Source organism: Bradyrhizobium sp. KBS0727 (genome assembly GCF_005937885.2).
In the GTDB taxonomy this organism is placed as follows: domain Bacteria; phylum Pseudomonadota; class Alphaproteobacteria; order Rhizobiales; family Xanthobacteraceae; genus Bradyrhizobium.
In genome coordinates, this window is the sequence record NZ_CP042176.1 from 2,991,130 (window position 1) to 3,219,707 (window position 228,578).

The window sequence follows — 228,578 nt, forward strand, 5'->3', positions numbered from 1 at the left end:
CTGTGGTACGCGACATTGCTGCTGTTCGTGCAGATGCAGACGGTGCCGACGGCGATCGCCTGCCTGGTCGTGGCGGGCTTCTCGCAAAGCCTCGCCATGATCTCGATCGCGGTGATCCTGATGCGGACCTCGAGCGAGCATTTTCGCGGCCGGGTGATGGGCGTGCGCATGATGGTGATCTACGGCCTGCCGCTCGGCCTGCTGGCCGCCGGCACCCTGATCGACGAGATCGGTTTTGTCGCAACCGGCACGCTCTATGCCGTCACCGGCATGGCGATGATGCTGGCCGTCATCCTGCACTGGCGCGCCGACCTCTGGCACGTTCAGGCGCCGGCCAATGCACGGTGAGTTATCTCACCTTGCGGGCTCGAAAACGTCGGAACTGCCGAGCGTCTCGATCATGTGGTCGATGAACGCCCTGACGCGGCCGGGAACGTTGCCGCCGCCGAGATAGACCGCGTGGATCAGTTCGAGATCGCCCGGGTTGAAGGCCTCCAGCAGCGGTATCAGCTCGCCGGACTTGATGGCGTCGGCGACATGCCAGCGGCCGAGCCGGGCGATGCCGACGCCTGACAGCACGATCTGCCGCATGGTCTCGCCATTGTTGACCTGGAGGTTACCGCTCACAGGCTGCTCGAACTCGCGCCGCTTGTGCCGGAACGGCCAGCCGATCCGCGAACGCCTGAAGTTGAAGGTCAGGCAGTTGTGCTGCGCGAGATCGGCGGGGGCGAGCGGGGTGCCGTGGCGCCGCAGGTAATCCGGCGCGGCACAGACGACCCGGCGGCTTTGCGCAAGCTTGCGCGCCTTCAACGTGCTGTCGGGCAGATCGCCGACGCGGATCGCGACGTCGGCTTTTTCCTCAAACAGATTGACCACTTCGTCGGTGAAGCTGAGATCGACGGTCAGGTTCGGATGGTTTTGCAGGAAGCGCCCGACCGAAGGCCCCACGAAGCTTGTGCCGAACGGCACCGAGGCGTTGACACGGATGCGGCCCCGCGCCGTCTCCGTCGCGACCGCCCGGTCCGCCTCGTTCAGATCCTGCAAGATGCGCTCGGCCGCGCGATAATAGGCCAGGCCTTCCTCGGTCAGCGTCAGCGCCCGCGTGGTTCGTGCCAAAAGCCTCGTGCCGAGACGCCGTTCCAGCCGGCCGATCAGCTTGCTCACGGCGGAGGGCGTCAAATCGAGGCTGCGGGCCGCGGCGGAGAAGGAGCCTTTCTCCACCACGCGTGCGAACACCTCCATCTCGCCGGACCTCTCCATCAGGATGCGCGGCATTTATGCCTCCGGTTCACAGGTGATATGAACATTAAGGAAATGGCGCTTGGCCGGGCAAGCCCTAGATGTTGCCAGCACGACGCACATCACAGGGGTTTGCCATGGACATGCAGTTGAACGGAAAGCGGGCGCTGGTGACGGGCGCGACCGCCGGGATCGGCCTTGAAATCGCGCGCAAGCTCGCGGCCGAAGGCGCCAACGTCGTCGTCACCGGCCGTGACCGCGCCAAGCTCGACGCCGCCATCGCGGACCTGCGCGCCTCCGGGGCCAAGGACATTTCCGGGATCGCGGCGGACGCGGCTACCGAAGCCGGAGCGGCGGCGATCATGAAAGCGCATCCGCAGGTCGACATCCTCGTCAACAATCTCGGCATCTACGAAAGCAAGGATTTCGCTGCCACCAGCGACGACGACTGGCGGCGCTATTTCGAGGTCAACGTGATGAGCGGGGTGCGGCTCGCGCGCTTCTATCTGCCTGCCATGCTGAAGCAGAACTGGGGCCGGATCATCTTCATCTCCAGCGAATCCGGCGTCGTGGTCCCCAGCGACATGATCCATTACGGCATGACCAAGAGCGCGCAGCTCTCGATCTCGCGCGGTCTCGCCGGGCTCACCAAGGGAACCGGCGTTACCGTCAATGCCGTGATGCCCGGGCCGACGCGTTCCGAAGGCATCGTCGACTTCCTGCGCAGCGTGTCTGATAACCCCGACGCGCCGGCTGCGGAGATCGAGGCCGAGTTCTTTGCCAAGAGCCGGCCGTCGTCGCTGCTGCAGCGCATGATCGAGGCCGGAGAGGTCGCCAACATGGTGACCTATCTCGCCAGTCCATTGTCATCAGCAACCAACGGCGCCGCGTTGCGGGTCGAAGGTGGCCTGGTCCCGACCATCGCCTGAACCGGTCGGGGCGAGGGGCGGTCGGCCTTACTGCACCTTGATATTGGCTTCCTTCAGCACCGGCTCCCACTTCACCGCCTCCGCGCGCATGAAGGCGTCGAACTCGGCCGGCGAGTTGCCGACCGGGGTGGCGCCCATTTTTTCCAGCGCGGTCAGCACGACCGGGTCTTTCAGGGCCGTTGCGAGGTCGGCATTGATCTTCGCGACCAGGTCAGGCGCCATGCCGGCGGGTCCCAAAAATCCCCACCAGACCGAGGCGTCGTAACCGGGCAGGCCGGATTCGGCGACCGTCGGAACATCCGGCAGCGCCTTCGCGCGCGCGGCCGTGGTCACGGCAAGCGCTCGCACGGCGCCGCCGTCGAGTTGGCCGACGACTTCGGGCAGCGGATTGACGCTCATGGGGATTTCACCTGATATCACGGCGGTGAGGGCCGGTGCGCCGCCCTTGTAGGGGATCGCCAGAATTTTCACCTTGGCCATGTAATTGAGCAGCTCGCCGGCGAGATGCGCCGAGGTGCCGTTGCCGGACATGCCGTAGGACAGCGATTCAGGTTTCGCGCGGGCGGTCGCCAGCAGTTCGCCGAGGTTTTTCACCGGATTGCTCTTGGACACCACGATCGCGAGCGGCGAAGCGGCGACCTCGCTGATCGCGGTAAAGTCCTTGAACGTGTCGTAGGGCAGTTTTGGATAGAAGAACTGGTTCAGCGGATGGCCGCTCGCCACCAGAATCAGGGTGTAACCGTCGGGCGGCGACTGCGTCAGCGCTTGCGAGGCAATGATCCCGCCGGCGCCCGGGCGGTTTTCGATCACCGGCTGCTGGCCCCAGGTTTTCGACAGCGACTGCCCGATCGTGCGCGCCAGCACGTCGACGGCGCCGCCGGCCGCATAGGGCACCAGGATGCGCACCGGCTTGGTCGGAAACGTCTCCGCGTTGGCGCTGGCGCCGGCGAGCAAAACGATCGTTGCCGCAAGCAGGCTGCGGATGATGTTGCCGTGGTGGGACATACCAAAAAGTCCTTCTGTGTCAGTCCGATGATTCAACAAGTTCAGGCGTCGCATCGAGCGCGCCGATCGTTTTGCAGCTACTCCGCAGCCGACGTCACGGCGCCATGCAAGCCGGCCCGCGCGATCGCCGCGCTGACCAGTCCCTCCGACTTCACGTCAAGTGTGAACTGCCGCAGGAATGCCATCCCCTGGCCCCGTCCCTTGGGAACGGCGACGGCAAAGTGCTCGACACCCCAGCGTCCCCCAAGCACTTTCGATCCCGGCAGTTTTTCGGCCATCTCGAACAGCGAGGCCTTGTTGGTCGCATAGGCGTCAAGTTTACCGGCCGACATCATTTCGATGCCGGCATCGAAGTTGGCGACACGAACGACTTCGGCGTGCTTGAAGTCGCGGGTCAGGGTCGCATCCGAGGAACTTCCCGCCGTGACGCCGACGCGAAGGCCGGCGGTATCGACCTCGGCGACGGTTGCCAGCGCAGACCCCTTCGGGACGAGATAGCCGAGCTCGACGTCCATGAAGGGCGGCCCGAAATCCATGTCCTTGGCCCGCGCTGCTGATGAGCTATTGGTGAAGGCGACATCGGCGGTGCCATTTTTGATCGCGGCGAGGACGTCGGCGTTCTTGGAAAACACCACCGGCGCATAGGGGACACCGAGCCGCTTGGCGAGTTCCTTGCCGAGATCGTAACCGACGCCGCGCGGGCCGCCGGCTTTCGGATCCGGCAGGATCGAGGTCGGCGTGCCCGTATAGAGTGCGGCCCGCAGCACGCCCGATGGCGCCAGGATCGCGCGCGGTTCCGGATCGGCCGCGACGGCGGGCGCGCCGCGCCAGGCCAGCGATCCCGCGACGATCAAAAGCGCAACGATGGTCCCGCGCATCCGCCAGCTCCTTGTCATTCCCAATCGGGGCGGCGCGGCCACCCCGCGTCGGTCCAGATATTTGTTGACCAGACCTTAGATTTTGTACAAACGTACAAAACCAGCGCGCGGAAAGCAAATCCCAAAGGCAAATCCCAAAAGCAGCCCCATGACGCGAAATCCGAACATGCGCGAAGCGATTTTGAGCGCGGCGGAACTGCTGTTCTCGACGCGCGGCTTCAACGCGGTGTCGATCCGCGACATCGCGCTGGAAGCGGGCGCCAACCCCGGCAGCATCACCTATCACTTCAAGAGCAAGGACGGACTGCTGCTGGAAATCTACAAGCGGCATTGCGGGCCCATGAACAAGCGCCGCATCGAGCTGCTGGTCGCCGCCACGCGCGTGCGTGACGTGCAGGACCGGCTGGAGGCGATCGTGCGCGCCTATGTGCAGCCGGCGTTTTCCTCCAGCAGCGATCTTGCCGGCGGCGGCGCGCGGTTCACCCGGCTTCGGGCCGTGATGTCGGCGGAAGGCAACGCCGTGGTCGGCCGCATCATCGCCGAGATTTTTGACGACACCACCAACGCCTTCATCGAGGCGATCGAGCAGAGCCTGCCGCATCTGCCGCGCACCTCGATCGTCTGGCGATCGCAATTCCTGCTCGGCGCGCTGTATTACACCCTCGTCAACCCGGAGCGGGTGACGCGGCTGTCGCGCGGCGAAGCCGACGGCGCTGATATGGCGGAAGCGATCGAGCAACTGGTGTCGGCGACGGTGGCGTCGTTGCAGGCGCCCGACGTCAACCATCTCCCGGCAAACACCATTGCGACGCCCGCGAAAGCTGCCGGCCGCAAGAACGCCCGGACGCATTCGGGCGCGAAATAAAGCGATCAGCTGATAACATGATGCAGAAGCCAACCATTCCGGGTCCCGATCCCGAACCAAGGACTCCGAAATTCAAACTTCCGCCGCTGGCCTGTGACGCGCACACCCACATCTTTGGACCCGGCGACAAATATCCGTATGCACCGGGGCGGCCCTACACGCCACCCGATGCGCCGCTGGCGGATTTCCAGGCCTTGCACAAAAAGCTCGGCATCGGCCGCGCCGTGATCGTCAATGCCAGCGTGCACGGCACCGACAACCGGGTGGCGCTGGATGCCATCGCCGTCAGCAACGGCACCTTTCGCGCCGTCGCCAATATCGACGATACCATTACCGAGCGCGGTTTGCGCGAGCTGCATGAGGGCGGGTTTCGCGGCTGCCGATTCAACTTCGTGCGTCATCTCGGCGGCGTGCCCGACATGGCGGTGTTCCATCGCATCGTGGCGATGGTGGCGCCGCTGGGCTGGCACATCGATCTCCATTTCGATGCGATCGATCTGCCCGAGTATGCCGGGATGCTGGCAAAATTGCCGGTGCGTTACACCATCGACCACATGGGACGGGTCAAGGCATCAGATGGTCTCGATCAGTTGCCGTTCCGGACGCTGATCGAGCTGATGACCCGCGACGAGAAGTGCTGGGTCAAGGTCTGCGGTTGCGAACGGGTGTCGTCCGGCGGCCCGCCGTTCCACGACGCCGTGCCGTTCGCGCGCCGTATCATCGAGACCGCGCCGGACCGCGTGATCTGGGGAACCGACTGGCCGCATCCCAACGTCAAGGCGATGCCGAATGACGGCGATCTCGTCGACCTGATCCCGCTGTTCGCGCCGGAAGTTGAGCTGCAGCAGAAGATCCTGGTCGACAATCCCGCCCGTCTGTTCGAGTTCTGAGATGGCAGGGCGCACGAGGGTTTTCATGAACAGGCGCCATGCAACGATCGCCGGGCTGGTGGCAGTGGCGGCTACGCTCGTGACGCCGCAGCTCGCCTGCGCGCAAACCTATCCGAGCCGGCCGATCCGGCTGATCCTGCCGTTCGGCCCGGGCGGGGTCGCCGATGTCACGGCGCGGATCGTGACGGAAAAGCTCGGCGAAAAGCTCGGTCAGCGTTTCATCATCGAGAACATGCCGGGCGCCGGCGGTATCACCGCCGCCCGCGCCGTGCTGTCGTCGCCGCCGGACGGCTACACCCTGGCGCTGTTGAGCAACGGCACCGCCATTTCAGTGTCGATGTTCAAGAGCCTGAACTTCAATCCGGTGACCGATTTCGTTCCGGTCTCGAGCATGGGCACTTTCGACTTCATCTTCGTCACCAAATCCGGCTCGCCCTACGCGACGCTGGCGGACTTCATCCAAGCAGCCGAGGCAAAACCGGGCACGCTCAATGTCGGCACCATCAATGTCGGCTCGACCCAGAACCTCGCCGCGCAACTGTTCAAGTCGACCGCCGGCATCGACGTCACCATCGTGCCGTTCCGCAGTTCGCCGGACGTCCTGATCGCGCTGTTGCGCGGCGATATCCAGATGGGAATCGAGAACTACACCGCGGTGCAGTCGCATATTGCCGATCATGCGGTGGCCGCGGTGGCGTCCTCGGGATCGGTTCGCACCAGCTTCATGCCTGACGTGCCGACGGTGAAGGAAGCCGGCGGCGGCGAGTTCGAGGCGCGGTCCTGGAACGCGATCTTCGCGCCCAAGGGCACGCCGCCGGAGGTGATCAAGACGCTGAACGCCGCGTTGCGCGAGGTGCTCGATGATCCCCAGCTGAAAGCGCGCGCGCTCGAACTCGGTATCGAAGCCAAGGCTAGCTCGCCCGACGAAATTCTGGGGCGGCTGAAGGACGATATCGGCAAATGGGCCGACGTGATCGACCGCGCAGGAATAGCGAAGCAGTAAATAAATAAAAGGAGGAATTCATGAGCAACGCGAACAAAACCGGGCTTGTGGTCACGGCGCATCCCGGCGATTTCGTCTGGCGCGCGGGCGGCGCGATCGCGTTGCACGCCAGGAAGGGCTATCGCATCAAGATTGCCTGCCTGTCGTTCGGCGAGCGCGGTGAGAGCCAGTTCGCCTGGAAGGAGCCGGGCGCGACGCTGGAGAAGGTCAAGGCCGGCCGGCGCGACGAGGCGCAGCGCGCGGCGGAGATGCTGGGCGCGGAAATCGAATTCTTCGATGCCGGCGACTACCCGCTGCGGCTGACCGAAGCGCATTTCGACCGCATGGTCGACATCTACCGCGAACTCAATCCGTCCTTCGTGCTGACCCACGCGCTGGAGGATCCCTATAATTTCGATCACCCCAATGCCGCGCATTTCGCCCAGGAAACGCGGGTGGTGGCGCAGGCGATGGGTCACAAGCCCGGCGCCAAATACACCTACGCCGCGCCGCCGGTGTTTCTGTTTGAGCCGCACCAGCCCGAGCAGTGCAATTTCAAGCCGCAGGTGATCCTCAACATCGACGAGGTCTGGGACCTCAAGCGCAAGACCTTCGAGATTCTCGCGGCGCAAAAGCATCTGTGGGCGTATTATGAGCGGGTCGCGCTGAATCGGGGCGTGCAGGGCGGACGCAATTCGGGCAAGGCCATGACCTATGGCGAGGCCTATCAGCGGCTGTTCCCGATGGCGGTGGAGGAACTGGCGTGATGGCGACGCGCTTGCGCACCTTGCTCGGCGATTATCCGGGAACGGCCGCCCTGAAGAATGGAACGGTCAAGTCCGATTCCGTCGCGTTGGATTTCGTCGATTATTCGCCGGCGCATAAGGGTTTCAAGCCGATGGTCCGCGAGGCGGCGTTCGATGTCTCGGAACTGGCCATCGTCACGTTTCTGATGGCGAAGAGTTTTGGCAAGCCGATGGTGCTGCTGCCCAATGTGGTGGTGGCGCGGTCGCAGCATGGCTATGCGCTCTATAATGCCAGACACGGCACGCTAAAACCCGCCGACCTCAACGGCAAGCGCGTCGGCATCCGCTCGTTCACCACCACGACCGGCGCCTGGTTGCGCGGCATCCTCGCCAACGATTATGGCGTCGACCTCGACTCGATCGACTGGGTCACGTTCGAGGAGGCGCATGTCGCCGAATTCCAAGACATCACCAAGCGGGCTCCGGCCGGCAAGCAGGTCGTCCAGATGCTGATCGACGGCGAACTCGATGCGGTGCTCGGCGAAAAGTCCGACCACCCGGACCTGAAGCCGTTGTTTGCCGATGCCGGAACGGAAGAAAAAGCCTGGTTCGATAAGCACAAGGTGAAGCCGATCAACCATATGGTGGTGGTGAGCCAAGAGCTGTCCGACACCAGTCCCGCTGCCGTGCGGGAGGTCTATCGGTTGCTGTCGGCGTCGGCCGCGACGTCGCCGGCCGCGCCGTGGTTCGATGCCGACGAAATGCGGCGCTCGCTGGAATTGATCATTCACTATTGCACGCAGCAAAAGCTGATCCCGCGCGCGTTCACGGTCGATGAGCTGTTCGACGACGTGACGCGGAAGCTTTTGTAGCTCACGTACGGTGTCATCATCCGCGAAAGCGGATGATCCGGTATTCCGTGGCGTTTCGGCCGTACTCGACGGCACGGAGTACTGGATACTCCGCCTTCGCGGAGTATGACGGACTGATGATTCTAGTCGCAGGAGCAGCACAAATGACCCCGGAGCCGATCTTCGATCTCGCCCATCTCGGCCACATGGAAATGCTGACGCCGAAGCCGGACGAGAGCCTGAAGTTCTTTGTCGACGTAATGGGCATGACGGTCAGTGGCCGCAAGGGCGAGTCGGTCTACCTGCGCGGCTGGGACGACTATGAGCGCTATTCGCTGAAACTGACCGCCTCGAACACCTCGGGCATGGAGCACATGGCGCTGCGTGCCCGCAGCCAGCAGGCCCTCGAACGCCGCGTCGCTGCGCTGAAAGGCTCCGGCTTCGACATCGGCTGGATCGACGGCGACATGGGGCAGGGGCCGACGTTCCGTTGTCGCGATCCCGACGGACACATCGTCGAGCTCTATTACGAAACCGAATGGTACCGGGCGCCGCCCGAACTCAAGCCGGCGTTGAAGAACCAGGCGCAGCGGTTTCCGGCACGCGGCGTCAATGTCCGCCGGCTCGATCACCTCAATTGCCTCGCCGTCGACATCAAGGCCAACCGCGTCTTCTTCGAGGATTATCTCGGCTTGCGGACCACCGAGCAGATCGTGCTCAACGACGGCTCGGAAGCCGCGATGTGGATGACGATGTCGAACAAGAGCTACGACTTCGCCTATACCCGCGACCACTACGGCAAAAAGGGCCGCTTCCACCACGTCACCTACGCGCTCGACAGCCGCGAGGAAATTTTACGCGCCGCCGACATCTTTCTCGAGAACGGTGTTTACATCGAAACCGGCCCGCACAAGCACGCGATCCAGCAAACGTTTTTCCTCTATGTCTACGAACCCGGCGGCAACCGCGTCGAGGTCGCTAACGCCGGCGCGCGTCTCATTTTAGCACCGGACTGGAAGCCGATCGTCTGGACCGAGGAAGAGCGCAAGAAGGGTCAGGCCTGGGGGCTGAAGACGATCGAGTCGTTTCACACCCACGGCACGCCGCCGGTGTGAGGATTAGGCCGTGAACTTATAAATCTGTATGGCGGCAGCTTGATCGGATTAGCGGGTTGCTTCGATGGGCGGTGAATCAATCCGGACGACCGCCTGTATCAGACGAAATGCTTCCTCGGCTTGGGGTCTAATCCGGATGTGGCTGCAATCCGACGCTCTATATTGACCAGTCTCTACCGCACGCCATAGCGCGTGAAGTCGTCACCGATCTCGGCCTGGATTGTCTTTGCCGCTGAGATGTCGGAATCGCTGCCGGCCTTGTCACCCTGCTTGAGCTTGGCAAGCCCGCGTCCATAGAGCGCGCTCGCCAGCTTCGGGTCGAAGCGCAGCGCAGAACTATAGTCATCGATGGCCGCGCCGAGTTGGCCCATCTTCAGGTAGATGAGCCCACGCGAGTCATACGTCGCGGCCTCGTTCGCCCCCGACTGAAGCGCCTTATTGCAGTCCTCCAGCGCCGCCTGCAACGCGCCGAGGATGGCTCGGGTCCAACAGCGCCCGTTCCACACGACTCCCAAATTGGGATCAAGACGGATCGCCTCGTCGTAGTCCCGCGCCGCGCGATCGTACTCCTTCTTTTTCAGGTAGGCTTCGGCACGGTTGGCAAAGGCTCCGCCGTAGTCTGGATTGAGCTTGATCGCCTCATCGAAAGCTTGGATCGCGAGGTCGTATTCGGCTTTCCTCAGGTAAGCCACGCCGCGGTTGTTGAAGGGCTTGGTGTAAGTTCGATTGAGCTTGATCGATTGATCGAAATCCTCGATGGCGCGGTCGTAATCCTCCTTTGCGATATAGGCATTGCCACGATTGTTATGGGCGGCAGCCAAGGCGGTCGTCGTGCCTCGACCCGCATCGATAACCGCGGTGCAACCATTAATTCGAGCTTCAAGCGACGTGCGACCCAAGCCACTACACAATTCAATATTCTTGAGATAGCTATCCTTTGGCTTCGGGTCCTGCGCCGGCGCGGATGACCCGAGGAGCAGCAAGATGAGAATCGGCGCTACGCCGTCGATGGCGCGGGCATTTGCACTAATTTCCATGCCAGGCGTCCCGATTTTGGGAATCTGCTGTCGCCGATTTCTGCAGGTCGCTGTTCAACACCGGATCCCTGCTTGTACCGAGAACGGCTTGGGCTCCAGAGCCCTAGCAGCCTCGACAGATGTTGAAATTGAACTTGCGATCGGTTTTTTGCTCGGGTTGTTGCGCCGTGGGTGCACCTTGCCGTTTCGTAAGCTTACTCTTGCCCTCTTCAATAAGAGTGGCAAATTTGACGGTCCCATCATCAGATATTTCGATGCGCGGTGTGGTGCCTCGAATCCCCATCGTTGCGACAGGGGTGTCGACCCTCATGTCGCCGGTCTTCGCTATGTTGCCGGCGACAAAGGTGAATGTTCCCTTCGTTAGGCTGAGGAAGCTCGAATTTGACTTCCCGTTTGGGTCGTACACGAATTCGGTCAAAGTCATGTGGGCGTTGCTCGATAGATTGAACGAGGTACCATCAGCAAAGTTGATCCCGATCCGGCCATCGGCGCCGGTCTGGACCACGTCGCCCAAATAGACGAGATCACCAATCTTCGTCTGACCGGCTTGACCGGCGACATTTGCCTGAATGACCACAGCACCCGCATGTTCGATTGTGATCGAACCCGTGGCGGCCACAACTTTCCCAATCGGCTTTGACGCGGAATCCGGAACGGCGGGTCGGCCAGAATCAATTTGCGCTTGCCCTCGACATGGCAAAAGACTGGCTAGCGCGAAGACGAAACTTGCCACCAATACGCCAATCGTATGCGTGCGCATGATCCTCTCCTTCCCGCGAAGATATTAGTGCGTCAGGCCGATGGTTGCTAGCCGGCGGGCAAGACCGCAATAACCCAGACTGAGTACCTCTTCTAGAAATTGGCGTGCTGCCATTCAGATGTAGACAACTCGGGCTCAGACAATAGTATGTTTTCGTGAGGCGGATATCGCGGCAGAACGACAGCAGTCCTGCCATGTCGACGTGGCGCTAAACGCGTCGCCTTGCTGTTGGAATTGAAATTGGATCAGGTCGTTTCGGCGGGCCAGCCTAGAGCTGCCAGCACCAAGACATTTTGACCTCGTGGCACCGGGCAAGCCAACTTCGGCACTACACTCGGCACTGCTCCAGGCCTGAGCTACTCCGCAGGGGAGGTCGAGGCCAATGTTAGTTGCTTCCGGCGTGGAGTTCGGGGATGCGTGCACGGCCGCTGCGGGCCAGCTTCCCCAAGTTATCGGCTACATTCAGACGGCGATCGGTGGCGGCAACATCAAGCGTCCGAGTGGCATTGCCGTTCAAGTCATGGCTGGCGATTCTGTTTGCCGGGGTGACGTGATCGAGACCACAGCCGACGGGCGGATCGAAATTCGTTTCGTCGACGGCACCGTATTCAACCTGTCCCGCGACGCTCGCGTGGTGCTGAGCGAATTCGCGCGGGACTCCAACGGCACCTTGCGGTCAGCCCTGTTCGCAGTAACCAGAGGCACCTTCGCTTTCATTGCCAGCCAGCTGGCAATGGGCGGCTCCCTGACGGTGGACACGCCTGTTGGCAGCATTCGCAGCCGGGCCCAGGGTTGTGGTATCGGCATCCTGTCGCTCGCGGCACTGACCTTCTCAACTATGAAGGTGGTCCAGGCCGCGGACTCGAACGTCACGTTCCTGGATGACGACAAGATCACATACAAAGACCTTGAGCACGGCGTATTTGAGCTCATAACCAAGGAGGCGATCCCGCGACACATCGTTGTTGAAGATCCCGGAGAGACGGTCGTCCTGAGGAGAAGTGGGTCCTCGGTCAGCGTCAATGAGGTCGCGAATTCTCTCACTCGAATGCAGGAGTTACAGGCGGCCCAACAGGACGTGCTCGCCAACTATGCGAAAGGGATCGGAACAACCGGCTCCAGCACCCCTCCCTTCGTCAACCCGCTGCCGGTGGAGCCGATTAATTTCATTCAGACTGATGCCCTCCACGGGCAAAATGCGCTCCTGCCGATAGAGGCGATGATCTTCACCGTCCCTGAGATCATTATCGTACGTCCGCCACCAATCCTGAATACGCCGACGGGGCCGACCGAAATCGACACGGTGGTGTTTGACAGATTCACCGCCACCAGCGGAACGTTCTCTGCCAGCACGATCAACGGCGGTGCCAAACTGACCTTCAGCATCAGCGGGGGGACTGCCGGCAATACGGTACTGGGCGGGGTGACATACGATGTATCGAACACCGGTCCGTTTGGCACGCTTTACGTCGACAGCACGACCGGCGCCTACACCTTCGTCCCGAACGGCGGCGCGATCAATGCGCTGCAGGCGCCGACGACCGAAAGCTTCACGATCACGGTGTCGGACGGCTCGCTCTCAGCCAGTCGGGCCTTCACGATCAACATCAACGGCGTCAACGATGCGGCGATCGTTTCCGGCATCACTGCCGGCACAGCGGTCGAGGCCGGCGGCGTCTCGAATGCCACGGCCGGCACGCCGACCGCCGTGGGCACGCTCACCGACACCGACGTCGACAATCCGCCCAACACCTTCACGGCGGTGAGTTCACCAACGGCGAGCGCGGGCGGCTACGGCTCCTTCACGATGACGGCGGCCGGCGTGTGGACCTACACGATCAACGAAACCAACAGCGCGGTGCAGGCGCTCAATGTCGGCGACACGCTGACTGACACCTTCACGGTGACCACCATAGATGGCACCCTACAGGTGGTGACGATCACGATCAATGGCAGCAATGATTCAGCCATCATTTCCGGCGCCGCGACCGGCTCGGTGATCGAGACTGGTGCTGCGATGCCCGGCACGCTGACCACGAGCGGCACGCTCACCGACACCGACGTTGACAATGCGCCCAATACATTCACGGCCGTGAGCTCGCCGACGGTGAGCGCTGTTGGCTACGGCCTTTTCACGATCACGGCGGCTGGCATATGGACCTACACCCTCAACGACGCCAACGCCGCGGTGCAGGCCCTCAATGTCGGCGACACGCTGACTGACAGCTTCACGGTCACGACCGTCGACGGTACCCCAAAGGTGGTGACGATCACCATCAATGGCAGCAACGATGCAGCCATCATTTCCGGTACCACGACCGGCTCGGTGATCGAGGCCGGCGGCGTCGCCAACGCCACGCTCGGCACGCCGATCGCGAGCGGCACGCTTACCGACACCGACGTCGACAATGCGGCCAACAGCTTCACAGCGGTCAGCTCTCCGACCGTGAGTGCGGGTGGCTATGGCGTTTTCACGATGACGGCGGCTGGCGTATGGACCTACACGCTCAACGACGCCAACGCCGCGGTGCAGGCGCTCAATGTCGGCGACACGCTGACTGACAGCTTCACAGTCACAACTACTGACGGCACTCCCCAGGTGATAGCGATTACCATCAATGGCAGCAATGACGCGGCCATTATCTCCGGCACCGCTACCGGCGCGGTGATCGAGGCTGGCGGTATCTCCCCCGGTGTGCCGATCGCGAGCGGCACGCTTACTGACATCGATATCGATAACGCGCCCAACAGCTTCACAGCCGTCGGTTCGCCGACGTTGAGCGATGGCGGCTACGGCCTTTTCACGATGACGGCGGCTGGCGTTTGGACCTACACTCTCGACAACGCCAACACCGTGGTGGACGCGCTCGATGTCGGCGATACGCTGACCGATAGCTTCACGGTGCACACCGTGGACGGCACCGCGATGGAGGTAACGATTACCATCCATGGCAGCAGCGACGCAGACCCCAACGACTTCGACAACTTGGCAACGGGGACGACCGTAATATCTGATCCGCCCTACGTCTTCGGAACCCCTGGAGACGACAGCATCGCGGGTGGAGGTGACGTCAGCCAAATCATCTATGGAGGCGCCGGGGATGACACCCTCAACGGCACTGGCGTGAATGACATCATCTATGGCGGCTCCGGCAATGACACGATCAAGGGCAATAACGGGGACGATACGATTTATGGAGGCTCGGGAAGCGACACAATCAATGGTAGTAATGGCAACGATACCATCATCGGTGGATTTGGTGCGGACCATCTCACGGGCGGCAATGGAGACGATCGTTTCGTTTATTTGTCCGTGGCGGATTCTCACGCGGGCCGGTTCGACACCATCACCGATTTTACATCGGGGTCTGACAAAATCGATTTGACGGCGATGGGCGCACTGGCCTTCCTGGCGCTGACTCCCACGAGCACTTCCGTGCCGGCGCATACCATCGCCTGGCTCTACGATAGCGCGGCCAATGAAACCATTGTGTATGTCAATCCGACAGATCAGACGCTGACAATCGGCAGCTCAGACTTGCTGGAAATCCATTTGCAAGGAGTCGCGACCGTTGAGGCGTCGGATTTCATCATCGAGTCGACGACGGCGTCCGCTGCAGTGTCCGGCGAGCCGATCAATCTTGATCTGACCGCAACTGTCGAAAGCGACGGGGCCGTCATCGCGACGGCCATTGCCGGCGATCCGTCCGGCGGGATCGTCGATGAGGGTCTGCGAACAAATGGCGTGGGTGACAGCTTCGATACCGGTCAACACTGGTTTGGCTTGCTCGGTCACGCGGGATTTTCGTTCGACGAAGTCCAGAGCCACTCGACTGAAAACAGCAATGGTGATGTCGTTATCACGCTGGCCAACGGACAGTCGACCGGCCCGAATTACGCTCATGTTACGCCGTCGCCAGAGAACAGTGTTGCGTTCAGTCAGACGCCGGTGTTGCAACTCGCCGAGCATGGCGCAGCGCCGGGGGACGACGGCTGGATCGCGGGATTTCGTAGCCATTGGAACTCAAATTCGGCATTGAGCTTCGTCGACATTTGGAAGAACGATGATCATACCTTTCCCAAGGGTGGCCGGTTGGACAACGGGGAATTGGTTCCGACGAACGCCGGTCTTATAAAGGCTGCTGGCACGCATGGGCATACAATTGATGCCGGCCCAAACGACCTGAATACCGCTGGCCCGGAAGCGTCGGAGGGTCACGGGCCAATGATTGCGAGCTCGATTGGGGGTTCGCGGGCTTCGCCGACCGACGCTGGGGCGGCCGGTACACGCGGGCTTGGAGACTCATTCAAGTTCAAGGACGAGCTTTCCGGTCATAAGGGTTCAGACGTCGTCGACCGCGGACCTGAAAACCACAGCCCGACATGGATCAGTGATCACGAAAATTCCGCTGGACAGCACGGGCTGCTGGAGATTTCAGAGACGCAAACACTCGACCTTTCTTCGCCTTGGCAACATTCAACGCAACATTCAACCGACCATTTCAGTATCGTTCCGCACCAAGCGGGGGGCGTTGTCGTTACCCACGTGCCGCACGATCTAATCGTGTGACGGACTTGCCTGAAAGAGTGAGCTGCGGCCGGAAATGCGGGATTCTATTCACAAATGGCGGGCCGCGAGGAGCACGCGATCCAGCAGACCTTCTTCCTCTACGTTTATGAGCCCGGCGGCAACCGGGTCGAGGTCGCCAACGCCGGCGCGCGCCTGATCCTGGCGCCGGACTGGAAGCCGATCGTCTGGACCGAGGAAGAGCGCAAGAAGGGCCAGGCCTGGGGGCTGAAGACGATCGACTCGGTTCACACCCACGGCACGCCACCGGTGTGAGAGGGCGGGGGTCGTAAACTTATAAATCTGCAAAGCGAACAGCTTGCCAGTCCGCTTTGCCCCGACAGCGGACTACATACCGCATTGCAGCGAAACGACGCTACGTTCCAAACGCAGAAATAACAATTGACCTGGCACCGCTGACCTTGGTTGCCATCTCAGCCGGGCGGGAGGATGCTGTCGCTTGCGACCACCATGGAGAGCCGCATGAGCAAGGCAGGTCTGGACAATCGTCATCGCAACCACGACGGCGAAATCAGCCACAAGCACGGCAACACCCTCATCCGCACGTTGCGCAAGATTTACGGACAGGGCTTCGCAGCCGGCTATCCCCCAACCGAGAAGCTGAGCGAGGTCCTGCTGCAGCTAAACGAGACGTCGCTGAGCCAGCTCCGCCGCGATCATGAAACCGGCCACTTGGAGCACAAGATCGCCAACGCTTCGAAGGAAGGCGGCTAATCGCGAAGACTCTATTTTCGATCCACGCTTTGCGATCGCGGGCATTGGAAATTCGGACCTCGACCTCCGTAACACTCGAAATGAAGAGGCCGCCTCGGTGGCGGCCTTTTCTAAGCTAACGCGGTCGCGAAAGACTAAAAAGTACACGACCACTTCTTACCATCCGGAGTGGTGCCGACCCACTTCTTGGCTTTAATACACTGCGCACCGGCAACTTCGCAGTTGGTTCCGGTCTTCCCGGAACTACGGCTTTCGTTGCAATACGCCTGCATGCTCGCACAATCGGCCCTCATACACTTGCCAATGGCCTTTTGTGCAGAGCTTGGGAGCGAAGTCGAAATCAAGGCCAGGAGAATGGCTGAGCAATAAAGAGCTCTCATCGAAATACCTCGGTGGACAAGGCTTGCCGTCAACCTATCGTGACCCTGACCCCTGGCAATGGAGCCCGCCAACGCTACCTCACCTGGGCCTTTCCGGAAAAAGGAGGCGCGGCTTTTAATTCAGCCGTCAAATTCTTGATAAAGAACTCTATGTATCTTTTCCGACTGTCGACCGTGGCCTCACGGTCATATGCCATCGTGTACCCCAGGACTTTTCTCATCGGCCGTGGCTGATCAAAGCCGTGGTACGCGATTGGATAAAATATCACTTCGAACTCTGCACCCGTAACGACACCAGGGCTTTTCGATTTGATGCATTCAGCGGGCGGAGTCCAATTGTCTTTCTCTCCGACAAAGACAATTGTCGGCGACTTATAAACGTAGCCAACTCCCCCGAGCAATTTTCCACAATCAGGATAGTAGGAAGCAATAGCGCGAAAGTGGTTGACCGGTCCTCCCTTGGCGCTCAGGAGGGCGGCGCTCCCGCCATCGCTTAGACCAAGAAGAAATATGTTCTCCTTGCTGATGTTTGCATGGCGCTGCAGGGCAGCCATCGCATTGAATGCGTCATCTCTTCTGATCCCATACCGGATATCCGATCTGTACGATCTGTCGCTGCACATTTTGCCGCCCGTCAGATTTCGAGGCCCGTAGCTATCCAAAATCAAAGTCGCAAATCCGCTGCTCAGCAACTCCCGGGAGTGAGCTCGAAGTGTCGTTAGGACAACTTCATCCAGCCCTCCACATGGATGCAACAAGATCACGACCGGAAACGGACCTTTCCCTTTTGGAAGGGAGAGGTCACCGCCAATAGTGGCGGTGAATTCGCTTGTCGTGACCTCACTGCGAAAGGCCAGCGACTCCGCGTCTGCATGAGCTGGAAGCAGCACAGCGGTCAGTAAGACCAACCAATGACATAAGTTGCGCATAGCGGCGGTTCCTGAAAGCGGGCCCAAGAATAGCGTCACCTTTGGTCTCAAGTACATTGCAGCGTCAAGTAATGGTCGATGAGCGAGGCCGTCGCGCCCATCGAGAGGAAGACATCGCTTATATTGACGAGCCGGCGGCTGATCTTGCCTGTACGGGCCTTTTCGCGGAGATCGAACTTGAACAGGGACGAGAACAGATCAATCCCGGCAACGACAAGAAATGGGGCCCCTTGTCCCCCCTTTAAATCTTGTAGAAATGCCATATAATAAGTCATCAAAATATGGCAGATGAGGTGGCATATGTCCCGACGCCTGACCAGTTCGACGAGCTCGGCGCGCAAGGTTACGGCAGTTGCAAAAAAGCGCCGCCGGAAACGCATCGGCGTTGTCGCGGCAGCCGGTCCGGGAAAGACCCGTCGCGCCGCGGGTGATGCGACCGCAGCCGCGGGCCCGGAAAAAGCGCCGCGCGGAAGTGGCTTACTGGCCATGTTTCTGGGGCCGAATGGTATGCTGTCCATCGATCGTGTTGCGGATCGATTTGGCCTGTCCAAACTCCAGTTTGCAGAGACGATCGGTATTTCAAGGGAAACGTTGTATAGGCCAGCACGCCTTAAAGCCCCCAAGACACAAGCTCGCGCGGCCGAGATGCTCGAGATCGTCGGTCGGATTGCTGACTGGGCGGGCGGTGAAAAGCAGGCATTGGCTTGGTACCGTGCCGAGCCGCTGCCGGCGTTCGGCGGCAGAACAGCGGAATCGCTTGTCAAGGAAGGCAAAGCCGCCGCCGTGAGAGACTATCTCGACCACGTTGCGACGGGCGGCTTTGCTTGAGGTGGGCAGGCACATGCTTCCGGGCCCACGACCCGAAATGGGCTTGGGCACCGACTTCTGGCGAGGGCGCAGCGAGCAAAGGCGGCCGGTTCAACCCCATCGGTACACCTGCACTCTACCTGGCCCTGACGGTCGAAGGCATGTTTCTCGAAATGGGTCACGGCCTTGCTTATCGTTTTGAACCACTCACAGTTTGTACGTACGACGTAGATGTAACGGATGTAGTTGATCTTCGAACTGCAAGAGATCACGTAGCCGAAGGGACTTCCCGCGACGAACTGGCATGCGCGTGGGCCTGGGATCTTTCGAATGGCAAGAAACCTGCGTCGTGGCGTTTGGCCGAGCGGCTCATCAGCGGCGGTGCCGCCGGAATTCTGGTGCCTTCGTTTGCGACCGGTGCACGCGAAACCATGGCAAATATAGTGCTCTGGAAGTGGGGGCCTGATCTTCCCCACAAAGTTGTCGTCCACGACCCCTCGAACCGGTTGCCGAGGGATCAGAGTTCCTGGAGCCGGTAAAGGTGTCCGCGCCGTCTCCGCGCTCGACAGCCGCGAGGAGATTTTGCGCGCCGCCGATATCTTTCTGGAAAACGGCGTTCACATCGAGACCGGCCCGCACAAGCCCGCGATCCAGCAGACCTTCCTCCTCTACGTCTATGAGCCCGGCGGCAACCGCGTCGAAGTCGCCAACGCCCGCCTGATCATCGTGCCAGACTGGAAGCCGATCGTGTGGACCGAGGAAGAACGCAAGAAGGGCCAGGCCTGGGGGCATGAATTGATGTCTTGATGGAAGAGTGGCTTTTGCTTCTCGCAATGCAATCAGACCACCACACGATGTTGACGAGTTCTACGCAGTTTTTGGACGCAAATAACCTTGATGTCCCTCCACCACGAGAATAGCCTCCGCGAAATGTGCCGATATCTCCACCGCTGAGGCCGTTTCATCGCAATCCATAAAAGAGGAATTTGCTATGGAGACTAGGACGCGGACTCATAGAGACGCAGCCATAGCCTGATTGACGCGAGTTGAACGAAGGCAAGGTAGTTGTCGGCGAGCCTGTCGTAGCGCGTCGCGACTCGGCGACATTGTTTGATCCGGTTGAAGAACCGCTCGACCTGGTTGCGAGCGCGGTAGAGATAAGGGCTGAAGCAGATCGGATCGGTGCGATTACTCTTCGGCGGGATGTTGGCCCACGCGCCCTTCTTCATGGCAAGTTCTCTGATCCAGTCGGCGTCATAGCCGCGGTCGGCAAGCAGCATTGACCCAGATTTGAGGCGAGACAGCAGCTTTCGCGCAAGTCGAACGTCGTGTGCCTCGCCGGGGCTCAATGCGAGCCGTACCGGCAGACCATTGCCATCGACCACCGCATGAATTTTGCTCGTCAAACCGCCGCGTGACCTCCCCATCGATTGGCGCTCGTTTCGTGTGATGCAGGCTCCATGCTGATGCACGCGGACAGTGGAGGTGTCGATCATCTGGACAGCGGCATCGCGGGCTACGGCAAGTGCGTCTATGATGCGGCCCCAGACCCCCGCCCGGCGCCAGCGGACGAAACGGTTATAGCAGGTCGTGTAAGGGCCAAAATGATCCGGCAAATCGCGCCAAGGTGCCCCGGATCGCAAGACCCAGAATATGCCGTTGAGGACACGCCGGTCGTTCACCCGAGGAACGCCACGCGGTTTGTTCGGCAGCATGGGCCCGATGGCAACCCATTCATGATCAGTGAGTTCGTACCGCATGATTCGAGCCCCCAGTTTTGGGTTTGAATCACGACAGCCTGGCCGAGCGCAACGCCCCCTCGCTCGGCCTCCGCTGCAGCGCTTACAGGCGGATGCGGACATCAGCCAACCGACAATCCCCGCCCAAACCGTCGAAAATGACTCAAAGCCGACCTCGACTGAAGTCGCTTACGGAATTATGGCACCCGTGCGTCCATCTCGGGGTGCAACACCATGCTCTCCTGCGCAGTCGCCTCGTTGCGCGACCCGACGAAGACAGCAGGCGCCGCGCCGCGATTTACCGCGACATGCAACACGTTAGCCGGGATGTAGACGAAGTCGCCCGGCCGAACGGCTTCGCAATGCTCAAGCTCATCTCCGGTCCAAAGCTCCAACACGTCGCCGCTCATCATGTAGAGCGCGGTCTCGTGGTGCTCGTGCACATGCGCCTTCGTGCGGCTACCCGGTGGCAGCGCCATCAGGCCGAGCCAGATCACCTGTGACCCGGTGGTTTCGGCGCTGACGCCAGCCCGGTAGTCCGAGCCCTGCTGGACCCGATGCTCCGGCGCTGCCTTCACCACCATCCCAACACGGCTGGTTGTGTTGACTGGCTGCACCTTCATTGCGCTTGTGTTGCTCATTGTTCTCTCCCTTGGTTTGATCGATGGTGTGAGGATGCCGTCTATCCGCGCAAGAAGTCTCGAAAAGGGTTCCGAAAAGTTCCAAATTGTTTCGAATAGCGGCTTCGCAGCTTGCGGGCGCGCCGCTATGCTCGTCTGATGCAGCGGTTTGCCTTCGGCCCCTTCGTGTTCGAATCCGCGCGCGGCGTGCTGCTGCGTGACGGACGACCAATGCCGGTCAACCAGAAAGGCATTCGTCTGCTTGCCCCGCTGCTGCGTGCGTCCGGTGAGGCCGTCTCCAAGACCGCACTGATGGATGCGGCGTGGCCCGGGACTGCAGTCGAGGAAAGCAACTTGTCGGTCCAGATCGCGGCGCTGCGCAAGCTTCTCGGCCCTGCCCACGACGGCGGCGAATGGATCGCGACGGTTCCGCGTGTTGGTTACCGGTTCGTCGGCGCGGTGTCGGGCGCGGACGCGCTGGCTGAAAGCGCCGATGCCACCGATGCGCGGCCGCTGATCGCGGTACTGCCGTTCGGCATCGTCAGCGAAGAGCCAGGCAAGGAGTACCTGGCTGACGGCATCACCGACGACATCATAACGGCGCTCGCTCGCTATCGTTGGTTTCGCGTTGTTGTCCGCGGCACAGCTTTCGCGCTCCGAGACAAGGCCGCCGAGCAGCTCGGCGCGCGCTATGCGCTCCACGGCAACGTGCGCCATTCCGGCGAGCGGCTGCGCATCTCAGCGCAACTGATCGATACCCGCGACGGTGCGCACTTGTGGGCCGAACGCTACAACCTCGCGATGGCCGATGTGTTCGCCATTCAAGACGAAATTGCCGAACGCGTGGTTGCGGCGATTGAGCCTGAGCTTCTGAAAAGCGAGTCGCGTCTGGCTATCGTGCGCCACACCGGCAATATGAGGGCGTGGGACTTGGTGCGGCAGGGTATGTGGCATTTTCACAAAGTGACCCGTGAAGGGCATCGCGCCGCGCGCGACCTGTTCCGCCGCGCCTGTACAGCCGATCGGATCTGTCGGAGGCGCACGCCTGGCTAGGCCGGGTCAGTGCCGGCATCATCGCTTATGGGTGGAGCGATGATGTTGTTGCCGACGGGCGCGAGGGTACGCAGGCCGCGACCCACGCGGTCGCGCTCGACCCGCGCGACCCATATGCGCACTACTCGTTCGCCATCGTGAGCTGTTACGCGGGCTCCGCCAACACCGGTACGCTAGCTGCGCAGAGCGCGATCGATCTCAATCCGAGCTTCGCGCTCGGCCATCTCGTGCTTGGAATGGCGCGACTATTCGACGGCGATGCAAATCGCGCTGTCGCACCGTTGCGTCACGGTCTCACGCTCAACCCGAATGATCCGCAGAACGTCGCGTGGCACATCCTGCTGGCCTACGCCGAACTGCTCAGCGATATGCCGGATAAGGCGCTCGAAAGCGCGAACCGGTCGCTGGCTTTGCGTCCCCTGTTCGGTCCGACGTTCGAGGTGCTGTGCTGCTGCACAATGGCGCTAGGGCGGCGCGACGACGCGCGCCGATGGGGTGAACGCATGAAAGAAGTTGATGGCCCGGAAGGCCACTTCATTGCGCCAATTAGAGCCGGTCAGTCTGAGTACGACAAACGTATCGCTCGGCTACTGCAGAAGGCAACCGCGTGAGCCCACATGACCGCCGCTGGCCCTCCGCGTCATTTTGCTGCGATTGCGCGTAGGCGGTCGGTATCGGAGCGAAGCGGACATAGCCAATGGTTTATGAGTACACGACCTAATAAACAGATAGCCTTACGTGCATTGACTGGAGCGTTCATCAATAGAGATCCAAATGTCGTGGAACATTTCACGGCTAATTATATTCAGCACAATCCCACAATTCCTAATGGTCCGGCCGCGATTAAGGACCTGATCCCCAAATTGCCCAAGGACTTTTCCTATCAACCAGGCATGGTGGTGGCCGAAGGTGATCTGGTGATGGTTCATGGGCGGTATGTTGGATGGGGACCAAAGCCGATGATAGCCGTCGATATGTTCAGGATCGAGGGCGGCAAGGTGGCCGAGCATTGGGATGTGATGCAGGAAGAAGTCCCCGCTTCGGACTCGGCCAATGGCAACTCAATGTTTTCCGTACCGGAGGGAAAGTAAACAACGCCCGTGTGGCTAAAGCAGATGGCTCCCAGTCCGGTAACCATGCCTGTACTTGCGCTGGAGCTGGAGAGTGGACCTGGAGCGGCGGAAGTGAAGGAACTGGTGTGTAGAAGGCGGTAGCCTTCGCAAAAGAGACGCATTGCTTCATTCGTAATGAACGCTCTTTTTTCCGGCCACTGCTTCCGAAAACAGCTTAGGGGTGGATGACGATGATCTGTGCGAAGGTCCGCCTTGGGTCCATCAACGGACCGAGCGGCCCCGAAATCCGACTTCCGTAATTCCCCTGAAAGCGGACCTCGGCGACCATGCGGGCCATGTCGGCTTCGTGCCGATATTGTTGCAAAAGTCTCTTTGGGGTGGCGAACAAAAATTCTTAGAGCCACTGAGGCGTTTTACCCGCCGCGGCGTGAGGGACCATATCGTTTCATCCAGAATCGATCACGGGTCTCAGTAGTGGCGCTGAAGAACGATGCAGCAGCAGAGAAGTCCAAAGATCAGCTCTTGCGAGATTTTTGCGGTCATTCGATTTTCGACTTTTGCAACAAAATCTGCCAAAGGCGGACCTCGTGCCGTCGCCGCCTTGGCCAGGCAATTGATCAGTTATGGGCTATGTGTGCCTTGGCTGCTGTTGCTCCGCCCCAGAGTGAACCGGGATTGGCCCGGTCTCCATGAAGCTCCATCATCCGGTCGAAGAGTTCGCGCACGGTCGTGGTTTCCTCGTTGAGGCGCATGAAGTCCCGGAAGTAACTGCGCGTTTCCTCTATGATGCGAGGGGGGTCGTCGTTCTCGGGCCGTTTGTGGCCGGCGATCACGGTGCGGGGTTTCAGCGATTCGAGCTTGTCGAGGGCGGCGATCCATTTGAGCCACGTTTGTGGGTTGCCCTCCGCCATGTAGGGATGGACGCCGTTGTAGGCGGCGTCCCCGGCCACCACCAGATCGATGGAAGGGACGTGCAGGCTCGTGGACAAGGCCGTGTCGGTATAGCCGGTGTCGATCAAGACCAACTCGTGCCCTTCCAGTTCGATGGTATTCCCTTCGAGCGCCTCGGCCACCGCGAGCTGCTCCGGAAGTTGGCCGGGAAAGCGCGAATTCCAGAAGCTGTTGAAATAGGGTGGATCGATCTCATGACGCATGACCTCCACGATGTCCGGTCTTGCCACCGCACGCGCATGGGGGAAGCGTTGCTTGAGCAGCCCTATGCCAAAGAAATGATCGCCATGGCCATGGGTAGCGTAAATCGTGGTCAGGTTCTTGCCGCTCGCCGCGACCCAGTCCGCCAGGGCCTGCGAGGCTTCGGCGGTAAGGAAGGTGTCGACCAGCACGGCATCCCGCTCGCCAAAGATCAGCGTGGATGAATTAGGTACCCAGGCGAGGGACTCGTAGCCTGACGGCAGCTCCCGGTTGAGGCCAGGCCGCTTGGTGATGAACACCGACCACTGCAAGGGAGCGTTTTTTTGGTTCGACCCGGTCATGAGAATTCCTCCGTGAGTTTTTGCGTTACGTTGGGCTCTGTCGCCCGCCGCCGTAAGCCACAACCACGATGTCGAATCGGAGCGGCATTTACGACCGTGTTGCCGGCCGGGACGAAATGACGTTCTCGAGAAATGTAGAGAGGATGCGGCTCTACTATCGTTCCGCAATAACCGGGACACTGTGGTCACCGTATACTCCGCGCCGCTAACGGCTCGGGCACGTTAAACTTACCAAACTATTCTCCACACCCCAAGCAAAACGCTTGCCTGGACCCATCCTCTGCTCGACTTCCGCTCCGGGTCATTCGCGACGGGGCCGGACTAGTGGAAAGTCCGTCCATGTCTGCTGTGCCGCCGAAAGCGGAAGTAAATTCAGAGCATTCGCGGCTTTGGCGTCAGCTATCCCGGCTTTATGGTATCGTCGTGGACGTCATGGCGCTCCGCATAAAGGTGCGCAACCTCCGTGGCTTTCTCCGATTATTCGTCGGATTTCCGAATAGGTCCATTCGCTTCCTGAAGTGGCGGCCGGATGATCGTGAAAGGTGCGCCGGTGACGATCTTTTCGACCTTTTGCCGATTGCCGTACCTTGCCCGTCGCCCTGCGACAAATTAACCCGACGGGCAAATTTCTGCTTTTCCGAAACCCCAAATCAGTTGCTTACTTGCGGCCATCCTGTTCCGGCAAGAGGGGCGGTCGCGCGTCGTCACGAACGTGGGATGGGATGTGGTGGACGCGAGAGCGTTGGCGTGCAGGTGCAATCACAGGGCGGGTTGCCCCCGTGAGGGATTGCAGGCGCGCAAAACGAACGACGCTTGAGCGTACGGCAAAACCGTGTGGGCCTGGCATCCGTTGCTGATGTCAAGCTGGCGGAGGCGAAGTCGGGCCAACCGGTTCGACCAGCCTTAATCCGTCAGCGACGGTGACAAAAACGAATTCGTCGCCGGGGCGAGCACGGCATAAGCCGTAAAGCCGCTACGTAGGGGATGCCGGATGTCTCCGCTGACCCTGTATGCTCGTGCGCGCATCTACAATTCCATTTGCGCACGGGACCGCGGGTGCAGCGTGCGCCCGGCATTCCCTACGCCCTCTCTTTCGAGGGTGAACCTCTCAAGCCTCGGGCGCATCGCGCCGCGAGCAGGCGTAGGCGTGGAAAACGATCAAGTCGGTTCGCGCGATAGTACGCCGCCGGTTGCGGGGTAAAGCGAACGGCGTCAAGATCGCGCCATCGCCGATGGCCCAGCCATGGAAGCACGGAGCCGGTTTTGCCAGACATCTGGGCGCGAAAATCCACCGCCGATCTGTTGCAGGAAGCCGCGCAGGCGGCTAGCGATCCCGAAAACCATTCCTTCAAGCGTTCGCTGTCGGCGTTCAACCTCGTGATGCTCGGCATCGGCGGCGTGATCGGGGCGGGCATCTTCATCCTCACCGGGCAGGCGGCGGCCACCAATGCGGGACCGGCGGTGACGCTGTCGTTTCTGCTCGGCGCGGTGGCCTGCGCGTTCGCCGGGCTGTGTTACGCCGAAATGGCCGCGAGCGTTCCGATCAGCGGAAGTGCGTATACCTACGCCTATGCCACGCTCGGCGAGTTGATCGCATGGATCATCGGCTGGGATCTCATTCTCGAATACGCGGTCGCTGCGGTCGCGGTGGCGGTCGGATGGTCCGCCTATGTCGTCAGCTTCGCCCGGGATTTTGGCATCGAACTGCCATCCCGGCTGGTGTCCGCGCCGTTTGCCTATGACGCCAATGCCGGCGTCTGGTCGTCGACCGGCGCGATCTTCAACCTGCCGGCCATGTTCGTCATCGTGACGATCACGGCCGTGCTGGTGACAGGCATCCGCGAGACCGCGCGGTTCAACGATGTCATCGTCGCGGTGAAGTTGATGGTGATCCTGCTCTTCATTGCCTGCGCGGTTTCCTCGGTCACGACGGCGAACTGGGTGACGTCGGGCAATCCCGAGGGCGCCTTCATTCCGCCGAGCAAAGCCACCGGCGTGTTCGGCTGGACCGGCGTGGTCCGCGGCGCGGCGATAGTGTTCTTTGCCTATGTCGGCTTCGACGCGGTCTCGACGGCTGCGCAGGAGGCCAAAAAGCCGGAGCGCGATATGCCGATCGGCATTCTCGGCTCGCTTGCCATCTGCGCCGTGCTCTACATCGCCGTAGCCTTCGTCCTGACCGGTATCGTGCCGTTCGACCGCTTGAACGTTCCCGATCCGATTGCGGTCGGCATCGATCGAATCGGAATCGGCTGGCTGTCGCCGCTGATCAAGCTCGGGATCGTGCTGGGGCTGACCTCGGTCATTCTGGTCACGCTGCTCGGGCAGCCGCGGATTTTTCGCGCCATGGCGCATGACGGATTGCTGCCGCCGGCGTTCGCCAAAATCCATCCGCGGTTTCGAACGCCGTATGTTTCCACGATCGGCGGCGGTATCGTCGTCGCTGTGCTCGCTGGGCTGCTGCCGATCGGTCTTGTCGGCGAACTCGTCAGTATCGGAACGTTGTTTGCGTTTGCCGTGGTCTCGATCGGCACGCTCGCGCTTCGGATTATCGAGCCCGACCTGCCGCGCCCGTTCAGGGCGCCGGCGATCTGGGTGATCGCACCTGCAGGTGCCGCGACATCGATTTTTCTGATGCTGGGCCTGCCGGGAGACACCTGGATCAGGTTCGGCGTCTGGCTCCTGGTCGGGCTTGCGATCTATCTCGGCTATGGCGCAAGCCGTAGCAGGCTGCGGGCGAGGGCTGGCCGGCGATAGCGGGGCACACCCGCCAAATGAACGGATTTCGCACCGAACATCGTTTTTCGCACAAGTTATTGTATTTAAATAGGAATTCAGTGGCTTGGGAACTAGTCCACCGTCGCATCATGGAGCCGAACTGCTTCGGCCTTGCTCCGCCGGCAGTTCCTCGGCATTGGGGTCGCCCGGTGCCGTCGCCCAGGCCAGTTCGACGAGCGTCACGATCCGCCGACCGGCACCGTCAAGCTGGCAAACGATGAGGCCCTGCTCCTCGATGTAGGTCAGCAGACGCCGTGCACGGCGCAATGAATGTGAGCCATAGGCGCGCGCAATCGCTGCATCGCCGGGGCAGGGCCAACCTTCCTTCGCGGCGCGGGCGATCATCATGAAGATGCCCTGCATATCCTCCGGCAGAAGTGAGGCGCGGACCGAGACATCCTGCCACCCGTCATCCTCTGCCATATCGGAGCCGAGCCCGGCGCGGGCGCGCGTCAGCATGCGACGGAAGTCACCCAGGTCCGGCACGGCCGAACCGAGGCCCTCTATTCGACAGCGGACCACGAACTCCTGATACAGGACGCCGATGGCACGGAATGCGGCCTCGGGTTCCGCCATGACGGCGCGCAGAATACGGTCCACGCGCTCACGCCGCTCCGCCAGTTCCTCAGCGCTGAGTGGCTGCTCCACCGCTTCGGGACGGATCTCCAGCGCGGCGGTTTTCGCCGCCATGAGCTGGCCGAGGAGGTCTGGCGGCGACCGGCGCTGGGGCCGATTATTCTCCGGCGGCGGCGCTGCCAGGATGATGGCGCGTGCGTCCAGTGTCGCTTCCGGCAGAGGCATCAGGCGCGGGGTCGCGTTGCGCGGCGTGGTCTCCGTTGGACCAATGCGCAGCCCCAGCGGACGGCGGGAGAGCGCCGGTCCCAGCGCCATGAATTGCCCGCGCTCCATATCCCGGAAGACCTCTGCCTGTCGCCGTTCCATGCCCAGAAGGTCGGCTGCGCGCGCCATGTCGATATCCAGAAAGGTTCGGCCCATGAGGAAATTGGACGCCTCGGCCGCGACGTTCTTGGCGAGTTTCGCCAGTCGCTGGGTGGCGATGACTCCCGCTAGCCCGCGTTTGCGGCCACGGCACATCAGGTTCGTCATGGCGCCGAGCGAGAGTTTGCGCGCCTCGTCCGAAACCTCGCCGGCGACTGCCGGCGCGAAGAGCTGCGCCTCATCCACCACCACCAGCATCGGGTACCAGTGGTCGCGGGCGACGTCGAAAAGCCCGCCGAGGAAGGCGGCGGCGCGCCGCATCTGGTTCTCGGCGTCGAGCCCTTCGAGATTGAGCACCGTGGAGACGCGATGGATACGCGCTCGCTCGCCGGCGACCTGCAGGCCCCGCTCGGTATGGTCTTCGGCCTCGATCAGGAGGTGGCCGAAACGGTCGGTAAGCGCCACGAAGTCGCCTTCGGGGTCGATGATGGTCTGCTGTACCCAAGGGGCACTCTGTTCCAGCAACCGGCGCAGCAGATGGGATTTGCCGGAGCCCGAATTGCCCTGCACCAGCAGGCGGGTCGCCAGCAGTTCCTCAAGGTCCAGAGTCGCCGGGGTGCCTGCCGTCGTGTGTCCCATCTCGATCGCAACGGTCATGTCTCGACTCAAAGTCTCCCTGCGGAGGCGGGCTTAACAACCCGATCGCAGCCCGTCGAGCGCCCATGGCCGACCACTCCGTGTTCTCCACGGCTGGTCGAACGCCATCAGCCCAGATGGATGCCGACCTCCGCACACCTCTCGCACCGGAGGCGACTGCCGAGGTTGTGGACGAAGGTTGTCGGCGAGTGCGTGAGCGCGGTGAGATCGACATCGTTCGGTCTGCGACATGTATCAACAGGACGACAAGCGGATCGCAATTCGTCGAGCGGCCGGTATTGGCGAAGCGGACGATCGTGCAAAGCATTGATCTCATTAAGCCGTAGAACGAGATCACAGCCCAGGCATTTAGCTTTCTAAGTGTCATACTCCCGGCGACACCGCAGACCTGATCGCGGCGAAACAGCTGCTCGATCCGCTGAGCGAGGCCGATCGCCGGTAGGTCAGTTGGCAGCACGGAACGGACCCGAGCGGTGGTCTGACAATGTCTGCTATCGGGGGCAAAAGGGATATGCGCCGGACGTCGCGGTACCGAATTCCCGACGGCCTGTCGCCGTAAGCAGCCCGTAATTTCCATCGTACGGCCATGCTTTGGTCAAAACTGCAAGGAGTGTTTAGCGGTTCGCCGAGCTGGTGGAAATCCGACCGCCTCCTTTGCGTGACATTGGATGGGAAAGGGCACACCTATGAGTTCCACGCCGAACCCGAAAGCAATTGAACCCGACGGTGTCTTGATCGCGCGCGCGGATGAGCGGCTCGCGCACGCTTATGGACAGATCGCGCGCGCGGATGAACAGCTCGCGCGTGTAACTGAACAGCTCTCGAAGCTGGAGCATGACGCCGCGCGCCATCCTTCAGCTGTCCTGGGCCGCAAGCATTTGCACGGCCGGCCGGCGCGGCGTGGCCTCATCGGCTCGCTGTTGGCCGCGAGTATATTTATCGCTGCTTTCGTTTCGCAGTCCTCTTACGGCGATGCGGCCAAGCTGACTGTCGCCCGGTGGGTGCCGCAGCTCAATCTGGCTTCATTGCTGCCGCTGGAAAAAGGGCTTCCCGCGCAGCCGAGCCCATCTACCGTTCAGGCGGCCGCGGCGGAGCCAGTACTTCCGGCTCAGACCGCACGGCAAGACGTCGCGCCGACAGCCAGCCCGGTGTCTCCTGAACTGGCGCAGTTGCTCGAGACGATGGCACGCGATCTGACAAACGTGAAGCAAGGGATCGAGCAGCTCAAGACGAGCCAGGAACAAATGGCCATCGACAATACAAAAGCTGTGGAGCAGCTCAAAGCGGGCCAGGAACAAATGACACGCCTTATCGCCAAGGCTTCCGAGCAGAACCTGTCGCCCAAGACATCGGCAGCTCTGCCTCGGCCCACTGCCACCCCGGCGCGCAAGCCAATGCCGACGCTCCCGTCGCCGCAAGCCAGAGCGCGGGTCCCAAAGCAGTTGCAGCCCGAAGAACAGTAGTTGTCATCGGCGGCGGTGCCCGCTCGCTTGGCATCGTTCGCCGAACTGGGAAATTCGCGCGCGTCATGCAGTACACGGTCATTTACTACCTCATGACTCCCAGGCGCGCCGCAAAGGGAGTTGTGTCTGTATCAGAGAAATTCGCGAAGCCGCGCGAGTTCGACAGTGACCTCTCCAGATAAGACGGCACTTACCAACGGCGGCTGTGGTGAAGTGTGAATCTCATACAAATGCCGCATGGAGGCAGGCTTGGCCATGAACTCCCGTATGCACCCATCGAGCGTGCCATCCACGAGCAGATAGGGGCCAGTGCCGTTAGCGTAACGCTGGTTGTTGCGCGAAGGCCACTTGCGAAGAATCGCCGGTGCATCGAAATTGACGTGAGCCTTGGTATCGCCCATCCGTGCGCCTCCAGCGAGGGCGGACCCCTGGTGGTGTCCAAAACTGATGCGATTGACCTGATGCGGAAATCCGACCCATCGCGACAGTTCGGCATGCTTTGATGCGGTAGTCTGAATTTCCGACCTTTTTTTGACTGGAGAATGACGGCTGTCGGGCGTCGGTATGGGCCTGATGGAGCGCTTCGAAATCGACGGCGTATTCTACCTTATGGGAACCGCGGCGTTCCTCCTGGCTCTCCTCGCCGGCGGAAGGAGCTTGATCTCGGCGTCCCCAATGCACCTTGGGCGGCTTTTCGAGATACTCGCTCCGCAAGCGGCGCTCCTTGCGCACGACCAGTTCCACTCTTCCGACGAGCTTTCGCCGCCGGCCCCAAGTACGCATGTCCCCTTGACGGACCGTGTCGAAACTCCGGATGAGTCGATCCGGCGTGGCGCGCCCCGCGCTTAGGGTTAGCGCGCCGGCCGAAATGGTATTGTGTTTATTGGGTCTCAAGCAACAGGTTGTGGAATACTGGATGGGAGAGGCTGGGGCGATTCTTCGGCACTCGCGTCCTCGCTAGTTCTCGATCCAAACAGTCATACCGGGCTCAAGGCCTGCCGGCTCTCCCTCTGGGTCGAGGCGCAAGCGCAGCGTATTGCGGTCATGATCTCCAATAACCCGCTCGGCCTGCCAGGTGGCGAACGTTCCGAGTGGCCGCAGTTCGGTAATGGCGGCTTTCATCGCGCCAGCGGCGCCATTCCGCATCACGCTCGCCGTTTCTCCCATCGAGAGACGGTTGAGATGATCTTCGCGTACATTGAACGAGAGCCATTGCCTTCCAGCCGCTTCGACCATCAGGATCGGCTGGCCCGCGCGAACATTCTCGCCCACCTCTGCGGCTATGACGGCGACAACACCGTCAGCCGGAGCACGCAAGACCATCTTGTCAAGCCGGCGCTCGAGCACAGTGACCGCGGCGGCCGCGGCCTGCACCTGCGCGTCGGCGATCGCACGTTCCTCCCGGGTAGGCCCCGCCACGGCCGCATCGTAATTCGCCTGCGCTTCCGCGACGTCGGCGCGCGCACTGGCAACGTCGTTTTCGGCCTGGTCAAGCGACTGTTGGGACTCAGTGCGTCGCTACTTCGAGATGTTCAACTCGGGAGACTTCAGCCAGCTCGCCGACATCGTATCCGAGGATTATGGCGACAAGCTCGAAGGGCAAACCTCCGATATTCAAGTCATCCGCAGCTAATTTGAGGGGCTCAAGGCGAGCTTTGCTGACTTCACCTGGACCATTTGGCAGATCATTGGTGAGAGCGATCGGGTGGCGGTGCGACTCCCCGATTTGACCCTGCCATTCAAGCTGAAGTGCGTCTCCAAGTCGACGCTGAGAAAGTGTTACGGGACCGGCCTGAATGCCGGCTGTGTGCGGCCCGATTGAGGTCATGCATCGAATAGATGTCGCGTCTCGACACAGACTTCCGGCAGTTCACGATACCGGAACCGCAATTGGCTGCCTCGTTCGCCGATAGCCGATTCGCTCACGGTCTAAGGGCTGCCTTGCTCTTCCGGCTCGGCCCAACCGCCGCTGCTCCGCTTTTTAGCCGCTTCGGCGCCTTGGCTACCGAGCCGGCATCTAGATGTTGCTCCAGCCCCATTGCCGCTTCGAGATGCTCGGCCAGCTTTAGTGCCAGATCACCATTGGCAGCGAGACGGGCGAGAAGCTGGGACAACAATTTGAACTCCTCGCGCGTGAGCATACCGAACAGCGCGTCATTGATCGGCCGCTGCAAGGCGGCGAGCCGGGCCAACCGGCTTACGCCCTGTTCGGTGACGGCAAGTTGTACCCGGCGCCCGTCGCTGGGATGCGCGTTCTTCTCGATCAGCCCATCCGACACCAGCTTGTTGACCTCGTTGGTGACAAAGGCTCCGCTCAGATGCAGCCAATCAGCGAGCTGGTTGATCCCCATCGGCTCGTCAGACCTAAAATGGGTAATGGCAATCAGGATCAGATACTGGGTTGGCGACAAGCCGGCAAAGCTTGCGAACTTTGCACGGGCTGCCTCCAGGCTGCGACCGAACGCGAAGAAGTTATAGAGTAGCGCGCGAAGGGTCCGGTCGCCGTCCTTGTCGAGCAGCTCGGGTTTTGACGCCGTCAGAAGCGCATTATGCACGGCAATCCCTCCCGTTCTCGTTGATTCTCTTGGCATATCAGCAAACCACGCACAAAGCCCGCCGGCAAGCATTGACACTACTAAGTAGCTTTGTTAGAAAGCTACTTATAGAAGATACATAGGGTTGGAAAATTCGGGCGGGCGTCACATGCAGGACCGTGCTTTCAGGCGTGCACTCGGGGAATTCGCGACCGGCGTGGCGGTTGTGACCGCGCGTGGCAAGGGCGAAGAACTCGTCGGCATGACCATGAGTTCGTTCAATTCCGTCTCGGTTGATCCGCCCCTCGTCCTTTTCAGCGTCGATCGAAACGCGCGAAGCCTTTCCGCGATGCTCGACGCCAAGGGCTTTGCCGTTAACGTGTTGGCCCGTGAGCAGGAAAGCATTTCCAACCAGTTCGCGCGGGCCCTGAGCAACAAGTGGGATCAGGTCAAGACGAGCGTCGGTCATGCCGAGGCGCCCTTGATCTCCGGTGCTCTCGCTCATTTCGAATGCGAACCCTATGCGAATTACGACGGTGGCGACCACGTCATTTTCGTTGTGCGGGTTGTTCGCTACGCATCTCACCCCGGTGCGCCTGCGCCGCTGGTTTTCTTTCGCGGCCGCTATCGCGATTTGATCGATGAAACCCAGCGCGAACCGGAATGGCCGCTGCCCATTCACTATTGACTTATCAGCTTCAAACGGGAGGAACCATGACACGCTCAGCGAAGGAATACCTGTCGAACCTGAAGGACGGCCGCACCATCTATATCAACGGTGATCGGGTCGCCGATGTGACGGCCCATCATGCCTTCCGCAACGTGGCAACGTCGATGGCGGGTCTCTTCGACTTCGCCAACGCTCCGGCCAATCGCGAATTGATGACATTCGACACCGGGGCAGGGCGTGCTAATCGCATCTGGCAGCTTCCGACCTGCTATGCGGAGCTCGTGGAACGGCGCAAGGCGCTCGAGGCCTGGGCGTCGCTGCATGCGGGCTTCATGGGTCGTGCTCCTGATCATGTCGCGTCGTGCATTTCTGGTCTCTACATGGGACTCGATGTGTTCAAAGCCTACGATCCGGCCCGCGCCGGAGCTCTGGAGGCTTACTATCGCTACGCGCGCGACAACGACCTTTACCTCACTTACGTCATCATCAATCCGCAGGCGGACCGCTCGAAGGAGGCCAGCGAACAGGCAGATCCCTTCCTGACCGCGGGTGTTGTCGATCGTGACGCGGAAGGCATCACGATCCGCGGCGCCAAGATGCTCGCCACGGGCGGCGTCGTCGCCGACGAGGTTTTCGTCACGACCATCCAGCCGATGCGCCCGGGTGAAGAACGCTATGCGATGTCCTTCGCTATTCCGATGAATACGAAGGGCCTGAAACTGCTCTCGCGCAAGTCCTACGAGGATGCGGCCCGCGCGGTGTTCGACAATCCGCTCGCCAGCCGTTTCGACGAGAATGACTCGGTCCTCTACTTCGATGACGTGAAGGTTCCGTGGGATCGCGTCTTCATCGAAGGCAACGTCGAAATGTGCCAGAAGCAGTTTCACGCGACGCCTTGCCACGTCTACCAGAACTATCAGGCGATGGTTCGTTTGAACGTCAAGCTCAAGTTCCTGACCGGTCTTGCCCACCGCACCGCCGAGATGAACGGTGTCACCCAGTTCCCACAGGTTCGTGAGATGCTCGGACAGCTCGCCGCCGAAACGGGAATGGTGGATGCGCTGGTCGCGGCGATGGAAGCCAAGGGCGCACAAGTCGGCGCCTATTTCGTCCCGGACCGGCACACGCTTTACGCGGCGCAGGTGCTGACGCAGCAACTCTATCCGCGCATCGTCAACACGCTGCGGGAACTGGCTGGCGGCGGCATGATCATGCTGCCTTCATCGGTCGCCGATTTCGCCAATCCGGAAATCGCCGCCCTGATCGACAAGACGCAGCAATCGCCGAAGGCGAATTCGCGTGACAGGGTCAAGTTCTACAAGCTCGCATGGGATGCCGTCGGATCCGAATTCGGCTCGCGCCATCAGCAATACGAGATGTTCTATTCCGGCGCGACCTTTGTCACCAAGGGTCATTCCTATCGCACCTACGACTGGGCGGGCGCGGACAAGCTCGTTCAGGGCATGCTCGATTCCTACGACGTGAACGGCGTCGTCGCCGCGACCTCGAAGGCAGCTTAATCACCCAAACCAGGAGACGGTAAAATGCCGGTCAATAAAAAGCACGACGAGTTCTACACGCTGGACATGAACAGCGGCTGGGAAACCCCGGCCGGCTATCCCGCCGGGATTCAGCAGAAGATCCTGTCCGGCGGACTGGACGAAGACAACCGGCGCGGCACGCGCACGCGGCTGCTGCGTTTCGCGCCGGGCGTCTATACGACCGCGCCGTTCTCCCATGAGTATTGGGAAGAGGTCTATCTGGTCTCGGGCGACCTGATCGTCGGCAATGACGACAAGGGGCAGGGTGGCAAGAGTTTCCCGCCCAACACCTATGCATGCCGCCCGCCGCACGCGGCCCATGGGCCCTTCAAGTCGGTCAACGGCTGCCTGCTCATGGAAATACATTATTTCGATCCGGTGTGAGTCCGAACGGCATCCACGGTCGCGCTCGATCAATCGCCAAGGTCATTACAACAGGGGGAATGTCATGAAGTTTACAGCTTGCCTGTCTGCGCTTGCGCTCACGGCTGGTATCGCGTCGACGGCGCCTGTCGCAGCGCAGGAGAAGCCGAGTTCTTTGGGGCTCGGTATCTTCACGTTCACTTCGGGTCCTGCTGCTGCTTATGGCATGCCCGGCAAGAACGCGGCCGATCTGATGATCGACGACATCAATGCCAAGGGCGGCATCGAGGGCGTGCCGGTGACACCTATCTACGTTGACGAAGCGCAAGGCGCGCAAGGCGTCATCGCGGAGTATCGGCGCCTGGCCGGCGATCCGAAAAACCAGGTGATGGTGGCGGCGCTGTCGAGCGCGAACTGTTTGGCGCTGGCGCCGATCGCGGAGCAACTGGAGGTTCCGACTGTCGGCTGGAATTGCGATACGCACCAGTTGCTGATTGACGGCAAGAGCAAATACGTGTTTCGCCCCAACGGCAATACCATTCCCGAGTTCATCGCCTATGCGATCTATCTCCTTGACCGGAAGCCGGACGTAAAGACCGTCGCGATCATCAACCCGGACTATGCCTTCGGGCACGACGGCGCAAATATATTCAAGGCGGCGCTGAAGGCGTTGAAGCCGGATATCGAAGTCGTGGCGGAGCTCTTTCCGAAGCTGGGCTCGCCGAACTATCAGACCGAGATTTCGCGCCTGTCCACCGCGCATCCGGATGTCGTCTTCTCCAATCTTTGGGGCGCCGACCTCGAAAACTTCGTGCGGCAGGCCGAGCCGCGAGGCCTGTTCGCCTCGAGCCAGGTCATCCTAGCGCTCGGCGAGACCGTGCTTCAGCGCGTGGCGTTGCCAGACGGCGTGATCGTTGGCGTGCTGGGCGATGGCTGGTGGATGTCGCCCGACGCAAAGGCCAATCCGGAGACGGTAAAATTCGCCGAAGCCTACAAGGCGCGGTTCGGCGAGTACCCGGTGTTCCCGTCGATCAAGATGGCCAATGCGTTGATCTATGTGAAAGCGGCCTACAAGGCGGCGATGCAGAAGAATGGCGGCAAGTGGCCGAGCCGTGCGGAAATCGCGCAAGCGATGACGGGAAGTACGGTCACGACCCTCACCGGCAAGACGCAAACGCGCGCCGATAATGACGGTCTCGTCGACCAAATCGTCGGGGTCACGGTCAAGTCGCCGGACAAAGCGTTCCCTGTGATCGGGAACATGGTCCGTTACAAGGGCGACAGCCTAATGCCGGTGGCCGGACAGGATCCGATCGCCTGGATCTCAACGCTGAAGCCTGAATTCGTGAAAACCCTGCCTCAGCCAGGAAGCTACAAGTAGCCGTTTAATCTCTCTTTTGTCGTAGCTAATCCCAGCAGGTGGGCCGATGTCGAATACAGTCATCCCGTTGCTGCTAGACAGCCTCGCCAGCGCCGCGTTGATCTTCTTCGCGGCGGTTGGCCTGACGCTGGTGTTTAGCGTACTTCGCGTGCTCAATGTCGCGCACGGCAGTCTCTATTCGATCGGCGCCTATGTCGCGGCATCGACCTGCCTCTTCGTCGCGAGCAGGCAGTTCAGCCCGTATTTGTCATTCCTGGCGCTGTTGTTTAGCGCGGTTTTTGTCGCAGCAATATTCGGTCCGCTGGTCGAGCGGACCTTGATCCGATGGACCTATGGAAAGTCGGAAGCGGTTCAGATCCTGATCACCTTCGGGCTCTTCCTGATCCTCGAAGACCTGCAGCGCATGATATTCGGCGTGCAATCGCTCTATGAGGACGCGCCGGTCCGGCTGCTCGGCACATCCCGGATTGGCGGTATCGTCTATCTGAACTACCAGATCGTGCTGATCGGAATGGCGTTCCTCGTCGTTTTCGGTCTTCGGCTGCTGATCAAGCACACCCGGCTCGGGCGGCTGATCACGGCAGTGGTGGCCGATCGCGAGATGGCGCAGTCGATCGGCATCGACACCAATCGAATATTCATTCTGGCGTTCTCGCTTGGTGTGTTCCTGGCAGCGCTGGGAGGAGCCCTGGCGATGCCGACCTCTGGCGTCTCGCCGGGATTGGGTGCGGATACCATGGTCCTCGCATTTGCCGTCGCAGCCATCGGCGGTCTCGGTCAGATCGAGGGCGCCGCGGTGGCCTCGCTCATCGTGGGATTTGCGCGTGTGCTGGCCATCTATTTTGTGCCGTCGCTGGACGCGGTGGCTCCCTACGCGGCGATGCTGATTGTCCTGCTCATTCGTCCCTACGGCCTGTTCGGGTCGGTCGCGGCCAGGAGAATATGATGCGTGTGGTTCTTGCCGCCGCGACCGTTGTTGTCCTCGCGGCCTCGCCGCTTCTGGCACCGTGGCTTCAGTTCGTCCTGACGCTCGCGATCGCCAAGGGCTTCGCGGCGCTCGGCGTTGCCGTCCTGCTTCGCGCCGGGCTCATCTCGATCGGTCACGCCATGTTCTATGCCGCGAGTGCCTATGGCGTCGCGTTCCTGGCGGGATCCGGTGTCGGCGACTTCGCGACCCTCCTGGTTTTCTCTGTCCTGATCGCAGCCTTGACGGGCGCGATCGTAGGCGCATTCCTGATTCGCTATCGCGCGATCTTCTTCGCGATGCTGAATCTCGCCGTTTCGATGGTCGTCTACGCCCTGTTCGCCAAGCTCTACGGCATCACGGGGGGATCGGACGGAATGGTTGTGCCCATTCCGCGCGTTTTTGGTATCGCGCTCAGCGAGCCTGCTTTCAAGAGCGTCCTGTTCTATCTCAGCCTGACGCTGATGGTGCTCGTTGGCCTTGGCGTCCATCGCTATCTGGATAGTCCGCTCGGCCACGCGCTGTCGGCGGTCCATACCAACGAGATCCGCCTCGAGTATCTCGGGATTCCCGTTTGGGCCGTCCTTCTGATCGCCTACACTCTTTCTGCCGCGCTGGCTGGGCTTGGCGGCGCGATTGCGGGCTTTGCCATCGGACGTGTCGTGCCTGACTTCGCGTTCTGGACCGCTTCCGGACAGCTCGTGCTGGTCGCCGTCCTCGGCGGCATCGGCGGTGTGCCGGGCGCCTTCATCGGCGCACTGTTCCTCGAACTGCTCCACGCGGCTGCCGTCACGGTGACGGAGGCCTGGAATCTGATTGTCGGCGCTGCGCTGATTGCCGTTATCATGTTCATGCCAAAAGGCCTTTACGGGCTTTTCGCACGCGAAGAGGGGGCAGGCCGATGAAGCAGCCTATCCTCGAAGCCAGGGACCTTCATGTCGGGTTCAACGGCGTCAAAGCAGCCGACGGCGTGAACCTCGAAATTTACGACGGGGAATTCCTCGCGGTCATCGGGCCGAACGGCTCGGGCAAGACGACCCTTCTGAATCTCTGTACAGGTTACGTTCGGCCACGGTCGGGAAGCGTTCATCTCGATGGCCGGGACATCACCCGTCTCACGCCGCGCGCGATAGCGCGCCGGGGTGTTGCGCGTGCGTTCCAGATTCCGCAGCTTTTCTCCGCCCAGCGCGTCATCGACAACATGATGCTGGCGCTGGCCGCGAAAAACGGCATGTGGACGGTCGTCCGTCCGCTCGAGACCGCGGCCCGGCGCGAGGAGGCGGAGGCGCTGCTCGGCCTGGTCGGGCTGGCCGATGACAAAAGCCGCATCAGCAATACCTTGCCTGAAGGCCATCGAAAACTGCTCGACATCGCTGTGGCGCTGGCGCTGAAGCCACGGCTGCTGCTGCTGGACGAGCCGACCAGCGGTGTGAGCGCGCTGGAACGTTTTCCGTTGATGGAGGCGTTGATGGGCGCGCTTCGGCAGCGGCAGATCACAGCGCTCTTTGTCGAGCACGACATGGATGTGGTCGCCCGCTACGCCAACCGCGTTCTGGTGTGGAACGCGGGGAAGATCATGGCCGAGGGACATCCGGACGATGTCTTCAGGGATCCGAGGGTTTTGCAAAGTGTCGTGGGGGTGGCGTGATGCTGAGCCTCGATAAAGTGCAGGTTTCGATCGAAGGCGTTCGCGTGCTGCGCAATGTCAGTTGCGAGATCGTCGAGAAGAAGACCACCGTGTTGATCGGCCGTAACGGCGCCGGAAAAACCACCACGCTGCGCGCGATCATGGGCCTGCTGACCCTGGACGCCGGCGCGATCCATCTTGACGCGGACGATCTTGTCAACTCGCCGGCCCATCATCGCGCGCAGGCCGGAATCGGCTACGCGCCGGAAGATCGCCGTCTGGTTGCCGAAATGAGCGTCGAGGAGAACATCGTGCTCCCGGCGCTGGCGCTGAAGTTGGACAAGATAGAAAGCAGACGCCGGCTCGACGAAGTCTACACCCTGCTGCCTCAGCTGCATGTGATGCGGGGGAGGCCGGGAGGCGGCGTCTCCGGCGGTCAGGGCAAGATGGTCGCGCTCGGCCGGGCTCTCATGATCGCGCGCAAGGTGTTGCTTCTTGATGAGCCGTTCCAGGGGTTGGCGCCGGCACTGGCGCTGGACTACGCACGCACCCTTGGCGAACTGCGCAAGCACCGGCCGGAACTTGCCCTGCTCATCACCGAGTCGAGTCCCGCGCTGCTCGACAAGATTGCCGACCGGACGTTGCAAATCGAACGCGGCGAGATTTTCACCAAACCTACGGAAGCATGAGGAAGCCAGATGTTCCTGCAATTCAATCGCATTGCAAGAGACCGAAACGACCGCGTCGGTGTCGAGATCGATTCGTTGATCATTGCCGGATGGGCGGGCAGGAATGCCGCCGCGATTGAACATCATATCGAGGAGCTCGCCGCGCTCGGTATCCCGCGCCCCTCGACCACACCGCTCTACTACCGCGTAGCAGCTCAGACAATGACGCAATCAAGCCGTTTGGTCGTGCTCGGCCCGGACAGTTCGGGTGAGGTGGAGCCAGTCGTTGTCGCCATGGCCGATGGGCTCTGGATCGGCATCGGGTCCGACCACACCGACCGCAAGGCCGAGGCCTCGGGCATTGCCTTGTCGAAGCAGCTTTGCGGTAAGCCGGTCGGAGCGCAACTATGGTCCTATGCCGACGTCGAAGGTCACTGGGATGAGCTGGTCATCCGGTCATGGGCGACGATCAACGGCGAGCGGCTTCTCTATCAGGACAGCCCGATTTCGGCGCTGAGGACGCCTCGCGATCTCATTCGGAGACAGACCGGCACGGATGCGCTTCCGGCCGGCACGTTGATGTTCTGCGGCACGCCTGGCGCCATCGGGGGAATTCGACCAGGAACGCGCTTCGAGATGGAAATTATGGACCCGATCCTGAAGCGTTCCCTGACGCACGCTTACGACATCGACGTGCTGCCCGTTGTCTCCTGACGTCGCCGTTTCCACGCTATCCAGGGATAGTGCCTATGACTGACCGCTTGTCGATCTCCGCCAGCGAACGACTGGAGCAGGCGCTGACGCGTATCCAATCGCCCGCGTTCGAAGGATCGAAGGCCTTCACGGCAACGTTTGAAGAAAGCGCCCGGCGCGAAGCTCGGGCTTCCGACGAACGCGCCGCGATGGAAGCGCTACGCGGGCCGCTGGATGGCCGGATCGTCTCCGTCAAAGCGCTGTTCGACGTCGCTGGCATGATAACCGGTTCAGGGTCCGCCGTGTTGCGCCAGCTAGCTCCCGCTGCGGATGACGCTATCGTTGTAAAGCATTTGCGGGCGGCGGGCGCCGTCATCGTCGGCAAGACCCAGATGACCGAGTTTGCCTTTTCTGCGCTCGGTACGAACCCGCACGATGGCGTGCCGGGCAATTCGCGAGACCGCGAACGCGCCCCTGGTGGGTCGTATCCGGCGCCGTGGTATCGGTTGTCGACGGCATGGCTGAAATCGCCATCGGCAGCGACACGGGTGGCTCGATCAGGATTCCGGCCTCGCTGTCCGGCGCGGTCGGCTTCAAGCCGACGAGCGGGCGCGTATCGACAATTGGCGCGTTCTCGCTGTCGTCGACCCTCGACACGATCGGTCCGATCGCCCTGAACGTTGCGGACTGTGCCGCCGCCGATCAGGTCCTGTCGGGGCAGGTGTTGGCGCAGCCGTTGCGTGCGGCCTCATCCGGCTCGTTCCGCCTGATCGTCGCCCGCGGCCGGCTTTTCGATCGTTGTGAGCTGGAGGTACTGGATGCGTTCGAGAATGCCGTCCGTCGGCTTCGGGCCAGCGGGGTGCAGATCGAAGACGGATCGATGGATGCGACCCTCGACGATATCGCGGAGATCGACCGGATCGGGACGTTTCCGTCAATCGAGCTCGGAGCGACGCTGAGTGGTCTTCGAATTTCGGCCCTGGACGGCGTCGATCCGAAGACCCGGGTTCGCATCGAGGCGGGCGCGGGTATCCGTGCCGTCGACTATGTGCGCATGACCAGGCTTCGAAGCGCCGCGATCAGGTCGTTTGAAAGTGCCTTTTCCGAAAATGACGTCTTCGTCCTGCCGACGACACCGATCCGCGCGCCGCTGCTTTCGTCCGTAGAGGACGACGCTGCGTTCCATGACGCCAATGGACTCGTGCTTCGCAATCCGCGCATTGCCAACCTGCTGGATTGTCCCTCAATCACGCTGCCGCTCCCAACAGACGGTCTTCCCGTCGGTCTGATGCTGATCGGCCGAAGGAATTCGGACCGACGACTGTTGGAAATTGCGTCCCGCATCGAGGCGGAACTTTTTGTCCGTGGCTGATCACAACGACCATTCAGGTGAGGGAGGATATGATGGATGAACTATGGCGATGGGATGCGTGTCGCGTCGAGGCACCCGTACATACTAAAAACCCTTTGGAATCAATGAGACGTCGCGACATAACCGCAACATGAAAAAGCCCGTCGGGGAGGGGTTTTTCAAAAAAACTACAATTATTTCAGATGCTTAACAGTGGCTGGGGAACTAGGATTCGAACCTAGACAAACAGAGTCAGAGTCTGTTGTGCTACCGTTACACCATTCCCCAAACGCCTGGACGAGAATTACATAGCAAATTCAAGGCGTTGTCTTGAATGTTGGGCAATTGCTCGCGACGGATCGGCAAATCGCGTCGAAGTGGGGTCCTTCTACCCGCTAGCTCCCGGCCTTGGCAAGCGTGCGGCGATAGGCTTCGTGGGATCAGGCCTGCGGCAAACGCGGGCCTGTTGCGGCGGCGTTGGCGCCGCGGTCAGGGCAGGGGCGAATGAGCGTTTATTTCGAAGAGCTGGATTATCGCCCGACGCCGATCGGCGCGCTCAGCCTGCGGCGGCGCAGGTCGCTTTCCACCGGGGTCGATGTCTACGAAATCAAGCTCGGCGACGAATATCTGATGTCGAGCCAGTTCACGGCGGCCGAGATCGAACTGGCGCGGCTTGGGCTGGCGGCATTGACGCGCGCGGATCTTGATGTCGTCGTCGGCGGCCTCGGGCTCGGCTACACCGCGCAAGCCGTTCTCGAACATTCGAGCGTGCGGTCGTTGGTCGTCGTCGATGCGCTGCCTGAGGTGATCGAATGGCACGAGCAGGGCTTGCTGCCGCTCGGCAAGCAACTGACCGGCGATCCGCGCTGTCGTCTCGTCCATGGCGACTTCTTTGCGATGACGCTGTCCGCCGAAGGGTATGATTCCCGGACTCCGGCCCGCCGCTTCGATGCGGTGCTTGTTGACATCGACCACTCGCCGCGAAAGCTGCTGCATCCGCGCCACGCCGCGCTGTACGAGAGGGAGGGGCTCTCCCGGTTGGCCGAACATCTGCATCCCGGCGGCGTCTTCGCGCTGTGGTCGAACGATCCCCCGGATCAAGCGTTCGAGCGCGTGCTGGCGGACGTCTTCGCAACGACGGCTGCACATGTCGTGACGTTCGACGATCTGGCGGGGGAGCACATCGCCACCAACACGGTCTATGTCGCTGGAAAGGCCTGATGGTTCATCCGGGCGGCAGCGATGGAGGTGATGCCGTCACCCGACTAATTGCCACGCGCGCGGATGCAGCCGCAACTTGCCGATGCCAACCGGCCATGCGATGCTGACCGCGCTGAAAAACAAGGAAAGCGGTGGGCCGTCGTGCCCGGGCTTATCCAGAGCTCTCAAGAGCCACACCGGGCGGGACCTTTCGGAGATCTTCAAAATGGAATTCAAACGTATCGCTGTGCTGCTTTCTGCTGCCGCCATCTCGGTTGCACTGGCGGGCGCTGCTTCAGCCCAGGACAAGACCGTCAAGATCGGCGTGATCTTTCCGCTCAGCGGCAACGCCGCGAGCGCCGGCGTGCACGGCAAGGCGGCGATCGAAACCGCCGTCGAGATCATCAACACCGGCGGCCCCGGTCTCGGCAATCTACCGCTCACGAACAACGCGGGCCTCAAGGGCCTCGGCGGCGCCAAGGTCGAGGTCGTCTTCGCCGACAATCAGGGTAGCCCCGCCGTCGGGCAGAATCAGGCGCTGCGTCTGATCACCGAAGAAAAGGTGGTTGCGATTACCGGCGCCTATCAGTCGGGCATCACGCTGACCGCCAGTGCGATCGCCGAGAAATACGGCATTCCCTTCGTCAATGGCGAGTCGGTTGCCGCCAACCTGACCGAGCGCGGCTTCAAATGGTTCTTCCGCGTCACCCCGGTGGCGTCGGATTTCGCCAAGATCTATCTCGAGTTCCTCAAGGACATGAAGGCCGGCGGCATCAAGACCGACAATGTCGCGATCGTCCACGAGAACACCGAGTACGGCACATCGGTCGCGAGCGTCATCACCTCGGTCTTCAAGGAGAACGGCCTCGCCATCGCGATGGATATTCCCTATGCCGCCAACACCACCGACGTGCAGAGCCAGGTGCTGCAGCTCAAGGACAAGAAGCCGGATGTGGTGATCATGGTCAGCTATACGTCGGATGCCATCCTGTACGCCAAGACCATGCAGGCGCTGGACTACAAGCCGCCAATGATCATCGCCGACAATTCCGGTTTCTCCGATCCGTCGTTCATCAAGACGGCCGGAAAGCTCGCGCAGGGACTGTTCAATCGCTCGTCTTTCGCGATCGGGGCCAAGGGGACGCCGGCCTTCCTGATCAACGAGATGTACAAGAAGAAGAGCGGTGGCGACGATCTCGATGATACCGCTGCGCGCCAGATGCAGGGCTTTTTCGTGCTGGCCGAGGCGATCGACCGCGCCGGTTCGACCGAGCCCGCCAAGATCCAGGCGGCGCTGAAGGCCACCGACCTCAAGCCCGATCAATTGATCATGGGCTACAAGGGCGTCAAGTTCGACGACAAGGGCCAGAATGTGCTTGCCGCGGGCCTCGTGATCCAGCTGCAGGACGGCGAGAACTACACGCCGGTCTGGCCGAAGCAACTGGCCAAGACCGCTCCGGTGTTGCCGTACAAGGGGTGGTAAAGTCATGAGGGCGGGACGTTAGTGCCGCCCTCGCTTATCTCGTTGCTTCGTGATCCCTGAAGTCCAACCCGCAAGCCGCTGACATGTCCTCCATTCTCGTTCAGGTGATCGTCGGCGGCCTGTTGCTCGGCGCGGTGTATGCGCTGTTTTCATCCGGCCTCACGCTGATCTGGGGCATGATGAACATCGTCAATTTCGCGCATGGCGATTTCGTCATGCTCGGAATGTACACGGCCTTCGTGGTCTGGACGCTGCTCGGCGTCGGGCCGCTGGCCGGTGTGCCGATCGCGGCGCTGGTGCTGGCAACCGTCGGTATCGTGGTCTATTTCGGGCTGATCCGCAGCGTGATGAAGGGGCCGATGCTGGCCCAGATTCTCGGGACCTTCGGGCTTGCGCTGTTGCTGCGCTATTCCGTGTTTTGGGCCTTCGGCGCCAACTTCCTCACCCTTCCGGGAGATCTGGTCGGCGGCACCTATGATGTGCTCGGCATCAAGTTGCAGGCTTCGCGTCTATTGGCCGGCGTCGTCGCCTTGCTGGTGACGCTCGGGCTGCATCTGCTGCTGACGCGCACTTCGCTCGGTTCGAAGATGCTCGCGGTTTCCGAGGATGCCACGGCGGCGCAGCTGATGGGCATTCGTCCCGACAGCATGCAGGCGATCGCCTGGGCGATCGCGGCCGGCGCCACCGGCCTCGCCGGCGCGCTGATCGCGACCTTCTTCTATATCGCGCCGACGGTCGGCGAGACGCTTGGCATCGTCGCTTTTGTCACGGTGTCGCTCGGCGGCTTCGGTAGCGTGCCGGGCGCGCTGGTCGCGGGGCTGCTGATCGGCGTCATCGAGTCTGTTTCGGCCTACTGGATCGGCGGGATCTACAAGGACATCGTGGTGTATTCGCTGTTCCTGTGTTTTCTCTGGTTCCGGCCGCAAGGCCTGATGGGCAAGACGTGATGCGGCGTTTCCTCTGGCCCTCGGTCGCGCTCGCGCTGGTGATCCTCTATCCGCTGGTGTTCACCACGCCGTTCCAGCAGCGGCTCGGCGCCCTGATCCTGCTCTATGCGATCGCGGCGTCGGCCTGGAATATCATCGGCGGCTATGCCGGGCAGGTCTCGGTCGGCCATGTCGTGTTCTTTGGCTGCGGCGCCTATGCGTCGATGGCGGCCTATTCGCATTTCGGGTTGCCGCCGCTGGTCGGCATTCCCGCGGGCATTGTCGCCAGCGTGGCGATCGCGGCCATCGTCGGCGTTCCGACGCTGCGGCTATCAGGCCATTATTTCAGCATGGCGACGATCGCGGTTGCCGAACTCGCGCGCCTGATCGTGACCAATACCGATTATCTCGGCGCTGCCGTCGGCCTCAGCGGTCCGACCGTGCCGCGCACCGTGTTCGATCTCTCCTTCATCTCGGCGCTGCCTTATTACTATCTGTTCCTGACCGTTCTCCTGATCACGCTCGGCATTACCTGGTGGATGACCAACAGCCGAATGGGCTTCTATCTGCGCGCGATCAAGGATTCCGAGCGCGCGGCGCGTTCGCTCGGTGCGCCGGCGAGCCGGACCAAGCTATACGCCTACATGCTGAGCGCGGGGCTCACCAGCGTCGCCGGTGCGCTCTATTCGATGATGTTCGGCTTCGTCGATCCGGAGTCCGGCCTCGGCATCCTGATCTCGGTAAAAATGCTGATCATGGCAGCACTCGGCGGCGCCGGTCTGCTGTTCGGTCCGCTGGTCGGCGCGGCGATCCTGGTGCCGCTGGAGGAAATCTCCAACAATCTGCTGGGCGGCAGGGGTGCCGGGCTCACCTTCGTCGTCTACGGCGCCATCATCGTTGTGATTGCGCGGTTCCAGCCGGGCGGCATTCTGGCGCTGATCAACCGGCTGTGGGCGAAGCGCAAGCCTGCCGAGGCGCCGGTTGCGCAGGGAGCACCCCATGCTTCTTGAAGCCCGCGACATCACCAAAGCCTTCGGCAGCTTCAAGGCGGTCGACGCCGCCAGCGTCACGCTGGAGCAGGGCGACATTCTCGGCCTCATCGGGCCCAACGGCGCCGGCAAGTCGACCTTCTTCAACTGCCTGACCGGCGATCTCGTCTCGACCTCGGGCCGGGTGCTGTTCGAGGGCCATGACATCACCGCCATGACGCCGGAGGCGCGGGCCCAGCTTGGGCTCGCGCGCACCTTCCAGGTGCCGCAGACATTTGAAGGCATGACCGTGCTTGAAAACGTGATGATCGGCGCGTTCCTGCGCACGCCACATCGCGCGGAAGCCGAGAGCAAAGCCCGCGCCGTGCTGGAGCGCGTCGGCATGAACAAACTGGCGGATGCGCCGGCACGTTCGCTCGGTACGCCCGGCCGCAAGCGGCTGGAGATCGCGCGCGCTCTCGCCACCGAGCCCAAGGTTCTGCTGCTCGACGAAGCCATGGCCGGGCTGACGCAGCGCGAGGTGCAGCTCGCGATCGACCTGGTGCGCGACATCCATCGTTCCGGCATCACGCTCGTGATCGTCGAACACATCATGGAAGTCATCATGTCGCTAGCAAGCCGCGTCGTGGTGTTCCACCAGGGCAAGGAGATTGCGCGCGGCAGCCCGCGCGAGGTCACCGCCAATCCGGCCGTGATCGCGGCCTATCTCGGCACCCGCGCCGCCAAGGCCGCCGCCGGTCATACGCCGGTCGAGTTGATGGGCGGACCCCCGACATGACTGGGCCGTTGCTTGCCATCCAGCATCTCGAAGTCCGCTACGGCGACCTGATCGGCGTGTCAGATGTTTCGCTCGAGGTGCCCGAGGGCAGCGTGGTGGCGCTGCTCGGCTCCAATGGCGGCGGCAAGACCACGGTGCTCAACGCCATCGCCGGGCTAATTCCTGTTCATGCCGGGTCGATCCGCTTCAACGGCGAGGAGATCGGCGGGCAGAGCGCGTTTGCGATCGTGCGCAAGCGACTGGCGCTGTCGCCGGAAGGCTGGCGGCTGTTCGTGCAGCAGAGCGTCGAGAACAATCTGCTGCTCGGTGCGACGCCGCTGCGCGACACGGCACGCAAGGCCACGCTGCTGGAGCGCGTCTATGCGATCTTTCCAAAACTGAAGGAGCGCCGTAACCAGCGCGCCGGCACGATGTCCGGCGGCGAGCGGCAGATGCTGGCGGTCGGCCGCGCGCTGATGAGCGACCCGAAACTGCTGATGCTGGACGAGCCGTCGCTGGGCCTTGCGCCCGCCGTGGTGGAATCCATGTACGAGACGTTTGAGCGATTGCACCGCGAAGGCCTGACCATCCTGCTTGCCGAACAGTCGATCGAACTGGCGCTGGAAGTCTCGGATTTTGCCACCGTGCTTCAAGTCGGCAAGAGCGTGCTGTCAGGCACCGCAGCCGCACTGGCGGAAGACCCGCAGGTGCAGAAGGCGTATCTCGGGGCGTGAGCTTCGCCCCACCCATGCTACGGCTATCTCTTCTGGGCCTTCATCTCGGCTTCCAGCACCAGCAACAGACAGCCGCTCAAGCGAGCCTCCATCTCCCGGTCGTGAATCGATAGCGGCCCGGGATCGTTGAGGATGGCGTTGACCAGCGTGCCCAGCACGACCTGCAAACCGAATGCGATGCCGCGCGTCTTGGCGGCCGCGCGTCCTCTGCCCATGGCGGGGAGGAGGAGCGGCGTGGCACGGGCTGAGGTGGCGCGAGCCAGGCCCTTGAAAGTGGTCCATCGATCGGGGCGGGTATCATCGTGCTGGAGTGCTGCCCGCAGCACGCCTTCGTGTTTTCGCATCCAGCCGACGATCCCGGTGACCAGCAGCCGGCAGCGCTCGGCGAGCCCGGCGTCAGAGAGCCGGGCATTCCCGGACATGCCGGACTGCATGCGTTCGCCATCGCGCGCGGCGAGTTCGATCAGGACGTTGAAATAGGCGTCCTTGCTCTCGAACCGGCTGTAGAAGGCGCCGACGGTGGCGCCAACCTGCCGGCACAGCGCTTCGATCGACAATTCCGCGAGGCTGTGGGTGCGAAGCATCTCCGCGCCGGCCTGCAGCAGGGCCGCCGTGGTCTCGCGGCTGCGCTTCTGCCGCGACGGGGTCATGCCTGGCAGGTCGAGTTCGCTGGCTCGGGAAGGCATCGGGATATTGCATCTCCGCGCAAAATAATCATAATGATAATTCGGATTATGGATTTTGGCAATGCGCGCTGAGCGGTTCTCCGCGACAGCATGGCCAAGGCTTCGGGCGAAACCGGCGGATCAACCGCGGTCGCGAATAGTACGGGAGGAATGCATGGCGGCAGGCAGCGCAAAACCGTTCGGCGGCGTCATCGACAAGACCGTGGCCGGCTCCAAGCCCTGGTGGCCGGACACGGCAAAACCGCCGCAGGGCGCGCCCAACATCCTGGTGGTGCTGTTCGACGACGTCGGCTTCTCCGATTTCGGCTGCTACGGCTCGCCGATCAGGACGCCGACCATCGACAGACTCGCGGCCGAAGGCCTGCGCTATTCCGGCTTCCATACCACCGCGATGTGTTCGACCACGCGCGCGGCGCTGTTGACCGGACGTAACCACCATTCGGTCGGCGTTGGCTGCCTCGCCAATTTCGATAGCGGCTATCCCGGTTACCGCGGCAAGATCGCGCGCGAGGCGGGGACGCTGGCGGAGATGCTGCGGCCGCACGGCTATCGCAACTACATGGTCGGCAAATGGCACGTCACGCCTTTGACCGAAAGCGGCGCCACCGGGCCGTTCGACGGCTGGCCGCTGGGGCGCGGCTTCGATCGCTTCTATGGTTTTCTGGATGCCGAGACCGATCAGTTCGCGCCCGAACTGGTCTCCGACAACACCCATATCGACCCGCCGGGGACGTTTGCCGATGGCTACCACCTGACGTCGGATCTGGTCGACCAAGCCATTCGCTTCATTGCCGACCACACCGCCGACCGGCCCGATATCCCGTGGCTGACCTGGCTGGCGCCGGCGGCCTGTCATGCGCCGCACCAGGCGCCCGCCGAACTCATCAGGAGCTATGACGCCACCTTCGCGCATGGCTGGGACATCGAGCGCGAGCAGCGCTTGGCGCGCCAGAAGGCGATGGGGATCGTGCCGCCGGAAACCCGAATGCCCGAACGCAATGATGGCGTCCGGGCCTGGGACGGCTACAGCGCCGACGAGCAGCGCCTGTTCACGCGGCTGCAGGCGGCCTTTGCCGGCATGCTCGATCACGCCGACCAGCATCTCGCCCGGCTGATCGGGTTTCTCGACACCGCCGGCATTCGCGACAACACGTTGATCCTCGTGCTGTCGGACAACGGCGCCAGCCAGGAAGGCGGGCCGCTCGGCTTCGTCAACGCGATGGGGCCGTATAATTTCCGTCCCGAACCGATCGCCGAGAAAATACGGCGGATCGACGATATCGGCGGTCCCGACTCGCACAGCAATTTCCCGCACGGCTGGGCCATGGCGTCGAACACGCCGCTGCGGCGCTACAAGCAGAACACCCATGGTGGCGGCATCCGCGATCCCTTCATCATGAACTGGCCGAACAAGATCGCCGCCAAGGGCGAACTGCGTCATCAGTTCGTGCACGCCTGCGACCTGACGCCGACCCTGCTCGATCTGATTGGCGTCAAACCGCCGACGGAGATCGCCGGCGTTCCCCAGATGCCGATGGAGGGCGAAAGCTTTGCGCGCTCCGTCTCGGATGCGTCGGCGCCGTCAAAGTCCTCGCCGCAATATTTCGAGATGTTCGGCCATCGCGGTATCTGGCAGGACGGCTGGAAGGCGGTTTCCTTCCACCCCTCGGGCACGCCGTTCGAGAACGACAAATGGGAGCTGTTTCATCTCGACAAGGATTTTTCCGAAACCAGCGATCTCGCGGAAACAGAGCCCGAACGTCTGGCCGAAATGGTCAAGCTGTGGTGGAACGAGGCCGAGCAGCACAACGTGTTGCCGCTCGACGACCGTTTCGCGGCGCGGTTTGCGGAAAACGCGGCGCGGTTTCAGGGGGCGCGCAACAAGTTCACCTTTCACGCCGGCATGGGCCACGTACCGACCGACGTCGCGCCCGACGTCCGCAGCCGCAGCTACACCATCGAAGCCCATGTCGAGATCGACAAGTCCGGCGTCGAGGGTGTGCTGATCTCCCATGGCGATATGACGTCCGGCTACAGCCTCTACGTCAAGGACGGCATGCTGGTGCACGACCTCAATATCGGCGGCGGCCATGAGATCGTGACCTCGACCAGCAAGGTGCCGGCGGGCGCACATCGCCTCGGCGTGCATGTCGAACGTCTGGTGCGCAAGGAGGCGCCGGCCAAGGGCGCGCGGACCGGGGTCACCGCCTATACGCTATTGATCGACGGCGAACCCGCGGGCTCGATCGAGACCCAGCTCGGATTCAACAATTTCATCTCCTGGTCCGGCCTCGACATCGGCCGCGACCGCTCCAGCCCGGTCTCGCACTACACCGCGCCGTTCGAGTTCACCGGCAGGCTGTTGCGGGTGACGGTCGACATGCACGAGGACCAGAAGCTCGACGGCGACGGCGTCGGGGCCGCGGAGATGGCGCGGCAGTAGCGCTTCCGTCATTGCGAGGAGCGTTAGCGACGAAGCAATCCATCTATCCGACATGCGGCACGATGGATTGCTTCGCGGAGCCTGTCATCGGGCGCGCATTCGCGCGACCCGTTGGCTCGCAATGACGGTGATTATGATGGCGTCCGCCTACTTGATCTTCTCGTACGCCGCGGCGAAATCGGTCAGCGGCATCGGGATAGCTATGACTTCCTTGGCCAGGTTCTGGAACGAGACCTTCAGCTGCTTGCCTGTCTTCATGGCGGCCAGCATCTCGGGCGAAATCGGGGTGTTGGCGTAGCAACCGCGCTGCTCACAGGTCTGGATCTGCAGGTCTGTGGCCTTCCCGTCATCGACCTGCAGCTTCGCGCCGGCCGGCAGGTTCAGCCCGAGCGGCAATTGAATGACGGCGACCGGCGCATGTGTATCGCTGGGAACGCGAATGTCGATCAGCACGATCAGTTGGCCGGTCTTGGTCAGAACGGCGGTCTGCTCGATCAGGCATTCGAGCGGCGCACCGCGGCTCGCGCTGCTGCATCGTGCGCTCCAGCCGGGAGGGGTGGGCGGATTTGCGGGCGCGGCCTCAGCCTGCGGGGCTGGCGTTGCCGGTGTAGGCGCTGCCTGTGCGGCAGGCGCGTTCCTGGCTTTCGGAGCCTGGGCGTAGCCCAGGCCCGGCAAACCGGGCGCCATGGCCAAGGCAAACATGATGGTGATGAAAGACTTTACTGAATTTTTCAATGAACCGGCTCCGGAATGTACACCCTTCGGATGTGCCGTTGGCCGGTTAAAGTCAAGTCACTCGGCCGCCTGCTTGACCGAACTGTGCGTGTCCGGATGCGCGGCTTCGTCTGATGGGGACGACCGGCCCCAACCCGCAAACGCGTTCGAAAGCCGGTCGAGATAGAGATACACGACAGGCGTCGTGAACAGCGTCAGCGCCTGGCTGACGATCAGGCCGCCGACCATGGCGTAACCCAGCGGCTGGCGAATTTCCGAGCCGGTACCGGTCCCGAGCATCAACGGTACGCCGCCGAGCAGGGCTGCCATCGTCGTCATCATGATCGGGCGGAACCGGAGCAGGGCCGCCTTTCGGATTGCGGCTTCGGGCTCCAGATGCTCGTCGCGTTCGGCCGTGATCGCGAAGTCGACCATCATGATGCCGTTCTTCTTCACGATGCCGATCAGAAGCACGATGCCGATCAGCGCGATCAAGCTGAAGTCGAATCCGAACAGCATCAGGATGGCGAGCGCGCCGACGCCGGCCGATGGCAGCGTCGACAGGATCGTGATCGGGTGGATGTAGCTTTCGTAGAGAATGCCGAGGATCAGGTACACCACCACCAGCGCCGCCAGGATCAGCAGCGGCACGGTGCCGAGCGATTGCTGGAATGCCTGCGCCGTGCCCTGGAAGCTCGAGTTGAGCGTCGTCGGCGCGCCGAGTTCGACCATCGCCTTCTGCACCGCGACGGTTGCCTGGCCCAGCGCCACGCCCTGTCCGAGGTTGAAGCTGATGGTGATCGCCGGGAACTGGCCCTGATGGCTGATCGACAACGGCCGCACCGGGACGCTGGTCCAGGTCGCGAAGGTCGACAGCGGCACCTGATCGCCCGTGGTCGGCGACTTCACATAGATCTTGTTCAGCGTGTCGAGGCTGCCCTGCAATTCCGGCAGCACTTCGAGGATCACGTGATAGCTGTTGAGCTGCGTGAAGTACTGCGTCACCTGGCGCTGGCCGAAGGCGTCATACAGCGTGTCGTCGATCAGTTGCGGCTGGATGCCGTAGCGCGAGGCGGTGTCGCGGTTGATCTTCAGCTCGAGCGTGGTGCCCTTGGTCTGCTGGTCGGTGGCGACGTCGCGCAGCTCGGGCAGCGTCTGCATCTTGGCCAGGATCTTCGGCGCCCATTCGTTCAGCTCGGCGAGATTGGCGTCCTGCAACGTGAACTCGAACTGGGTTCGCGTCGGCCGGCCGCCGAGCCGGACGTCCTGGGCGGCCTGCATATAGAGGCGGGCGCCCTCGACCTTTTCGAGCTGGGGACGCAGCCGGGCGATGATCTGCTGCGCATTCGCTTTGCGCTCGTTGCGCGGCTTCAGCGTGATGAACAGGTTGCCGTTGTTGCCGGCACGGCCGCTGCCGCCGATCGCCATCGCGACGGTGGCGACGTCGGGATCTGCCTGCACGATTTTGCCGAGCTCTTCCTGATGCCGCTTCATGTCGGCGAAGGAAATGTCCTGGTTGGCTTCCGAGGTGGCGGTGATCAGGCCGTTATCCTGCTGCGGGAAGAAGCCCTTGGGAATGACCACGAACAGGTAGACCGACAGTCCAAGCGTGGCGAAGAAGATCATCAGCGTGGTGAGCTTCCAGCGCAGCGCGCGGTCGAGACCGCGTTCATAGCTGCGCAGCATCGCGTCGAACGCGCTTTCGCTCCACTGGTAGAACCGGCCGTGTTTGGTCTCGCCATGCGCGCGCAGGAAGCGTGAAGCCATCATTGGCGTCAGCGTCAGTGCCACGACCATCGATACGAAGATCGTCATCGCCAGCGTCACCGCGAATTCGCGGAACAATCGTCCGATGATGCCGCCCATCAGCAGCAGCGGGATCAGCACCGCGACCAGCGAGACGCTGATCGAGACGATGGTGAAGCCGATTTCGCTGGCGCCCTTGAAGGCGGCGGCCATCGGTTTCTCGCCTTCCTCGATATAGCGGGTGATGTTTTCCAGCATCACGATGGCGTCGTCGACCACGAAGCCGACGGCGATGGTCAGCGCCATCAGTGACAGGTTGTCGAGCGTGTAGCCGAACACCCACATCAGCGCGCAAGCGCCGAGTAGCGCCAGCGGCACCGTGACGGTCGGGATGACGGTGGCCCAGAAACTACGCAGGAAGACAAAGATGACCATCACCACCAGCGCGATGGTGAGCAGCAGGGTAAATTGCACGTCCTCGACCGCGGCGCGGATGGTCTGGGTGCGGTCGCTGATGACTTCGATCTTGATAGCGGGCGGGATCGCCGCGACCAGCCGCGGCAGCGTCGCCTTGATCTTGTCCACGGTCTCGATGACGTTGGCGCCGGGCTGCTTGAACACCACGAGGAACACGCCGCGCTTGCCGTTGGCCCAGGCCGCCTGCTTGGCGTCTTCCGGGCCGGTGACGGCCTGGCCGATATCCTTGATCCGCAGCGGGCCGCCGTTGCGATAGGCAATGATGACGTCGTTCCAGTCCTTGGAATCGAGCAACTGGTCGTTGGCGTAGATGGTGTAGGCGCGGGTATCGCCGTCGATGTTGCCCTTCGGGCTGTCGACAGTCGTGATCGCGATCGCGGCGCGCACGTCTTCCAGCGAAAGGCCCTTGGCGACGAGCTTGGCTGGATCGATCTGGACGCGGATCGCGGGCTTCTGCTGCCCGCCGATGATGACCTGGGCGACGCCCGCGATCTGGCTGATCTGCTGCGCGAGCTGGGCGTCGACGGCATCGCTGACGGTGGTCAGCGGCAGCGTTTCCGACGTCGCCGACAGCAGCAGGATCGGCGAGTCCGCCGGGTTGACCTTGCGATAGGTCGGCGGCGAGGGGAGGTTTTTCGGCAACTGTCCGCCGGCGGCGTTGATCGCGGCCTGGACGTCGTTGGCGGCGGCGTCGATCGAGCGGTTGAGATCGAACTGGATCGTTACCGCGGCGGTGCCGAGGTAACTGGTGGAGGTCATCTGCGCGACGCCGGGAATCTGCGCGAGCTGACGTTCCAGCGGCTGCGCCACCGACGAGGCCATCGTTTCCGGACTGCCGCCTGGGAGCGAGGCGGCGACCTGGATGGTCGGGAAGTCGACCTGCGGCAGCGGTGCCACCGGCAGCAGCGGATAGGCGACCAGGCCGACGAACAGAATCCCCGCCATCATCAGCGAGGTGCCGATCGGATAGCGAATGAAAGGCGCCGAGATTCCGTCGCTCATTCCGATTTGACCTTGGTCTGGGCCGGATCCGAACTTGCCACCGCCGTGGAAACCAGCGTGCCCGGCTGCACCTTGTACTGGCCGGCCGTAATCACCTGTTCGCCGGGCGACAGTCCCTCATCGACCACCGAACGTCCGTCGATCGACCGCGTCGACTTGATCTTGCGCAGCTCGGCCTTGTTCTCTGCCGTGACCGCGAAGGCATAGAGGCCGTCGGTGCCATGTTGGATGGCATCGTCGGGTACCACGGTGGCATCCTTCAGCGTTGCGACCAGAAGCCGGGTCGAAACCGACTGGCCCGGCCACAGCGCATGGTCCTTGTTGTCAAACACCGCCTTGAGCCGAATAGTCCCGCTCGTCGTATCGACCTGGTTGTTGATCAGCGACAGCGTTCCCGTCGACAGCACACGCTTGCCGTCGGTGGAGAGCGCGATGGTCTTCGGCGGGGCGGCGGCCAGCGCCGCCTTGATGTCCGGCAACTGGTCTTCCGGCGCGGTAAAGATCACGGCGATCGGCTCGATCTGGGCGATGGACACGATGCCGGTCTGGGTCACGGCGTTGACGATATTGCCGACGTCGACCTGGCGCAGCCCGACGACACCGGAGATCGGCGCCTTGATGGTGGCGTAATCGAGCTGGGTTTGCGCATTGAAAATCGCCGCCGCGTCGGCCTGAATCTGCGCCGTCAGCTGGGCTACGGTGGAACGCTGGGTGTCGGTCTGCTGCCGGGTCGCGAATTCGCCGAGCTTGGTATAGCGCTGCAGATCGAGATTGGCGTTGGCGAGATTGGCTTCGTCCTGCGCCTTCTTGGCGGTGGCCTGGTCGAGGGCTGCCTGGAACGGCCGTGGATCGATCTCGACCAGCGTGTCGCCTTCCTTGACGAACTGGCCTTCCTGGAAGGCGATCTTGTTGATCTGGCCATCGACCCGGGTGCGGACCAGCACGGTGTTGAAGCCCTGCACGGTGCCGAGGCCGGTCAGGTAGACCGGAAAGTCGGCCTTCCCGACCGGGGCGATCTTGACGGGAACGGCGACACGCGCGGGCGCGCTCTTTTGGGCGTCAGCCTGGGCCTGATGATCGTTGCCGTGGAATTTTTGCCAGCCGAAATAGCCCAGCCCGGCGATCGCCGCGGTCAGTAACACCCAGCGGATAGTTCGCGATGTCGACATACGGTTCCGAGTGCTTGAAGAACTGGGTTCGAAAAACAACGAATGGGTGCTTAAAACGATCCCCACGGCCGCCAGATATAGTCCGCCGGCACTCCCCGTGTACACACACTTACGCTTGAGAATTCTAAACAATTGGAAAGGTTTGCGGGGTTTTCTGCTCTGGATTGCGCGGTTGGAAAGATATCGCCTGGAGCGAGGCGGGCGCCGTCTGCGGAGCGGTCGATCGCTGGCGCCTTCCTGCACCAAGGCGTCGCCCCTGAAGCCAAGCGAGGCCTGCGCGCGCTCGCGCCGGTGCCATTTCGGTCCGGGTTGAAACGCTGATGGATGTCGTCCATATCGCGCGCATCGAGCTTTGACCCTGGGGCGCATGATGGATGAACTGAACGGACGCATGATGGCGTGCCAGATCCTGGTGACGGGATTGATCGCGCGCGTCGCCAACAACTCGCCCGATCCGCTGCGCTTCCTCTCCGACTTCCGCGACGAGATCAAAGCGGTGGTGAAAGGCGTCAACATCGCCGGCATGGAAAACACCGATCGTGTTCGCCAGGTCGCGCAGTCGACGGTCGATGAATTGTTTTCGTTGATGAAGCCGCCGAGCGAAGATTGATCGGCGATCGAAATCGGCGAAGCAAATTGGACCTTATTTTACTGGGTTTTCTCGCATTTCCTTAGAACGGTTATAAAGCGTGCCCGCGTTTAGAACGCTTGCAAATTAGAACGCTTTCAAACTGGAAATTAGAATTGCTTTCAACTGGATGGATTCAAGCGCGATGTTGTCGTCATCGCATTGACCCTGATTTTCTCGCTCTGTAGCACCACGTCCGGGACGGTTGGTCGCGCGTCGAATCTGCGCATCAGCCAAAACTCTGCCAGGGGCGCGTTATCAAATGAACAAAGCAAAAGCACCGAGGTCGCTGCGTTTTGAAGCAGCGATCAACTCGGTCGGTCAGACCATCGAAAACAATTCGGGCAAAACGGTTTCCGCGGTCGCAGGATTGATCGCGGTCGCATCGTTTTCGGGCGCCGAAGCGCAGCAAACCAGCCTCCCGCCCGTGACGGTCGATGCCCCGGTCGCTCGGCCGAAGCCTGCCGCCTCGAAGCCTTCGGCGGACCAGGTCCGCGCCCGTACCGCCTTGCGCCGCGCCGCACGCCGCTCGCAGCCGGCGCAGGTTGCTGCCGTGCCGTACCCCAACGCCGGCGGCCTTGCCGCCGACCGTAATCCCTATGCTGACGCCTCAGCGCCCTACAAGGTCGATCACGTGCAGGCGACCGGCAAGTTTCCCGAGCCGCTGTTGAACACGCCGAAGACCATCACGGTGCTCTCCAAGGAAGTTCTGGCCGACGAGAACGCCACCACGCTGAGGCAGGCGGTGCTGAGCACGGCCGGCGTGACGCTGGGTACCGGCGAGGGCGGCAATGCCTTCGGCGACCGCTTCTTCATCCGCGGCTTCGACGCCCGCAACGACGTCTTCCTCGACGGTATCCGCGACGCCGGCGTCAGCGTTCGCGAAAACTTCTTCACCGAGCAGGTCGAGATCCTGCGCGGTCCGGGTTCGACCTTTGCCGGTCGTGGCACCGCTGGCGGCGCGATCAACATCGTGACCAAGCAGGCGACGACGGAAAAAAGCTTCTACAACATGGACACCACGCTTGGGACCGACAGCACCAAGCGTGTCGTGCTCGACGTCAACCAGGTGATCAGCCCGACCTTTGCGGTTCGCGCCGCCGGCCTGTTCCAGGACGCGACCGTCGCCGGCCGTAACAACAGCAAGGACGATCGCGACGGCCAGTTCATCACGGCGAAATGGACCCCGCTGGATTCGGTGACGGTGTACGGAAACTATATCCACACCAACCTGCACGGCATGCCGGATTTCGGCGTGCCGTATTTCCGGCCGGGCGGCACGGGCTCTAGCACCCAGCAGTTCACGTCCACCGCCGGCGGCCCGTACACCGATTTCGGTGTCAACCGGAATACATTCTACGGCCTGGTCTTCCGTGACTATTACAGCATCAAGCAGGACATCGGCACCGTCGGCGGCGAGATCATGATCACGCCGGACCTGACGCTGAGCAACAAGACCCGGTACCAGCGTTCAGTGCAGGACTATATCGGAACGCTTCCGGAGCAGCCGAACACACTCACAGGCTTGCTGAACCTCAATCCGCAGAGTCGCTATCAGGTGACCGAAAACACCGCCAACCAGACCGAACTGACCTACAAGTTCAATACTTTCGGCTGGAAGCACACCGCGCTCGCCGGCGTCGAAGTCTCGCGCGAGATTTCGAGCATCGACAGATATACCGGGCTCAGTTCGGAAGCGCTCGGCAATCAGGGAGCGCCGAGCGGCACCATCACAGGGGCGAGTATCTTCTATCCGCAGTACACGTATTTCCAGCCCACCAGCAGCCCGCAATGGACAGGCCTTCCGACCAGAGTCGCCATCGATACCCAGAGCGTCTATGCGATGGATAGCGCCAACTACAACGACAAGATCATCCTCAACGGCGGCGTTCGCTACGATAACTATGACGTCAAGGCGACTGGCTTTGGTACGGCCAGCGGCCAGTTGTCGCCCAATCTCTGGAATGCGCAGGAAGTGCGAAGCGGCATGCCGAACTTCAACCTCGGCCTGACGCTGAAGCCGATGCCGATCGGCAGTGTCTACGTCGCCTATGCGACGTCCACGAACCCGGTGGGCTCCGAATTCGACGGCACGTCAGCGCAATATGGGGGTCTCGCTGGTTTCCTCGCCGGAAACCCAAATCAGGTGTTCGGGCCGGAGAAGAACAAGGCGATCGAGGTCGGAACCAAGTGGGAGCTGTTTGACCGGCACATGCTGGTGACGGCGGCATTGTTCCAGACCGAGAAGGACAATGCGCGCGAGTCGCAAAACGTCACCACCGCGGCGCAAGCAGCCGCGATTCCGGGCTGCGCGTATACGCTCGTGTCTCCCGCCCCAGAGTCCTGCATCTCCGCCGGGGCGGCGTATCGCATCCGCGGTATCGACCTCGGCATGGGCGGCAAGATCACCGACAGATGGAGCATGATGGCCGGCCTCGTGCTGATGCAATCGGAGGTGACGAATTCGCAACTCAGGGTGACCCCCCAGCCGTTGCTCTATGCGAGCAATGTCGGACTGCCGCTGGCCAACGTCGCGCATCAGTCGTTCAGCTTGCTCACCAAGTATCAGCTCAACGATGTCTGGGAACTCGGCGGCCAGGCGGTGTACCGGTCGAAGATCTATGGCGGTACTTTCCTCGCCGCCAACCAGGGCACGTCGCTTCCAAGCTACTGGCGCTTCGACGCCTTTGCGGAAGCCAAGCTCGACAAGAACTGGACGGCGAAACTGTTCGTCGCCAACCTCACCAACAAGCTCTACTATGATGCGCTCTACCAAAGCGCCGCGCCCTTCGTTCTGGTCGCGCCGGGTCGGAGTGTGAGCATGGTGATCTCGGCACGCTACTAACTGCAAGACAGGGATGCAGGTGGAATGCTGATTTGCATCCCCAACGTACTAAGCAAGGCCGATGTGGCGGACTTCCGCCGCATCATGGATGAATCCGACTGGGAGGACGGCCGCTCCACGGCCGGCGCGCAGTCGGCGCTGGTCAAGCGGAACGAACAACTGCCGCCGGACAGCGAGGTCGCGCGCACGCTCGGCAATCGCGTGCTGTCGGCGCTGACGGCCAGCCCGAAATTCATTTCAGCGGCGATTCCGCTGCAGATCTTTCCGCCGCTGTTCAACCGCTATGTCGCTTCTGACGGCCACCATTTCGGCGTCCATGTCGACAACGCGGTGCGGGGAGACCGTCTCACCGGCCTGCGGATCCGGACCGACCTGTCGGTCACGTTGTTTTTATCCGAGCCGGAGGAGTATGACGGCGGGGAACTGGTGGTCGAGGATCTCTACGGATCCCATGAAATCAAGCTCGCAGCCGGGGACCTAGTGCTTTATCCTGCGTCTAGTTTGCATCTGGTCACGCCGGTCACGCGAGGTATGCGTGTCGCGTCTTTTTTCTGGTTGCAGAGCATGGTACGGGATGCGCACGCCCGCAGCCTGATCTTCGACCTTGATACCGCGATACAGGCCTTGGTGGAGCGGCTCGGACGAGATGACCCTGAAACGGTCAAATTGACCGGCATTTATCACAACCTGATCCGCTACTGGGCCGAAGTATGATGACCTCACTTTCCCGCGTGACGTTTGCCGTGATCCCGGCGCTGGCAATGCTGTGGCTGGCCTCGCCCGTATCGGCCCAACAGGCCCAGCCGAAGGCGGGGCCCGCGGCGACGGCCGCGCCTGTGGTCCAGGCCGCCCCGGTTGGGTCGCAGCCCGCAGCACCGCTCCAGGCCGCACCGCCGGTTCAGACCCCGGCACCGCCGGCCGCTACTGCGCCGACCGCCGCGGCGCCGGCTTCGGACGCCGCAGCGCCACCGGTCGAGCGCGAAGGCAGACTGTTGAAAGCGGCTGCGGTCGAACTGCGCGAATTCTCGCCGTGGTCGATGTTCGTGTCGGCGGACGTGGTGGTGAAGGCCGTCATGATCGGCCTTGCCTTTGCTTCGCTGGTCACCTGGACAATCTTTATTGCCAAGATGATCGAACTGTCCGTCGTTCAGCGCAACCTGCGCGCGGCGCTCGGCAAGATTGCCGACGCGCGGTCGCTGGCGGAAGCGCAATTCGCGCTGGGCTCGAAGGGCAGCGTGCTGTTTTCATTGCTGGCGGCGGCGATGCGCGAGGCGCGGATGTCGGCAGGAATTTCCAGCGACGCCGGCATCAAGGAACGCGCCGCGTCAAGCTTTGGCGAAATCGTACGCGCCGAGGCGCGGCGGATCCGGCTGGGCATGGGATTGCTGGCGACGATCGGCGCGACCTCGCCCTTCGTCGGACTGTTCGGCACCGTCTGGGGCATCATGAACAGTTTTATTGGCATTTCGAAATCGCAGACCACGAACCTTGCCGTGGTGGCCCCCGGCATCGCCGAGGCGCTGCTTGCCACCGCGATCGGCCTCGTGGCGGCGATCCCGGCCGTCATCATCTACAATCACTTCGCGCGCGTCACTAAAGGCTATATGGAGCAGGTCGGCCGGGCCTCGGGCGCCGCGGGCCGGCTGTTGTCGCGCGATCTCGATCGCACCCATGTCAGCTCCGTCAGCGGTTCGCATGGCCGCGCAGCGGCGGAGTAGCCGATGGGCGCGTCGCTCGCAGACACCGACCTTGATGACGACAGCGATTTCGCGGAATCGCACGAGATCAACGTCACGCCGTTCATCGACGTCATTCTGGTCCTGCTGATCATCTTCATGGTGGCGGCGCCGCTGTCGACCGTCGACCTGCCGATCGACCTGCCGACATCGACCGCGAGCCCGCAGAAGAAGCCGGACAAGCCGACCTATGTCAGCATCAAGCCGGATCTTGCGGTCGCGATCGGGGAGAACCTGGTCAAACGGGTCGATCTGGTGCGTTCGCTGGATGCGATGGCTGATGCGAGCAAGGACCGCTTCATCTTCCTGCGCGCCGATCGCGCCGTGCCCTATGGCGAACTGATGGACGTGCTGGAAATCCTGCGTTCCGGCGGCTATTCCAAGATCAAGCTGGTGGCGCTCGAAGGCGTTCCGGATGCGGCGGCGGCGCAAGCGGCGCCGGCCAAACCTTAAAAGAAGGGGAAGCTGTGAGCGGCCTCGACGAGCAAAAACCATCCCGGCGGCTTTGGGTTTTTGCCGCGGTGATCGCGCTCCTGCTGCATGCCGGTGGCGCGGCATTGGCGATCGCGCATCTGCAGACCGATGAGCCCGAAGAGTCGCTCGGCGCCAACGCGATCGAGGTGGGAATAGAACTGGCGTCGGTGCGCCGCGAGGCGACCGACCTGCCGGCGGGGCCGGATACCGATGCTTCCGCGGCGTCGCCGCAACTTGCCGAGCAGAAGGCCGAGGTCAAGGAAACCGACCTACCGCAGGACAAGCCGACCGAGGTTGACGAGGCCGACCGGGTGGTGACGCCGAACGAGTCGAAAAAGCCAAAGGAAGATGACCCGAAAGTCGCCGCCGTTCAGACTACGGCCTCAACCGAATCCGTCGCGGCCGAAGCTACCGCCACGCCGAGTTCAGATGCCATTCCGGAGGGGACGCGCTCGGTCGCTCCGGCGATCGGAACCGGGGAAACGGCGCAGCGCGTGCGCGCGACCTGGCAGAAGGAACTGCTGGCCCATCTCGACAAGCACAAGCGCAATCCGAACCTGCAGAAGTTCAAGAATACCAAAGTCGTGGTCAACTTGACGCTGGACCGGCTCGGACACGTCGTCGCGACCAGCATCGTGGAGAGTTCCGGCGAACCCGCTTACGACGCCGCCGCGCTGGATATGCTCAAGCGTTCCGATCCCGTCCCGCAACCGCCGCCGCTGGTCGCCGACGAGGGGTTGAGTTTTTCCGTGCCGGTGATTTTCCGCGTCAAGGGCGGCAAGAGCTGAGGCTGAACCATCGTCATTGCTGTGCATGTTCAATAATTCGCTGATTGAATCACCCCCCTGAGAGGAGGAGGATTCGATGCGCGACAACAGCTATGACCGGACGATTGAGCGCAATTACCTTCAGAAATGGCGGTTTCTGATCCCGGAGTATGAGGCGGTGAAGGCTGGCCGATCGGGCACATTTCGCCGGGTCGGCGATTTTTACCGTCATCACGGGACGTGCTCGCAGACCTTCCGGAAATATTACAACCGATATCTACGGAGCGGCGCGGAGGCTGACCTACTGCCGCAGCGCCGCGGGCCGAAGTGGCGCGAGCGGCGCGAACCGGAAGGTATCGAGGCCGAGATCGTCGCCTGCCGCCACCGTGGCATGAACCGTTACGAGATCCATGCCGCCTTGCGCGAGCGGCGCGATACGCTACCTTCGCCATCGACCATCTATCGGGTCCTGAAACGCTATCAGCTGAACCGCCGCACCCCGGCGATGCGTGAGGAGAAGCGCCGCATTATCAAGGACAAGCTCGGCGAATTGGGCCATGTCGATCTGCATCAGCTACCGCGTGACATGTTCCTCGCGCCACCCTCAAGCTCGGCCTACATTGTAAGCTTGCTCGATAGCTGCTCGCGGCTGGCCTGGGCCGAGGTCATCACCTCGAAGAAGGCGCTGCCGGTCATGTTCAGGACGCTGAAGATGATCAACACGCTCAACGTCACTTACGGACTGGTCTTCGCTGAAATCCTGTCCGACAACGGCTCCGAATTCGCCTCCCGCAATCACCCTGAAGAGCACCCCTTCGAGGCCATGCTGCTCGAACTCGGCATCAAGCACCGTTACACAAGACCCTACCGGCCGCAGACCAACGGCAAGGTCGAGCGCTTCTGGCGCACCCTGGACGACGACGTCATCGACGGCGCGACCTTCGACAACCTAGATCACTTCGCCAACGAGCTCTTCGAGTATCTGATCTACTACAACAACCACAGACCTCATCAGGCCCTTGGCGGACAGACCCCGAAAGACTTCGCTTCGACCAAAACTCAAGCCACTCAATCAGCGAATTAGTGAACTCGCACAATTGCGAGCGAAGCGAAGCAATCCATTCTTTCTTAGCGCGTTATGGATTGCTTCGCTTGGCTCGCAATGACGGGTCAAAAAAATGCCGGCGATCGCTCGCCGGCATTTTTGCTTGATTGCAGTCTGTAGAAGTCAACTCTTCTTCACCAGCGGGCAGACGCTCTTCTCGAGCGGGATGAAAGCTTCCTCGGCCGGGATGGTGGCGACGAGCTTGTAGTAGTCCCACGGATACTTCGACTCTTCGGGCTTCTTCACCTCGAAAAGATAGGCCGGATGGATCTTGCGGCCGTCGGCGCGGATCGAACCCTTGCCGAACAAGGGATCGTCGGTCGGCAGTTCCTTCATCTTGGCGACCACGGCGCGGCCGTCATGCGGATTGCCGCCGAGCGCTTCCAGCGCCTTGAAGTAATGGATCAGCGAGGAATAGACGCCGGCCTGGACCATGGTCGGGGGCTGCTTCTTGAACTTCTCGTTGAAGCGCTTGGTGAAGGCGCGGGTCTGGTCGTTCAGATCCCAGTAGAAGGTCTCGGTGAAGTTCAGGCCCTGGGACACCTTCAAGCCGAGCGAATGCACGTCGGTGATGAACAGCAGCATGCCCGCGAGCTTCTGCCCGCCGGCCACGATGCCGAATTCCGCCGCCTGCTTGATCGCGTTGGTGGTGTCGCCGCCGGCATTGGCAAGGCCGATGATCTTGGCCTTCGAGCTCTGCGCCTGCAGCAGGAACGAGGAGAAGTCGGCATTGTTGAGCGGATGCTTGACGCCGCCGATCACCTTGCCGCCATTGGCGGTGACGACCGCGGCGGTATCGCGCTCCAGTGCATGACCGAACGCATAGTCTGCGGTCAGGAAGAACCAGGTGTCGCCGCCGGATTTCACCAGCGCCTTGCCGGTGCCGTTGGCGAGCATCCAGGTGTCGTAGACCCAGTGCACGGTGTTGGGCGAACACTGCGCGCCGGTGAGGTCGGACGAGGCCGAGCCGGAGTTGAGGTTGACGACGTTCTTTTCCTTGGCAAGGTTGGCAATGGCGAGGCCGACGCCGGAGCTCGCGAGATCGACGAACACGTCGACCTTCTCGACATCGATCCACTGCTTGCCGATATTGGTACCGACATCAGGCTTGTTCTGGTGATCGGCCGAGATCAGTTCGATCTTCCAGCCCTTGGCCAGTAGCCCGGAATCCTCGATCGCCATCTGGGCGGCGACGGACGAGCCGGGGCCGCCGATGTCCTGGTAGAGACCCGACTGGTCTCCCAGGCTTCCGACCTTGACGACCTTGTCCATGGTTTGCGCAAGCGCACTGCCTGATAACACCAGGCTCGTGGTCATGATCAAGGCTGCGATAGATCGCTTCATTTCCCCTCCAAGGATATTTTGGGTATTTCGCTGAATTGCTGAAATTTAAGGGGGCATTATGCCCGCCATTCGGCCTGCCGCCTAGCCGTTGCGACCAATTGCCCGGCGGGACGGATATTCCGCCGCATGGCGAATTTGCCAGCAGCAGCTCAAGAACGTTCAGGAATGAAGCAATTTCGGCAGGCTATCGCCAGTAATAGCGTATGCCGACATACACCACGGCGAGGCAGGCGAAGATCAGCGCCACCGGCAGTTGCGGCTTGGACGCCGGCCCGGAGGCAGCAGGCTTCGGCTTGGCCGGCGGCCGGCGGAAGGCGGTGACGTTGCCGGCTGCCGGATCGCTCGAACGCGGCGGGATTTCGGGTGGGGCGCCGGTACCGCCCATCTCGGCGTAGTAGCTCCTGTACATGAGCTGGATGGTGGCCTCGGAAGCGTCCGCATCCGTCATCTTGCCGAGCATTTGCTTGTAGCTGACCAGGAAGTTCTGTGCCTCGGCGGGCAAGGCGGAAGCGCCGTTGAGCTTGGCCAGCATTTTCCAGGTCGCAAAGTCTGCCCTCGCACGGGTGTCCGCGCGTCGTGCGATCAACATGTCGGCAGCTTTTATCGCCATGGCCCCGAGCCGATTCTTTCCCGTATGGTCGTTTTCTATCTCCGGTTTAGGCGTTGCCGGTGAGGAAGAGAAGCGCGCCGATCACATAGCCGGTCAGTGTCCGCAGTATCGCCGAAATAACATCAAGATTTAGGCCGAGCTGCGTCCCCACCATCGGAAGCAGGATCAACAGGCCGATCAGGATGAGCATGCCATAGGGTTCCAGCCGGGACAGCGGGGTGGCCAAGAACCGTGGCAGCAGCCCGACTGCCACCCGTCCGCCGTCCAGCGGCGGGATCGGCAGCATGTTGAAGATCGCCAGCACGATATTGATCAGGAACGCGTTTTTGAGGTTGTCCGCAGTCCATTTCGCGGCCTCGGCGGGAACGAAGGGCAGGGCGTGGAATGCAAACGCCGCTATTAGCGCCAGGATGATGTTGGTGACGGGGCCGGCGAGCGCCACCCAGACCATGTCGAGCCGGGGATGGTTCAGGTTGCGGAAATTCACCGGAACCGGCTTGGCATAGCCGAACAGGAACGGCGAATGCGACAGCAGCAGAATGCCCGGCAGGATCAGGGTACCGAAGGGATCGATGTGTTTCAGCGGGTTGAAGCTGACCCGCCCAAGCTGCCAGGCGGTGTTGTCGCCGAGGCGGTGGGCGACGAAGCCGTGGGCGGCCTCGTGGAAGGTAATGGCAATGATGAGCGGGAGCACCCAGACCGAGACGTCATATAAGGAGATGTTCAATCTGATGGCCCCGGTTGGCGTTGCAAGGGTATTAGCCTAGCACGTCGCTATCACCGGGGAACCGTCTCCTGATATTGCCGCAAGCCGTCGTCGATCCGCACCCAAGCGATCTTTTCGGAGACCCAGATGTGTTCGGTCGGCGCAAAGGCGTTGCGGTCGTCGAAGGTGGCGAGCGCGACGCCGACCGCGGTGCCGTTGCTGCGTCTCGAAAACAGCCTGGTGCCGCAGGCCTTGCAGAACACCCGCTCCAGCGTCGCTGACGACGGATAGAACGCGGTCTCGCCCTCAATCGTCAGCGCGCGAGGCTCAAACAGCGCACGGGCGTAGAACGGCGAGCCCATTGCCTTTTGGCAAGTGCGGCAGTGGCAGATGCGGACGTTGAGCGGCTCGCCCACGGCCTTGAACCGGACCGCGCCGCACAGGCATCCGCCTTCTCTGGTCATGGCCATTTCAGTAAGTCGCGCGGCCGCCGGAGATGTCGAACACCGCGCCGGTCGAGAAGGCGCACTCCTCCGACGCCAGCCACGCCACCATCGCCGCGAGTTCTTCCACCAGCACGAAGCGCGCCTTCGGGATCTTCGACAGCATGAAGTCGATATGGGTTTGCGTCATCTGGTCGAAGATCGCGGTCTTCGCCGCCGCTGGGGTCACCGCGTTGACGAGGATGTCGTACCGCGCGAGTTCCTTGCCGAGCGATTTGGTCAGCGCGATCACGCCGGCCTTGGAGGCCGAATAGTGCGCGGCGTTGGGGTTGCCTTCCTTGCCGGCGATCGAGGCGATGTTGACGATGCGGCCGTAGTTCTGCTTGAGCATCGCCGGCACCACCGCCTTGCAGCAGATGAACGGGCCGTCGAGGTTGATGCTCATCACCTTGCGCCATTCCGCAAGGTCGGTTTCCCACACGGTCTTGTTGATGCCGGCAATACCGGCATTGTTGACGAGGATGTCGATCTTGCCGAATGCCTTCAGCGTTGCGTCGGTTGTCTGCTGAACCGCGGCGAGGTCGGAGACGTCGACCTTGAAGGCGGTGACATTGGGGCCGATTTCCTTTGCGGTCTTTTCCGCGAAAGGCAGGTCGTGGTCCCAGATCGCGACCTTGGCGCCGGAGGCAACGAAGCGCTCGGCGATGGCGCGTCCAAAACCTTGCGCGCCGCCGGTGACGACGGCGCAGCGGCCGTTCAGATCGATCTTGTTCATGTGGGATCCTTTCGGTTGAAGATCCTCATGGTGAGGAGCGCTCTTGCGCGTCTCGAACCATGAGGCCCGTGTCCATCCTTCGAGACGCCGCGCAGGCGCGGCTCCTCAGGATGAGGGGTGAGTTACAGCGTCCAGCCGCCGTCGATGATGTGCGCGACACCGGTCGTGAACGCGCTTTCGTTGCTGGCGAGATAGACGGCGAGCATCGCGATTTCCTCGGCGGTGCCGAGCCGGCCCATCGGCTGCCGCGCGATGAACATCTCGCGGCCGCTGGGGCCCGCGGCGGCGGCACGGTCCAGCATCGAGGGCGTCTCGATGGTGCCGGGGCAGATGCAGTTGCAGCGCACGCCCTTGGTGATGAAGTCGGCAGCGACCGCGCGGGTCAGCGCCGCGACCGCGGCCTTGGTGGCGCCGTAGACGTAGCGGTTCGGCGCCGCCTTGAACACGCCGGCCGCAGAGGAAATGTTGACGATCGCGCCGCCGCCATTTTCCAGCATGCCCGGCAGGAACGAGCGGATCGTGCGGTGCATCGACTTGACGTTGAGGTCGAACGAAAAATCCCAGTCCTCGTCGGAGCATTCAAGCACGGTGCCGTGGTGCACGAAGCCGGCCGCGTTGAGCAGGATATCGGTCTTGCCGGCGCGCTTGGCCATCGCGGCCACCGCCGCACTGTCGCGAGCATCGAGTTTTGCGACCTCGGCAATGCCTTCGCTCTTCAGTGCAGCCAGTTTACTCTCATCGATGTCGGTGGCGAATACGGTGGCGCCCTCGCGCGCAAACGCCACCGCGCAGGCGCGGCCAATTCCAACGGCGGCAGCGGTGACGAAGGCACGCTTGCCCTTCAGACGGTCAGACATGGTTTTCTCCTTGTTTTTCATTCGTCATTGCGAGGCGTGTCCGCCGTAGCTGGAAGAGCGAAGGCGGAAGCGGCGATTGCTTCGCTCGCAATGACGGCGGTTGCTTAGTGATTATCTCTCGCGACACCGACCGTGCCGGCGATGTCGTGATAGCGCGTGGCCAGCTCCATGCAGGCGCCGGTGGACTGCTGGCCGACGGTGGAGCGATAGAGTTCCTGCCACGGCGTCTGGTTGGCCGGGTAGGGGAAGCCGCCCTTCGCCTTCAGATCGGCGTGGCGTTTTTTGACCTCCGCATCCGGGATCAGGATATTAGCGGTGCCCTTGTTGAGGTCGATGCGAACCTTGTCGCCGGTCTTGAGGATCGCCAGCCCGCCGTCGGCGGCAGCCTCCGGCGAGGCGTTGAGGATCGAGGGCGAACCCGAGGTGCCGGACTGCCGGCCGTCGCCGATGCAGGGCAGCGAGAGGATGCCGCGTTTGATCAGCGCGGTCGGCGGCTGCATGTTGACCACCTCGGCGCCGCCGGGATAGCCGATCGGCCCGGTGCCGCGGACGAACAGGATGCAATGCTCGTCGATATCAAGCGCGGGATCGTCGATTCGGTGGTGATAATCCTCCGGCCCCTCGAACACGATGGCGCGGCCCTCGAATGCGTTCGGATCCTTTGGGTTCACAAGGTAGCGGTCGCGGAATTCCTTGGAGATCACGCTGGTCTTCATGATCGCGGAATCAAACAGATTGCCGCGCAGGACGAGGAAGCCGGCGTCCTTTACCAGCGGCTTGTCGTAGCTCCAGATCACGTCGCCGTCGGGCTTGGGCGCCTCGCGGCAGTTGTCACCCATGGTACGCCCGTTGACCGTGACGGCGTCTTCGTGGATCAGTTTGTGCGCCATCAATTCGCGCACCACCGCCGGTACACCGCCGGCGCGGTGATATTCCTCGCCGAGATAGAATCCGGCCGGCTGCATGTTCACCAGCAGCGGAATCTCGTGGCCGTGTTTCTGCCAGTCGTCGATCGAGAGTTCGACGCCGATATGCCGCGCCAGCGCGTTGATATGGATCGGCGCGTTGGTCGAACCGCCGATCGCCGAATTGACGACGATGCAGTTTTCGAACGCCTTGCGGGTCAGGATGTCGGAAGGCTTCAGGTCCTCCCAGACCATGTCGACGATGCGCATGCCGGTCTCGTAGGCGATCTGGCCGCGCTCGCGATAGGGCGCGGGGATCGCCGCGCATCCCGGCAGCGACATCCCGAGCGCCTCCGCAAGCGAGTTCATTGTCGAGGCGGTGCCCATGGTGTTGCAGTGGCCGACCGACGGGGCGGAGGAGGCGACGATGTCGATAAACTGGTTGTAGTCGATCTCGCCGGCGGCGAGCCGTTCGCGGGCCTTCCAGACCACGGTGCCGGAACCGGTGCGCTCGCCGTTGAACCAGCCATTCAGCATCGGTCCGCCCGAGAGCACGATCGCCGGCATGTTGACGGTTGCCGCCGCCATCAGGCAGGCCGGCGTCGTCTTGTCGCAGCCGGTCGTCAGCACCACGCCATCGAGGGGATAGCCGAACAGGATTTCGACCAGGCCGAGGTAAGCGAGGTTGCGGTCGAGTGCCGCGGTCGGGCGCTTGCCGGTCTCCTGGATCGGGTGGGTCGGGAATTCCATCGCGATGCCGCCGGCGGCACGGATGCCCTCGCGCACCCGGTGCGCCAGCTCCAGATGGTGGCGATTGCACGGCGACAGGTCGTTGCCGGTCTGCGCGATGCCGATGATGGGCTTGCCGGACTGCAATTCCTCGCGGGTCAGGCCGTAATTGAGGTAGCGCTCGAGATAGAGCGCGGTCATTCCCGGGTTATGCGGATTGTTGAACCACTCCAGCGAGCGAAGTTTTCGGCCTTTGCCGTTAGTCTTGTTGTCGGTTTTTTTCATTGGTTCCTCCCGCACTGCAAACTGAAGAGAGCTCAGAATTTGGCGGCGGGCCGCACCTTGCCCAGAATTTCGACCGCTGCAAATGCAAGCCCGCCGCAATCTTAGTTCGACACAAAAGATAGCGCTACCATTTTCTGATCATCATCGGCCAGACGCCGTGTCCTGCGGCGATCAAGTGTCCTGCACGATCGAACTTTCGCGCACCATGAGTTGAAAACCGAGGTCGAGGACCGGGACCTCGGGGCGCCGTCCCTCGATCGCGTCGATCACCATGGTGACGGCGTGCCGGCCCATTTCATACCGGTTGGTACGCACGCTGGTCAGCGACGGGACGGCGGAGGCCATGAATTCGAGGTCGTTGAAGCCGACAATCGCCAGATCGCGCGGAACCGAGATCCGGCGGCGCTGGCATTCGAACAGCACCCCGAGCGCCAGGTCGTCGTTGACGCAGAAGACCGCGTCGATGTCAGGCGATTGCGCGACGAGGTCAGCGAATAGCGTGCTGCCAAGCGTGACCGTGGTCGGTACGGAGGTGGTGACGATCAGGTTGGGGTCGAAGAGCGAGGCCGCCTTCATGGCATCACGATACCCTTCGAACCGCCGCTGTACGCGCGGGTCCATTCGCGCGCCGAGAAATCCGATCCGCCGGCGGCCTTGCGCGAGAATATGTGAAATCGCCGCAGAACTTGCGTCATAATGCGAAAAGCCGACCATCATGTCGACCGGAGCGTCGCCGATTTCCATGATCTGCGTGACCGGGCAATTCATCGACTCCAGGATCGCGCGGGAATCCGCGGTCTGGTTGATGCCGGTCACGATCAACCCCGCCGGCTTCTGGGCGCGAAACAGCCGCAGCAGCTTCTCTTCCTGCAGGATGCTGTAGCGGGTGTTGGCGAGCTGAATGCTGTAGCGGCTTCCTTCCAGGGAATCATAGATGCCGCGCAGGACGTCGGCGAACACGTTGTTGGTGAGCGAGGGGATGACGACGCCGATCACTTCGGTGCGGTGCGAGGCCAGCGCGCGTGCCGCAAGATTGGGCACGTAACCCAGTTCCTTCACCGCACTATCGACGCGCTCGCGCTTGCTCAACGACAGCGCTTCGGGGTTCCTGAAAAACCGGGATGCCGTGATCGGACTGACGCCAGCGAGCTTGGCGACCTCGGTGAGGCGTATTTTGCCGGACTTTGTCGTTTTTCGTCCCATGCAGCGCTCTTATCACAATGCATTAGACGTTTGAACAATTATTGACAGCGCTACCATCGGATTGCTAAAAACGCCCAAACTGCAGATGATAGCGCCCGTTGAATTCGACCGGGCGTTAGCGTCGAAAAAGACAGCATGGCGTCGCCTTCCGGTGTATGCGCCAGAAAACACAAAATGAGGGGAGAGAATTCCGATGTCGTCGGTACAGATTCGCGACGTGCGAAAGTCGTTCGGCAATTTTGAAGTATTGCACGGCGTGTCGATTCCGATCGAGGACGGCGAGTTCGTCGTGCTGGTCGGCCCCTCCGGCTGCGGCAAGTCGACCTTGCTGCGGATGCTCGCAGGTCTGGAAAACATCACCTCGGGCACGATTTCGATCGGCGAACGCGTCGTCAACAATGTCCAGCCCAAAGAGCGCGACATTGCGATGGTGTTCCAGAACTACGCGCTCTATCCGCACATGACCGTCGCCGACAATATGGGCTTTTCGCTCAAGCTGCGCGGCGCCAGTAACGACGAAATCTCCAAGGGCGTCAGCCGCGCCGCGGAAATCCTGGCGCTGACGCCGCTGCTCGAGCGCTATCCCCGGCAATTGTCGGGCGGCCAGCGCCAGCGCGTCGCCATGGGCCGCGCCATCGTGCGCGATCCGCAGGTGTTCCTGTTCGACGAGCCGTTGTCCAACCTCGACGCCAAGCTGCGCGTCGCGATGCGCACCGAGATCAAGGAACTGCACCAGCGGCTACGGACCACGACGGTCTACGTCACCCACGACCAGATCGAGGCCATGACCATGGCCGACAAGATCGTGGTGATGCATGACGGTATCGTCGAGCAGATGGGCACGCCGCTTGAGCTTTACGACACCCCCGCCAACCAGTTCGTCGCGGGCTTTATCGGTTCGCCGGCGATGAACTTTCTTAAGGGCAAGGTGAAGGTCAACGGCAGTGCCTTCTTCGAAGGTCCGAACGGCGTCAAGCTGCCATTGGCCTCCGCGCCCGCCAATTCCGACGGCCAGGCGGCCGTCTATGGCGTGCGGCCCGAACATTTCACCATTGCCGATGACGGCGCCGAAGCCGAGATCGTCGTGGTCGAGCCGACCGGTTCGGAAACCCAGGTTTTCGCCAAGCTCGGCGGCGAGCAGGTGGTGGCCGTGTTCCGCGAGCGGCATCAATTCAGTCCGGGCGACAAGGTTCGCCTCAAGCCGGATCCGTCGCTCGTGCATCTGTTCGACGAGGCCACCGGCAAGCGATTGAATGGCTGAGTGATAATCAAAAAATAATTCAACGGGAGGATGGACCATGAATGACTTTACTCGCCGCTCTCTGCTTCAGGGCGGCACCGCGCTGGCGGCCGCCGGCGCGCTGACCGGGCCGGCACTGCTCGAATTCGCCAAGGCCTGGGCGCAGACCGCGCCGTGGAAAGCGGAGCCGGGCGCCAAGCTGACGGTGATGCGCTGGAAGCGCTTCGTGCCGGCGGAAGACGAAGCGTTCAACGCGATGGTGGCGGCATTCCAGACCGCGACTGGCACCCAGATGAACGTGTTCAGTGAGTCCTTCGAGGACGTGCAGCCGAAGGCTTCCGTTGCCGCCAACACCGGATCGGGCATCGATATGGCGTGGGGACTGCACACGCTGCCGCAGTTGTTCCCGACCAAAGTGCTGAAGATGAACGACGTTGCCGATTACCTCGGCAAGAAATACGGCGGATGGACCGAGGCTGCTGCCAAGACCTGCAAGCTTGGCAACGACTGGCTCGGTATCCCCGTCGCCACCATCGGCGGCTACATGACCTACCGCAAGTCGGCGCTGGACAAGGCCGGCTTCAAGGAATTCCCCAAGGACTTCCCGGGCTTCCTTGCGATGTGCAAGGCGCTGAAGGCCAACAACACCCCGGCGGGCTTCGCCCTCGGTCACGCTACGGGCGACGCCAACGGCTGGCTGCACTGGATCCTGTGGGGCCACAACGCCTGGACCGTCGACAAGGACGACAAAGTCATCATCAACTCGCCGGAAACGGCGAAGGCGCTGGAATACTGCAAGCAGCTCTCGGATAGCTTCATTCCCGGCGTAGCCTCCTGGAACGACGGCTCGAACAACAAGGCGTTCCTGGCCGGCGAACTCTATTGCACCGCCAACGGCATCTCGATCTATGTCGCCGAAAAAGACGATCCGAAGATGAAGGATCTCGCCGAGGACACCTACCACGCGCTGTATCCGGTTGGCCCGATCGGCAAGCCGACCGAACTGCAGCTTGCGGTTCCGATTCTCGCCTTCAACTTCACCAAATATCCGAATGCGGCGAAGGCGTTTACCGCCTTCATGCTGGAGAAGGACAACTTCGAGAAGTGGCTGTCGGGTGCGCGGGGCTATCTGACCCACACGCTCAACGCCTACGACTCGGCTCCGGTGTGGACCGCCGATCCGAAGAACCAGGTGTTCAGCCAGGCCAGCAAGCGCGCGCTGCCGGCTTCCGGCATCGGCACGCCCGGCGAAAAGGCGGCGACCGCAATCGCCGACTTCATCGTGGTCGACATGTTTGCCAACTACTGCACCGGCGCCAAGGATACCAAGACCGCCATGGCAGAAGCCGAGCGGCAGTTGAAGCGCATCTATCGCTGATCGTACTGGAGCGGGCGAAAGTCGATCTTCGCCCGCTCCAACGACAATTTAATCGGGACATCGCCCATGGCCGACATCGCACTCCAACCACGGATAGCCAAGCCGCAGATCCGCGAGGCCACGAGGTGGGACCAGATCAAGACCAACCGCAACTGGCTCGGCTTCTGGTTCATGTTGCCGGCGATGGGATTCCTGGTTTTCTTCCTGGCCTATCCGCTGGGACTGGGCATCTGGATTTCGTTCACGGACGCCAAGATCGGGCGGCCCGGTGAGTTCATCGGCGTCGAGAACTACCAATGGCTCTGGGATGACTCGATCTTCTGGCTCTCGGTGTTCAACACGCTGCTCTACACCTTCATTGCGAGTGCGATTAAGTTTGCTATCGGTCTCTATCTTGCGCTGCTGTTGAACGAGAACATGCCGTTCAAGGCGATGCTGCGGGCGATGATACTGATCCCCTTCATCGTCCCCACCGTGCTGTCGGCGCTGGCCTTCTGGTGGATTTTCGATTCGCAGTTCTCGATCATCTCATGGTCGCTGAAGCATATGGGGCTGATCACCCAGAACATCAATTTTCTCGGCGACTCGACCTGGGCCCGCGTTTGCGTGATCTTCGCCAATATCTGGCGCGGCGTTCCCTTTGTTGCGATCACGCTGCTGGCCGGCCTGCAGACCGTGCAGCCCTCGCTGTATGAGGCCGCGACGCTGGACGGCGCCAGCAGGTGGGAATTGTTCCGCTACATCACCTATCCGTTGCTGACCCCGATCATCGCAGTCGTGATGACGTTCTCAGTGCTGTTCACCTTCACCGATTTCCAGCTGATCTGGGCGATGACGCGGGGCGGTCCGGTCAACGCCACGCATCTGATGGCGACCCTGTCGTACCAGCGCGCGATCATCGCGGGTCAGTTGGGCGAGGGGGCCGCAATCTCCAGCGCAATGATCCCGTTCCTTTTGGCCGCGATCATGGTGTCATGGTTTGGGCTGCAGCGCCGCAAGTGGCAGCAGGGTGAAAGCAATGACTGATCTTCCGACCTCGCGGATCGATCTCAAGGCTGTGCTCTCAGGCTCTTCGCCGACGGTCGCGAAGGACGATCACAGCGAGGGCATGAGCTATCTGCAATCGGTGCCGCGCCGGATCGTGACGCTGTATCTGCCGCTGTCGATCATTGTGTTCGTCCTGCTGTTTCCATTTTACTGGATGGGATTGACCGCGATCAAACCGGACGAGCAACTGATCGATCTCGAAACATACAGCCCGTTCTGGACCTGGAATCCGACTTTCAAGCACATCCACAAGCTGCTGTTCGAGAGCTATTATCCGCACTGGCTCTGGAACACGATGTATGTCGCGGTCTGTGCCACCGTTCTCTCGATCGTCGCCAGCGTGCTCGCGGCCTATGCCATCGTGCGGCTGCGCTACAAGGGCGCCCATTGGGTCGGCGGTCTGATCTTCCTGTCCTATCTGGTGCCGCCCTCGATCCTGTTCATTCCGCTCGCCACCGTTGTGTTCCAGTACGGCCTGTTCGACTCGCCGATGGCGCTGATCCTGACCTATCCGACCATCCTGATTCCGTTCTCGACCTGGCTGCTGATGGGCTACTTCAAGACCATCCCGTTCGAACTGGAGGAATGTGCGCTGATTGACGGTGCCAGCCGCTGGCAGATTCTGATCAAGATCGTGCTGCCGCTGGCGATCCCCGGTCTGATCTCGGCGTTCATCTTCTGCTTCACGTTGTGCTGGAACGAGTTCATCTACGCGCTGACCTTCCTGCAATCGACCTCCAACAAGACGGTGCCGGTTGCGATCGTCAACGAATTCGTCGACGGCGACGTCTATCGCTGGGGTTCGCTGATGGCGGGCGCGCTGGCGGGCTCGCTGCCGCTGGTTATCCTTTACGCCTTCTTCGTCGAACATTATGTGTCGGCGATGACGGGAGCGGTGAAGGAGTGAGCGCCAGGGCCCAAGTCTAACCAAGTCTAATAAGAACGTTCAAAAAGGAGACGGGTCTTGCACATTCTGATTCTCGGTGCCGCCGGCATGGTCGGCCGCAAATTGACCGAACGGCTGCTGCGCGACGGCCGCCTGGGCAAGCACGATATCACCCGCATGACCTTGCAGGACGTGGTGGCTCCCACCAAGCCCGCCAACGCATCGATCCCGATCACGGTGGTGGCCTCCGATTTCGCCGATGCCGGCGCCGCGACGCCGCTGATCGCGCACCGGCCGGATGTGATCTTCCATCTCGCCGCGATCGTCTCGGGCGAAGCCGAAGCCGAATTCGACAAGGGCTATCGCATCAACCTCGACGGCACGCGCTATCTGATCGATGCCATCCGCGCCGTCGGCGCCGGCTACAAGCCGCGGCTGGTGTTCACGTCCTCGATCGCGGTGTTCGGCGCGCCGTTCCCGGAAAAGATCGGCGACGAATTCTTCCATACGCCGCTGACGAGCTACGGCACGCAGAAGTCGATCTGCGAACTCCTGATCAACGACTATACCCGTAAGGGCCTGCTCGACGGCATCAGCATCCGCCTGCCGACGATCTGCGTGCGGCCGGGCAAGCCGAACAAGGCGGCCTCGGGTTTCTTCTCCAACATCATCCGCGAGCCGCTGGCGGGCGAGGAGGCGCTGCTGCCGGTCTCCGACGACGTACGGCACTGGCACGCCTCGCCGAAATCGGCGGTCGGCTTTCTGGTTCACGCCGGTACCATGGACCTCAACGCCATGGGCGCACGCCGTAACCTCAGCATGCCCGGGATGTCGGTGACGGTTGGCGAACAGATCGCAGCCCTCGATCGCGTCGCCGGCAAGAACGTCACCGCGCGCATCAAGCGGGTCCCGGATCCGACCATCATCGGCATCGTCAGCGGCTGGCCGCGCGATTTCGTCACCGATCGCGCGCTCAAGCTCGGCTTCACCACCGCCGAAAAGACCTTTGACGATATCATCCGGATTCACATCGAGGATGAACTCGGCGGCAAGTTCGCGGCCTGACGTGACGTCACGGCTGTTCTCGCAGGTGCGGTCATGACCAAAGTAGCCTGCATCGGCGAATGTATGGTCGAGTTGAAACAGGCCGGCAGCGGCCTGTTTTCACGGGGTTATGGCGGCGACACGCTCAATACCGCGGTCTATCTCGCCCGGCTCGGCGCCGGCGTCGATTACATCACCGCGCTCGGCGACGATCCTCTCAGCGACGAGATGATCGCCGGCTGGGCGGCGGAAGGCGTCGGCACGACACGGGTGTTGCGGCTACGCGGCAAACTGCCGGGCCTCTACCTGATCGAGACCGACGTGAACGGGGAACGGCGGTTCTTCCACTGGCGCGAGAGTGCGGCCGCGCGCAGCCTGATGGATCTGCCGGAAACCCCTGACGTCCTGAATTCGCTGGCGAGCTACGACGTCGTTTATCTCTCGGCGATCACGCTGTCGCTGTACGGCGAAGAGGGACGAGGGCGCCTGTTCACGGCGCTGCAACGCGCGCGTGAAGCCGGCGCGCGGTTTGCCTTCGACACCAATTTCCGCGCCCGCGGCTGGCCCGATCTCGACCTCGCGCGCCGCGTCTTTCGGCATGCGTTTGAGATCGCCGATATCGTGCTCGCCTCGACCGAGGACCTGCTGCCGCTCTATCCCGGTGAAAACCATGACGCCCTGCTGGCGCGCATTCCCGGCGGGGAGGTGGTGCTGAAGCTTTCCGAACCCGCAAGCATCCTGCGGATCGCAGGTGTGCTGCACCAGATCAGGGCCGAGCCGGTGACCGCGCCCGTGGTCGACACCACGGCGGCGGGTGACAGTTTTGCGGCGGCCTATGCCGCCGCCCGTCTGGCGGGCGCCGGTCCGCTGGATGCTGCCCGCGCCGGACACCGTCTGGCCGGCGTTGTGGTATGCCATCCCGGTGCCATCATCCCGAAGACGGCGATGCCGGCGGAATTGATTTCAGGACTCACCAGGGCTTCCCCATGACCGCAGCATCCAGGCAGCAAAAACTCGCCGATCTCTTCAAGGCGGCGACCGTGATCCCGGTGCTCACCATCGAGCGGCGAGAGGATGCCGTGCCGCTGGCCAAGGCGCTGGTTGCCGGAGGCGTCCGCGTCCTCGAAGTCACCTTGCGGACGCCGGTCGCGATCGAGGCGGCCAAAGCCATGATTGCGGAGGTGCCGGACGCCATCGTCGGCATCGGCACGATCCTGAACGCCGACGATCTGGAGCGGGCCAAAGCACTCGGCGCTAGATTCGGTATCAGCCCAGGCGGCACGCCGGACCTTTTGAAGGCCGCAGCCGCAGGCGACTTGCCGTTCGCGCCGGGGATCGCGACCGCCTCTGAGCTGATGCAGGCGTTGGCGCACGGTCTCGACATCGTCAAATTCTTCCCGGCCGAGCAGTCCGGTGGTATCAAGGCACTGCGGGCGCTGGCGGGGCCGTTTCCGAACGTTCGGGTCTGCCCGACCGGCGGCATCGGCGAGGCCAATGCGGCGGCCTGGCTGGCCGAACCCAATGTGCTGGCGGTCGGCGGTTCCTGGCTGTGCCCGCCGGCGGATGTCCGCTCCGGCAACTGGGCTGGCATTTCAGCCATGTGCGCGCGGGCCATGAAATTGCTGAAACCGGCGTGAAGTCTTTTGGCCGATAGGCTACAAAGCCGTCCGAAACAGTTTGAAGGGAGAACGACCATGACTGCCAGCATCGTGGGATGGGCGCACACGCCATTCGGCAAGTTCGACGCGGAAACCGTCGAAAGCCTCGTGGTGAAGGTTGCGACCGAAGCGCTGGCGGACGCCGGCATTTCCGCAGCCGATGTCGACGAAATCGTACTCGGGCATTTCAACGCCGGCTTCTCGCCGCAGGATTTTACCGCCTCGCTGGTGCTACAGGCCGATCCGGCGCTGCGCTTCAAGCCGACCACGCGGGTCGAGAACGCCTGCGCCACCGGTTCGGCCGCCGTGCATCAGGGCATCCGGGCGATTGCGGCCGGGGCCGCCAAGATCGTGCTGGTGGTCGGCGTCGAGCAGATGACGCGGACGCCGGCAGCGGAGATCGGGCGCAACCTCTTGAAGGCGTCCTATCTGCCAGAGGATGGCGACACCGTCGGCGGTTTCGCCGGCGTGTTCGGCAAGATCGCGCAGAGCTATTTCCAGAAATATGGCGACCAGTCCGATGCGCTGGCGATGATCGCGGCCAAGAACCACAAGAACGGCGTCGCCAACCCCTATGCGCAGATGCGCAAGGACTTTGGTTACGAGTTCTGCCGCGCCGAAAGCGAAAAGAACCCGTTCGTGGCCGGTCCGCTGAAGCGTACCGATTGTTCGCTGGTATCGGACGGCGCGGCGGCGCTGGTTCTGACGGACGCCGAAACGGCGAAAACGATGGGCAAGGCGGTGAACATCCGCGCCACCGCGCACGCGCAGGATTTCCTGCCGATGTCGAAGCGCGACATCCTGCAGTTCGAAGGCTGCACGGTCGCCTGGCAGCGCGCGCTGGCGCAGGCTGGCGTGACGCTTTCCGATCTGTCGTTCGTCGAAACCCACGACTGCTTCACCGTCGCCGAACTGATCGAGTACGAAGCGATGGGCCTGACGCCGCGCGGGCAGGGCGCGCGCGCCATCAAGGAAGGCTGGACTCAGAAGGACGGCAAGCTGCCGGTCAATCCGTCCGGCGGATTGAAGGCCAAGGGCCACCCGATCGGCGCCACCGGCGTTTCCATGCACGTGATGAGCGCGATGCAACTCGTCGGCCAGGCGCCCGAGGGCATGCAGCTCAAGAACACCAAGCTTGCCGGCATCTTCAACATGGGCGGTGCTGCGGTGGCGAATTACGTCTCCGTGCTGGAACCCGCGAAGTAACCGGCGGTTTGGATAGGGTGGGCAAAGGCACGCTTGCGCCGTGCCCACCTTGCGGTCTGGCAAGTTCCTGGAGGACGCTTCATGAGCAACGAAAGCTCGCTCTCACTGTCCGAACTCAGCGACCGGATTGCAATCCTTCAGGACAACATCAGGCAGCTTGTCGAACAGGCCGCCGGTGTTTCAGGCGAACGAAGCGAAGAGCGTGTCGCTGACCGCATCAGTCAGCAGAATGAAGAGCTCGAAAGGCTGATCAAAGAGCGCGACGCCAGGTTGAAGAAGTAGCGACGAGGTCCGTAGGGTGGGCAAAGGCGTACTTGCGTCGTGCCCACCACCTTCGCGTGTGTCGCGGCATGGTGGGCACGCTGCGCTTTGCCCACCCTACGAATCTTCAACGCATACGCCCATACGCGGGGCGCCCTTGATCTTCCCGGAAACCTCCCGTTACTAGACCGGAACGACAACATCCGGGAGCGAATGGGACCATGGGACCGTTAGAGGGCATCAAGGTCATCGACATGACGACCGTGCTGATGGGGCCCTATGCCACCCAGATGCTCGGCGATTACGGTGCCGACGTCATCAAGGTGGAATCGCTCGATGGCGACGTGACGCGGCAGATCGGTCCGACCCGCCATCCCGGCATGGGACCGGTGTTCCTCAATACCAACCGCAGCAAGCGATCGATCTGCCTCGACCTGAAGAAGCCGGCCGGACGCGACGCCGTGCTGCGGCTGATCAAAACCGCCGACGTGCTGGTCTACAATGTGCGCCCGCAGGCGATGGCGCGGCTGCAACTCGGCTACGACGTGGTGTCGAAAATCAACCCGCGGCTGATCTATGCCGGCGTGTTCGGTTTCGGACAGGACGGACCCTATGCGGCAAAACCCGCCTATGACGACCTGATCCAGGGCGCTACCGCGCTGCCGGCGCTGATGGCGCAGACCTCGGACGGCGTACCGCGTTATGTCCCCAATGCGCTGGTCGACCGCATCGTCGGTCTCACGGCAGTTGGCGCGATCTGCGCCAGTCTGGTCGATCGCGACCGCACCGGCCGCGGCCAGCGCGTCGACATCCCGATGTTCGAGACCATGGCCGGTTTCGTGATGGGCGACCACATGGGCGGACTGACCTACGATCCGCCGCTCGACAAGGGCGGTTATGCGCGGCATCTGTCGCCGGACCGGCGGCCCTACAAGACTTCCGACGGCTACATCTGCGTGATCGTCTATAACGACAAGCAGTGGCAGAACTTCTTCGCTGCGACGGGCCGCGAGGATCTCAGGACCGACCCGAAATTTGCAACCTTTGCCGGCCGCGCCGTCAACATCGATATCGTCTATGCGGAACTGGCGCGCATTCTGGAAACCAAAACCACCGCCGAGTGGAGCGACATCCTCGAGAAGGCGGATGTGCCGGTCATGCCGATGCACGATCTCGAAACCCTGCTGCAAGACCCGCACATCGTCGCCACCGATTTCTTTCCCGTGATCGACCATCCGACCGAGGGGCGTATTCGCAACATGAGGCCCTCGGCGCGGTTTTCGGAAACGCCGGTGGAGACCAAACGGCTGGCGCCGCGCCTCAGCGAGAACAGCGCGGAAATCTTGCGGGAAGCCGGCTTCACGCCCGAGGAAATCACCGCACTGGTGCGCGACGGCGTCACCAAAGCCATACCCAACACATAGGACAAGTCAGATGGATTTCGCGCTTTCGGCCAACCAGGAATCGATCCGTGATGCGGTCGGCAAAATCTGTTCGCGGTTTGACGATGCCTATTGGCTGAAGAAGGACAAGGAGGGCGGCTATCCCGCGGACTTCCACCGCGCACTGGCCGACGCCGGCTGGCTCGGCATCTGCATCCCCGAGGAATACGGTGGTTCCGGCCTCGGCATCACCGACGCCGCGATCATGATGCGGACGATCGCGCAGTCCGGCGCCGGCATGTCAGGCGCCTCCGCCGTGCACATGAACGTGTTCGGACTCAATCCGGTGGTGGTGTTCGGCACCAAGGAACAATGCACGCGCATGCTGCCGCCGATCATCGACGGCCGCGACAAATCCTGCTTCGCGGTGACCGAGCCCAATACCGGGCTCAACACCACGCAGTTGAAGACCCGTGCCGTGCGCAAGGGCGACAAATATATCGTCAACGGCCAGAAGGTGTGGATTTCCACCGCCCAGGTCGCCAACAAGATCTTGCTGCTGGCGCGCACCACGTCGCTGGAAGAGGTGAAGACCCCGACGCAGGGGTTGAGCCTGTTTTACACCGACTTCGACAAGAAGCGCGTCACCGTGCACGAGATCGAGAAGATGGGCCGCAAGCCTGTCGATTCCAACGAGCTGTTCTTCGAGAATTTCGAGATCCCGGTCGAGGATCGGCTCGGCGAGGAAGGTCGCGGTTTCGAATACATCCTGCACGGCATGAATCCGGAGCGCATCCTGATCGCGGCCGAAGCGGTCGGCCTCGGCCAGATCGCGCTGTCGCGCGCCTCGGCCTATGCCAAGAACCGTATCGTGTTCAACCGCCCGATCGGCATGAATCAAGGCATCCAGCATCCGCTGGCAAAAAACTGGATGGAGCTCGAAGCCGCCTGGCTGATGGTGCTCTCGGCCGGCTGGCAATACGACCAGGGCATGCCCTGCGGACCGGCGGCCAATGCCGCGAAATATCTCGCCGCCGAGGCCGGCTTCCACGCCTGCGAGCAGGCGGTCATGACCCATGGCGGTTTTGGTTACGCCAAGGAATATCACGTCGAGCGTTACCTGCGCGAATCCCTGATCCCGCGCATCGCGCCGATCAGCCCGCAACTCATTCTCAGCTTCATTGCCGAGCGGGTGCTGGGCTTGCCGAAGTCGTACTAGGAAGATGTATCGACCATGAGCTTCATCACCGGCGTCGGGCTGACGTCCTATGGCAAGCACGAAGGCTCGTCTTCGCTCGATCTCATGAGCAAGGCGGCCGAGCTCGCGATTGCCGATGCCGGGCTGAAGCGATCCGAGATCGACGGCATCCTGTGCGGCTATTCGACGGTGTCGCGGCACATCATGCTGGCGACCGTGTTCGCCGAGCATTTCGGCATTCAGCCGTCCTACGCGCACGCCGTACAGGTCGGCGGCGCTACCGGGCTCGCGATGACCATGCTGGCGCATCAGCTGGTCGATGCAGGCGTGGCGAAGCATGTGCTGGTGGTCGGCGGTGAGAACCGTCTTACCGGCCAGAGCCGCGACGCCTCGATCCAGGCGCTTGCGCAGGTCGGTCACCCCGAATACGAGGTGACGCTGGGACCGACGATCCCCGCTTACTATGGCCTCGTCGCGTCCCGCTACATGCACGAATATGGCGTAACGCAAGAAGATCTCGCCGAATTCGCGGTGCTGATGCGGTCCCACGCCGTGACCCATCCCGGCGCGCAATTCCACGAGGCGATCACGGTCGCCGACGTGATGGCTTCAAAGCCGGTGGCGATGCCGCTCAAGCTATTGGATTGCTGCCCGGTGTCGGACGGCGGTGCGGCGTTCGTGATCAGCCGCGAGCGCACCGGCACGACCGGCGTTCAGGTGCGTGGCTGTGCGCAGGCGCACACGCACCAGCACGTCACGGCGGCGCCGGCGTTGAGCGAACTCGGCGCCGAGATCGCGATCGCCAAGGCCAAGGCGGCCTCCGGACTTGCGATCTCCGACGTGCGCTACGCCGCGGTCTACGACAGTTTTACCATTACACTGGCGATGCTGCTGGAAGATCTTGGTCTGGCCAAGCGCGGCGAGGCGGCTTCACTGGTGCGGGCGGGGCACTTCAGCCGCGACGGCGCGATGCCGCTCAATACCCATGGCGGGCTCCTGAGCTACGGCCATTGCGGCGTCGGCGGCGCGATGGCGCATCTGGTCGAGACCCATTTGCAGATGACTGATCGAGCCGGCAACCGCCAGGTTCGCGACGCCTCGATCGCGCTGCTGCATGGCGACGGTGGCGTGCTGTCGTCGCATGTCAGCATGTTTTTGGAGCGGGTGCGATGAGCGACAAACTCGCCGACTGGACCAAGGGCGTGGAAGCCATCGTCTATCAATCCTGCGGCGCATGCGGGAAGGCGCAGTATTTCCACCGCAGCTTCTGCGCCGCTTGCGGTGCGCCGGGGCCGGCCGAGAAACGCGCCAGCGGGGCAGGGACGGTCTATGCGACGTCGCTGGTCTGCCGCGCGGCGACGCCGGAAACCCGGGCGCACGTCCCCTACAACATCGTGCTGATCGACACCGCCGAAGGCTTTCGCATGATGGCCCATGGCGACAACGATCTCGCCATCGGCGATGAAGTCACCGCGCGATATCAGTCGTTTGCAGGCAGGCTGGTGCCGTACTTCACGAGAGCGAAGTAGAAGGCAACGAAGCGATCCAGACCTACGCGGAACAGTTAAAGGTCTGGATTGCTTCGTTGCGTTCAGACTTGCGATAGCGGATATCACCGCCAGTAGAAGACAACGCCGGCGATGACGAGCATTGCCGTCACCGCCAGCGTCTGCGCGAGCGCTTCCGAGGCTGCCCTTTTGGTGGCTTCCTTCATGTCTAACTCCCTAGACTTGGGCACGACCTATCGTCGCGCGGACAACGCGCAAGCAACGGCCTTTGGTTTTTACTCGGAACACCCCACGACGAGTATTCGCTTTGATGAGTCCCCACTCAGCGAATATCGACCGTCTCAAAATCGACCAGCAATACGGCGGCAATTTGGCTCGCGCGTAGCCGGTTTGTGCGCGCGGGAAGGAGTTTTTTGGCGTCGCTTGAATGCTCAGAGTCCTGGTCTCAACCCCGGATTGCCGCGTTTCGGTGGGTTGATCCGTCCCTTGCTGCAGGGCATGATCCGGCCGCCAAAAATCAGAAAAACCTCAAGAAACCCAAGGTGAAGAATGGCCCGTATCGACTACAGCGATCCTGCGAAAGCCAGCGACCGCACCCGCGAAATTCTCGGCAAGAACCGCAATGCCAACATCTTCCGGATGATGGCGCATTCGCCGAGCTATTTCGAACAATATTGCCGGTTGGGCGGGGCGATCCGCAACAAGGGCGAACTGGATCCGATCGTGCGCGAACTCGCCATCACCCGCACCGGCATCCTTTGCGAGGCGCCGTACGAGATCGTCGCGCACAAGCGGATCGGCAAGAATGTCGGCGTCACCGACGAGCAGAACGAGGCGCTGGAGAACTGGCAGTCGGCCAAATGCTTCAATGAAGTGCAGCGCGCCGCGCTCGCCTTCACGGACGAGATCGTCAAGCTGCGCAAGCCGACCGACGCGACCTTCCACGCGATCGCGTCCAAGCTCACTCCAGGTGCGCTGGTCGAGCTGCAGCTTTCGGTCGGCTTCTACGTCATGACCTCCAAATTCCTGGAAACTTTCGCCATCGACATGCAGCCGGTGACGGAAGTGGTCTGAGCAGCCGGTGGACATCCGGCTGCTTTCGATTCCCGAGAAAACACGCTGACCTCATGAGCAATGGATGGGAGAGTTCGGCGCAGGCGTGGATCGACTCCATGGGCGAGCGCGGCGATTGGGCGCGGGAGCATGTGCTCGATCCGGTCATGCTCGGCCGTATCGGCGCCGGCCGGTTTTCCAACGCGCTCGATGTCGGCTGTGGCGAGGGCCGGTTCTGTAGAATGCTGAAGTCGGCCGGCGTGAGCCCGATCGGGATCGATCCGACCTCGCAACTGATCGAGACAGCCCGGCGGCACGACCCAGCCGGCGACTATCGATTCGGCCGCGCCGAACGCCTCGAATTTGATTCCGCCAGCTTCGATCTGGTGGTCAGCTATCTCACGCTGGTCGATATCGCCGATTTCAGTATCGCGATTGGTGAAATGGCGAGGGTGTTGAAGCCGGGCGGTTCGCTGCTGATCGCCAACCTCACCGGCTTCACCTCAGCCTGCGCGGCGCAGGGGTGGGTGAAGGATGCAGACGGCCGGCGGCTGCATTTTCCGGTCGACAACTATCTCGATGAATCTCCGTTCTGGCTGGAGTGGGCGGGAATACGCATCGAGAATTGGCACCGGCCGCTCGCGGCTTATATGGAAGCGCTCCTGAAGCACGGGTTGCAATTGACGTTCTTCGCCGAGCCTGAACCGGTCTCGGGCGAGGCGACGCGACGGAACGATTTTCGGCGCGTCCCATGGTTCGTCGTGATGGAATGGCGGCGTCCTGCCATTGCCTGATGCGAAACTCAGCGTCCCGGGCCGTATCGCCGCAGCGCCTCCAGGGTCAATCCCTTGCCGACCGCACCAAAGATGTCGCCTTCGACGATGCGGGCCGACGGCACCGCTTTGGTGATCGCCTTGCGGACGTGGGCGAGCTTGACCGAGCCGCCGGTCAGGAACACGGCGTCGATGTCACCGGCGGCGAGGCGCGCCTGGGTGAGGCAGTTCTTGATGCGGGCCGCGATGCGATCGGCCAATTGACTGGTGTGGCTGACGAGATCGGGGCGGCCAATGGCGGCGCCTAATCCGGGCGCCACCCATTCCAGCGGGATATCCGCCTGGCGCTCTTCGGACAACGCGATCTTGGCGTCCTCGACCTCCATCGCCAGCGTGTGGCCACGCTGTTCGTGAACCACGCGGATCAGCCGATCGAGCAGTTCCGGCTCGCTGGCCTCGTGCCGGACCTGACGGATGTCCGCGATCACGCGCGGCTCGTACATCCGGTTGATGCTCGACCAGGTGGCAAGGTCGTGGAAATAACTCGAGGGGACGTCGAGCCCGGCGCGCTTCATGGCGCTGCCGAAGCCGAACAGCGGCATCACCGCGCCGAGGCTGAGTTGACGGTCGAAATCGGTGCCGCCGATGCGGACGCCGTCATTGGCGAGAATGTCGGCGGCGCGGTTCACTTTGCCGTGGCGCTCCGGTCCCAGACGCACGATCGAAAAGTCTGATGTGCCGCCGCCGATGTCGGCGATCAGCGCCACTTCTTCCGAGCCGATCTGGCGCTCATATTCGAGTGCGGCCGCGATCGGTTCGAACTGAAAGGTGACCTCGTCGAAACCGATGCCACGGGCAATTCCGCGCAGGGTTTCCTCCGCCTTGCGGTCGGCGTCGGGGGCGTTGTCGACGAAGTGTACCGGCCGGCCGTGGACGACGTCACGGAGTTCGCGGCCCGTCGTCTGTTCGGCGCGGCGTTTCACCGCGCCGAGGTAATAGGCGATCACATCGCGAAAGCTGACCCGCTCGCGGCCCAACCGGGTGGTCTCGTCGATCAGCGAGGTTCCTAGCACCGATTTGAGGCTCCGCATCAGCCGGCCGGGAGCCCCTTCGACATAGGCATCCACGGCCCTGCGGCCGATCAGCACGGCGCCATCGGTCTCGTAGAAGATCGCGCTGGGAATCGTGCTCTCGCCATCCTCCAGCGCCACCAGGGCCGGCGCATGGCCTTCAATGGTGCCGAGCGTCGTGTTCGACGTTCCGAAATCTAGGCCGCAGATGGACATGGGAGCTCCAGGAGGAGCGTCCGTTTACACATTACGGCGCCATCGATCCACCTTTATCTCGTCGTGTCATGGCAGCCCGTTGTTATTGCCTGCCAAATCGCTGCCTATGTCCATCCACAGATCAATTTGTTTGGTGTGACGCCTTGATGAAATAATCGGCGATGGTCCATAAGCGGCATCCGGCGGCGGCCGATTCACCTGCCGCGATGGTTCAGGAAAGAGTTTGCGTGGCAAATATCAATCGACAAATCGCGGAAGAACTCGGCGTACGCGAGCAGCAGATCAACGCGACGGTGGAACTGCTCGACGGCGGCGCCACGGTCCCGTTCGTGGCGCGCTACCGCAAGGAAATCACCGGCGGTCTCGATGACGCGCAACTGCGCACGCTGGAAGAACGCCTGACCTATTTGCGCGAACTTGAGGAGCGCCGGGTCGCGATCCTCAATTCGGTCCGCGAGCAGGGCAAGCTTGACGCCGCGCTGGAGGCCGCGATCATGGCCGCCGACAGCAAGGGACGGCTGGAAGACATCTACCTGCCGTTCAAGCCGAAGCGCCGCACCAAGGCCGAGATCGCCAAGGAGGCCGGCCTCGAGCCATTGTCCGAATTGCTGCTGACGCAGCCGCAAAACGATCCGCAAATCGTGGCCGCCGGTTTCGTCGATGCCGAAAAACAGGTGGCGGATGTCGCTGCGGCGCTCGAAGGTGCCCGCGCTATCCTGGTGGAACGTTTTGCCGAAGATGCCGACCTGATCGGGCGCTTGCGCGAGCAGATGTGGTCGGCCGGATTGATGGCATCCACCGTGCGCAAGGGCAAGAAGACCGAGGGCGAGAAGTTCTCGGACTATTTCGAGTTCTCCCAGTCGCTGAGCAAATTGCCGTCGCATCGCATCCTCGCGATGTTCCGCGGCGAGAAGGAGGAAATCCTCGAATTGCAGATCATGCCGGATGCGCAAGTGCCGGTACCGGGCAGCACCGTGCCCAATACCTATGAACTGAAGATCATGCAGCGCTTTGCCATCAGCGATCAGGGCCGCCCGGGCGACCGCTGGTTGGTAGACACCGCGCGTTGGGCGTGGCGCACCAAGATCCAGGTGCATCTCAACATCGACCTGCGGATGCGGCTGTGGACCGCCGCGGAGACCGAGGGCGTGCGCGTGTTTGCTTCCAACCTTCGCGATTTGCTGCTGGCGGCGCCCGCTGGGGCGCGCGTTACCATGGGGCTCGATCCCGGCTATCGCTCCGGCGTCAAGGTCGCCGTCGTCGATGCGACCGGGAAGGTGGTCGCGACCACGGCGATCTATCCGCACGAGCCGCAGCGGAAGTGGGACGAGGCGCTGGCAACGCTGGGCAAGCTCGCGGTCGCTCACCGCGTCGATCTGATCGCAATTGGTAACGGTACGGCGTCGCGCGAGACCGACAAGCTTGCCACCGAACTGGTCAAGCTGTTGCCCGACCTGAAAATGTCGAAGATCGTGGTGTCCGAAGCCGGCGCGTCGGTCTATTCGGCGTCGGCTTTTGCATCGGAAGAACTGCCCGAACTCGATGTGACCCTGCGCGGCGCGGTGTCGATCGCGCGGCGGTTGCAGGATCCGCTGGCCGAGCTAGTCAAGATCGATCCCAAGGCGATCGGTGTCGGGCAGTATCAGCACGACCTCGGCGAAACCAAGCTGGCGCGCTCGCTCGACGCCGTGGTTGAGGACTGCGTCAACGCGGTTGGCGTTGACGCCAACACGGCGTCGGCGCCGTTGCTGGCGCGGGTGTCGGGCATCGGCCTCGGTCTGGCGCAGAGCATCGTCCAGCACCGCGACGCCAACGGTCCGTTCAAGTCGCGCAAGGCGCTGAAGGAAGTGCCGCGGCTGGGGCCCAAGGCGTTCGAGCAGTGCGCGGGTTTTCTGCGGATCAACGATGGCGAAGATCCGCTCGATACATCCGGCGTGCACCCGGAAGCCTATCCGGTGGTGCGGCGGATTCTCGCCGCGACCAAGAGCGACATCAAGGCACTGATCGGCAACGCCGAGATCGTGCGGCAGTTGAAGCCGCAGGCCTTCGTCGATGAGACGTTCGGCCTGCCCACCGTGACCGACATCTTGCGCGAACTGGAAAAGCCCGGCCGCGACCCGCGACCGGCGTTCAAGGCCGCGGTGTTCAAGGAAGGTGTCGAGGAGATCAAGGATCTCAAGCGCGGCATGATCCTCGAAGGCACCGTCACCAACGTGGCGGCGTTCGGCGCGTTCGTCGATATCGGCGTGCATCAGGATGGATTGGTGCACGTCTCGGCGATGTCAAAAACCTTCATCAAGGATCCGCGCGAGGTGGTGAAGCCGGGCGACATCGTCAAGGTCAAGGTTTTGGAGATCGAGGTCGCCCGCAAGCGCATCGCGCTGACGCTGCGGCTGGATGACGAGATCGGCAGCAAGGGCGCCAAGCCTGCGGCGGCAGACCGGCAGCGCGAGTTTTCCAAGGCGTCGATGACGTCGCAGGCACCGCGCAAGCCGCAGGAGCAATCAGGCGGCGGCGCACTCGCCGAAGCCCTGCGCCGCGCCGCCGAGAAGAACGGGCGGGGCACGCGCTAACGCGGGATGAGATCAGGTTGGCGGCGATGCCGGGCCTTCTTTTTGCGCGCCATTCTACTTTGCATGGGGTTGTTTTCGCGATTTTGTGTCTGGCCCCATGCTTTAGCTCGACGTCAGCAGGTCGACCTTGGCGTTGGCGAGGATCAGGCGGTCGGCCAGCAGTTGCGCGAGGTTGCGCATGACGCGCTCGCCGGCGCGCGGGTGCTGTTTTCGGAAACGCTCGAAATCGCGCAGCGGAATTTCATAGGCGGTCGCCGCCATGTCGGCGACCACGTCGGCGGAGCGGCGCGGCTCCAGCAGCGCCATCTCGCCGAACGGCATTCCCGCCGTCAGCGTCGCCAGCCGGATGCCGTCGGGCAGGGTGACGTGGACGACGCCGCTTCTGAGAAAGAACAGCGAATGGGCGTCATCGCCGGTCGCGATGATCTTCTCGGCCGTCTGATATGCCCTGATCGAAGCAAGCGAGGCGAGGTCGGTCAGTTCCTCGTCGGTCAGCCCGGCCAGGAGCGACTGCTCCGACAGTTCGGTCGCCTCGAAGAAATCGATCGCGCCGCCGTGCCGATAGACCACCTGGTCCTCGGCCCATTCGATCGCCGCATCGAGCAGATAGTAGTTGCGGATGTTGGTGAGACCCTCGGTCCATTCCGCGATCATCTTCCATTCCGGCGAGGCGCGCTTGATGCCGGACAGGATCACGGTGACATGATAGGCCGCCAGTTCGCGGAACTCCTCGGCGAACAGGCGAGCGCCGGCCGGGGTGACCGCGGCGACGCGGCGCAGGTCGAAAATCACGAATTGCGGACGCGGCTTTGCCGCCAGCGCACGCGAGACATAATCGACGCTGGAGAGCGAAAGCGCCCCGACCAGTTCATAGACCAGCACGTCCTGATGATGTGCGGCGAGAATTTTCCGCTCGTGCGGACGGCGGCTGCGCCGTGAAGGACTCTTGCCCATGTTGTAGTCGGCGATGATGCTGTTGCGGGCATCGTCGCTGCGGTTGAGCATGTGCAGATTGTAATGCGACGACAGCGCCTCGCAGACCTTGATGCCGCGCACGCTGTTGCCATGCTTGTCCAGTTTCGGCGAATAGCTGCCGAGCCCGAGCCGGGCCGGCAATGCCGCCAAAATGCCGCCGCCGACGCCGCTCTTGGCGGGGATGCCGACGCGGTAGATCCACTCGCCGGCATAGTCGTACATGCCCGATGACGTCATGACCGACAGCGTCCGCGAAATCGCATACGGCGTCATGACCTGTTCGCCGGTCACCGGATTGACGCCGCGGTTGGCGAGCGTCGCCGCCATCACGGCGATATCGCGCGCGGTGACCAGCACCGCGCATTGCCGGAAATAGGCCCCCAGCACGGAGGCGACGTTGTCCTTGATCACGGCGTTGGTGCGCAAGAGATAGCCGATCGCCCGGTTGCGGTCGCCGGTGGCGCTCTCGGAGGCGTAGACGGCGTCATCGACATCGAGGTCGCGTCCGGCGAAGCGCCCGAGCGCCTGACGGATATATTCGAACGCGCCGTCGCCCTTGGCCTCGTGGATCAGTCCCGTGCAGGCGATGGCGCCTGCATTGACCATGGCATTGAAGGGGTGGTTCTCGGCGTTGAGGCGGATCGAATTGAAGGGGTCGCCCGACGGTTCGACCCCGATCGCGCTTTCCACCCGGGCGGCGCCCAGCGTGTCCAGCGCCAGCGCGAACACGAAGGGTTTTGACATCGACTGGATGGTGAAGGGAATCTGGGTATCGCCGACCTCGTAGACGTGGCCGTCGAGGGTCGCGAGACTGATGCCAAAATGGGCAGGGTCGGCCTTGCCGAGTTCAGGGATGTAATCGGCGACGGCGCCGCCGGTCTCTGCGGCGAAATCGTCGTGACAGGCGTTCAGGAACCGCAGCAAAGGCGGTTTCGAGCTGGTCCAGGCCGGGGCGCCGGTGGGCGATACTTTCATCGCCCCCGTTTTGCAACGCAATCACGGAACGCGCAACTGGTTCCCCACCAGACTTTGGCGGCGTATCAGCAGCAGCGCGACCGCGACGGTAGGAACGAGAATGCCTAGGCCAAGCGACGTAACCTGGATCTGCGACAGCGGATTGATACCGCCGCCCGGCGTCGCCACTACGAAGCCGCCGATCACGAGCAATATGCGCAACGGCCATTCCAGCGCGCCGGCGCCGCGGAGGTCGCCGACAAAGGCCTGATAGCCCTGGATGCCGCCGCAGATGAACAGCGTGCCGAAGGCGGCCAGTCCCATCAGGCCGAGGCCTTCGAGATAGGGGTTGTCCCCCTGAAGCACCAAAGCCGGGTTCAACACGAAGAAGAACGGGATGAAGTAGATGATGCTGCCGACCCACATCGATTCCCATCCGGTCTTCATCGCGGGCGACCCGGCGATGCCGGCGGCGGCGAAGGAGGCGATCGCAACCGGCGGCGTGATCGACGACAGCATGCCCCAGTAGAAGATGAACATGTGCACGGCCATGCGGTTGAGGCCGAGCTTCTCCAGTGCCGGCGCCACCAGGATGGCGAGGAAGATGTAGCAGGCCGTCGTGGTCAGCCCGAGCCCCAGAATGAGGCTGGTGAAGGCGCACATGCCGAGCAGCAGGAAGGCGTTGTCGCCGGCGATCCGCAGCAGATCGTTAGCGAGGCTGGAGACCACGCCGGTCATCGAGAACGCGCCGATCAGGAGGCCGCAGCCGGCGAGGATGCCGACCAGCTCGACGAACGTGCGACCGTTGACCTCGAGAAACTTGCTGATGGTCGAAGGCGTCCAGCGGGTATCCCTGGAGAACAGCTGGTTCAACACCAGCAGCAGCGCAGTGGCATAGAACGGCGCGTGGCTCTCGCGCTTGAAGTAGAGCAGCATCACCACCAGCAGGGCGATGACGAAAACGTAGTACCAGCCGGCCTTGATCGTGTCCCAGATCTTCGGCAGCTCCGCGCGCGGAATGCCCTTCAGGCCATGGCGTGCCGCATAGGAATCCACCTGCATGAACAGCCCGACATAATACAGCGCGGCCGGAATGATCGCGGCGATGGCGACGTCGGCATAGCTGACATTGAGGAATTGCGCGATCACGAACGCAGTCGCGCCCATCACCGGCGGCGCCAGCACCGCGCCGGTCGATGCGCAGGCCTCGATGGCACCGGCATAGGAGGCGCGAAAGCCGCTCTTCTTCATGACAGGAATCGTCATGGTGCCCGCGGTCAGCACGTTGGAAATAATCGAGCCGGACATCATGCCGAGCAGGCCCGAGGCAAAGATGCAGACTTTGGCCGCGCCGCCGCGGAAGGTGCCGCACATGGCGAAGGCGATGTTGATGAAGAACTTGCCGGCGCCGGTCATCATCAGCGCGGTGCCGAACACCAGGAAGCCGATCACGGTATCGGCGAAGGCCTGGATCGGAATGCCGAGCAGGCTTTCGCCCGACAGCACGTGATAGGCGGTGGTCTGGTCGAGCGTGAGCTGCGAGCCCCGGAACGGTCCGAGCCAGCTTGCTTCGGCGAACAGCGGATAGACGGTGAAGGGGAGCACGCTCAACAGCAGGCTCCAGCCGCCGGTGCGGCGCAGCGCCTCCATCAGCACGAACCACATCACGAGGCCGGCGGCGATCACGTTCTGCGGCGCGCCGTCGGATTCCCAGCCGAACTGGGCGGCCTTGCGCACGTTGAGCATCAGCCAGATCGAGGCGGCGAAGGTCGCGACGAACAGCAGCAGATCATACCAGGGGATGCGGTCGAGCGGCGCGGTCTCGGTTCCCGGAAAGATCAGGAACGTGAAGGGCAGCATCAGCGCGATCAGCAGATAGAAATACTCGGTGTTGAGCTGGGTATAGTCGATGAAGAACCGCAGCGAAAATTGCTGGTTGATGCAGAGCAGGATGGTGGCCGCGGTCGCGACCACCAGCGCCCAGCGCCAACCGCCCTGCAGGGTTCGCACCCGCGTGACTTCGGCTTCCTGCAGATTGCCGATGCCGGCGTGCGGATCCTCGAACTCGATTCGCTTCGGCGCAGCCGCCGCACTATCGGACGCAGACATCATTTACCTCCAACAGAAGCGCGGTTCGCCTTGGAGTTTCCGCGCGAGCGAAAACGTCGGTTATTGTTCAAAGCCGTTCGGCATATTGGCTTTGGCAAGGGCTGCCGCGCGCGTGATCATCCAGCCGTCGAGAAACGCTTTGTCGTCCGAAGGCGGGCTGGCCTTGCCGTACTCGGCCCATGCCGCCGCCAGCACCTCCTGGCGCTTCAACAGGCCGTTGTTGTGGGCTTCCTGCTCGGCGGTCCATTGGCCGGCTTCCTTCAGCGCTTTCACGGCGCCGGGATGCACCGGGACCACCCAGTTCTTGGTCTGGCGGTTGGCCGCAAGGCCGCCGGCGCCGGGGGCTGAGTCCTTGTAGGCATCGTAGTTGACGATCATCGCCTTGGTGATGGCGTAGACCTGATCGGCCGGCTGCGAGGCATAGGTGATGAAGATCGGGTAGGGGTAGTTCGCCGACTCGATCGGCTTGTCCGGAGAGATGCCGGCGCCACAGGTCGCCACCTGCGGGAAGAAGAAGGAGCCGACCTTCTTGACCCGTTCCCATCCGGCCTTGTCGCTGGCGGGAAGCGGTGGCCACACCAGTCCGCGCGGCGAGGTTTCGGCTTCCTTGGCGGGCCCGGTGATGGTGGTGCCGAAGGCGGCGTCGGTGTCGTTGTTGATCAGGCCCTTCCACATCGCGCCGTAGCTGGCGAACTCGACCACCTTGACGTCGGCCTGCTTGAGGCCGGCGAAGGCGAGAATGGCCAGCGAGTTCTGGTTCAGCGCCGGCGAGCCGACGACGAAGCCGACCCGCTTGCCGCGGAGATCCTTGACCTCCTTGACGCCGGCGTCCGCAGCGACGCCGAGCGTGCCGGTGTTGCAATCGACCGAGGACAGCAGCAATTGCAGCGACTGCGGGCCCCATTCTTTTGAGCCGAATTCGAACACGCCTTCCTGCGCGAAATAGGTACCCGATCCCATCGCCGACATCAGCGCGCGCTTGGCCCGCAGCGGCGCCAGCCGCGCCACGTCGTTGCCGGCGGGCAGCACGCGAACGTCGGTCGAATACTTGTCCTTCATCATCTTGCCGACGCCGACCGCGATGTTGAAACCGGCGGTGCCGGTGTCATAGGCGGTGACTGCCATCGTCGGCGGCAGCTTGACGTCGTCGGCCAGCGCCGCGGCGGATGCCACGAGCGAGATGCCTGCCAACGCGGCAGGCGCGAGATTCATCAGCCGACCGATCATGTTTCCCCCTTATTGTTTCGTCAGACGAAACTTTTGATGGCCGGGATCATCTCATCGCAGGATAGCGATGACAACGTCCGCACGGCTTCAAAGCCGCAATGCGGCTGATCCGCCACCGGACAGATTGTCGCGCATCGGAAGTATGGGGATGAAATCTAGGCGTCGACGATCGCGACGACCTGTCCTTCGGCGATGACGTCGTCGAGTTTGACCAATATTGCCTTGATTTTACCGGCTGTGGTCGAGGTGACCGGGATTTCCATCTTCATGGCTTCGACGAAGGCAATCTCGTCGCCGTCACCGACGCTTGCGCCGTTCTCGACCGCAAGCGCGCATACGCGGCCGGCCACTTCGGTGACGATCTTGATCTCTGGCATTCCAATCTCCCGGGACCGTCTGACGGACAAATTATCTTCGCCAACGGCTTTTTGTTGTGGCGGCAGATTGCCTGAGGTAGCTTGATCTGCAAGTGGAATTTTATTCCGCGTGACGGAATGAGGCCATCGATGGGACGACGCTCGGAACGGCTTAGCAAACAGGGAATGCTCGCCAGCGATCTCGCAGGCGAGGGCGATGTGATTCAGGTGGTATCGCGGGCCTTCGATGTCCTGCGCTGCTTCGAGGGTCACGAAGCCCGGCTCGGCAATCTCGAAATTTCCAATCGCTGCGGGCTGCCGCGCTCCACGGTGTCGCGGTTGACGCACACGCTGACGCGGATGGGGCAACTGGTCTACCTGCCGCGCGATCAGAAATACCGCATCGGTCCGAGCGCGGTGGCGATGAGCACCTCGATGATGAAGGGGTTGCAGCTTCGCAATCTGATCCGGCTGCGGCTGCAGGATGTCGCCGAGCAATTGCCGGGCACTGTCGGCTTCGTCATCCCCGACCGCTTTCATCTGGTCTATCTCGAATTCGCGCGCGCGGCGAACGCGCTCGGCCTGCACGAGACCACCGGCAGCCGTATCGCGATGGCGAGCACGGCGGCGGGCCATGCCTATACCGCGGCGCTCGATACCGACGTCGGCGATGCCCTGATCGCGGAGATGGAGCGTGAGATCCCGGAAAGCGCCAAGATACTGAAGCCGCGCATCGAGGCTAACCGGCGGCATTTGCGTGAACACGGTTATGTCGTGGCCTGCGGGCTCTGGAGTCCGCATATCAACGGCGTCGCGGTCCCGGTGTGGTCGCCGCAATACCAGACCTATGTGGTGGCGACGATCGGCCTTCTGTCCGTGATGTACGACGAGAAACGGCTGCACCGGGAAGTGGCGCCGTTGATGCGCGAACTCGGAGCTGCGATCGGCGGCCTGCTGGAGGGCGCCGACGGCGACATCTTCTCGAGCCGGCTGGAACGAAAAGCACTTCCGGTGTCGACCCCGAATAAAATCAATAACAATAAAATCATCAGGACGGAGGATACGAATGAACTGGAAGCCGGAACTCGACGACCTCGCCCGGCGCGAAGCGTTCGCGCGCGAGATGGGAGGCGTTGACAAGGTCAAGCGTCAGCATGACCAGGGCCGGCTCACCGTTCGCGAGCGCATCGACAAACTGGTCGATCAAAAAAGCTTCCACGAGGTCGGTGCGGTCGCCGGCATCGGCGAATACGACGAAAACAACGAACTCAAGCATCTGACGCCGGCAAATTGCGTGTTCGGCCGCGGCAAGATCGATGGCCGGACCGTGGTGGTGGTCGGCGACGATTTCACCGTGCGCGGCGGCTCGGCCGATGCCTCGATCTCGACCAAGCCGCTGATGGCCGAGGAGATGGCGCATGACTTTCGCCTGCCGATCATCCGCGTGATCGAAGGTTCCGGCGGCGGCGGTTCGGTGAAGACCATCGAAACCCGCGGGGCCGCCAATCTGCCGGGCGGGGTCGGCGGCACGCGTGCGTACTGGTTCACGACGGCGAACATGGCGCGTGTGCCGGTGGTCGGTCTTGGCCTCGGTTCGGTCGCAGGCCTCGGCGCCGCGCGGCTGGCGGCCAGTCATTACTCGATCATGACCAGGAATTCCGCGATGTTCGTTGCCGGGCCGCCGGTGGTGAAGCGCCTGGGTCAGGATCTGACAAAACAGGAACTCGGCGGCGCCGACATCCAGACTCGCGCAGGCGGCGTCGACGATGCCGTCGATACCGAGGAGGAGGCGTTCGAGCGCGTCCGGCGCTTTCTGTCCTATCTGCCGTCCTCGGTCTTCGAGCTGCCGCCGACCACGCCTTGCAGCGACGATCCGGAACGTGCGGAAGAATCGCTGATGAAGGCGGTGCCGCGCAACCGCCGCCAGGTCTACAAGATGCGGCCGATCATCGACGCGGTCGTCGACAAGGGCTCGTTCTTCGAGGTGAATACCAATTTCGGCCGTCCGGTAATCACGGGGCTTGCGCGCCTGGAAGGTCGCGCGGTGCTGCTGCTGGCGAGCGATCCCTTTCATTACGGCGGCTCGTGGACGGCAGACGCCTGCGACAAGGTGATCCGCTGGGTCGATTTCGCCGAGACCTTCCATCTGCCGGTGGTCTATCTGATGGATTGCCCGGGTTTCATGATCGGGCTCGAGGCCGAGAAGTCGGCGACCATTCGCCACGGCGTGCGCGCGATGGCCGCCGTCAACCAGAGCACCGTTCCCTGGTGCACCATCATCGTGCGCAACGCGTTTGGCGTCGCCGGCGTCGTGCACCAACCGGCCAACCGCTATTCGATGCGCTATGCCTGGCCGTCGGCCTATTGGGGCTCGCTGCCGCTGGAAGGCGGCATTGAGGCCGCCTATCGCGCCGACATCGACGCCGCGGACGATCCGGCGGTGAAGCTGAAGGAGATCGAGGATCGCCTCAACAAGCTGCGTTCGCCGTTCCGCTCAGCTGAAAAATTCTGGGTCGAGGAAGTGATCGATCCCCGCAGGACGCGCTCGCTGCTGTGCGAATTCGCGCGGCTCGCCGAACCGGTCCGCACGCCGGGACCTTCGACCAGCATGGCGATCAGGCCGTAATCAACCGTCATTCCGGGGCGATGCGAAGCATCGAACCCGGAATCTCGAGATTCCGGGTCCGGTCCTGCGGACCATCCCGGAATGACATGTTTATATACGCTCACGCTGCCGCCGGTTTCGGCGCCGGCACCGGCCGCGAGATCGTAACCGTCAGCAGCGCCGCGACGATGCAGAGTGCGCCGGCAACGAAGAACGCCGGCAGATAGCTCGCAAGCAACGTCCGCGACAGCCCGGCGCCGAAGGCCGCGGTGCCGGCACCGAGCTGATGGCCCGCAAAGATCCAGCCGAACACCAGGTTGGCGCGTTCGGGCCCGAACCGCTGCGCAGTGAGCCGCACCGTCGGCGGCACCGTGGCAATCCAGTCCAGCCCGTAGAACATCGCGAACACCGACAGTCCGTAGAACGAAAAATCGGTGAAGGGCAGGAACAGCAGCGAAAGTCCGCGCAGCCCGTAATACCAGAACAGCAGATAGCGGTTGTCGTAGCGGTCCGACAGCCAGCCCGAGACGATGGTGCCGAAGAAATCGAAAATGCCCATTGCAGCGAGCAGGCTCGCCGCCTGCACCTGCGGAATACCGTAATCGAGGCACATCGGAATCAGGTGCACCTGGATCAGGCCGTTGGTGCTGGCGCCGCAGATGAAGAATGTCGCAAACAGCACCCAGAACACACTGGACTTCGAAGCATCGCGCAGCGTGCCGAGTGCCGCCGCCACGATCGGCGCGTTGTTGGGCGGCGGCGCCGGCAGCGGCTCGGTGCCTTGGTCGCCGAACGGCCGCAGGCCGAGATCGCTCGGCCGGTCGCGCATGATCATGAGCACGGCGAACGCGGCCACGCCCAGCATCACGCAGACCAGTCCCAGCGCGATCCGCCAGCCATAATGATCGGTCAGTGTCGCCAGCAACGGCAGGAACGCCAGTTGCCCGGTCGCGACGCTGGCGGTGAGAATGCCGACGACAAGGCCACGCCGCGCCACAAACCAGCGCGCGGCGATCGTGGCGCCCAGCACCAAAGCGGTCATGCCGGTACCGATGCCGATTACCACGCCCCACAGCAGCATCAGGTGCCAAACCTTGGTCATGGCCAGCGATGCGATGAGGCCGGATACCACGACCAGCAAGGCCGATAAGGTGACGTTGCGAAGGCCGTAGCGGTTCAGCAGCGCCGCGGCGAACGGGGCCATCAGTCCGAACAGGATGAAGCGGATCGACAGCGCGGAGGAAATCTCCGCGGTGGTCCAGCCGAATTCCTTCTGCAGCGGCACGATGAACACGCCGGGCGCGCCGACGGTGCCCGCGGTGATCAGGGCGGTGAGGAAGGTCACGGCCACCATCGCCCAGCCGTAATGGATATTGCGGCGGGCGAGGGCGGCTGACAGCCAGTTCGAGATCATTGAGCCTCAGTGGGTTCGCAGGAAGTTTTTATCCGGAAGTTGTCTTGGCGGTTTCTTGGCAGCTTTCCGGGAAGGTATCTTCGAGATTTGCTTGGGATTTTCTTGGTAATTCTTGCTGATTTGCCTGATCTGTACATCATGCCGCAAGATCGGTTTGGCCGAAATGCCAAACTTCCCTCATTTCCGGACATGCAGGTTTCAGGACATGCAGGGCGGACGTCAGCGAATGATCCGCTCCACCGCGATCGCCGTAGCCTCGCCCCCGCCGATGCAAAGTGCGGCGACGCCGCGTTTCAGGTTCTGCGCTTCCAGCGCATGCAGCAGCGTCACGATCAGGCGGGCACCGGTGGCGCCGATGGGGTGGCCAAGCGCACAGGCGCCGCCATTGACGTTGAGCTTTTCCCTGGGAATGCCGAGGTCGCGCTGCGCCGCCATCGCCACCACCGCAAAGGCCTCGTTGATCTCGAACAGGTCGACGTCGCCGACGCTCCAGCCGACCTTGTCCAAGAGCTTGCGAATCGCCGGGATCGGCGCGGTCGTGAACCACTGCGGCTCCTGGCTGTGGGTGGCGTGGCCCTTGATTTCGGCCAATGCCGGCAGGCCCTCGCGATCGACCAGCGAGCGCTTGGCCAGGACGAGCGCCGCGGCGCCATCGGCGTTGGCGGAGGAGGCCGCCGGCGTGATCGTGCCGTTGGCGCGGAATGCTGCCTTCAATCCGGGTATCTTGGCGGGATCGACCTTCAGCGGATGCTCGTCATTGGCGACGATGCGCGGTCCGGCTTTTTCGGCGAGCGTGATCGGTGCGATCTCGACGCGGAACGCGCCGCCCTCGACCGCCTTGCGCGCCCGGGTCAGCGTTTCGATCGCGTAGGCGTCCTGGTCCGCGCGGGTGAACTGATAAGCCTCCGCAGTGGCCTCGCCGAAATCGCCCATCGAGCGGCCGGTCTCATAGGCGTCTTCCAGACCGTCCATCATCATGTGGTCGATGATACGGTCATGTCCTGCGCGATAGCCCGACCGGGCCTTGGCGAGCAGATAGGGCGCGTTCGACATGCTCTCCATGCCGCCCGACAGCACGATGTCGGCCGAACCCGCGTTGATGATGTCGTGGGCCAGCATCGTCGCCTTCATGCCGGAGCCGCAGACCTTGTTGATGGTGGTGGCGCCGGTGGCATCCGGCAATTTGGCGCCACGCGCCGCCTGGCGGGCCGGCGCCTGGCCCTGTCCGGCCGGCAGCACGTTGCCCATGAACACCTCGTCGATTCGCTCCGGCGGCAGTTTGGCCCGCTCCAGCGCGGCGCCGATGACGTGGGAACCGAGCTTGTGGGCGCTGAGCGGCGCGAGGTCGCCCATGAAGCGGCCCAGCGGCGTGCGGGCGGCGGAAAGGATGACGACGGGATCGGAAGCTGCGGTCATGGCTGATCTCCCTTGGAGGCGGACAATTAGATTATGATCATCATATGATGCGCTGCAAAAAATGCAACGGGACGATCCGTAAATTGTTGTGAGATGGGCAGGCTCGCGAAGCGAGTTGTACTTGTCATCATCCGCGAAAGCGGATGATCCAGTAATCACCGGCGGTTACTGGATGCCCCGCTGGAGCCTGTCATCGGGCTCGCCAAAGGCGAGACCCGGCGGCGGGGCATGACGACATTACGCCTACCGTTTGCGGTCCAGAAATCCCTGCATCAGCCGCTGCGGCTCGCCGGTCAGATAGGACTGCCCGAACACGCCGACGCTCAGGTTGACGGATTCCGTCAGCGGCAGCTCTTCCCACTGCCGCAGCAGCGCCTTCTGCGAGCGCAGCGCTTGCGGGCCGCATTCGAGCAGTGCCTTGACCGTGTGTTCGACCGCGGCGTCGAGGCCGCCTTGCTTGGCGACGACGTCGACCAGGCCCCAGGCGAGCGCGGTCGGTGCGTCGATATTCTCCGCCGTCATCACCAGCCAGCGGGCGCGGCCCCAGCCGATCAGGCGCGGCAGCAAAGCGGCGTGGATCACCGAGGGGATGCCGACGCGTACTTCCGGCATCCCGAACATGGCATCGTGCGCCGCGATCCGGAAATCGCAGGCGGCGGCGACTTCCAGCCCGCCGCCGAGGCACCAGCCGGGCAGGCGCGCGATCACGGGCGCCGGAAACTGGCGCACGGCTTCGCAGAGGTCGCGCAGCCGCGTGATGAAGGCTTCCGCTGACTTCTGGTCGAGCTTTGCCATTTCCTTGATGTCGGCGCCGCCGATCATGCTCTTTTCGCTCTGGCCGGCCAGGATCACGGCACGGATGTCAGGGTCCTTGGCGAGCTTCTCGAACCCTTCGCGCACCCCATTGGTGACCGCGGAGGAGAGAATGTTGAGCGAGCCGGCGTTGCAGATCGTCAGGCGAACGACGCCTCTGGAGTCGCGATCGACGCCGCAATGGGGATTGAGCATTTCCATCTGATTTTTCTCGGGCCTTGTTGGGACGGTTGCCGCCACTTCCCGGACATTGCGCCGGCTTGTCAAGGGTGGATGGGATGGCGGTGTTGCTAGGTAGTCGCCGCACGTGTAATATTATGATCGTCATTTAAAGGAGCCGTCATGACCGCGACCCAACCCGCCGACCTGTTCTCGCTCGAGAAGCGCCGCGAGCGCGTGGTCGACTGGCAGGCGCCGGGACCGGCGGCGAAGGCCGCAGCCGGGATGTCGGGTTTGGACGCCATGCGTGCGATCCGCGACGGCCTGGTGCCGGAGCCGCCGATGGCCCGGCTGATCGATTTCCGGCTTCGCGTCGCCGAGTCCGGGCGGATCGTGATGGAACTCGAGCCGCATGAGAGCCTCGAAAATACCATCGGGCTGCTGCACGGCGCGACCGCGGCGGCGCTGCTCGATACCGCCATGGGGTGCGCGATCTCGACCATGCTGCCGGCGGGGCAGGGCGCGGTAACGCTCGACCTCAAGCTGACCTATCTGCGACCGCTGTCGGTACGATCAGGCACCATCTCGGCCGAAGGCAAGGTGATCAAACTCGGCCGCCAGACCAGCTACGCCGAGGGCTTTGTCCGCGACGGTTCCGGGAATCTTGCGGTGCACGCAACCGCGACCTTTTCCATGATCGGAGCAGGTGGAAACGCGAAATAGATGCAGCTTTTTCGGCCCACAACTGCTATTATATGACTGGAAACATTCAATAGGACGGCCGATGCGCTATTCGAAAGAGCACAAGCAGGAGACCCACGCCCGGATCGTGAAGAAGGCCTCGGTGCGGCTTCGCGAAAAGGGCGCGCATGGCATCGGCGTTGCCGACCTGATGAAGGAGGCCGGCCTGACCCATGGCGGCTTCTACGCCCATTTCGATTCCCGCGAGGCGCTGGTGATCGAGGCCTTTGCCTATGCGATGGACCGCTCCAACGAGCGCTGGCGCAAGGTCGCCGAACAGACCCCGCCGGAGAAGCGTCTTGCCACCATCGTCGAGAGCTATCTGACGCCCCTTCATCGCGATGACCCCGGTCATGGCTGCGCGGTGCCGACGCTCGGCGCCGAGATCGCGCGCGAAAGCCCGAAGACGCGAAAAGCCTTTGCCGGCAAGCTGGAACAGATGATCGACATGATGGCCGATCAGATCCTCGACGTGCCGCGCAAAACCGCCCGCAAGCAGGCGATGGCGGCGCTGGCCACCATGATGGGAACGCTGGTGCTGTCGCGCATCGCCGGGACCGGCGAGTTCTCCGACGAGATCCTGGCGTCGGGGCGCGAAGCCGTGCTGGAGCGGGCCGCGGTCGCGAAGCCTGCGGCGAAAAAGGCCCGCGCGAAGACGCATTGATCCGTAGCGTTTTTCCGTCATTGCGAGGAGCGCAAGCGACGACCTGTCCGCCGTAGCTCAACGAGCGAAGGCGGAAGCAATCCAGTCTTTCTTTGTGGCTATGGATTGCTTCGCGGAGCCTGTCATCGGGCGCGCATTCGCGCGACCCGTTGGCTCGCAATGACGGGGTGGACATTCACCGCCCGCTGAACAACGCCCGCTCGCCTTCCACCGTCTCGTAGATGTAATCCGCGACCGCACGAATTCGTGCCAGATCCTTGCTGTCGGCGTGCATCAAGAGCCAGAACGTGCGCGAGATCGTGATCTCGTCCGGCAGCACCGGCCGCAATTTGGGATGTGCCGTCGCCATGAAATGCGGCAGCACCGCGATGCCGAAGCCGGCGATGGTGGCGTTGAGCTGCGCGATCAGGTTGGCGCTTCGGAATTTGGCGGAAATCTTCGGCGAGACCTGCGGCAGGTAATCCAGCTCGGGCGTGAACAGCAGTTCCTCGATATAGCCGACGAAACGATGCCCGGGCAGGTCGGTACGGTTTTTGATGATGGGCGCGCGATCGAGATAGGCCGGGGCGGCATAGAGCCCGAGGCTGTAGTCGAGCAGCTTGCGCCCGACGATGCGGCCTTCCTTCGGCATGGTCAGGCTGATTGCGATATCGGCCTCGCGCTTCGACAGGCTGAACAGCCGCGCGGTGGCGACCAGTTGAAGATCGAGATCGGGATACCGCTCGGTGAATTTCACCAGTCGCGAGGCCAGGAAATGACTGCCAAAACCGTCGGGGGCGCCGATCCGGACCGTGCCGGTCAGGTGCGCGCGGGAGCCGCCGACCGCCTCCTGGTTGGCGACAATGGTCGATTCCATCGCCTCCGCACTGTCGGCGACGCGCTGGCCGGCCTCAGTCAGGAGATAGCCGGTCTTGCGGCGATCAAACAGTTTTGCGCCCAGATGCCGTTCCAACCGGTCGACACGCCGGATCACTGTGGCATGATCGACGCCGAGCTGTTTTGCGGCAGCCGAGACCGATCCGCCGCGCACGATAGCGAGCACGAAACGGAAGTCGTCCCAGTCGAGGGTATTGCCTTGGGTCTTGCCGCCTTGATCCAGCATTTCCGCACATCTATGGTGCAATTTATCGGACTTGTATCCTAGGAAATGCAGGTCAAAAAGGGTCCCAAAGCGATCCAATCCGGAATCCAGGGAGGATTTTCATGCGTTCCATCGGGCATTTCATCGGCGGCAAAGAGGTTAAGGGCACGTCGGGCCGCACGGCTGATGTTTTCGAGCCGATGACCGGCGAGGTCCAGGCCAAGGTGGCGCTGGCGTCCAAGGCCGAGCTTCGCGCCGCGGTCGAGAACGCCAAGACGGCGCAGGTCGAGTGGGCCAACACCAACCCGCAGCGCCGCGCCCGCGTCATGATGAAGTTCCTCGAACTCGCGCAGCGCGACTACGACAAGCTCGCCGATTGCCTGGCGCGTGAGCACGGCAAGACCGTTCCCGACGCCAAGGGCGACATCCAGCGCGGCCTCGAGGTGGTCGAATTCGCCTGCGGCATTCCGCACCTGATGAAGGGCGAATATACCGAAGGCGCCGGTCCCGGCATCGACATCTATTCGATGCGGCAACCCCTCGGCGTCGTCGCCGGCATCACGCCGTTCAATTTCCCGGCGATGATCCCGATGTGGAAGTTTGCGCCCGCGATTGCCTGTGGCAACGCGTTCATTCTCAAGCCCAGCGAGCGCGATCCCGGCGTGCCGATGATGCTGGCCGCGCTGATGATCGAGGCGGGCCTGCCGCCCGGCATTCTCAACGTCGTCAATGGCGACAAGGAAGCGGTCGACGCCATCCTCGACGATCCCGATATCAAGGCGGTCGGCTTCGTCGGCTCCTCGCCGATCGCGCAATATATCTACGAGCGCGCCGCCGCGACCGGCAAGCGCGCGCAGTGTTTTGGCGGCGCCAAGAACCACGCCGTCATTATGCCCGACGCTGACATGGACCAGACCGTCGATGCCTTGATCGGCGCCGGCTATGGCTCGGCCGGCGAACGCTGCATGGCGATCTCGGTCGCGGTGCCCGTCGGCAAGACCACCGCCGACCGGCTGATGGAAAAGCTGATCCCGCGTGTCGAGAGCCTGAAGATCGGCACCTCGATCGATCCGTCGGCCGATTACGGCCCGCTGGTGACCAAGGAGGCGCTCAACCGGGTCAGGAACTACGTCGACATCGGCATCAAGGAAGGCGCTACGCTCGCCGTCGACGGCCGCGGCTTCAAGATGCAGGGCTATGAAAACGGCTTCTACATGGGCGGCTGCCTGTTCGACAACGTCACCAAGGACATGCGGATCTACAAGGAAGAGATCTTTGGGCCCGTGCTCTCGGTGGTGCGCGCCCACGACTACAAGGAGGCGCTGGCGCTGCCGTCGGACCACGACTACGGCAACGGCGTTGCGATCTTCACCCGCGACGGCGATGCCGCGCGCGATTTCGCCGCCAAGGTCAATGTCGGCATGGTCGGCATCAACGTGCCGATCCCGGTGCCGATTGCGTATTACACCTTCGGCGGCTGGAAGAAGTCCGGCTTCGGCGATCTCAACCAGCACGGCCCGGATTCGATCCGCTTCTACACCAAGACCAAGACCATCACCTCGCGCTGGCCGTCGGGCGTGAAGGAAGGCGCGGAGTTCTCTATACCGACGATGAACTAGCGCGTCATAGCCGGGCGCCGACATGCAGTTCGCTCTCAACGAGGACCAGGTTGCGGTTCGCGATATGGCGCGGGAATTCGCCGCGGAAAAAATCGCGCCGCATGCGCTGCGCTGGGACGAGGAGAAGCATTTCCCCGTCGACGTGATGCGGGAGGCCGCCATGCTCGGCATGGGCGGCATCTACATCAAGGACGACGTCGGCGGCTCGGCGATGACGCGGTTCGACGCCGCGCTGATCTTCGAGGCGCTGGCGCAGGGCTGTCCGACGGTGTCGGCGTTCATCTCGATCCACAACATGGCGTCGTGGATGATCGACGGCTTCGGAAATGACGCCCAGCGCCAGAAGTGGCTGCCGAAGCTCTGCACCATGGAGTACCTGGCGAGCTATTGCCTGACCGAGCCGGGCTCCGGCTCGGATGCCGCGGCGCTGCGCACCCGCGCGGTGCGCGACGGCGACCATTACGTGCTCAACGGCCAGAAGCAGTTCATTTCCGGCGCCGGTGGCGGCGATCTCTATGTCGTGATGGTGCGGACCGGCGCCGACGGCCCCGGCGGCATCTCGACGCTGGTCATTCCCGCCGATACGCCGGGCGTTTCGCTCGGCGCCAACGAGCGCAAGATGGGCTGGAACGCGCAGCCGACGCGCGCCGTGATTTTTGAGAACGCCCGTGTGCCGATCGAAAATCGTCTCGGCGAGGAGGGCATCGGCTTCAAGATCGCTATGGCCGGTCTCGACGGCGGTCGCATCAACATCGCCGCGTGCTCGCTCGGCGGCGCGCAATGCGCGCTCGACAAATCGCTGGCCTACATGAAGGAGCGCAAGGCGTTCGGCAAGCGGCTCGACGAATTCCAGGCGCTGCAGTTCCGTCTCGCCGACATGGCGACCGAGCTGGAGGCGGCGCGGACGTTTGTGTGGCGCGCGGCGGCAGCGCTCGACCGCAAGGATGCGGATGCGACCATGCTGTGCGCGATGGCCAAGCGCTTCGGCACGGACGTCGGCTTCGAGGTCGCCAACCAGGCGCTTCAATTGCACGGTGGTTACGGCTATCTCAGCGAATACGGCATTGAGAAGATCGTGCGCGATCTGCGCGTGCACCAGATCCTGGAAGGGACCAACGAAATCATGCGGCTGATCGTTTCGCGGAAATTGATCGAGGGCGCGCGATGACGGCGAGCGCTGCCGTAGCACCCGTCGAAGGCGATCTGATCGCCCAGCGCGAGGGCGCCTGCGGCGTCATTCGCCTCAACCGGCCCAAGACGATCAACGCCGTGACGCTGGAGATGTTTCGCGACATCGACAAGGCGCTCGATGTGTTCGAGGCCGATCCCGCGGTGAGCGTGATCCTGCTGGAAGGCGCCGGCGAACGCGGCCTGTGCGCCGGCGGCGATATCCGCGCGCTCTGGGAGAGCTCGAAGGTCAAGGGCGATCTCGGCAAGATCCTGTGGCGCGAGGAATACATCCTCAACGCCCGCATCAAGAAGTTCCCAAAGCCCTATGTGTCGTTCATGGACGGGATCGTGATGGGCGGCGGCGTCGGGCTATCAGCCCATAGCAGCCATCGTGTCGTGACCGAAAAGACCAAACTGGCGATGCCGGAAGTCGGCCTCGGCTTCTTTCCCGATGTCGGCGGCACCTGGCTGCTGTCGCATTCGCCGGGAGAAATCGGCACCTACTTCGGATTGACCGGCCAGACCATGAACGGGCCCGACGCCATCCACGCCCGCTTTGCCGATGCGGTCGTGCCGTCGGCCAAACTGGCTGATTTGCGCGAGGCGCTGACCAAAGTTCGCGCCGGGGTGACGGCAGCGGAAGTTACCGCCCTGATCGGCGGCTTTGCGACCGGTGCCACCGCAGGCCCCGTGGCGGCGATGCAGTCCAACATCGACGGCTGGTTTGCGCATGACCGAATGCAGGACATCGTCGCAGCGCTTCGCAGCGATGGCTCGGAACTGGCGCGGGCGACCTTGAAAACACTGAACGAGAAATCGCCGCGCGGTATGGTGGTGACGCTGAAACTGCTGCGGCTGGCGCGAACGTCGCGTACGCTGGAGGAATGCCTGGTGCGGGAATATCGCGCTGCGCTGCAAGTGTTCGCCAGCGACGATTTCCGCGAGGGCGTGCGCGCCGCCGTGATCGACAAGGACCGCAATCCGACGTGGTCGCCGCCACGCATCGAAGACGTCACGCCTGACATGGTCGCGCCGTACTTCGCCGAAATCGGTACCGACGAGTTGAAATTCAGCTGATCAAACCAGAAACGTCCCCAGCGGAGGATTCGAGATGGCACATATCGCATTCATTGGCCTCGGCAACATGGGCGGCCCGATGGCGGCCAACCTGGTCAAGGCCGGCCACAAGGTGACCGCGTTCGATCTGGTCGCCGCCTCGCGCGATCAGGCCAAGGCTGACGGTGCGGCGATCAGCGAGAGTTCGGTGGGCTCGGTCAAGGGCGCCGATGTCGTCGTCACCATGTTGCCCGCCGGCAAGCATGTGCTGTCGGTGTGGGGCGAGGTGATCCCGGCGATGGCTAAGGGCACGCTGATCATTGATTGCTCGACCATCGACGTCGAAAGCTCCAAGCAGGCGCATGTGCTGGCGGCCAAACACGGCATGCTTTCGGTCGATGCGCCGGTGTCGGGCGGAACCGGCGGCGCCAAGGGCGCGACGCTGACCTTCATGTGCGGCGGCGACGACAAGTCGTTCGCGGCGGCTAAACCCGTGCTGGAAAACATGGGCAAGAAGATCGTGCATTGCGGCGGAGCCGGTGCCGGGCAGGCGGCCAAGATCTGTAACAACATGATTTTGGGAATCTCCATGATCGGGGTCGGCGAAGCCTTTGCGCTCGCCGAAAAACTAGGGCTGTCACATCAGGCCCTGTTCGATGTGGCCTCGACCTCGTCGGGGCAGTGCTGGGCGCTGACCTCCTATTGCCCGGTGCCGGGCCCGGTGCCGACGTCGCCCGCCAACAACGGCTACAAGCCGGGCTTCGCCTCCAACCTGATGGTCAAGGACCTGACCTTGGCGCAGGATGCGGCCAACGCCGCGGGCGCCGTGACGCCGCTGGGCAAGCACGCCCAGGAAATCTATAAGGCGTTCGACGCCGCCGGAAACGGCGGGGTAGATTTTTCCGGGATTATCCAGCACGTTCGGAGTCTCGCCGGGAAATAAGAAACCACAGGGAGACCTGATGACGACCTTCCAGGAAGCGCGCGCGTTTCTGCTCAAGCACCGCACCGATTACGATGCGGCCGTGAAGGGATTTCGCTGGCCCGATCCGGTTCCGTTCAACTGGGCGCTGGACTGGTTCGATGCCGAACTGGCCCGCAATGCCGACAGCCGGGATCGCACCGCGCTGTGGATCGTCGATGCCGGCAGCGACAAGCAGACCAGGCTGTCGTTCTCGGCGCTGTCGCGCCGTTCCAATCAGGTGGCAAATTTCCTGCGCGCGCAGGGACTGAAGCGCGGCGATCACCTGTTGCTGCTGCTCGGCAATGTCGTGCCGTTGTGGGAGACCATGCTGGCGGCGATGAAGCTCGGCGTCGTCGTGATCCCCGCGACGACGCTCTTGACGCCGGATGAGTTGCGCGACCGGCTCGATCGTGGCCGCGCCAAGGTGGTGGTGGCCTCGCAGGATCAGGTCGCGAAGTTCGCAGGCCTCGGCGGCGACAAGCTCGTTCGCATCGTGGTCGGCGCCTCGTCGAAGCACGATGGCTGGCTGCCGTTCGAGGACGCCTCCAGCGCGTCCGAAAACTTTACAGCCGACGGACCGACCAATGCCGACGATCCGATGCTGCTCTATTTCACCTCGGGCACGACCGCCAAGCCGAAACTGGTGCTGCACAGCCAGCGCAGTTATCCCGTTGGCGCGCTGTCGACGATGTTCTGGTTGGGCTTGCAGCCTGGCGATGTGCATCTGAACATTTCCTCGCCGGGCTGGGCCAAGCACGCCTGGAGCTGCTTGTTCGCGCCGTGGAATGCAGGCGCCACGGTGTTCGTGGTCAATCAGCCGCGCTTCGACGCCAAGGCGTTGCTCGCAACGGTCGGTCGCTGCGGCGTCACCACGCTGTGTGCGCCGCCGACGGTGTGGCGGCTGTTCATCCAGGAGCGGCTGGCGGATTTCAAGGTGTCCTTGCGCGAAGTCTGCGGCGCCGGAGAACCGCTCAACCCCGAAGTGATCGATCAGGTGCAGGCGGCGTGGGGATTGACGATCCGCGACGGTTACGGCCAGACCGAAACCACCGCACTGGCCGGCAATTCGCCCGGCCAGAAGGTCAAGGTCGGTTCGATGGGCCGGCCGCTGCCGGGTTACCGCGTGCAGATCACCGACAATGACGGCCACATCACCAAGGAAGGCGAGGTCACGCTGGTGCTTGGTGCCGACCGGCCGGCCGGACTGATGCAGGGCTATCAGGGCGATGACGGCAAGCTCAGCGGCGCCGACGGCGATCTCTACCGCAGCGGCGACGTGGTGTTTGCCGATGACGAGGGGTACCTTACCTTCGTCGGCCGCTCCGACGACGTGTTCAAATCGTCCGACTATCGCATCAGCCCGTTCGAACTGGAGAGCGTGCTGCTCGAGCACGAATCGGTAGCGGAAGCCGCCGTTGTTCCGAGTCCCGATCCGATTCGTCTCGCGATTCCGAAGGCCTATGTGCTGCTGGTGTCGGGGGTGGCGCGTTCGCCGGCCACCGCGCTGTCGATCTTCCAGCACCTGCACACGCGGCTGGCGCCGTTCAAGCGTATCCGCCGGATCGAGCTGGTGACGGAACTGCCGAAGACGATTTCGGGAAAAATCCGCCGCGTGCAGTTGCGCCGGCTCGAACATGACAATAACCGTGATGATGCGCTGCGCGGGCAGGAGTTCCGTGAAGAAGAATTTCCGGAGCTGCAGAAGGTGCGGACGGCCGGATCGGAGAATTAGAGAATGAATGAAGTCTGGAAGAAGCCGCCGGTCTCGTTTGAGGCCTATCAGGCCATGGTCGGCAAGGAGATCGGCGTGTCGTCATGGCACCTGCTCGATCAGGCCAGGATCAACGTCTATGCCGACGTGATCGAGGATCATCAGTTCATCCATGTCGATCCGGAGCGCGCCAAAAAGGAAACCGCGTTCGGCAACACCATCGCGCACGGCTTTCTGACGATGTCGCTGATGAGCATCATGTCCTACGAGGTGATGCCCGTCATCGAAGGCACCGCGATGGGCGTCAATTACGGTTTTGACAAGCTGCGTTTCCTCTCGCCGGTGCGCGCGGGCTCACGCGTCCGCGGCCGGTTCACGCTCGCGGAAGCCAAGCTACGCAAGCCGAAAGAGTTGCAGTCCCGCACCAACGTCACCGTCGAGATCGAGGGCGAGGACAAGCCGGCGCTGGTGGCCGACTGGATCGGGCTGATCTATTTCGAATGACTTCTGCGGCGTTGCCGGGAAAAGCGCGAGGCGCGTCTTCAAACCAGTTGACCCGGCAACCCATCGCTGCTCAAAAACCCTTCGTTTTTGATGGATGCCCGGGTCAAGCCCGGACATGACAAGTATCCGGGAAATAATCATGGCAATCAGGTTTGACGGACGCGTCGCTATCGTTACCGGCGCGGGCAATGGTCTGGGACGGGCGCACGCGCTGGGGCTGGCAAGCCGCGGCGCCAAGGTGGTCGTCAACGATTTCGGCGGAGCGCGCGACGGCACCGGCGGATCGCTGACCCCGGCCGAGGCCGTGGTCGAGGAGATCCGGAAAGCCGGCGGCATGGCGATAGCCGACGGCGCCGACGTCTCGAAGTTCGGACAAGTCACCGCGATGGTCGAGCGGGCTACCAAGGAGTGGGGCAGCGTCGATCTCCTGTGTGCCAATGCCGGCATCCTGCGTGACAAGTCGTTTGCGAAAATGGACATCGCCGACTTCGCCAAGGTGCTCGATGTCCATCTCGTCGGCACGTTCTACTGTTGCAAGGCCGTATGGGACGGCATGCGCGAGCGCAACTATGGCCGCATCGTGCTGACGACGTCTTCGTCGGGCCTGTTCGGCAATTTCGGCCAGGCCAATTACGGCGCCGCCAAGGCCGGCATGGTCGGCCTGATGAACGTGCTGGCCGAGGAAGGCCGCAAGAACAACATCCGCGTCAACACCATCTCGCCGACCGCGGCAACCCGCATGACCGAGGAATTGCTGCCGCCGCAGGCACTGGCATTGATGCGCCCCGAGGCGATCACCCCGGCGGTGGAATTTCTGCTGAGCGAAGACGCGCCGACCCGCACCATCATGGGCGCGGGCGCCGGCTCGTTCGCGGTGATCAAGATCATCGAGACCGAGGGTGTCAATCTGGCGCAGTCCGACTGGACGCCCGATGCGATCGCGGCCCATTTCGCCGAGATCAGCGACACGTCGAAGGCCAAGGCGTTGCAGGGTGCGTTCGAGCAGACGCAGAAGTATGTCGCGCAGGCCGCGGCAAGGGCGGGGATCAAGCTGTAAGGCTTGACCGCTTCGTAGGGTGGGCAAAGGCGCTCTTCGCGCCGTGCCCACCATGCTTCCCAATGCCGGTATAAAGTGGTGGGCACGCTTCGCTTTGCCCACCCTACCAACCTTCAATCCGGCCTACACTGCCCTCATGTCGTCACCTCCCAAAAACGTCGCTATCATCGGTGCCGGCCCCGCCGGCCTGATGGCGGCCGAGGTACTCGCGCAAGGCGGTGCCGATGTCACCGTCTACGATGCGATGCCCTCCGCCGGCCGCAAGTTTTTGATGGCCGGGCGCGGGGGACTCAATCTGACGCACAGCGAACCGCTACCGCAATTTCTTGCGCGCTATCGCGAGGCCCCGCCGTATCTCCAGGCCGCCATCGACGCATTTCCGCCAGACGCCTTGCGCGAGTGGAGCGAAGCGCTGGGGCAGGAGACTTTTGTCGGCTCCAGCGGCCGGGTGTTTCCAAAGGCATTCAAGGCGTCGCCCTTGCTGCGTGCATGGCTGCGGCGGCTGGACTCGCTAGGCGTGAAATTGGTGCTGCGTCAGCGCTGGACCGGCTGGGACAAAAACGGCCATCTCTGTTTTCAAACGCCGGATGGACCGCGCAGCGTGGAAGCCGCCGCCACCGTGCTGGCACTCGGCGGCGCGAGCTGGCCGCGGCTTGGATCGGATGGATCGTGGGTGGAAACGCTTGGCGCCAAAGGCGTCAACATATCCCGGCTTCGGCCGGCCAATTCCGGCTTCACCGTCGCCTGGTCGGATATTTTCCGCGACCGCTTCGAGGGGCAGCCGCTGAAGGGCGTCGCGCTGACATCAGGCCGGAACACCATTCGCGGCGAATGCGTCGTCACCCGCACGGGCATTGAAGGCGGCGCGATCTATGCGTTGTCGGCCGATTTGCGCGAGGCGATCGATAGCTCGGGACGGGCAACCCTGCATATCGCCCTGCGGCCCGATCTCGATCCGAATGATCTGATCGCGAAGGTTTCCGCGCCAAAGGGAAAGCAATCGCTGTCCAATTTCCTGCGCAAGGCTGCAAGCCTTTCACCGGTAGCCATCGGATTGCTGCAGGAGGCGGCCAAGGCCTCGAATGTTTCGTTGCCGTCGCTGGCTCCGGCCGATCTCGTCCGACTGATCAACGCCGTCCCGATCGAACTCACCGGCACCGCCCCGATCGCGCGCGCAATCTCGACCGCGGGCGGGATATCGTTCGCTGAGCTCGATACCGATTACATGCTTCGCCGTTTGCCCGGCGTGTTTGCGGCTGGCGAAATGCTCGACTGGGAAGCCCCAACCGGCGGTTATCTGCTGCAGGCCTCGTTTGCGACGGGCGCGGCGGCGGGCAGGGGTGTGTTGAAGTGGCTGGAGAGGCGAATGGCGAGTAGCGAATAGCGAATTGTCATTCCGGGGCGCGAAGCGAACCCGGAATCTCGAGATTCCGGGTTCGATGCTTCGCATCGCCCCGGAATGACGTGCTCCCTATTCGCCATTCGCTACTCGCCATTCGCCTACCGCAACCTCCCCCGCGCCGCGACCGGCAATGTGCCGATGATCTCGTCTCCCCGCACCATCACCACCTCATCCATCATGTTGACGACGACGCAGACGTGGTTGGGCACGATCCGCACGACGTCGCCGACAACCGGCCGGGTATTGCTGCGGGCCAGATCGAGAAAGCCGTGCTCCTCGGCAAAGCGGGCGATCTTGGCTTCGGGGTGTTCCAGAATGAGGCCGTGGCCGTCGAGGCCGCCGCCGGTGTCTGAGGTCAGCGTCTTGGAGCCGGCATCGAGAATGCCGCGATCGGGGCCGGCGCGGCTGACGACGGTGGAATAGATGTTGAGCGCGCAATCGTCCCAACTGGCGACGCCGGCGGCGACCTGCATGCGGTCGTTGTAGATATAAGTGCCGGGCCGGTGTTCGGTGGCGCCCTTCAGCTTGCCGACGTTTTTAAGGTTCGGCGTGCCGCCGGTGGAGACGATGGTCGCATCGAGCCCGTGGGCGCGGACGCCGGCCAGTGCCTCGTCGAAGAACTTTTGTGCGTCGGCCCAGCCGGTTTCGGTCGGGTACAGCATGAAGCCGGCAAAGACCAATCCCTTCGAGGCCGCGATTTCGCGCGCCAGCGCGATGGCCTCGCCGGGTGTCTCGACGCCGGCGCGCTTGCGCCCGGTGTCGCATTCGACCACCACGGAAAGCGGTCGGCCCGAGGCGTTAGCTGCCTGCGGCAGGCCCGCGATCACGGTCGAATTGTCCGCAGCCACCGTCATGTTGGCCTTGGCCTGCAGCGCGCCGAGCCGGGCCATCTTTTCCTCGCCGATCAGGTTGTAGCTGATCAGGATGTCGTCGATCCCGGCGTCTGCCATGATCTCGGCTTCGCCGAGCTTCTGGCAGGTGATGCCTTTGGCGCCGGCCGCAATCTGTATCTGGGCCAGCAGCGGGCTTTTGTGGGTCTTGATGTGCGGCCGGTTGGCGACGCCGGCGGCATCGCAGGCCGCCTGGATGCGCGCGATGTTGCGCTCGACCCGGTCCATGTCGATCACGGCGGCGGGCGTGCCGTATTCGCGGGCGATTTTGGCGGCGAGGGATGTGGTCATGGGAAGTCCTATTTTTTGCGCGTGTTCTGATCGCAATACCCGTGTCCACTTTTGCGGAACACGCGCTACGCCTGCTCGATCTCTTCACGCAACACTTCAAGTTCCAGCCAGCGGTTTTCGGCTTCTTCCATGTCTTTCTGGGCCTTGCCGATCGCGGCCGAAGTCGCGTCGAACTTCTTGCGATCCTTGGCGTAAAGATTGGGATCGTCAAGGAAGCGCTGGAGTTTGGCAATTTCGGCCTGCAGCTTGGCGATGGTCTTGGGCAGCATATCCAGCGCGTGCTTCTCGTTGAAGGTGAGACGGCGCTTGGAGGTGCCCGAAGCGGCGGTGCTTTTCGGCTTCTTGGCTTCGTCGGCCGATGCCGCGACCACGGTCTCGCGCTTCAGGTCGGCGCGGCGCTGCGCCAGCATGTCGGTATAGCCGCCGGCATACTCGATCCAGCGGCCCTGGCCTTCGGGGACGATGACCGACGTGACCACGCGGTCGAGGAAGTCGCGGTCATGGCTGATCAGCATCACCGTGCCCTCGTAATCGCCGAGCATTTCCTCGAGCACGTCGAGGGTTTCGAGATCGAGGTCGTTGGTCGGTTCGTCCAGCACGAGGAGGTTCGAAGGCTTGGCCAGCGAGCGGGCCAGCATGACCCGGCCGCGCTCGCCGCCGGAGAGCACTTCCAGCGGCGTGCGCATCTGCTCCTGCGCGAACAGAAAATCCTTCATGTAGCTGACGACGTGCTTCGGCTTGCCGCCGACCATGACATGGTCGCCGCGGCCGCCGGTGAGGGCTTCCGCCAATGTCGATTTGGGATCGAGGCTTTCGCGGTGCTGGTCCAGCGTCGCCATTTCGATGTTGGCGCCGAGGCGGATCGTGCCTGAGTCAGGCTCGCTGCCGCCGGTCAGCATCTCGATCAGCGTGGTCTTGCCGGCGCCGTTCGGGCCGACAATGCCGATGCGGTCGCCGCGCTGCACCCGGATCGAGAAATTGTCGACGATCTTGCGTTCGCCATAGGCCTTGCTGATGTTCTTGGCCTCGATCACCAGCTTGCCGGATTTGTCGGCTTCGGCGGCGGCGAGGCTGGCATTGCCGGTGGCGCCGCGATAGGTGCGGCGCTGGTCGCGCAGTTCATACAGATTGCCGAGCCGTTTGACGTTGCGCTTGCGGCGGCCGGAGACGCCGTAACGCAGCCAGTGTTCCTCATTGACGATCTTGCGGTCGAGCTTGTGCTGGTCGCGCTCTTCCTCGGCCAGCACCTCGTCGCGCCAGGATTCGAAGGCACTGAAGCCGCGGTCGATCTGCTTGATCTGGCCGCGATCGAGCCAGGCGGTTTGGCGCGACAGATTGGAGAGGAAGCGGCGGTCATGGCTGATGATGACCAGCGCGCAGCGGCGGCTTTCCAGTTCGCCTTCCAGCCATTCGATGGTCGGCAGATCCAGATGGTTGGTCGGCTCGTCCAGCAGCAGGATGTCGGGCGAGGGCGCCAGCACCCGTGCCAGCGCCGCGCGGCGGGCTTCGCCGCCGGAGACATGCGCGGGGTCTTCGTTGCCGGTGAGCCCGAGCTGCTCGACGAGATAGCGCGCCTGATAATGGTCGTCGCCGGGGCCGAGCCCGGCCTCGACATAAGCTAGCGTGGTCTTGTGATCGCCGAAATCTGGCTCCTGCGGCAGGTAGCGGATGGTGGCGCCGGGCTGCACGAAGCGGCTGCCGCCGTCGGGCTCGACGATCCCCGCAGCGATCTTCAAGAGCGTCGACTTGCCGGAGCCGTTGCGGCCGATCAGGCAGACCCGCTCGCCCGACGACACCGACAATTCGACGCCCGACAACAGCGGCGTGCCGCCAAAAGTCAGGCGGATATCTTTCAACTGGATCAGCGGCGGCGCCATGCTCTCACTTCAATTCTGGTTCGGCGCGGGCTGTTCGGCGCGCTGGCGCTGGATCCGGCGAATGGTCTGGTCGAGCGTCGACAGGAAGGCCGAACGGTCGCGGGGAGAATAGGATTTCGGGCCGCCGGTAACTTCGCCGGACGAGCGCAAATCGGTCATCAGGTTGCGCACCGCCAAGGTCATGCCGATCGATTGTTCCGTGAACGGCTTGCCGTTGGGCGCGATCACTTCGGCACCGGCTTTGACGCAGCGGCTGGCGAGCGGGATATCCGAGGTGATGACGATGTCGCCCTTGTGCGCGCGCTCCGCGATCCAGTCGTCGGCGGCATCCATGCCGGAACCGGCCGCGATGCGCTCGATCAGCGGATCCTGTGGCACGCGGATGAAATTGCCCGCGACGACGCTGACCGGCAGCCCGTGCCGGAGCGCGACGCGATAGATCTCGTCCTTCACGGGGCAGGCGTCGGCATCGACGTAGATCCGAGGGGTGTTCGCGTCAGGCGGCATAGAGGTGGATTCGGTCCATATTCCGTTTCGCGGGTGGTACTCCATCGGGTCAGGAATTGCGAGGGAAACAGGGCCGGGAACATGCTTGCCATGACGGTTTCTTTGCGTACGATAACCCCAAGAAAACATAGCCAAATAACAACAAAATCAGAGGAAACCTGAGGACATGACCAGCTACCGCGTCACCGCCCACAACACCTCGAAACAGTCCGAAAACAAGATCCACGACGATACCGTGGCGCGCCGGTTCGGCTTCTCGGGCGGCCTCGTCCCCGGCGTCGACGTTTTCGCCTATATGACCCATCTGCCGGTCGAAAAATGGGGCCGCGCCTTCCTCGAACGCGGGCTGATGGATGCGCGCTTCGTCAAGCCGGTCTATGACGGCGAGGTCGCCGAACTGACGGGCACCGAAACCGGCGGCATTCTTTCCATTGAGGTCCACAGCCGGGGCGCACTCTGCGCCACCGGCACGGCGTCTCTGCCGGCGTCCGCGCCGGGATTCTCTCTCTCCGATTTCAGGGAAGTCGCCCCCGTCGCCGAACGTCATCCGGTCAATGCCGGCTCCTACGAAGTCGGCAAATGGCTCGGCACGCTCCCGCGCGACTGGGCGGGCGATTCGGCACGCGAATATCTCGCCGATATCAGGGAAACCGATCCGATTTACGCACGCGAAGGCCTCGGCCATCCCGGCCTGTTGCAGCGGGTGATGAACAAGGTGCTGGTCGACAATGCCATCCTGGGCCCGTGGATTCACGTCGGCAGCCAGATGCAGCTGTTGTCGGCCGCCAACGCCGGCGACGTGATCACGGCGCGCGCCAAGGTGACCGGCAACTACGACAAAAAGGGCCACCGCTTCGTCGAGCTCGACGCGCTGGTCGTCGCCAACGGCAAGACTGCGCTAGCGCATTGCCATCACATCGCGATCTACCAGCCGCGCGAACAGGCGGCGGCGTAGCGTCATGCCCGTCACCATCGATTATTACGTCAGCCTCAACTCGCCCTGGACTTATCTCGGCAGCGCGCCGTTCGCCGAGATCGCCCGGCGCCATGGCGCGACCGTCAACATCAAGCCGGCCAAGTTCGGGCCGATCTTCGAACAGACCGGCGGGTTGCCGCTACCAAAACGCTCGCCGCAGCGGCAGGCCTACCGCTTGATGGATTTGAAGCGCTGGCGCGAGATGCGGGAACGGCCGCTCAACCTCGAGCCCAAATATTTCCCCTGCGACGACTCCGCCGCGACGCGACTCGTGATCGCGGCCAAGCTGCAGGGCAAGGACGCCCACCGGCTGTCGCTGGAGTTGGGCCGCGCGCTGTGGGAGCGCGAGGAGACACTGGCCGATCCCGCCACCCTCGCTTCGGCGGCCGCGCGCGCGGGCCTCGACGCGGCGGTGCTGCGCGCGGGCAGCCCGTCGGATGCGGAACTCGATGCGCTGCTCGAGCAATATACCCAGGAAGCCGTGAAGGCCGGCGTATTCGGCGCGCCGAGCTACGTGCTGCCGTCAGGCGAAATCTTCTGGGGCCAGGACCGGCTGGAGCTATTGGACCGCGCTCTGAAGATGGCGGCGTAAAAAAGGTACCAGAGGTACGTGAGCTCTGCGAATAGCTTTCCGTCATGGCCGGGCTTGTCCCGGCCATCCACGTCTTTCTGCACGACCGTTAAGGCGTGGATGCCCGGGACAAGCCCGGGCATGACGGCGCGCGCTTCGGCGTATCGTTACGCCGCCTTCGTCTTCTTCGCGTCCTGGATCGCGCGCCAGACCCGCTCCGGCGTCAGCGGCATCTCGATCTGCGTGATGCCGTACTCCGACAGCGCATCGATCACCGCATTGACGATGCAGACCAGGCTGCCGGCGCAGCCGGCTTCGCCGCAGCCCTTGGTGCCCAGCGGATTGGTTTTGGCGGGCGAGGGGTGGTCGCCGACTTCCATCGAAGGAATGTCTTCGGCGCGCGGCATGGCGTAGTCCATGAACGAGCCGGTGATCGGCTGGCCGCTTTCGTCGTAACTGACCTCCTCCATCAGCGCCTGGCCGATGCCCTGGGCGACGCCACCATGCAACTGGCCGGCGACGATCATCGGGTTGACGACGGTGCCGAAATCATTGACGGCGAAATAACGTACGATCCGGGTCACGCCGGTGTCGGGATCGATCTCGACTTCCGCGACATGGCAGCCGTTCGGGAACGTCGACGGCGTGTCCTTGGTGGCATGGTCGACGTCGAGCGATGACGGCGTGCCTTCCGGTATCTTGCCGTCGCGCAGGCGCTGCGCCAGTTCCATGATGCCGATCGAACGGTCGGTGCCGGCGATGGTGAAGCGGCCATTGGCGAACTCGATATCGCCTTCGGAGGCTTCCATCAGATGGGCCGCGGCCTGCTTGCCCTTTTCGACCACCAGCGCGGAGGATTCGACGATCGCCTGGCCCGTCGCGGTGATCGAGCGCGAGCCGCCGGTGCCGTTGCCGAAACGCACGAGGTCACTGTCGCCCTGTTCGAGCGTGATCTTCTCGAAGGGTACGCCGAGCTGGGCCGACAGCACCTGCGCGAACGGCGTGGCGTGGCCCTGGCCGTAATCCAGCGTGCCGGTGGTCAGCTTGACCGAACCATCCGGCTCGAACGTGATCTTGCCGAGTTCGCCGCTCGGCGGGGCGGTGACTTCCAGATAAGAGCCGACCGCGATGCCGCGCAGCTTGCCGTTCTTTTTGCTTTCCTTCTTCCGCCTGGCAAAATTGGCGTGGTCGGAAATCTCCAGCGCCTTGTTGAAGACGCCGGCGAAGTCGCCGCTGTCATAGGTGACGCCGGAGGCGGCCGCGAACGGCAGTTGCGCCGGCTTGATGAAGTTGCGCTTGCGCAAGGTGACGCGGTTGATGCCCATCTCGTCGGCGGCGCGGTCGATGAGCCGCTCCATGTAGTAATTGGCTTCGGGCCGGCCGGCGCCGCGATAGGCACCCATCAGCGTGGTGTTGGTCAAAACCGTCTTGATATCGACGCCGAGCAGCGGCGTGCGGTAGACGCTGGCGAGGTTCTTGCCGGTGTTGAGCGACAACGGACCCGGCGCCACGCCGGTGATGTAGGCGCCGAGATTGCCGTAACCCGACAGGCGCACCGCCAAAAATTTACCCTCGGCGTCGAGTGCCAGTTCGGCGTGCATGAGCTGCGCGCGGCCCTGGCTGTCGGACAGGAAGCTGGTCGATCGCTCGTCGGTCCACTTCACCGGGCGGCCGAGCATCTTCGCCGCGTGCGCAATGCAGGTGTATTCGGGATAGTTCATGTTTTTCATGCCGAACGAACCGCCGACATTGGCGGTGAGAATGCGGACCTTGTCGGTCGGCACGTTCAGGATCTTGGCAAAGCCGGCCTTGTTGCCGGAAACGCCCTGGGTCGGCACCTGTATCGTGAAGCGCTCGCTGGTCTTGTCATAGGCGGCCAGCGCCACGCGCGGTTCCATCGAGACCACGGCGACGCGGGTGTTGACGATATCGAGTTTGGTGACGTGCGCGGCACTGGCAAATGCCGCGTCGATCTTCGCGGCGTCGCCATAGTGATAGTCGAGCGCGACGTTGTTGGGGATGTGGTCGTAAAGCTGTGGCGCGCCGGGCTTGGCGGCTTCCGCGGCGTCGGTGACGGCGGGAAGCGGCTCGATGTCGAGTTCGACGGCTTCGGCCGCATCGCGCGCCTGCGCCAATGTCTCGGCGACGACAAAGGCCACAGGATCGCCGACGAAACGCACCTTGTCGGTCGCGAGCGCCGGACGGTTGGTCTGCAGCAGCGGCGAGCCGTCCCGGCTCTTCAGCGGCAGGCCGCAGGTAAAGGGGTTGTAGCCGGCGGCCGCGAGGTCGGTGCCGGTCCAGGCGCCGAGCACGCCGGGCATTGCTTTCGCAGCCGTGGTGTCGATGCCGCGGATAATGCCGTGGGCGTGGCTGGAGCGGACCATCCAGCAATAGGCTTGGCCGGGAGCCACGAAATCGTCGGTGTATCGGCCCTTGCCGCGGACCAGCGTGTCGTCCTCCTTGCGGCGCACCGGCTGCCCGACACCGTATTTTTGCAGTGCAATAGCGTTTTCGAGGGAGGACGGCGACGTATGATCTTGCATCGAAAAACACCTGAAATGCTTGGATTCTCGCGGGTTTCGCGGGCTCCCGCTCAAATAACGCACCGCGTCGTCAGCGACAACGCCTGATTGGGCATGGTCCTATGTGATGGGTTGTTGCTTACCCCCTTGGCGCTGCTAAAGTTTCCGTGAACGGTAATTCTTCGGCGGCCGGTCTCACGGCCGTGGAAAGACAATTTTGATGAACGAGGATACGCGGCTTCGCGAAGGCCTAACGGCCCGAAGCCCGTCAGGGTCGGCTGTGGCAGGCGTCGAAAACGGCGTCTACGCGGCGCTCGACCTTGGCACCAACAATTGCCGGCTCCTGATCGCCAGTCCCGCGGGCGACGGGTTTCGCGTCGTCGACTCGTTTTCGCGTATCATCCGGTTGGGCGAGGGCATCGCGGCGACCGGTTCCATCAGCGAAGCGGCGATCGACCGCGCCATCGCCGCGCTCGGCATCTGCAGCGACAAGATCCGCTATCGCAAAGCTAAACGCCTGCGGCTGATCGCGACCGAAGCCTGCCGCGCGGCCGATAATGCCGAGAGCTTTCGGGCCAGGGTGGCCCGGGAGACCGGGATCCGGCTTGAGGTGATCGATCGCGAGACTGAGGCGACGCTGGCGATGGTCGGCTGCTCGCCGCTGCTCGACCCCAGGGGGCGCGGCGCCATCCTGTTCGACATCGGCGGCGGCTCGACGGAACTGGTGCGGATCGAGCGCGATCCGGAAGCAGCGAATGCGTCGCCGCGGATCAAGGCATGGATGTCGATCCCGCTCGGCGTTGTCACGCTGGCCGAGCATTTCGGCGGCAAGGATGTGACCACGGATTCCTATGCGCGGATGGTGGCGGAGGTCGCGCAACATGTTGCGTCATTCGCGACCGAGCACGCCCGTGATATCAGCGACATGCACATGCTGGGTACCTCAGGCACGGTCACGACGCTGGCCGGCGTCCATCTCAACCTGACGCGCTACGACCGCAGGCGGATCGACGGTGTCTGGATGAACAATTCGGACGTTACGGCCGTGATCACCCGGCTGCTGGGCATGAGCTACCAGGAACGCGCCGACAACAATTGCATCAGCATCGAGCGTGCCGATCTGGTGCTGGCGGGGTGCGCCATTCTCGACGCGATCCGTGACGCCTTTCCGCTGCCCCGGCTCCGCGTCGCCGACCGCGGCCTGCGTGAGGGCATGCTGGTCGAGATGATGCGCGAGGACGGCGCGCTCAAGGCGTGCTAAGGCGCGGTTGAACGTACTGACGTCATTCCGGGCGATGCGAAGCATCGAACCCGGAATCTCGAGATTCCGGGTCTGGTCCTTCGGACCATCCCGGAATGACAACGGGAATAGAGATGGCAAAAGACACCACCGGACGGCTGCACGTCACGGTCAAAAGCGGTGGCAAGCGCAAGCTGTCGTCAAAACTCTGGCTGGAACGCCAGCTCAACGATCCCTATGTGGCGCAGGCCAAGCGGGACGGGTGGCGCTCGCGCGCGGCCTATAAGCTGATCGAGATCGACGACAAGTATCACTTCCTCAAGCAGGGCATTTCGGTGGTCGACCTCGGCGCCGCGCCCGGCGGCTGGAGCCAGGTCGCGGCCAAGCGCATCGGCAGGACCAACGGCAAGGGCAAGATCGTCGCGATCGATCTCCTGGAAATGCCTGAGGTCCCCGGCGTCGAGTTTGCGCAACTCGATTTTCTGGCCGACGACGCGCCGGAAAAACTGATCGCGATGATGGGCACCCGCGCCGATGTCGTGATGTCCGACATGGCCGCCAACACCACCGGCCACCGCAAGACCGATCAGCTCCGCATCATCGGTCTGGTCGAGAGTGCGGCCGCGTTTGCCTGCGACGTGCTCAATCCCGGCGGAACCTTTCTGGCAAAGGTGTTCCAGAGCGGCGCCGAGGGCGAGCTGCTGGCGCAATTGAAACGCGATTTCGCCACCGTGCGCCACGTCAAGCCGGCTTCGAGCCGGGCAGATTCTTCGGAACGCTATGTCTTGGCGACGGGGTTTCGCGGCGCGGCGAAGTAATTTTCACGGAAGCTGGCGCGGTCACACTGGCAGCCGTCGTCACCGAGGGCTTACTCTCTCCATAAAGGTAGAGAGCCGTCACGACAGCGTGACCGCTTCGATGCTTTAGCCTGAATCGGGCGATACGTCAGCACGATTTGATCGACCGCGTCGCGCCATACCGCCGAAACTTTTACCCCAGCCGCTGATCGCGCGCGTTCTGGGTTTCTTCGCTCGCCGCCTTCGTTGCGGCGTTGGCTGCGCCCTTGCGGCTGGAAATCTCGAGCGCCTGGCGGCCCGAAAGCTCGTGGCCGGCATCGTCGGGCATCTGCCAGAAGAAATAGCCCGCGACCGCCGAGATGAACGCGACCACCAGGAAGGCGGGGCCGAACATGTTGGCGTCGAGTTCGGTGACGTGGTGGTACAGCATGGTGGATTCCACCGAAAACGCGCCGACGGCGACACCGGCGGAAACCGCCAATTGCTGGTTGACGCTGACCAGCGTCGTCGCGCGGCTCATTTGCGCCGGCTCGACCTCGGCATAGGCAACGGTGTTGATCGCGGTGAATTCCAGTGAGCGGAAGAAGCCGCCGACCACCAGGATGATGAAGATCAGCATCAAGGGCGTCGTCACCGTGAACAAGGCGCAGGCCGCGAGAAAGACCGCGCTGATGACGGCGTTGACCGCCATCATGTTGCGGAAGCCGAAGGTGCGGATGATGCGTGGGGCCAGCGTCTTCATGCCCATGGCGCCCACTGCCGACGAGAACGTCACGAGACCGGAGCGGAACGGCGACAGGCCGAAGCCGACCTGCATCAGGAGCGGCAGCAGGAACGGCAGCGCGCCGATGCCGAGCCGGAACAGAAAACCGCCGATGATGGCGGCCCGCATCGTCGACAGCCGCAGCAGCGCAAAATCCAGCACCGGCGATCCGGTTCGCCGCGCATGCATGACGTACAGCGTCATCGAAATCGAGCCGACCGCGATCAGGCCCACAATGATCGGCCAGGGCAGCAGGTTGAGGCCGGCGACCGAGAGGCCGAAGGCGATGCCCGCGAGGCCAACACCGGCCAGCACCAGCCCGTAGAGATCGAAACGCTCCGGATCCTCGCTCTTGATCGGGTCGATGTATTTCAGCGCCAGGAAGATGCCGAGCAATCCGATCGGGATGTTGATCAGGAAGATCCAGTGCCAGGAAAAATAGGTGGTGATGAAGCCGCCGAGCGGCGGCCCGATCACCGGCCCGATCAGCGCCGGCGTCGTCACCCAGGTCATCGCACTGACCAGCTTGCTCTTGTCGATCGTCCGCAGCAGCACCAGCCGCCCGACCGGCGTCATCATCGCGCCGCCCATGCCCTGCAGGATACGTGCGATCACGAAATGGGTGACGGATTGCGACAGCGCGCAGCCGATCGACCCCACCATGAACACCGCGATGGCGATCGAAAACACCATGCGCGCGCCGAACCGGTCGGCGGTCCAGCCGCTGGCCGGAATGAACACGGCGAGCGACAGCAAATAGGAGGTGATCGCGAGCTTGAGCGTCAGCGGACTGGTGCCGATATCCGCCGCGATCGCCGGGAGCGAGGTCGCAATCACCGTCGAGTCCATGTTCTCCATGAACAGGGCAGTGGCGACGATCAGCGGGATCAGGCGTTGTTTATCCATCGGGATTCGCAAAAGAGGCGGGTGAGGCGCTGTATCATCCCCGTGTCACGCAAGCTATTGCGGAACCGGGCATACCACCTAGATCCTGTGCGATGCCGCCGCCGGAGATCGTGCCATGATCTATGTCCTCGCCGTCTTGTTGCCGCCCGTCGGCCTGCTCCTGAACGGGCAGCCGTTTTCGGCGATTTTCAACGTGTTTCTGATCGTGTTTTGCCTGCTTTTCGGCCTGATTTTCCACGTCCTGCTGCTGGTGCCGTCGGCGCACGCGCTGATCGCCGTTCACATGAGGCGGGAAGACCGCCGGCACCGGGAGGTGGTGGAAGCCATCCGTCAGCACGGGCCGCCGCCGGGGTATCAGCGCTAAACCCTTCGCTGGCTGAGGTTTTCGCGAAAAGCCTGTGCATAGCTGGCAAACGCTTTGATTCGGCGAAATGCCATGCTATCGACCACCGTCAACCCCACTGATGGGCTTCGATTCGACGGCGATGCCGGTAGCATCGCCGAAGGCGGCGTTCATCCCAAATAATATCGCGGCGGAAGGCCGCCGAAAGGAGTTGGCAATGGCGCAGGGACTTCAGGCTATCCGCGAAGCCTTCACGTTCGACGATGTGCTTCTGAAGCCCGGTCTCTCGGATATCCTGCCCTCGGAGGCCGATATCCGCTCCCACGTGACCCGCGCGATTCCCCTCAACATACCCATCATCGCATCCGCGATGGACACCGTCACTGAAGCGCGCATGGCGATCGCGATGGCGCAGGCCGGCGGCGTCGGCGTCATCCACCGCAATTTCGATGTCGACGGACAGGCCGCCCAGGTTCGCCAGGTGAAAAAGTTCGAGTCCGGCATGGTGGTCAATCCGCTGACCATCGCTCCCGATGCGATGCTGTCGGATGCGCTGGCGCTGATGAACGACCACGGCTTTTCCGGCATTCCGGTGGTGACCGGCGGATCCAAAGGCGTGCCGGGCAAGCTGGTCGGCATCCTGACCAACCGCGACGTGCGGTTTGCGACCGATCCGCGGCAAAAAATTTCCGAACTGATGACGCACGAAAATCTCGTCACCGTGCGCGAAGGCGTCAGCCAGGACGAGGCCAAGCGGATGCTGCACAAGCACCGCATCGAAAAACTGCTCGTGGTCGACGACCAGTATCGCTGCGTCGGCCTGATCACCGTCAAGGACATGGAAAAGGCCGTCGCGCATCCCCTGGCCTGCAAGGACTCGCAGGGGCGGCTCCGCGTCGCCGCCGCCACCACGGTCGGCGAGGGCGGCTTTGAGCGCACCGAAAAGCTGATCGATGCCGGCGTCGATCTCATTGTGGTGGACACCGCACACGGCCATTCCTCGCGCGTGCTGGAAGCGGTCAACCGCATCAAGCGGCTTTCCAACGCCGTACAGGTGATTGCCGGCAATATCGCCACCAAGGAAGGCGCACAGGCGCTGATCGATGCGGGCGCGGACGCGATCAAGGTCGGCATCGGCCCGGGCTCGATCTGCACCACGCGCATCGTCGCCGGCGTCGGCGTGCCGCAGCTCACCGCGATCATGGATGCAGTGGAAGCCGCCAAGAAAGCCGACGTATCAGTGATCGCCGACGGCGGCATCAAATATTCGGGCGATCTCGCCAAGGCGCTCGCCGCCGGCGCCGACATCGCGATGGTCGGTTCGCTGCTCGCCGGCACCGACGAGACGCCGGGCGAAGTGTTCCTGTGGCAGGGCCGTTCCTACAAGGCCTATCGCGGCATGGGCTCGGTCGGCGCAATGGCGCGCGGTTCGGCCGACCGCTACTTCCAGCAGGACATCAAGGACACGCTGAAGCTGGTGCCCGAAGGCATCGAGGGCCAGGTGCCGTACAAGGGCCCGGTCGGCAACGTCATGCACCAGCTCGCCGGCGGCCTTCGCGCAGCGATGGGCTATGTCGGCGCGCGCAACCTCGCCGAATTCCACGAGAAGGCGCAGTTCGTCCGCATCACCGGCGCCGGCCTGCGCGAAAGCCACGTCCACGACGTGACGATTACCCGCGAAAGCCCGAACTATCCGGGCGGGGTGTAAGCTTTTGCTCTGTCATTCCGGGACGGTGCGTTAGCACCAGACCTCAGGGGTGCAATTGCACCCCGGGGAATCTCGAGATTCCGGGTTCGCTTCGCGCCCCGGAATGACGGCGCCTGATTACGCCGTTGCTTCGCGGCGCTCGCGATGACAAAACAATAACAAGCAAAAACCAGAGGAAACAACCATGTCCCAAGGCAAACGCATCGTTCTCGCCGCTCGCCCCAATGGCGAGCCGAAGCCATCCGATTTCCGGCTCGAGGATCACGCCGTGCCGACGCCTGGCGCCGGTGAAGTTCTGCTGCGCACCATCTGGCTGTCGCTCGATCCCTATATGCGCGGACGCATGAGCGATGGCCCGTCCTATGCGACGCCGGTGCCGATCGGCGGCGTGATGGAAGGCGGCACCGTCGCCGAGGTGATCGCGTCCAACAATCCGGGCTTTGCCAAGGGCGATATCGTGCTGTCGCGCGCCGGCTGGCAGACGCATGCGATCTCAGACGGCAAGGGACTGACCAAGATCGATCCGAAGATCGCGCCGATCTCGACCGCGGTCGGCGTGCTCGGCATGCCCGGCATGACGGCGTACACCGGCCTGCTCGATATCGGTCAACCGAAGCCCGGTGAGACCGTCGTCGTAGCTGCCGCCTCCGGCGCGGTCGGTTCGGCGGTCGGCCAGATCGCGCGGATCAAGGGCGCGCGGGCGGTCGGGATCGCCGGCGGCAAGGAAAAGTGCGACTATGTGAAGAAGGAGCTCGGCTTCGACGATTGCCTCGACCACCGCGATCCCCATCTCGCGGCGAAACTGAAAGAGGCCTGCCCGAAAGGCATCGACGTCTATTTCGAGAATGTCGGCGGCGCAGTGTTCGAGGCGGTTTTCCCGTTACTGAATGCGTTCGCGCGCATTCCGGTCTGCGGCCTGATCTCTGAATACAATCACTTCGGCGAAACCAGTCCGAAATGGGCCGGCGCGATGATGCGCACGGTCTTGGTCAAGCGCCTCACCATCCGCGGCTTCATCGTCTCTGATTTTGCCGCGCGCCACGCCGACTTCCTGCGCGACATGTCGGGTTGGGTTCGCGAAGGCAAGGTCAAGCACAAGGAGTTCGTGACCGAAGGGCTCGACAGCGCGCCCGCGGCGTTCATGGGCCTGTTGAAGGGCGCCAATTTCGGCAAGCAGCTGGTCCGGGTCGGGCCTGACAAGGCGTAAGCGGCGACAACATCTCGGAGAAGATGACGCATGTCAGGCATTCTTGCAGGCAAGGTAGCGCTCGTGACCGGCGGCGCGTCGGGAATTGGCCAAGCCACCGCAGTGGTGATGGCGCGCGAAGGCGCCGTTGTCGCGGTCGCCGACCGCGCCGAGGCGGATGCCGCAGCGACGGTGGCGCTGATCAACGCTGCCGGCGGGCAGGCGATTGCGATCGGCGGCGACGTCACGCGCGAAGCGGATGTCGCCGCGATGGTGGCGCGCACGGTCGCGGCCTTCGGGCGGATCGATTGTGCCTTCAACAATGCCGGCATCGCGCCGCGCGCCGTCGGTCCGGCGGGCCAGCGTATCCACGAGCTCAGTCAGGACGCGTTTGACGGCATGGTCGCCGTCAACCTGACCGGCGTGTTCCTCTGCCTCAAGCACGAAATCGCCCAGATGCTGTCGCAAGGCAGCGGCGGCGCGATCGTCAACACCGCCTCGATCGCCGGCCTGATCGGCCTCGCCACTTCGTCGCACTACGTCGCGGCCAAGCACGGCGTGGTCGGACTGACCAAGAGTGCGGCGATCGAATATGCCCAGGACGGCATCCGCGTGAACTGTGTCAATCCCGGCTATATCACTACGCCGATGACCAGGGAGACCGTGGCCGAGCGCGGCGATGAAATCCTGGCCAAGGTGCCGATGCGGCGCATGGGCGTTCCCGGCGAAATCGCGGAGGCGGTGGCCTGGATGTGTTCCGACAAGGCCTCGTTCATGACCGGTGCCGCGCATGTGATCGACGGCGGATATTGCGCCGCCTGAGGCCGCGATCCCTGTTGAAGCGCGCGAACTTAGGCAAGCAACTGGTGCGGGTCGGCCCGGGCAAGGCGTGAGCCTCTGCGCGCTCATCGATGACGGCTTTCGACGCAAAAACGCCCGATCAAAGCCTCACTTCCGATCCGATGACGCCCGATGCCTTATTGCAGGGAGGTCGCGGCTGTTTGCCGCCGCGAGGTTGGCCTGTTGCTGTACCAAAAAGGGAGAGAGCATCAGCTTCGATACTCCGGGATAAAGACGATCATGAACATGCGCGTCATGCCGGCGATTATCGGGATGCAGCGGCATATTGTTGGCGATCGATGTTGCACTTCGGCATCGACAAATCTTTAAACGGAAAGACGGCGTCAGGCTTATTGCTGCGCCAACCGACCAAACTAAAATACCTCGATCAGGACAACCACCGCCCGGACCCTCAACGTCGCGCATGAACACTCAGCCTTCGGAACCAGCAACCAAGCGTCCCATATTTGGGCAACGTAAAATCGCGCCTCGCGTTGTGGTCGTCGATGGAAAGAATCATAATCGTATTTTTCTCATCGAGATTCTCGAGGAACTGGGCTTCATTTCCAGCGAATGCGCGAATCCCGCTGAGCTGACTGCCGTACTGGAGACCGCACCGGATATTATCGTTCTCGGAATGTCCGGTGACGGCATCCAGATCGACAAGATTTTGTGGACTCTTGCGGAAAACGAGTTCGGCGGGTGGGTGCTTTCCATCGGCCCCCGGGACTCGATCCTTCTGGCCGCGGTGCGACAACTTGGCAATGAGCTGGGCATCGCGATGCTGCCGACGCTGCCGACACCCTTCAGCGCCGAAGCGCTGCGCGACAGCCTCGCCATGTTTCTCCCGCAGGAAGCAAGACCCCGCCCGGTCGTCGACGTAGCCGAAGCGCTAAAGCTGGACTGGTTCGAATTGTGGTATCAACACAAGATCGACGCGCGTTCGCTCGCTCCATGCGGCGCCGAGGCGCTTGTCCGCATGCGTCATCCCGCCTGGGGGATCGTTTCGCCCGCGCATTTCATCCCCGATAGCAGGGATCCGAGCTTCCGCGGATTTTCGGAACTGGTGATCACCCGCGCGCTGGAGGATTGGCACTATTTCCTCGGGCAGCAAGGCCCGATCGGAATCTCGATCAACTTGCCGGTCGCCTTTCTCAGGGATCAGTCGGCGGTCGCAGAGATGTGCCTGAAAATGCCGAAGCATCCGGCGTTCGGTGGATTGCTCATCGAAATCAGCTGCGAAGAGGTTTTGCGTCATCGCGACCTGGTGCTTGAAATTGCTCAACGACTGAGGTTTCGAAACATCGCAATCTCGATTGACGACGTTGGCGCCGAGTGGCCGGAGCTGGCGGCGTTCGATATCTTCCCTTTCATTGAACTCAAGGTTAACAGGCAATTCATTGACGGCTGCGCGGAAGATCGGCTGAAACAAATCGTCTGTCGTGGTATCCTAGATCTCGCCGCCAGCCGTGGCGTGCGGACTGTCGCGAAGGGTGTCGAAAGCCGGGCTGATTTCCGCACAGTCCACGATATGGGTTTTGACCAGGTCCAGGGTTTTCTGTTCGGCAAGCCGTTGAGCGCCAGGAAATTCGCGCGGGCGGCCCTCAAGGGCTCTTCGCTGATAACGCCAAACTAGCGCCTTCAGCTCTTCGACGCCTTGCCGAGCAACTCGTCGAGCCCGACATCGATCTGGCCGGGCGCCCTGACGTGGCGGACCTCGAAACTGTCGGGCGCAAACCGATACTCGACCAGACCGGTTTCCTTGATACCGATCACTTCCTGAATCCGGTCGGGAAGGATGAAGCCGGTCGACGGCGCCCAGATGTGGCGGGTATGGCCAAACGTAAAGTCGCGGCGCTGGTGGACGTGGCCCGACGCGATCAGCCGCAGGTCGACCTTGCCGAACATCTCGATCAATTCCTTGCGCCGGGGCTGTGGCACGTAGCGGATCGCCGATGACTCAAGCTCGGGATCGTCAGGCCTGTTCAGAAACAGCGGCTTGTGTATGAACAGCGCCACCGGTCTGCCATTCACGTTTGCGAGCTGCCCGGCAAGCCAGTCGAATTGCTCGGCCTCGCTCTCGATCCCGGTATTCATGATCAGCGAGTTCAGACCGATAAAACACCAGCCGGCCTCGTCGAAGCGCCAGCGGTCCTCGCCGATCACGGAAATATAGTTTTGCCGCAGTTGTTCGGTGGCCGGCGGCGTCGGCACCGGGCCGATCGCAGTCGGGTTGTCGCCGAGGTCGTGATTACCGGGCAAACAGCGGCAGGGCACCGGCAACGCCGCATGCAGCGACTTCGCGAATTCGAGATCGCTGCGGCTGGTCGGGGCGTCGAAAGCGAGATCGCCGCTGTTGATGACGAGGTCCGGTCGCGTCGCGTCGATGTGTTCGCTGACGCGATGGAAATTATCGGTCAGTTTGTGCAGGCGGCGGGCGAGGTGGGTATCGGAAATCTGGGTGATGCGAAACTCGCGCATGCAATATTCCTTTTGCTCCCATCATACCGTCTGACAAACGCCGAAATGGTGACACTATCCATCATCGTCATGCCAAGCGAAAGCGGGGCATCCGGTACGCGGGGAATTCTCGATCAGGTGTGGATGTACTTTCAATTCTGGATCATCCGCGTTCGCGGATGATGACCGCCGTTTGGGCCGCGCGCATTCGCTCAACCCAGCGCTCGCTGCCAGAACGCCAGCATGTCCGCCCGGAACAATTCGCTCTCGCTGTCGTGGCTGCCGATCTTGGCACCCTTGCGGCCGTAACCCGCCTTCAGCGCGTAGACCATCAGGTCGCGATCGGTCAGCTTGCTGTCGGCGACATCCCGGAGCGGATGGATGAAGGCGCCATGATGATCGAGGTACACCGTCGGCGCGGCCGGAGAGACGGAGGCTTCCGCGACATTCACGATCTCCGTGCCGCGGTCAAAACTGTGCTGCGCGCCGCCGATCAGCCGCATCGCGACCTTACCGCCGGCAAGACGGATCGCCTGGCAATGGCCCTGCACCTGCATGGGCGAACACCATTCGTCGGCGTCGCCCATCACGACCCGGATTTCGGTTTGGCCGACGCCGGGATCGAGAAACTGGTGGCCGCTCCAGGGATAGGCGGCGAGCACGGCCTTTAGCCCGGCACTTTCGCCCAGCACCGCATCGGCAAAGCCGCGCGCGGCGGCCGTCATGACGGCGGATCCGCCCCGGCTGTGACCCTGTGCGCCGATGCGCGTTGCATCGATCTGCGGATGGCTTGCCAGAACCTTCCACGTCGCCAGCACGTCGTAGGCGCTGGATGCGAACGAAAACTGGGTCTGGTTGGCGACCGTCGAGGTCACATCGCGTGCGCCGAAACTATCCAGCACGAACGCTGCAAAGCCGTCATCCGTCAGCGTCTCGGCATGGGCGAGATGCGATGGAGCGACGCCGAGGCTGCCCGGCACCACCATGACCAGCGGAAATTTCCCGTCGCGCCGGCGTTTGTCCGTGGACGGCAGGAACAGCTTGCCGTCGATCGTCAGTCTGGGCAGGCCGGCGGCGTTGCTAACGACATCGAAGTAGTTGAGGGGATTGGCTGAGGGAATGTCGATCGTCTGTCCCTTGACGCCATGTGTAAAGACGATGTCCTGATCGCGAAACCGCAAGGCGTTATCCCCCGTGATGGCAGCCGCTTGCCCGCGGCCATTGATGTCAGGGATAATCTGCTACGGGCGGCGTTCGGCGTCCAGACTCGCGCTAGCGCACGCGATAGCGGATCGCGAAGGCGTCGTGGGTTTCCGGCGTGTCGGTGTCGCCCTTGGCGGGCACGATGCCGTCGGCGAGATGCCACGGTCCGTATTGGTCGGAATGCGACGGGCTTGCCGGCAGACGCAGCTTGAACTGGCGTTGGCCCTCGCCGGGCAGGTTGAGCACCACGATTCGCGCGGTGGTGCGGTAGTCGAGCATCATCGTTCCCTTCAGAATGCTGCGGCCGTCCGCTGTCGGGGCCAGCGTATCTTCCACCTGCGCCAGTTTCATATTCCGGTCGGTGAGCAATTCGACCTGGGTGTCGGCGACCGCCGAGAGCGCGGCCTTTGGCAGCCGGATTTCGAACTCGACCGCGGGTTTTGCCGGATTGATGCCGAGATAGGCCAGCGCCGCGTGCCGCATGTCCGAGATCACGAAGGCGACCAGCACCAGCACGGCGGAGGCGGCGAGGCCGTGCTTGATGAGATCGCGGCGGCTGCGGTAGCCGCTGCGGAAATAGATCGACAGCAGAATAGCGACTGCCAGCGCCGCGGCGACGCCGGCCAGCGCCGACATGATCATGCCAAGCCCGCCGTCCGGGCTGTCGTCGAACAGGCCGGTTCCGTTGCCTACGATTTTCAACCACGAGGCCACGGAGTCGCCGGGCAGTTCGGCGACACGGCCAGCACTGGCCAGGATCGGGGAGGTGATGTTCATCGTGCCATCTCGCGAGGGGCGCCTCAGGGCCGGTTTGCGTGAAATTCTCGACAATTGGTCACTTGAGCCGGGATTGTGGTTCATCCAGAGCGTTTTCGAGCGAAGTAGGGACCGGTTCGCGTAAAGAGAACGCGTCAAAACAAAGGGCTTCGACGACAAGGCTTATTTGTCAGGGGGGCGCCCGACCGCTATGAGCTTGGGCTGGCGCGGTCGTGAGGGGAGGTTTTCATGTCGGTTCAATGGGTTTTGCTGCCGGTCTTCGTGCTGGTCGGGCTCGCTTTCTTCCTGCTGCTGTGGATGGCGACGGCCCGCGGCCAAGCGCTGAAGGGCCGGGAAACCAGCCTCAAGGACGTCGCGCTCGGCCAGGCGAAATGGCCGACCCGCACGGCGCAAATCGGCGATTGCTTCTCCAACCAGTTCGAAATACCGGTGCTGTTCTACATCCTGATCGCGCTGGCGCTGCCGCTGCGCCATGCCGACCTGTTCATCGTACTGATGTCCTGGGTGTTCGTGGTGCTGCGGTTCATCCATGCCGGGATCTTCGTGACCACGAACAATGTGCGGCAGCGCGGACTGGTGTGGTTTTCCGGCGTGCTGGTGCTGTTGGCGATGTGGATCTACTTCGCGCTGCGAATCCTGCTGCTAATCTGAAAGTAAAGTCCTGAATGACCCCCGCCGCCCGGCTGTCCGCAGCCATCGAACTGATCGAGACCATCGACACCCAGCGCGTTCCCGCGGCGAAAGCGCTGAAGGAGTGGGGCACCGCGCATCGTTTCGCGGGATCCGGCGACCGCGCCGCGATCGCCGGCCTGATCTGGGACGTGCTGCGACGTCGCGCCTCGAGCGCCTGGATCATGGACGCCGACACCCCGCGCGCCCGCGTGCTCGGCATGCTCAAGCTCGAGCGTGGCATGGATGCGGATGCGATCTCAAATCTCTGCCATGGCGAGCGCTTTGCGCCGGCGCCGCTGAGCGCGACCGAGCGCGCCGCGCTGACTTCGCGCACGCTCGATGAGGCGCCGCCGCACATTGCCGGCGACTATCCGGAATGGCTGGATCCGCATCTGGCCAAAGTGTTCGGCGACGATCGCGTGGCCGAAGCCACCGCGATGGCGAGCCGGGCGCCGCTCGACCTCCGTGTCAACACGCTGAAGTCCAGCCGCGACAAGGTGTTGCCGCGGCTTTCGCATCTCGGAACCGAGCCGACGCCGTGGTCGCCGATCGGCCTGCGCATCGAGCTCGGCGCCGACGCCCGCAACCCCGGCATCCATGCCGAGGAGGACTTTATTAAAGGCGCGATCGAAGTGCAGGACGAGGGTTCGCAATTGGCCGCTTTGCTTTCCGGCGCAAAACCCGGCGAGCAGGTGATCGATCTCTGCGCCGGCGCCGGCGGCAAGACTCTTGCGCTCGCGGCCATGATGCAGGGCAAGGGCCGCCTGATCGCGACCGACCACGACAAGCGCCAGCTCGCGCCGATCTACGAGCGGCTGTCGCGCGCCGGCATTCATAATGCGGATGTGCGCGCGCCGAAGGGCGACGCCGATCCGCTCGCCGACATCAGGGCCTCCGCCGATCTGGTGCTGATCGACGCGCCCTGTACCGGCACGGGTACCTGGCGCCGCAACCCCGACGCCAAATGGCGCATGCGCCCCGGCGCGCTGGAAGTGCGGCTGAAGGACCAGGCCGAAGTGCTCGACCGCGCCGCGGCGCTGGTGAAACCGGGCGGCCGGATCGCCTATGTCACCTGCTCGGTACTCCCGGCCGAAAACGGCGACCAGATCAAAGCGTTCATCGCGCGGCATCCGGAATTTTCGGTGGTGCCGCCGCAGCAGACGGCGTCGGTTTTGTGGGACAAGGCCGAAGACTTCGCCAACGCCGCGCTGGAATTCGCGGAGGGCTGGCTGATGACGCCGCGGCGGACGGGCACGGACGGGTTTTTTGTGAGTGTGTTGAGGAAGCAAGCCCTAAGTTAGGCCGTCATTCCGGGATGGTGCGCTAGCACCAGACCCGGAATCTCGAGATTCCGGGTTCGATGCTTCGCATCGCCCCGGAATGACAGCTCAAGCATGCGCCAAATGGTTCGCCGAACCCTGCTTGATCTTCCCCTCCCTATCCACCCGCAAATACTCGCAGATCTTCTTCCCCCGTTCGTTCTGGTAAAACACCACGACGCTGTCGGGGCTCACATAGGTGTCGATCAGCTCGAAATGCAGGTTCGGAATCATCGAGAGCGCCTTGCTCCAGTAGGCGCGCAAGGTCGGCTTGCCGCGCACCGTGCCTGACGCATCGAAGCCAAGGGCCGGAATCCGGTCCGAGGTCATTTCGGTATCTTCGGCGTACAGCGCCAGCACGCGCTCCAGGTCGTGCGAGTTCCAGGCGGCGATCCAGTCCCGCCCGAGCGCGGCGAGGTGGGCGGGTTCATGGTGCGACGACGGCATGGTTTCCTCCATTCTGCCTCTGGGACAAATTAGGTCAATAATACTTACCTAATTCCATCTGTCCATACCCCGCAGAAGAATGTGGGCCGCCCGTTTGCCGCAGTTGCGAGGGGCGGCCCCGTCGCGTAATTCCTGTCCATGACAGCAGCCAAGCCCGCCCGCGAGTCGACGCCAACCCTGGCCTCGGCGCATGACAAGATTCTGATCGTCGATTTCGGCAGTCAGGTGACGCAACTGATCGCGCGCCGGGTGCGCGAGGAGGGCGTCTATTCAGAGATCGTGCCGTTCCAGAAGGCCGACGCCGCCTTCAAGGAAATGAAGCCGAAAGCCGTGATCCTCTCCGGCGGACCTGAATCGGTGCACGAGGAAGGCTCGCCGCGCGCGCCGCAGGCGATCTTCGATTCCAGCGTGCCCGTGCTCGGCATCTGCTACGGCCAGATGACGATGGCGGCCCAGCTTGGCGGCGAGGTTCAGGGCGGGCATCATCGCGAATTCGGCCGCGCCGATGTCGAGGTCAAGGCGCCGAGCAACCTGTTCGAGTCCACCTGGGCCGTCGGTGAAAAGCATCCGGTCTGGATGAGCCATGGCGACCGCATCACCAGGATGCCGCCGGGCTTCACGGTCGCCGGCGTTTCGCCGAACGCGCCGTTCGCGGTGATCCAGGACGAGAAGCGCAGATATTACGGCCTGATGTTCCACCCCGAAGTGGTGCACACGCCGGATGGCGCCAAGCTGATCCGCAACTTCGTCCGCAAGGTCGCCGGCCTCACCGGCGACTGGACCATGCGCGCGTTCCGCGAGGAAGCGATCGAAAAGATCCGCGCCCAGGTGGGCAAGGGCAGGGTGATCTGCGGCCTTTCCGGTGGCGTCGATTCCGCTGTCGCCGCGGTGCTGATCCACGAAGCGATCGGCGACCAGCTCACCTGCGTGTTCGTCGATCACGGCATGCTGCGGCTCGACGAAGCCAAGACCGTCGTTGACCTGTTCCGGCACCACTACAACATTCCCTTGGTGCATGTGGACGCCTCGAAGCAATTTTTGGGCGAACTCGCGGGGGTCACCGACCCCGAAATCAAGCGCAAGACCATCGGGCGTCTGTTCATCGACGTGTTCGACGCCGAAGCGAAGAAGATCGGCGGCGCCGACTTTCTGGCGCAGGGCACGCTCTACCCCGACGTGATCGAAAGCGTCTCCTTCACCGGCGGCCCGTCGGTGACGATCAAGTCGCACCACAATGTCGGCGGCCTTCCTGATCGCATGAACATGAAGCTGGTCGAACCGTTGCGCGAACTGTTCAAGGACGAAGTCCGCGTGCTGGGCCGCGAACTCGGCCTGCCGGAAATCTTCGTCGGCCGCCATCCGTTCCCGGGCCCCGGCCTCGCCATCCGCTGCCCCGGCGACATCACGCAGGAAAAGCTCGACATCCTCCGCAACGCCGACGCCGTCTATATCGATCAAATTCGAAAAGCCGGCCTCTACGACCAGATCTGGCAGGCCTTTGCCGTGCTGCTGCCGGTGAAAACCGTCGGCGTGATGGGCGACGGCCGCACCTACGAATACGTCGTCGGCCTCCGCGCGGTGACCTCGACCGACGGCATGACTGCGGATTTCTACGCCTTCGACACGAAGTTTTTGGGCGAGACCGCGACGCGGATCATCAACGAGGTCAAGGGCGTGAATCGGGTGGTGTATGACGTGACTAGCAAGCCGCCGGGGACGATCGAGTGGGAGTGAGGGGAAGTACCGTGGAGTAGTGTCGGATAGCAGAGGACACTCGAGCGAATCCTAGGCCATCGATAGCAGTCGATAGATTCTAGTCGACCTGCAGATCTGCCGCTCTGTCGGACGTCTTCCCGCTCTTCGAACGGCGCCCATACGCCGTCAGGCCCACCCCAACCTTCGCGACTTTGTGGCCTTCAAATATCCGGTCGCGCGCTGCAGCTTGGCCGACAGCGGACCTGGGTCGGCGAACGGAACAACTTGGTCGTCCTGCTACGCGACGAAACGGACCACGCCGCCATCCACCCGCAGAGCCGCGCCGGTTGTTGCCGAAGCCTGCTCCGAGCATGCGTAGACGATCATGTTGGCCACCTCATCGGTGGTCGCGAAGCGTTGGATGAGGGTGGTCGGACGCATCGCCTTCAGGAAGCCCTGCTCGGCTTCCTCCTGCGGGATCCCGTTTGCGTCAGCCTGCTTCGCCATGAAGTCGCCCAGGATCTCAGAGCGGGTAGGTCCCGGCAGGACGGCGTTGACGGTGACGCCTGTGCCTGCGACCGCCTCGGCAAGCCCGCGCGAGACCGCGAGTTGAGCTGTCTTGGTCATCCCGTAGTCAAGCATTTCCTTGGGGATGTTGACTGCGGACTCGCTACTTACAAACACGACGCGGCCCCAGCCTTTCGCCACCATCCGCGGTAGGTAATGACGGGTCACGCGCACCCCACTCATTACGTTCAACTGGAAGAGGCCAAGCCAGTCCTCGTCGGGGATCTTCGCGATGTCCTCGACGCCACTGTAGCCCCGGATGTGAGCCGTGCCCACGTTGTTCACAAGGATATCGGCGTCCGGCGCCTGCGCGATCAAGGCCTCGGCACCCTCCGCTGTCGCAAGATCGGCGGCGATGCCCGAGATGTCGCTCTCGGGAAAGGTTTGCCGCATCTGCCGCACCGCCTCGTCTACCCGGGCTCCTCCACGGCCGTTGATGACGACCGATGCGCCGGCACGGGCCAGTCCCTCCGCGGTAGCACGTCCGATGCCTGCCGTTGACCCCGTAACGATCGCCTTGCGGCCCTTGAGTTCGATCTTCATGTTATTTCATCTCCAAATTATAGGTGAACAAGGCGATCGATCCACTGATCCAGGCTGGAAGCGCAGATTGTTACCCGTCGAGCACCGGCAGCATTCGGACGAAGGCAAGCGTTGGGAAGCGTTGAAGCGTGGACAGCGCCAGGACAGGGCGTCAGCTCGCTTTCTTTGCTACTTCAGCCTCCGCTGCGCGGGCGAGGCTTTCGACCCACTCCTGGTGATAGTGGTAGAGCGCGCCGGGATGCTTGTGCCCGAGCAAGTCCAGAAACCAGGCTCCCTGTTGCGTCTCCTCGGTCAGGACATGGCAGCCATCGCTGGTCGGCGTGATAACCCAGCCGTGATATGCGCTCGAGCCGGTCTCATCGCCGTCAACCGTCGTCGCCCAAGCGAGCCGGCGCAAGGGCTCGAACTCGGTCACGATAAGGCTCATCGGGAATCCGACAGTGACTCGACTGTACCTGGTTCCGAGCGCCAGTTCCGCCTCACCTGTCAGGATCTTGACCTGATCTTCGGCAGGAAAGTAGCTCAGCCAATTCTCGGCATCGACGAGCAGCTTCCAGACCACTTCAGGCGGCGCCTTAATGTCGATGTCGTTCAGCGCATAGATGGCCGACGTTCTGGGGTCATACCGCTCCGGCCAGATTACATGGTCGTACATGGTTCATTTGTCCTTTTTGAACAGGTCCTGGAAGATCAATGTGCCCAACTCTTGTCCCGCGCCAGCACGAGCTGGCCGCCTTCCGCGATCTTGCCGAGGCTAACCGGCGCGCAGCCGAGCCGCTCGACCAGGGCGGCGACCGTGGCAGTCGTGCTCTCGTCATCGCTCGGCCGGAATACGACCTGTCGTCCGCCCGTGATGGCCGGATCTTCAGCTAGGACGATTCTAGGCGACACGCAGATCTGCCGCTCTGTCGGACGTCTCCCGCTCTTCGAACGGCGCCCATCCGCTGTCATGCCCACCCCGACCTTCGCGACTTTGTGGCCTTCAGATATCGGGTCGCGCGCTGCTCGAAGACGTTAGTGCGCGCGACCAGTTCTCGGCGTCGATCACACGGTCGTAGATCGATTACTGCTCCTTCTTGAACAAATCCTGGAAGATGAGCTGGCCCCAAACGCGGCCGCGCGCGTGGACAAGCACGCCACCCTCGTTGAGCTTTCCCAGCTTGACGGGTGCGAAGCCGAGTTGTTTCGCCAAGGCCGCGATGGGAGCGATCGCGTCCTCGTCGTCACTCGACAGAAAGACGACCCGGTGGCCGCCCTCGACGACCGGATCGCTAGCCAGGGTGGCCGCAATCAGGTGATTGAACCCTTTCACGAGCTTGGCGCCGGTGAACGCTTTCGCGACGACGGCGGAGGCCGGGAGACCGTCCAGCTCTTCAGGGACTGGAAACAGGTTCATCGCGTCGATGACCGTCTTGCCTTTCCAGTTCGGCAGGGTCTTGGCAACCTCGGGATGCTCCCCGAACGGGACCGCCAAGATGATTGTGTCGGCCTCGAGTGCATCCCGCAGCGACTTGGCGACGACCGTGGGTCCAATCGCCCGCGCCTGCGGCGCCAACGCCTCGGGCGGCCGGCGGCTTGCGACGGCCACGTCGATGTTTTTACGGGCGAAGGCGTGGGCGAGGGCCTGGCCTATCTTACCGAATCCTACAATCGCATAGCTCATAATACTTCTCCGATCCGTGTTGATATTGATTCCCCGGCCCTTCAGATGGCCGAGAAGCCGCCATCGACAGACAACTCCAGCCCATTCACGAAGCTGGAATCGTCTGAAGCAAGAAACAGCGCAGCCGTCGCGATTTCCTCAGGACGCCCCATCGTTCCCCGCGGGATCAGGGATTCGAACATCCGCTTCGCCTCTTCGGTGAGAACTTGGTCCTGCATCGGTGTGGCGATCGGCCCCGGGTGCAGCACGTTCACCCTGATATTCCTACCCTTCAGCTCGTTAAGCCACCCGCGTGCGAACGCGTGCAACGCCGCCTTGCTCGCCGCATACACGCTGTAACCGGGAAAACCCTTCAGCGAAGCGACTGATCCGGTCATGAAGATTGATCCGCCATCGTTGAACAGCGGCAGCGCCTTTTGCACCGTGAACAGCGTGCCGCGCGTGTTCAGGCCGAACGTCGCATCGAAATGCTGCTCGGTAATCTCGCCGAGTGGCACGGCTTCGCCCGTGCCGGCGCTCGCGAACAGGATGTCGATTTTGCCCTTTTGCCGTTTGACCGTGTCGAACAGACGGTCGAGGTCGTCGAGATTGGCCGCGTCGCCGCGCACGCCGATCACGTTCCGGCCAATCAGCTTGATGGCTTCGTCCAGCGTCTCCTGCCTCCGGCCTGTGATGAAAACATACGCGCCTTCTTCGACGAACCGCCTGGCGCTCGCTAGTGCCATGCCGCTCGATCCGCCTGTAATGACTGCAACCTTACCGTCAAGCTTTCCCATAACTTCCTTTCCAGACTCCGTCTTTGGTCGTTCGGGGAAGGCCCCCGAGAACCTCCACATAGGTCCGCCGGAGTCGTGCGTTGAGTGCGGAAACGCGCACATCGGTGGTGCGAAATCGATCCGGATCGACGGCTGACGCCAGCCGCGACGATCGGCGTCCGCCGTTCGGAATTGAGCCTTGCCCGTTGGCGTAGGCTATGATCTGCGCCCGTACTGCTATTCGATGTGCTAGACACCGGCTTTGGAAGGCGCACCGCGCGGTGCGGGATTGCACCATGATCGACTGGGATGACGTTCGGTACTTTCTTGCCGTCGCGCGTGGAGGCTCGGTGCGCGCTGCCGCCGAGCGCCTCGGTGTGAACCACGCGACCGTGCTGCGACGCATAGCCCAGCTTGAGGAACGCCTCGGGGTCCAAATGTTCGAAAAGCTGCCTTCTGGTTACCGCCTGACGGCTGCGGGCGAGGAGGTCCTCGAGTTCGCGGATCAGATGGAAGCGTCGTCACATCTGCTGGAGACGCGCGTCTTCGGGCGCGACCAGGGCGTACGCGGGCTCTTGCGGGTGACATTGGCGCCGCCCCTCGCGACACACCTGCTCATGCCGGACTTCTCCGATTTCGCGCGTCTGTATCCGGACATCGAGATGGAAATCTTGTCGTCCGGCGAGCTGGCAAATCTGACCAACCGAGAGGCCGACGTCGCGATTCGCGTCGTCTACGACCGCAAAACCCTGCCGCTCAATCTTCACGGCCTGAAGGGACCGGAGCTGTTCGGAGGCGTCTACATATCCCGCGATCGACTAGCCGCATGGCGTGCGGGCGCGCCTGATCCCATCCGGTGGATCGTCATAAGCATTCATGGAATTCCGGATTGGGCCAGCGAGGGTGAGGTTCGCACCGCGGGGGGTCCGTTCAGGACCACAGACGCCGAGGCGCAGATTGTTGCAGTACGGCAAGGGATCGGGATGACGACACTGCCGTGCTTCGTCGGAGATGCCGACCCCCTGCTGGTGAGGGTGCCGGGCACCGACCTGCACATGTACGGAACGCTCTGGCTTCTCACACAGGGGGAGACACGCAAGACGAAGCGCGTGCGGCTCTTCACGGAGTTCGTATCCCGCAGGCTCGCCGCGTACGCTCCGCTTCTCGCGGGGCTGTCCATATCGCGCGACTGATGCCCGGCAGGTCGCCGGCGACGCTTGCCGTAATCCGGTCGGAAGCCGACCCCCATGTTACGGCTGGCAGGAGCGGTAGCGCTCGCCCCGGCGCAGCTGGTCGGGATTGCGCAGCCGGGGCGAACGCGGGAACGCTAGGCGCGATTCTTGAAGCGCCCAGCTCTCGTTGCGATCAGCCGTGTGTGAACGTCGCCGTTCACGCCGTCACGGCCTTCTGGGCCGCCGCAAAGACGTCGCGTGCGGACGTCGTACCCGCTACGTGCTCCGTACCCTCGACTCCGAGGTCCATCCATCCTGCATTCACGGCGTCGAACATTTCTTCGGCAGGTCCGGTGTGGCCCTCCGGGATGCCGAATTGCTCGAACGCTCTCGCCCACCCTGCACGCGGGACTGCAAAGGCTTTGACGTCGAGATTCAGGACTTCACCCAATTGCTCCGCGACTTCATCCGCGGTGACCATCGAACCAAGCTCGACGGCGCGCTGCCCTGACCATGCTGGCCCGGTCAAAAGGGTTGCGACCTCCGCGCCGATGTCGTTGGTCGCGACCATGGTCGATTTCCGGTTTGTCGGATTGTAGTAGACCGGTAGCGTTCCGCCCTGGGCGACCTGCAAGCCGTAGAGGAAGTTTTCGAAGAATCCACCTGCGCGCACAAATGCGATTGGCGATATCAGGTCGCGAAAACCTTGCTCCAGAAGCGACAAGGCCGTGATCATCCCAAGCCCGTTGGTCCTGTTCGCACCCATCGACGAAAGCGCTACCACCCGCGGCGGCGCTGCCTTGGTGAGCGCCTCGACATAGTTCGCAATCACGCCCTTGGCTTCTCTGTAATCGGGCGAGGGGGCCCAGACAGCCGGCAACATGACAAACGCGCCTTCGACGCCTTTGAGCGCCCGCTCGATGGCTGCCGAATCATTCCAATCACCGTCAACCAGTTCCACGCCCCGGTTCGCCCAGCTTGACGCCTTCTTGCGATTGCGGACTAGCGCGCGTACTTCCTTGCCGTGCGCCAACAGATGTTCTGCGGTTGCGCCGCCCACTTTTCCCGTGATTCCCATTACTAAAAACATGCGTTTTCTCCTGATCTTGAGGGACTGAGCACTGTCCTTGTTGGTTCAACGGATGAGCGGCAGAATGGCCCGGATTCGGGGATCGCGCGCGTAGAGGCCGCCCCATGTCGTCGCGCCCAGAAGCAGGGAAATGATTTCCGGCGGCGACCCCAACTCACCAATGCGGACATGGGCGCAGATGGCACCTCCCAAGAAGCCCGTCACTAGGATCGCGCCGAGGACGGCGGTGGCCGGGATGGCGTAAAGGATGGCGCAGGCGAGTATGATCGGACCCACGACACGGGTCAGGTCCATCGCGAACCCGGTTTCCTGCAACATGCTCGCGATCTGTGCCGGCGCGAAAAGCTGAATAGTGCCGTCTGTCACCAGAGCGATAACGACAAACGCGCTCATTATCCGGCCGGCCCACAGAGCGCGATGCAAGGTCATAGTTTCAGACACCTGATGCAGGTTCATAGTTTCGGACACTTGTCATTCTCCGATGTGGGGATCCCATATTCGGAGCTTACTTACTGTGTCTCTTGGGTATGATAAACACCGAGGAAATGAACTCACTGTTCTCTCTACGGTGAACAATACCGAGGCACGAAAATGCAGAATCTCGAACCCATCCTCATTTTCATAACGGTAGCGGAAATGGGGAGCTTCACCCGCGCGGCCGATAGCCTGGGCATCCAAAAGGGGAGGGCCTCAACGGCGGTCCGAAAGCTGGAAGAAGATGTCGGTGTCAGGCTCCTGCACCGGACGACGCGCAGTGTGCAGTTGACGGAGGACGGACGCGCATTTCATGCCCGTGCCCGCGATCTGCTTGCTGAAGTCGATGACCTACACACGATGTTCGCAGGCGATCGCGTGGCACTTCGCGGGCGTTTACGGGTCGATCTTCCGACCGAGGTGGCGCGCACAACGATCGTGCCGGCCTTGCCGGATTTCATGGCGACTCATCCCGAGTTGGAGTTGGAGGTGTCGAGTACGGATCGGCAAGTCGATCTGGTTCAAGAGGGGTTCGACTGTGTATTGCGGCTCGGACCCATAGGGGACGAGACGCTGATTGCCCGCCCACTTGGCCTGTTGCGCATGGTCAACGCTGCCAGTCCCGCCTATCTGGCGCGCTACGGCGTCCCTCGATCGCTGGAAGATCTCCAGCGTCAGGAACATCGGACAATTCATTTTTCGACGATGCTGGGCGCAAGACCCTATGGATGGGAATATCCGGACGGCGACAGCTACGCGACGCTGCAGTTGCCGGGTGCGCTACACGTCAACAGCGCGCAGACCTACGAAGCCGCTGCCCTTGCCGGCCTTGGCCTGATTCAGGCGCCACTCTTGGGGATTGGCCGATACTTAGAGAGTGGAGCGCTTGTGGAGATCATACCCGATTTTCGTCGCCGGGCGCTCGCCGTGTCCCTCGTCGTAGCACATCGAAGCAATCTGTCGCGCCGAGTCCGCGCATTCATGAAATGGATCGAAAATGTGCTCGCGCCCTACCTAGAATAGCGACACGAGCCGCTTCTTCCTGTCCTCGAAATCAACATTCTGAGTTATGTCTGTTTAGGGATCGTCGCCCGATTCCCCGATCATGCGGTTATCGGGAGATGCTGGGTCCGAGCATGCGGCCGTGTGGGTCGACCTCGACGTGTAAGCAAACCAGCTCCAATCACCTCAACTCGATACAGAAACGACGTTCACAACAATGCCAAAGGCAGCCCACGACCATTCTGACAATGAGAAATTCTGTAATGATCTTAAGGGATCAAAAAGCTGCAAAATGTCAGAATGGCCTTTGAAAGTGTTTCAAGATTTTCTGACTTCCAAGCTGAATACGAGGGTTCGATTCCCTTCACCCGCTCCAATAGTTTCGGGCATTTGCAGCGCGATCAGCCTTTCATTCGGAAGTCCATCCAGATGCAAATGACGGCGGCCTCGCCGATCTTGTGAACTCTGCTTTGGCACGGCAGGGAGGTCAGCTTTCGCTATTGGACGGGCCACGTCGCCCTCAAGAGGAATGCTGATCTTCCGCAAAAATAATCTCAGACGAGCGGACGGGAATTGCCTAGATCTGATGGTCAAGATTTCCGAGATCAACTCTCAAAACCGGCCAGATGGGCGCGTTATGAAAACAAAAAGGTTCCAATCAGCAGACCCGCCGCAAATGCCCAGAGCCCCAGGGTGCAGGCTGACACGATGCGGACGAGGTTGCGGAGGTCCGCATCCTGCGCGGTTTCGTGGGATCGATCCGTCATGCAGCCCCCCCTGCGGCGACCGCCAGCCATTGTGGGAAAATTGGCATCCTTCCTAAAGGCCGTGCCCGAGACCGTTCCCCTCTTTGGTGCCCAAAAGAAGGCAAAAACTGTTACAAGATATCACGATTTGGCCAGTTCGGCAGACGGGAGACGGCCTGACCTCGATCTGGCGAGGCATCGCGCCGCCGCCGGCTATCAGCCGCGCTTGCCGCGCGGCGAGGGGCTGGCGAGTCGGACCCGGCCGTGGGTTCTCGGCAGGAACTGTGCGCCCGGGCGCCAATGTGCCAATCTAGATTCTCAGGATAGCTGGGGGAACCAACTGCATGGGCGAGCTTCGCGATTGGTTGCGCGAGAATCATCTGGAGCAATATGCCGATGCGTTTGAGGCGAACGACATTGACCTGGATATTCTAGCCGACCTCGATGACCACGATCTCGAGCAACTGGGTCTGTCGCTCGGCAATCGCCGCCGGCTTTTGAAGGCGATCGCGGCGCGCAATACCCAGGCGATTTCCTCCTTCGACAAGGCTTCCTCGCTCGACAAATCTGCTTCAGCGGCATCGCTCCCATCGGCTGAAAAACCGTCTGCAGCAGAGAAATCCGGCTCTGGTGATGCCGAACGGCGGCAAGTGACTGTAATGTTCGCCGATATGGTCGGCTCGACGGCACTGTCGGCGAAGCTCGATCCGGAGCTGCTCGGCGGCCTGATCCGGCGATACCAGGACGCGGTGGCCGGTACGATCGGGCGTTACGGTGGTTTCGTCGCCAAGTTCATGGGTGACGGCGTGTTGGCTTATTTCGGTTTTCCCCGCGCCTTCGAGGATGCAGCGGAACGCGCCGTCCGCGCCGCGATTGGAATCCTGTCTGAAGTCAGCGCAATTGAATTGCCTGACGGGACCCGCGTACAGACGCGAATCGGCATCGCCACCGGCCTTGTCGTGGTCGGCGAAATCATCGGCACCGGCTCCGCGCAGGAGCGGACCATCGTCGGTGAAACCCCCAACCTCGCCGCGCGTCTACAGGCGCTGGCCGGGGCGGATTGCATCCTCGTCAGCGAATCGGCCCAAAAATTGTTAGGCGGGCTTTTCGAGCTCGCTCACACCGGCGAGCACGAGCTGAAGGGCTTTGCCCGCCCGATGCCGGCCTGGCGGGTGTGCGGCGAAGCCTCGGTCGAAAGCCGTTTTGCCGCAATCCGCGCCGGAGGCCTGCCGCTGATCGGCCGGGCCCATGAAATGGGCTTGATGCGCGAACGCTGGCATCTCGCGCGGCAAGGCGAAGGCCAGATATTGACTGTGACCGGCGAAGCCGGCATCGGCAAATCGCGCGTGATCGAGGCGCTGCAGCAAGAGCTTGCAGCCGAAACTCATGCGCGCATCAATCTGCAATGCTCTCCCTATCACAGCGACAGCGCGCTCTACCCGGTGATCCAGTATCTCAACCGCGCCGCCGGCTTTGCGCCTGCCGATCCACCGGATGTGCGCTCCGAGAAGCTCCGCGGCCTCCTTGGCGCACGGCACATCGACAATCCGGCTGCGCTGCCGCTATTGGCCGAGCTGTTGTCGGTCCCGCTGACTGAGGCGGCTCCCGCCGCATCGCCGGCGCAGCGCAAGGCCGCGACGCTCGCGCTGATCCTCGAGATCATGACGCGGACCAGCGACAGCGATCCGATGCTGATCGTGCTGGAAGACGCACACTGGATCGATGCGACCACGCTCGAAATGATGACGCGATTGGCCGACAGCATCAACGGCGCGCGGCTCCTTGTCGTGGTGTCGGCGCGACCGGATTTTACGCCGCCCTGGCTGTCAAGGCCACACGCCACGCTGATTGCGCTCGGACGCCTCGGCCGTTCCGAATGCATGCAGGTGGTCGCGAGCGTCGCGGCCGCGCATGGACTGGCGGCGGACACGATCGCCGCGATCATCGCCAGGACCGATGGCGTGCCGCTCTTTGTCGAAGAGCTGACCCGAAGCGTGATGGAATCGGCGGGCGAGGATTCGGTGCCGGCGACGCTGAAGGACTCGCTAATGGCCCGCCTCGACCGTCTCGGCGGCGCGCGCGAGGTGGCCCAGATTGCCGCGCTGATCGGCCGGCAATTCACCTTTGCCTTGCTGGAAGCGGTGGCCGGCAAGGACAACGACGAGCTGGAAGACATGCTGGCAAAGCTGGTTGCCGCGGGAATTGTGTTTCCCGAGGAGCGCGGCCTCGAGCGGAGCTTCAACTTTAAGCACGCGCTGGTGCGTGACGCCGCCTATGAAAGCCTGTTATTGACCCGCCGCCGAGAATGGCACGGGCGCGTCGGTCTTGCGTTGGAGCAGCGTTTTGGCGATGTCGCCGCCAAGGAACCGGAGTTGCTGGCCTATCATTTCGGAGAAGCGGGGCAGCTCTCTCTCGCTTGCGACTACCGCATGCGCGCTGGCAACCAGGCCGTGAGCCGCTCGGCCTATGTGGAGGCGATCGCGCATCTCACGGCGGGTCTCAAGCTCGCCGAAACCATGCCGCCGCAAAACGGCTTGCGCCGGCAACTGGAGTTCTGGCTCAAACTCGGCGCGGCGTCGGTCGTCGCCCACGGCCTGCAAAGTGTCGAAGCCGAAGCAGCCTATACCAAGGCTGGCGAGATCGGCGAACAGATCGGCGACGGCGCCGCTTCCTTCCAGGCCAAATGGGGCCTCTGGATCAACGCCAACCTAAGGCGCAAAACGGCCCTGGCGCGCGACCGCGCCGGCGAACTGGTGTCGCTCGCGCAACAGTCAGGCGATCGCGAGTTGTTGCTCGAAGCCTATCATTGCCAGTTTTCAACGGCATATTTTCGCGGCGACGTCGGCGGCGCGCTGGAGGGCTGCCAGCACGTCATCGCGCTCTACGACATGACGCAGCATCGTCATCTCGCACACGCCTTTGGTGGCCACGATCCCGCCGTCTGCGCCCATATCCAATGCGGTAACTCATGGCGGCTATCGGGCGACGAACAACAGGCAAGGTCGCATTTCACGCAAGGCATTGCGCTGGCCGAAATACTCGATCACCCGAACAGTCTCGCGCACGGGCTGCACAACGTCGGTATCGGCTATCAGCTCGGGGGAGACCGCGAAGCAACCTTCGCGGCGGCACACCGGGCGGCCGCGCTGGCCGACAAGTTCGGCCTGCCGCCATGGCGCGCCAGCAGCCTGATTCTGGTCGGATGGGCGACGGCAACCGGCGCCGCCGCCGCGGACGCCGTGCGGCTGATCGATGCCGAGATCGCCAATGCCACCGCCGCCGGTCCGCTGCCACAATATTATCTCGGCCTCGCGGCCGAAGTTCTGCTTGCGGCGGGCCGGCCCGCGGACGCGCTCGGTCATCTCGACCGCGCGATCGCAGGCATCGACGAGGCCGGCATCGGCATCTACCTGCCCGAAATCTATCGCCTGCGCGGTGCGTGCCTGCTGGCGCTCGACCGAGGCAACAAGCCTGAGGCAAAATCAGCCTTCGCAACCGCTGCCGGTATCGCTAAGCGCCAGGGTACGGTCATTTTCGAGCGTCGCGCGGAGGCGTCCCTGTCCGAGTTCGCGAGATAGGGACCACAGGGCTGTGGCTTTGAGCCATTGGCCGCGCCAAGGTGGCGTAGGCCCGTCATTGCGAGCGAAGCGAGCAATCCATCCAGCCTGACCAAAAGTCTGGATTGCTTCGTCGCAACTGCTCCTCGCAGTTGACGCGTAACAGGACAGTCATCGCCCTCGCTTGGGGCGCACCGATGGCCGGGTGATACGGACCCGTCCATGGGTTCTCGGCAGGAACTGGGCGCCCCGAGCGCCCAGGAAATCCAGCATGGCGCGGGCCGGTGGCAGCAGGACCTTGTCCTTGCGCGACAGCACGAACCATTGCCTGACAACGGGCAGGCCCACCACGTCGAGCGTCACCAGCCGCCGTTCGTCGAGTTCGGTTGCCACCGTGTGGGCGGAGATGAAGGCGATGCCGAGGCCGGCGATGACCGCCTGCTTGATGGTCTCGTTGCTGCTCATCGCCATGCCGATATTGGGGCGGACGCCGGCACTTTCCAACAGTTGTTCCATCAGCCCGCGGGTGCCCGAGCCGGGTTCGCGCGTCAGAAACGTCTCGTCCGCGAGATCGCTCAAGGTGAGGCGGGATTTTCGCGCCAGCCGGTGGCTGGTGGGCGCAATGATGACATGCGGATGGTCCCCGATCAGGCGGATATCCACGTCGACGTCCACCGGCGGGCGGCCCATGATCGCGAAGTCGAGATCGTAGCCGCGCAGGGCGTTGCCGATCTCCTCGCGGTTTCCGATCGAGAGCGTGACGTCGATGTTCGGGTGGAGTTTTGAAAATCCGGAGATCATGAACGGCACGAAATATTTCGAGGTGCTGACGGCGCCGATCGAGATCTTACCCGCGGTCTTGCCCGCCATCATTTCCAGCGAAGTCTCGCAGTCGGCGATCGCGGCCTCGATGCGCTCGGTGAGGGCGAGCACCTCGCGCCCTGCGTCGGTCAAGAGCATGCCGTCACTGGTGCGCTGAATCAGCGGCAGGCCCGCCAGCGTCTGCAGATTGCGGATCTGCAGCGTCACCGCGGGCTGCGTCAGATGCAGTTTTTTGGCCGCAGCCGTGACCGAACGGTCGCGATGAACGGCGGCCAGCGCGCGCAGCTGGCGAAGGGTCAATTCCCGCAGAAACCGGCTCGGCATCGTCGTCACCTTTATAAGGAAAACTTTGCTACGGCCAAAGATAAGAAAATTTCACTAATTTGGCAAATTGGGATGTTGTTAGGGCGCGGGTTGCCTGATGGCACCGCGCATTGAAGTGGCCCCGCAGAGGGCAGCGACAGGGGAACGGCCATGGATGAACGCGTGACGTTGCGTTCGCATCTCGATCGCCCGGGGGCGGAAACGCCTGATGGCGCAGCAGTCGCCGCCGTGATCGCTGCGATCGCCGCCGCATCGATTGAGCTTGCCGACCTCATTGCCGACGGCCCGCTGGCCGGCATCACCGGCCGCCTTAGCGGGGTGAATTCCGACGGCGATGCGCAAAAGGACATCGATCTTGCCGCGGACGGGATGATGCGCCGCGCGCTGATCGGAACCCCCGTGGCCGCCATTCTGTCCGAAGAACAGGAATTGCCCGAAATCCTCGACGTCGCCGCACCGCTTTGTATTGCGATCGATCCGCTGGATGGCTCCGCCAATCTCGAGAACAACATTTCGGTCGGAACCATCTTCTCGATCCGTCGGCGCGGCAGCGACGTGGTCTCCACCTTCTTCGAGCCCGGCACGGCGCAATGCGCCGCGGGCTTCGTGGTCTACGGTCCCCAAACCACGCTGGTGCTGGCGCACAACGGGCGTGTCGACATCTTCATTCTCGACCGGCGCGCACGTGAATTCCTGCTGGTCGCGCCGCGCGTCAGGATCGCATCCAACACGCCGGAATTCGCCATCAACGCCTCGAACCGGCGGCACTGGCACGGGCCGGTGCGGGCCTATATCGACGAATGCCTTGCCGGCACCAGCGGCAACGGCGGGGCCGATTTCAACATGCGCTGGATCGGCTCGCTGGTGGCGGAGTCGCTTCGCATTCTCGTCCGCGGCGGCGTGTTCCTTTATCCGGCCGACGCGCGCCCGGGATACCGCGAAGGACGCTTACGTCTTCTATACGAGGCGCACCCGATGGCGCTGATCATGGAGTGGGCGGGAGGTTCCGCGACCACCGGCCGCCGGCGCATCCTCGAGGTCTCGGCACGAACGCCGCACCAGCGCGTGCCGCTGATCATGGGCTCGGTGCGCGGCGTGCGCGACGTCGCCGCGATTCACGAAGGGATCGAACCGATGTTCGACAATAGCGACGCGCCGCTGTTTGCGCGACGCGGTCTGTTTCGCTGAGCCGGGGACAAAGCAGATGTCGCGCAGCTATCCCATCATATCGATCACGGGTTCGTCGGGCGCCGGCACGACCTCGGTAAAGAAGACGTTCGAGAACATCTTCCGCCGCGAGAAGGTTGCCGCCGCCTATATCGAGGGCGATGCGTTTCATCGCTACAACCGCGTCGAGATGCGCACGAAGATGCAGGAGGAGGGCGAGAAGGGCAACAGGCACTTCAGCCACTTCAGCCCGGAAACCAACCTGTTCGAGGAGCTGGAGAAAGTCTTCCGCGACTACGGCGAGTCCGGAACCGGCAACACCCGTCATTACGTTCACGACGAGGACGAAGCCAAGTTATACGGTGCGGCACCCGGCACCTTCACCGCGTGGGGCCCGCTGCCGGAAAAGTCCGACCTCTTGTTTTACGAAGGCCTGCACGGCGCCGTGGTGACCGACAAGGTCAATATCGCCCAGCACGCCGACCTCAAGATCGGAGTCGTTCCCGTCATCAATCTGGAGTGGATCCAGAAGCTGCACCGCGACCGCCGGGATCGCGGCTACACCCAGGAAGCCGTCACCGACACGATCCTGCGGCGGATGCCGGACTACGTGAACTATATCTGTCCGCAATTTGCCGAGACCGACATCAATTTCCAGCGCGTGCCGACGGTCGACACCTCGAACCCGTTCATCGCGCGGTGGATCCCGACGCCGGATGAATCGATGGTGGTGATCCGGCTGAAAAATCCACGCGGCATCGATTTTCCGTATCTGCTGTCGATGATCCCGAACAGCTTCATGTCGCGCGCCAATTCGATCGTGATCCACGGATCGAAGCTGGATCTCGCGATGCAGCTCATCCTCACCCCGCTGATTCTGCAGCTCATGGAACGCAAGAGGCGCACGATATGAACGCTCCAGCTCTCGCCTGTATTGCCAGCCGTCCCGAGGTTTCGCATGCGGACATGGCCAACGCGATCCGCTTTCTGGCGATCGACGCCGTCGAGAAGGCGAAGTCCGGTCACCCGGGCATGCCGATGGGCATGGCCGATGTCGCCACCGTGCTGTTCACGCGCTTTCTCAAGTTCGATCCGGCAGATCCCGCCTGGCCCGACCGCGACCGATTTGTGCTGTCGGCCGGTCACGGCTCGATGCTTCTATATGCGCTGCTGCATCTGACCGGTTACGAAGGCGTGACGCTGGAGGAGCTCAGGGCATTCCGGCAATGGGGATCCAAAACCCCAGGCCATCCCGAATACGGCCATACGCCGGGTGTCGAGACCACGACGGGGCCGTTGGGGCAGGGCATCGCCACCGCGGTCGGCATGGCACTGGCCGAACGGCTGATGCACGCCCGCTTCGGCGAGGACTTTGTCGATCACTATACCTATGTCATTGCCGGCGACGGCTGCCTGATGGAAGGCCTCAGCCACGAAGCGATTTCGCTGGCCGGGCACCTCAAGCTCAACCGGCTGATCGTGCTGTTCGACGACAACGAAATCTCGATCGACGGATCGACGTCGCTGTCGTGCTCGGACGACCAGCTTGCGCGCTTTGCGGCCTCGGGCTGGTCGGCCTGCCGGATCGACGGCCATGATCCCGCCGCCATCACTGCTGCGATCGAGCAGGCGCGGCACAGCGACCGGCCGTCGCTGATCGCCTGCCGGACGTTGATCGGCTTCGGCGCGCCTAACCGCCAGGGCACGGAGAAGGCACATGGCGCGCCGCTGGGCGCGGAGGAAATCGAAAAAACCCGTGACGCCCTGAACTGGCCGCACGCGCCGTTCGAAGTGCCGGAGGCCGTGCGCGATGCCTGGCGCGAGGCCGGCGCGCGCGGGCATGATGCGCGCCTGGCCTGGATCGAGCGCACCCGGCGGCCCCAATCGGGAGAACGCTCGGCGTTTCATGATGCGCTGAACCGCAATCTGCCCTGCGGCTATGTCGATGCAATGGCGCGGCTACGCGGACGCTTCGGCGCCGATCGTCCTGATATCGCGACCCGGCAGGCTTCCCAGCTCGTGATTGACGCCATCGCCGAGGCGCTGCCGAACCTGCTTGGCGGCTCGGCCGACCTCACGCACTCGAACCTGACCAGGGCGAAGACGCATCAGGCGGTCCGTTCCGGCGCGTTCGCGGGAAGCTATGTCCATTATGGCGTCCGCGAGCACGCCATGGCGGCGGCGATGAACGGCATCGCGCTGCATGGTGGCTTCATCCCCTATGGCGGCACGTTCCTCACCTTTGCCGATTACAGCCGCCCCGCCATCCGGCTTGCCGCGCTGATGGGCGTGCGCGTCATCCACGTGATGACGCATGATTCCATCGGGCTCGGCGAAGACGGTCCGACGCATCAGCCGGTCGAACACCTCGCCGCGTTGCGGGCGATACCGAACCTTTTGGTGTTTCGCCCCGGCGACGCCGTCGAGACGGCGGAGGCGTGGGATTGCGCACTTCGCGCTAAGGCCAGCCCGTCGGTGCTGTGCCTGTCGCGGCAAGCGCTCCCGGTATTTCGCAGCGCGGCCGACGATACCAACCGGGTGGCGCTCGGCGCCTATGTCGTCGCCGAGCCGGAGGGCGGCCGCGATGTCACGCTGATCGCAACCGGCTCCGAAGTGTCGATCGCGCTGCGGGCGGCAAAACTGCTGGCGGCAGACAACGTTCGTGCGGCCGTCGTCTCGGCGCCGTGTTTCGAATTGTTTCGCCGGCAATCCCGCGAATACCGGGCCGATGTGCTCGGACGCGGCCCGCGGATCGGCGTCGAGGCCGCGGTCGAAGGCGAGTGGGCGCGCTGGCTCGGCGATGGCGGCGAGTTCGTCGGCATGACCGGCTTCGGCGCGTCGGCGCCGGCCGAGGTGCTGTACCGCGAATTCGGCATCACCGCCGAGGCGGTCGCCACCAAGGCGCTGCAAGCCCTCGCGCGGTCGCGGATGGCCGCAGCGGGTTGATCAATTCTCTGGAGAACTGAGAGGAAGCGATGGCACGCATTACACTGAGGCAGTTGCTGGATCACGCGGCCGAGCACGGCTACGGCGTGCCGGCCTTCAACATCAACAATATGGAGCAGGGGCTGGCGATCATGGACGCAGCGGCGTCGGTCGACGCGCCCGTCATCATCCAGGCCTCGCGCGGGGCGCGGTCCTACGCCCACGACATCATGCTGGCAAAGATGATCGATGCGCTGGAGGAAATGTACCCGCAGATCCCGCTCTGCATGCACCAGGACCACGGCAACGAGGAATCGACCTGCGCCACCGCGCTCCAGCACGGCTTTACCTCGGTCATGATGGACGGCTCGCTGAAGGCCGACGCCAAGACTGCGGCGGACTACGACTACAATGTCGACATCACCCGCCGCGTGGTCGAGATGGCGCACTGGATCGGCGCCTCAGTGGAAGGCGAACTCGGCGTGCTCGGCTCGCTCGAACATGGCGGCGGCGAGCAGGAAGACGGCCACGGCGTCGAGGGCAAGGTCAGCCACGACCAACTCCTGACCAATCCGGACCAGGCGGTCGATTTCGTCCGCGCCACCCGGGTGGATGCGCTGGCGATTGCGATGGGCACCTCGCACGGCGCCTACAAATTCTCGCGCAAGCCGGACGGCGACATCCTGGCCATGAACGTGGTCGAGGAAATCCATCGCCGGCTGCCGAACACCCATCTGGTGATGCACGGCTCGTCCTCGGTACCGCAGCCGCTGCAGGACATGTTCAACGCGTTCGGCGGCGAGATGCCGCAGACCTGGGGCGTGCCGGTCGAGGAGATCGCTCGCGGCATCAAGCACGGTGTCCGCAAGGTCAACATCGATACCGATTGCCGGCTGGCGATGACGGCGGCCTTTCGCAAGGTCGCGACCCAAACCAAAAGCGAATTCGATCCGCGCAAGTTCCTGAAGCCGGCGATGGATGCGATGCGCGACCTCTGCCGCGAGCGCTTTGAACAGTTCGGCACCGCGGGCAACGCTGCGAAAATCAAGGTGCTGCCGCTCGCCGAAATGGCGAAACGCTATCGCAGCGGTAGCCTCGATCCCCGGATCGGATCGATGGCCGATGCCGCCGAATGAGATGAGGGATTTTCGATCACTTTAGCCGCGCCGCCAACTAAACCGGAGGAGACCAGCATGAACGAGCTCTCGATGACCGTCCGCGGCAAGGATCGCTACAAGTCCGGCGTGATGGAATACAAGAAGATGGGCTATTGGGAGCCCGACTATGAGCCCAAGGACACCGACATCATTGCGCTATTCCGGGTGACGCCGCAGGACGGTGTCGATCCGATCGAGGCGTCGGCGGCGGTCGCCGGTGAGTCCTCGACCGCGACCTGGACGGTGGTGTGGACTGATCGTCTAACCGCTGCGGAGAAATACCGCGCCAAATGCTACCGCGTCGATCCGGTGCCGAACTCGCCGGGGCAATACTTCGCCTATATCGCCTATGACCTCGACCTGTTCGAGAACGGCTCGATCGCCAATCTCTCGGCCTCGATCATCGGCAACGTGTTCGGGTTCAAGCCGCTGAAGGCGCTGCGGCTCGAGGACATGCGGTTGCCGGTGGCCTATGTGAAGACGTTCCAGGGGCCGGCGACCGGGATCGTGGTCGAACGCGAGCGGATGGACAAGTTCGGCCGCCCGCTGCTCGGCGCCACCGTGAAGCCAAAGCTCGGACTGTCCGGCCGCAATTACGGCCGCGTGGTCTATGAGGCGCTGAAGGGCGGGCTCGACTTCACCAAGGACGACGAGAACATCAACTCGCAGCCCTTCATGCACTGGCGCGAGCGTTTCCTCTATTGCATGGAAGCCGTCAACAAGGCGCAGGCCGCCACCGGCGAGGTCAAGGGCACCTATCTCAACGTCACCGCCGGCACCATGGAGGACATGTACGAGCGCGCCGAGTTCGCCAAGCAGCTCGGCTCCGTCGTCATCATGATCGATCTCGTGATCGGCTACACCGCGATCCAGTCGATGGCGAAATGGGCGCGCCGCAACGACATGATCCTGCATCTGCACCGGGCAGGGCACTCGACCTACACGCGGCAGCGCAACCACGGCGTCTCGTTCCGGGTGATCGCGAAATGGATGCGGCTGGCCGGGGTCGATCACATCCACGCCGGCACTGTGGTCGGCAAGCTGGAGGGCGATCCCGCGACCACGCGTGGCTACTACGACATCTGCCGCGAGGACTATAATCCCGCAAGGCTCGAACACGGCGTGTTCTTCGACCAGCACTGGGCGAGCCTCAACAAGTTGATGCCGGTGGCCTCGGGCGGCATTCACGCCGGCCAGATGCACCAGTTGCTCGACCATTTGGGAGAAGATGTCGTGCTGCAATTCGGCGGCGGCACCATCGGCCATCCGATGGGCATCCAGGCCGGCGCCACCGCCAACCGCGTCGCGCTGGAAGCGATGATTCTGGCCCGCAACGAAGGCCGCGACTACCTGCACGAGGGACCGGAAATTCTCGCCAGGGCCGCGCAGACCTGTACGCCGTTGAAAGCCGCGCTCGAGGTCTGGAAGGACGTCACCTTCAATTACGAATCGACCGACATGCCCGACTACGCCCCCACCGCCAGCGTCTCGATGTAAGGAGCAGGACCATGCGCGTTACCCAAGGCTGCTTTTCGTTCCTGCCCGATCTCACCGACGCACAGATATCGGCGCAGGTTCAATATTGTCTCGGCAAGGGCTGGGCGGTGAACATCGAGTTCACCGACGATCCGCATCCCCGCAACACCTTCTGGGAAATGTGGGGGCTGCCGATGTTCGACCTGCGCGATGCCGCCGGCGTCATGATGGAACTCAACGAATGCCGCAAGGTCTATGGCAACAGCTACATCCGGATGTCGGCGTTCGACTCCAGTCCCGGCTGGGAGTCGGTGCGGATGTCCTTCATCGTCAACCGTCCGAAGGACGAGCCCGGCTTCCGGCTTGAGCGGCAGGAGGTCGAGGGCCGCAACATCCGCTACACCACGAAATCCTATGCGGTCGATCGTCCCGAGGGCGTTCGTTACGGTGGCAAATGAGCGCGTCGGCGGTTCCCTCCGTCGTTGCCCCGGAGGCCGGCGAAAGTTCGCCGGCCGCGCGGGTTGACCTGCGCCGCGAGTTCAATGAGGTCGGGATCGGCGACGTGCTCGATCAGCTCGATCGCGAGTTGATCGGGCTGAAGCCGGTCAAGACCCGCATCCGCGAAATTGCTTCGCTGCTGCTGATCGAACTCATCCGCAAGCGGATGGGGCTGACCTCTGACGTGCCGACGCTGCACATGTCGTTCACCGGCAATCCCGGGACCGGCAAGACCACGGTGGCGCTGCGGATCGCCAGCATTCTGCACAAGCTTGGCTTCGTGCGCCGCGGTCAGGTGGTGTCGGTGACACGCGACGAACTGGTCGGGCAATATATCGGCCACACCGCGCCCAAGACCAAGGAGATACTCAAGAAGGCGATGGGCGGCGTGCTGTTCATCGACGAAGCTTACTACCTGCACCGGCCCGACAACGAGCGCGACTACGGTCAGGAGGCGATCGAGATCCTGCTGCAGGTGATGGAGTCGCAGCGCGAGGACCTGGTGGTGATCCTGGCCGGCTACGGCGACCGCATGGACAAGTTCTTCGGCAGCAATCCCGGCTTCCGCTCGCGCATCGCCCACCACATCGATTTCCCCGATTATGCCGACGATGAATTGCTGGCCATTGCCGAACTGATGCTGCGGGACATGAACTACAAGTTCAGCACCGAGGCACGTGCGGCGTTCGTCCGCTACATCGCGCTGCGCAAGACCCAGCCGCTGTTCTCCAACGCCCGCTCGATCCGCAACGCGCTGGATCGCATGCGGTTGCGCCAGGCCAACCGGCTCGTCGCCGATCTCGACCGCGTGCTGACGGCCTCCGACATCATGTCGCTGGAGGCGTCGGATGTGCTCGCGAGCCGGGTGTTTTCGAACGGCTCTAGCGGGTGAGGGTGCGGCTTATTCTCAATACGTGCGGGGTTGTTTCTTGCGCGGCGCCGGCTTGCCCTTGCCGTAATACGGATTGACCACGCACTGCGCCGCACGGCCGGAGGCCGAGGCCTGGCACTGGGGCATCGATGTGTAGGCGCATTCGAAGTAGTAGTCGGCGATGCCGCCCTGGTAGATCTGAAGGCAGACCGGGTAGTTCGGATCGTAGGTCTGCGCCCGCGCCGGTCCGGCGAGCGACGCTGTTGCGATCGTCAGAATTGCCAAAGCCAGTGATCGCGCGTGGGTGTGGCGTTGTGGCCGTTGCATTCTGGCGTCCTCCCTTAGTCAGACGGTGACGTTCCGCTCCCAGCCCCGCGTGTTCGCGGGCCGCGTGGTCAGAACATAGGCGGCGAGTGATAAAATGCCAGTCACGGCTGGCTGATTCGTCGGCGAGAAAGGCGCGCAGATTGGCGGCTCGCCACGCCATCGGGGTTGGCCCACTTTATGCAAGGTTGTTCACCGGAAATCGGGAGAACATTGATGCAGGTGGACCTATTCCTGGTGTGGGTCGCGTTATTGGGAGCGTTAAGTTTTCTGGCCTTGTCGGTAGCTGATTAGCACGACACTGATTCGCAATCCGGCCGGGAGCAGGCAGGATCGGTGATATCCGCTTGGGCGGGCGAAGCCGTTCGGCCGCATGCTGTGGATGAGCCGCGGCCGTCGTCGACATGTCCGTCGTCGAAGCGGCCGAGGTCGCTAGCCCGTCGGCAGGGCGCGCATCTCGCGAAACGAGATCAGCTTGCGCTGCCGCTCGTCCCACAGCACCTGGCGCACGCAGCCGAGGCTTCGAAGCAGCGTGAGCCGTCCGAGCTCCACGAGCTGCGGATGATCCCGCAACACCTGCGGCAGCCGATAATAGGGGATGCGGCTGCACAGATGGTGGACATGGTGCACGCCGATGTTGGCGGTGAACCAGCGCAGCACGCCGGGCAGGTCATAATGCGAGCTGCCGTGCAGGCCCGCTTCGTGCACGTTCCAGGTCTCGCCGCGATCCCAGAACGTATCCTCGAACTGGTGCTGGACGTAGAACAGCCAGACGCCGATCGAGGCGGCGAGCAGCGTGATCGGCAACTGCACCAGCAGGAACAGGCCGATGCCAACCAGCCAGATCATGGTGGCCACCAGCACCGCGATCGCGGCGTTCGTCGCCATCGCGCTGAGCCAGGCCTGCCAGCTGGCGCGCATTCCGCCGGTCGGCAATCGCTGCTGCAGGATGAACACATAGGCCGGACCGAGACCGAACATCACGACCGGATGCCGGTACAGGCGGTACAATATCCGGCCGCGCCTGGAGAGCGCGCGATATTCCGACACCGTCAGGGTATCGATGTCGCCGATGCCGCGGCGGTCGAGATTGCCGGCGCCGGCGTGGTGCAGGGTGTGTGCGCGCCGCCAGACATCGTACGGCGTCAATGTCAGCACGCCGATGACCCGTCCGACCCAATCGTTCGCCATGCGATGGCGGAAGAAGGAGCCGTGGCCGCAATCGTGCTGGATCATGAACAGGCGCACCAGAAAACCCGCGGCCGGCAGCGCCAGCACCAGACAGATCCAGTAGCCTTCGGCGAGCCCGGCCCACATCAGAACCCAGATCAGGACGAACGGTATCGCCGTGATCGCGATCTCGAACGTGCTGCGTCCGGAATTCGGCTCGCGATAGCCGGAGAGCGCATGGGCCAGCGCGCGGGACGCGGACGCAGTGGAGGCATGGGTCGGTTCTTGATCCATTCGAAAGTCACCTGACGAGATTTGAGCTGGGTTTGCCTCATTACCGTCGGGCCGACCCACCGGGCCGGACGGCATTGCGCTTTATGGTCGCTCCGAGCCGGAGGGGCACCGATTTGTTTCCGGTGCTGCCAGCGCAAGGCAGGGTTCACTTACCCGATTCAGGCACAGCTAGCGAGTCTCGACCGCGGCAAAGAGGGTGCGACAGACTGTTCCCAAGAGCCATGGGAACCGCCACCGGTAATCGTAAAAATTATTATATATCAATTAATTAGGAAATAAACCGATCGGCGGGGCGCGAGGTCGCGGGCCACGAAATCGTGCGCTTGCTATCGGCGGATGGTCGAATATTGGCCGCCTCCGCCGACGGCAGGCGATCCCGGGTTTTTTCGATATCCCGCTCTTGCCGGAGGCGAGCCAGCTCAAGCAGAAATGCCCTTCGCCAGTTCATTCGCAAGCTGGCCACGCGTTCCAGGTCACGGTCGGTGAAGATCGTCATGGATTATTTCTCCTTCGAAGTTTCAACAAGCTTCGGGAGGTGTCCGGCTCCGGCAGGATAGGCGGGGGATGTTACGGCAGCGCAAAAAAAAAGCGTGAAGTGGACGCCGGCCGACGCGTTACGGGAGCGGGCGGAGGGAACGAAGGCTGGTCCGGGGCGTAGAAGAGGGGAAAATTGCGAATTCCGCGTCCCTTCGGACAAAACGTCGCGACGGCAACGTCGCTGTTTCCGGACCTTACGCGCCGCTGGCGGATACGGTCATGCCACCAGCGCAGGGCTCAAGCCTGCAAAATAGTGTATCGGCAAGCCACGCCACGCGCCGGACCATGTCCCGCGCCACAAGATCAAAATCTTCGGAGGAAGTTACATGTCGGCTCTGCCACTTTCGGGCATCAAGATTCTCGACCTGACGCGCGTGCTCGCAGGGCCGCTCTCGGCGCAGATGCTGGCGGATCTCGGCGCCGAGGTGATCAAGATCGAACGGCCGGGCGGCGGCGACGACGCGCGCGCCTTCGGCCCGCCCTATCTCACCGATCCCGAAGGCAAGGCCAACAACAACAACTCGTTCTACCTGTGCGCCAACCGCGGCAAGAAATCCGTCACCGTCAATATCGCAAGCCCCGAGGGCCAGGAGATCATCCGCGAACTCGCAAAGTCCTGCGACGTGATGATGGAGAACTACAAGGTCGGCGACCTCAAGCGCTACGGGCTCGACTATGAATCGATCAAGGCCATCAACCCCGGCATCATCTATTGCTCGGTGACCGGCTTCGGCCAGACCGGACCCTATGCGCCGCGCGCGGGTTACGACGCGATCTTGCAGGCGATGGGCGGGCTGATGAGTGTCACCGGCCATCTCGACGGTGAGCCCGGCGCCGGCCCGATGAAGGTCGGCCCTTCCATCGTCGACTACATGACCGGTATGAACTCATCGATCGGCATTCTGTCGGCGCTCTATCATCGCGATGCCCGCGGCGGCGAGGGGCAGCATGTCGACGTTTGCCTGTTCGACACCGTGATCGCCTCGCTGTCGCATTATGTGCAGATCTTTCTCGTCAACGGCCAGACCCCGCCGCGGCGCGGCACCTGGGGCAATGGCGGCATGCCGGCCGGCGTGTTCCGCTGCACCGATGGCGAACTGATGCTGGTGGTCGGCAACGACGGCCAATTCGCGCGCACCTGCGCCGTGCTCGGCGCAACCGAACTCGCGACCGATCCGCGCTTCGTCAAGAACAACGACCGCGTCGTGCACGGCAAGGAGATCATGGCGATCTTCGCCGGATTGTTCCTGAAGAAGCCCGTGGCCTATTGGCTGGACGAACTGGAGAAGGCCGGTGTGCCCTCCGGTCCGATCAACGATTTCGCGCAGGTGTTCGACGATCCGCACGTGCAGTCGCGCGGCATGAAGATCAAGGTCAACCATCCCTTCGAACCGGAGCTGGCGCTGGTCCGCAATCCCCTGACGTTCTCGGGTACGCCGATCAAGGATTATCGCGCGCCGCCGCTGTTAGGGGCCGACACCAGTGACGTGCTGGCGACGATCGGTTATGATGAGGCGAAGGTCGAGGCGCTGAAGAAGCAGAAGATCGTGTAAGGACCTTAGCTTCACATCCGACCGGCAACCAACTGAAGGCTTCGCGAACGCCAGCACCGGGAGAAGCCGATGGAGCCCGCCGAGGACACGAGCCGGCGCAGGTCGCCGCAACGCGGGCGCCGGCGGTTTCTCAAGCAGCTCGCCGCCGGCCTTGCCGTGGGTACGCAGGTGTTTCCGGCGATCGCGGAGGAGAAGGCCGATCGCCCCGCGGCAGCGGCAACCGATCAGGTCACGCTTGCCGAAACCCTTGCGCGCTATGCCGCCGGGCTGAAATACGAGGACCTGCCTGACGATGTCGTGCGCATCGCCAAACGCACGATCCTCGACACGGTTGGCTGCGCGTTCGGCGGCTACACCGCGGGGCCGAGCCGGATTGCGCAAAAGCTCGCCGGCGACGTCAGTGCGAAGCAAAGCGCGACCGTTCTGTTCAGCGGCATCCGTACCAGTCCCGATCTTGCGGTGTTCGCCAACGGCGTGATGATCCGCTACCTCGATTTCAACGACGCCTTTGTCAGCCTGACCCATGGCGCCGGGCATCCGAGCGATACGATTGCGGCTCTGCTGACGGCGGCCGAACTGAACGGACGCAGCGGACGGGATCTCGTCACCGCGACCGTGCTGGCCTATGAGGTGTTCTGCAAGGTGGCCGATGTCTTCGACTATCTCGGCAACGGCATCGACCATTCGACCATCACGGGCATTGCGGCGGTGGTCGGCGCCGGCAGCCTGATGGGGCTTTCGCCGGAACAGATGGTGCAGGCCATCGGGATCACGGTCGGCGGCAACACCGCGACGCGCCAGGGCCGCTCCGGTGCGCTGTCAAACTGGAAGGCCTTTGCGGCGGCCGATGCCTGCCGCAAGGCGATGTTTTCGGTGCAGCTAGCGCAAAACGGGATGACCGGCCCCGGCAAGGTGTTCGAGGGAAGCTACGGCTTCTTCAAGGTGATGGGCCGCAAGCCGGTTTCGCCGCCGCAGCTCGGCGAGCCGTTCGGCATCCGCCGCTGCTTCACCAAGCGCTTTCCGCTCGGCCAGTTCTCGCAAACCGTTGCCCAGGCCGCCCTCGAAGTGCGGACATTCGCCAGCAACCCGGACGATATCCAAGACGTCAACATCCACGTCTCGCGCTCCGCGATCAAGATCATGGCTGAAGGCCCCGACAAGTGGCGGCCGCAGACGCACGAGACCGCCGATCACAGCATCCCCTATGCGGCCGGGCTCATGCTGATGTACGGCAAGATCGATCCCGACTATTACGAGGATCCCTATCTGCACGACGCGCGCCTGCTCGACCTCGTCGGCCGCGTCAAATGCCTGCCGTCGGATGAAGCCGACCGGACCGAGAACGAATTCAGCCTGTGCGAACTCGAACTCGTGCTCAAATCGGGGGCGCGCAAGACCGTCCGCGTCGAATATCACCGTGGCCACTTCAAGAACCCGATGACCGATGCCGAGATGGAAGAGAAGTTCCGCCTGCTGGCACAGAAACACCTCAGCGCCGATCGCATCGACAATCTGTTGCGGCTGCTGTGGGGGATCGAGAGCCTGCCGCAGGTGGGCACCCTGATCGCGGCGACGCGGGTCTGATTGCCGCCGCCATCCCGCAGCTCGGTAGACTCCGGCCATAAACTTGCGCAATCTTCCCTGGCGGAATTTCCGCTTGCCGGGAGAGGGCGCATGAACGCATCGGCTGTTTGGGGGAAGTACCTGCTGGTGGCCTTGTTGGGGCTTCTGCCGTTCGCGGCCTCGGCCCAGGAGGCGCGGCCCGTGCATCCGCTCGATGCGCTGACGGCGACCGAACTTCGCCAGGTGCAGGAAATTCTTGTCGCCGCCGGCAAGCTCGGGCCGAAGGCGCGCGTTCACAGCGTCGATCTCGAAGAACCCGACAAGGCTGTTGTCACGGCGTGGCGGCCGGGCATGGCCTTGCCGCGGCGCGCGGTGGCCGTGGTGAGTGAGGCCGGCAATGTGCATGAAGCGGCCGTCGACCTCGCAGCCAACCGCGTCACCTCATGGCAGGCGGTCAGCGGCGAACCGGCGCTGCTGTTCGAGGAAGTCACCGGCGCGACCGGTTTGGCACTATCGGATCCGCGCATGGTGCAGGCGCTGGCGAAGCGCGGCTTCGCGCCCGATCAGGTTTTCTGTCTGCCGCTTACTGCGGGGAATTTCGGCAACAAGGAAGACCAGGGCCGCCGCCTGATCAAGGTGCCCTGTGTCGGCAAGCCGGTTGGATCCAACTACTGGGCGCGCCCGATCGAAGGCCTGTTCGCGACCATCGATCTCAAGACCAGAAAAGTGCTCGACGTCACCGATAGCGGTGCCGTGCCGGTGTCGGGTGACACCGGGGGCTACAAGGAAGCCGAGATTGCCGCGCGCGGCGCGTTGCGGCCGGAGTCAAAGCCCGCCGGCGTCGCCCAGCCCGGCGGCGACAATATCGCGATTGAGGACGGCCGCATCGTCTGGGACATGTGGCGCTTTCATCTGCGCGCCGACAAGCGGCCGGGGCCGGTGCTGTCGTTGGTCGAGGCGCGCGACGGCAGCCGCTGGCGTTCGGTCGCCTACCAGATGCATTTGTCCGAAGTGTTCGTGCCCTACATGGACGCGGACAAGGCCTGGTACTTCCGGACCTATATGGACAGCGGCGAATACGGTTTTGGCAACTCGCTGAGCCCGCTGCGCAAGGGGATCGACTGTCCGGCTTATGCACGCTTCTTCCCGGTCACCATGCCGCAGGACAATGGCGAGCCGATCCAGACGCCCGATGCGATCTGCGTGTTCGAACGCTCGATCGGCGATCCCGCCTGGCGGCATTTTGAAATCTTCGAGCAGTCGGCACAACGCCAGGTCCCGGCCGAGGGCCGTCCGGCGAGCGAACTCGTGGTGCGCTCGGCCTCCGAGGTCGGCAATTACGATTACCTGATCGACTATGTCTTTCACCAGGACGGCAGCATCCGCGTCGCCGTCGGCGCCACCGGTCTCGATGCCGTCAAGGGCGTGGCCAGCCAATCGATGAAGGACGCCACCGCCGCCGATGACACCAGGCAGGGCACGCTGATCGCGCCCGGCCTGGTGGCGCCGTTCCACAGCCACTACTTCAACTTCCGCCTCGATCTCGACGTCGACGGTGCCACCAACGATTTCATGCGCGAGCGGCTGGTGCAGAAATCACTGCCCAAAGGCTCGCCGCGACGCTCGATGTATGCGGTCGCGCATGAGATGCCGGCGCGGGAGCAGGAAGCCCGTACCCGCATCGAGTCCGCTTCACCGGCGCTCTATCATTTCGCCAACAACAATGTGGAGAGTGCGCTCGGTCATCACCCCGGCTACATGCTGATGCCGGAAGGCAGCTACGTGCACCCGCTGCTCGCGGCCGACGACCCGCCGGTGAAGCGCAACGACTATCTGCACTACCAGCTTTCGGTGACGCCTTATTCGCCGGCCGAGCGTTACGCCGGCGGACGCTATGCCATGATGAGCGACGGCAAGGATACGTTAGGAACCTGGACCGCGCGCAACCGGCCGATTTCAAACCGCGACATCGTCGCCTGGTACACGGTCGGCTTTCACCACATCACGCGGATGGAGGACTGGCCGGTGATGCCGACCCACTGGTTCGGCTTCACCTTGATGCCGCACAATTTCTTCGCATCAAATCCGGCGATGACGATCCGGGACGTGAAATAGGGCGCGCGCGGAGCCCTATAATCAACCGATAAGGCCCTGGCTGCGTTGATGGGTGCAGGTAACCAGGAATCCCGCCGTCTTGCTGCATTGCCATTGCGGGCTCAATCCTGAATCGGAAAACGGCTTTGGACGCATCAGCCCAGCAAGGCCGGCCAGAACGATCGCGGCGGCGGCGACGATCGTGAATATCTTCCGTGACCACTGAAGTCGGATCATTGTCTCGTCCTCCATGCTCAGCGCGGGAAGACTAGGACGGTAAAGTCTTTCGATATGTGAGATACCTCACGTTTGCGCGCGAAAGTTCAGCCCCTTTCCCAGAGCTGACGCACCAGCATTCCGGCGCGCTTCTCGACGGCGGCTGCCGCATCGAGCGCGAGATCCTCTCGATAGCGCCCCGCGATCAACTGCACGCCGATCGGCTTGCCCGCATGCAGCGCGACTGGCACCACGGCAGAGGGCAGGCCGAGCACGTTGATAGCGGAAATGAAGCGCAGATCGTTCCAGAACACCTCGCGCGCGCGTTCCGGGCTGATCGCATCCTCGCGCGGGCCCGGCGTCGGCTTCACCGTCGTCGGCGCAAGCACGACCGGGTATTCCTCGAAGAACAACTGCCAGGCGCGGATATGACCGTTGCGGGCCGCTGTCGCACGCATCCAGCCGGGCAGGTCGAGCGTGTTGGCCATCGCCTTGATGCCGTTCCAGGCGATGTGGAAATCTTCCGAGGCCACCTTGAGCATCGCGGCTTCCTGCAACGTCACGGTTTCGTTGGCGATGATGTCGCACCAGGTGTGCCAGACGCCGTTGATATCGGGGACCTCAACCTCGCTGACCCGGTAGCCGGCGCGCTCGAGATGGTCGGCGGCCGTTCTCAGCGCAGCACGTACCGAAGGATCGACATCCATGTCGGCGGGCAGTTTTGCCAGCGCGACCTTGATCGGTCCTTTCGGTTTCGGGCCGGCCAAGGGCGCCGGCACCCACCACGGGTCGCGCGGATCGCGCGCGCTCATGACTTCGAGTGCGAGCCTTACGTCGCCGACGCTGCGTGCCAGCGGCCCCTGCGCCGACATCAGATGCGCGAGCATCGGCCGTTCGGCCGCGGCACTCTCGTTATAGGCGGGGATACGGCCCTGGGTCGGCTTGATGGTCGCGATCCCGTTGCAATGCGCCGGCCAGCGCAGGGAGCCGCCGATGTCGTTGCCGTGCGCGATGGTTCCGATCCCGGCCGCTACCGCAGCGCCGGCGCCGCCGGACGAGCCGCCGCAGGTGATTTCGGGATCCCACGGGTTCAGCGTCAGTCCGTGCAGCGGGTTGTCGGTGAAGCCGCGGAACGAAAATTCGGGCGTATTGGTCAGGCCGATGACGACAGCACCGGCTTTTTTGAGATTGTGCACCACCGGCGCGTCGGAGGGCGCGATGATGCTCATTTGCGCCGGCACGCCGTTGGGGTTGGGTCGCCCCTCATAGTCGACGTTTTCCTTGATGGTAACAGGTACGCCGTGCAGCAGGCCGGGGTTCCGCCTCGCTGCCGCACTGTCGGCGGCTTTCGCCGCCGTGAGCGCTTCTTCGGACAAATCGACGACAACGGCGTTGAGTTGTGGATTGACCGCGCGCATCCGCGCGAGATGCGCCTCGACGACCTCGACCGAGGAAACCGCGCCGGAGCGGATCGCCGCGGCCGTCTCCACGGCGGACCATTGCCAGACCGGCCCCTTGGGCGGGCGCGGCTTGGCGGAGGGGCGCGGCGCGGTTTTCTTCGTGGCTTTCCAGGACGCCGTTTTCTTCGCGACGCTCTTTGTTTTCTTCTTCACGGTCTTCTTCACGGTCTTCTTGGCCACGTCGCGCCTCCCATATCTGGTGGCGAACGTTAAGGGCGTCCGGGCCGCATGTCGAGGCACGCGGCGGCGCGGCGAGCCGCCCGTCTTCAGGTGAGCGGGACAAAATCGTGTTCGCCCATTCCTTGCAAGACCAGAAATACGGCTGAGATGTCACCGGCATTAGCGACGAGGTGAGGGCGTCCCGGACGAACAGAATAGGTCATGCCGACCGTCAGGCACACCTCTTCTTCCGGCTCGCGCGCCAACAGACGTATCGTTCCGTTTATGACGTAGAACGTGTCCTGCACTTGCGTGTGATAATGCCAGGGTATCGTTTGGGTCGGACCGATCTGCATCTCGGCGATGCGGAAACCGGGCCGAGCGGCGTGATAGGCGCGACTTTCAACCTCATACGTCCGGCCTTCGGGTTTTGGCGGCTGCACGTGAACTCTCTCCAATTCTGCGCCACATTTGGCGGTCGACTTCATTCCGGCTTGATATTGGCCAGCTGGATCACCTTGCCCCACTTCACGGTTTCGTCGGCAATAAGCTTGCCGAAATCGGCGGGCGAGCCGCCAAGCGTGGTGCCATCCAGGTGGGCAAGCCGCGCCTTGAAATCGGGATCGACGAGTGCGGCGTTGATCTCCTTGTTGAGCTTGTTGATGATCTCGGTGGGCGTGTTCCTGGGCGCTCCGAGACCAAAGACCGAGCTCGCCTCATATCCGGGGACGGACTCGGCTATCGTCGGGATGTCCGGCAGCGCGTCTGACCGCGTCGCCGTAGTTATCGCGAGCGCGCGCAGCTTGCCGGCCCCGATATACCCGATCAAGATGGCGAGGTTGGTAAAGAGGACCTGCACCTGACCACCAAGCAGATCGGTGAGCGCGGGCGCCACGCCGCGATAGGGCACATGCTGTATATCGAGGCCGGCCTCTTGCTTGAATAGCTCGGCGGTGATGTGGGTGATCCCGCCGACGCCGCCTGACCCGTAGAACAGCTTGCCCGGATGCGCCTTGGCATAGTCGATGAACTCGGGAAGCGTCTTGGCCGGTACCGAGGGATGGACCACCATGACGAGGGCGCCGCGGATCAACCCGGCCACGGGCGCAATGTCCCGAATGAAATCGAACTGGAGCTTTTCGTACAGCGTGGTGTTGATCGCGTTTGGCGTGCCGACGAGGAGCAGCGTATTTCCATCCGGAACTGCGCGCACGACCGCCTCGGTCGCGATATTGCTGCCGGCGCCGGGCCGGTTTTCGATGACGAATGGCTGGCCGAGCCGCTCCGACAACCACTGTCCGATCAGACGCGCAAGGATGTCATTCGGGCCGCCAGCGGCAAAGCCGACAATGATACGCACCGGCCTCGAGGGATAAGGATACGCCCAAGCGACCGATGAGAGCGCAGGGAGCGCAGCAGCACCCGCAGCAAGGTGGAGAAGTTGGCGTCGGGAATGTGTCACCAGCCTGCGCCTCCCGTGCCGCCTGTGCGGCCGCTCCTGAAGTGTCAACATAGTTGATGCCGCCATACCTGCATAAGGCTATTGTCTGATGAGATCATCTCAAACCGGAAATGGGTGGCCCATGCTGATGAGCGATCGCATCGGAAGCCGGATGAAGCTGCAGGATCTGCACGTGCTCATGACGGTGGCGCAGGCGGGCAGCATGGGCAAGGCGGCGCGAATCCTGAACACCACCCAGCCGAACGTTTCGAGAGCGATCGGTGATCTTGAGCATGCGCTCGGCGTCCGGCTGCTCGATCGCCACCGGCAAGGAGTTGAACCGACCGAGTGCGGTCGCGCCCTGCTGAGTTGCGGGGTGGCCGTCTTCGATGATCTCCGGCAGGGCGTGAAGCGCATCGAATTTCTGGCCGATCCTACCGCCGGGGAAGTGCGGATTGGCACCACCCAGTTTTTGGCGGCAAGCTTCGTTTCCGCCCTGATAGATCGGCTCTCGCGGCGCCATCCGCGGATCGCATTCCATCTCGTTACCGGCTATGTAGAGCCACTGCATCGAGAACTGACCGAACGCAGAGTTGATCTGCTGATCGTGCGAAGCCCGGGCCCCAATACCGACGAACGGCTGGACTTCGAATTTCTCTTTGAAGATCGCTACGTCGTCGTGGCCGGCGCGAAGAACCCGTGGGCTCGACGGCGCAAGATACAGATTTCCGAGCTGGCGGGTGAGTGTTGGGTGCTGCCACCTGCTGAAAGCGTGATCGGATCAATCATAATGAAAACCTTTCGCGCCAGCGGGCTCGACTATCCTCGCGCCACCGTGGTGACCGATTCCCCTCATATGCGCGTTAGTCTGTTGGAGACAGGGCGCTTCATCACCTTCTTTCCGGCGTCAGCGCTGAGATTTCTCAGCAGCGGCCCGGCACTCAAGATTCTGGCCGTGGAATTGCCGGTAGCCCGTCGGCCAAACGGAATTGTGACTCTTAGGGATCGCGCACTCAGCCCGGTCGCGCAGCTCCTGATCAATAGCGCCCGTGAGCTCGCAAAGCCGATGGCGAAACAAAAATGATGGACCGCAGGTCCGCTTGTGGTCCTTCCGCGACCTGCGACGACGTCTGCTAGTGCGCCGCGACTGGCGGCTGGAAACCGGAAGCAATCGGCAGTCGTTCAAAACGGCGCTTATGATCCAAGTCGGACATCGCGAGGCAGGCAGGGATTGAACGACAATGGCTTGATACCGGGCCGACACGATCTGCTTGAGGCGCGCTTTGCATCTGGCGATTATCAACGGTTTCCAGAGATGGCGCACGAACGAAGCGTGCTACCAGGAAACGCAAATCCCAAGGCTGGCTCGCCCAAGCCGCTTGTGCATCAGCCCTGCCAAGCCCATGATGGCTACGACTACCATCGCGGATATGCCGGGGCTGCAACCAAGCTGAAGCAGTCCATAACATTAGCCGTCGGCCATTTTAGCGCATAGTAAATCTATTGGGGAGGACCACATGTGGAAATTGATTGTTGCGCTCGTGGGCGCGATGGCTGGGCTGACAAGTACCGCCGTCGCACAAGAAACCAAGTATCTGGCCGCTCGCGTTGAATTTCATCCTATCAATTCCCTCACGATCTCGGATCAACAATTCCTGACGGGCGACGAGAACGGCAAAGCAACCCAGTTCGTCGGGCAACTCCGAATTGCGCAAGGAAGCGGTCGATTGCCTGTAGTCATATTGCTGCATGGCTGTGGGGGAATAGGCTCGAACATAGAATTTTGGTCGAGGGAGCTGAATGCGTCAGGCATTTCAACTTTCGCCATTGATGGGTTTACAGGACGCGGCATCACCACCACATGCACAAACCAGGCGCAGCTAGGACGATTGAATTCTGTGCTCGATGTCTATCGCTCGCTTGAAATTCTCGGCAAGCATCCTCGTGTCGATCCCACTCGCATCGCTGTCATGGGCTTTTCGCGTGGGGGCCAAGGAACTCTCTATGCGAGCGAACTGCGCTTTCATAAATTGTGGAACAAGTCCGGAGTCGATCTTGCAGCCTACATCCCCTTCTATCCAGATTGCTCGACGACATATGCAAATGATGCCGACATAGCCAGTCGCCCGGTTCGCATCTTCCACGGCACGCCGGATGACTACAATCCAGTCGCGAGCTGCAAGTTGTTCGTCGAAAGACTCAAGGCGGCCGGCAAAGATATCGTTCTTGCAGAATACCCAAATGCAAACCACGCGTTTGATGTTCCTCTGATAGCTGGATCGTCCGTCGTTGCGAAAGACAACCAAACAGTCCGGAATTGCAAACTTCGTGAGGAGTCAGCAGGAGTTATCGTTAATGCGTCCAGCAATGAGGTATTCACATACAACGACGCATGCGTGGAGTTGAACCCGCACATCGGATATGATCCTCAAGCAACGGCTGCCGCCAAACAAGCGGTGATAGAGTTTCTGAAGACGCTCTTCGGGCTCAGCTAGAGTGCACATCGGCTAGACTAGCCGTTGCGTTCGCTAGTTTTCATGTGGCCGAGTTGTGTTAGCAGCGCTCGGCCTCAATTTGCCGCCGAATCTTCTTGCAAGGGCCGACAAAGTGATCGAGTGAGACGATGTCTGCCTGTGGCAGATTTTGTTGCAAAAGTCGAAAATCGAATGACCGCAAAAATCTCGCAAGAGCTGATCTTTGGACTTCTCTGCTGCTGCGTCGTTCTTCAGCGCCACTACTGAGACCCGTGATCGATCCTGGATGAAACGATATGGTCCCTCACGCCGCCGCGGGTAAAACGCCTCAGTGGCTCTAAGAATTTTTGTTCGCCACCCCAAAAAGACTTTTGCAACAATATCAGGGGCAAAGCGGACGTAATAGGCGTCGACCAAGTTTGCCAACGTATCTCGGATCAATCCACCTTGGCGCCCGAGAACTTTACAACCTTGGCCCACTTTTCGGTGTCTTCGGCCATGTACCTCCCGAACTCGGCGGGCGTGCCAGGAGACGCGGTAACGGCGAGGTCGGCGTACCGCGCCTTGATGCCGGGGCTTGCCAGCCCTGCATTGATTGCCTCATTCAGCTTTTCGATGATCTCGGTCGGCGTGCCCTTGGGGGCACCGATCCCGCCCCACGTGGTAACCTCGTAACCGGATATGAAATCACCCACGGTTGGCACGTCCGGTAGCGCATCCGAGCGCGTCGCGGAGGTCACCGCCAGCGGATGCAATTTGCCGGCTCTGACGTATCCGAGTAATCCGACTATGGTGCCGAACATGATCTGGACCTGGCCGCCAATCAGATCGGTGAGGGCAGGAGCCTCTCCGCGATAGGGCACATGGATCAACTCCACCCCGGTCATCATCTTGAACAGTTCGCCGGCCACGTGCTGAGGAGTCCCATTGCCAGCCGATGCCATGCTGATCTTGTTCGGATTTGCTTTGGCATAGCTAATAAACTCGGGAACGGTCTTGGCCGGAAACGACGGATTGACCGCCATGACAAGCCGTCCACGCGACATGCCTGCGACCGGTGCAATGTCGCGCAGGAAATCAAAGTTGAGATTGTTGTAGAGCGTTGCGTTGATTGCGTTCGGTGAACTGGCAAAAAGAAGCGTATAGCCGTCCGCGGGGGCACGCACGACCACTTCAGTACCCAGGTTGGTTCCTGCACCGGCCCGGTTCTCAATAATGAACGGTTGGCCGAGACGCTCCGACAACCATTGCCCGATGAGACGAGCATGGACATCGTTCGGGCCGCCGGGCGGAGCGCCGACTATCAACCGGACCGGCCGAGTTGGATAAGCTTGCGCGCGTGCGATACGCGGAACGGCCGAGAACCCAATAGCGCTGACCGCCAAACCAAGAACTTGACGACGCGGAAGTGTCATCACGGCCCTCTCCGAATGCTACGATGAAGCGGCTTGTGCGTCCCCGACGGACGAGCAAATGCAACAATATTGGTCGTTTTTGCGTGCGGATCGTGCCTGCCGGCGGCATCAAGGCTGCCAATTAATAGAAACGAGAAGTTCGGCACATTCTCGTTTTGAGGGCAGTTCTCTCGAAAAGTTCTATAATATGAAGATTATCAAGAGAGAGGAATATAGACCGAATTCGGTGTTGATCGCAAATTTCACCGGAAGTGGCTGGCCGACGGTCAAAGCGACGCGATCGACCCAACCGGGACATCGACCCCGTCAGCTAAGTCCGACATTGTAAAAACGGCTCGGGGTAGTCAATTTCTTCCGCAGAATGGCGGCACGCTGCGTGCTAGGCTCCTTACAATCGCCCGCGACTTTTAGACTGGCAGCTTCCATCGTCAGGGGTTGAACATGCCAATCACGTTATATGACCTCGCTGGGGTTGATCCGGCGCTACGCTTTTCGCCACGTTGTTGGCGCACAAAGTTCGCCCTTGCTCATAAGGGACTAGATGCAGAGACAGTCCCCTGGCGTTTCCGCGAAGCGGCAAATTTGCCGCAACCGAACCAAGGCCGCGTCCCGGTGATTTGTGACGGCGAACAGGTCGTTCATGACAGTTGGACTATCGCTGAATATTTAGAAGACGCCTACCCCGATCTTCCCAGCCTGTTTGCGGGTTCCGGAGGTCGCGCTCACGCGCGTTTTGTCAATGAGTGGACGGAGGCGGTTCTTCTACCGAGTATCCTGCCCATGATTGTGGTCGATCTTTTTCAGTCGGTCGATTCTGAAGACCAGCCCTATTTTCGTGCGAACCGAGAGGCGCGCCTTGGTAAGACCCTTGAGGCTGCGCAAGCTGACAGGGAGTTACGTCTTCCCTCATTCAACGTCATGCTTTCCCCGCTCCGCGCAACGCTATCCAATCAACTTTGGCTAGGCGGGGCTAAGCCAAGCTATGCCGACCACGTTGTCGCCGCCGCTTTGATGTGGCCGAGTTGTGTTAGTCGCTTTAGCTTACTCCCGGCGGACGGCCCCATATTTGATTGGTGGCAGCGGGTTCAGTTTCTGTACGACAGTTTAGCTGGCAATGCGGTGCGATCCCGATCCGCCTAGCCCGAAATTGGCATTTTCGGACTTGACCGGACGGACTGACGATGTCCGTTCGTGTGGGGCAAAGCGGACTTCCCGATTGCCCGCCCGGACTTCTGATTTTGGGCGGGCAAGCGGACATCAGGCGTGGCGGACCCAAGCGCCGCGATTCCACCCTCACTTCATCCCCATGCAACTCGCATAGAACGTCGTCGTCGCCGGCCAGTCGGAGAACATGGCGCGGACGCCGACCTGTTTGGCGAGCACGTCGAGCACCGTCAACGTATCACCGTCGCGGTCAATCGCCGACCTGACCGACGAGTGATAGAAGCCGCCGCCCTTGTTAAGCGGGCCGTCGCGCTCCAGCGACCAGCCGATCAGGTCGAGGCCGGCGGCCTTCGCGGCCTTGGCATATTCGGACGGAACGATCTCGCCGTTGGCGTCGAGCGCCAGCATGGCGTAGATCGGCGGCCCCAGGATCTTGACGCCTTGCGCCTTCAGTTCCGTCATCGAGGGCTTCCAGGTCTCAGGCCTGGCGGGATCGAGGCCGCGCTTCTCGTAGCGATGCTCGAGATACACCGCTTGCGCCGCGAATTCGGGTGCGGTCTTCACCCAGAACAGGATGTCGGCCAGGCTGAAACTCTGGGCAAACACGTCGCTCGCCGGAATGCCTGATGTCTTGTAGGCCTGCAGCATCTGCGTCGCGTACTTCTCCTGGGTGTAGTCGCCGTCGAACGGCATCGGCACCTCGGCCGCCTTCAGTTCGGGTGTAAATTTGGCGCCGAGGCTCTTGATCAGCGCGATGCTCTCGTCATGGGTCATCAGCGTGCCGGAGTTGGCGTAGAGATCGGTGCGCCAGCGCGGCGTGCCGTTCTGGTATTCCTCTGGCGTTTTGGCGTCCGGGTTGAAGCCGTCCATCTTCGCCGTCAGCGACTTGAATTCGGCGAGCGTGATGTCGCTGGTGCAGCACTTCGCCGAGGCCTTCTTGCCCGTCGCCGGATCGGCCGGGCTGAAACCTTGCGAGCATTTTGCTGACAGCGCGGGGACGGAGAGAATGTTGGTCGTGGTGTGCAGGTCGCATTGCGAATGCCGGCAGACCAGCTGGCGATCTTTCGTAAACGTCACGTCGCATTCAATCACCCCGGCGCCCATGCGGGCCGCGGCCAGGTAGCTCTCCCGGCTGTGCTCGGGGAATTGCAGCGCCGCGCCGCGATGGCCGACGGAGAAACCGGTCCGGTGAAACGGCCCGGTGCACTGGCTGAGTTTCTGCTTCAGCGGCCCGTCCTTCATCTTGTCGACGAGATAAAACGGCCGCGGCCCGATCTGCGCCTCGCGCGGCAGCGCGATCGTCTGTGCCGTCGTGGGAAGCATCGCGCTCAGGAGCCAGAACGCGGACAACAGAACGGAGCGAGGGCGGATCGGCATGGGTGGAACCTCCGGTGACGCATGGCGTGCGGCCACTATATCATGGAGCATGTGACGGTCGCGTGGTGGCCGGCAAGGCCGACGTGCCATCCGAGAAACGATCCTAGAGGAAACGGTGCATAGGTCGCGCGCCACAAACCTGAACGCGCAATTCAGCGAACATTCATTTCGCTGCGTCGAAACTCTCCTTCTCACATCACCCGATTGCAGAGGAGGAGATTGTCATGGAACGCCGGCACTTTCTGAAACTCGCCATTGGATTCACGGCTGGAGCGGTGGCGCTCGCGGCCAGCGCGCAAGCAGCACCCTTGACGCCGCATCCGCTGACCGAAGGCGGACAACTTCCCGCCAATCCGGATGCCCATCCCGCCGTCACCTCAGCCGATGAAGTCGATCGCTTGCAGCCGGAGGAAGTACGTTGGGGCCGGCACTGGGGCCACCGCCGTCATTGGGGTTGGCGCCGTCGCCACTGGGGTTGGCGTCGCAGGCACTGGGGCTGGCGCCGAAGGCACTGGGGCTGGCATCGCCGCCGCTGGCACCGTCGCTGGCGCCGTCGTTACTGGTAACGCGCGTCCACAACACGCAACGCACAAAAAAGCCCCGCGCGAGCGGGGCTTTTCGTAGGTGACGCGGACGGGCTCAGATCGGACGGCAGCGTCCATAGGCCCAGACGAAACCAAAGGGGCAGACGCGGCCGACGGGCCGTACCACCACGACCGGGGCGGGCCGCCCGACGACGACCACACCGCCGCGATTGGGTTGGCATCCGCCATAGGGACCGCGATGCCAGCCGGGGCCGCATCCGCCCGCGGCATTCGCGGCGCTGAAGCCGGCGAACGAGCTGGCGACCAAAACTGCTGCGAAAAGGTACTTCATGTTTTCTCCCGTTTTTGACCGCGGCGCGGCACTGATCGAAACCTAGTAATGGAACCCTGAATGGAAAATGAATGTTGGCGATTCCAATTCGCCCGGCAACGAGCGAATTGTCACTGCGCAACGGATACGCGTTTGCGTCACGAAAAAGCGTTAAAATAACCGGACGAGGCCGACGGTTGTATTCTGAAAACGCTTATTCCGCGCTTGCCCCGAACAGCGCCGCGAATCGCTTTTCGCCGGTGCGGGTGAAATTGACCACGCGGCTGCCGGGCGCGGGATCGCGCGCGGCCCAGTTCAGTTCGGTGAAGCGGTTCATGACGGCGGCGCCGAGCGTGCCGGCGAGGTGATGACGGCGCTCGCTCCAGTCGAGGCAGGCCTTGCACACCGGACGGCGCGGGTGGGCCAGCATGTCGGCGTCGATCTGCAGCGCCTTCGCCATGAAGCGCTTGCCTTCGCCGGTGAGTTCGATCGCCTGCTTGCTCTGCCGCACCAGTTTCTGCTTTCGCATGCTGTCGAGCATCTGCACGCCGAGGTCGCCGGCGAGGTGGTCGTAGCAGATCCGCGCGCGGCGCAGCGCCGGCTCCGTCGGCCCGGTGCGGACGCGGGTGTGGCCGGCGCGCTCGGCGAGGCCCGCCAGCCCTTCCAGCACGCTGGCGACATCGGGGCCGGTGAGGCGGTAGTAGCGGTGACGCCCCTGTTTCTCCGGCTCGATCAGGCCGCCGGCCTCGAGCTTGGCGAGATGCGAACTCGCGGTCTGCGGCGTGATGCCGGCCTGATGCGCCAGCTCGCTCGCCGTCAGCGCGCGGCCGGTCATCAGCGCGGTCAGCATGTTGGAGCGCGCGGGGTCGCCGACCAGCGAGGCGACCATGGCGATATCGGGACCTGCTTTCATAGTTCGATGTTAGCCGAAGCATCGACGACGATCAAGCGGGTATGTTGGTGTCGAGTTCGTCATTGCGAGGAGCGCAGCGACGAAGCAATCCTTACTTGCTTCGCGGCAGCATGGATTGCTTCCGCCTTCGCTCGTTGAGCTACGGCGGACAGGTCGCTGCGCTCGCAATGACGGCGAACAGGCACAGGAGCTACCCAATGGCCGTCACCGTTTTCATCCGTTACCAGATCGATCCGTTCAAGCGGGCGATGTTCGAACAGTATTCGAAGAGCTGGCTCAGCATTATCCCGAAATGCGGCGGCGATCTCCAGGGCTACTGGATGCCGCATGAAGGCACCAACAACATCGCGTTTGCGCTGATCTCGTTCGACAGTCTGGCTGCCTATGAGAGTTACCGGGCGCGGCTGCGCGCCGACAAGGAAGGCATGGCGAATTTCAATTTCGCCGAGGAAAACAAATTCATTCTCGCCGAAGAGCGGACATTTTTGCGGCAGGTGACGGCCTGAGGCCTGGCGCTGGCGTTTAACGCTGCGCGCCGCTATCCTCACAGACGAACAAGACAGGGAGAGAAACCATGCCGGTCACGACAGCGGACAAGCGCGCCGCGTTCCGCAAGCTGCACGAAAGCGGATGCTTCATCATCCCGAACCCGTTCGATGTCGGCAGCGCCCGCGCGCTGCAGCATCTCGGTTTCAAGGCGCTGGCGTCGACCAGCGCCGGCTTTGCCTGGACCATTGCGAAAGCCGACAACCGCGTCACCGTTGACGAGGTCTGCGATCATCTCACCGCGCTGTGCGCCGCGGTCGACCTTCCCGTCAACGCCGATTTCGAGGGCGGCTTTGCCCACGAGCCCGACAAAGTCGGCGTCAATGTCATCGGCGGCGTCAAGACCGGCGTCGCGGGATTGTCGATCGAGGATTCCACCGGCGATGCCGTCAAGCCGCTGTATGATTTTGCGCTGGCCGTCGAGCGCATCAAGGCGGCGCGCGAGGCAATCGACGCCGACAAAAGCAATGTGATGCTGACCGGCCGCTGCGAGGCCTATCTGGTCGGAAAGCCGGACCTTGGCTTCGTGATCGAACGGCTCAACGCCTATTCCGAGGCCGGCGCCGATTGCCTTTATGCGCCGGGCATCAAGACCAGGGAAGACATCGCCGCGATCGTGAAGGCTGTCGCGCCAAAACCGGTCAATTTGCTGATCGGCGCGTCCGGCCTGTCGCTGAAGGAAGCCGGCGATCTCGGCGTTCGCCGCATCAGCGTCGGCGGTTCGCTGGCGCGCTCGGCCTGGGGCGGCTTCATGAAGGCGGCACGCGAGATGGCGGACAAGGGCACGTTCACGGAGCTCGCCAACGGCTATCCCGGCGGCGAACTCAACAAGATGTTCTCCGGCCAGTGATGCGGTTGCGCAAACGGGTTCTCGCCAGCCTCTGTCTGGTGATGCTGTCGGCTCCGGCCGCACAGGCCGAGCGCGCGCGGGAAATCGTGACCCATGATGACGTGCGCATCGATGTCATTGCCGAGGGCAGCGGTCTGCTGGTGGTGCTGTTGCCCGGGCGCGGCCGTGACTCCTTCGATTTCGACGACCTCGCCGCCGGAATCGCGAAAGCTGGCTTTCGCGTGTTGCGGCCGCAGCCACGCGGGGCGGGCGACAGCCATGGTCCGATGCGGAATCTCACACTGCACGATTTCGCGGGCGATATCGCCGCCGTGATCCGGCACGAAGGCAATGCGCCTGCGGTCATCGTCGGGCACGCCTTCGGCAATTGGGTCGGACGCATGACGGCGACCGACTATCCCGAATTGGTGCGCGGGGTGGTGATCGTCGCCGCGGCCGCAAAAGCCTATCCGGCCGGATTTGCCGGCGCCAAGGAATTGTCCGACGCGGTCAGGAAGGCCGGCGACCTGTCGCGACCCGAAGCCGAGCGGCTGGAGGCGCTGCGCATGGCGTTCTTTGCACCGGGCCATGACGCACGTGTGTGGTTGACGGGCTGGCATCCCGAAGTCGACGAATCGCAGTTCGCGGCCGGCCGCGCCACCACACAGTCGGAGTGGTGGCCCGCCGGCAAGGCGCCGCTGCTCGACGTGCAGGCCGAACTCGATCCGTTCAAGCCACGCCGCATGATGAACGAGATCAGGGAAGAGTTTGGCGAGCGCGCGGAGATCGTGGTGATCCCGAATGCCAGTCACGCGCTGATACCGGAGCAACCGGCCGCTGTCACCGATGCGATCGTAACGTGGATCGGCAAACTGCCGAAGCCCTGAGTGGAAAGCGCCGCGCCACATAAAAAAACGCAGCGGGCAGGTGCCCGCTGCGCTATCCGTCGGCGCCCCGGCCGTTACTTGGCCGAAGGCGTGCTATCGGCCGGGGGAGAGGCCGTCTTGTTCATGTCCGGATTGGCCGGAACGGGCGTCGACGGACGGGACGGCGCCGCACCGGTGGTCATGCCGGATTCGCTGTTGGCCTTCGGCGTCACGTCACGCATGCCCGGAGGCGCGGTGGATGGTGCCGGCTTCGTCTGCGCGGTCTTGGTGGTTTCCGAAGTACCGGCGTTGTTCACGCTGGTATTGTTCAAGCCATAGAACACCGCGCCCAGCACCACCGCGATCGCAATCGCGAATGCCGCGACCTTGCCGCCGCTGGCGCGGCCGTCGGTGAGTTCCAGATCGGGCGGCAACTCGTTGTCGAGACTGTTCAGGCGGGCCTGACGGCGGAATTCGTCGTCGCTCAGGCCGGCGCGGTAGGGATCGTTCAGGTTGGGTTGGTATGCCATGAAGATGTCCTCCGTTAGCGTCCCAAAGCTAAGCGCGAGGACAATGGCTGGCGCGCGCGGATGTTCCGCGCCTATCTTGCAACCCGTTGATAATGGAACCGGTGATTCCCGGGTTCCAGTCCCGTCTCCATGAGGTTGTCATGTGGAACCTGCCGCCCAGCGATACCGTTCTGCATCTGCTGTCCTATGTGGCCTTGACCGCGCAGGCGATGACGGCCGCGCTGGCGGCGGGGCGACGCAGCATGGACTGGGCCGGCGTCTGCATGCTGGGCTGCATTACGGCGCTCGGCGGCGGCACCATTCGCGACGTGCTGCTTGGCCACTATCCGCTGGTCTGGGTGCAAAACCCGTCCTACCTCGCGCTGACGGCGATCGCCGCGTTCGTGACCATCCTGGTCGCCCGCATCGTGCACCGGTTGAACCTTGCGTTTCTGGTGCTGGATGCGATCGGGCTTGTCGTGTTCACGATGGCCGGCTGCGATGTCGCCTGGCAGGTCAACGCATCGCTGCCGATTGTGATCGTGGCGGGCATGATCACCGGCTGCGCCGGCGGTGTGCTGCGCGACATCCTCTGCAACGACGTGCCGCTGCTGTTTCGCTCGGAGCTCTACGCCAGTGTCTCGGTTGTCACCGGACTGTTCTACGCCACCGCCTTCGGATTCAAGCTGAATGACGAACTCTGGACAGCGCTGACCTTCGCGTTTGGCCTGACGCTGCGGCTATTGGCAATCCGCTACAAATGGGAAATGCCGAAATTCGTCTTTGGCGGCGACCAGCGCTGAGCGCCACGCTATCTGGTCTTGCGCGCCTTCGCGACCTGCTCCGCCGTCACCGCCGGCGCGGCGTTGCCCCAGGCGTTGCGGATATAGGTGGTGACGTCGGCGATCTCCTGATCGGTCATCTTGGCGGCATAGGCCGGCATCGATCCCTTGTTGGGCGCGCGCGGCGTGGTCACGGTCTGGGCGCCGTCGAGAATGACACGCAGCGCGCTCGCGGCGTCGGATGATTGCAGGTTGGCGTTGTCGGGCAGCGGCGGATAGATTCGCGGCGCGCCCGAGCCATCGGCCTCGTGGCAGGCGATGCAGGCACCCTTGTAAAGTTTCTCGCCGTTGGCCATCGCGGCCGGCGGCGGCGCGCTCACCGCGGGCTCCGGCACGCCGGCCGGCAAATCCTTCAGATAGACGGCAATCGATCGGACGTCGGCGTCGCTCATTTTCGAGGTCGAATTGACCACGACCTCCGACATCAGTTCGCCGGCATGGCTGCGGCCGTTGCGTCCGCTCTGCAGATATTCGGCGATGTCGTCGACGCTCCAGGATTTCAGCCCGCTGCGCTCGGCGGCATCGAGCCGCGGCGCGAACATGCCTTGCACAACCCCGCCGCCAAAAGCCTGCCCGCGTTTGTCGGCCCCAAATATGTTCTTCGGAGTGTGGCAGGCGCCGCAATGGCCGGCGCCTTCGACCAGGTAGCGGCCGCGATTCCATTCAGCGCTCTTCTGCTGATCGGGCATCACGATGCCGGGCTTGAAGAACAGCCAGTTCCAGCCGCGCATCAGGACGCGATAATTCAGCGGCCAGCGCAGTTCCGGCGGCGGTGGGGAGTTCTTCACCGGCGTCAGCGTCGCCAGATAGGCCCGGATCGCACCGATGTCCTGGCGGGTGAGCCTGGTAAAATTCGGATAGGGGAAGGCCGGGTAATAGCGCGAGCCATCGGGCGCCACGCCGAAGCGGAGCGCGCGATAGAAGTCGTCGTCACTCCATCCACCGAGGCCAGTATCGCGGTCCGGCGTCAGGTTGGGCGAATAAATGCCGCCGAACGGCGTGTCGATCCGTTTTCCCCCCGCAAACGGTTTGGCGGCGTCAGCGGTATGGCAGCTCGCGCAGTCGCCGGCATCGGTCAGCGCCTTGCCGCGCGCGACCTGTTCGGCGGCGATGTCGGCCTGGGCGTTCGCGAAGCATTCGCCGGACGCGAACGCACTGCACAACAGAAGCCCCAAAACAGACTTCAGGAGAATCGCGCGCATTTTCCGATGTCGTGCCTGCACCAATGGACCTCTTCGGGCGTTATAGCGGGAAAGCGAGCGGGGCGGGGACGCCACGCCATTTCGCGCCGGGGCTCCCGAACGACACAAACCGAAAATGGACACCATTATTCCCGGCACGAAATTGCGATCTTTGAAAGCGGGGCCTTGTTGCCCAGATTTGTAGTGCAGGACGCGGAAAATCCGACATAGACTGGTTCTAACGAATTCAGATGACTAGCTAAAAAAGTGGTCGTCGCGATCAAGACTTGTCGTCGTGATCAAGATTTAGAGGGTGGCAAAGAGGGCAAAATGGGAATCAACCAGGGTCCGATCAGTCTCGATCAAAAGTACACCCAAGGCTCCGGCCACGTCTTCCTGACCGGCATTCAGGCGCTGGTCCGCCTGCCGATGGCGCAAATCCGGCGCGACCGTGCCGCGGGGCTGAACACGGCAGGCTTTATCTCCGGGTACCGCGGTTCGCCGCTCGGCGGCTACGACCAGCAGCTTTTCGCCGCCCGCAAGCATCTCGAACAGTACAACATCAAGTTCCAGCCCGGCGTGAACGAAGACCTCGCGGCAACCGCGGTCTGGGGCTCGCAGCAGCTCAACCTCTCGCCCGGCGCCAAGTATGATGGCGTGGTCGGCATCTGGTACGGCAAGGGCCCCGGCGTCGACCGCTGCGGCGACGTCTTTCGCCACGGCAATACGGCAGGTTCGGCAAAAAACGGCGGCGTGTTGGTTCTGGCCGGCGACGACCACGGCGCCAAATCCTCCACGGTGCCGCATCAGTCCGACCACGCCTTCATGTCGGCGCTGATGCCCTATCTCTACCCCTCCAGCATTCATGAAATGATCGAGATGGGCCTCTTGGGTATCGCGATGTCGCGCTACTCCGGCTGCTGGGTCGGCATGAAGGTGATCACCGAGACGGTGGAAACCACCGCCGAGATCGACCTGACCGACGAGATGACGCCCTTCGTCATTCCGACCGATTTCGAAATGCCGCTGGGCGGCCTCAACCTGCGCTGGCCCGACGACCGCTTTGAACAGGACCGCCGCCTGCAGGACTACAAGGGCTTTGCCGCGATCGCCTTTGCCCGCGCCAACAAGGTCAACCGCATCACCATGGATTCGCCGAATGCCCGTTACGGCATCATGGCGTCAGGCAAGAGCTATGAGGACATCCGCCAGGCGCTGCGCGAACTCGGCGTCACGCCGGAGGTCGCCGCCAAGATCGGTCTGCGGCTTTACAAGATCGGCATGCCCTGGCCGCTGGAGCCGCAGGGTGTACGTGAATTCGCCGTCGGGCTTGAAGAGATCTTCATCATCGAAGAACGCCGCGAGATCGTCGAAAATCAGGTCAAGCAGGAGCTGTTCAACTGGCGCGACGACGTTCGTCCGCGCATCATCGGCAAGATGGACGATCACGACAAGCGCTTCCTGCCCTTTGCGGCAGAGTTGAGCGTGGCGTCGCTGGCGAGCTCGCTCACGGAGCGCCTGCTTCGACTGAATCTCAACCCCGAAATCGCGGCGATGCTGCGCGCCAAGGCCGACTGGTTCAACGGCCGGGAGGCCACGCAAATGCAGGCGGTGGCGCCGATTACGCGCACGCCGTATTTCTGCTCGGGCTGCCCGCACAACACCTCGACAAAAGTGCCTGAAGGCAGCCGCGCCTTCGCCGGCATCGGTTGCCACTTCATGGCGCTGTGGATGGACCGCTCGACCGAGACCTTCACCCATATGGGCGGCGAGGGCGTACCGTGGGTCGGCGTAGCGCCGTTCACCAAGGAAGAGCATGTGTTCGCCAACCTCGGCGACGGCACCTACTTCCACTCCGGCAGCCTCGCGATCCGTCAGGCGGTCTCGTCGGGCGCCAACATCACCTACAAAATCCTCTACAACGACGCCACCGCGATGACCGGCGGCCAGCATGTCGACGGCGAATTGTCGCCGCAGCAGGTCACCTTCCAGCTTCACTCCGAAGGCATCCGCGAAATCTATCTGGTCTCGGAAACTCCTGACGCCTATCCGGCTTCCGATATCGCGCCGGGCGTCAAGGTCGCGCATCGCGACGAACTCGACACCGTCCAGAAGACGCTGCGCAAGGTCAAGGGCGCGTCCGCGATCGTGTTCGTGCAGACCTGCGCCGCCGAAAAGCGCCGCCGCCGCAAGCGCGGCCTGCTGGAAGATCCGGCGCGGCGCGTCATGATCAATCCGGCGGTGTGCGAAGGCTGCGGCGATTGCTCGGTGCAATCGAACTGCATCTCGGTCGAACCGCTGGAAACCGAGATGGGCCGCAAGCGCACCATCAACCAGTCGACCTGCAACAAGGACTATTCCTGCGTAAAGGGTTTTTGCCCGTCCTTCGTCACCATCGACGGCGGCAAGATGCGCCGCCGCGTGCCGGCCGGGCTCGGGGATATCGGTGAATTGCCGGAGCCGGCCTCCCGACCGACCCTGGAGCGGCCCTACAACGTTGCTGTCGGCGGCGTCGGCGGCACCGGCGTGCTGACGATCGGCGCGCTGCTCGGCATGGCCGCCCATATCGAAGGCAAGGCCAGCATGATCCTCGATATGTCTGGCCTCGCCCAGAAAGGCGGCGCGGTGCTGAGTCACGTCCGCCTCTCCGAACATACCGCCGACGTCACCTGTTCGCGCATCGTCACCGGTACCGCTGATCTGGTGCTGGCCGCCGATGAAGTGGTGGCGGTCGCCAAGGAAACCATCACGCTCTGCGAATCCAGCCGCACCACCGGGATCATCAACACCCATTTGATTCCGATCGCGGACTTCATCCTCAATCGCGATTTCAACTTCCAGGCTCGCAACGTCAACAACGTCCTCGAGACCGCGTTGCGCAAGGATTCGTCCTTCTTCGATTTCACCAAGCCCGCTGAAGTGCTGCTCGGCGACTCCATCGCCACCAACATGATGATGATGGGGTTTGCCTATCAGAAGGGGCTGCTGCCGCTGTCGGCAAAGGCGATCGAGCAGGCGATTGAAGTCAACGGCGTGGCGATCAAGATGAACACGCAGGCGTTCCAGCTCGGCCGTCTCGCCGCGCACGATCCGGCGCGACTCGTCGCCATGATGAAAGACCAGGACGAGACCGTTGCGCCAAAGACGCTGGACGCGATGTCGCTCGACGAGATCATCGCGCACCGCAGCGCGCTCTTGACCGAGTATCAGGACGCGAAACTCGCCGACCGCTACCGCAACGCGGTGACGCAGGTGCGCAATGCCGCCTCAAACGGCGGCTTCGGCGACGAACTGCCGAGGGCGGTCGCGATCAACTACGCCAAACTGCTCGCCTACAAGGACGAGTACGAAGTGGCGCGGCTGTTCACCGACGGCCGGTTCGAAAAGCAGCTCCGCGACCAGTTCGAAGGCGACTTCAAGCTCTCCTTCAATCTCGCGGCGCCGATGCTTGCCGGCAAACCCGACGCGCAGGGGCGGCCGGGCAAGCGCGCCTTCGGCGCTTCCTGGATGATGCCGCTGTTCAAGATACTCGCGAAGCTGAAGGTGCTGCGCGGCACGCCGTTCGACGTGTTCGCCTACAGCCCCGACCGCAGGCTGGAGCGCGACCTGATCGCAGGCTACGAGAAGGATGTCGCGACCGTGCTGGGCCTGCTGTCGCCGGTCAATCTGGACACCGCCATCGAACTGCTGTCGCTGCCGGATCGCATCCGCGGCTATGGCCCGGTGAAGGAGAAGGCGGTGCAGGAGGCGAAAGTGCGCTACGCGCAACTGGCCGCCGACCTCGTCAACCCGCCGCCGGCGCCGCGCCAGATCGCAGCGGAGTAGGGCGGCTGACCCTCATGGGGGCTCGTAGCAGATCGTCAGGTCCGCTGTCGTTTAGATGACGGACTTAGGTCGGACATCACCCTGTATCCGTTTGCAAAATATAGCGTAACCAGAGCGCTGTAAATCAGCATGCTCAGGATTGGCGGCCACCCTGGCCAGCAGGCGATCCCCAGCGCAATCAGCGCCATGCCGGCCACACGCGCGACCGGCGTTGCGACGCCGGAAAGCTGCTCACCCAGCAACAACTGGCCAACCAGTGACGGAGCGATCAGCAGCGCCAATCCCGTCGCAGCTTCCCCGATGGCGGCGAACGCCAGTGCGCTTTTCATTTTTTACCGACGTTCGCGGCTGGCTTTTGAGGCTTCGACTCTTCAATGGGATCCGGCTCCGGCGCCGGCGTAGGTCCCAGTTCTGCCCTGGCTTGCGCCGGTTCCTTGAGCTCCGGTTCGAGCTTGAACGTCAGCTTGTTGATCTTGCCTGTGAACTTGAACGGCGGGTCGTAGCGATACTCCAGCATTGCCACTCCGCTGCGGGTATCCAGGCCGACGTCGAAAGTTTCGTCCTCCGGGAAGGTGATCGGCGTGGTCTGCTTCATGGATTTCTTGTCCACCTCCTTGCCGTCCACGGTGAGCACGCCTGTTCCGCCCTTGGCTAGGCCCGGACCATCCGACTTGAAGTCGAAGACGATGGTGTGCTTGCCCGCGCTCAACTCCGGTCCTGACCAGATCGTGCGCTTGAGGTTGAGCAGGTTGTAGAGGAACACGGGCTTGCCGCTGCGGATGCCCGCCACGCCCTTGCTCAGGAACAGGCCGTAGCCGCCGAAGCGCCCGCCTTCGGTGACGATCATGCCTTCCGCACCGCCACTGGGAATCTCGACTTCAGCGGTGATCGTGTAGGACTTGTTCAGAATGCTCGGCGCAGCGCTGGCCGGCACGCCGGACAGCTCGCCCGAATACGTGAAAACCGTTTGCCCGGCAGTCAGGCTCGGACGTGGCGTATTCCAGCGCGCGAGCGAGGAGTTGTCGAGCGGCAGCACGTTATATTTGGCGGCCTCCGAATAGAAGACAGCTTGCATCTGCTTGAGCCTGTCCGGCATGTTGGCGGCCAGATCGTTGGACTGGGTGGGGTCCTCGCCAACGTTGTAAAGCTCCCACTTGTAACCGGTGATCACGTCCGGCGGCGGCGCGGTGCTCAGCTCCCACGGCAGCGTAGCCGGTGTCGTGGCCGCTACCCACCCGTCCTGATAGATCGCGCGATTGCCGAGCATCTCGAAGTACTGCGTCGAATGCTGGGTCGGCGCGTTGGCATTCGTCTTGTCCCACGTGTACTTCATGCTTACTCCCTCAATGGGGATTTGCTTGATGCCGTTGACCGTTTCGGGTTGCGGAATGTCCGTCGCCTCCAGAATGGTCGGCACGATGTCGATGACGTGGTGGAACTGGCGGCGGATGCCGCCCACGTCGTTGATGTGGCCGGGCCAAGAGATAGCCATGCCCTGCGCGGTCCCGCCGAAGTGCGAGGCCACCTGCTTCACCCATTTGAAAGGCGTGCTCATCGCCCACGCCCAAGGCGCCGCAAAGTGCGGGAACGTCTTGTCTGATCCCCAGAATGGGTACCAGAGATACTGGGCCTTCACCGGCACGGGGACGCCATTGAACGTGGTGAACTCATTCGGCGTGCCGTTGAGCATGCCTTCCGCGCTCGCGCCATTATCGCCGCTGATGTAGATGATCAGCGTGTTGTCGAGCTGGCCCATGTCTTCGACGGCCTGGATCACGCGACCGATCTCGTTGTCGGTATATGCGAGGTAGGCCCCGTAGACATCGGCCTGCTTGATGAAGAGCTTCTTTTCAATCTCGCCGAGGGAACTCCATTCCGGAAGTTCCTTGGGCCAAGCGGTCAGCTTGGCGTTCTCAGGCATGATGCCCAACCGTTTCTGGTTGGCGAAGATCGTCTCCCGCACCTTGTTCCAGCCCTGGTCGAACAAGTGCATGTCGCCGATCTTCTTGATCCACTCTGGCGTCGGATGATGCGGCGCGTGGGTGCCGCCCGGTACGTAGTAGACGAAGAACGGCTTGTCGGGTGCAAGCTCCTTGAGTTGCTTCATGTACTGGATGGCGTCGTCGGCCATCGCCGTCTCCAGATTCCACTTGGGATTATCCTGGAACGGATAGATGGCCGTGGTGTTGCGGAACAGATTTGGCTGCCACTGGCTGGCGTCGCCGCCGACGAAGCCATAGAAATAATCGAAGCCCATGCCGGTCGGCCACTGATTGAACGGCCCGGCTTGGCTCGACTGGTACGATGGCGTGTTGTGATCCTTGCCGAACCACGACGTCGCATATCCATTCGCCTTCAGGATCGTGCCGATGGTGCCTTTTTCAATCGGGATGATTGAGTCGTAACCCGGAAAACCTGTTGAGACCTCACCCACCACGCCGAAGCCAACCGAGTGATGGTTGCGGCCCGTGATGATCGCTGCCCGCGTCGGTGAGCAGAGCGCCGTGGAGTGGAAATTGGTATAGCGCAGCCCCTGCGCCGCGATGCGATCCAGCGCCGGCGTCGGAACGACACCGCCGAATGTGCCGGGCGCACCGAAGCCGCAATCATCAGTCATAATGAGCAACACGTTGGGCGCGCCCTTCGGCGGCACGACGCGCGGCGCCCACCACGCCGTCGACTCCGAGGCCTTCTCCTTGATTACCCCGCCGAACGCGGGATCAGGCGGCGGAAGCTGCCTGCCGTCGATTGTCGTCGTTGCGCCGGGCGAACCTGGAACACCTGTGGCCTGCTGCGCCAATGCCGAGACACAACTTAGGGCGAGAAGACTCGCACCCGCAAGCACGCTGCGGCTGATTTTCATGGAAAGCTCCCGTGGCCATATTATAAAGGCACCAGCGAAGTTTGAGGCATGACTGCCTTGAGCGCGTCGACATTGACGCAGATCAAACCGCGCCTTGGACAGGCACGCGCCTTGGACAGGCAGAACATTATAAGGGCCGCTGGGCTCGCGCTATGCAATTTGGGCTGGTTAGGACATCGAAAGATCAGCCGGTTCGCAGCACACGGTGCCGGTTAGGAACGGTCACGGCCTCATTTCGCCGATGTCTGAGATGGGGCAGACTCGGACATCGCGACCTGGCTGCCTGATGTCCGTTTGACTCCGCACCCCAAGAGCGGACATCCAGCGACCACTTCCGCATGTTCGTTTCGTGCTGCCACAAACGGACTCATGCGCCGCAGTATCGGCTTGTCGTCCTTCAAATCGAGTTCGCCGGGATGGATCGCTCATCGCTGCAGTCTTCTTCGGCCTTGCGCTTTGCGGCCCGGTCATTTCAACGGCCTCCGCTCGACGTCGATGGTTGCTATGAGCCGTTCAATCTCGCCGTGATCGCGGATCAGCCGCAGACTCGCACCCGGCGGACTCGCCAGCCATGGCCGTCCCAGAAACGCTGCGTCACCCATTCGCAACTGCCAAAATCGTCGTATGGCCCGCGACCTGCTCCGTAAGGGGCGGGCTCATAGTAGCGGCCCGGAGCCGCGACGCCTGCGGCGACGCCACGCTGTGCGCTTGCGGGCGTCGCGGCGAGCGAACCGGCAATCGTTGCGACCGCGACAAAGGCAACAAATGTCTTCTTCATTCTAGGCCCTCCTGTGCCTGCTTGGCGTGCGGCCGCGCGACCGCCGCACCAGCCAAGTCACCAAGAAATTCCCGCCGCTGCACGTCGATCCCCCGGCGGGCCATCGTATCACCCGTCACACTCACTTGATGCTGAGAAGACTGCCTTCGGCACTAATCCTCCCCTGGGGCGCTTCCGTTGCCCGCGCCGCCCAGGAAGCGAGCCAAGGTTCACCGCATCGTGAAACAAACCTTTCTGCCACTGGCTGGACCAATAGTTATTGAGCGGCAAGCTGGTCCCTCAACTTCAAGCCGTCGGCGGATTCTGCCAGCGGGCCTCCACGTCTCATCTACGCGATTAGGTTCACACAAACGAACCGGAGTAACTTCTCATGCGAACGATATCATCCGCCATTGTTGTACTGGCCGCGCTATTTGCGACCGAAGCATCGGCACAATCGATCAATCTGACCGGCGCGTATAAATGCGTCGAAGCATGCCGGGCGGGTCTCGTCGGCAGGCCCGCTTTTATCACCCAGAACGGACCCGACCTCAATCTTCTCAACGAAGCCGGTCAGGCCGCCCGGGCATGGCCCGACTTGACCGCGCCGGCGACGCGGATTTGGGTAGACGCCTGGAACGAGGGCGCCGTCTATTCGCCTGATGGTATGGCCGTCCAGTTCGACAACGGAACGATCTGGGTGCGCGATATGGGCCCGCCGCCGCCACCCGTACATCGGCGCCGCCGTAATTAGGTCGCGTCGTCCGCTCGACCTCGGGACGGACATCGTCACACCAAACGCCTAGGGTCCGGCAAATGGCACATGCTCTCGACCCAGTATGCGGGCCTCGTATCGGAGTGGATCGGGAGCGCCACGTCGCCAGAGCCACAGCGCGCGAGTCGGGTTCGCTGGCAATGGCTAATTGCAGGCCACGCGTGCGACAAAACAACCCGACGGGCAAATCAGCAAAAGTCTGTCCAGCCTTCCCGCCAAAAATATTTCCGTTGCTCCGTCGGGCAAATCAGAAGTTTAACTCCGCCCGTCTCACCCAATTGAGGGGCGATCGCGATCGTCACGAACGTGCGGTGGGATGCGGTGGACGCGAAGGCTGCGACTGACGAGCGTGGCAAAAGCGTACGGTGAAGTCGTGTGGGCCTGACGCCCCGGTGCTGGCGTCAAGTTTCGCGGAGCAATCCGCAAATGACGGTGGCAAGAAAGCCGGTCACCGGGGCGAACTCGTATAAGCCGTAAAGCCATTGCGCAGGGAAGGCCGGATGCCTCCGCCAAACCTGTATGCTCATGTGCAGCATTTTTGATGCACATCGCACATGAGACCGCGGGTGCGGCGCGCACCCGGCCTTCCCTGCGCCCTCTGATTTCGAGGGCAAGGTTTCCTTTCAAAACTCCGGGCGCTCGGCGCCGCGAGATCGCGCATCCGTGCCAGTCTCGCCTGACGGAATATTTCCGCGCTTGCCAAGGCCGCTCCGACAGGCCAGAAAAACCGCTGGGGACAAGAAACGCCAGCGGAGAACCATTTGACCATCAAGGGCAAAGCCTACATTGCGGGGATCTATGAACATCCAACCCGGCACGCACCCGATAAATCCACAGCACAGCTGCACGCCGAAGTCGCCAAGGGCGCGATCGAGGACGCCGGGCTGACCAAAGCCGACATTGATGGCTATTTCTGCGCCGGCGACGCCCCCGGCGGCCTCTGGCCGATGGTTGATTACCTCGGCCTCAAGGTCCGCCATATGGATTCCACCGATACCGGCGGCTGTTCCTATTTGATCCATCTCGGCCATGCGGCCGAGGCGATCGCCGCGGGCAAGTGTTCGATCGCGCTGATCACGCTGGCGGGCAAGCCGCGCACCGGTCCGATGCCGCCGCGCGCGGCCGGCGCCGAGGTCGATTTCGAGGCGGCCTACGGGGCTACCACGCACAATGCCTACGGCATGTGTGCCATGCGCCATATGCACGACTACGGCACCACCAGCGAACAGCTGGCCTGGATCAAGGTCGCCGCCTCGCATCACGCGCAGTACAACCCGCATGCGATGCTGAAGGAAGTCGTCACCGTCGAGGACGTGCTGAACTCGCCGATGATCTCCGATCCCTTGCATCGCATGGATTGCTGCGTCGTCACCGACGGCGGCGGCGCGCTGATCGTGACCACGCCGGAAATCGCCAAGAGCCTGAAGAAGCCGCTGGTGCGCCTGATCGGCCATGGCGAGGCCATGAAGGGTCCGCGCGGCGGCAAGGATCTCGACCTGACGTACTCGGCCGGCGTCTGGTCCGGTCCGCGCGCGTTCGAGGAAGCGGGCGTCACGCCAAAGGACATCAAGTACGCCTCGATCTACGACAGCTTCACCATCACGGTGCTGATGCAGCTCGAGGATCTCGGCTTCTGCAAGAAAGGCGAGGGCGGCAAGTTCGTCGCCGACGGCAACCTGATCTCGGGCGTCGGCAAATTGCCGTTCAACACCGACGGCGGCGGCCTCTGCAGCAACCACCCGGTCAACCGCGGCGGCATGACCAAGATCATCGAGGCGGTGCGCCAGCTTCGCGGCGAAGCGCATCCCAAGGTGCAGGTGCCGAACTGCGATCTCGCCGTTGCCCACGGCACCGGCGGACTTCTCGGCGTGCGCCATGCCGCCTCAACCTGCATTCTGGAGCGCGCATAATGGCCGACGCCAAGAAATACCCGACGCCTGTCACCAATCCCGAAACCGTGCCGTTCTGGGAAGCCGCCAAGCAGGGCAAGTTCCTGATCAAGCGCTGCACCGCCTGCGGCGAGCCGCATTACTTCCCGCGCTCGATCTGCCCGTTCTGCTTCTCCGACAAGACGGTGTGGGAAGAGAGTTCGGGCGAAGCCACGATCTACACCTTCAGCCTGATGCGCAAATCCGCCACCGGGCCGTTCGCGATCGCCTACGTCACCTTGAAGGAAGGCCCGTCGCTGCAGACCAATATCGTCGACTGCGACATGGACAAGCTCAAGGTCGGCCAGAAGGTGAAGGTGGTGTTCAAGCCGACCGACGGCGCGCCGCTGCCGTTCTTCACGCCGGCCTGACGGACGCGCGCGCTGCGCGCCAGGCACAAGATGGTCATCCCCGCGAAAGCGGGGATCCAGTAAACGCCGGCGATTACTGGATGCCCGCAGGAGCCTGTCATCCGGCTGGCCAGGGCCGGACCGGGTGGCGGGCATGACGGACGAGAAAAAATTCGGGAGAGAAACAACAATGCCGATCAAGTACGATGAGCTAATGGCCCTGAAGAGTCTCGGCCAGAAATACGCCTATACCGATCGCGACGTGATGCTCTATGCCTACGGCATCGGCATGGGCGCCGATCCCCTGGACGAGAAGGAACTCGCCTTCGTCAACGAGGCCGTCGCCACGCCGCGGCCCTTGAAGGTGGTGCCGACATTTGCGTCGGTGGCCGCCTGGGGCGCCGGACCCGGCGAAATGAATCTCAACCGCGTGATGGTGGTGGACGGCGAGCGCGACATCACCTTCCACAAGCCGTTTGCAACCGCTGCCCACATCACCGCCGATTCCACCGTGCTCGACGTGTTCGACAAGGGCAAGGACAAGGGCGCCGTGATCCGGCATCAGACCGTGCTGAAGGACGAGAAGGGCGAGAAGCTCGCCACGTTGGTGGCCTCGCGTTTCGCCCGCGGCGATGGTGGCTTCGGCGGTCCCTCCGAAGGCCAGCCCGAACCGCACAAGGTGCCGACCCGGGCGCCCGACAAGATCGTCGACATCACGACGCGTCCGGACCAGGCGCTGGTCTATCGCCTCTGCGGCGACCGCAACCCGCTTCACTCAGATCCCGGCTTTGCCAAGAAGGCCGGCTTTCCCGCCCCGATCCTGCACGGCATGTGCACCTACGGCATCACCTGCCGCGGCGTGCTGCAAACCTATGCCGATTACGATTCGTCCGCCTTCAAGCAGCACGCGGCGCGGTTCTCCTCGCCGGTCTATCCCGGCGAGACCGTGACGATGGAATTGTGGAAGGACGGCAACGTCGTTTCGTTCGAAGCCAAAGTGAAATCGCGCAATGTCACCGTGATCAAGAGCGGCAGGACGGTGCTGGGATAATACGCCCGTCATTCCGGGATGGTCCGAAGGACCAGACCCGGAATCTCGAGATTCCGGGTTCGCTTCGCGCCCCGGAATGACGGCAGCTAACAGGGAGAAAAACACCATGGGATTACTCGACGGCAAGGTTGCGATCATCACCGGTGCGGGCGGCGGGCTTGGTGAAGCCTACGCCAAATTGTTCGCACGCGAAGGTGCGGCAATCGTGGTCAACGATCTCGGCGGACCGCGCGACGGTTCGGGCGGCGACAAGTCGATGGCGCAGAAGGTGGTCGATGCGATCAAGGCGGAGGGCGGCCGGGCGGTTGCCAACGGCGCCGACATCTCGACCATCGCCGGCGGCCAGTCGGTGTTCGACGACGCCATCAAGAATTTCGGCCGCGCCGATATCCTGGTGAACAACGCCGGCATCCTGCTCGACGAGACCTTCGCCAAGTCGAATGAAGCCAACTGGGACAAGGTGATCCGGGTTCACTTGAAGGGAACCTATTGCTGCACCATGCCGGTGTTCAAGTGGATGCGCGAGAACGGCGGCGGCGTCATCGTCAACACCTCCTCGACCTCGGGCCTGATCGGCAATTTCGGCCAGACCAATTACGGCGCCGCCAAGGGCGGTATCTGGGGACTGTCGAATGTGCTGGCCATCGAAGGCCGCAAGTACAACATCCGGATCTGGACCCTGGCCCCGGGCGCGCTGACCCGCATGACCGCGGACCTGCCGCGCTATATCGAGAATCCCAAGGCCGCGCTCGGCCCGGACGGTATCGCGCCTGCCGTGCTATACATGGTCAGCGATCTGTCGGGCGACCAGACCGGCAAGACTCTTGGAGTTTCTGGTCCCCGCGGCGTCCGCGAGATGCGGATGATGGAAATGGAAGGCTGGAAGCCCCCGCATGAGGGGTGGAAGGCGCAGGACGTCGTCGCGCACGCCAAGGAGATATTCTTCTCCGAGGAGCAGATCAAGATGGGCGCGCGACGGTTTTGACGCTATCAGTCGTTCCGGGGCGCGCAAAGCGCGAACCCGGAACCTCGAGATTCCGGGTCTGGTGCTAACGCACCATCCCGGAATGACGGATCAGGAGAAATACCTATGAAGCTCACCGCCCAGGCCGCAGGCACCTTTGCGATCGCGCCGACGCCGTTCCACGATGACGGCCGCATCGACGAAAAATCGATCGACCGGCTGACCGACTTCTATGCCGAAGTCGGCTGCGATGGCGTCACGGTGCTCGGCATTCTCGGCGAAGCGCCGAAGCTCGATGCCGCCGAGGCCGAGCAGGTGGCGGTGCGCTTCGTCAAGCGCGCCAAGAACATGCAGATCATCGTCGGCGTCTCGGCGCCGGGATTTGCCACCATGCGGTCGCTGGCCAAGGCCTCGATGGATGCCGGTGCCGCCGGCGTGATGATCGCACCGCCGCCGCATCTGCGCACCGACGACCAGATCGTCTCGTACTTCAAGCAGGCCCAGGAAGCGGTCGGTGACGACATTCCGTGGGTGCTGCAGGATTACCCGCTGACCTTGTCCGTGGTGTTCACGCCGGCGGTGATCCGCAAGATCGTGATGGATTCGCCGTCCTGCGTGATGCTCAAGCACGAGGACTGGCCGGGCCTGGAAAAAATTTCGACGCTGCGGGGTTACCAGAAGGATGGTTCGCTGAAGCCGATGTCGATCCTGGTCGGTAACGGTGGATTGTTCCTCGACTTCGAAATGGAGCGCGGCGCCGACGGCGCCATGACCGGCTACGCCTTCCCGGAACTCCTGATCGACATCGTCAAACTGTCGAAGGCCGGCAAGCGCGACGCCGCGCACGACCTGTTCGACGCCCATCTGCCGCTGATCCGCTACGAGCAGCAGCCCGGCGCGGGTCTCGCGGTACGCAAATACGTGCTGCAGAAGCGTGGCGTTATCGCCTCCAGCGCGCAGCGCAAGCCGGGCGCCGTCATATCAGCCACGGCGAAAGCCGAAGTCGACTACCTGCTGTCGCGGGTGGCGCGTGTCGATCGCCGCGCCAACCTGCAGCCGCAATCCAGCGCGGCAGGCTAGGACCAAAGGAACTCGTTTATGGCCGAGATTGTCGCCCCGCGTCCCGCATCGACCATCCTGCTGCTGCGCGACGCGGCGGCAAAAAAGGAAGTCGAAGTCTTCATGATGGTTCGCCATTACGAGATCGATTTCAATTCCGGCGCGCTGGTGTTTCCCGGCGGCAGTGTCGACAAGGGCGACAAGGAAATCATTGCCAACCCCCAGCTCTATTCAGGTGGTGAGGGGCTCGATGAGGCGACGCTGAGCTTCCGCATCGCCGCGATCCGCGAAACTTTCGAGGAGAGCGGAATCCTGCTGGCGCGGCCGAAGGGATCGAAGGCGCTGGTCGATGCCAAAACGGCCAGTGCGATCGAGGCCGCGCACCGCGCCGACCTTTGCGACAGCAAGATCACCTTCCTCAAGGTGCTGACCGATAACGGCATGGTGCTGGCGCTCGACGAGCTCGTGCCCTATGCGCACTGGATCACGCCGGAAGGCATGCCCAAGCGTTTCGACACCTGGTTCTTCCTCGCTGCCGCGCCGCCCGAACAGGTCGGCGCCCACGACGGCAAGGAATCCACCGACTCGATCTGGGTCTCGCCGCGCGAGGCGCTGGAAGGCGGCGAAACCGGGCGCTTCAAGCTGCCATTCCCGACCACGCGCAACCTGATCAAGCTGGGCAAGCAGGGCAGCGTGAAGGCGGCGCTGGATGATTCCAGAGGGAAATCGGTGGTCACCGTGATGCCGGTCATGACCAAAAACAACGGCGGCCGCCAGCTCCGGATTCCGCTCGAGGCCGGCTACGACGGCGACGTATTCGAGGTCGGCGCGCTCGGGTAGGTCGCTCGCAATCCATCCACCGTCATGCCCGGGCTTGTCCCGGGCATCCACGCCTTAACGGGGGTGCAGCAAGAAAGACGTGGATGGCCGGGACAAGCCCGGCCATGACGAACACACTTCGACACACGGCGAAGTATTTTGGTCCTCTCGCCGTGTAAGTTCGAAAGCATGACGGAGACCAATCCGCAACCTCCCAACCTCGCCGCCGAGCTCGCACTGCTGGTGGCGCTGGCGACGCTGTGGGGCGCGTCCTACACCTTCATCCGGATCGGCGTCGCCACCATCCCGCCGATCACCTTCATCGCGGGCCGCACCGCGATTGCCGGACTGCTGTTGCTCGCCATCATGCGCTGGCGCGGCGTGACCATGCCGACCGATCTGGCTACCTGGCGGCGATTCCTGTTTCAGGCCTGCATGAACAGCGTCATCCCCTGGACCATGGTCGCATGGGGCGAGCGGGCGCTGGATGCGGGGCTGGCCACCATCTTCAATTCCACCGCGCCGATCTTCACGTTTTTCCTGACGCTGGTCACACGTCACGAAGCGCTGACATCACGAAAGCTGATCGGCGTTCTCGCCGGGATGGCCGGCATCTGCCTGATCGTCGGCGTGCAGGCGCTGTCCGGATTCGGCGAGCAACTGACCGCGCAGGTCGTCACGCTATTGGCCGCGGTTTGCTACGCCGGGGCTGCGATCTTCGGCCGGGGCTTCAAGGGCCTCGATCCGATGGCGCCGGCGGCAGGTTCGCTGATATCAGGCGCGGCGATCCTGATCCCGTTGAGCCTGGTGGTCGAGCAACCCTGGACGCTGACGCCGTCGACCAATTCAATGCTGGCGCTGCTGGCTCTCGCGGTGTTCTCGACCGCGCTCGCCTTCGTGATTTATTTCCGCCTGATCCAGACGCTGGGCTCGGTCGGCACCACCGCGCAGGCCTATCTGCGCGTTCCGATCGGCGTCGGGCTCGGCGTCGTGTTCCTCGGCGAGCGGCCGAGCGCGACCGCATGGATCGGGCTTGCCTGCGTCGTCGTCGGCGTCGCCGCGATGACGATCCCGCCACGGAAGCTGCCGGCCCGCGTTTCGCCCTGATGCGTCCTGTCACGGGCGTTTCGCGTGACGAAAAACCCGTGGCCTTGCTGTGATCGGCGATTACCGGCATCTTCCCTGCAAATCCGGGCGCACATTCAGCGCCGCAAAAAAAGAGATGGGCAGGGAACTTGCGATGAGATTTCGACCCATCGGCGCCGTGATCGCCGCGTTGCTCGGGTTTTTCGCAAGCCCGAGCGTGGGGCAGGCGCAGGAGAATTTTCCGAACCGGCCGATCCGCATCGTCATTCCGTACTCGCCGGGCAGCGTCACCGACGTGTTCGCGCGTATCATCGCGCAAAACATGCAGGAGCAGTGGAAGGGCACCATCGTCGTCGAGTCCAAGTCCGGCGCCAACGGCTCGATCGCGGCCGAGGAAGTCGCGCGCTCGGCGCCCGACGGCTACACGTGGCTGCTGGTAACGACGTTTTTCACCGCGAGCCCGTCGTTGAACGCCTCGCTGCGCTGGGACCCGGTGCGCGATTTCATTCCGATCGGGCAGGTGTGCCGCGCTCCCAATTTCTTCATCGTGCCGACGGCGCTGCCGGTAAAGACGGTTGCCGAATATGTCGCGCTTGCCAAGGAAAAGCCCGGCACGCTGAATTACAGCCATCTCGGCAAGGGCTCGACCGGGCATCTCGGGTTTGAGCTGTTCAAGCGGCTGGCCGGGATCGACGTCACCGGGATCGGCTATCGCGGCTATCCGCAGATGGTGCCGGATATCGCCAGCGGCCTGATTTCGTCGAGCTTCCTGTCTGCCAACCAGGCGCTGGCGCAGGTGCAGTCCGGTTCGATCCGGATCATCGGCGCCATCAACGACGGCCGCTCGAAATATTTCCCCGACGTGCCGACCATGGCCGAACAGGGCTTTGCCGAGGCGCAGGTAACGCCATGGTTCGGGGTCGTGGTGCCGAAGGGGACGCCCGAACCGATCGTGGAACGTATCAGCAAGGCCCTGGAGGCCGCTCTGGCTACGGCAGACGTGCCGCAGAGGCTGGACGTGGCCGGCTGCGAGGCCAAAAGCGCGCCACGGCAGGCTTTCGCCGACATCATCAAGGCCGACGTCGCGGTCTGGGCCAAGGTGGTCAAGGAGGCCGGCATAACCGTCGATTGAGCCATCCGACTCAATTGGTCAGCCAAAGGCCTCATCCAGGCGACTCAAGCATGGTCGGCGCGCGGAATGGCAGCGGGGCTGCGCACGGAATCGTCCCGGAAGCCGATATCAAGGGACGAAAAACAGCTTCCAACCGGGCAATCTGGCCCGTTTCCTGTCGTTTTGAGCATGTTCCCCATGGCCCGAAATACATCGTATATTACGACCGATAGGAGCCCGGCCTCACTGACATGACCGATGAATCGCCGCCGAATTCGCCAACGACGCGATCGTTCTCGCTTTCGATCGGCCAACTGACATTCGGCAGTTTCATGCTGGTGTTGGCGGTGATCATCATTACCTCCGCCGCCAGCGTCATCGCCATCCGCCACATCGACACGACGTTTGCCGAGTTGCAGCGGCTGCAGAGCGTCGGCGATCTCGCCGAGGACATCGACCGGCGCATGAACGAGTTGCGGCTCGCGGCGCGCGATTTCGTCACCGACCCCGGCACCCAATCGGTCCAGGTTGGCGAAGCCGCGACCGCGCTGGGCGAGGTCCTGAAGAAGACCCGGCTGGAGCTTGCGCCCGAACAACAGGACATGATCGACGGTGTTACGGAGCGGCTCTCGACCTATCGCAGCGGGATTGAACGCATCTCCGCGCTGATCAATCGCCGTGCCGAAATGATCGTGGCGCTGCCGCCCTTGCGCGACGCATTCGACGCTGCGATCGCCGCGAGCCCGGATCCGGTGATCGCCTCGACGCTGTCGCAGACCCAGAGCCGGATCGCCTCGGCGCTGCTGGCGCATAATCCGTCCGCCGCCGAAGCCGCGGCCCAGACCATGCGCACGATGACGATTCCGGATCCGAAGCTGCGCATGGCTGTCGCTGGCTATGCCCAGGCCATTATCGGCATATCGATTCGCGAACGGCAGATATCCGATATCGACAAGGAGGTGCTGGGCACCGAGGGACGCCTGATCCAGCGTGTCACCGAACTGTTGCGCGAGGTCAGCGCGCGTCGCGGCCACATTCTGTCGCGCGATTTTGCTAGGACGCTGACGGAAGCGAAGTGGCAGAGTATCGTGCTCGGTAGCGCCGGCGTGCTGATCGGACTGTTCGCGGCACTTTTGGTCGTCCGCCGCACCGTGCGTCCGCTGGCATCGATCGCGACCTCGATCCGCGCGGTGGCCGGCGGCGGCCAGAACACCTCGATCCCGGCGACCGACCTGGACAACGAGATCGGCGACATCGCCCGCGCCGCCGAAGTGTTCCGGCAGACGCTGGTCGACGCCGATGCGGCGCGCGAGGCCGCGGTGCGGGCGCTTGCCGAACAGCGGCTTGCCGAGGAAAGCTATCGCAAGCTGTTCGAGGCATCGGTGGACGGAATCTATGTCACGACGCCGGGCGGCGCGCTGCTCAACGCCAACCCGGCGCTGGCCCGGATGATGGGTTACGCCACGCCGCAGGACCTGATCGGCGGCATCGGCAATATTGCCGACACGATCTACGTTCACCGCGAAGCGCGGGCGGAATTTGAGCGGCTGATGCAGCGCGACGGCATCGTTCGCGAGTTCGAATACCAGGTTCGCGCGCGCGAAGGCGAGGTGCTCTGGCTCTCCGACAGCGCCAGTGCCGTGCGCAACGAGACCGGCGAGATCGTTCGCTACGAAGGTACGGTGCGCGACATCACCGACCAGAAGCGCGCCGAAGACGCCATTGCCGAAGGCCGCCGGTTGCTGCAGATGGTGATCGACACCGTGCCCGCGGTCATCAACGTCAAGGACAAGCAGCTGCAGTATGTTCTGATGAACCGCTATATGGCCGGCATTTTCGGCATCGAGCCCCAGGATGCGATCGGCCGCACCACGCAGGACCTGATGTCGCGCTATGGGGCGGCAAAGACCGCCGAGAACGACAAGCGGGTGCTGGCGGGCGGCAGGGAGCTCGGTTTCTACGAGGAGGAATACCAGGATTCCTCCGGCAACATGCGGCAATGGCTGGTCAACAAGCTGCCGATCCTGGACACCTCGGGCGAAATCGAAAACATCGTCACCGTCGCGCTCGACATCGGCGAACGCAAGCGCGTCGAATTCGAGATGAGCAAGGCCAAGGATTCCGCCGAAGCGGCGTTGCGCAATTTACGGGAGACCCAGAATTCGCTGATCGAGGCGGAGAAACTCGCCGCGCTTGGCCGGCTGGTGGCGGGCGTCGCCCATGAGGTCAACAATCCCGTCGGCATCAGCCTGACGGTCGCCTCGGCGCTGGAGCGCAAGACCGCGATGTTCACCGCCGAGGTCGCGCGCGGCGAATTGCGGCGTTCCAGCCTGAACGATTTTCTGGAAACCAGCCGCGATGCGTCATCGCAGCTCGTGGCCAATCTCAACCGCGCCGCTGAACTGATCCAGTCGTTCAAGCAGGTCGCCGCCGATCGCAACTACTCCGACCAGCGCAGCTTCGACCTTGGCGATCTCACCGAGCAGGTGGTGATGTCGTTGCGGCCCGGCCTGCGCAAACACAATCTGACGCTCAACGTGGATTGCCAGCCTAACCTGACGATGAACAGCTATCCCGGCCCCTATGGACAGGTGCTCACCAACCTGTTCCTCAACGCCGTGGCGCATGCATTTCCGGACGGCAAGCCCGGCACGGTCGATATCCAGGTGCGGGAGTGCGGCAAGGACAATGTCGAGGTCCTGTTTTCCGATGACGGCATCGGCATGAGCCTCGACGTCCGCCGCCGCGCGTTCGATCCGTTCTTCACCACGAGGCGCGATCAGGGCGGCACCGGGCTCGGGCTCCACATCGTCTACAGCATCGTGACCAACCGTCTCGGCGGCCGCCTCGATCTCGACTCCCAGCCGGGTGGCGGCACGCGGATCCAGATGATCCTGCCGCGCACAGCCCCGATCGAGCAGGCGGCGGAATAGGCGGTCAAGCGCGAGGCGTGGAAGGAGCAAGCCTAGTTGGTATCCGCGAGCCAATGCAGCGTCGCGCCGAAGATCTGGCTGTTCTTGCCGACCAGCGCTGTCCCGTTCATGGTGCCGCGTGTGTCGGTGAAGGTGCCGGATACGCCGATGCCAACGGGGTTGGGTCCGCCGAACAGCGGGTTGTCGTTGTCGCGCGGGGAGGTGTGGCGCTGCACCAGCACCTCGCCCCTGAAGGTGTCGCCCTTCACGGTGTAGCTGCCGGTGTAAAACAGATAGGCGTCGCCGCCGAGGATCTGGCCGTCGCGGAACAGAATCACGCCGCTGCCCTTGCCGGAGCGTCCGTCTAGCAGGTTGACGTGGATCGAATACAGCCCGTTCTTCATGACGTCCCAATGCCGGCTGCCGCGCCCACGGAAACCGGTCATCAGTTATGCCAAAGCGCGGGCCTCAACGTCAACGCGGCAGGTTGCTGGGAGAGGCTCGATTCTGGGGCAAGATTCAGCACGCAGGCGTCGTGTGACACTGACATGACAGACGGTTGAGGGCGACTCAGGTTGGCCCGTGAAATGCATGGCTTTCTGCGGCACCGGCCGGTGGGTGCTGGAGCAAGAGAACAGGTGACCAACTGGATGAAATCCGGCGGCCACGCGGCGCGCCGATGCACTGACAACTACTTCCGTGAAACTACGGGCCGCGATCGCGCGGGCCGTTTCAAAAAGCCGCTGCTGATCGGTTTTGCGGTGCTGATGTTGCCTCTGGCCACGTATCCCGGCCATGCCCGCGATCCCGACGGCCGCTACGCCAACTCGCCGCTGAAGCAATGGTTCGACAGTCTGAAAAGCGGCAAGGGGCCCTGTTGCTCCGACGCCGACGGCACGGCAGTCAGCGATGTCGATTGGGAGTCCGGTAACGGGCATTACCGCGTACGGATCGAAGGCGACTGGGTCGACGTGCCCGATGAGGCCGTGATCACCGAGCCTAATCGAGTCGGCCGAACCATGGTCTGGCCGATCCGTGGCTACGGTGGCCTGACGATCCGCTGCTTCATGCCGGGCAGCATGACGTAGCGGCGGCGATCGCGGGAACTGTCATGCTCCGCCATCGACGGCGCGTTGTGTTGACCGATGGCGGCTATCAACGCGGCATGGGGCGACCGCGCGGCGCGTCACGCATATTTCTTGTCGCGCTCCAAAAGCTCGATCGAAATGCCCTGCGGTCCGCGGATGAAGCAGATGCGCACGCCCGGCCGGATGGTGGTTGGTTCACGCGTGAACTCGACACCCTTTGCCTTGATCTCGGCGGCGACCGCGTCGATGTCCTTTACCGTCAGGCCGAAGTGATCGAGGCCCTGATAGGGCGTCACCGGCGGTGAGTTGACGCCGTCGCCGGAGCCGACCGGTGCGATAAACACGTTGGCGCCGCCGAGCTTGACGTCGATGCGCCCGGGGCCGCGAATGATTTCGCCGCCCAGAATGTCGTGCAGCCAGGTCGCGGTCGCTTCGGGGTCGGGACTGCGCAAGTGGACGTGGTCCCAGGTAACTTTTGGCCCGACGGTCGGCATCTTGGTCTCCCCCTCGGTGATTGTCGTTGCCGTGCTGAAGCCCGGCTTCGGCGTCAATCTAGCGGCGGGACTTTCGCAATTCCATCCCCGGAAGCATTGCATGGCTGCCGCAATATTGTCGGGGTGACATGCAACCTTTGTTACTGTGAGTGATTGAAGACTACGCGGCGGAACCGTCCAGCGGCAGTCGTGACAGGAGCCGTATGGTGTAACGCCCGTAGGGCTTTTTTCATGTGCGGCACGGCAATCGCCGGCGCCGCCGGATGAGGGTGCGGCAATGAGGATCGCCGGACGGTCATTCGAACGTGCCGATGTACGGCTCATGGTGCTGCCGGCGATTGCGATTGCCGGATGCACCGCCTGGATGTTGCTCCCCTGGCCGAGCGATGCCGAGAGCCAATCCGGGGCGGCATCAACCGTGGTCTTCCACGTCGTGCAGGATAGCTCCGGGTCGAACGATCCGGTGACGCCGACCAGGGCCACCCTCGCGAGCCCGGAGCTGCCCGCCGGCGCCACCGACAGCAGCCCCACGGCGACGACAGTAGCTCCCCCGGAAATTTCTGTGCCGGAAACGACTGCGCCGGCGAAGCCGCCGGTCGATGGCCTCAAGATTTCCTCGCAGTCGTGGCGAAGGGGCGGGCTCGGCTCGAAGGCACTGATGACGTTCACGCTCCGCAACGGCAATGACTATGCGGTGAAGGATATCGAGATCGCCTGCGCCTTCGCCCGCCGCGACGGCAGCCACCTGACCGATCGCAAGCGGGTGATTCCCGATACCGTGAATATGAAGAGCCGGAAGCGGTATTCCGGCATGCTGGTCGGGTTCGTCAATGTCTACGCAAATAAGGCGAAATGTTCCCTGGTGACGGCCAGCCGGACCTAACACTCTGCACTCGAAAAAGTGACCGCCGCCGTTGAACCTAGCAGGTCGGTTAGGAACTAATCGCTATGTCGCCTGTTAGGCGACTGAACCGCGCATCGGCGTGGGGGGAGTGAGTGAAATGCCCGTAGCGCGTTATTTCATGTTCGTCGGCGGGACGCTGCTGGCGCTGCTGTTCTTGATCGACGCCTTTGTGCCGTCGCAGGCGGTCGTCGCGAACCATGCCGCCCCCTCGATCGACCGGAACGTCGTTCGAATTCATTCCGACCAGAAGTTACCGGAACGGGTGGTCTACGACACCAGCCTTCCGACCATCGTTCCGCCCGCCTCGAAGGTCCGGGTTGCCGCCGCTCCGCAGCCGCCCGTTGCCAGTGATGTCACTACGGCGCAGGCCCGCGTCCGCGACACCTTTGCCCAGTTCATCCCGGCTGCCCAGGTCGCAGCGGCGGACGTGAAGAAGCCCGACCCGCAGGTCCAGCGCAAACGCAAGGTAGCCAGGAACGTTGCCAAGAGCCGCGCCAACCCGCCGATCCGCTTGGCGCAGCAGCAGTCGCATTTCGGCTTCTTCGGCAGCCCGAGCAACACCTGGAACAGCACCTGGTAGGGTGCCCCGCGTGAGCTACCTTGGCAGTTTCGGGATTTTGTCGGCAAAACCGTTATAGCAGGTCAGCCGCTCGTCTTCCTCTTTGAGGAAACGGCACTCATTGACGCCCTTGGCGGCCGGCGCCTTCGGCTTGGGCTGCGGCGTGAAGATGGTATCGTAGCACTGCAGGCGTTCCTTGGTGGCGTCGTCAATATCCTGACACGCCTGCAGCTTCTGGGCGACGGATTTGGGCGCCTCCTTCTTGCCTGCGGCCTCTTTCTTGCCGGCCGGAGGCTTCTTGGCCCCGACCTGAACCAGCGGCTTGCCGGCGACCGTCGGAGGAGGGCTGGCCGTTGTGGCCGGGTCAGTGGAGCCTTGCGCAAACGCCGCGGCCGGATACAGGATCGCCAGCGTCAGGATTATCTTTCTCATATCAATTCGCTCTCGAATGTGTGGTTTCGGCCGATCGGTCCCCACCGAAATGGCGCGCTCGGAGAGATTCGAACTCCCGACCCTCGGAATCGAAATCCGATGCTCTATCCAGCTGAGCTACGAGCGCCTGTGGTCCGGTCGATTATCAGACTTGGCCCGGCAGGGCCAGCAGCCGGCGGTCAAAAGCACGGATGCCGCTGGCGGTCCTGGCCGAGATAGGCGGCAGCGCCCCGGTCGCAGTGGTTGGTCGAGGGGCCGTCATAATAGGCAAAGGTGCCGGGCTGGGGTCCGGGGCCGTAATTGTGGAGGTAGCTGATCGGGTACGGCAGCGGCCAGTGGTGGCGGTAGTGATGGTGCCGGTAATGGCGCGCTTCGGCGAGATTCGGCGCCAGGGCCGACGCAGAGAGCAGGGCGGCGGCAATCAGAAACTTGGCTTTGGTCATTGCGATTCTCCGGAAGTCCTGCTGGAAATTACACAGTTTCGGCCGATCGGGGTTCCATTTAGCGCGAAATGGGGGGAAAATCTGCGGGAAAACGGCCACAGGGCGCCAATTTTTGGCCGCAACGGATGCTTAACGAATTACCAACACAGTCCGGCCAGAGTCCTGCGGTCAGGTCAAAGCCTTGAGGCCCGAACCTTCCCGCGTCACCCCGGTTTCCGATCGATCCATGCGCATCACGCCCCTCATCCTTCTGGTGCTCTCGGTCCTGGTAGCTGCGCCAGCGCGCGCCGACCTGCATATTACGCGCGACCACGGCGGCTATGTCGAGGAATACAAGGCCAAGTACGCGCGCATCCGCGACCGCAAGGAACGCGTCATCATCGACGGCATCTGCAATTCGGCCTGCACGCTGGTGTTCGGCATCGTGCCGATGAACAAGATTTGCGTGACGCCGAAGGCGAGCCTCGGCTTCCACCAGGCCTACTACGACAAGGCCTTCACCTTCGGCATCAAGGTCACGAGCTCGGAAGGGACATCGGACCTGATGTCGTATTATCCCGATACCGTGAAGGACTGGATCCGCCGCAACGGCGGGCTCACCACCGAGATGAAGAAGATCAAGAACGGCGACGACCTCTGGAAGATCGTCGATCCCTGCCCGGAAGAGTGGTAGCGCGACGGCATCGCGCAATGCCTGATTTGTCACTCCGCGCCAGCTCCTAGAACGTCACCACGCCACGGATCGATTCACCGCGCTTCATCAGTTCGAACGCGTTGTTGATTTCGGCAAGCGGCATCACATGCGTGATCATCGGGTCGATCTGGATCTTGCCCTGCATGTACCAGTCGACGATCTTCGGCACGTCGGTGCGGCCCCTGGCGCCGCCGAACGCCGTGCCTTTCCAGACCCGGCCGGTGACCAACTGAAATGGCCGCGTCGAAATCTCGGCACCCGCGGGTGCCACGCCGATCACGATCGACTGGCCCCAGCCGCGATGACAGGCTTCCAGCGCCTGCCGCATCACGGTGAGTTGCCGGTGCAGTCGAAGGTGTAATCGGCGCCGCCGATCTGGTCCGCGCCCGATTTCGTCATGTCGACGAGGTGAGGGACGAGTTCCTTGCCGAGCTCCTTCGGATTGACGAAATGCGTCATGCCGAAACGCTCGCCCCATGCCTTGCGGTCGTTGTTGATGTCGACACCGATGATCATGTCGGCGCCGGCAAGCCGCAAGCCCTGCAGAACGTTGAGGCCGATGCCGCCAAGTCCGAACACGATCGCCTTGGCGCCTTGCTCGACTTTGGCGGTGTTGATCACGGCGCCGATGCCCGTGGTGACGCCGCAGCCGATGTAACAGACCTTGTCGAACGGCGCGTCCTCACGGATTTTTGCCACCGCGATCTCCGGCAGCACGGTGTAGTTCGCAAATGTCGAGGTGCCCATGTAGTGATGGACGGGCTTGCCGCCGATCGAGAACCGCGAGGTGCCGTCGGGCATCAGGCCCTGGCCCTGCGTGGCGCGGATCGCGGTGCAGAGATTGGTTTTGCGCGACAGGCAGGATGGGCATTGCCGGCATTCCGGCGTGTACAGGGGAATGACGTGGTCGCCCTTTTTGACGCTGGTGACGCCCTTGCCGATGTCGACCACGACGCCCGCGCCTTCATGGCCGAGAATAGCGGGGAACAGCCCCTCCGGGTCGGCGCCGGACAGCGTGAACTCATCGGTATGACAGACGCCGGTGGCCTTGATCTCGACCAGCACTTCGCCCTCGCGCGGCCCGTCAAGCTGGACGGTGGTGACTTCCAGCGGCTTTCCGGCAGCGACGGCAACGGCGGCGCGAACGTCCATGGCATTTCCTCATTGCAGGTGGTTGAATTGCAGGTCGTTGAATTTCAGGTCGTTGAATTTCAGGTCTTGGGTATGTGATTGCACGCGAGTGGACCCGCATGGTTCGGCCTTGCCGCATAGCATATGATCGGGCAACACGTGCCGTAAATGAATCGGGAATTCGAGCAATTCGCCGCGCGTGCGGCGCCGGCGATTTTCGTGGTGCTCTGGAGCACCGGCTTCGTTGCGACCAAGTACGTGCTCAACAGCGCCGAGCCGTTGACCTATCTTTCGATCCGCATGGCATGCGTGGTCGGATTGATGACGATCATTGCCGCGATCGCGCGGCCGAAATGGCCTGATCACGCCGGCATCGGACACAGCATCGTCGCCGGCCTTTTGGTGCACGGATTTTATCTCGGCGGGACGGCGGTGGCGATCTCGCATTCGATTCCGGCCGGACTCTCGGCGCTCATTCCGGGCCTGCAGCCGATCCTGACCTCGACGCTCGCCAACCGCTGGCTCGGCGAACGCGTCACGCCGCTGCAGTGGACCGGGCTGCTGCTTGGCCTCGTCGGCGTCGTGCTGATCCTGCACAACCGGCCGATGAGCGGGGAGGCCGGCTGGGGCTGGCTCGCCTCCGGCGTCTCGCTGGTCAGCATCACCCTCGGCACGCTCTATCAGCGGCGCTACTGCAATGCGATCGACTGGCGCGCCGGCAACCTCGTGCAGTACATCGCGGTGACGATTTTCTTCGGCCTCGGCGCGTGGCTGTTCGAGAACAACGTGGTGCACTGGACCACCGAATTCATGCTGGCGCTGAGCTGGCTTGCGGTGGTGCTGTCGATCGGATCGATCGGGCTGTTGTACTGGCTGATCCGCCGCTCGGCTGCGACCTCGGTGGCAAGCCTGTTCTATCTGGTGCCGGCGGTGACGTCGCTGATGGCCTATGTGCTGTTCGGCGAAAAGCTCGACGCGATCGCGATAACAGGCATGACGGCCTGCGCTGCGGCGGTGTTTCTGGTCAACCGCCGTACGCCAGCTTGACGCGTCATCGCGACGAGCCAACAGGGTGCGATGCCTTAAGCCCGTCCTTCCGGGGTCGACGCCTTGCGTCGCCCCGGAATGACGACCGAAGCCGCTATTTCGGCTGCGGTACGATCCGCAGGTATGGCTTCGGCGATTTCCAGCCGGCCGGATAGATCGTCTTGGCCTCGTCGTCGCTGACGGAACCGGCGATGATGACGTCCTCGCCCTGTTTCCAGTCGGCGGGCGTCGCCACACGATGCTTGGCCGTCATCTGCAGGGAATCGATCACGCGCAGGATTTCCTGGAAATTGCGGCCCGTCGTCATCGGATAGACCAGCACCAGCTTGATCTTCTTGTCGGGTCCGATGATGAAGACGTTGCGGACGGTCATGTTGTCGGCAGCGGTGCGCGTCGCCGGATCGCCCGAGGTCGAGGCAGGCAGCATGTCGTAGAGCTTCGACACGTTGTAGTCGGTATCGCCGATCATCGGGTAGTTCGGCGCAGCACCCTGGGTCTCCTTGATGTCCTCGGACCATTTCGAGTGCTTGTCGACGGGATCGACGCTCAAGCCCATCAGCTTGACGCCGCGCTTGTCGAATTCCGGCTTCAACTTCGCGAGAGCGCCGAGTTCGGTGGTGCAGACCGGGGTGAAGTCCTTCGGATGCGAGAACAACAGCGCCCAGCTGTTGCCGATCCAGTCGTGGAATTTAATTTTGCCCTCGGTGGTCTGGGCTTCGAAATCAGGGGCGGTGGCGCCAATCTGGAGTGCCATGGTTTGACCTCATCTCATTCAGTTTGCAGAAGAATTTGCCTTGGAAAGTATACGAGCTAGCGGGGGGTATGTGAACCCGTTCACGTAAAAGGTGAAATCCTTCTCCGTGACTTGGAACTCCTAGCATCTTCTTGCCGTCCGCGCCCCTGCGGCGAAAGCAACACTTCGGGAATAAAAGCCCTGTCCGCCCCGATATTGCCTTTTATCACCCGCATCACCCCCGGCCGGATTGCCGGCTCGAACCGAGACTGACTTCACAGCGACCAATTGGCAACCATCTAAAAATCTCGGAATGCAAGTTTCGAATCGTTAACCGCTCGTTTACGCCCGCATGGAAATGCTGGGATCAGAAAAAGAAATTGAGAAGTGCAAGCTATGTCCGCCTCTAGTGCCAAAGCCACCGACAAGGCCACCGAAAAGTCCGGTGTGCTTCAACCGTCCTGCCGCAAGACCGCAGCCCATGCGCTCACCATCGTGCGCGATGGCGTGATCACCGGCGAGGGGCCCACCACCAAGGGCCGCATCCATTTTTCCCGCTCGCTCGATGCCGACGACGCCGCCTGGTGCGCGCGCATCCTGACCGTGACCGAAGTCGAGCATCAGCCGGTGAGCCGCGCCGAAGTCGAGGCGCTGTTTGAAATCTCCGACGCTGCGGCCGAGCGCAGCGACGATGGCCGTTTCGACGATCTGCTCGCCAAGGCGGTCGCCCATCACACCGCGTCCGAATCCGGCCTGCCGGTGCCGCCGCGCACGGTGGCGCTGTCGCCCGACACCGACATCGAGAGCTGGGCTCCGGCACAGGCCAACAAGATCGACACCAAGGTGCTGGAATGGCTGGCCGGCCAGATGCGCGGCAAGCGCCGGGCCAACCGCACGCTGGCCGCGATGGTCGCAACCGTGGTCGGCGCCGCCGCCCTGCCGCTCGCGCAGTTGCCGAACGTGCTGGACCTGGGATTGCTCTAGGTCAGGCATCCTGAGTTTCCGGATTTCGAAACGGCGGGCATTCCCCGCCGTTTTTTGTTTTTGTCTCAACCGAGCCGTCATTCCGGGGCGATGCGAAGCATCGAACCCGGAAGTTCGAGATTCCCCGGGGTGCAATTGCACCCCTGAGGTTCGCCGCGTTGCGGCGCCCCGGAATGACGGTGGATAGATACGCGTTCGCCTTCTCGCGGCGCGATGCGCCCGAAGGTTTGCATTTCGATGTCCCTCTTTGAGAACAGAGGGCGCAGGGAAGACCGGGTGCACGCCGCACCCGCGGTCTCGCGCGCAAAACTGTGCATCAAACACGCGCACGAGCATACAGGTTTGGCGGAAACACACCGGCCTTCCCTGCGCAATGGCTTTACGGCTTATACGATTTCGTCCTGGTGACCGGCTTTCTTGCCACCATCGCTTGCAGATTGCTCCGCTCGCTTGACGCCAGCACCGGGGCGTCGAACCCAAACGATTTCACCGTACGCTAGTGGCCACGCTCGTCAGTCGCAGCCTTCGCGTCCATCGCATCCCACCGCACGTTCGTGACGATCGCGATCGCCCCTCTTGTCGCGGTAGACGGGCGGAGTTAGACGACTGATTTGCCCGACGGCGCAAAAGGAATATTTTTACGCGAGGGGCTGGACAGACTTTTGGTGATTTGCCCGTCGGGTTGATTTGTCGCAGGTGCCGCGCGAAATTTTTCTTGCGCGGGAAGCGAAGCAGGGCGCCGTGCAAGTGGTCAGAGATCGTTTCCTATATCAGCTGAGCGATAGGTGGGCGGCTTCAGTCCAGGCCGTCGGTATCTCTCAATTTTTTTGGATAGGCCAGATTGAGCTTTGGGATTGAGTGCAGGTTAGTTGGAAATGGTTTCGACACCATCGAGATAGATGGACAATGCACCCACCCACTTGCGCGACGCATCCGAATCGGCGCTCTCGGCTGCCTGTTCAATGGATCTGCCGATGTCGGTAATGGTCTGGAATCCAAACATGCCCCCGGAACCCATCATCTGGTGTCCCAGACTCGTCACCGTCTCGAAGTCAACGCGATCTAGGGCATCCAGCATCACGATGACATTCTGCTTGCAGTTCCGCAGATAGGCGGGGATCCGGATTGCGGATCGCGATTTGGCGCTCAACCGGATCAGGTCTATTGGGTTGCTGTCCTCGTTCGCTAACGAAGGAGCGACCAGTGAGTTCTCCCTGATCGCCTGCAGCAGTACTTCCTGTTTGATGGGCTTCGTCAGGAAAGCCGTGCATCCTGCCGCCAAACACATTTCCCGGTCGCCCTTCAGGGCAGAGGCCGTCAGTGCAATGATCGGCGTGGGCGGCCGATGGTTCGCCTGCTCCCACGCTCGAATCGTTCGCGTCGCGGTCAGGCCATCCATGACAGGCATTTGACGGTCCATCAGGACGAGGTCGTAGCGTCCGGCTTCAAACATTTTACAAGCGATGGCCCCGGTCTCGGCGATTTGCACCTGGTACGGCGTGTCCTCCAGATAGGCGATCGTGATGATGCAATTGTCGGGAGAATCTTCCGCCAGCAGAATTCGCAGCGCCGGCAGCGGCAGTTCAGGATCCGCTCCGACCGGATCGGCTGCCGGACGATTGTCCGAAGCGGATATTTCGAAGGGCGCCGCGAATGCAAACACGCTGCCTTTTCCGACTTCGCTTTCGACCCAGATGCGCCCGCCCATCAGCTCCACCAGGCGTCTCGAAATCGTCAGCCCCAGCCCCGAGCCGCCGAACCTGCGCGTGGTCGATGAATCGGCTTGTGTGAAGCGTTCAAACACCTGGCCCAATTTCTCGTGCGCGATGCCGATACCGGTGTCCGATACAGTGAAACGCAATGCGGTCGGGACGGAAGGATCCGCATCCGGTGCAACCCGCAGGGTTACTTCGCCCGTTTGGGTGAACTTGACGGCGTTGCCAAGCAAATTAAGCAGCACCTGGCGAAGCCGTGTCGGGTCGCCGACCAGGTCGTTGGGCACGCCAGGCGCGATCTCGTACACCATGGCCAATCCCTTTTCGCTGGCCCGGAGCGCCACCATCTCCGTCACCTTCTCCAGCAGATCGTTCAGGGAGAAGCCGGTCCGCTCCAGCTCGAGCTGCGAGGCTTCGACCTTGGAGAGATCGAGGATGTCGTTGATGAGATTCAGCAAATTGTCGCCGGCGCGGCGAAAGATTTGTACATATTTGTCCTGCTCCGGCGAGAGCGAGGTCTTGGCCAGCAGGTCCGCGATGCCCATGATCGCATTCATCGGTGTCCGGATCTCATGACTCATGCTCGCCAGAAAATCCGATTTGGTCCGGCTCGCGCTCTCGGCGGCGGCCTTGGCCTGCTGCAATTCCGCCTCCACCCGCTTGCGCTCGGTGACATCGCGCGCTGCGGCGAAGACGCCCTGCAGTGTCCGGTTCCGGTCGTAAAAGGTGGTCGCATTGTAGGACACCACCGTCTGCTTGCCGTCCCGGGTCCGCGCCGTCAGCTCGTAGTCCGTGACCGACTTTTCACTCAGCACGCGCTTGATTGCAGCCTCGGCCCGCTCCGGATCGGTGAAATAACCCTTGAACGGCGCGCCAATCAACTCGTCGCGCGTACATCCGGTCAGCGCCTCCATCTGCTTGTTGACGTCGGTGATGATGCCGGACGGATCGGTGGTCATGATCGCGTCGATGTTGGATTCGATCAGTGAGCGGGTGTAGAATTGCTGGTCACGCAGGCGTTGATCTGACTTCTTTTGCTCTTCTTCGACCAGCTTGCGTGCGGTGTTGTCGGTGCCAATGAGCAGATAGCCGATGATCACGTCCTGCGCGTCGCGCAGCGCCGTGACTGACACCACCGCCGGGAATCGGCTTCCATCCTTACGGATATAGGTCAATTCGTAGATGTCCTCGATCCCGCGCGAGGCCTTGAACACCAGGGCCTCGAAGCCCGGCGTGATCGGGGTTGCCAGCTCGACGCTGAGCGCCTTGGCGCGCGCGATCAGTTCCTGCGGATCGGAAATGTCGGCCGGCGTGATCCTGTTCATCACGTCGGCTGCCGCGAAGCCCAGCATCCGCTCGGCGCCGACGTTGAAGATCTGAATGACGCCCTTGGCGTCGGTGGCGATGCTAGAGAAGTTGGCGCTGTTGAAGATGGCGCTCTGCAGGGCTCCCGCCTTGAGTTCGGTGCCGATCAGGAGGTAACCGATGATGACGTCCTTGGCGTCGCGCAGCGCTGTGACGGACACCACCGCCGGGAACCGACTGCCATCCTTGCGGATGTAGGTCAGTTCGTAGATGTCCTCGATCCCGCGCGAGGCCTTGAACACCAGAGCCTCGAAGCCCGGCGTGATCGGGGTTCCGAGTTCGACGCTGAGCGCCTTGGCGCGGGCGATCAGTTCCCGCGGATCGGAAATGTCGGCGGGCGTGATCTTGTTCATCACCTCGGCGGCGGCATAGCCGAGCATCCGCTCGGCGCCGACGTTGAAGATCTGAATGACGCCCTTGGCGTCGGTGGCGATGCTGGAGAAGTTGGCGCTGTTGAAAATCGCGCTCTGCAGGGCCCCCGCCTGGAGCAGGGCTTCTTCCGCAAGTTTGCGCGCGGTGTTGTCGGTGCCGATCAGGAGGTAGCCGATGATGACGTCCTGCGCATCGCGCAGCGCCGTGACCGACACCACCGCCGGAAACCGGCTGCCATCCTTGCGGATGTAGGTCAGTTCGTAGATGTCCTCGATCCCGCGCGAGGCCTTGAACACCAGGGCTTCGAAGCCCGGCGTGATCGGGGTTCCGAGTTCGACGCTGAGCGCCTTGGCGCGCGCGATCAGCTCCTGCGGATCGGAAATATCGGCCGGCGTGATCTTGTTCATGACCTCGGCGGCGGCATAGCCGAGCATGCGCTCGGCGCCGACGTTGAAGATCTGGATGACACCCTTGGCATCGGTGGCGATGCTGGAGAAGTTGGCGCTGTTGAAGATCGCGCTCTGCAGCGCGCCAATCCGCGCCGTCTCGTCGTTTCTATTGAACACGGCGTCTCCCCAGTGGCTCCCGCCCTTAGCTGATCGATTGCGCGAGAACCGCGGCTATCGATGCTCTTCTTCCCGGGCAATACGGCCAAGGGAGCCGCTCCGAGCCCTATCCGGGCTAAGGCATATTCGCGCCGGGGCGAAAAGTTCCGGCAGTTTTGTAATTCTTAAAGAAGAGATTCTTCCGGAAGACAGTTGATCTCGGGTGTTCGAAGCAAAATCGTTGCCCCGGATGTCCGAATCGGGGTCATTCCGGGGCTAACCGGAGGCAAATCCCGCCATGTCGGTTGCTCTGCCGAAAGCGGAAGCGAGTTCAACAGCGTTCGCGGTATCCCGGCCAGCCTTCGCGGCGTGATGGTATCGCCGCCGCGGGGCCTGTTTGGCGCTGGTTGGATTGCGGCGGCGGGTTATGCCGACCGTGCGGCCAACCCACCATACGACTAGCGCTCCCTTGGGGTCGCGGTTACTTCCCCGCCGTTTTCTTGTTCTCTTCCGCCTCGAGCCCGAGCGTGCGGCCCGGGAATCCTGCGGTGTCAAAATAGCGCTGGGTGCCGATGCGCTGGAAATTCAGCACGGTGCGCAGGCCGTTCGCCGCGGGCCTCGACTTCACGGTGCCGGCATAGGCCTGCGGCGTCGCGCCGTTCGGCATCGCTTCAGTCATGACGCGGCCGACCAGGGGCCCCTTGGGCTTTTGCGTCAGCCCCATGACTTTCGCGGCGGTCGCCCCGACATCGGCATTGCTGACGGGGAGGGCATCGACATAGCCCGACTTAAAATCGGGCCCGATCGCGGCGGTGAAGTTCAGCGTATCGCCGCGGCTGAAGCTGCCGTGCATGCCCTGGCCCTGGCGCAGCACGGTATCCGCCACCTGCACCGAGCAGTTGGTCGGCTCCTCGCAGCCCGACGACCAGGAACGGAAATTGACCACGATCGACGGCTGCGGCGTCACCGCCTTGCCGATCAGGCCGAGTTGCGACATCGGCAACGTGCCGGGAAAACGCCCGAGATCGTCGTTGACGAAAATGCCGCTGACATAGTCCTGCTCCAGCAGCGCCTTGATGGTGCGGTCCGCCAGCTTTCGTTCGTTACTGGGAATGTAGATCAGGTCGGATCCGCCGTTGGTGGCGACCACCAGATCCGGCTTGGTCGGATCCTTGCCGAGCACGCCGTTGCCGGCCTTGGGATGCGCGTTGTCGGCGACCGCCGCGTTCTTGTCGTTGGGATCGTACAGCGGCAGATTCAGCGCCTTGGCGAGGTCGATGGCGAGGAATCCCATGGGCAGGAAATCCTTCGGTGTATCCGCGTAAGTAACCTTCGCCGACGGGCTGGTCTTGCTCTCCTTCGAAATCGTCGAGAAGCCGTGATCGGAAGAGATCATGATATTGGTCGAGGCGCTGAGCCCGAGATCGTCCAGCGCCTTGCGCAATTGCGCGAGGTTGTTGTCGGCGTTCTTGATGCCGGCCATCGAGGTCGGGCCGTTGATCCCGGGCGTCGTGGTGTTGAGGCTGTCGCCGGTGTTGTGCTGGCTGCCGTCGGGATCGCGCGACCAGAACACCAGCACGAACGGCTTGTTGCGCGCCTTGAACATCGGCAGCACGACCTTGGCCGCGACGTCGGCCATGTAGGCCTGCTGCGCGACGTTGGCTGACGTGGTGCCCGGCGTCTTGGCATCGCCGGCCTTGCCGTTGTCGCCACGCGAGGGCGTCGCCACCGGCAGATTGGCCTTGGTCAGCGCGTCCTTCATTTCGTCGGACAGCGGCACGCCGTTCTTGCCGCCGGTGGCGTCGTCGATCACGATGGAGGCCTTGCCGCGGTCGTTATGGTCGAACTGCAGGGTAGGGCCGAGCTTGCCGATCGCGGCTGTGGAAAAGCCTTGCGCCCGCGCCATCTTCAGCAGGGTTTCCTCGTTCAGATAGTCACCGCTGAAATGCTCGTCGATGTCGCCGAGCACGGCGTCATTCTCGATGAAGGGAACGACGGTGTCGCCGGCGGGCGCCGAGGTATAGCCGGTAAAGATCGTGTTTGAGAACACGCCGGTATCGCCGAGGTAATGGCCGGTTGCCATCGCCGAACCGTTCGCCATGGTGAAGGTCGGAAACAGCGAGTGCGAATTCCTGAAGTGGACGCCCTTGTCGCGAACCTCGGCCATCGCGGGTGCGGTCTGCGGCGTCACGATGCGTCCGCGCAGGCCGTCCGGCACGAACAGGATCAGGTTGCGCGGCGCGGCGTTCTGCGCCGATGCGGCGGTTGCGGTGAGCGCGATCAAGCTGGCGGTCAGCAACACGGTCGTGCGGCGCATCAGGTTCTCCCCCATCAGAAGCAATTGCGGCGGTCTGCCGTTGTCTCCGTTTAGATTTGCTCTGCGACAGATTTGTTACATGCGCAGGAACCGGCCTCAAGAGCAGGGAGCCTGCCAGGGCAATCACGGAAACGTCGGTTTTGCAGGATTTGGCGGGAAACATCGGCGGTCGATCCCCGTTTTCCCTCGAAGGAGGCCATCATGAGCAAATTCCACGACAAAGCCGAGGCCCAGACCAAACAGATCATCGGGCAAATGCTTGGTGACGAACTGCTGGTCCGGGAGGGCCGGGAACAGCTCGAACAGACAGCAGAAAGAACGTCGCCCGCGGGCGGCAAGGGTCAGGGCATCGTCCGCGATGAACGCGGGCAAGAGCAGCCCCGGGACAAGGACCGGGCGCAACCGGTGAGCCGGGTCGACCGTGGTGGCGATCCGCCCGGGCAAAAGGCCTAGACTGATCCCGCGACGACAGCTTTGAAAAAAAGAAGGCGGCCATCATAGCCGCCTTCCTCAATCGTGTCGTTCACTCACTGCGCCGGGTTCACTTCAAACGGATGTGAGGTTTCAGTTCCTGATCTGGAACGATCCTTGTCGATGCCGACTGATGCAACTCCACATAAGCGAGCAATTCTGGTGAGTGAAGAGGCGCGGTGAGCCGGATGCGGGACGGCAGCCGGAAACGGCTGTCGTTCTTGCCGGCGGGCCGGCTTGTTCCTTACAATACTTGTTCGTTACAATGACGTGTCGCCGAGGCTGATGACAGTCAGGTTGACCTTCAGGGAAGAGAAGCATGCTCAAGCGAATTCTGATTGCCGGCTTGGTCATGTTCGCACCCGTCGGCGGCGCATCCGCGCAGGGGCGAACGATCACCGTCGCCTCGACGACTTCGACGGAGCAATCGGGGTTGTTCGGCTACCTGCTGCCGCGTTTTACCTCTGCGAGCGGCATCGCCGTCAAGGTCGTTGCCGTCGGCACCGGGCAGGCGCTCGACATCGGCCGCCGCGGCGACGCCGACGTGGTGTTCGTCCACGACAAGGTGGCGGAACAGAAGTTCCTCGCGGACGGGTTCGGCGTGAAGCGCTACGAGGTCATGTACAATGATTTCGTGGTGATCGGGCCGAAGGCCGATCCGGCGCACATTGCCGGCGACAAGGACGTTGCCGATGCCTTGCGAAAGATTGCCGCGGCGAAAGCCATCTTCGTCTCGCGCGGCGACCGCTCCGGCACCCATGAGGCGGAGCTGCGGCTCTGGAAAGAAGCGGGCGTCGATCTCGCCGCGGCCAAGGGCGACTGGTATCGCGAAATCGGCCAAGGCATGGGCGCCGCGTTGAACATGGCGTCGTCGTCGAACGCCTATCTGCTGGCGGACCGCGGCACCTGGCTTTCCTTCAAGAACCGTGGCGAGCTCGCGGTCCTGACGGAAGGCGACCGGCGGCTGTTCAACCAGTATGGCGTGATGCTGGTCAATCCGGTCAAACATGCCGGCGTGAAAGCCAGGGACGGCCAGGCCTTCATCGACTGGCTGGTCTCGGTCGAGGGACAAAAAACCATCGCCGACTACAAGGTCGGCGGTGAACAGCTATTTTTCCCCAATGCGTCCGAGTAGCAGGAACGCCACCGTACTGACGGTTACGCTCAGCGACACCAGGATGAGCCCGAGCCCTAACGCCAGCGATAGTTCGCCCTTGCTGGTTTCCAGCGCAATCGCCGTCGTCATGGTGCGGGTGTAGCCACGAATATTGCCGCCAACGATGATGATGGCGCCGACCTCGGCGATCGCGCGCCCGAAGGCGGCGAGAAAGGCCGTGAGCAGGGAGGCGCGTCCGAGCGACAACATCAGCGCCATGCAGCGAAGATGCGACAGGCCGTCGGTGTGAGCGAGGTCGGCATATTCGGCCCACAGCAGCGTCACAGGCCGATGGACCAGCGAAATGACGATCGGGGTAGCCAGCATCACCTGCGCGATGATCATGGCCGGCGGCGTGAACAGCAATCCGGCAAAGCCGAAGGCGCCCGACCGGGACAGCAGCAGATAGAGCCCGAGCCCCACCACGACCGGCGGCAGGCCGAGCAGGGCGTTGGCCAGCACGATCAGGACCTGTCGTCCGCGAAACCGGCTGATCGCAAGCCAGATGCCGAGCGGCGCGCCGATCATTAGAGCGATCAGGCTGGCCGAAAGGCTGACGCGCAGCGACAGCCAGACGATGGCGACCAGTTCGGAATCGAGACGGCCGATCAGTGCCAGCGCCGCGGCGATGGATTGGGTGAAATCGTTCATCCGCGCAATGAAGCAGAAATTCAGGCCTGAGGCGTTAAGTTTTGACGCGTTTTGTTGACGCGAACCGCTCCACCCACGGATCAAGTCCGAGGGCATGCTTCGCTTGAAAACGCTATGCAGCTATTTCCCCGCGTTCGCTTCAAGGCACTGAATGAGAAAAGCGGTGCGTTCGCGCGGTATCACCTTTTCCGTATCCGCCTTGTGCGCGCACTCCTGCTGCCTGATCTGTTCGGCGCGGCGCTTCTCCGCCGCCTCCCGGTATTCCGGAGCCACCTTGGTCGGATCGACCAGTCGCTGCGCCGACAATGGCGAAGCGATCGCCATCGAAACCAGCGCTACCGCCACAAAATGCTTCATGAAAAACTCCAACGATGAAATATCGAAATGCGGGTCGTTAATGCGCAAACCATAGCAAAAAACCGGTCTCCCCGATACCGCGTCGACCGCATCCGGGCGGTTGTCCATCCCGGCACGTTAAGGGTGTGGTGTGACCATAGATTTCTCAGAGATGGTAAAGTCGCAGGTCCGCACAAATACCGGCTTTGCCCGGTACCCGCGTAAGCAAACGTTTAGAGGCAGGCTGTAAAGTACCCGTTATCACTTCCTGCATTAACCCCCGGTTAGTCATGCGCTTGCTGCCGATGAAAGAGCCGGACAAGGCCTGGCGCTCGATCAAGAGCCAGTGGAAGAAGGACGCTGAAGCCGTCGGGGAGGACTATTCCACCCTCGCGATCGGCAGCTACGCCGTCATTGACGGCCTGATCAGGGACGAGAAAAACCCGAGCCTCTTCTGCCTTTCCGAAGGGGACCGGTCGCATGCGGTCTGCCAGGTCAGCCGCATCATGATGAGCAAATATCCCGCGCCGACGCTGCGCGCGCGCTTCACCACCCTGTCGCCGGTCTACGAACTCGGCATTGTCGGCCTCGCCCAATACGCCCAGATCATGGTCGCGCTGTTCTCCGGCATCGTATGGCTGTCGCGGGATACGCTGTCGGGGAACCACATCCGCTTCTTCCTGAAGAGCCCGGGCGACGCCCAGTTTTTCACAGCCCTGCGCATTGAATCCGCGCTGTCGCCGTTCTCGAAGTTCACGATCGACGGGTCCCTGATCGAATGCAGCATGAGGGAAGCGGAGACCGCCGAGGTGGACGAGATGGCGAAGGCAATGGCCTGATTTGCTGTTCTTGTTTTCGCGCGTTTTCTACCGCAGATAAGTCTACGCAATCTGCGTAAACTTGATTGCTACGCGAACCGGCATCCACCCACGGATCAAGTCCGAGGGCATGCTTCGCTTGAAAACGCTTGGCCTATTTAACTTCGCGATAACTCACTTTGCTAACGCCCCCTTGGGTGGTGTCCCCCTACAACACGCGCCTGTGGGGGCAGCAAGAATGCTGGACGGTTCGTCTCAAGGCATCATGACGGGGAGTTCGCGCGGATCGATCGGCGGCATGCTGTCCCGGTTCAGAGTAGGCGCGATTCAATGGCTCGTGCTGTGCGGCATCGCGCTCGTGATCGCGATTGCGCTCGGTACCGCCTACTTCGCCCTGCAATTCCGCCAGCGCGCCCTCGAGGTCGCCGAGCGCGAGCAGAACAACACGGCGCTGCTGCTGTCGCGCCACTTCGATCAGCAACTCGGCGATCTCCAGCACGTCCACAACGAGGTCATCGCCTACATGCAGGCGAGCGCCGGCGAGACCGCCGACGAATTCGAAACGTCGATGTCGACATTATCGGCGCACGAAATGCTGCGCACCAAGCTGGAGGCGCTGCCGCAGCCCAACGGCCTGCATCTCTACAATGCGGCGGGAAAACTGATCAACGCGACCGAGGTCTGGCCGGTGCCCGACGTCACGATCGCGGACCGGCGTTACTTCCAGGATTTCATATCGGGAAAACCGACGCCGGATGTCATCGTCGAGCCCGTCAAGAGCAAGGTGACCGGGCTCTGGACCACGGTGTTCGCGCGCAAGATCGTCAACCGCCGCGGCGAGATCGTCGGTTTCGCCAGCAGGGCGCTGCGGCCTTCGCATTTTGAGGGCTTCGTCGCGTCGTTGGCGCTGGACCGCGACACCGGAATTTCGGTCATCCATCGCGACGGCACCATCATCGCGCGCTACCCGCGGAATGACAAGTATGTCGGCCGTAACGTGTCGGGGTTGCCGCAGTTTCGCCGCGCCATGGAGCTCAACGGCAACATTTCGGGTCGGTTCAAGAGCAGCCTCGGCGAAGACCTGATCGGCTCCGTCAGGCCGCTGACACATTTCCCGATCGTCATCGTCTCGGCAGCCGACACCGCCACCGCGCTGGCCGATTGGCGGGCGCAGACCAAGCTGCAGTTTTTCGCCGCGGTACTGGCCGTCGTCGTCGTCGTCGTCATGATCTTCCTGATCGTGCGCCAACTGCAGCGCCAGCATGCCGCCGCCCAGCACAAGCTGTCGGAAAAGACTCAGCATCTCGACACCGCCATCAACAACATGACGCAGGGGTTGCTGCTGTTCGACAAAACGGGCCATCTCGTGATCTGCAACCAGCAATATATCGACATGTTCGGGGTCTCGCCGGACGTCGTCAAACCCGGCTGCTATCTGCGCGACCTGATCCTGCACCGCCAGCAGCTCGGTTCCTTTGTCGGCGACGTCGACAGCTATTGCGCCAAGTTTCTCGATCCCAAGGGCGGCATCAACGATACCGTGACCTCGACGCCCGACGGGCGCACGATCCGGCTGATCTACAAGCGCTCGCCGGACGGCGGCTGGGCCACGACGCTGGAAGACGTCACCGAAAACCGGCGCGTCCAGGCCCAGATCGAGCATCTCGCCCATTACGATCCCCTGACCGGCCTGCCGAACCGGACGCTGTTCCAGCGCCACGCGGAAGGGTTGTTGCTCGAGACTGCAAGCGTCCAGTTCGCGATCCTCTATATCGACATCGACGAGTTCAAGGCGATCAACGATTCACTGGGCCATCTGATCGGCGACGAATTCCTCAAGGGCGTCGCGGAACGGCTGCGCCAGTCGGTCGGGCCGAGCGACTTCATCGCCCGCCTCGGCGGCGACGAGTTCGCGATCCTTCAGCACGACGTCGGGGACGACCGCGATGTCAGCGCGCTGGTCGAGCGGATTTATCAGGCGCTGCGCACGCCGTTCGACTGCAACGGCCATCAGCTTGCCAGCGACGCCTCGATCGGCGTCGCGATCGCCCCGCGCCACGGCACCGACCTGTTCGGCCTGCTGAAGAGCGCCGACCTGGCGATGTATGCCGCGAAAGCCGCCGGCCGCCGGACGTATCGTTTCTTCGCGCCGGCGATGGAAGCCGAAGCCAACCATCGCCGCGAGATCGAGCGCGATTTGCGCGCGGCGCTGGCGGAAGACGAATTTGAAATCCACTACCAGCCGCTGGTCGATCTGCGCAGCGACGAGGTCACCGGCTGCGAGGCGCTGCTGCGCTGGCGGCATCCGGTGCGCGGCATGGTCTCGCCCGCTGACTTCATTCCGGTCGCCGAGGAAACCGGCCTGATCGAGCAGATCGGGCAATGGGTGTTGCGCACCGCCTGCGCCGAAGCGGCCACCTGGCCGGCCCATCTGCGGATCGCCGTCAACGTCTCGCCGATCCAGTTCAAGTCGGAAACGCTGTCGCTGAAGGTCGCTGCCGCACTCGCCGAAACCGGGCTCGACCCGCGCCGGCTCGAGCTCGAGATCACCGAGGCGGTGCTGATCGCCGACGACGACGCGGCGCTGGCGACGCTGAGCCAGCTTCGCGCGCTCGGGGTCAAGATTGCGCTCGACGATTTCGGAACGGGCTATTCGTCGCTGCAATACCTGCAACGCTTCCCGTTCGACAAGATCAAGATCGACCGCAGCTTCGTCAAGGAGGTCGTTCGCAATTCCTCGTCGGCCTCGATCATCCGGGCGGTGGTCAGCATCGCCGCCGACCGCGACATGATCACGACAGCGGAAGGCGTCGAGACCTTGCGGCAGCGCGAAACCGTGCAGAATCTCGGCTGCACGCAGATGCAGGGATATCTGTTCAGCGCCGCGCGTCCGGCGCATGAAATCCGCGGGCTGCTGGCGGCAAGCGCCGAAGCGGTCGAAAACGCGGCCTAAGGGCCGGAACTCTCGCCATAGCAACGCGTTCTGCTGCCGGGGCCGACCGATGCAGGACGTAAATGCGAATTTCGATGGTCGCGGCGGCCCTGCTGCTGCTTGGCAGTTCGCTCGCGCGTGCGGAGACCGGGAAGGCCTCCTATTATCACGGCATAGGCAAGCGCGGTGAAATGACCTGCGCCCATCGCAGCCGGCCGTTCGGCAGCATGGTCCGGGTCTCCTCCGGCAATCACAGCATTCAATGTCGCGTCAACGACCGCGGGCCCTTCGTTCGCGGCCGCATTATCGATGTCTCGATTGGCGCGGCGAGAGCGCTGGGAATGATGAAAGCCGGCGTCATCAAGGTCTCGATCGAATAGCGGGCTGCGGTTGCCGGCCGGTCGCTACGCGCTATCAGGCTTTTGCGCCGAAATCGCTTTTCGCAGAATCCGCGACAGCAACTCGACCGAATAGGGCTTCTGGATCAGCTCGAAGCCGTGGTGGGCATTTTCCGCCAGCACGTTGCTGTAGCCGCTGGTCAGCACCACCGGCAGGCCGGGGTAGCGCTCGCGGATGATATTGGCGAGTTCGACGCCGTTCATGCCGGGCATGATGACGTCGGAGAACACCAGATCGGCGGAAAACTCGTCTGCGGCCAGCATGGCGAGCGCGCTACTGGCGTTGGCGGCGCGGCGGACGGTGTAGCCGAGATCCTCCAGCAGTTCGGTGGAAAAGCGGCCGACGTCGTCGTTGTCTTCGACCACCAGCACGCGATAGCCGCGGCCCCGCGTGGCGGGCTCGCTGGCGGCTGCGGCCGCTTCGATCGCATCCGTCGGCATCTCGGCCTGCGGCAGATAGATCGTGAAGGTCGCACCCTGGCCGGGCAGGCTTTTTACCTCGATGTCGCCGCCGGACTGTTTGGCAAAGCCGAAGGCCTGGCTGAGGCCTAATCCGGTTCCCTTGCCGACTTCCTTGGTGGTGAAGAACGGCTCGAAGATCGCATCGAGCTGGTCGGCGGCGATGCCGGTGCCGGTGTCGGCTATGGCGATGGCGACGAAGTCGCCGCTGCGGGCGGACTGGGCCCGGAGCGGGGGGATGGCGCGCAGCTTGCGGACGCTGATCGTGAGCTGGCCTTCGCCGTCCATGGCATCGCGGGCATTGACGGCGAGGTTGATCAGGGCGGTCTCGAACTGCGCGATGTCGGCGATCGCAAAACAATCGGTGCTTGTCAGGTCGACCTCGATCCTGATCCGGGCGCCGACGAGGGGACGAATAAGCCGCGCCACGGCGTCGACCTGGCTGCCGACGTTGAAGATCTGCGGCTTCAGCGGCTGGCGGCGGGCAAACGCCAGCAACTGCGCGGTCAGCTTGGACGCCCGTTCCACCGTCTCGGAAATCGCATCGACGTAGCGCCGCCGGCGCTCCTCCGGCAATTCGCGGCGGCGCAGGAAGTCGGTTGCCGAGCGAATGATGGTCAGGAGATTGTTGAAATCGTGGGCCACGCCGCCGGTCAACTGGCCGACCGCTTCCATCTTCTGCGACTGCCGCAGCACTTCCTCGGCCTGGCGGCGCTCGGTAACATCCACGGCTTCCGGCACCGCGCCGATGATGGTGCCGTGCCGGTCGCGCATCGGGCGCATCGCGAAGTCGAAATAGCGCTCGCCGATCGGCAGGTTAAGCCGCATCTCGGTCCGGACTTCTTCGCCCTTGATCACGGCGAAGAAGGCGTCACGGACAATGTCGCGCATGCCCTCGGTTTCGGAAAACCACGGCGTCGTCCAGTACGGCGTGCCGATCACGTCGATGGCCTTGGCGTGGATGCCGTCGAGCGACGTCCGGTTGGCGTAGAGCAGGTCGCCTTCGGAATTGAGCAGTCCCTGATACTGATGGCTGGTCTCGAAGATCGCGCGCATCTGCGCTTCGTTGGATTCGAGCTGCGCGGTTCGCTCCGCAATCCGCTGCTCGAGGGTTTCGTTCAGCCGGCGCAAATCGCTTTCGGCCTGCTTCGATGCGGTGATGTCGTGGGCGACGCCGATGAAGCCGATATGATTGCCGGTCGGATCCCAGCGCGGCTGGGATTCCGATCGCAGCCAGCGCCATTCGCCGTGGGCATTCCGGTAGCGGGCCTCCAGCACGAACGGCTTCAGCGAGGCCTCGCCCGCCACCGATTCCTGCAGGATGCGCTGCAAATCGTCCGGATGCAGCACCTTGCGCCAGTCGAACGCGACGGCTTGCTCGAACGGCAATCCCAGAAAATCGACATAGGCCTGGTTGGCGAACGATCGCGTGCGGTCGAGCTTGGTAACCCAGATCGGCACCGGCGCGCTGTCGGCGATCAGCCGGAAGCGTTCCTCGCTCTCGCGCAGGGTAGCTTGCGCCAGCATTTGATCTGTCACGTCGAGGTCGGCGCCGATCAGGCGCTGCGCGCGGCCGTTGGGCGAGCGCTCGATCCGGGCAACCACGCGGATCCATCTGATCTCGCCGTCATTGGGCCGGATGATGCGGTATTCGTCCGAATAGTCCGCGCTCGCGCTCCGCAGTGTTCCGAACAGGTGTTTGACCGTCCGCTCGCGATCTTCCGGGTGGATGCGACCGACCCAATCCCCATAGGTCTCGTTCTCGGCCTCCGGCGGCAGCCCGTGAACGAGAAGATATTCGGGGGAGCGGCGGTTCTTGACGCCGTCGCGGAAGTCGATTTCGAGTCCGCCGACGCGCGCGATGCGCTGGATCCGGGCCAGTTCGGCTTCGCGTTCCTGCAGCGCGCGATGCGCCTTGTCGCGTTCGCGCGCAATCTCCTCCAGATGCTGCCGCAGCCGTTCGGCAGCTTCAACTTCGGGCAGGACATTCGAAGGTTCGGAAGGGGTCATACGCGACGGCAACCTCTGCCGACACTCTCACACACCAGGCGGCAATTTTGCCAGCGTCATTTGCTCTTGCCGGGCGACCGGCAATTGTAGGCCTTGCGGAATCCGGCGCCTTGCGCGTCCTCCTCGGAACAAAACCAGCGATCCGGGTTGGTCAGGCCCGGATAGGAGCGGCAGGCCTGTAGATGATAGATGCCGAGATTGCCGGTGACGCGGGCGCGGACAGCATACTTGCCCTTGATGCTGCAGCCGGGCGGCTGGGCGATGTCCTCGGGGAACAAGGCTTCGCGGATTTCGCGGTCGCGGTCGGCGCGGCATGAGCCGCCGAGCAGGGCGCCGTCCTTGCGCCCGACGCGGAACTCGCGCGGCGCCACGAAGCAGCCTTTCCACAGGCCGAGCTTGTCGTCCCTGGCCCTGGCCTCGTCCTCCTTGAAACGTCCCGTTGCCGAGGATTCGACATTCAGGGCAAAACCCTGGCGGACCAGTAACTCGCCGAGGCCGGTCGTCTCGCCCTCGACCTTGCAGACGCCAAGATGCCGCTTTCTGTACGTGGGGTCCACGCCCAGATCGTCACAGCGCACGGCACGGCCGCCGATCAATTTGGTCAGTTGGTCGCGCGCCTCGACGCCGCAGGTCCAGCTATCGGCATGATCGTCGATGCAGAGCTGGTCGAAGGCGGGGGCGTCGATGCCGTCGAGGCGGTAGGTCACATTGCCGAGCTGCAGCGTGCTGCCGTCGCGGATGGTGGGAGAGGCTGCCCAGGTCGGGCTCGCGGAGAGAACGGCCAGCGACAGAGCCGCAACCAAGGAAACGCGTGACTGCATTTGTTTCATTTCAAAATGTTTTGTGTACCTGCGCGCGCGTTCTAGCACATGCCGCCATCGGGGAAACCAAGCGCACGGGTCTCGGGTCTTATGTATCTGTCACGTTTATGCCGTGGAGATTTAAAGCTTCAAGGAGAGCTTCGATAAGCTCGGGTTCAAGCCTGTGGGCAAATGCGGTATGAGCTCGTTAATCTGGTCAAATGTGATGAAGCCGTGTCGGCCACCGATTTCGACGGCTCGTCGGATGATCGCATGCCAGTCCATTCAACTGCTCTCGAAATTTGCCCCTCTATGAAAGGCGAGACGGAGCGAGCCCATTGACTTCGTAAGAACAAAAGAAGAACATATCTTTCCTCCGCTCTCCTTGAGATACCGCCGAGATACCGCCATGTCGTTCACCCCCCAGCCGTCGCCCCAGCCAGATGACGGGCTGGAAGCCGCCGTGGATCAGGCCATTACCGCCTGCGGCGGTGATATGCGGGCGACCATTCGGGCGTTGATCGTGGCCAACGATTATCTGGAGACCGAGGTGGGTGAGCTGATGAAGGCGGTGAGCCACGCCTATGCGCGCGGCCGGTTTAACAGCTATTCCGGCTGAAATAGCGCCTTGACGCAAACGGGCGCCAGGGCCCCGGCCCGGCGGGTCGGCACGAGAGAGTTGCCTCGGTCGATTTTTGCTGTACGACGGGTTTGTTACCCGCATCCCCGCATGTCACATTGCGGGTGAGGATCCTGCCCGAAGCTCAAGCAAGAAGCACATGTTCAAACGAATTCTGATCGCAAATCGCGGCGAGATCGCCTGCCGGGTCATCAAGACTGCGCGCCGTATGGGGATCGAGACGGTAGCCGTGTATTCCGAGGCCGACCGCGATGCGCTCCATGTCGAAATGGCCGACGAGGCGGTGCTGATCGGCCCGCCGGCCGCGGCCGAGAGTTATCTGTTGATCGACAAGATCGTCGAGGCTTGCCGCAAGACCGGCGCCCAGGCCGTGCATCCCGGCTACGGCTTCCTGTCCGAGCGCGAATCCTTTCCGCGGGCGCTGGAAGCGGCCGGTGTCGTCTTCATCGGTCCCAA

General features: G+C 62.8%; 208 protein-coding genes, 2 tRNA genes and 4 pseudogenes (2 of these 214 only partly in view). 132 read left to right on the forward strand and 82 right to left on the reverse strand.

Translation table 11 applies throughout. From position 1 onward, the window contains the following. Positions 1-348 carry the final stretch of an MFS transporter gene (locus tag FFI89_RS13600; protein WP_138837299.1) on the forward strand. The gene continues 912 nt to the left of window position 1, outside the view, so only the last 348 of its 1,260 coding nucleotides appear in the window; its start codon lies beyond the left edge, outside the window; the stop codon is at positions 346-348. A gap of 6 nt (positions 349-354) precedes the next feature. Here the strand turns inward: FFI89_RS13600 and FFI89_RS13605 are convergent, their stop codons facing one another. Further along, positions 355-1,275, reverse strand: a complete 921-nt coding sequence (locus FFI89_RS13605; RefSeq protein ID WP_138837301.1) for a LysR family transcriptional regulator — start codon at positions 1,273-1,275, stop codon at positions 355-357. A 101-nt stretch (positions 1,276-1,376) separates the two neighbouring features. Here FFI89_RS13605 and FFI89_RS13610 point away from each other — a divergent pair, with 101 nt between their 5' ends. Then, complete coding sequence (locus FFI89_RS13610; protein ID WP_138837303.1) at positions 1,377-2,168, forward strand: SDR family NAD(P)-dependent oxidoreductase; 792 nt, start codon at positions 1,377-1,379, stop codon at positions 2,166-2,168. Between the two features lie 27 nt (positions 2,169-2,195). Here the strand turns inward: FFI89_RS13610 and FFI89_RS13615 are convergent, their stop codons facing one another. Both FFI89_RS13615 and FFI89_RS13620 read right to left on the reverse strand, forming a co-directional pair. Beyond that, a complete protein-coding gene (locus FFI89_RS13615; RefSeq protein ID WP_138837305.1) occupies positions 2,196-3,173 on the reverse strand; it encodes a tripartite tricarboxylate transporter substrate binding protein in 978 nt (325 codons plus the stop codon). A 77-nt stretch (positions 3,174-3,250) separates the two neighbouring features. After that, on the reverse strand, positions 3,251-4,051 hold the full coding sequence (locus FFI89_RS13620) for a transporter substrate-binding domain-containing protein (protein WP_138837307.1): 801 nt from the start codon (positions 4,049-4,051) through the stop codon (positions 3,251-3,253). A gap of 166 nt (positions 4,052-4,217) precedes the next feature. On the opposite strand from FFI89_RS13620, the gene FFI89_RS13625 reads away from it, so the two are divergent. The 6 genes from FFI89_RS13625 (at position 4,218) to FFI89_RS13650 (ending at position 9,500) form a co-directional block, all read left to right on the forward strand. After that, positions 4,218-4,916, forward strand: a complete 699-nt coding sequence (locus FFI89_RS13625; protein WP_246669450.1) for a TetR/AcrR family transcriptional regulator — start codon at positions 4,218-4,220, stop codon at positions 4,914-4,916. A 17-nt stretch (positions 4,917-4,933) separates the two neighbouring features. Then, positions 4,934-5,806: an amidohydrolase gene (locus tag FFI89_RS13630; RefSeq protein WP_138837311.1), complete on the forward strand. Its 873-nt coding sequence runs from the start codon at positions 4,934-4,936 to the stop codon at positions 5,804-5,806. Between the two features lie 25 nt (positions 5,807-5,831). Further along, the gene (locus FFI89_RS13635; RefSeq protein ID WP_246669451.1) at positions 5,832-6,809 is read left to right on the forward strand and encodes a tripartite tricarboxylate transporter substrate binding protein; all 978 of its coding nucleotides are present in this window, start codon (positions 5,832-5,834) and stop codon (positions 6,807-6,809) included. Positions 6,810-6,829: 20 nt separating this feature from the next. Further along, positions 6,830-7,555, forward strand: a complete 726-nt coding sequence (locus FFI89_RS13640) for a PIG-L deacetylase family protein (RefSeq protein WP_138837315.1) — start codon at positions 6,830-6,832, stop codon at positions 7,553-7,555. Further along, the gene (locus FFI89_RS13645; protein ID WP_138837317.1) at positions 7,555-8,406 is read left to right on the forward strand and encodes a hypothetical protein; all 852 of its coding nucleotides are present in this window, start codon (positions 7,555-7,557) and stop codon (positions 8,404-8,406) included. The genes FFI89_RS13640 and FFI89_RS13645 overlap by 1 nt, the downstream gene beginning before the upstream one ends. 143 nt (positions 8,407-8,549) lie before the next feature. After that, positions 8,550-9,500, forward strand: coding sequence for a catechol 2,3-dioxygenase (locus FFI89_RS13650; RefSeq protein ID WP_138837319.1), 951 nt, complete (start codon positions 8,550-8,552; stop codon positions 9,498-9,500). A 173-nt stretch (positions 9,501-9,673) separates the two neighbouring features. Here FFI89_RS13650 and FFI89_RS13655 read toward each other — a convergent pair whose 3' ends face one another. After that, positions 9,674-10,537: a tetratricopeptide repeat protein gene (locus FFI89_RS13655; protein ID WP_138837321.1), complete on the reverse strand. Its 864-nt coding sequence runs from the start codon at positions 10,535-10,537 to the stop codon at positions 9,674-9,676. 103 nt (positions 10,538-10,640) lie between these two features. Continuing rightward, entirely contained in the window at positions 10,641-11,297 is a 657-nt protein-coding gene (locus tag FFI89_RS13660; protein ID WP_138837323.1) for a FecR domain-containing protein, read from the reverse strand. A gap of 382 nt (positions 11,298-11,679) precedes the next feature. Here FFI89_RS13660 and FFI89_RS13665 point away from each other — a divergent pair, with 382 nt between their 5' ends. The 3 genes and pseudogenes from FFI89_RS13665 to FFI89_RS13675 all read left to right on the forward strand — a co-directional run bounded on the left by FFI89_RS13665 (position 11,680) and on the right by FFI89_RS13675 (position 16,599). Continuing rightward, positions 11,680-15,867 (forward strand): VCBS domain-containing protein, encoded by a 4,188-nt coding sequence (locus tag FFI89_RS13665; protein ID WP_138837325.1) that lies wholly within the window; start codon positions 11,680-11,682, stop codon positions 15,865-15,867. A 60-nt stretch (positions 15,868-15,927) separates the two neighbouring features. Next, positions 15,928-16,140: pseudogene (locus FFI89_RS13670) on the forward strand (catechol 2,3-dioxygenase); the annotation flags it as partial. A 207-nt stretch (positions 16,141-16,347) separates the two neighbouring features. After that, positions 16,348-16,599 carry a hypothetical protein gene (locus FFI89_RS13675; protein ID WP_138839246.1) on the forward strand — a complete coding sequence of 84 codons (252 nt, stop codon included), beginning with the start codon at positions 16,348-16,350 and terminating at the stop codon, positions 16,597-16,599. A 454-nt stretch (positions 16,600-17,053) separates the two neighbouring features. Here the strand turns inward: FFI89_RS13675 and FFI89_RS13680 are convergent, their stop codons facing one another. Both FFI89_RS13680 and FFI89_RS13685 read right to left on the reverse strand, forming a co-directional pair. Further along, complete coding sequence (locus FFI89_RS13680) at positions 17,054-17,935, reverse strand: dienelactone hydrolase family protein (protein WP_168212886.1); 882 nt, start codon at positions 17,933-17,935, stop codon at positions 17,054-17,056. A 20-nt stretch (positions 17,936-17,955) separates the two neighbouring features. After that, positions 17,956-18,183 (reverse strand): hypothetical protein, encoded by a 228-nt coding sequence (locus FFI89_RS13685; protein ID WP_138837329.1) that lies wholly within the window; start codon positions 18,181-18,183, stop codon positions 17,956-17,958. A gap of 211 nt (positions 18,184-18,394) precedes the next feature. Here FFI89_RS13685 and FFI89_RS13690 point away from each other — a divergent pair, with 211 nt between their 5' ends. From FFI89_RS13690 to FFI89_RS13700, 3 genes and pseudogenes are all read left to right on the forward strand, one after another. Beyond that, positions 18,395-18,736 (forward strand): antitoxin Xre/MbcA/ParS toxin-binding domain-containing protein, encoded by a 342-nt coding sequence (locus FFI89_RS13690; RefSeq protein ID WP_138839248.1) that lies wholly within the window; start codon positions 18,395-18,397, stop codon positions 18,734-18,736. Next, the gene (locus FFI89_RS13695) at positions 18,733-19,254 is read left to right on the forward strand and encodes an RES family NAD+ phosphorylase (protein WP_138837331.1); all 522 of its coding nucleotides are present in this window, start codon (positions 18,733-18,735) and stop codon (positions 19,252-19,254) included. Before FFI89_RS13690 ends, FFI89_RS13695 begins: the two co-directional genes overlap by 4 nt. A gap of 19 nt (positions 19,255-19,273) precedes the next feature. After that, positions 19,274-19,522: pseudogene (locus FFI89_RS13700) on the forward strand (catechol 2,3-dioxygenase); the annotation flags it as partial. Positions 19,523-19,713: 191 nt separating this feature from the next. On the opposite strand, the gene FFI89_RS13705 reads toward FFI89_RS13700, so the two are convergent. Further along, positions 19,714-20,475: an IS5 family transposase gene (locus tag FFI89_RS13705; RefSeq protein WP_138837333.1), complete on the reverse strand. Its 762-nt coding sequence runs from the start codon at positions 20,473-20,475 to the stop codon at positions 19,714-19,716. A 176-nt stretch (positions 20,476-20,651) separates the two neighbouring features. Further along, the gene (locus tag FFI89_RS13710) at positions 20,652-21,095 is read right to left on the reverse strand and encodes a cupin domain-containing protein (protein WP_138837335.1); all 444 of its coding nucleotides are present in this window, start codon (positions 21,093-21,095) and stop codon (positions 20,652-20,654) included. 138 nt (positions 21,096-21,233) lie between these two features. On the opposite strand from FFI89_RS13710, the gene FFI89_RS34865 reads away from it, so the two are divergent. The 3 genes from FFI89_RS34865 (at position 21,234) to FFI89_RS13720 (ending at position 23,218) form a co-directional block, all read left to right on the forward strand. Next, positions 21,234-22,127, forward strand: a complete 894-nt coding sequence (locus FFI89_RS34865) for a winged helix-turn-helix domain-containing protein (RefSeq protein WP_246669452.1) — start codon at positions 21,234-21,236, stop codon at positions 22,125-22,127. A 236-nt stretch (positions 22,128-22,363) separates the two neighbouring features. Then, the gene (locus FFI89_RS34870) at positions 22,364-22,738 is read left to right on the forward strand and encodes a hypothetical protein (RefSeq protein WP_246669453.1); all 375 of its coding nucleotides are present in this window, start codon (positions 22,364-22,366) and stop codon (positions 22,736-22,738) included. Positions 22,739-22,744: 6 nt separating this feature from the next. Then, positions 22,745-23,218 carry a nuclear transport factor 2 family protein gene (locus tag FFI89_RS13720; protein ID WP_246669454.1) on the forward strand — a complete coding sequence of 158 codons (474 nt, stop codon included), beginning with the start codon at positions 22,745-22,747 and terminating at the stop codon, positions 23,216-23,218. A gap of 599 nt (positions 23,219-23,817) precedes the next feature. Here FFI89_RS13720 and FFI89_RS13730 read toward each other — a convergent pair. After that, positions 23,818-24,693, reverse strand: coding sequence for an MBL fold metallo-hydrolase (locus FFI89_RS13730; RefSeq protein ID WP_138837337.1), 876 nt, complete (start codon positions 24,691-24,693; stop codon positions 23,818-23,820). Positions 24,694-25,956: 1,263 nt separating this feature from the next. Between FFI89_RS13730 and FFI89_RS13735 the strand changes: the two genes are divergently transcribed. Then, on the forward strand, positions 25,957-27,447 hold the full coding sequence (locus tag FFI89_RS13735; protein ID WP_168212887.1) for an amino acid permease: 1,491 nt from the start codon (positions 25,957-25,959) through the stop codon (positions 27,445-27,447). Positions 27,448-27,555: 108 nt separating this feature from the next. On the opposite strand, the gene FFI89_RS13740 is transcribed toward FFI89_RS13735, so the two are convergent. Next, positions 27,556-29,064: an ATP-binding protein gene (locus FFI89_RS13740; RefSeq protein ID WP_138837339.1), complete on the reverse strand. Its 1,509-nt coding sequence runs from the start codon at positions 29,062-29,064 to the stop codon at positions 27,556-27,558. Positions 29,065-29,750: 686 nt separating this feature from the next. Here FFI89_RS13740 and FFI89_RS13750 point away from each other — a divergent pair. Beyond that, a complete protein-coding gene (locus tag FFI89_RS13750; protein ID WP_138837343.1) occupies positions 29,751-30,527 on the forward strand; it encodes a hypothetical protein in 777 nt (258 codons plus the stop codon). Between the two features lie 131 nt (positions 30,528-30,658). On the opposite strand, the gene FFI89_RS13755 is transcribed toward FFI89_RS13750, so the two are convergent. Both FFI89_RS13755 and FFI89_RS13760 read right to left on the reverse strand, forming a co-directional pair. Then, positions 30,659-30,928, reverse strand: coding sequence for a hypothetical protein (locus FFI89_RS13755; protein WP_138837345.1), 270 nt, complete (start codon positions 30,926-30,928; stop codon positions 30,659-30,661). A gap of 556 nt (positions 30,929-31,484) precedes the next feature. Next, a complete protein-coding gene (locus tag FFI89_RS13760) occupies positions 31,485-31,946 on the reverse strand; it encodes an HlyD family efflux transporter periplasmic adaptor subunit (RefSeq protein ID WP_246669455.1) in 462 nt (153 codons plus the stop codon). Positions 31,947-32,037: 91 nt separating this feature from the next. Between FFI89_RS13760 and FFI89_RS13765 the strand changes: the two genes are divergently transcribed. Continuing rightward, positions 32,038-32,160: a nuclear transport factor 2 family protein gene (locus FFI89_RS13765; protein WP_138837347.1), complete on the forward strand. Its 123-nt coding sequence runs from the start codon at positions 32,038-32,040 to the stop codon at positions 32,158-32,160. Between the two features lie 289 nt (positions 32,161-32,449). Here FFI89_RS13765 and FFI89_RS13770 read toward each other — a convergent pair whose 3' ends face one another. Further along, positions 32,450-33,154 (reverse strand): MarR family winged helix-turn-helix transcriptional regulator, encoded by a 705-nt coding sequence (locus tag FFI89_RS13770; RefSeq protein WP_246669456.1) that lies wholly within the window; start codon positions 33,152-33,154, stop codon positions 32,450-32,452. A gap of 133 nt (positions 33,155-33,287) precedes the next feature. Between FFI89_RS13770 and FFI89_RS13775 the strand changes: the two genes are divergently transcribed. The 11 genes and pseudogenes from FFI89_RS13775 (at position 33,288) to FFI89_RS35180 (ending at position 42,340) form a co-directional block, all read left to right on the forward strand. Beyond that, positions 33,288-33,749 carry a flavin reductase family protein gene (locus FFI89_RS13775; protein ID WP_246669457.1) on the forward strand — a complete coding sequence of 154 codons (462 nt, stop codon included), beginning with the start codon at positions 33,288-33,290 and terminating at the stop codon, positions 33,747-33,749. Positions 33,750-33,775: 26 nt separating this feature from the next. Then, entirely contained in the window at positions 33,776-35,251 is a 1,476-nt protein-coding gene (locus tag FFI89_RS13780; protein ID WP_138837351.1) for a 4-hydroxyphenylacetate 3-hydroxylase family protein, read from the forward strand. 24 nt (positions 35,252-35,275) lie between these two features. After that, positions 35,276-35,656, forward strand: a complete 381-nt coding sequence (locus FFI89_RS13785) for a cupin (RefSeq protein ID WP_138837353.1) — start codon at positions 35,276-35,278, stop codon at positions 35,654-35,656. Between the two features lie 64 nt (positions 35,657-35,720). Further along, positions 35,721-37,016, forward strand: a complete 1,296-nt coding sequence (locus FFI89_RS13790) for an ABC transporter substrate-binding protein (RefSeq protein ID WP_138837355.1) — start codon at positions 35,721-35,723, stop codon at positions 37,014-37,016. Positions 37,017-37,062: 46 nt separating this feature from the next. Beyond that, positions 37,063-37,962 carry a branched-chain amino acid ABC transporter permease gene (locus FFI89_RS13795; RefSeq protein ID WP_138837357.1) on the forward strand — a complete coding sequence of 300 codons (900 nt, stop codon included), beginning with the start codon at positions 37,063-37,065 and terminating at the stop codon, positions 37,960-37,962. Continuing rightward, a complete protein-coding gene (locus FFI89_RS13800) occupies positions 37,962-38,885 on the forward strand; it encodes a branched-chain amino acid ABC transporter permease (protein WP_138837359.1) in 924 nt (307 codons plus the stop codon). Before FFI89_RS13795 ends, FFI89_RS13800 begins: the two co-directional genes overlap by 1 nt. Beyond that, positions 38,882-39,628: an ABC transporter ATP-binding protein gene (locus FFI89_RS13805; protein WP_138837361.1), complete on the forward strand. Its 747-nt coding sequence runs from the start codon at positions 38,882-38,884 to the stop codon at positions 39,626-39,628. Before FFI89_RS13800 ends, FFI89_RS13805 begins: the two co-directional genes overlap by 4 nt. Further along, positions 39,628-40,296, forward strand: a complete 669-nt coding sequence (locus FFI89_RS13810; RefSeq protein ID WP_138837363.1) for an ATP-binding cassette domain-containing protein — start codon at positions 39,628-39,630, stop codon at positions 40,294-40,296. The genes FFI89_RS13805 and FFI89_RS13810 overlap by 1 nt, the downstream gene beginning before the upstream one ends. A 9-nt stretch (positions 40,297-40,305) precedes the next feature. After that, the gene (locus FFI89_RS13815) at positions 40,306-40,989 is read left to right on the forward strand and encodes a DUF2848 domain-containing protein (RefSeq protein ID WP_138837364.1); all 684 of its coding nucleotides are present in this window, start codon (positions 40,306-40,308) and stop codon (positions 40,987-40,989) included. A gap of 35 nt (positions 40,990-41,024) precedes the next feature. Beyond that, a pseudogene (locus FFI89_RS35175) lies at positions 41,025-41,393 on the forward strand (amidase family protein); the annotation flags it as partial. Between the two features lie 92 nt (positions 41,394-41,485). Then, entirely contained in the window at positions 41,486-42,340 is an 855-nt protein-coding gene (locus FFI89_RS35180) for an amidase family protein (RefSeq protein WP_256379183.1), read from the forward strand. Positions 42,341-42,533: 193 nt separating this feature from the next. On the opposite strand, the gene FFI89_RS13825 is transcribed toward FFI89_RS35180, so the two are convergent. Continuing rightward, positions 42,534-42,607: transfer RNA gene (locus FFI89_RS13825), tRNA-Gln, on the reverse strand. Positions 42,608-42,823: 216 nt separating this feature from the next. Between FFI89_RS13825 and FFI89_RS13830 the strand changes: the two genes are divergently transcribed. From FFI89_RS13830 to FFI89_RS13855, 6 genes are all read left to right on the forward strand, one after another. Then, entirely contained in the window at positions 42,824-43,540 is a 717-nt protein-coding gene (locus tag FFI89_RS13830) for a spermidine synthase (protein ID WP_138837366.1), read from the forward strand. A gap of 205 nt (positions 43,541-43,745) precedes the next feature. Beyond that, complete coding sequence (locus tag FFI89_RS13835; protein WP_138837367.1) at positions 43,746-45,002, forward strand: ABC transporter substrate-binding protein; 1,257 nt, start codon at positions 43,746-43,748, stop codon at positions 45,000-45,002. Positions 45,003-45,085: 83 nt separating this feature from the next. After that, positions 45,086-45,949, forward strand: a complete 864-nt coding sequence (locus tag FFI89_RS13840; RefSeq protein WP_138837369.1) for a branched-chain amino acid ABC transporter permease — start codon at positions 45,086-45,088, stop codon at positions 45,947-45,949. Continuing rightward, positions 45,949-46,938, forward strand: coding sequence for a branched-chain amino acid ABC transporter permease (locus tag FFI89_RS13845; RefSeq protein WP_138837371.1), 990 nt, complete (start codon positions 45,949-45,951; stop codon positions 46,936-46,938). Before FFI89_RS13840 ends, FFI89_RS13845 begins: the two co-directional genes overlap by 1 nt. Continuing rightward, positions 46,928-47,695 carry an ABC transporter ATP-binding protein gene (locus tag FFI89_RS13850; protein ID WP_138837373.1) on the forward strand — a complete coding sequence of 256 codons (768 nt, stop codon included), beginning with the start codon at positions 46,928-46,930 and terminating at the stop codon, positions 47,693-47,695. The genes FFI89_RS13845 and FFI89_RS13850 overlap by 11 nt, the downstream gene beginning before the upstream one ends. Continuing rightward, the gene (locus FFI89_RS13855) at positions 47,692-48,408 is read left to right on the forward strand and encodes an ABC transporter ATP-binding protein (RefSeq protein WP_138837375.1); all 717 of its coding nucleotides are present in this window, start codon (positions 47,692-47,694) and stop codon (positions 48,406-48,408) included. The genes FFI89_RS13850 and FFI89_RS13855 overlap by 4 nt, the downstream gene beginning before the upstream one ends. 23 nt (positions 48,409-48,431) lie before the next feature. Here the strand turns inward: FFI89_RS13855 and FFI89_RS13860 are convergent, their stop codons facing one another. Then, positions 48,432-49,094, reverse strand: a complete 663-nt coding sequence (locus FFI89_RS13860; RefSeq protein ID WP_138837377.1) for a TetR/AcrR family transcriptional regulator — start codon at positions 49,092-49,094, stop codon at positions 48,432-48,434. 154 nt (positions 49,095-49,248) lie between these two features. On the opposite strand from FFI89_RS13860, the gene FFI89_RS13865 reads away from it, so the two are divergent. Further along, positions 49,249-51,537, forward strand: coding sequence for an arylsulfatase (locus tag FFI89_RS13865; protein ID WP_138837379.1), 2,289 nt, complete (start codon positions 49,249-49,251; stop codon positions 51,535-51,537). A 147-nt stretch (positions 51,538-51,684) separates the two neighbouring features. Here the strand turns inward: FFI89_RS13865 and FFI89_RS13870 are convergent, their stop codons facing one another. The 3 genes from FFI89_RS13870 to FFI89_RS13880 all read right to left on the reverse strand — a co-directional run bounded on the left by FFI89_RS13870 (position 51,685) and on the right by FFI89_RS13880 (position 56,645). After that, on the reverse strand, positions 51,685-52,239 hold the full coding sequence (locus FFI89_RS13870) for an invasion associated locus B family protein (RefSeq protein ID WP_138839256.1): 555 nt from the start codon (positions 52,237-52,239) through the stop codon (positions 51,685-51,687). A 90-nt stretch (positions 52,240-52,329) separates the two neighbouring features. Continuing rightward, positions 52,330-55,476, reverse strand: a complete 3,147-nt coding sequence (locus tag FFI89_RS13875; protein ID WP_138837381.1) for a multidrug efflux RND transporter permease subunit — start codon at positions 55,474-55,476, stop codon at positions 52,330-52,332. Continuing rightward, positions 55,473-56,645, reverse strand: a complete 1,173-nt coding sequence (locus tag FFI89_RS13880; RefSeq protein ID WP_138837383.1) for an efflux RND transporter periplasmic adaptor subunit — start codon at positions 56,643-56,645, stop codon at positions 55,473-55,475. The genes FFI89_RS13875 and FFI89_RS13880 overlap by 4 nt, the downstream gene beginning before the upstream one ends. Positions 56,646-57,015: 370 nt before the next feature. Here FFI89_RS13880 and FFI89_RS13885 point away from each other — a divergent pair, with 370 nt between their 5' ends. The 7 genes from FFI89_RS13885 to FFI89_RS13915 all read left to right on the forward strand — a co-directional run bounded on the left by FFI89_RS13885 (position 57,016) and on the right by FFI89_RS13915 (position 64,179). Further along, positions 57,016-57,255, forward strand: coding sequence for a hypothetical protein (locus FFI89_RS13885; protein ID WP_138837385.1), 240 nt, complete (start codon positions 57,016-57,018; stop codon positions 57,253-57,255). A gap of 280 nt (positions 57,256-57,535) precedes the next feature. Continuing rightward, positions 57,536-60,118 (forward strand): TonB-dependent siderophore receptor, encoded by a 2,583-nt coding sequence (locus FFI89_RS13890; protein ID WP_138837387.1) that lies wholly within the window; start codon positions 57,536-57,538, stop codon positions 60,116-60,118. A 24-nt stretch (positions 60,119-60,142) separates the two neighbouring features. After that, positions 60,143-60,832 carry a Fe2+-dependent dioxygenase gene (locus tag FFI89_RS13895; RefSeq protein WP_138837389.1) on the forward strand — a complete coding sequence of 230 codons (690 nt, stop codon included), beginning with the start codon at positions 60,143-60,145 and terminating at the stop codon, positions 60,830-60,832. Continuing rightward, the gene (exbB, locus tag FFI89_RS13900) at positions 60,829-61,836 is read left to right on the forward strand and encodes a tonB-system energizer ExbB (RefSeq protein WP_210249115.1); all 1,008 of its coding nucleotides are present in this window, start codon (positions 60,829-60,831) and stop codon (positions 61,834-61,836) included. The genes FFI89_RS13895 and exbB overlap by 4 nt, the downstream gene beginning before the upstream one ends. A gap of 3 nt (positions 61,837-61,839) precedes the next feature. Further along, positions 61,840-62,307: a TonB system transport protein ExbD gene (exbD, locus tag FFI89_RS13905; RefSeq protein WP_138837391.1), complete on the forward strand. Its 468-nt coding sequence runs from the start codon at positions 61,840-61,842 to the stop codon at positions 62,305-62,307. Positions 62,308-62,321: 14 nt separating this feature from the next. Then, on the forward strand, positions 62,322-63,116 hold the full coding sequence (locus FFI89_RS13910; RefSeq protein WP_138837393.1) for a TonB family protein: 795 nt from the start codon (positions 62,322-62,324) through the stop codon (positions 63,114-63,116). A gap of 76 nt (positions 63,117-63,192) precedes the next feature. Beyond that, positions 63,193-64,179 carry an integrase core domain-containing protein gene (locus tag FFI89_RS13915; protein WP_138837395.1) on the forward strand — a complete coding sequence of 329 codons (987 nt, stop codon included), beginning with the start codon at positions 63,193-63,195 and terminating at the stop codon, positions 64,177-64,179. 144 nt (positions 64,180-64,323) lie between these two features. On the opposite strand, the gene FFI89_RS13920 is transcribed toward FFI89_RS13915, so the two are convergent. From FFI89_RS13920 to FFI89_RS13955, 8 genes are all read right to left on the reverse strand, one after another. After that, positions 64,324-65,544, reverse strand: a complete 1,221-nt coding sequence (locus FFI89_RS13920) for an ABC transporter substrate-binding protein (RefSeq protein ID WP_138837397.1) — start codon at positions 65,542-65,544, stop codon at positions 64,324-64,326. A gap of 184 nt (positions 65,545-65,728) precedes the next feature. After that, positions 65,729-66,133 carry a hypothetical protein gene (locus FFI89_RS13925; protein ID WP_138839260.1) on the reverse strand — a complete coding sequence of 135 codons (405 nt, stop codon included), beginning with the start codon at positions 66,131-66,133 and terminating at the stop codon, positions 65,729-65,731. Between the two features lie 67 nt (positions 66,134-66,200). Continuing rightward, positions 66,201-66,881, reverse strand: coding sequence for a site-2 protease family protein (locus FFI89_RS13930; protein WP_138837399.1), 681 nt, complete (start codon positions 66,879-66,881; stop codon positions 66,201-66,203). Between the two features lie 50 nt (positions 66,882-66,931). Then, a complete protein-coding gene (locus FFI89_RS13935) occupies positions 66,932-67,324 on the reverse strand; it encodes a GFA family protein (protein ID WP_138837401.1) in 393 nt (130 codons plus the stop codon). A gap of 7 nt (positions 67,325-67,331) precedes the next feature. Continuing rightward, the gene (locus FFI89_RS13940; protein WP_138837404.1) at positions 67,332-68,078 is read right to left on the reverse strand and encodes an SDR family NAD(P)-dependent oxidoreductase; all 747 of its coding nucleotides are present in this window, start codon (positions 68,076-68,078) and stop codon (positions 67,332-67,334) included. 122 nt (positions 68,079-68,200) lie between these two features. Then, positions 68,201-68,935 (reverse strand): SDR family oxidoreductase, encoded by a 735-nt coding sequence (locus FFI89_RS13945; protein ID WP_138837406.1) that lies wholly within the window; start codon positions 68,933-68,935, stop codon positions 68,201-68,203. Positions 68,936-69,039: 104 nt separating this feature from the next. Beyond that, positions 69,040-70,854: an IlvD/Edd family dehydratase gene (locus tag FFI89_RS13950; protein WP_138837408.1), complete on the reverse strand. Its 1,815-nt coding sequence runs from the start codon at positions 70,852-70,854 to the stop codon at positions 69,040-69,042. Positions 70,855-71,025: 171 nt separating this feature from the next. Next, positions 71,026-72,057, reverse strand: coding sequence for a LacI family DNA-binding transcriptional regulator (locus FFI89_RS13955; RefSeq protein ID WP_138837410.1), 1,032 nt, complete (start codon positions 72,055-72,057; stop codon positions 71,026-71,028). 193 nt (positions 72,058-72,250) lie between these two features. Here FFI89_RS13955 and FFI89_RS13960 point away from each other — a divergent pair, with 193 nt between their 5' ends. The 15 genes from FFI89_RS13960 (at position 72,251) to FFI89_RS14030 (ending at position 86,712) form a co-directional block, all read left to right on the forward strand. Further along, a complete protein-coding gene (locus FFI89_RS13960; RefSeq protein ID WP_138837412.1) occupies positions 72,251-73,318 on the forward strand; it encodes an ABC transporter ATP-binding protein in 1,068 nt (355 codons plus the stop codon). 37 nt (positions 73,319-73,355) lie between these two features. Continuing rightward, a complete protein-coding gene (locus tag FFI89_RS13965) occupies positions 73,356-74,675 on the forward strand; it encodes an ABC transporter substrate-binding protein (RefSeq protein WP_138837414.1) in 1,320 nt (439 codons plus the stop codon). Positions 74,676-74,741: 66 nt separating this feature from the next. Beyond that, positions 74,742-75,701, forward strand: a complete 960-nt coding sequence (locus tag FFI89_RS13970; RefSeq protein WP_138837417.1) for a carbohydrate ABC transporter permease — start codon at positions 74,742-74,744, stop codon at positions 75,699-75,701. Then, a complete protein-coding gene (locus FFI89_RS13975) occupies positions 75,694-76,629 on the forward strand; it encodes a carbohydrate ABC transporter permease (RefSeq protein ID WP_138837419.1) in 936 nt (311 codons plus the stop codon). Before FFI89_RS13970 ends, FFI89_RS13975 begins: the two co-directional genes overlap by 8 nt. A gap of 57 nt (positions 76,630-76,686) precedes the next feature. Beyond that, complete coding sequence (denD, locus tag FFI89_RS13980) at positions 76,687-77,673, forward strand: D-erythronate dehydrogenase (RefSeq protein WP_138837421.1); 987 nt, start codon at positions 76,687-76,689, stop codon at positions 77,671-77,673. A 33-nt stretch (positions 77,674-77,706) separates the two neighbouring features. After that, positions 77,707-78,642 carry a sugar kinase gene (locus FFI89_RS13985; protein ID WP_138837423.1) on the forward strand — a complete coding sequence of 312 codons (936 nt, stop codon included), beginning with the start codon at positions 77,707-77,709 and terminating at the stop codon, positions 78,640-78,642. Further along, the gene (eda, locus tag FFI89_RS13990) at positions 78,639-79,289 is read left to right on the forward strand and encodes a bifunctional 4-hydroxy-2-oxoglutarate aldolase/2-dehydro-3-deoxy-phosphogluconate aldolase (RefSeq protein WP_138837425.1); all 651 of its coding nucleotides are present in this window, start codon (positions 78,639-78,641) and stop codon (positions 79,287-79,289) included. The genes FFI89_RS13985 and eda overlap by 4 nt, the downstream gene beginning before the upstream one ends. A 57-nt stretch (positions 79,290-79,346) precedes the next feature. Then, positions 79,347-80,516, forward strand: coding sequence for an acetyl-CoA acetyltransferase (locus FFI89_RS13995; RefSeq protein WP_138837427.1), 1,170 nt, complete (start codon positions 79,347-79,349; stop codon positions 80,514-80,516). 81 nt (positions 80,517-80,597) lie between these two features. Continuing rightward, entirely contained in the window at positions 80,598-80,798 is a 201-nt protein-coding gene (locus tag FFI89_RS14000) for a hypothetical protein (protein WP_138837429.1), read from the forward strand. Between the two features lie 200 nt (positions 80,799-80,998). Further along, positions 80,999-82,201 carry a CaiB/BaiF CoA-transferase family protein gene (locus FFI89_RS14005; protein WP_138837431.1) on the forward strand — a complete coding sequence of 401 codons (1,203 nt, stop codon included), beginning with the start codon at positions 80,999-81,001 and terminating at the stop codon, positions 82,199-82,201. Between the two features lie 10 nt (positions 82,202-82,211). After that, on the forward strand, positions 82,212-83,378 hold the full coding sequence (locus FFI89_RS14010) for an acyl-CoA dehydrogenase family protein (RefSeq protein WP_138837433.1): 1,167 nt from the start codon (positions 82,212-82,214) through the stop codon (positions 83,376-83,378). A 15-nt stretch (positions 83,379-83,393) separates the two neighbouring features. Further along, complete coding sequence (locus FFI89_RS14015; protein ID WP_138837435.1) at positions 83,394-84,530, forward strand: thiolase family protein; 1,137 nt, start codon at positions 83,394-83,396, stop codon at positions 84,528-84,530. Beyond that, on the forward strand, positions 84,527-84,886 hold the full coding sequence (locus FFI89_RS14020; protein ID WP_138837437.1) for a Zn-ribbon domain-containing OB-fold protein: 360 nt from the start codon (positions 84,527-84,529) through the stop codon (positions 84,884-84,886). Before FFI89_RS14015 ends, FFI89_RS14020 begins: the two co-directional genes overlap by 4 nt. A gap of 528 nt (positions 84,887-85,414) precedes the next feature. Then, complete coding sequence (locus FFI89_RS14025) at positions 85,415-85,939, forward strand: carboxymuconolactone decarboxylase family protein (protein ID WP_138837439.1); 525 nt, start codon at positions 85,415-85,417, stop codon at positions 85,937-85,939. Between the two features lie 53 nt (positions 85,940-85,992). Further along, positions 85,993-86,712 carry a class I SAM-dependent methyltransferase gene (locus FFI89_RS14030; protein WP_138837441.1) on the forward strand — a complete coding sequence of 240 codons (720 nt, stop codon included), beginning with the start codon at positions 85,993-85,995 and terminating at the stop codon, positions 86,710-86,712. A gap of 8 nt (positions 86,713-86,720) precedes the next feature. Here the strand turns inward: FFI89_RS14030 and FFI89_RS14035 are convergent, their stop codons facing one another. After that, the gene (locus tag FFI89_RS14035) at positions 86,721-87,977 is read right to left on the reverse strand and encodes an Hsp70 family protein (RefSeq protein ID WP_138837443.1); all 1,257 of its coding nucleotides are present in this window, start codon (positions 87,975-87,977) and stop codon (positions 86,721-86,723) included. Positions 87,978-88,204: 227 nt separating this feature from the next. Between FFI89_RS14035 and FFI89_RS14040 the strand changes: the two genes are divergently transcribed. After that, a complete protein-coding gene (locus FFI89_RS14040; protein WP_210249116.1) occupies positions 88,205-90,550 on the forward strand; it encodes a Tex family protein in 2,346 nt (781 codons plus the stop codon). 102 nt (positions 90,551-90,652) lie between these two features. Here the strand turns inward: FFI89_RS14040 and glsA are convergent, their stop codons facing one another. The 4 genes from glsA to FFI89_RS14060 all read right to left on the reverse strand — a co-directional run bounded on the left by glsA (position 90,653) and on the right by FFI89_RS14060 (position 96,192). Next, on the reverse strand, positions 90,653-92,500 hold the full coding sequence (gene glsA, locus FFI89_RS14045; protein ID WP_138837445.1) for a glutaminase A: 1,848 nt from the start codon (positions 92,498-92,500) through the stop codon (positions 90,653-90,655). Positions 92,501-92,521: 21 nt separating this feature from the next. Continuing rightward, a complete protein-coding gene (locus FFI89_RS14050; protein WP_371722487.1) occupies positions 92,522-94,591 on the reverse strand; it encodes a TRAP transporter permease in 2,070 nt (689 codons plus the stop codon). A 57-nt stretch (positions 94,592-94,648) separates the two neighbouring features. Beyond that, on the reverse strand, positions 94,649-95,815 hold the full coding sequence (locus FFI89_RS14055; protein ID WP_138837449.1) for a TAXI family TRAP transporter solute-binding subunit: 1,167 nt from the start codon (positions 95,813-95,815) through the stop codon (positions 94,649-94,651). A 155-nt stretch (positions 95,816-95,970) separates the two neighbouring features. Then, positions 95,971-96,192, reverse strand: a complete 222-nt coding sequence (locus FFI89_RS14060; protein ID WP_138837451.1) for an acetyl-CoA carboxylase biotin carboxyl carrier protein subunit — start codon at positions 96,190-96,192, stop codon at positions 95,971-95,973. A gap of 129 nt (positions 96,193-96,321) precedes the next feature. Here FFI89_RS14060 and FFI89_RS14065 point away from each other — a divergent pair, with 129 nt between their 5' ends. Further along, complete coding sequence (locus FFI89_RS14065) at positions 96,322-97,308, forward strand: IclR family transcriptional regulator (protein ID WP_168212888.1); 987 nt, start codon at positions 96,322-96,324, stop codon at positions 97,306-97,308. Next, positions 97,238-98,797, forward strand: a complete 1,560-nt coding sequence (locus FFI89_RS14070; RefSeq protein WP_138837455.1) for an acyl-CoA carboxylase subunit beta — start codon at positions 97,238-97,240, stop codon at positions 98,795-98,797. The genes FFI89_RS14065 and FFI89_RS14070 overlap by 71 nt, the downstream gene beginning before the upstream one ends. Before the next feature lie 100 nt (positions 98,798-98,897). On the opposite strand, the gene FFI89_RS14075 is transcribed toward FFI89_RS14070, so the two are convergent. The 3 genes from FFI89_RS14075 to FFI89_RS14085 all read right to left on the reverse strand — a co-directional run bounded on the left by FFI89_RS14075 (position 98,898) and on the right by FFI89_RS14085 (position 102,620). Beyond that, positions 98,898-100,190, reverse strand: a complete 1,293-nt coding sequence (locus FFI89_RS14075; RefSeq protein WP_138837457.1) for an MFS transporter — start codon at positions 100,188-100,190, stop codon at positions 98,898-98,900. A gap of 219 nt (positions 100,191-100,409) precedes the next feature. Continuing rightward, the gene (locus FFI89_RS14080; RefSeq protein WP_138837459.1) at positions 100,410-101,606 is read right to left on the reverse strand and encodes an acetyl-CoA C-acyltransferase; all 1,197 of its coding nucleotides are present in this window, start codon (positions 101,604-101,606) and stop codon (positions 100,410-100,412) included. A gap of 243 nt (positions 101,607-101,849) precedes the next feature. After that, positions 101,850-102,620, reverse strand: a complete 771-nt coding sequence (locus FFI89_RS14085; RefSeq protein WP_138837461.1) for an enoyl-CoA hydratase — start codon at positions 102,618-102,620, stop codon at positions 101,850-101,852. Between the two features lie 141 nt (positions 102,621-102,761). Between FFI89_RS14085 and FFI89_RS14090 the strand changes: the two genes are divergently transcribed. Both FFI89_RS14090 and FFI89_RS14095 read left to right on the forward strand, forming a co-directional pair. Beyond that, positions 102,762-103,301 (forward strand): PaaI family thioesterase, encoded by a 540-nt coding sequence (locus tag FFI89_RS14090; protein ID WP_138837463.1) that lies wholly within the window; start codon positions 102,762-102,764, stop codon positions 103,299-103,301. A 61-nt stretch (positions 103,302-103,362) separates the two neighbouring features. Beyond that, positions 103,363-103,983: a TetR/AcrR family transcriptional regulator gene (locus FFI89_RS14095; protein WP_138837465.1), complete on the forward strand. Its 621-nt coding sequence runs from the start codon at positions 103,363-103,365 to the stop codon at positions 103,981-103,983. Positions 103,984-104,158: 175 nt separating this feature from the next. Here FFI89_RS14095 and FFI89_RS14100 read toward each other — a convergent pair whose 3' ends face one another. Next, positions 104,159-105,085 carry a LysR family transcriptional regulator gene (locus FFI89_RS14100; protein WP_138837467.1) on the reverse strand — a complete coding sequence of 309 codons (927 nt, stop codon included), beginning with the start codon at positions 105,083-105,085 and terminating at the stop codon, positions 104,159-104,161. A gap of 101 nt (positions 105,086-105,186) precedes the next feature. Between FFI89_RS14100 and FFI89_RS14105 the strand changes: the two genes are divergently transcribed. The 8 genes from FFI89_RS14105 to FFI89_RS14140 all read left to right on the forward strand — a co-directional run bounded on the left by FFI89_RS14105 (position 105,187) and on the right by FFI89_RS14140 (position 114,529). Further along, entirely contained in the window at positions 105,187-106,683 is a 1,497-nt protein-coding gene (locus tag FFI89_RS14105; RefSeq protein WP_138837469.1) for a CoA-acylating methylmalonate-semialdehyde dehydrogenase, read from the forward strand. Between the two features lie 22 nt (positions 106,684-106,705). Beyond that, positions 106,706-107,851 (forward strand): isobutyryl-CoA dehydrogenase, encoded by a 1,146-nt coding sequence (locus FFI89_RS14110; protein WP_138837471.1) that lies wholly within the window; start codon positions 106,706-106,708, stop codon positions 107,849-107,851. Next, positions 107,848-108,930, forward strand: coding sequence for an enoyl-CoA hydratase/isomerase family protein (locus FFI89_RS14115; RefSeq protein ID WP_138837473.1), 1,083 nt, complete (start codon positions 107,848-107,850; stop codon positions 108,928-108,930). The genes FFI89_RS14110 and FFI89_RS14115 overlap by 4 nt, the downstream gene beginning before the upstream one ends. A gap of 34 nt (positions 108,931-108,964) precedes the next feature. Continuing rightward, entirely contained in the window at positions 108,965-109,852 is an 888-nt protein-coding gene (gene mmsB, locus FFI89_RS14120; RefSeq protein ID WP_138837475.1) for a 3-hydroxyisobutyrate dehydrogenase, read from the forward strand. A gap of 19 nt (positions 109,853-109,871) precedes the next feature. Beyond that, positions 109,872-111,605: an AMP-binding protein gene (locus FFI89_RS14125; protein ID WP_138837477.1), complete on the forward strand. Its 1,734-nt coding sequence runs from the start codon at positions 109,872-109,874 to the stop codon at positions 111,603-111,605. Positions 111,606-111,608: 3 nt separating this feature from the next. Next, complete coding sequence (locus tag FFI89_RS14130) at positions 111,609-112,088, forward strand: MaoC family dehydratase (RefSeq protein ID WP_138837479.1); 480 nt, start codon at positions 111,609-111,611, stop codon at positions 112,086-112,088. A gap of 139 nt (positions 112,089-112,227) precedes the next feature. Further along, entirely contained in the window at positions 112,228-113,145 is a 918-nt protein-coding gene (locus tag FFI89_RS14135) for an SDR family NAD(P)-dependent oxidoreductase (RefSeq protein WP_138837481.1), read from the forward strand. Between the two features lie 136 nt (positions 113,146-113,281). Continuing rightward, on the forward strand, positions 113,282-114,529 hold the full coding sequence (locus FFI89_RS14140; RefSeq protein ID WP_138839263.1) for a TIGR03862 family flavoprotein: 1,248 nt from the start codon (positions 113,282-113,284) through the stop codon (positions 114,527-114,529). 116 nt (positions 114,530-114,645) lie between these two features. Here FFI89_RS14140 and FFI89_RS14145 read toward each other — a convergent pair whose 3' ends face one another. The 3 genes from FFI89_RS14145 to FFI89_RS14155 all read right to left on the reverse strand — a co-directional run bounded on the left by FFI89_RS14145 (position 114,646) and on the right by FFI89_RS14155 (position 118,112). Next, entirely contained in the window at positions 114,646-115,728 is a 1,083-nt protein-coding gene (locus tag FFI89_RS14145; RefSeq protein ID WP_138837483.1) for a D-TA family PLP-dependent enzyme, read from the reverse strand. Positions 115,729-115,793: 65 nt separating this feature from the next. Next, positions 115,794-117,605 (reverse strand): ABC-F family ATP-binding cassette domain-containing protein, encoded by a 1,812-nt coding sequence (locus FFI89_RS14150; protein WP_138837484.1) that lies wholly within the window; start codon positions 117,603-117,605, stop codon positions 115,794-115,796. Between the two features lie 9 nt (positions 117,606-117,614). Continuing rightward, on the reverse strand, positions 117,615-118,112 hold the full coding sequence (locus tag FFI89_RS14155) for a YaiI/YqxD family protein (RefSeq protein ID WP_138837486.1): 498 nt from the start codon (positions 118,110-118,112) through the stop codon (positions 117,615-117,617). Between the two features lie 166 nt (positions 118,113-118,278). On the opposite strand from FFI89_RS14155, the gene FFI89_RS14160 reads away from it, so the two are divergent. Beyond that, a complete protein-coding gene (locus tag FFI89_RS14160; protein WP_138837488.1) occupies positions 118,279-119,067 on the forward strand; it encodes a hypothetical protein in 789 nt (262 codons plus the stop codon). Between the two features lie 4 nt (positions 119,068-119,071). Beyond that, the gene (locus tag FFI89_RS14165) at positions 119,072-119,680 is read left to right on the forward strand and encodes a 2-hydroxychromene-2-carboxylate isomerase (protein ID WP_138837490.1); all 609 of its coding nucleotides are present in this window, start codon (positions 119,072-119,074) and stop codon (positions 119,678-119,680) included. 146 nt (positions 119,681-119,826) lie between these two features. Here the strand turns inward: FFI89_RS14165 and FFI89_RS14175 are convergent, their stop codons facing one another. Further along, a complete protein-coding gene (locus FFI89_RS14175) occupies positions 119,827-122,202 on the reverse strand; it encodes a xanthine dehydrogenase family protein molybdopterin-binding subunit (protein WP_138837494.1) in 2,376 nt (791 codons plus the stop codon). Positions 122,203-122,401: 199 nt separating this feature from the next. Here FFI89_RS14175 and FFI89_RS14180 point away from each other — a divergent pair, with 199 nt between their 5' ends. Both FFI89_RS14180 and FFI89_RS14190 read left to right on the forward strand, forming a co-directional pair. Next, positions 122,402-123,442 (forward strand): Ppx/GppA phosphatase family protein, encoded by a 1,041-nt coding sequence (locus tag FFI89_RS14180; RefSeq protein ID WP_138837496.1) that lies wholly within the window; start codon positions 122,402-122,404, stop codon positions 123,440-123,442. Between the two features lie 113 nt (positions 123,443-123,555). After that, a complete protein-coding gene (locus FFI89_RS14190; protein WP_138837498.1) occupies positions 123,556-124,239 on the forward strand; it encodes an RlmE family RNA methyltransferase in 684 nt (227 codons plus the stop codon). 172 nt (positions 124,240-124,411) lie between these two features. Here FFI89_RS14190 and FFI89_RS14195 read toward each other — a convergent pair whose 3' ends face one another. After that, positions 124,412-125,887, reverse strand: coding sequence for an MFS transporter (locus tag FFI89_RS14195; protein ID WP_138837500.1), 1,476 nt, complete (start codon positions 125,885-125,887; stop codon positions 124,412-124,414). A gap of 115 nt (positions 125,888-126,002) precedes the next feature. Between FFI89_RS14195 and FFI89_RS14200 the strand changes: the two genes are divergently transcribed. From FFI89_RS14200 to FFI89_RS14225, 6 genes are all read left to right on the forward strand, one after another. Beyond that, the gene (locus tag FFI89_RS14200; protein ID WP_138837502.1) at positions 126,003-126,251 is read left to right on the forward strand and encodes a hypothetical protein; all 249 of its coding nucleotides are present in this window, start codon (positions 126,003-126,005) and stop codon (positions 126,249-126,251) included. A 196-nt stretch (positions 126,252-126,447) separates the two neighbouring features. Further along, a complete protein-coding gene (gene guaB / locus FFI89_RS14205; protein WP_138837504.1) occupies positions 126,448-127,938 on the forward strand; it encodes an IMP dehydrogenase in 1,491 nt (496 codons plus the stop codon). Positions 127,939-128,122: 184 nt separating this feature from the next. Then, the gene (locus FFI89_RS14210) at positions 128,123-129,145 is read left to right on the forward strand and encodes an NADP-dependent oxidoreductase (RefSeq protein WP_138837506.1); all 1,023 of its coding nucleotides are present in this window, start codon (positions 128,123-128,125) and stop codon (positions 129,143-129,145) included. A 30-nt stretch (positions 129,146-129,175) separates the two neighbouring features. Next, positions 129,176-129,946 (forward strand): glucose 1-dehydrogenase, encoded by a 771-nt coding sequence (locus FFI89_RS14215; protein WP_138837508.1) that lies wholly within the window; start codon positions 129,176-129,178, stop codon positions 129,944-129,946. Between the two features lie 89 nt (positions 129,947-130,035). Further along, positions 130,036-130,392 (forward strand): hypothetical protein, encoded by a 357-nt coding sequence (locus tag FFI89_RS14220; RefSeq protein WP_138837510.1) that lies wholly within the window; start codon positions 130,036-130,038, stop codon positions 130,390-130,392. Continuing rightward, positions 130,389-131,600 carry an EAL domain-containing protein gene (locus tag FFI89_RS14225; protein ID WP_138837512.1) on the forward strand — a complete coding sequence of 404 codons (1,212 nt, stop codon included), beginning with the start codon at positions 130,389-130,391 and terminating at the stop codon, positions 131,598-131,600. Before FFI89_RS14220 ends, FFI89_RS14225 begins: the two co-directional genes overlap by 4 nt. Positions 131,601-131,605: 5 nt before the next feature. Here the strand turns inward: FFI89_RS14225 and FFI89_RS14230 are convergent, their stop codons facing one another. From FFI89_RS14230 to FFI89_RS14240, 3 genes are all read right to left on the reverse strand, one after another. Further along, positions 131,606-132,445, reverse strand: coding sequence for a metallophosphoesterase (locus tag FFI89_RS14230; protein ID WP_138837514.1), 840 nt, complete (start codon positions 132,443-132,445; stop codon positions 131,606-131,608). Positions 132,446-132,636: 191 nt separating this feature from the next. After that, on the reverse strand, positions 132,637-133,605 hold the full coding sequence (locus FFI89_RS14235; RefSeq protein WP_138837516.1) for a dienelactone hydrolase family protein: 969 nt from the start codon (positions 133,603-133,605) through the stop codon (positions 132,637-132,639). 91 nt (positions 133,606-133,696) lie between these two features. Next, positions 133,697-134,404, reverse strand: a complete 708-nt coding sequence (locus tag FFI89_RS14240; protein WP_246669458.1) for an acriflavin resistance protein — start codon at positions 134,402-134,404, stop codon at positions 133,697-133,699. A 228-nt stretch (positions 134,405-134,632) separates the two neighbouring features. Between FFI89_RS14240 and FFI89_RS14245 the strand changes: the two genes are divergently transcribed. Together FFI89_RS14245 and FFI89_RS14250 are read left to right on the forward strand one after the other, a co-directional pair. Further along, complete coding sequence (locus tag FFI89_RS14245) at positions 134,633-135,055, forward strand: MAPEG family protein (protein ID WP_074832126.1); 423 nt, start codon at positions 134,633-134,635, stop codon at positions 135,053-135,055. A 14-nt stretch (positions 135,056-135,069) separates the two neighbouring features. Then, positions 135,070-136,377: an RsmB/NOP family class I SAM-dependent RNA methyltransferase gene (locus FFI89_RS14250; RefSeq protein ID WP_138837518.1), complete on the forward strand. Its 1,308-nt coding sequence runs from the start codon at positions 135,070-135,072 to the stop codon at positions 136,375-136,377. An 87-nt stretch (positions 136,378-136,464) separates the two neighbouring features. On the opposite strand, the gene FFI89_RS14255 is transcribed toward FFI89_RS14250, so the two are convergent. Then, positions 136,465-136,842, reverse strand: a complete 378-nt coding sequence (locus tag FFI89_RS14255) for a nuclear transport factor 2 family protein (protein ID WP_138837519.1) — start codon at positions 136,840-136,842, stop codon at positions 136,465-136,467. A 138-nt stretch (positions 136,843-136,980) separates the two neighbouring features. Here FFI89_RS14255 and guaA point away from each other — a divergent pair, with 138 nt between their 5' ends. Further along, positions 136,981-138,576: a glutamine-hydrolyzing GMP synthase gene (gene guaA, locus FFI89_RS14260; RefSeq protein ID WP_138837521.1), complete on the forward strand. Its 1,596-nt coding sequence runs from the start codon at positions 136,981-136,983 to the stop codon at positions 138,574-138,576. Between the two features lie 258 nt (positions 138,577-138,834). Here guaA and FFI89_RS14265 read toward each other — a convergent pair whose 3' ends face one another. The 5 genes from FFI89_RS14265 to FFI89_RS14285 form a co-directional block, all read right to left on the reverse strand. After that, entirely contained in the window at positions 138,835-139,647 is an 813-nt protein-coding gene (locus FFI89_RS14265; protein ID WP_138837523.1) for an SDR family NAD(P)-dependent oxidoreductase, read from the reverse strand. Between the two features lie 151 nt (positions 139,648-139,798). Next, positions 139,799-140,302 (reverse strand): SRPBCC domain-containing protein, encoded by a 504-nt coding sequence (locus FFI89_RS14270; RefSeq protein ID WP_138837525.1) that lies wholly within the window; start codon positions 140,300-140,302, stop codon positions 139,799-139,801. A gap of 35 nt (positions 140,303-140,337) precedes the next feature. After that, on the reverse strand, positions 140,338-140,538 hold the full coding sequence (locus FFI89_RS14275; protein ID WP_138837526.1) for a hypothetical protein: 201 nt from the start codon (positions 140,536-140,538) through the stop codon (positions 140,338-140,340). A gap of 172 nt (positions 140,539-140,710) precedes the next feature. Continuing rightward, a complete protein-coding gene (locus FFI89_RS14280) occupies positions 140,711-141,310 on the reverse strand; it encodes an NADPH-dependent F420 reductase (protein WP_138837528.1) in 600 nt (199 codons plus the stop codon). Positions 141,311-141,351: 41 nt separating this feature from the next. Beyond that, positions 141,352-142,086, reverse strand: a complete 735-nt coding sequence (locus FFI89_RS14285) for an SDR family NAD(P)-dependent oxidoreductase (protein ID WP_138837530.1) — start codon at positions 142,084-142,086, stop codon at positions 141,352-141,354. Between the two features lie 275 nt (positions 142,087-142,361). Here FFI89_RS14285 and FFI89_RS14290 point away from each other — a divergent pair, with 275 nt between their 5' ends. Beyond that, positions 142,362-143,258 carry a LysR family transcriptional regulator gene (locus FFI89_RS14290; protein ID WP_138837533.1) on the forward strand — a complete coding sequence of 299 codons (897 nt, stop codon included), beginning with the start codon at positions 142,362-142,364 and terminating at the stop codon, positions 143,256-143,258. 196 nt (positions 143,259-143,454) lie between these two features. On the opposite strand, the gene FFI89_RS14295 is transcribed toward FFI89_RS14290, so the two are convergent. Beyond that, positions 143,455-144,297 carry an NmrA family NAD(P)-binding protein gene (locus FFI89_RS14295; protein WP_246669459.1) on the reverse strand — a complete coding sequence of 281 codons (843 nt, stop codon included), beginning with the start codon at positions 144,295-144,297 and terminating at the stop codon, positions 143,455-143,457. A 75-nt stretch (positions 144,298-144,372) separates the two neighbouring features. Beyond that, positions 144,373-144,795 carry a DoxX family protein gene (locus FFI89_RS14300; RefSeq protein WP_138837536.1) on the reverse strand — a complete coding sequence of 141 codons (423 nt, stop codon included), beginning with the start codon at positions 144,793-144,795 and terminating at the stop codon, positions 144,373-144,375. A 123-nt stretch (positions 144,796-144,918) separates the two neighbouring features. Between FFI89_RS14300 and FFI89_RS14305 the strand changes: the two genes are divergently transcribed. Together FFI89_RS14305 and FFI89_RS14310 are read left to right on the forward strand one after the other, a co-directional pair. Beyond that, positions 144,919-145,824 carry a LysR family transcriptional regulator gene (locus tag FFI89_RS14305; protein ID WP_138837538.1) on the forward strand — a complete coding sequence of 302 codons (906 nt, stop codon included), beginning with the start codon at positions 144,919-144,921 and terminating at the stop codon, positions 145,822-145,824. Between the two features lie 1,069 nt (positions 145,825-146,893). Then, a complete protein-coding gene (locus tag FFI89_RS14310; RefSeq protein ID WP_138837540.1) occupies positions 146,894-150,127 on the forward strand; it encodes an adenylate/guanylate cyclase domain-containing protein in 3,234 nt (1,077 codons plus the stop codon). Between the two features lie 150 nt (positions 150,128-150,277). On the opposite strand, the gene FFI89_RS14315 is transcribed toward FFI89_RS14310, so the two are convergent. Then, on the reverse strand, positions 150,278-151,252 hold the full coding sequence (locus tag FFI89_RS14315; protein ID WP_138837542.1) for a LysR family transcriptional regulator: 975 nt from the start codon (positions 151,250-151,252) through the stop codon (positions 150,278-150,280). A gap of 150 nt (positions 151,253-151,402) precedes the next feature. On the opposite strand from FFI89_RS14315, the gene FFI89_RS14320 reads away from it, so the two are divergent. Genes FFI89_RS14320 through cbbX form a run of 7 tightly spaced genes read left to right on the forward strand, consistent with a single transcriptional unit; the run spans position 151,403 to position 159,367 of the window. Beyond that, positions 151,403-152,440: a class 1 fructose-bisphosphatase gene (locus tag FFI89_RS14320; RefSeq protein WP_138837544.1), complete on the forward strand. Its 1,038-nt coding sequence runs from the start codon at positions 151,403-151,405 to the stop codon at positions 152,438-152,440. Between the two features lie 16 nt (positions 152,441-152,456). Next, positions 152,457-153,332 carry a phosphoribulokinase gene (locus FFI89_RS14325; RefSeq protein ID WP_138837546.1) on the forward strand — a complete coding sequence of 292 codons (876 nt, stop codon included), beginning with the start codon at positions 152,457-152,459 and terminating at the stop codon, positions 153,330-153,332. After that, on the forward strand, positions 153,329-155,365 hold the full coding sequence (gene tkt / locus FFI89_RS14330; protein ID WP_138837548.1) for a transketolase: 2,037 nt from the start codon (positions 153,329-153,331) through the stop codon (positions 155,363-155,365). Before FFI89_RS14325 ends, tkt begins: the two co-directional genes overlap by 4 nt. A 29-nt stretch (positions 155,366-155,394) precedes the next feature. Continuing rightward, positions 155,395-156,480, forward strand: coding sequence for a class II fructose-bisphosphate aldolase (gene fba, locus FFI89_RS14335; RefSeq protein WP_138837550.1), 1,086 nt, complete (start codon positions 155,395-155,397; stop codon positions 156,478-156,480). Positions 156,481-156,537: 57 nt separating this feature from the next. Further along, positions 156,538-157,998, forward strand: a complete 1,461-nt coding sequence (locus tag FFI89_RS14340) for a form I ribulose bisphosphate carboxylase large subunit (protein ID WP_138837552.1) — start codon at positions 156,538-156,540, stop codon at positions 157,996-157,998. An 11-nt stretch (positions 157,999-158,009) separates the two neighbouring features. Beyond that, a complete protein-coding gene (locus FFI89_RS14345) occupies positions 158,010-158,435 on the forward strand; it encodes a ribulose bisphosphate carboxylase small subunit (protein ID WP_138837554.1) in 426 nt (141 codons plus the stop codon). Beyond that, positions 158,432-159,367 carry a CbbX protein gene (gene cbbX / locus FFI89_RS14350; protein ID WP_138837556.1) on the forward strand — a complete coding sequence of 312 codons (936 nt, stop codon included), beginning with the start codon at positions 158,432-158,434 and terminating at the stop codon, positions 159,365-159,367. The genes FFI89_RS14345 and cbbX overlap by 4 nt, the downstream gene beginning before the upstream one ends. A 15-nt stretch (positions 159,368-159,382) precedes the next feature. On the opposite strand, the gene FFI89_RS14355 is transcribed toward cbbX, so the two are convergent. The 3 genes from FFI89_RS14355 to FFI89_RS14365 form a co-directional block, all read right to left on the reverse strand. Then, positions 159,383-159,673: a DUF3551 domain-containing protein gene (locus FFI89_RS14355; protein WP_210249117.1), complete on the reverse strand. Its 291-nt coding sequence runs from the start codon at positions 159,671-159,673 to the stop codon at positions 159,383-159,385. A 429-nt stretch (positions 159,674-160,102) separates the two neighbouring features. Then, positions 160,103-161,134 (reverse strand): fatty acid desaturase, encoded by a 1,032-nt coding sequence (locus FFI89_RS14360; protein WP_138837558.1) that lies wholly within the window; start codon positions 161,132-161,134, stop codon positions 160,103-160,105. Between the two features lie 268 nt (positions 161,135-161,402). After that, the gene (locus FFI89_RS14365) at positions 161,403-161,630 is read right to left on the reverse strand and encodes a hypothetical protein (RefSeq protein ID WP_138837560.1); all 228 of its coding nucleotides are present in this window, start codon (positions 161,628-161,630) and stop codon (positions 161,403-161,405) included. 367 nt (positions 161,631-161,997) lie between these two features. On the opposite strand from FFI89_RS14365, the gene FFI89_RS14370 reads away from it, so the two are divergent. The 3 genes from FFI89_RS14370 (at position 161,998) to FFI89_RS14380 (ending at position 166,902) form a co-directional block, all read left to right on the forward strand. Continuing rightward, entirely contained in the window at positions 161,998-163,224 is a 1,227-nt protein-coding gene (locus tag FFI89_RS14370; protein ID WP_138837562.1) for a CaiB/BaiF CoA-transferase family protein, read from the forward strand. 69 nt (positions 163,225-163,293) lie between these two features. Then, on the forward strand, positions 163,294-164,808 hold the full coding sequence (locus FFI89_RS14375; protein WP_138837564.1) for an MmgE/PrpD family protein: 1,515 nt from the start codon (positions 163,294-163,296) through the stop codon (positions 164,806-164,808). Positions 164,809-164,898: 90 nt separating this feature from the next. Next, entirely contained in the window at positions 164,899-166,902 is a 2,004-nt protein-coding gene (locus FFI89_RS14380; RefSeq protein WP_138837566.1) for a tyramine oxidase, read from the forward strand. 21 nt (positions 166,903-166,923) lie between these two features. Here the strand turns inward: FFI89_RS14380 and FFI89_RS14385 are convergent, their stop codons facing one another. From FFI89_RS14385 to FFI89_RS14400, 4 genes are all read right to left on the reverse strand, one after another. Further along, a complete protein-coding gene (locus FFI89_RS14385; protein ID WP_138837568.1) occupies positions 166,924-167,118 on the reverse strand; it encodes a hypothetical protein in 195 nt (64 codons plus the stop codon). An 86-nt stretch (positions 167,119-167,204) separates the two neighbouring features. Beyond that, the gene (locus tag FFI89_RS14390) at positions 167,205-168,737 is read right to left on the reverse strand and encodes an amidase family protein (RefSeq protein WP_138837570.1); all 1,533 of its coding nucleotides are present in this window, start codon (positions 168,735-168,737) and stop codon (positions 167,205-167,207) included. Positions 168,738-168,823: 86 nt separating this feature from the next. After that, on the reverse strand, positions 168,824-169,204 hold the full coding sequence (locus FFI89_RS14395) for a cupin domain-containing protein (protein ID WP_138837572.1): 381 nt from the start codon (positions 169,202-169,204) through the stop codon (positions 168,824-168,826). Beyond that, a complete protein-coding gene (locus FFI89_RS14400) occupies positions 169,201-170,229 on the reverse strand; it encodes a tripartite tricarboxylate transporter substrate binding protein (protein ID WP_138837574.1) in 1,029 nt (342 codons plus the stop codon). The genes FFI89_RS14395 and FFI89_RS14400 overlap by 4 nt, the downstream gene beginning before the upstream one ends. Before the next feature lie 70 nt (positions 170,230-170,299). Between FFI89_RS14400 and FFI89_RS14405 the strand changes: the two genes are divergently transcribed. The 3 genes from FFI89_RS14405 (at position 170,300) to FFI89_RS14415 (ending at position 172,652) form a co-directional block, all read left to right on the forward strand. Beyond that, complete coding sequence (locus FFI89_RS14405) at positions 170,300-171,241, forward strand: LysR family transcriptional regulator (RefSeq protein WP_168212889.1); 942 nt, start codon at positions 170,300-170,302, stop codon at positions 171,239-171,241. Positions 171,242-171,388: 147 nt separating this feature from the next. Next, positions 171,389-171,652 carry a hypothetical protein gene (locus FFI89_RS14410; protein WP_138837577.1) on the forward strand — a complete coding sequence of 88 codons (264 nt, stop codon included), beginning with the start codon at positions 171,389-171,391 and terminating at the stop codon, positions 171,650-171,652. A 22-nt stretch (positions 171,653-171,674) separates the two neighbouring features. Next, entirely contained in the window at positions 171,675-172,652 is a 978-nt protein-coding gene (locus FFI89_RS14415) for a dienelactone hydrolase family protein (RefSeq protein ID WP_138837579.1), read from the forward strand. A gap of 416 nt (positions 172,653-173,068) precedes the next feature. Here the strand turns inward: FFI89_RS14415 and FFI89_RS14420 are convergent, their stop codons facing one another. Then, positions 173,069-174,046, reverse strand: coding sequence for a tripartite tricarboxylate transporter substrate binding protein (locus FFI89_RS14420; protein ID WP_138839269.1), 978 nt, complete (start codon positions 174,044-174,046; stop codon positions 173,069-173,071). A 441-nt stretch (positions 174,047-174,487) separates the two neighbouring features. Here FFI89_RS14420 and FFI89_RS14425 point away from each other — a divergent pair, with 441 nt between their 5' ends. After that, positions 174,488-175,186 carry a glutathione S-transferase family protein gene (locus tag FFI89_RS14425; RefSeq protein ID WP_138837581.1) on the forward strand — a complete coding sequence of 233 codons (699 nt, stop codon included), beginning with the start codon at positions 174,488-174,490 and terminating at the stop codon, positions 175,184-175,186. A 153-nt stretch (positions 175,187-175,339) separates the two neighbouring features. Here the strand turns inward: FFI89_RS14425 and FFI89_RS14430 are convergent, their stop codons facing one another. After that, positions 175,340-176,533 (reverse strand): glycerophosphodiester phosphodiesterase family protein, encoded by a 1,194-nt coding sequence (locus FFI89_RS14430; protein ID WP_168213157.1) that lies wholly within the window; start codon positions 176,531-176,533, stop codon positions 175,340-175,342. Between the two features lie 278 nt (positions 176,534-176,811). On the opposite strand from FFI89_RS14430, the gene FFI89_RS14435 reads away from it, so the two are divergent. Next, positions 176,812-177,153: a twin-arginine translocation signal domain-containing protein gene (locus tag FFI89_RS14435; RefSeq protein WP_138837585.1), complete on the forward strand. Its 342-nt coding sequence runs from the start codon at positions 176,812-176,814 to the stop codon at positions 177,151-177,153. 73 nt (positions 177,154-177,226) lie between these two features. Here the strand turns inward: FFI89_RS14435 and FFI89_RS14440 are convergent, their stop codons facing one another. Further along, positions 177,227-177,463 carry a GCG_CRPN prefix-to-repeats domain-containing protein gene (locus FFI89_RS14440; RefSeq protein ID WP_138837587.1) on the reverse strand — a complete coding sequence of 79 codons (237 nt, stop codon included), beginning with the start codon at positions 177,461-177,463 and terminating at the stop codon, positions 177,227-177,229. 193 nt (positions 177,464-177,656) lie between these two features. After that, positions 177,657-178,355, reverse strand: a complete 699-nt coding sequence (locus tag FFI89_RS14445) for a metalloregulator ArsR/SmtB family transcription factor (protein ID WP_138837589.1) — start codon at positions 178,353-178,355, stop codon at positions 177,657-177,659. 197 nt (positions 178,356-178,552) lie between these two features. Between FFI89_RS14445 and FFI89_RS14450 the strand changes: the two genes are divergently transcribed. From FFI89_RS14450 to FFI89_RS14460, 3 genes are all read left to right on the forward strand, one after another. Beyond that, positions 178,553-178,861, forward strand: a complete 309-nt coding sequence (locus tag FFI89_RS14450; protein ID WP_138837591.1) for an NIPSNAP family protein — start codon at positions 178,553-178,555, stop codon at positions 178,859-178,861. Between the two features lie 68 nt (positions 178,862-178,929). Beyond that, entirely contained in the window at positions 178,930-179,751 is an 822-nt protein-coding gene (locus tag FFI89_RS14455) for an oxaloacetate decarboxylase (RefSeq protein ID WP_138837593.1), read from the forward strand. A 5-nt stretch (positions 179,752-179,756) separates the two neighbouring features. Continuing rightward, positions 179,757-180,617 carry an alpha/beta fold hydrolase gene (locus FFI89_RS14460; RefSeq protein ID WP_246669461.1) on the forward strand — a complete coding sequence of 287 codons (861 nt, stop codon included), beginning with the start codon at positions 179,757-179,759 and terminating at the stop codon, positions 180,615-180,617. Positions 180,618-180,691: 74 nt separating this feature from the next. Here FFI89_RS14460 and FFI89_RS14465 read toward each other — a convergent pair whose 3' ends face one another. After that, positions 180,692-181,126: a hypothetical protein gene (locus FFI89_RS14465; protein WP_138837595.1), complete on the reverse strand. Its 435-nt coding sequence runs from the start codon at positions 181,124-181,126 to the stop codon at positions 180,692-180,694. Between the two features lie 140 nt (positions 181,127-181,266). Here FFI89_RS14465 and FFI89_RS14470 point away from each other — a divergent pair, with 140 nt between their 5' ends. Next, on the forward strand, positions 181,267-181,908 hold the full coding sequence (locus FFI89_RS14470; RefSeq protein WP_138837597.1) for a trimeric intracellular cation channel family protein: 642 nt from the start codon (positions 181,267-181,269) through the stop codon (positions 181,906-181,908). 8 nt (positions 181,909-181,916) lie between these two features. On the opposite strand, the gene FFI89_RS14475 is transcribed toward FFI89_RS14470, so the two are convergent. Continuing rightward, positions 181,917-183,149 (reverse strand): cytochrome c, encoded by a 1,233-nt coding sequence (locus FFI89_RS14475; RefSeq protein WP_138837599.1) that lies wholly within the window; start codon positions 183,147-183,149, stop codon positions 181,917-181,919. A gap of 309 nt (positions 183,150-183,458) precedes the next feature. On the opposite strand from FFI89_RS14475, the gene FFI89_RS14480 reads away from it, so the two are divergent. Beyond that, complete coding sequence (locus FFI89_RS14480) at positions 183,459-186,953, forward strand: indolepyruvate ferredoxin oxidoreductase family protein (RefSeq protein ID WP_138837601.1); 3,495 nt, start codon at positions 183,459-183,461, stop codon at positions 186,951-186,953. 35 nt (positions 186,954-186,988) lie between these two features. Here the strand turns inward: FFI89_RS14480 and FFI89_RS14485 are convergent, their stop codons facing one another. The 3 genes from FFI89_RS14485 to FFI89_RS14495 form a co-directional block, all read right to left on the reverse strand. Continuing rightward, a complete protein-coding gene (locus FFI89_RS14485; RefSeq protein WP_246669462.1) occupies positions 186,989-187,282 on the reverse strand; it encodes a hypothetical protein in 294 nt (97 codons plus the stop codon). Beyond that, positions 187,279-189,816, reverse strand: a complete 2,538-nt coding sequence (locus FFI89_RS14490; protein WP_138837603.1) for an arylsulfatase — start codon at positions 189,814-189,816, stop codon at positions 187,279-187,281. The genes FFI89_RS14485 and FFI89_RS14490 overlap by 4 nt, the downstream gene beginning before the upstream one ends. 535 nt (positions 189,817-190,351) lie before the next feature. Beyond that, complete coding sequence (locus FFI89_RS14495) at positions 190,352-190,594, reverse strand: hypothetical protein (protein WP_138837604.1); 243 nt, start codon at positions 190,592-190,594, stop codon at positions 190,352-190,354. Positions 190,595-190,964: 370 nt separating this feature from the next. Here FFI89_RS14495 and FFI89_RS14500 point away from each other — a divergent pair, with 370 nt between their 5' ends. The 10 genes from FFI89_RS14500 (at position 190,965) to FFI89_RS14550 (ending at position 202,649) form a co-directional block, all read left to right on the forward strand. Next, positions 190,965-191,327 carry a hypothetical protein gene (locus tag FFI89_RS14500; protein ID WP_138837606.1) on the forward strand — a complete coding sequence of 121 codons (363 nt, stop codon included), beginning with the start codon at positions 190,965-190,967 and terminating at the stop codon, positions 191,325-191,327. A 782-nt stretch (positions 191,328-192,109) separates the two neighbouring features. Next, positions 192,110-193,258, forward strand: a complete 1,149-nt coding sequence (locus FFI89_RS14505) for a thiolase domain-containing protein (protein ID WP_074814702.1) — start codon at positions 192,110-192,112, stop codon at positions 193,256-193,258. Then, positions 193,258-193,647, forward strand: a complete 390-nt coding sequence (locus tag FFI89_RS14510) for a Zn-ribbon domain-containing OB-fold protein (protein WP_138837608.1) — start codon at positions 193,258-193,260, stop codon at positions 193,645-193,647. The genes FFI89_RS14505 and FFI89_RS14510 overlap by 1 nt, the downstream gene beginning before the upstream one ends. Before the next feature lie 169 nt (positions 193,648-193,816). Next, positions 193,817-194,677, forward strand: coding sequence for a MaoC/PaaZ C-terminal domain-containing protein (locus tag FFI89_RS14515; protein WP_138837611.1), 861 nt, complete (start codon positions 193,817-193,819; stop codon positions 194,675-194,677). Between the two features lie 106 nt (positions 194,678-194,783). Beyond that, positions 194,784-195,662 carry an SDR family oxidoreductase gene (locus tag FFI89_RS14520; RefSeq protein WP_138837613.1) on the forward strand — a complete coding sequence of 293 codons (879 nt, stop codon included), beginning with the start codon at positions 194,784-194,786 and terminating at the stop codon, positions 195,660-195,662. A 105-nt stretch (positions 195,663-195,767) separates the two neighbouring features. After that, positions 195,768-196,721 (forward strand): dihydrodipicolinate synthase family protein, encoded by a 954-nt coding sequence (locus tag FFI89_RS14525; RefSeq protein ID WP_138837615.1) that lies wholly within the window; start codon positions 195,768-195,770, stop codon positions 196,719-196,721. Between the two features lie 18 nt (positions 196,722-196,739). Further along, on the forward strand, positions 196,740-197,540 hold the full coding sequence (locus FFI89_RS14530; protein ID WP_138837617.1) for an NUDIX hydrolase: 801 nt from the start codon (positions 196,740-196,742) through the stop codon (positions 197,538-197,540). 168 nt (positions 197,541-197,708) lie between these two features. After that, positions 197,709-198,626, forward strand: coding sequence for a DMT family transporter (locus FFI89_RS14540; RefSeq protein ID WP_138837619.1), 918 nt, complete (start codon positions 197,709-197,711; stop codon positions 198,624-198,626). A gap of 133 nt (positions 198,627-198,759) precedes the next feature. Beyond that, positions 198,760-199,737: a tripartite tricarboxylate transporter substrate binding protein gene (locus tag FFI89_RS14545; protein WP_168212890.1), complete on the forward strand. Its 978-nt coding sequence runs from the start codon at positions 198,760-198,762 to the stop codon at positions 199,735-199,737. A 230-nt stretch (positions 199,738-199,967) separates the two neighbouring features. Continuing rightward, positions 199,968-202,649, forward strand: coding sequence for a PAS domain S-box protein (locus FFI89_RS14550; RefSeq protein WP_138837622.1), 2,682 nt, complete (start codon positions 199,968-199,970; stop codon positions 202,647-202,649). 32 nt (positions 202,650-202,681) lie between these two features. Here FFI89_RS14550 and FFI89_RS14555 read toward each other — a convergent pair whose 3' ends face one another. Beyond that, complete coding sequence (locus FFI89_RS14555; protein ID WP_138839274.1) at positions 202,682-203,032, reverse strand: GrlR family regulatory protein; 351 nt, start codon at positions 203,030-203,032, stop codon at positions 202,682-202,684. A gap of 234 nt (positions 203,033-203,266) precedes the next feature. Between FFI89_RS14555 and FFI89_RS14560 the strand changes: the two genes are divergently transcribed. Further along, positions 203,267-203,716, forward strand: coding sequence for a hypothetical protein (locus FFI89_RS14560; protein WP_371722515.1), 450 nt, complete (start codon positions 203,267-203,269; stop codon positions 203,714-203,716). Positions 203,717-203,814: 98 nt separating this feature from the next. Here the strand turns inward: FFI89_RS14560 and FFI89_RS14565 are convergent, their stop codons facing one another. Next, complete coding sequence (locus FFI89_RS14565) at positions 203,815-204,210, reverse strand: VOC family protein (protein ID WP_138837624.1); 396 nt, start codon at positions 204,208-204,210, stop codon at positions 203,815-203,817. A 322-nt stretch (positions 204,211-204,532) separates the two neighbouring features. Between FFI89_RS14565 and FFI89_RS34880 the strand changes: the two genes are divergently transcribed. Beyond that, positions 204,533-205,093, forward strand: coding sequence for a hypothetical protein (locus FFI89_RS34880; protein WP_371722488.1), 561 nt, complete (start codon positions 204,533-204,535; stop codon positions 205,091-205,093). Between the two features lie 118 nt (positions 205,094-205,211). Continuing rightward, the gene (locus tag FFI89_RS14575; protein WP_138837627.1) at positions 205,212-205,694 is read left to right on the forward strand and encodes a hypothetical protein; all 483 of its coding nucleotides are present in this window, start codon (positions 205,212-205,214) and stop codon (positions 205,692-205,694) included. Between the two features lie 15 nt (positions 205,695-205,709). Here FFI89_RS14575 and FFI89_RS14580 read toward each other — a convergent pair whose 3' ends face one another. The 3 genes from FFI89_RS14580 to FFI89_RS14590 all read right to left on the reverse strand — a co-directional run bounded on the left by FFI89_RS14580 (position 205,710) and on the right by FFI89_RS14590 (position 206,548). Next, the gene (locus FFI89_RS14580; protein ID WP_138837629.1) at positions 205,710-206,105 is read right to left on the reverse strand and encodes a hypothetical protein; all 396 of its coding nucleotides are present in this window, start codon (positions 206,103-206,105) and stop codon (positions 205,710-205,712) included. 50 nt (positions 206,106-206,155) lie between these two features. Continuing rightward, a tRNA-Arg gene (locus FFI89_RS14585) sits at positions 206,156-206,232 on the reverse strand. Between the two features lie 52 nt (positions 206,233-206,284). Continuing rightward, on the reverse strand, positions 206,285-206,548 hold the full coding sequence (locus FFI89_RS14590) for a hypothetical protein (protein WP_138837631.1): 264 nt from the start codon (positions 206,546-206,548) through the stop codon (positions 206,285-206,287). Between the two features lie 226 nt (positions 206,549-206,774). Here FFI89_RS14590 and FFI89_RS14595 point away from each other — a divergent pair, with 226 nt between their 5' ends. Continuing rightward, a complete protein-coding gene (locus FFI89_RS14595; protein ID WP_138837632.1) occupies positions 206,775-207,221 on the forward strand; it encodes a hypothetical protein in 447 nt (148 codons plus the stop codon). A gap of 46 nt (positions 207,222-207,267) precedes the next feature. Here the strand turns inward: FFI89_RS14595 and FFI89_RS14600 are convergent. After that, positions 207,268-208,394 (reverse strand): annotated as a pseudogene (locus FFI89_RS14600) (S-(hydroxymethyl)glutathione dehydrogenase/class III alcohol dehydrogenase). A gap of 147 nt (positions 208,395-208,541) precedes the next feature. Here FFI89_RS14600 and FFI89_RS14605 point away from each other — a divergent pair. Further along, positions 208,542-209,420: a DMT family transporter gene (locus tag FFI89_RS14605; RefSeq protein ID WP_138837634.1), complete on the forward strand. Its 879-nt coding sequence runs from the start codon at positions 208,542-208,544 to the stop codon at positions 209,418-209,420. A gap of 94 nt (positions 209,421-209,514) precedes the next feature. Here FFI89_RS14605 and FFI89_RS14610 read toward each other — a convergent pair whose 3' ends face one another. Further along, positions 209,515-210,174: a peroxiredoxin gene (locus tag FFI89_RS14610; RefSeq protein WP_074814498.1), complete on the reverse strand. Its 660-nt coding sequence runs from the start codon at positions 210,172-210,174 to the stop codon at positions 209,515-209,517. A 375-nt stretch (positions 210,175-210,549) separates the two neighbouring features. Between FFI89_RS14610 and FFI89_RS14615 the strand changes: the two genes are divergently transcribed. Beyond that, complete coding sequence (locus FFI89_RS14615; RefSeq protein WP_138837636.1) at positions 210,550-211,137, forward strand: hypothetical protein; 588 nt, start codon at positions 210,550-210,552, stop codon at positions 211,135-211,137. A gap of 865 nt (positions 211,138-212,002) precedes the next feature. On the opposite strand, the gene FFI89_RS14620 is transcribed toward FFI89_RS14615, so the two are convergent. Together FFI89_RS14620 and FFI89_RS14630 are read right to left on the reverse strand one after the other, a co-directional pair. Further along, positions 212,003-215,155 (reverse strand): PAS domain S-box protein, encoded by a 3,153-nt coding sequence (locus FFI89_RS14620; RefSeq protein ID WP_210249119.1) that lies wholly within the window; start codon positions 215,153-215,155, stop codon positions 212,003-212,005. Positions 215,156-215,615: 460 nt separating this feature from the next. After that, positions 215,616-217,451: an alkaline phosphatase family protein gene (locus FFI89_RS14630; RefSeq protein WP_138837638.1), complete on the reverse strand. Its 1,836-nt coding sequence runs from the start codon at positions 217,449-217,451 to the stop codon at positions 215,616-215,618. Between the two features lie 201 nt (positions 217,452-217,652). Between FFI89_RS14630 and FFI89_RS14635 the strand changes: the two genes are divergently transcribed. Together FFI89_RS14635 and FFI89_RS14640 are read left to right on the forward strand one after the other, a co-directional pair. Further along, the gene (locus FFI89_RS14635) at positions 217,653-217,904 is read left to right on the forward strand and encodes a hypothetical protein (protein WP_138837640.1); all 252 of its coding nucleotides are present in this window, start codon (positions 217,653-217,655) and stop codon (positions 217,902-217,904) included. Between the two features lie 337 nt (positions 217,905-218,241). Continuing rightward, positions 218,242-219,057 (forward strand): substrate-binding domain-containing protein, encoded by an 816-nt coding sequence (locus FFI89_RS14640; RefSeq protein ID WP_138837642.1) that lies wholly within the window; start codon positions 218,242-218,244, stop codon positions 219,055-219,057. Here FFI89_RS14640 and FFI89_RS14645 read toward each other — a convergent pair. Then, a complete protein-coding gene (locus tag FFI89_RS14645) occupies positions 219,031-219,729 on the reverse strand; it encodes an ABC transporter permease (RefSeq protein ID WP_138837644.1) in 699 nt (232 codons plus the stop codon). The two genes, FFI89_RS14640 and FFI89_RS14645, sit on opposite strands and share 27 nt — an antisense overlap. 120 nt (positions 219,730-219,849) lie before the next feature. Continuing rightward, the gene (locus FFI89_RS14650) at positions 219,850-220,194 is read right to left on the reverse strand and encodes a hypothetical protein (protein ID WP_371722489.1); all 345 of its coding nucleotides are present in this window, start codon (positions 220,192-220,194) and stop codon (positions 219,850-219,852) included. Positions 220,195-220,361: 167 nt separating this feature from the next. Here FFI89_RS14650 and FFI89_RS14655 point away from each other — a divergent pair, with 167 nt between their 5' ends. From FFI89_RS14655 to FFI89_RS14665, 3 genes are all read left to right on the forward strand, one after another. Beyond that, positions 220,362-220,904: a hypothetical protein gene (locus FFI89_RS14655; RefSeq protein WP_168213211.1), complete on the forward strand. Its 543-nt coding sequence runs from the start codon at positions 220,362-220,364 to the stop codon at positions 220,902-220,904. A gap of 217 nt (positions 220,905-221,121) precedes the next feature. Then, complete coding sequence (locus tag FFI89_RS14660; protein WP_246669463.1) at positions 221,122-223,836, forward strand: EAL domain-containing protein; 2,715 nt, start codon at positions 221,122-221,124, stop codon at positions 223,834-223,836. Positions 223,837-223,898: 62 nt separating this feature from the next. Further along, positions 223,899-224,195 carry a septal ring lytic transglycosylase RlpA family protein gene (locus FFI89_RS14665; RefSeq protein ID WP_138837647.1) on the forward strand — a complete coding sequence of 99 codons (297 nt, stop codon included), beginning with the start codon at positions 223,899-223,901 and terminating at the stop codon, positions 224,193-224,195. Positions 224,196-224,219: 24 nt separating this feature from the next. On the opposite strand, the gene FFI89_RS14670 is transcribed toward FFI89_RS14665, so the two are convergent. Both FFI89_RS14670 and FFI89_RS14675 read right to left on the reverse strand, forming a co-directional pair. Further along, a complete protein-coding gene (locus FFI89_RS14670) occupies positions 224,220-226,682 on the reverse strand; it encodes a PAS domain S-box protein (protein ID WP_168212891.1) in 2,463 nt (820 codons plus the stop codon). Positions 226,683-226,738: 56 nt separating this feature from the next. Then, the gene (locus tag FFI89_RS14675) at positions 226,739-227,503 is read right to left on the reverse strand and encodes a thermonuclease family protein (protein ID WP_138837651.1); all 765 of its coding nucleotides are present in this window, start codon (positions 227,501-227,503) and stop codon (positions 226,739-226,741) included. 388 nt (positions 227,504-227,891) lie between these two features. Here FFI89_RS14675 and FFI89_RS14680 point away from each other — a divergent pair, with 388 nt between their 5' ends. Both FFI89_RS14680 and FFI89_RS14685 read left to right on the forward strand, forming a co-directional pair. Then, the gene (locus FFI89_RS14680; protein WP_138837653.1) at positions 227,892-228,101 is read left to right on the forward strand and encodes a hypothetical protein; all 210 of its coding nucleotides are present in this window, start codon (positions 227,892-227,894) and stop codon (positions 228,099-228,101) included. 160 nt (positions 228,102-228,261) lie between these two features. Further along, on the forward strand, positions 228,262-228,578 hold the 5' portion of the coding sequence (locus FFI89_RS14685) for an acetyl/propionyl/methylcrotonyl-CoA carboxylase subunit alpha (protein ID WP_138837655.1). Its footprint extends 1,699 nt past the window's final position; the window shows 317 of its 2,016 coding nt (coding positions 1-317); it begins with the start codon at positions 228,262-228,264; the stop codon falls past the right edge of the window.

Bases quoted from the DNA above. Each gene is read 5' to 3' on its own strand.
- FFI89_RS13605 (WP_138837301.1), bottom strand. From the start codon at position 1,275: ATGCCGCGCATCCTGATGGAGAGGTCCGGCGAGATGGAGGTGTTCGCA.
- FFI89_RS13610 (WP_138837303.1), top strand. From the start codon at position 1,377: ATGGACATGCAGTTGAACGGAAAGCGGGCGCTGGTGACGGGCGCGACC.
- FFI89_RS13615 (WP_138837305.1), bottom strand. From the start codon at position 3,173: ATGTCCCACCACGGCAACATCATCCGCAGCCTGCTTGCGGCAACGATC.
- FFI89_RS13620 (WP_138837307.1), bottom strand. From the start codon at position 4,051: ATGCGCGGGACCATCGTTGCGCTTTTGATCGTCGCGGGATCGCTGGCC.
- FFI89_RS13625 (WP_246669450.1), top strand. From the start codon at position 4,218: ATGCGCGAAGCGATTTTGAGCGCGGCGGAACTGCTGTTCTCGACGCGC.
- FFI89_RS13630 (WP_138837311.1), top strand. From the start codon at position 4,934: ATGATGCAGAAGCCAACCATTCCGGGTCCCGATCCCGAACCAAGGACT.
- FFI89_RS13635 (WP_246669451.1), top strand. From the start codon at position 5,832: ATGAACAGGCGCCATGCAACGATCGCCGGGCTGGTGGCAGTGGCGGCT.
- FFI89_RS13640 (WP_138837315.1), top strand. From the start codon at position 6,830: ATGAGCAACGCGAACAAAACCGGGCTTGTGGTCACGGCGCATCCCGGC.
- FFI89_RS13645 (WP_138837317.1), top strand. From the start codon at position 7,555: ATGGCGACGCGCTTGCGCACCTTGCTCGGCGATTATCCGGGAACGGCC.
- FFI89_RS13650 (WP_138837319.1), top strand. From the start codon at position 8,550: ATGACCCCGGAGCCGATCTTCGATCTCGCCCATCTCGGCCACATGGAA.
- FFI89_RS13655 (WP_138837321.1), bottom strand. From the start codon at position 10,537: ATGGAAATTAGTGCAAATGCCCGCGCCATCGACGGCGTAGCGCCGATT.
- FFI89_RS13660 (WP_138837323.1), bottom strand. From the start codon at position 11,297: ATGCGCACGCATACGATTGGCGTATTGGTGGCAAGTTTCGTCTTCGCG.
- FFI89_RS13665 (WP_138837325.1), top strand. From the start codon at position 11,680: ATGTTAGTTGCTTCCGGCGTGGAGTTCGGGGATGCGTGCACGGCCGCT.
- FFI89_RS13675 (WP_138839246.1), top strand. From the start codon at position 16,348: ATGAGCAAGGCAGGTCTGGACAATCGTCATCGCAACCACGACGGCGAA.
- FFI89_RS13685 (WP_138837329.1), bottom strand. From the start codon at position 18,183: ATGACTTATTATATGGCATTTCTACAAGATTTAAAGGGGGGACAAGGG.
- FFI89_RS13690 (WP_138839248.1), top strand. From the start codon at position 18,395: ATGTTTCTGGGGCCGAATGGTATGCTGTCCATCGATCGTGTTGCGGAT.
- FFI89_RS13705 (WP_138837333.1), bottom strand. From the start codon at position 20,475: ATGCGGTACGAACTCACTGATCATGAATGGGTTGCCATCGGGCCCATG.
- FFI89_RS13710 (WP_138837335.1), bottom strand. From the start codon at position 21,095: ATGAGCAACACAAGCGCAATGAAGGTGCAGCCAGTCAACACAACCAGC.
- FFI89_RS34865 (WP_246669452.1), top strand. From the start codon at position 21,234: ATGCAGCGGTTTGCCTTCGGCCCCTTCGTGTTCGAATCCGCGCGCGGC.
- FFI89_RS34870 (WP_246669453.1), top strand. From the start codon at position 22,364: ATGGCGCGACTATTCGACGGCGATGCAAATCGCGCTGTCGCACCGTTG.
- FFI89_RS13720 (WP_246669454.1), top strand. From the start codon at position 22,745: ATGACCGCCGCTGGCCCTCCGCGTCATTTTGCTGCGATTGCGCGTAGG.
- FFI89_RS13730 (WP_138837337.1), bottom strand. From the start codon at position 24,693: ATGACCGGGTCGAACCAAAAAAACGCTCCCTTGCAGTGGTCGGTGTTC.
- FFI89_RS13740 (WP_138837339.1), bottom strand. From the start codon at position 29,064: ATGACCGTTGCGATCGAGATGGGACACACGACGGCAGGCACCCCGGCG.
- FFI89_RS13750 (WP_138837343.1), top strand. From the start codon at position 29,751: ATGAGTTCCACGCCGAACCCGAAAGCAATTGAACCCGACGGTGTCTTG.
- FFI89_RS13755 (WP_138837345.1), bottom strand. From the start codon at position 30,928: ATGGGCGATACCAAGGCTCACGTCAATTTCGATGCACCGGCGATTCTT.
- FFI89_RS13770 (WP_246669456.1), bottom strand. From the start codon at position 33,154: ATGCTTGCCGGCGGGCTTTGTGCGTGGTTTGCTGATATGCCAAGAGAA.
- FFI89_RS13780 (WP_138837351.1), top strand. From the start codon at position 33,776: ATGACACGCTCAGCGAAGGAATACCTGTCGAACCTGAAGGACGGCCGC.
- FFI89_RS13785 (WP_138837353.1), top strand. From the start codon at position 35,276: ATGCCGGTCAATAAAAAGCACGACGAGTTCTACACGCTGGACATGAAC.
- FFI89_RS13790 (WP_138837355.1), top strand. From the start codon at position 35,721: ATGAAGTTTACAGCTTGCCTGTCTGCGCTTGCGCTCACGGCTGGTATC.
- FFI89_RS13795 (WP_138837357.1), top strand. From the start codon at position 37,063: ATGTCGAATACAGTCATCCCGTTGCTGCTAGACAGCCTCGCCAGCGCC.
- FFI89_RS13800 (WP_138837359.1), top strand. From the start codon at position 37,962: ATGCGTGTGGTTCTTGCCGCCGCGACCGTTGTTGTCCTCGCGGCCTCG.
- FFI89_RS13805 (WP_138837361.1), top strand. From the start codon at position 38,882: ATGAAGCAGCCTATCCTCGAAGCCAGGGACCTTCATGTCGGGTTCAAC.
- FFI89_RS13810 (WP_138837363.1), top strand. From the start codon at position 39,628: ATGCTGAGCCTCGATAAAGTGCAGGTTTCGATCGAAGGCGTTCGCGTG.
- FFI89_RS13815 (WP_138837364.1), top strand. From the start codon at position 40,306: ATGTTCCTGCAATTCAATCGCATTGCAAGAGACCGAAACGACCGCGTC.
- FFI89_RS35180 (WP_256379183.1), top strand. From the start codon at position 41,486: ATGGCTGAAATCGCCATCGGCAGCGACACGGGTGGCTCGATCAGGATT.
- FFI89_RS13830 (WP_138837366.1), top strand. From the start codon at position 42,824: ATGAGCGTTTATTTCGAAGAGCTGGATTATCGCCCGACGCCGATCGGC.
- FFI89_RS13835 (WP_138837367.1), top strand. From the start codon at position 43,746: ATGGAATTCAAACGTATCGCTGTGCTGCTTTCTGCTGCCGCCATCTCG.
- FFI89_RS13840 (WP_138837369.1), top strand. From the start codon at position 45,086: ATGTCCTCCATTCTCGTTCAGGTGATCGTCGGCGGCCTGTTGCTCGGC.
- FFI89_RS13845 (WP_138837371.1), top strand. From the start codon at position 45,949: ATGCGGCGTTTCCTCTGGCCCTCGGTCGCGCTCGCGCTGGTGATCCTC.
- FFI89_RS13850 (WP_138837373.1), top strand. From the start codon at position 46,928: ATGCTTCTTGAAGCCCGCGACATCACCAAAGCCTTCGGCAGCTTCAAG.
- FFI89_RS13855 (WP_138837375.1), top strand. From the start codon at position 47,692: ATGACTGGGCCGTTGCTTGCCATCCAGCATCTCGAAGTCCGCTACGGC.
- FFI89_RS13860 (WP_138837377.1), bottom strand. From the start codon at position 49,094: ATGCCTTCCCGAGCCAGCGAACTCGACCTGCCAGGCATGACCCCGTCG.
- FFI89_RS13865 (WP_138837379.1), top strand. From the start codon at position 49,249: ATGGCGGCAGGCAGCGCAAAACCGTTCGGCGGCGTCATCGACAAGACC.
- FFI89_RS13870 (WP_138839256.1), bottom strand. From the start codon at position 52,239: ATGTTTGCCTTGGCCATGGCGCCCGGTTTGCCGGGCCTGGGCTACGCC.
- FFI89_RS13875 (WP_138837381.1), bottom strand. From the start codon at position 55,476: ATGAGCGACGGAATCTCGGCGCCTTTCATTCGCTATCCGATCGGCACC.
- FFI89_RS13880 (WP_138837383.1), bottom strand. From the start codon at position 56,645: ATGTCGACATCGCGAACTATCCGCTGGGTGTTACTGACCGCGGCGATC.
- FFI89_RS13885 (WP_138837385.1), top strand. From the start codon at position 57,016: ATGGATGAACTGAACGGACGCATGATGGCGTGCCAGATCCTGGTGACG.
- FFI89_RS13890 (WP_138837387.1), top strand. From the start codon at position 57,536: ATGAACAAAGCAAAAGCACCGAGGTCGCTGCGTTTTGAAGCAGCGATC.
- FFI89_RS13895 (WP_138837389.1), top strand. From the start codon at position 60,143: ATGCTGATTTGCATCCCCAACGTACTAAGCAAGGCCGATGTGGCGGAC.
- exbB (WP_210249115.1), top strand. From the start codon at position 60,829: ATGATGACCTCACTTTCCCGCGTGACGTTTGCCGTGATCCCGGCGCTG.
- exbD (WP_138837391.1), top strand. From the start codon at position 61,840: ATGGGCGCGTCGCTCGCAGACACCGACCTTGATGACGACAGCGATTTC.
- FFI89_RS13915 (WP_138837395.1), top strand. From the start codon at position 63,193: ATGCGCGACAACAGCTATGACCGGACGATTGAGCGCAATTACCTTCAG.
- FFI89_RS13920 (WP_138837397.1), bottom strand. From the start codon at position 65,544: ATGAAGCGATCTATCGCAGCCTTGATCATGACCACGAGCCTGGTGTTA.
- FFI89_RS13925 (WP_138839260.1), bottom strand. From the start codon at position 66,133: ATGTTGATCGCACGACGCGCGGACACCCGTGCGAGGGCAGACTTTGCG.
- FFI89_RS13935 (WP_138837401.1), bottom strand. From the start codon at position 67,324: ATGACCAGAGAAGGCGGATGCCTGTGCGGCGCGGTCCGGTTCAAGGCC.
- FFI89_RS13940 (WP_138837404.1), bottom strand. From the start codon at position 68,078: ATGAACAAGATCGATCTGAACGGCCGCTGCGCCGTCGTCACCGGCGGC.
- FFI89_RS13945 (WP_138837406.1), bottom strand. From the start codon at position 68,935: ATGTCTGACCGTCTGAAGGGCAAGCGTGCCTTCGTCACCGCTGCCGCC.
- FFI89_RS13950 (WP_138837408.1), bottom strand. From the start codon at position 70,854: ATGAAAAAAACCGACAACAAGACTAACGGCAAAGGCCGAAAACTTCGC.
- FFI89_RS13955 (WP_138837410.1), bottom strand. From the start codon at position 72,057: ATGGGACGAAAAACGACAAAGTCCGGCAAAATACGCCTCACCGAGGTC.
- FFI89_RS13960 (WP_138837412.1), top strand. From the start codon at position 72,251: ATGTCGTCGGTACAGATTCGCGACGTGCGAAAGTCGTTCGGCAATTTT.
- FFI89_RS13965 (WP_138837414.1), top strand. From the start codon at position 73,356: ATGAATGACTTTACTCGCCGCTCTCTGCTTCAGGGCGGCACCGCGCTG.
- FFI89_RS13970 (WP_138837417.1), top strand. From the start codon at position 74,742: ATGGCCGACATCGCACTCCAACCACGGATAGCCAAGCCGCAGATCCGC.
- FFI89_RS13975 (WP_138837419.1), top strand. From the start codon at position 75,694: ATGACTGATCTTCCGACCTCGCGGATCGATCTCAAGGCTGTGCTCTCA.
- FFI89_RS13985 (WP_138837423.1), top strand. From the start codon at position 77,707: ATGACCAAAGTAGCCTGCATCGGCGAATGTATGGTCGAGTTGAAACAG.
- eda (WP_138837425.1), top strand. From the start codon at position 78,639: ATGACCGCAGCATCCAGGCAGCAAAAACTCGCCGATCTCTTCAAGGCG.
- FFI89_RS13995 (WP_138837427.1), top strand. From the start codon at position 79,347: ATGACTGCCAGCATCGTGGGATGGGCGCACACGCCATTCGGCAAGTTC.
- FFI89_RS14000 (WP_138837429.1), top strand. From the start codon at position 80,598: ATGAGCAACGAAAGCTCGCTCTCACTGTCCGAACTCAGCGACCGGATT.
- FFI89_RS14005 (WP_138837431.1), top strand. From the start codon at position 80,999: ATGGGACCGTTAGAGGGCATCAAGGTCATCGACATGACGACCGTGCTG.
- FFI89_RS14010 (WP_138837433.1), top strand. From the start codon at position 82,212: ATGGATTTCGCGCTTTCGGCCAACCAGGAATCGATCCGTGATGCGGTC.
- FFI89_RS14015 (WP_138837435.1), top strand. From the start codon at position 83,394: ATGAGCTTCATCACCGGCGTCGGGCTGACGTCCTATGGCAAGCACGAA.
- FFI89_RS14020 (WP_138837437.1), top strand. From the start codon at position 84,527: ATGAGCGACAAACTCGCCGACTGGACCAAGGGCGTGGAAGCCATCGTC.
- FFI89_RS14025 (WP_138837439.1), top strand. From the start codon at position 85,415: ATGGCCCGTATCGACTACAGCGATCCTGCGAAAGCCAGCGACCGCACC.
- FFI89_RS14030 (WP_138837441.1), top strand. From the start codon at position 85,993: ATGAGCAATGGATGGGAGAGTTCGGCGCAGGCGTGGATCGACTCCATG.
- FFI89_RS14035 (WP_138837443.1), bottom strand. From the start codon at position 87,977: ATGTCCATCTGCGGCCTAGATTTCGGAACGTCGAACACGACGCTCGGC.
- glsA (WP_138837445.1), bottom strand. From the start codon at position 92,500: ATGAAAGTATCGCCCACCGGCGCCCCGGCCTGGACCAGCTCGAAACCG.
- FFI89_RS14050 (WP_371722487.1), bottom strand. From the start codon at position 94,591: ATGATGTCTGCGTCCGATAGTGCGGCGGCTGCGCCGAAGCGAATCGAG.
- FFI89_RS14055 (WP_138837449.1), bottom strand. From the start codon at position 95,815: ATGATCGGTCGGCTGATGAATCTCGCGCCTGCCGCGTTGGCAGGCATC.
- FFI89_RS14060 (WP_138837451.1), bottom strand. From the start codon at position 96,192: ATGCCAGAGATCAAGATCGTCACCGAAGTGGCCGGCCGCGTATGCGCG.
- FFI89_RS14065 (WP_168212888.1), top strand. From the start codon at position 96,322: ATGGGACGACGCTCGGAACGGCTTAGCAAACAGGGAATGCTCGCCAGC.
- FFI89_RS14070 (WP_138837455.1), top strand. From the start codon at position 97,238: ATGAACTGGAAGCCGGAACTCGACGACCTCGCCCGGCGCGAAGCGTTC.
- FFI89_RS14075 (WP_138837457.1), bottom strand. From the start codon at position 100,190: ATGATCTCGAACTGGCTGTCAGCCGCCCTCGCCCGCCGCAATATCCAT.
- FFI89_RS14080 (WP_138837459.1), bottom strand. From the start codon at position 101,606: ATGACCGCAGCTTCCGATCCCGTCGTCATCCTTTCCGCCGCCCGCACG.
- FFI89_RS14085 (WP_138837461.1), bottom strand. From the start codon at position 102,620: ATGGAAATGCTCAATCCCCATTGCGGCGTCGATCGCGACTCCAGAGGC.
- FFI89_RS14090 (WP_138837463.1), top strand. From the start codon at position 102,762: ATGACCGCGACCCAACCCGCCGACCTGTTCTCGCTCGAGAAGCGCCGC.
- FFI89_RS14095 (WP_138837465.1), top strand. From the start codon at position 103,363: ATGCGCTATTCGAAAGAGCACAAGCAGGAGACCCACGCCCGGATCGTG.
- FFI89_RS14100 (WP_138837467.1), bottom strand. From the start codon at position 105,085: ATGCTGGATCAAGGCGGCAAGACCCAAGGCAATACCCTCGACTGGGAC.
- FFI89_RS14105 (WP_138837469.1), top strand. From the start codon at position 105,187: ATGCGTTCCATCGGGCATTTCATCGGCGGCAAAGAGGTTAAGGGCACG.
- FFI89_RS14110 (WP_138837471.1), top strand. From the start codon at position 106,706: ATGCAGTTCGCTCTCAACGAGGACCAGGTTGCGGTTCGCGATATGGCG.
- FFI89_RS14115 (WP_138837473.1), top strand. From the start codon at position 107,848: ATGACGGCGAGCGCTGCCGTAGCACCCGTCGAAGGCGATCTGATCGCC.
- mmsB (WP_138837475.1), top strand. From the start codon at position 108,965: ATGGCACATATCGCATTCATTGGCCTCGGCAACATGGGCGGCCCGATG.
- FFI89_RS14125 (WP_138837477.1), top strand. From the start codon at position 109,872: ATGACGACCTTCCAGGAAGCGCGCGCGTTTCTGCTCAAGCACCGCACC.
- FFI89_RS14130 (WP_138837479.1), top strand. From the start codon at position 111,609: ATGAATGAAGTCTGGAAGAAGCCGCCGGTCTCGTTTGAGGCCTATCAG.
- FFI89_RS14135 (WP_138837481.1), top strand. From the start codon at position 112,228: ATGGCAATCAGGTTTGACGGACGCGTCGCTATCGTTACCGGCGCGGGC.
- FFI89_RS14140 (WP_138839263.1), top strand. From the start codon at position 113,282: ATGTCGTCACCTCCCAAAAACGTCGCTATCATCGGTGCCGGCCCCGCC.
- FFI89_RS14145 (WP_138837483.1), bottom strand. From the start codon at position 115,728: ATGACCACATCCCTCGCCGCCAAAATCGCCCGCGAATACGGCACGCCC.
- FFI89_RS14150 (WP_138837484.1), bottom strand. From the start codon at position 117,605: ATGGCGCCGCCGCTGATCCAGTTGAAAGATATCCGCCTGACTTTTGGC.
- FFI89_RS14155 (WP_138837486.1), bottom strand. From the start codon at position 118,112: ATGCCGCCTGACGCGAACACCCCTCGGATCTACGTCGATGCCGACGCC.
- FFI89_RS14160 (WP_138837488.1), top strand. From the start codon at position 118,279: ATGACCAGCTACCGCGTCACCGCCCACAACACCTCGAAACAGTCCGAA.
- FFI89_RS14165 (WP_138837490.1), top strand. From the start codon at position 119,072: ATGCCCGTCACCATCGATTATTACGTCAGCCTCAACTCGCCCTGGACT.
- FFI89_RS14175 (WP_138837494.1), bottom strand. From the start codon at position 122,202: ATGCAAGATCATACGTCGCCGTCCTCCCTCGAAAACGCTATTGCACTG.
- FFI89_RS14180 (WP_138837496.1), top strand. From the start codon at position 122,402: ATGAACGAGGATACGCGGCTTCGCGAAGGCCTAACGGCCCGAAGCCCG.
- FFI89_RS14190 (WP_138837498.1), top strand. From the start codon at position 123,556: ATGGCAAAAGACACCACCGGACGGCTGCACGTCACGGTCAAAAGCGGT.
- FFI89_RS14195 (WP_138837500.1), bottom strand. From the start codon at position 125,887: ATGGATAAACAACGCCTGATCCCGCTGATCGTCGCCACTGCCCTGTTC.
- FFI89_RS14200 (WP_138837502.1), top strand. From the start codon at position 126,003: ATGATCTATGTCCTCGCCGTCTTGTTGCCGCCCGTCGGCCTGCTCCTG.
- guaB (WP_138837504.1), top strand. From the start codon at position 126,448: ATGGCGCAGGGACTTCAGGCTATCCGCGAAGCCTTCACGTTCGACGAT.
- FFI89_RS14210 (WP_138837506.1), top strand. From the start codon at position 128,123: ATGTCCCAAGGCAAACGCATCGTTCTCGCCGCTCGCCCCAATGGCGAG.
- FFI89_RS14215 (WP_138837508.1), top strand. From the start codon at position 129,176: ATGTCAGGCATTCTTGCAGGCAAGGTAGCGCTCGTGACCGGCGGCGCG.
- FFI89_RS14220 (WP_138837510.1), top strand. From the start codon at position 130,036: ATGACGGCTTTCGACGCAAAAACGCCCGATCAAAGCCTCACTTCCGAT.
- FFI89_RS14225 (WP_138837512.1), top strand. From the start codon at position 130,389: ATGAACACTCAGCCTTCGGAACCAGCAACCAAGCGTCCCATATTTGGG.
- FFI89_RS14230 (WP_138837514.1), bottom strand. From the start codon at position 132,445: ATGCGCGAGTTTCGCATCACCCAGATTTCCGATACCCACCTCGCCCGC.
- FFI89_RS14240 (WP_246669458.1), bottom strand. From the start codon at position 134,404: ATGAACATCACCTCCCCGATCCTGGCCAGTGCTGGCCGTGTCGCCGAA.
- FFI89_RS14245 (WP_074832126.1), top strand. From the start codon at position 134,633: ATGTCGGTTCAATGGGTTTTGCTGCCGGTCTTCGTGCTGGTCGGGCTC.
- FFI89_RS14250 (WP_138837518.1), top strand. From the start codon at position 135,070: ATGACCCCCGCCGCCCGGCTGTCCGCAGCCATCGAACTGATCGAGACC.
- FFI89_RS14255 (WP_138837519.1), bottom strand. From the start codon at position 136,842: ATGCCGTCGTCGCACCATGAACCCGCCCACCTCGCCGCGCTCGGGCGG.
- guaA (WP_138837521.1), top strand. From the start codon at position 136,981: ATGACAGCAGCCAAGCCCGCCCGCGAGTCGACGCCAACCCTGGCCTCG.
- FFI89_RS14265 (WP_138837523.1), bottom strand. From the start codon at position 139,647: ATGAAGATCGAACTCAAGGGCCGCAAGGCGATCGTTACGGGGTCAACG.
- FFI89_RS14270 (WP_138837525.1), bottom strand. From the start codon at position 140,302: ATGTACGACCATGTAATCTGGCCGGAGCGGTATGACCCCAGAACGTCG.
- FFI89_RS14280 (WP_138837528.1), bottom strand. From the start codon at position 141,310: ATGAGCTATGCGATTGTAGGATTCGGTAAGATAGGCCAGGCCCTCGCC.
- FFI89_RS14285 (WP_138837530.1), bottom strand. From the start codon at position 142,086: ATGGGAAAGCTTGACGGTAAGGTTGCAGTCATTACAGGCGGATCGAGC.
- FFI89_RS14290 (WP_138837533.1), top strand. From the start codon at position 142,362: ATGATCGACTGGGATGACGTTCGGTACTTTCTTGCCGTCGCGCGTGGA.
- FFI89_RS14305 (WP_138837538.1), top strand. From the start codon at position 144,919: ATGCAGAATCTCGAACCCATCCTCATTTTCATAACGGTAGCGGAAATG.
- FFI89_RS14310 (WP_138837540.1), top strand. From the start codon at position 146,894: ATGGGCGAGCTTCGCGATTGGTTGCGCGAGAATCATCTGGAGCAATAT.
- FFI89_RS14315 (WP_138837542.1), bottom strand. From the start codon at position 151,252: ATGCCGAGCCGGTTTCTGCGGGAATTGACCCTTCGCCAGCTGCGCGCG.
- FFI89_RS14320 (WP_138837544.1), top strand. From the start codon at position 151,403: ATGGATGAACGCGTGACGTTGCGTTCGCATCTCGATCGCCCGGGGGCG.
- FFI89_RS14325 (WP_138837546.1), top strand. From the start codon at position 152,457: ATGTCGCGCAGCTATCCCATCATATCGATCACGGGTTCGTCGGGCGCC.
- tkt (WP_138837548.1), top strand. From the start codon at position 153,329: ATGAACGCTCCAGCTCTCGCCTGTATTGCCAGCCGTCCCGAGGTTTCG.
- fba (WP_138837550.1), top strand. From the start codon at position 155,395: ATGGCACGCATTACACTGAGGCAGTTGCTGGATCACGCGGCCGAGCAC.
- FFI89_RS14340 (WP_138837552.1), top strand. From the start codon at position 156,538: ATGAACGAGCTCTCGATGACCGTCCGCGGCAAGGATCGCTACAAGTCC.
- FFI89_RS14345 (WP_138837554.1), top strand. From the start codon at position 158,010: ATGCGCGTTACCCAAGGCTGCTTTTCGTTCCTGCCCGATCTCACCGAC.
- cbbX (WP_138837556.1), top strand. From the start codon at position 158,432: ATGAGCGCGTCGGCGGTTCCCTCCGTCGTTGCCCCGGAGGCCGGCGAA.
- FFI89_RS14355 (WP_210249117.1), bottom strand. From the start codon at position 159,673: ATGCAACGGCCACAACGCCACACCCACGCGCGATCACTGGCTTTGGCA.
- FFI89_RS14360 (WP_138837558.1), bottom strand. From the start codon at position 161,134: ATGGATCAAGAACCGACCCATGCCTCCACTGCGTCCGCGTCCCGCGCG.
- FFI89_RS14365 (WP_138837560.1), bottom strand. From the start codon at position 161,630: ATGACGATCTTCACCGACCGTGACCTGGAACGCGTGGCCAGCTTGCGA.
- FFI89_RS14370 (WP_138837562.1), top strand. From the start codon at position 161,998: ATGTCGGCTCTGCCACTTTCGGGCATCAAGATTCTCGACCTGACGCGC.
- FFI89_RS14375 (WP_138837564.1), top strand. From the start codon at position 163,294: ATGGAGCCCGCCGAGGACACGAGCCGGCGCAGGTCGCCGCAACGCGGG.
- FFI89_RS14380 (WP_138837566.1), top strand. From the start codon at position 164,899: ATGAACGCATCGGCTGTTTGGGGGAAGTACCTGCTGGTGGCCTTGTTG.
- FFI89_RS14385 (WP_138837568.1), bottom strand. From the start codon at position 167,118: ATGATCCGACTTCAGTGGTCACGGAAGATATTCACGATCGTCGCCGCC.
- FFI89_RS14395 (WP_138837572.1), bottom strand. From the start codon at position 169,204: ATGAAGTCGACCGCCAAATGTGGCGCAGAATTGGAGAGAGTTCACGTG.
- FFI89_RS14400 (WP_138837574.1), bottom strand. From the start codon at position 170,229: ATGTTGACACTTCAGGAGCGGCCGCACAGGCGGCACGGGAGGCGCAGG.
- FFI89_RS14405 (WP_168212889.1), top strand. From the start codon at position 170,300: ATGCTGATGAGCGATCGCATCGGAAGCCGGATGAAGCTGCAGGATCTG.
- FFI89_RS14415 (WP_138837579.1), top strand. From the start codon at position 171,675: ATGTGGAAATTGATTGTTGCGCTCGTGGGCGCGATGGCTGGGCTGACA.
- FFI89_RS14420 (WP_138839269.1), bottom strand. From the start codon at position 174,046: ATGACACTTCCGCGTCGTCAAGTTCTTGGTTTGGCGGTCAGCGCTATT.
- FFI89_RS14425 (WP_138837581.1), top strand. From the start codon at position 174,488: ATGCCAATCACGTTATATGACCTCGCTGGGGTTGATCCGGCGCTACGC.
- FFI89_RS14430 (WP_168213157.1), bottom strand. From the start codon at position 176,533: ATGCTTCCCACGACGGCACAGACGATCGCGCTGCCGCGCGAGGCGCAG.
- FFI89_RS14435 (WP_138837585.1), top strand. From the start codon at position 176,812: ATGGAACGCCGGCACTTTCTGAAACTCGCCATTGGATTCACGGCTGGA.
- FFI89_RS14440 (WP_138837587.1), bottom strand. From the start codon at position 177,463: ATGAAGTACCTTTTCGCAGCAGTTTTGGTCGCCAGCTCGTTCGCCGGC.
- FFI89_RS14445 (WP_138837589.1), bottom strand. From the start codon at position 178,355: ATGAAAGCAGGTCCCGATATCGCCATGGTCGCCTCGCTGGTCGGCGAC.
- FFI89_RS14450 (WP_138837591.1), top strand. From the start codon at position 178,553: ATGGCCGTCACCGTTTTCATCCGTTACCAGATCGATCCGTTCAAGCGG.
- FFI89_RS14455 (WP_138837593.1), top strand. From the start codon at position 178,930: ATGCCGGTCACGACAGCGGACAAGCGCGCCGCGTTCCGCAAGCTGCAC.
- FFI89_RS14465 (WP_138837595.1), bottom strand. From the start codon at position 181,126: ATGGCATACCAACCCAACCTGAACGATCCCTACCGCGCCGGCCTGAGC.
- FFI89_RS14470 (WP_138837597.1), top strand. From the start codon at position 181,267: ATGTGGAACCTGCCGCCCAGCGATACCGTTCTGCATCTGCTGTCCTAT.
- FFI89_RS14475 (WP_138837599.1), bottom strand. From the start codon at position 183,149: ATGCGCGCGATTCTCCTGAAGTCTGTTTTGGGGCTTCTGTTGTGCAGT.
- FFI89_RS14480 (WP_138837601.1), top strand. From the start codon at position 183,459: ATGGGAATCAACCAGGGTCCGATCAGTCTCGATCAAAAGTACACCCAA.
- FFI89_RS14485 (WP_246669462.1), bottom strand. From the start codon at position 187,282: ATGAAAAGCGCACTGGCGTTCGCCGCCATCGGGGAAGCTGCGACGGGA.
- FFI89_RS14490 (WP_138837603.1), bottom strand. From the start codon at position 189,816: ATGAAAATCAGCCGCAGCGTGCTTGCGGGTGCGAGTCTTCTCGCCCTA.
- FFI89_RS14495 (WP_138837604.1), bottom strand. From the start codon at position 190,594: ATGAAGAAGACATTTGTTGCCTTTGTCGCGGTCGCAACGATTGCCGGT.
- FFI89_RS14500 (WP_138837606.1), top strand. From the start codon at position 190,965: ATGCGAACGATATCATCCGCCATTGTTGTACTGGCCGCGCTATTTGCG.
- FFI89_RS14510 (WP_138837608.1), top strand. From the start codon at position 193,258: ATGGCCGACGCCAAGAAATACCCGACGCCTGTCACCAATCCCGAAACC.
- FFI89_RS14515 (WP_138837611.1), top strand. From the start codon at position 193,817: ATGCCGATCAAGTACGATGAGCTAATGGCCCTGAAGAGTCTCGGCCAG.
- FFI89_RS14520 (WP_138837613.1), top strand. From the start codon at position 194,784: ATGGGATTACTCGACGGCAAGGTTGCGATCATCACCGGTGCGGGCGGC.
- FFI89_RS14525 (WP_138837615.1), top strand. From the start codon at position 195,768: ATGAAGCTCACCGCCCAGGCCGCAGGCACCTTTGCGATCGCGCCGACG.
- FFI89_RS14530 (WP_138837617.1), top strand. From the start codon at position 196,740: ATGGCCGAGATTGTCGCCCCGCGTCCCGCATCGACCATCCTGCTGCTG.
- FFI89_RS14540 (WP_138837619.1), top strand. From the start codon at position 197,709: ATGACGGAGACCAATCCGCAACCTCCCAACCTCGCCGCCGAGCTCGCA.
- FFI89_RS14545 (WP_168212890.1), top strand. From the start codon at position 198,760: ATGAGATTTCGACCCATCGGCGCCGTGATCGCCGCGTTGCTCGGGTTT.
- FFI89_RS14550 (WP_138837622.1), top strand. From the start codon at position 199,968: ATGACCGATGAATCGCCGCCGAATTCGCCAACGACGCGATCGTTCTCG.
- FFI89_RS14555 (WP_138839274.1), bottom strand. From the start codon at position 203,032: ATGAAGAACGGGCTGTATTCGATCCACGTCAACCTGCTAGACGGACGC.
- FFI89_RS14565 (WP_138837624.1), bottom strand. From the start codon at position 204,210: ATGCCGACCGTCGGGCCAAAAGTTACCTGGGACCACGTCCACTTGCGC.
- FFI89_RS34880 (WP_371722488.1), top strand. From the start codon at position 204,533: ATGGTGCTGCCGGCGATTGCGATTGCCGGATGCACCGCCTGGATGTTG.
- FFI89_RS14575 (WP_138837627.1), top strand. From the start codon at position 205,212: ATGCCCGTAGCGCGTTATTTCATGTTCGTCGGCGGGACGCTGCTGGCG.
- FFI89_RS14580 (WP_138837629.1), bottom strand. From the start codon at position 206,105: ATGAGAAAGATAATCCTGACGCTGGCGATCCTGTATCCGGCCGCGGCG.
- FFI89_RS14590 (WP_138837631.1), bottom strand. From the start codon at position 206,548: ATGACCAAAGCCAAGTTTCTGATTGCCGCCGCCCTGCTCTCTGCGTCG.
- FFI89_RS14595 (WP_138837632.1), top strand. From the start codon at position 206,775: ATGCGCATCACGCCCCTCATCCTTCTGGTGCTCTCGGTCCTGGTAGCT.
- FFI89_RS14605 (WP_138837634.1), top strand. From the start codon at position 208,542: ATGAATCGGGAATTCGAGCAATTCGCCGCGCGTGCGGCGCCGGCGATT.
- FFI89_RS14610 (WP_074814498.1), bottom strand. From the start codon at position 210,174: ATGGCACTCCAGATTGGCGCCACCGCCCCTGATTTCGAAGCCCAGACC.
- FFI89_RS14615 (WP_138837636.1), top strand. From the start codon at position 210,550: ATGTCCGCCTCTAGTGCCAAAGCCACCGACAAGGCCACCGAAAAGTCC.
- FFI89_RS14630 (WP_138837638.1), bottom strand. From the start codon at position 217,451: ATGCGCCGCACGACCGTGTTGCTGACCGCCAGCTTGATCGCGCTCACC.
- FFI89_RS14635 (WP_138837640.1), top strand. From the start codon at position 217,653: ATGAGCAAATTCCACGACAAAGCCGAGGCCCAGACCAAACAGATCATC.
- FFI89_RS14640 (WP_138837642.1), top strand. From the start codon at position 218,242: ATGCTCAAGCGAATTCTGATTGCCGGCTTGGTCATGTTCGCACCCGTC.
- FFI89_RS14645 (WP_138837644.1), bottom strand. From the start codon at position 219,729: ATGAACGATTTCACCCAATCCATCGCCGCGGCGCTGGCACTGATCGGC.
- FFI89_RS14650 (WP_371722489.1), bottom strand. From the start codon at position 220,194: ATGGACAACCGCCCGGATGCGGTCGACGCGGTATCGGGGAGACCGGTT.
- FFI89_RS14660 (WP_246669463.1), top strand. From the start codon at position 221,122: ATGCTGGACGGTTCGTCTCAAGGCATCATGACGGGGAGTTCGCGCGGA.
- FFI89_RS14665 (WP_138837647.1), top strand. From the start codon at position 223,899: ATGCGAATTTCGATGGTCGCGGCGGCCCTGCTGCTGCTTGGCAGTTCG.
- FFI89_RS14670 (WP_168212891.1), bottom strand. From the start codon at position 226,682: ATGACCCCTTCCGAACCTTCGAATGTCCTGCCCGAAGTTGAAGCTGCC.
- FFI89_RS14675 (WP_138837651.1), bottom strand. From the start codon at position 227,503: ATGCAGTCACGCGTTTCCTTGGTTGCGGCTCTGTCGCTGGCCGTTCTC.
- FFI89_RS14680 (WP_138837653.1), top strand. From the start codon at position 227,892: ATGTCGTTCACCCCCCAGCCGTCGCCCCAGCCAGATGACGGGCTGGAA.